Origin of the sequence: Streptomyces sp. NPDC091281 (assembly GCF_044757425.1) — a bacterium.
Classification (GTDB): domain Bacteria; phylum Actinomycetota; class Actinomycetes; order Streptomycetales; family Streptomycetaceae; genus Streptomyces.
The window spans coordinates 110,301-335,088 of the sequence record NZ_JBIVUY010000002.1 but is presented as its reverse complement, the minus strand read 5'-3'; the positions used below and the strand labels follow the sequence as shown (position 1 = coordinate 335,088).

The 224,788-nt window shown below is 73.6% G+C and carries 200 protein-coding genes and 2 riboswitches (2 of these 202 only partly in view); of the genes, 79 read left to right on the top strand and 121 right to left on the bottom strand.

Annotated elements, in window-relative coordinates; genetic code table 11:
- Positions 1-2,892 carry the 3' portion of a tetratricopeptide repeat protein gene (locus ACIQPQ_RS06025; RefSeq protein ID WP_401300255.1) on the top strand. Its footprint begins 354 nt before the window's first position, so 2,892 of the gene's 3,246 nt are visible here — the last part of the coding sequence; the start codon falls outside the window, past its left edge; the stop codon is at positions 2,890-2,892.
- Between the two features lie 228 nt (positions 2,893-3,120).
- Here the strand turns inward: ACIQPQ_RS06025 and ACIQPQ_RS06020 are convergent, their stop codons facing one another.
- Both ACIQPQ_RS06020 and mca read right to left on the bottom strand, forming a co-directional pair.
- Complete coding sequence (locus ACIQPQ_RS06020) at positions 3,121-3,441, bottom strand: hypothetical protein (protein ID WP_401300252.1); 321 nt, start codon at positions 3,439-3,441, stop codon at positions 3,121-3,123.
- Positions 3,434-4,315 carry a mycothiol conjugate amidase Mca gene (mca, locus tag ACIQPQ_RS06015; RefSeq protein WP_383770344.1) on the bottom strand — a complete coding sequence of 294 codons (882 nt, stop codon included), beginning with the start codon at positions 4,313-4,315 and terminating at the stop codon, positions 3,434-3,436. Before mca ends, ACIQPQ_RS06020 begins: the two co-directional genes overlap by 8 nt.
- 163 nt (positions 4,316-4,478) lie before the next feature.
- Between mca and ACIQPQ_RS06010 the strand changes: the two genes are divergently transcribed.
- Positions 4,479-4,877: a DUF4307 domain-containing protein gene (locus tag ACIQPQ_RS06010; RefSeq protein ID WP_401300250.1), complete on the top strand. Its 399-nt coding sequence runs from the start codon at positions 4,479-4,481 to the stop codon at positions 4,875-4,877.
- A 202-nt stretch (positions 4,878-5,079) separates the two neighbouring features.
- Positions 5,080-5,580, top strand: coding sequence for a transcription elongation factor GreA (greA, locus tag ACIQPQ_RS06005; protein ID WP_383770350.1), 501 nt, complete (start codon positions 5,080-5,082; stop codon positions 5,578-5,580).
- A gap of 136 nt (positions 5,581-5,716) precedes the next feature.
- On the opposite strand, the gene ACIQPQ_RS06000 is transcribed toward greA, so the two are convergent.
- From ACIQPQ_RS06000 to ilvA, 3 genes are all read right to left on the bottom strand, one after another.
- The gene (locus ACIQPQ_RS06000) at positions 5,717-6,574 is read right to left on the bottom strand and encodes an ABC transporter permease (protein ID WP_401300247.1); all 858 of its coding nucleotides are present in this window, start codon (positions 6,572-6,574) and stop codon (positions 5,717-5,719) included.
- Entirely contained in the window at positions 6,571-7,626 is a 1,056-nt protein-coding gene (locus ACIQPQ_RS05995) for an ATP-binding cassette domain-containing protein (RefSeq protein WP_401300245.1), read from the bottom strand. The genes ACIQPQ_RS06000 and ACIQPQ_RS05995 overlap by 4 nt, the downstream gene beginning before the upstream one ends.
- 225 nt (positions 7,627-7,851) lie before the next feature.
- Positions 7,852-9,081, bottom strand: a complete 1,230-nt coding sequence (gene ilvA / locus ACIQPQ_RS05990) for a threonine ammonia-lyase (protein ID WP_401300242.1) — start codon at positions 9,079-9,081, stop codon at positions 7,852-7,854.
- A 163-nt stretch (positions 9,082-9,244) separates the two neighbouring features.
- Between ilvA and ACIQPQ_RS05985 the strand changes: the two genes are divergently transcribed.
- From ACIQPQ_RS05985 to ACIQPQ_RS05975, 3 genes are all read left to right on the top strand, one after another.
- Positions 9,245-9,751 (top strand): MarR family winged helix-turn-helix transcriptional regulator, encoded by a 507-nt coding sequence (locus tag ACIQPQ_RS05985; RefSeq protein WP_383770733.1) that lies wholly within the window; start codon positions 9,245-9,247, stop codon positions 9,749-9,751.
- A 200-nt stretch (positions 9,752-9,951) separates the two neighbouring features.
- Positions 9,952-10,455: a sigma factor-like helix-turn-helix DNA-binding protein gene (locus ACIQPQ_RS05980; RefSeq protein WP_401300239.1), complete on the top strand. Its 504-nt coding sequence runs from the start codon at positions 9,952-9,954 to the stop codon at positions 10,453-10,455.
- A gap of 73 nt (positions 10,456-10,528) precedes the next feature.
- Complete coding sequence (locus ACIQPQ_RS05975) at positions 10,529-10,777, top strand: hypothetical protein (RefSeq protein WP_383770364.1); 249 nt, start codon at positions 10,529-10,531, stop codon at positions 10,775-10,777.
- Between the two features lie 17 nt (positions 10,778-10,794).
- Here ACIQPQ_RS05975 and ACIQPQ_RS05970 read toward each other — a convergent pair whose 3' ends face one another.
- Positions 10,795-11,952, bottom strand: a complete 1,158-nt coding sequence (locus ACIQPQ_RS05970; RefSeq protein ID WP_401300235.1) for a cystathionine gamma-synthase — start codon at positions 11,950-11,952, stop codon at positions 10,795-10,797.
- Between the two features lie 131 nt (positions 11,953-12,083).
- Between ACIQPQ_RS05970 and ACIQPQ_RS05965 the strand changes: the two genes are divergently transcribed.
- Positions 12,084-13,202, top strand: coding sequence for a hypothetical protein (locus ACIQPQ_RS05965; RefSeq protein ID WP_401300232.1), 1,119 nt, complete (start codon positions 12,084-12,086; stop codon positions 13,200-13,202).
- A gap of 74 nt (positions 13,203-13,276) precedes the next feature.
- On the opposite strand, the gene msrA is transcribed toward ACIQPQ_RS05965, so the two are convergent.
- The 4 genes from msrA to ACIQPQ_RS05945 all read right to left on the bottom strand — a co-directional run bounded on the left by msrA (position 13,277) and on the right by ACIQPQ_RS05945 (position 18,128).
- Complete coding sequence (gene msrA, locus ACIQPQ_RS05960) at positions 13,277-13,789, bottom strand: peptide-methionine (S)-S-oxide reductase MsrA (RefSeq protein WP_383770371.1); 513 nt, start codon at positions 13,787-13,789, stop codon at positions 13,277-13,279.
- Positions 13,790-13,921: 132 nt separating this feature from the next.
- Complete coding sequence (locus ACIQPQ_RS05955) at positions 13,922-14,374, bottom strand: DUF5707 domain-containing protein (protein WP_401300229.1); 453 nt, start codon at positions 14,372-14,374, stop codon at positions 13,922-13,924.
- A gap of 338 nt (positions 14,375-14,712) precedes the next feature.
- The gene (locus ACIQPQ_RS05950; RefSeq protein ID WP_401300226.1) at positions 14,713-16,806 is read right to left on the bottom strand and encodes a restriction endonuclease; all 2,094 of its coding nucleotides are present in this window, start codon (positions 16,804-16,806) and stop codon (positions 14,713-14,715) included.
- A gap of 281 nt (positions 16,807-17,087) precedes the next feature.
- Positions 17,088-18,128 (bottom strand): NAD(P)-dependent alcohol dehydrogenase, encoded by a 1,041-nt coding sequence (locus ACIQPQ_RS05945; RefSeq protein ID WP_401300223.1) that lies wholly within the window; start codon positions 18,126-18,128, stop codon positions 17,088-17,090.
- A 188-nt stretch (positions 18,129-18,316) separates the two neighbouring features.
- On the opposite strand from ACIQPQ_RS05945, the gene ACIQPQ_RS05940 reads away from it, so the two are divergent.
- Positions 18,317-19,246, top strand: coding sequence for a helix-turn-helix domain-containing protein (locus ACIQPQ_RS05940; protein WP_401300221.1), 930 nt, complete (start codon positions 18,317-18,319; stop codon positions 19,244-19,246).
- Between the two features lie 199 nt (positions 19,247-19,445).
- Here the strand turns inward: ACIQPQ_RS05940 and ACIQPQ_RS05935 are convergent, their stop codons facing one another.
- The 4 genes from ACIQPQ_RS05935 to ACIQPQ_RS05920 all read right to left on the bottom strand — a co-directional run bounded on the left by ACIQPQ_RS05935 (position 19,446) and on the right by ACIQPQ_RS05920 (position 23,584).
- Positions 19,446-20,129 (bottom strand): ABC transporter ATP-binding protein, encoded by a 684-nt coding sequence (locus tag ACIQPQ_RS05935; protein ID WP_401300218.1) that lies wholly within the window; start codon positions 20,127-20,129, stop codon positions 19,446-19,448.
- A 37-nt stretch (positions 20,130-20,166) separates the two neighbouring features.
- Entirely contained in the window at positions 20,167-21,618 is a 1,452-nt protein-coding gene (locus ACIQPQ_RS05930; protein WP_401300215.1) for an ABC transporter permease, read from the bottom strand.
- A gap of 146 nt (positions 21,619-21,764) precedes the next feature.
- Complete coding sequence (locus ACIQPQ_RS05925; protein WP_401300212.1) at positions 21,765-23,012, bottom strand: Ig-like domain-containing protein; 1,248 nt, start codon at positions 23,010-23,012, stop codon at positions 21,765-21,767.
- A 233-nt stretch (positions 23,013-23,245) separates the two neighbouring features.
- Positions 23,246-23,584 carry a hypothetical protein gene (locus ACIQPQ_RS05920; RefSeq protein ID WP_384297753.1) on the bottom strand — a complete coding sequence of 113 codons (339 nt, stop codon included), beginning with the start codon at positions 23,582-23,584 and terminating at the stop codon, positions 23,246-23,248.
- Between the two features lie 148 nt (positions 23,585-23,732).
- Between ACIQPQ_RS05920 and ACIQPQ_RS05915 the strand changes: the two genes are divergently transcribed.
- Positions 23,733-24,206, top strand: a complete 474-nt coding sequence (locus ACIQPQ_RS05915; RefSeq protein ID WP_401300208.1) for an LPXTG cell wall anchor domain-containing protein — start codon at positions 23,733-23,735, stop codon at positions 24,204-24,206.
- A 78-nt stretch (positions 24,207-24,284) separates the two neighbouring features.
- Complete coding sequence (locus tag ACIQPQ_RS05910) at positions 24,285-25,082, top strand: hypothetical protein (RefSeq protein ID WP_401300205.1); 798 nt, start codon at positions 24,285-24,287, stop codon at positions 25,080-25,082.
- Between the two features lie 69 nt (positions 25,083-25,151).
- Here ACIQPQ_RS05910 and hutH read toward each other — a convergent pair whose 3' ends face one another.
- From hutH to ACIQPQ_RS05895, 3 genes are all read right to left on the bottom strand, one after another.
- Positions 25,152-26,690: a histidine ammonia-lyase gene (gene hutH / locus ACIQPQ_RS05905; RefSeq protein ID WP_401301506.1), complete on the bottom strand. Its 1,539-nt coding sequence runs from the start codon at positions 26,688-26,690 to the stop codon at positions 25,152-25,154.
- A 110-nt stretch (positions 26,691-26,800) separates the two neighbouring features.
- The gene (locus tag ACIQPQ_RS05900; RefSeq protein WP_401300202.1) at positions 26,801-27,943 is read right to left on the bottom strand and encodes a diguanylate cyclase domain-containing protein; all 1,143 of its coding nucleotides are present in this window, start codon (positions 27,941-27,943) and stop codon (positions 26,801-26,803) included.
- 116 nt (positions 27,944-28,059) lie between these two features.
- Positions 28,060-28,860 (bottom strand): enoyl-CoA hydratase/isomerase family protein, encoded by an 801-nt coding sequence (locus ACIQPQ_RS05895; RefSeq protein ID WP_401300199.1) that lies wholly within the window; start codon positions 28,858-28,860, stop codon positions 28,060-28,062.
- Positions 28,861-29,132: 272 nt separating this feature from the next.
- Here ACIQPQ_RS05895 and ACIQPQ_RS05890 point away from each other — a divergent pair, with 272 nt between their 5' ends.
- Positions 29,133-29,825 (top strand): hypothetical protein, encoded by a 693-nt coding sequence (locus ACIQPQ_RS05890; RefSeq protein WP_401300196.1) that lies wholly within the window; start codon positions 29,133-29,135, stop codon positions 29,823-29,825.
- Between the two features lie 102 nt (positions 29,826-29,927).
- Here the strand turns inward: ACIQPQ_RS05890 and ACIQPQ_RS05885 are convergent, their stop codons facing one another.
- Both ACIQPQ_RS05885 and ACIQPQ_RS05880 read right to left on the bottom strand, forming a co-directional pair.
- Positions 29,928-31,055, bottom strand: a complete 1,128-nt coding sequence (locus tag ACIQPQ_RS05885; protein WP_383770409.1) for an adenylate/guanylate cyclase domain-containing protein — start codon at positions 31,053-31,055, stop codon at positions 29,928-29,930.
- Positions 31,056-31,185: 130 nt separating this feature from the next.
- The gene (locus ACIQPQ_RS05880; RefSeq protein ID WP_401300193.1) at positions 31,186-32,088 is read right to left on the bottom strand and encodes a biotin--[acetyl-CoA-carboxylase] ligase; all 903 of its coding nucleotides are present in this window, start codon (positions 32,086-32,088) and stop codon (positions 31,186-31,188) included.
- Between the two features lie 110 nt (positions 32,089-32,198).
- Here ACIQPQ_RS05880 and ACIQPQ_RS05875 point away from each other — a divergent pair, with 110 nt between their 5' ends.
- From ACIQPQ_RS05875 to mmpB, 3 genes are all read left to right on the top strand, one after another.
- Positions 32,199-33,791, top strand: a complete 1,593-nt coding sequence (locus tag ACIQPQ_RS05875) for an acyl-CoA carboxylase subunit beta (protein WP_401300191.1) — start codon at positions 32,199-32,201, stop codon at positions 33,789-33,791.
- A 9-nt stretch (positions 33,792-33,800) separates the two neighbouring features.
- Positions 33,801-34,010, top strand: a complete 210-nt coding sequence (locus ACIQPQ_RS05870) for an acyl-CoA carboxylase subunit epsilon (protein ID WP_401300188.1) — start codon at positions 33,801-33,803, stop codon at positions 34,008-34,010.
- Positions 34,011-34,101: 91 nt separating this feature from the next.
- A complete protein-coding gene (mmpB, locus tag ACIQPQ_RS05865) occupies positions 34,102-34,230 on the top strand; it encodes a morphogenic membrane protein MmpB (RefSeq protein ID WP_383770419.1) in 129 nt (42 codons plus the stop codon).
- A 69-nt stretch (positions 34,231-34,299) separates the two neighbouring features.
- Here mmpB and ACIQPQ_RS05860 read toward each other — a convergent pair whose 3' ends face one another.
- On the bottom strand, positions 34,300-34,599 hold the full coding sequence (locus ACIQPQ_RS05860; protein ID WP_401300186.1) for a hypothetical protein: 300 nt from the start codon (positions 34,597-34,599) through the stop codon (positions 34,300-34,302).
- A 132-nt stretch (positions 34,600-34,731) separates the two neighbouring features.
- Here ACIQPQ_RS05860 and ACIQPQ_RS05855 point away from each other — a divergent pair, with 132 nt between their 5' ends.
- Entirely contained in the window at positions 34,732-35,352 is a 621-nt protein-coding gene (locus ACIQPQ_RS05855) for a Maf family protein (protein ID WP_383770422.1), read from the top strand.
- Here the strand turns inward: ACIQPQ_RS05855 and ACIQPQ_RS05850 are convergent.
- A complete protein-coding gene (locus tag ACIQPQ_RS05850; RefSeq protein WP_401300183.1) occupies positions 35,321-35,845 on the bottom strand; it encodes a hypothetical protein in 525 nt (174 codons plus the stop codon). The genes ACIQPQ_RS05855 and ACIQPQ_RS05850 overlap by 32 nt on opposite strands.
- 375 nt (positions 35,846-36,220) lie before the next feature.
- Here ACIQPQ_RS05850 and ACIQPQ_RS05845 point away from each other — a divergent pair, with 375 nt between their 5' ends.
- Positions 36,221-37,996 carry an acetyl/propionyl/methylcrotonyl-CoA carboxylase subunit alpha gene (locus ACIQPQ_RS05845; protein WP_401300180.1) on the top strand — a complete coding sequence of 592 codons (1,776 nt, stop codon included), beginning with the start codon at positions 36,221-36,223 and terminating at the stop codon, positions 37,994-37,996.
- 365 nt (positions 37,997-38,361) lie between these two features.
- Here ACIQPQ_RS05845 and ACIQPQ_RS05840 read toward each other — a convergent pair whose 3' ends face one another.
- Together ACIQPQ_RS05840 and ACIQPQ_RS05835 are read right to left on the bottom strand one after the other, a co-directional pair.
- Positions 38,362-39,333: a DeoR/GlpR family DNA-binding transcription regulator gene (locus ACIQPQ_RS05840; RefSeq protein ID WP_383770430.1), complete on the bottom strand. Its 972-nt coding sequence runs from the start codon at positions 39,331-39,333 to the stop codon at positions 38,362-38,364.
- Between the two features lie 176 nt (positions 39,334-39,509).
- On the bottom strand, positions 39,510-40,958 hold the full coding sequence (locus tag ACIQPQ_RS05835) for an NAD(P)H-quinone dehydrogenase (protein ID WP_401300177.1): 1,449 nt from the start codon (positions 40,956-40,958) through the stop codon (positions 39,510-39,512).
- Positions 40,959-41,076: 118 nt separating this feature from the next.
- Between ACIQPQ_RS05835 and ACIQPQ_RS05830 the strand changes: the two genes are divergently transcribed.
- The 3 genes from ACIQPQ_RS05830 to ACIQPQ_RS05820 all read left to right on the top strand — a co-directional run bounded on the left by ACIQPQ_RS05830 (position 41,077) and on the right by ACIQPQ_RS05820 (position 44,295).
- Positions 41,077-41,514, top strand: a complete 438-nt coding sequence (locus ACIQPQ_RS05830) for a gamma-glutamylcyclotransferase (protein ID WP_383770435.1) — start codon at positions 41,077-41,079, stop codon at positions 41,512-41,514.
- 134 nt (positions 41,515-41,648) lie between these two features.
- On the top strand, positions 41,649-42,473 hold the full coding sequence (locus ACIQPQ_RS05825) for a purine-nucleoside phosphorylase (RefSeq protein ID WP_383770438.1): 825 nt from the start codon (positions 41,649-41,651) through the stop codon (positions 42,471-42,473).
- Between the two features lie 172 nt (positions 42,474-42,645).
- The gene (locus ACIQPQ_RS05820; RefSeq protein WP_401300172.1) at positions 42,646-44,295 is read left to right on the top strand and encodes a phospho-sugar mutase; all 1,650 of its coding nucleotides are present in this window, start codon (positions 42,646-42,648) and stop codon (positions 44,293-44,295) included.
- 153 nt (positions 44,296-44,448) lie between these two features.
- Here ACIQPQ_RS05820 and ACIQPQ_RS05815 read toward each other — a convergent pair whose 3' ends face one another.
- The gene (locus tag ACIQPQ_RS05815) at positions 44,449-45,507 is read right to left on the bottom strand and encodes an alpha/beta fold hydrolase (RefSeq protein ID WP_401300170.1); all 1,059 of its coding nucleotides are present in this window, start codon (positions 45,505-45,507) and stop codon (positions 44,449-44,451) included.
- A gap of 424 nt (positions 45,508-45,931) precedes the next feature.
- Here ACIQPQ_RS05815 and ACIQPQ_RS05810 point away from each other — a divergent pair, with 424 nt between their 5' ends.
- The 4 genes from ACIQPQ_RS05810 (at position 45,932) to ACIQPQ_RS05795 (ending at position 50,430) form a co-directional block, all read left to right on the top strand.
- Positions 45,932-46,651 carry a PH domain-containing protein gene (locus ACIQPQ_RS05810; protein ID WP_401300167.1) on the top strand — a complete coding sequence of 240 codons (720 nt, stop codon included), beginning with the start codon at positions 45,932-45,934 and terminating at the stop codon, positions 46,649-46,651.
- A 446-nt stretch (positions 46,652-47,097) separates the two neighbouring features.
- Positions 47,098-48,096, top strand: coding sequence for a deoxyribose-phosphate aldolase (gene deoC / locus ACIQPQ_RS05805; RefSeq protein WP_383770738.1), 999 nt, complete (start codon positions 47,098-47,100; stop codon positions 48,094-48,096).
- 5 nt (positions 48,097-48,101) lie between these two features.
- Positions 48,102-49,538: an aldehyde dehydrogenase family protein gene (locus tag ACIQPQ_RS05800; RefSeq protein ID WP_401300164.1), complete on the top strand. Its 1,437-nt coding sequence runs from the start codon at positions 48,102-48,104 to the stop codon at positions 49,536-49,538.
- Positions 49,531-50,430: an aldehyde dehydrogenase family protein gene (locus ACIQPQ_RS05795; RefSeq protein WP_383770449.1), complete on the top strand. Its 900-nt coding sequence runs from the start codon at positions 49,531-49,533 to the stop codon at positions 50,428-50,430. The genes ACIQPQ_RS05800 and ACIQPQ_RS05795 overlap by 8 nt, the downstream gene beginning before the upstream one ends.
- 84 nt (positions 50,431-50,514) lie before the next feature.
- Here the strand turns inward: ACIQPQ_RS05795 and ACIQPQ_RS05790 are convergent, their stop codons facing one another.
- Positions 50,515-50,937, bottom strand: coding sequence for a hypothetical protein (locus ACIQPQ_RS05790; RefSeq protein WP_383770452.1), 423 nt, complete (start codon positions 50,935-50,937; stop codon positions 50,515-50,517).
- Positions 50,938-50,996: 59 nt separating this feature from the next.
- Between ACIQPQ_RS05790 and ACIQPQ_RS05785 the strand changes: the two genes are divergently transcribed.
- Positions 50,997-51,704 (top strand): uridine kinase, encoded by a 708-nt coding sequence (locus tag ACIQPQ_RS05785; protein ID WP_401300158.1) that lies wholly within the window; start codon positions 50,997-50,999, stop codon positions 51,702-51,704.
- Between the two features lie 342 nt (positions 51,705-52,046).
- Here ACIQPQ_RS05785 and ACIQPQ_RS05780 read toward each other — a convergent pair whose 3' ends face one another.
- On the bottom strand, positions 52,047-52,811 hold the full coding sequence (locus tag ACIQPQ_RS05780; RefSeq protein ID WP_401300155.1) for a SigE family RNA polymerase sigma factor: 765 nt from the start codon (positions 52,809-52,811) through the stop codon (positions 52,047-52,049).
- A gap of 381 nt (positions 52,812-53,192) precedes the next feature.
- Between ACIQPQ_RS05780 and afsQ1 the strand changes: the two genes are divergently transcribed.
- The 5 genes from afsQ1 to ACIQPQ_RS05755 all read left to right on the top strand — a co-directional run bounded on the left by afsQ1 (position 53,193) and on the right by ACIQPQ_RS05755 (position 57,241).
- Positions 53,193-53,870, top strand: a complete 678-nt coding sequence (gene afsQ1, locus ACIQPQ_RS05775; RefSeq protein ID WP_383770461.1) for a two-component system response regulator AfsQ1 — start codon at positions 53,193-53,195, stop codon at positions 53,868-53,870.
- A complete protein-coding gene (locus ACIQPQ_RS05770; protein ID WP_401300153.1) occupies positions 53,867-55,474 on the top strand; it encodes a sensor histidine kinase in 1,608 nt (535 codons plus the stop codon). Before afsQ1 ends, ACIQPQ_RS05770 begins: the two co-directional genes overlap by 4 nt.
- Positions 55,471-56,127 carry a hypothetical protein gene (locus ACIQPQ_RS05765; RefSeq protein ID WP_401300150.1) on the top strand — a complete coding sequence of 219 codons (657 nt, stop codon included), beginning with the start codon at positions 55,471-55,473 and terminating at the stop codon, positions 56,125-56,127. Before ACIQPQ_RS05770 ends, ACIQPQ_RS05765 begins: the two co-directional genes overlap by 4 nt.
- Positions 56,128-56,359: 232 nt before the next feature.
- Positions 56,360-56,941, top strand: a complete 582-nt coding sequence (locus ACIQPQ_RS05760; RefSeq protein ID WP_401300148.1) for a VanZ family protein — start codon at positions 56,360-56,362, stop codon at positions 56,939-56,941.
- 96 nt (positions 56,942-57,037) lie between these two features.
- Positions 57,038-57,241, top strand: a complete 204-nt coding sequence (locus tag ACIQPQ_RS05755; RefSeq protein WP_383770472.1) for a PspC domain-containing protein — start codon at positions 57,038-57,040, stop codon at positions 57,239-57,241.
- A gap of 101 nt (positions 57,242-57,342) precedes the next feature.
- Here the strand turns inward: ACIQPQ_RS05755 and ACIQPQ_RS05750 are convergent, their stop codons facing one another.
- Together ACIQPQ_RS05750 and ACIQPQ_RS05745 are read right to left on the bottom strand one after the other, a co-directional pair.
- A complete protein-coding gene (locus tag ACIQPQ_RS05750; protein WP_401300146.1) occupies positions 57,343-57,693 on the bottom strand; it encodes an ATP-binding protein in 351 nt (116 codons plus the stop codon).
- 145 nt (positions 57,694-57,838) lie between these two features.
- Positions 57,839-59,002 (bottom strand): adenosine deaminase, encoded by a 1,164-nt coding sequence (locus ACIQPQ_RS05745; RefSeq protein WP_401300143.1) that lies wholly within the window; start codon positions 59,000-59,002, stop codon positions 57,839-57,841.
- Positions 59,003-59,115: 113 nt separating this feature from the next.
- On the opposite strand from ACIQPQ_RS05745, the gene ACIQPQ_RS05740 reads away from it, so the two are divergent.
- Entirely contained in the window at positions 59,116-59,877 is a 762-nt protein-coding gene (locus ACIQPQ_RS05740) for an alpha/beta hydrolase (RefSeq protein WP_401300141.1), read from the top strand.
- A 235-nt stretch (positions 59,878-60,112) separates the two neighbouring features.
- Here ACIQPQ_RS05740 and ACIQPQ_RS05735 read toward each other — a convergent pair whose 3' ends face one another.
- Positions 60,113-61,069, bottom strand: coding sequence for a LysR substrate-binding domain-containing protein (locus ACIQPQ_RS05735; RefSeq protein WP_383770484.1), 957 nt, complete (start codon positions 61,067-61,069; stop codon positions 60,113-60,115).
- An 8-nt stretch (positions 61,070-61,077) separates the two neighbouring features.
- Positions 61,078-61,506 (bottom strand): hypothetical protein, encoded by a 429-nt coding sequence (locus tag ACIQPQ_RS05730; protein ID WP_401300138.1) that lies wholly within the window; start codon positions 61,504-61,506, stop codon positions 61,078-61,080.
- A gap of 130 nt (positions 61,507-61,636) precedes the next feature.
- Here ACIQPQ_RS05730 and ACIQPQ_RS05725 point away from each other — a divergent pair, with 130 nt between their 5' ends.
- The 3 genes from ACIQPQ_RS05725 (at position 61,637) to ACIQPQ_RS05715 (ending at position 64,712) form a co-directional block, all read left to right on the top strand.
- Complete coding sequence (locus ACIQPQ_RS05725) at positions 61,637-62,137, top strand: DUF3515 family protein (protein ID WP_401300135.1); 501 nt, start codon at positions 61,637-61,639, stop codon at positions 62,135-62,137.
- Positions 62,138-62,295: 158 nt separating this feature from the next.
- Complete coding sequence (locus ACIQPQ_RS05720) at positions 62,296-63,579, top strand: MFS transporter (RefSeq protein ID WP_401300132.1); 1,284 nt, start codon at positions 62,296-62,298, stop codon at positions 63,577-63,579.
- A gap of 116 nt (positions 63,580-63,695) precedes the next feature.
- Positions 63,696-64,712, top strand: a complete 1,017-nt coding sequence (locus ACIQPQ_RS05715; RefSeq protein ID WP_401300130.1) for a sigma-70 family RNA polymerase sigma factor — start codon at positions 63,696-63,698, stop codon at positions 64,710-64,712.
- Here ACIQPQ_RS05715 and ACIQPQ_RS05710 read toward each other — a convergent pair.
- Complete coding sequence (locus tag ACIQPQ_RS05710; RefSeq protein ID WP_401300127.1) at positions 64,596-64,982, bottom strand: STAS domain-containing protein; 387 nt, start codon at positions 64,980-64,982, stop codon at positions 64,596-64,598. The two genes, ACIQPQ_RS05715 and ACIQPQ_RS05710, sit on opposite strands and share 117 nt — an antisense overlap.
- 130 nt (positions 64,983-65,112) lie before the next feature.
- Between ACIQPQ_RS05710 and ACIQPQ_RS05705 the strand changes: the two genes are divergently transcribed.
- Together ACIQPQ_RS05705 and ACIQPQ_RS05700 are read left to right on the top strand one after the other, a co-directional pair.
- Positions 65,113-65,700 (top strand): TetR/AcrR family transcriptional regulator, encoded by a 588-nt coding sequence (locus tag ACIQPQ_RS05705; RefSeq protein WP_401300125.1) that lies wholly within the window; start codon positions 65,113-65,115, stop codon positions 65,698-65,700.
- A gap of 5 nt (positions 65,701-65,705) precedes the next feature.
- Positions 65,706-66,989 carry an SGNH/GDSL hydrolase family protein gene (locus ACIQPQ_RS05700; protein WP_401300122.1) on the top strand — a complete coding sequence of 428 codons (1,284 nt, stop codon included), beginning with the start codon at positions 65,706-65,708 and terminating at the stop codon, positions 66,987-66,989.
- A 144-nt stretch (positions 66,990-67,133) separates the two neighbouring features.
- Here the strand turns inward: ACIQPQ_RS05700 and ACIQPQ_RS05695 are convergent, their stop codons facing one another.
- The 12 genes from ACIQPQ_RS05695 to ACIQPQ_RS05640 form a co-directional block, all read right to left on the bottom strand.
- Positions 67,134-68,417: a thymidine phosphorylase gene (locus ACIQPQ_RS05695; RefSeq protein WP_401300119.1), complete on the bottom strand. Its 1,284-nt coding sequence runs from the start codon at positions 68,415-68,417 to the stop codon at positions 67,134-67,136.
- Positions 68,418-68,527: 110 nt separating this feature from the next.
- Entirely contained in the window at positions 68,528-68,926 is a 399-nt protein-coding gene (locus ACIQPQ_RS05690) for a cytidine deaminase (protein WP_383770510.1), read from the bottom strand.
- Positions 68,923-70,182, bottom strand: coding sequence for an ABC transporter permease (locus tag ACIQPQ_RS05685; RefSeq protein WP_401300116.1), 1,260 nt, complete (start codon positions 70,180-70,182; stop codon positions 68,923-68,925). Before ACIQPQ_RS05685 ends, ACIQPQ_RS05690 begins: the two co-directional genes overlap by 4 nt.
- Positions 70,182-71,306: an ABC transporter permease gene (locus ACIQPQ_RS05680; RefSeq protein WP_401300113.1), complete on the bottom strand. Its 1,125-nt coding sequence runs from the start codon at positions 71,304-71,306 to the stop codon at positions 70,182-70,184. Before ACIQPQ_RS05680 ends, ACIQPQ_RS05685 begins: the two co-directional genes overlap by 1 nt.
- Positions 71,303-72,955 carry an ABC transporter ATP-binding protein gene (locus ACIQPQ_RS05675; protein ID WP_383770741.1) on the bottom strand — a complete coding sequence of 551 codons (1,653 nt, stop codon included), beginning with the start codon at positions 72,953-72,955 and terminating at the stop codon, positions 71,303-71,305. Before ACIQPQ_RS05675 ends, ACIQPQ_RS05680 begins: the two co-directional genes overlap by 4 nt.
- 245 nt (positions 72,956-73,200) lie before the next feature.
- Positions 73,201-74,253, bottom strand: a complete 1,053-nt coding sequence (locus ACIQPQ_RS05670) for a BMP family protein (RefSeq protein ID WP_401300110.1) — start codon at positions 74,251-74,253, stop codon at positions 73,201-73,203.
- 218 nt (positions 74,254-74,471) lie between these two features.
- Positions 74,472-75,542: a BMP family protein gene (locus tag ACIQPQ_RS05665; protein WP_383770743.1), complete on the bottom strand. Its 1,071-nt coding sequence runs from the start codon at positions 75,540-75,542 to the stop codon at positions 74,472-74,474.
- A 420-nt stretch (positions 75,543-75,962) separates the two neighbouring features.
- A complete protein-coding gene (locus ACIQPQ_RS05660) occupies positions 75,963-77,213 on the bottom strand; it encodes a M20 family metallopeptidase (protein WP_401300107.1) in 1,251 nt (416 codons plus the stop codon).
- A 330-nt stretch (positions 77,214-77,543) separates the two neighbouring features.
- Positions 77,544-78,632: a hypothetical protein gene (locus tag ACIQPQ_RS05655; RefSeq protein ID WP_401300104.1), complete on the bottom strand. Its 1,089-nt coding sequence runs from the start codon at positions 78,630-78,632 to the stop codon at positions 77,544-77,546.
- 121 nt (positions 78,633-78,753) lie between these two features.
- Positions 78,754-79,692, bottom strand: a complete 939-nt coding sequence (locus tag ACIQPQ_RS05650; RefSeq protein ID WP_401300101.1) for an N-acetylneuraminate synthase family protein — start codon at positions 79,690-79,692, stop codon at positions 78,754-78,756.
- 12 nt (positions 79,693-79,704) lie between these two features.
- Complete coding sequence (locus ACIQPQ_RS05645; RefSeq protein ID WP_401300098.1) at positions 79,705-80,940, bottom strand: cytidylyltransferase domain-containing protein; 1,236 nt, start codon at positions 80,938-80,940, stop codon at positions 79,705-79,707.
- Positions 80,941-81,080: 140 nt separating this feature from the next.
- Entirely contained in the window at positions 81,081-82,523 is a 1,443-nt protein-coding gene (locus tag ACIQPQ_RS05640) for a DUF6716 putative glycosyltransferase (RefSeq protein ID WP_401300096.1), read from the bottom strand.
- Between the two features lie 197 nt (positions 82,524-82,720).
- Between ACIQPQ_RS05640 and ACIQPQ_RS05635 the strand changes: the two genes are divergently transcribed.
- The 3 genes from ACIQPQ_RS05635 to ACIQPQ_RS05625 all read left to right on the top strand — a co-directional run bounded on the left by ACIQPQ_RS05635 (position 82,721) and on the right by ACIQPQ_RS05625 (position 86,608).
- Entirely contained in the window at positions 82,721-83,722 is a 1,002-nt protein-coding gene (locus ACIQPQ_RS05635) for a glycosyltransferase family 2 protein (protein WP_383770536.1), read from the top strand.
- A complete protein-coding gene (locus ACIQPQ_RS05630) occupies positions 83,722-85,095 on the top strand; it encodes an alpha-2,8-polysialyltransferase family protein (RefSeq protein WP_401300093.1) in 1,374 nt (457 codons plus the stop codon). The genes ACIQPQ_RS05635 and ACIQPQ_RS05630 overlap by 1 nt, the downstream gene beginning before the upstream one ends.
- Positions 85,096-85,417: 322 nt before the next feature.
- A complete protein-coding gene (locus ACIQPQ_RS05625; protein ID WP_401300090.1) occupies positions 85,418-86,608 on the top strand; it encodes an acyltransferase family protein in 1,191 nt (396 codons plus the stop codon).
- A gap of 68 nt (positions 86,609-86,676) precedes the next feature.
- On the opposite strand, the gene ACIQPQ_RS05620 is transcribed toward ACIQPQ_RS05625, so the two are convergent.
- Positions 86,677-87,327: a TetR/AcrR family transcriptional regulator C-terminal domain-containing protein gene (locus ACIQPQ_RS05620; protein ID WP_383770545.1), complete on the bottom strand. Its 651-nt coding sequence runs from the start codon at positions 87,325-87,327 to the stop codon at positions 86,677-86,679.
- 73 nt (positions 87,328-87,400) lie between these two features.
- On the opposite strand from ACIQPQ_RS05620, the gene ACIQPQ_RS05615 reads away from it, so the two are divergent.
- Entirely contained in the window at positions 87,401-88,873 is a 1,473-nt protein-coding gene (locus tag ACIQPQ_RS05615) for an FAD-dependent monooxygenase (protein WP_401300087.1), read from the top strand.
- 48 nt (positions 88,874-88,921) lie between these two features.
- Here ACIQPQ_RS05615 and leuE read toward each other — a convergent pair whose 3' ends face one another.
- Positions 88,922-89,572: a leucine efflux protein LeuE gene (leuE, locus tag ACIQPQ_RS05610; protein ID WP_401300085.1), complete on the bottom strand. Its 651-nt coding sequence runs from the start codon at positions 89,570-89,572 to the stop codon at positions 88,922-88,924.
- Between the two features lie 272 nt (positions 89,573-89,844).
- On the opposite strand from leuE, the gene ACIQPQ_RS05605 reads away from it, so the two are divergent.
- Complete coding sequence (locus ACIQPQ_RS05605) at positions 89,845-90,732, top strand: L,D-transpeptidase family protein (RefSeq protein ID WP_401301502.1); 888 nt, start codon at positions 89,845-89,847, stop codon at positions 90,730-90,732.
- A 168-nt stretch (positions 90,733-90,900) separates the two neighbouring features.
- Here the strand turns inward: ACIQPQ_RS05605 and ACIQPQ_RS05600 are convergent, their stop codons facing one another.
- From ACIQPQ_RS05600 to ACIQPQ_RS05570, 7 genes are all read right to left on the bottom strand, one after another.
- Positions 90,901-92,109, bottom strand: a complete 1,209-nt coding sequence (locus tag ACIQPQ_RS05600; protein ID WP_401300082.1) for a hypothetical protein — start codon at positions 92,107-92,109, stop codon at positions 90,901-90,903.
- Entirely contained in the window at positions 92,109-92,768 is a 660-nt protein-coding gene (locus ACIQPQ_RS05595; protein WP_401301499.1) for an RNA polymerase sigma factor, read from the bottom strand. The genes ACIQPQ_RS05600 and ACIQPQ_RS05595 overlap by 1 nt, the downstream gene beginning before the upstream one ends.
- 327 nt (positions 92,769-93,095) lie before the next feature.
- Complete coding sequence (locus ACIQPQ_RS05590) at positions 93,096-93,317, bottom strand: hypothetical protein (RefSeq protein ID WP_401300080.1); 222 nt, start codon at positions 93,315-93,317, stop codon at positions 93,096-93,098.
- 76 nt (positions 93,318-93,393) lie between these two features.
- Positions 93,394-93,993, bottom strand: coding sequence for an RNA polymerase sigma factor (locus tag ACIQPQ_RS05585; RefSeq protein ID WP_401300077.1), 600 nt, complete (start codon positions 93,991-93,993; stop codon positions 93,394-93,396).
- Between the two features lie 454 nt (positions 93,994-94,447).
- The gene (locus ACIQPQ_RS05580; protein WP_401300074.1) at positions 94,448-94,885 is read right to left on the bottom strand and encodes a hypothetical protein; all 438 of its coding nucleotides are present in this window, start codon (positions 94,883-94,885) and stop codon (positions 94,448-94,450) included.
- A 125-nt stretch (positions 94,886-95,010) separates the two neighbouring features.
- A complete protein-coding gene (locus ACIQPQ_RS05575; RefSeq protein WP_401300071.1) occupies positions 95,011-95,592 on the bottom strand; it encodes a hypothetical protein in 582 nt (193 codons plus the stop codon).
- A gap of 164 nt (positions 95,593-95,756) precedes the next feature.
- Positions 95,757-97,352 carry a glycoside hydrolase family 20 protein gene (locus ACIQPQ_RS05570; protein ID WP_401301496.1) on the bottom strand — a complete coding sequence of 532 codons (1,596 nt, stop codon included), beginning with the start codon at positions 97,350-97,352 and terminating at the stop codon, positions 95,757-95,759.
- Positions 97,353-97,757: 405 nt separating this feature from the next.
- Between ACIQPQ_RS05570 and ACIQPQ_RS05565 the strand changes: the two genes are divergently transcribed.
- Genes ACIQPQ_RS05565 through ACIQPQ_RS05545 form a run of 5 tightly spaced genes read left to right on the top strand, consistent with a single transcriptional unit; the run spans position 97,758 to position 101,942 of the window.
- The gene (locus ACIQPQ_RS05565) at positions 97,758-98,348 is read left to right on the top strand and encodes a 2-oxo-4-hydroxy-4-carboxy-5-ureidoimidazoline decarboxylase (RefSeq protein WP_401300068.1); all 591 of its coding nucleotides are present in this window, start codon (positions 97,758-97,760) and stop codon (positions 98,346-98,348) included.
- Positions 98,345-98,917 carry a succinate dehydrogenase, cytochrome b556 subunit gene (gene sdhC, locus ACIQPQ_RS05560; protein WP_401301493.1) on the top strand — a complete coding sequence of 191 codons (573 nt, stop codon included), beginning with the start codon at positions 98,345-98,347 and terminating at the stop codon, positions 98,915-98,917. The genes ACIQPQ_RS05565 and sdhC overlap by 4 nt, the downstream gene beginning before the upstream one ends.
- Before the next feature lie 5 nt (positions 98,918-98,922).
- Positions 98,923-99,405, top strand: a complete 483-nt coding sequence (locus ACIQPQ_RS05555) for a succinate dehydrogenase hydrophobic membrane anchor subunit (protein ID WP_383770577.1) — start codon at positions 98,923-98,925, stop codon at positions 99,403-99,405.
- 21 nt (positions 99,406-99,426) lie between these two features.
- Positions 99,427-101,181 carry a succinate dehydrogenase flavoprotein subunit gene (gene sdhA / locus ACIQPQ_RS05550; RefSeq protein ID WP_401300065.1) on the top strand — a complete coding sequence of 585 codons (1,755 nt, stop codon included), beginning with the start codon at positions 99,427-99,429 and terminating at the stop codon, positions 101,179-101,181.
- A complete protein-coding gene (locus tag ACIQPQ_RS05545) occupies positions 101,181-101,942 on the top strand; it encodes a succinate dehydrogenase iron-sulfur subunit (protein WP_401300062.1) in 762 nt (253 codons plus the stop codon). Before sdhA ends, ACIQPQ_RS05545 begins: the two co-directional genes overlap by 1 nt.
- A gap of 159 nt (positions 101,943-102,101) precedes the next feature.
- Here ACIQPQ_RS05545 and ACIQPQ_RS05540 read toward each other — a convergent pair whose 3' ends face one another.
- The 3 genes from ACIQPQ_RS05540 to ACIQPQ_RS05530 form a co-directional block, all read right to left on the bottom strand.
- Positions 102,102-102,365 carry a TM2 domain-containing protein gene (locus ACIQPQ_RS05540; RefSeq protein WP_401300059.1) on the bottom strand — a complete coding sequence of 88 codons (264 nt, stop codon included), beginning with the start codon at positions 102,363-102,365 and terminating at the stop codon, positions 102,102-102,104.
- Positions 102,366-102,665: 300 nt separating this feature from the next.
- The gene (locus tag ACIQPQ_RS05535; RefSeq protein WP_401300057.1) at positions 102,666-103,076 is read right to left on the bottom strand and encodes a DUF2752 domain-containing protein; all 411 of its coding nucleotides are present in this window, start codon (positions 103,074-103,076) and stop codon (positions 102,666-102,668) included.
- A complete protein-coding gene (locus ACIQPQ_RS05530; protein WP_383770590.1) occupies positions 103,069-103,521 on the bottom strand; it encodes a TM2 domain-containing protein in 453 nt (150 codons plus the stop codon). The genes ACIQPQ_RS05535 and ACIQPQ_RS05530 overlap by 8 nt, the downstream gene beginning before the upstream one ends.
- 161 nt (positions 103,522-103,682) lie before the next feature.
- Here ACIQPQ_RS05530 and ACIQPQ_RS05525 point away from each other — a divergent pair, with 161 nt between their 5' ends.
- Both ACIQPQ_RS05525 and ACIQPQ_RS05520 read left to right on the top strand, forming a co-directional pair.
- Positions 103,683-104,090 carry a VOC family protein gene (locus tag ACIQPQ_RS05525; protein WP_383770592.1) on the top strand — a complete coding sequence of 136 codons (408 nt, stop codon included), beginning with the start codon at positions 103,683-103,685 and terminating at the stop codon, positions 104,088-104,090.
- A gap of 237 nt (positions 104,091-104,327) precedes the next feature.
- On the top strand, positions 104,328-104,993 hold the full coding sequence (locus ACIQPQ_RS05520) for a TetR family transcriptional regulator (RefSeq protein WP_401301490.1): 666 nt from the start codon (positions 104,328-104,330) through the stop codon (positions 104,991-104,993).
- A 26-nt stretch (positions 104,994-105,019) separates the two neighbouring features.
- Here the strand turns inward: ACIQPQ_RS05520 and ACIQPQ_RS05515 are convergent, their stop codons facing one another.
- Positions 105,020-107,437 (bottom strand): MMPL family transporter, encoded by a 2,418-nt coding sequence (locus ACIQPQ_RS05515; RefSeq protein WP_401301487.1) that lies wholly within the window; start codon positions 107,435-107,437, stop codon positions 105,020-105,022.
- A gap of 162 nt (positions 107,438-107,599) precedes the next feature.
- Between ACIQPQ_RS05515 and ACIQPQ_RS05510 the strand changes: the two genes are divergently transcribed.
- Positions 107,600-108,289 (top strand): response regulator transcription factor, encoded by a 690-nt coding sequence (locus ACIQPQ_RS05510; RefSeq protein WP_401300053.1) that lies wholly within the window; start codon positions 107,600-107,602, stop codon positions 108,287-108,289.
- 20 nt (positions 108,290-108,309) lie between these two features.
- A complete protein-coding gene (locus ACIQPQ_RS05505) occupies positions 108,310-109,731 on the top strand; it encodes a sensor histidine kinase (RefSeq protein ID WP_401300052.1) in 1,422 nt (473 codons plus the stop codon).
- 31 nt (positions 109,732-109,762) lie between these two features.
- Here ACIQPQ_RS05505 and ACIQPQ_RS05500 read toward each other — a convergent pair whose 3' ends face one another.
- The 3 genes from ACIQPQ_RS05500 to ACIQPQ_RS05490 form a co-directional block, all read right to left on the bottom strand.
- Positions 109,763-110,179, bottom strand: a complete 417-nt coding sequence (locus tag ACIQPQ_RS05500) for an ATP-binding protein (protein WP_401300049.1) — start codon at positions 110,177-110,179, stop codon at positions 109,763-109,765.
- Between the two features lie 188 nt (positions 110,180-110,367).
- A complete protein-coding gene (locus ACIQPQ_RS05495; RefSeq protein WP_401300046.1) occupies positions 110,368-111,741 on the bottom strand; it encodes a metallophosphoesterase in 1,374 nt (457 codons plus the stop codon).
- A 49-nt stretch (positions 111,742-111,790) separates the two neighbouring features.
- Positions 111,791-112,030, bottom strand: coding sequence for an SCO4848 family membrane protein (locus tag ACIQPQ_RS05490; RefSeq protein ID WP_383770608.1), 240 nt, complete (start codon positions 112,028-112,030; stop codon positions 111,791-111,793).
- Positions 112,031-112,121: 91 nt separating this feature from the next.
- Here ACIQPQ_RS05490 and ACIQPQ_RS05485 point away from each other — a divergent pair, with 91 nt between their 5' ends.
- Positions 112,122-113,492 carry a D-alanyl-D-alanine carboxypeptidase family protein gene (locus ACIQPQ_RS05485; protein WP_401300044.1) on the top strand — a complete coding sequence of 457 codons (1,371 nt, stop codon included), beginning with the start codon at positions 112,122-112,124 and terminating at the stop codon, positions 113,490-113,492.
- Here the strand turns inward: ACIQPQ_RS05485 and ACIQPQ_RS05480 are convergent.
- Positions 113,446-114,525 (bottom strand): YihY/virulence factor BrkB family protein, encoded by a 1,080-nt coding sequence (locus ACIQPQ_RS05480; protein ID WP_401300041.1) that lies wholly within the window; start codon positions 114,523-114,525, stop codon positions 113,446-113,448. The genes ACIQPQ_RS05485 and ACIQPQ_RS05480 overlap by 47 nt on opposite strands.
- A 242-nt stretch (positions 114,526-114,767) precedes the next feature.
- Here ACIQPQ_RS05480 and ACIQPQ_RS05475 point away from each other — a divergent pair, with 242 nt between their 5' ends.
- Entirely contained in the window at positions 114,768-116,180 is a 1,413-nt protein-coding gene (locus ACIQPQ_RS05475; protein WP_401300038.1) for an FAD-binding protein, read from the top strand.
- A gap of 41 nt (positions 116,181-116,221) precedes the next feature.
- Here ACIQPQ_RS05475 and ACIQPQ_RS05470 read toward each other — a convergent pair whose 3' ends face one another.
- From ACIQPQ_RS05470 to ACIQPQ_RS05450, 5 genes are all read right to left on the bottom strand, one after another.
- Positions 116,222-116,800, bottom strand: coding sequence for a 2'-5' RNA ligase family protein (locus ACIQPQ_RS05470; protein WP_401300035.1), 579 nt, complete (start codon positions 116,798-116,800; stop codon positions 116,222-116,224).
- 175 nt (positions 116,801-116,975) lie between these two features.
- The gene (gene trpS, locus ACIQPQ_RS05465) at positions 116,976-117,989 is read right to left on the bottom strand and encodes a tryptophan--tRNA ligase (protein WP_401300033.1); all 1,014 of its coding nucleotides are present in this window, start codon (positions 117,987-117,989) and stop codon (positions 116,976-116,978) included.
- Positions 117,990-118,112: 123 nt separating this feature from the next.
- A complete protein-coding gene (locus tag ACIQPQ_RS05460; RefSeq protein WP_401300030.1) occupies positions 118,113-119,588 on the bottom strand; it encodes a glycine hydroxymethyltransferase in 1,476 nt (491 codons plus the stop codon).
- Positions 119,589-119,633: 45 nt separating this feature from the next.
- Positions 119,634-119,723, bottom strand: a riboswitch (ZMP/ZTP riboswitch).
- A gap of 162 nt (positions 119,724-119,885) precedes the next feature.
- Entirely contained in the window at positions 119,886-120,386 is a 501-nt protein-coding gene (locus ACIQPQ_RS05455) for a YfbM family protein (RefSeq protein ID WP_401300027.1), read from the bottom strand.
- Between the two features lie 9 nt (positions 120,387-120,395).
- Positions 120,396-121,778: a hypothetical protein gene (locus ACIQPQ_RS05450; protein WP_401300024.1), complete on the bottom strand. Its 1,383-nt coding sequence runs from the start codon at positions 121,776-121,778 to the stop codon at positions 120,396-120,398.
- A 358-nt stretch (positions 121,779-122,136) separates the two neighbouring features.
- Between ACIQPQ_RS05450 and ACIQPQ_RS05445 the strand changes: the two genes are divergently transcribed.
- Positions 122,137-122,985 (top strand): hypothetical protein, encoded by an 849-nt coding sequence (locus ACIQPQ_RS05445; RefSeq protein WP_401301485.1) that lies wholly within the window; start codon positions 122,137-122,139, stop codon positions 122,983-122,985.
- A gap of 37 nt (positions 122,986-123,022) precedes the next feature.
- Here the strand turns inward: ACIQPQ_RS05445 and ACIQPQ_RS05440 are convergent, their stop codons facing one another.
- Positions 123,023-123,874, bottom strand: a complete 852-nt coding sequence (locus tag ACIQPQ_RS05440; protein ID WP_401300021.1) for a LysR family transcriptional regulator — start codon at positions 123,872-123,874, stop codon at positions 123,023-123,025.
- 114 nt (positions 123,875-123,988) lie between these two features.
- Here ACIQPQ_RS05440 and ACIQPQ_RS05435 point away from each other — a divergent pair, with 114 nt between their 5' ends.
- A complete protein-coding gene (locus ACIQPQ_RS05435; RefSeq protein WP_401300019.1) occupies positions 123,989-124,756 on the top strand; it encodes an SDR family oxidoreductase in 768 nt (255 codons plus the stop codon).
- 94 nt (positions 124,757-124,850) lie between these two features.
- Here the strand turns inward: ACIQPQ_RS05435 and ACIQPQ_RS05430 are convergent, their stop codons facing one another.
- Positions 124,851-125,066 (bottom strand): DUF397 domain-containing protein, encoded by a 216-nt coding sequence (locus ACIQPQ_RS05430; RefSeq protein ID WP_401300016.1) that lies wholly within the window; start codon positions 125,064-125,066, stop codon positions 124,851-124,853.
- A complete protein-coding gene (locus tag ACIQPQ_RS05425) occupies positions 125,063-125,893 on the bottom strand; it encodes a Scr1 family TA system antitoxin-like transcriptional regulator (RefSeq protein WP_401300014.1) in 831 nt (276 codons plus the stop codon). Before ACIQPQ_RS05425 ends, ACIQPQ_RS05430 begins: the two co-directional genes overlap by 4 nt.
- A 209-nt stretch (positions 125,894-126,102) precedes the next feature.
- Between ACIQPQ_RS05425 and ACIQPQ_RS05420 the strand changes: the two genes are divergently transcribed.
- Positions 126,103-126,339: a hypothetical protein gene (locus tag ACIQPQ_RS05420; RefSeq protein ID WP_383913700.1), complete on the top strand. Its 237-nt coding sequence runs from the start codon at positions 126,103-126,105 to the stop codon at positions 126,337-126,339.
- Between the two features lie 191 nt (positions 126,340-126,530).
- Here the strand turns inward: ACIQPQ_RS05420 and ACIQPQ_RS05415 are convergent, their stop codons facing one another.
- From ACIQPQ_RS05415 to ACIQPQ_RS05380, 8 genes are read right to left on the bottom strand one after another with little or no spacing between them, the layout of a single operon-like run.
- Positions 126,531-126,740, bottom strand: coding sequence for a DUF397 domain-containing protein (locus ACIQPQ_RS05415; protein WP_383770646.1), 210 nt, complete (start codon positions 126,738-126,740; stop codon positions 126,531-126,533).
- Positions 126,737-126,943 carry a DUF397 domain-containing protein gene (locus tag ACIQPQ_RS05410; protein WP_401301482.1) on the bottom strand — a complete coding sequence of 69 codons (207 nt, stop codon included), beginning with the start codon at positions 126,941-126,943 and terminating at the stop codon, positions 126,737-126,739. Before ACIQPQ_RS05410 ends, ACIQPQ_RS05415 begins: the two co-directional genes overlap by 4 nt.
- Positions 126,940-127,149 carry a DUF397 domain-containing protein gene (locus ACIQPQ_RS05405; RefSeq protein ID WP_401300010.1) on the bottom strand — a complete coding sequence of 70 codons (210 nt, stop codon included), beginning with the start codon at positions 127,147-127,149 and terminating at the stop codon, positions 126,940-126,942. Before ACIQPQ_RS05405 ends, ACIQPQ_RS05410 begins: the two co-directional genes overlap by 4 nt.
- A complete protein-coding gene (locus tag ACIQPQ_RS05400; protein WP_401300007.1) occupies positions 127,146-127,352 on the bottom strand; it encodes a DUF397 domain-containing protein in 207 nt (68 codons plus the stop codon). The genes ACIQPQ_RS05405 and ACIQPQ_RS05400 overlap by 4 nt, the downstream gene beginning before the upstream one ends.
- Entirely contained in the window at positions 127,349-127,564 is a 216-nt protein-coding gene (locus tag ACIQPQ_RS05395; RefSeq protein ID WP_401300005.1) for a DUF397 domain-containing protein, read from the bottom strand. Before ACIQPQ_RS05395 ends, ACIQPQ_RS05400 begins: the two co-directional genes overlap by 4 nt.
- Positions 127,561-127,758, bottom strand: a complete 198-nt coding sequence (locus ACIQPQ_RS05390) for a DUF397 domain-containing protein (RefSeq protein ID WP_401300002.1) — start codon at positions 127,756-127,758, stop codon at positions 127,561-127,563. Before ACIQPQ_RS05390 ends, ACIQPQ_RS05395 begins: the two co-directional genes overlap by 4 nt.
- Positions 127,759-127,763: 5 nt before the next feature.
- Positions 127,764-127,961: a DUF397 domain-containing protein gene (locus ACIQPQ_RS05385; protein WP_401301479.1), complete on the bottom strand. Its 198-nt coding sequence runs from the start codon at positions 127,959-127,961 to the stop codon at positions 127,764-127,766.
- A complete protein-coding gene (locus ACIQPQ_RS05380; RefSeq protein WP_401299999.1) occupies positions 127,958-128,167 on the bottom strand; it encodes a DUF397 domain-containing protein in 210 nt (69 codons plus the stop codon). Before ACIQPQ_RS05380 ends, ACIQPQ_RS05385 begins: the two co-directional genes overlap by 4 nt.
- Before the next feature lie 283 nt (positions 128,168-128,450).
- Between ACIQPQ_RS05380 and ACIQPQ_RS05375 the strand changes: the two genes are divergently transcribed.
- The 3 genes from ACIQPQ_RS05375 (at position 128,451) to ACIQPQ_RS05365 (ending at position 130,297) form a co-directional block, all read left to right on the top strand.
- Positions 128,451-128,933 (top strand): NUDIX domain-containing protein, encoded by a 483-nt coding sequence (locus ACIQPQ_RS05375; protein WP_401299996.1) that lies wholly within the window; start codon positions 128,451-128,453, stop codon positions 128,931-128,933.
- Positions 128,934-128,996: 63 nt separating this feature from the next.
- The gene (locus ACIQPQ_RS05370) at positions 128,997-129,533 is read left to right on the top strand and encodes a carboxymuconolactone decarboxylase family protein (RefSeq protein WP_401299995.1); all 537 of its coding nucleotides are present in this window, start codon (positions 128,997-128,999) and stop codon (positions 129,531-129,533) included.
- Entirely contained in the window at positions 129,530-130,297 is a 768-nt protein-coding gene (locus tag ACIQPQ_RS05365; protein WP_401299992.1) for an isocitrate lyase/phosphoenolpyruvate mutase family protein, read from the top strand. The genes ACIQPQ_RS05370 and ACIQPQ_RS05365 overlap by 4 nt, the downstream gene beginning before the upstream one ends.
- A gap of 15 nt (positions 130,298-130,312) precedes the next feature.
- Here ACIQPQ_RS05365 and ACIQPQ_RS05360 read toward each other — a convergent pair whose 3' ends face one another.
- The 6 genes from ACIQPQ_RS05360 to ACIQPQ_RS05335 all read right to left on the bottom strand — a co-directional run bounded on the left by ACIQPQ_RS05360 (position 130,313) and on the right by ACIQPQ_RS05335 (position 138,965).
- Positions 130,313-131,293, bottom strand: a complete 981-nt coding sequence (locus tag ACIQPQ_RS05360) for an ABC transporter substrate-binding protein (protein WP_401301476.1) — start codon at positions 131,291-131,293, stop codon at positions 130,313-130,315.
- Between the two features lie 2 nt (positions 131,294-131,295).
- On the bottom strand, positions 131,296-133,251 hold the full coding sequence (locus ACIQPQ_RS05355; protein WP_401299989.1) for an ABC transporter permease: 1,956 nt from the start codon (positions 133,249-133,251) through the stop codon (positions 131,296-131,298).
- Positions 133,251-134,441: a glycine betaine/L-proline ABC transporter ATP-binding protein gene (locus tag ACIQPQ_RS05350; RefSeq protein ID WP_401299987.1), complete on the bottom strand. Its 1,191-nt coding sequence runs from the start codon at positions 134,439-134,441 to the stop codon at positions 133,251-133,253. Before ACIQPQ_RS05350 ends, ACIQPQ_RS05355 begins: the two co-directional genes overlap by 1 nt.
- Complete coding sequence (locus ACIQPQ_RS05345; protein ID WP_401299984.1) at positions 134,438-135,985, bottom strand: GMC family oxidoreductase; 1,548 nt, start codon at positions 135,983-135,985, stop codon at positions 134,438-134,440. The genes ACIQPQ_RS05350 and ACIQPQ_RS05345 overlap by 4 nt, the downstream gene beginning before the upstream one ends.
- A gap of 308 nt (positions 135,986-136,293) precedes the next feature.
- Complete coding sequence (locus tag ACIQPQ_RS05340; RefSeq protein ID WP_401299981.1) at positions 136,294-137,835, bottom strand: aldehyde dehydrogenase family protein; 1,542 nt, start codon at positions 137,833-137,835, stop codon at positions 136,294-136,296.
- Positions 137,836-138,020: 185 nt separating this feature from the next.
- Positions 138,021-138,965: a LysR family transcriptional regulator gene (locus tag ACIQPQ_RS05335; RefSeq protein WP_401299978.1), complete on the bottom strand. Its 945-nt coding sequence runs from the start codon at positions 138,963-138,965 to the stop codon at positions 138,021-138,023.
- Between the two features lie 126 nt (positions 138,966-139,091).
- Here ACIQPQ_RS05335 and ACIQPQ_RS05330 point away from each other — a divergent pair, with 126 nt between their 5' ends.
- Positions 139,092-140,522: an MFS transporter gene (locus ACIQPQ_RS05330; protein ID WP_401299975.1), complete on the top strand. Its 1,431-nt coding sequence runs from the start codon at positions 139,092-139,094 to the stop codon at positions 140,520-140,522.
- A 109-nt stretch (positions 140,523-140,631) separates the two neighbouring features.
- On the opposite strand, the gene ACIQPQ_RS05325 is transcribed toward ACIQPQ_RS05330, so the two are convergent.
- From ACIQPQ_RS05325 to ACIQPQ_RS05305, 5 genes are all read right to left on the bottom strand, one after another.
- Positions 140,632-141,621 (bottom strand): malate dehydrogenase, encoded by a 990-nt coding sequence (locus tag ACIQPQ_RS05325; RefSeq protein ID WP_401299972.1) that lies wholly within the window; start codon positions 141,619-141,621, stop codon positions 140,632-140,634.
- A gap of 434 nt (positions 141,622-142,055) precedes the next feature.
- Positions 142,056-142,946, bottom strand: coding sequence for a DUF2690 domain-containing protein (locus ACIQPQ_RS05320; RefSeq protein ID WP_401299969.1), 891 nt, complete (start codon positions 142,944-142,946; stop codon positions 142,056-142,058).
- 68 nt (positions 142,947-143,014) lie between these two features.
- Complete coding sequence (locus ACIQPQ_RS05315) at positions 143,015-143,512, bottom strand: helix-turn-helix domain-containing protein (RefSeq protein ID WP_401299966.1); 498 nt, start codon at positions 143,510-143,512, stop codon at positions 143,015-143,017.
- Positions 143,513-143,764: 252 nt separating this feature from the next.
- Positions 143,765-144,340 carry a DUF3017 domain-containing protein gene (locus ACIQPQ_RS05310; protein ID WP_401301473.1) on the bottom strand — a complete coding sequence of 192 codons (576 nt, stop codon included), beginning with the start codon at positions 144,338-144,340 and terminating at the stop codon, positions 143,765-143,767.
- Between the two features lie 172 nt (positions 144,341-144,512).
- Positions 144,513-145,367, bottom strand: a complete 855-nt coding sequence (locus tag ACIQPQ_RS05305; protein ID WP_401299963.1) for a bifunctional methylenetetrahydrofolate dehydrogenase/methenyltetrahydrofolate cyclohydrolase — start codon at positions 145,365-145,367, stop codon at positions 144,513-144,515.
- Positions 145,368-145,600: 233 nt separating this feature from the next.
- Between ACIQPQ_RS05305 and ACIQPQ_RS05300 the strand changes: the two genes are divergently transcribed.
- The 3 genes from ACIQPQ_RS05300 (at position 145,601) to ACIQPQ_RS05290 (ending at position 148,861) form a co-directional block, all read left to right on the top strand.
- Complete coding sequence (locus tag ACIQPQ_RS05300; protein WP_401299961.1) at positions 145,601-146,212, top strand: hypothetical protein; 612 nt, start codon at positions 145,601-145,603, stop codon at positions 146,210-146,212.
- A gap of 256 nt (positions 146,213-146,468) precedes the next feature.
- Complete coding sequence (locus tag ACIQPQ_RS05295) at positions 146,469-147,314, top strand: FHA domain-containing protein (RefSeq protein WP_401299958.1); 846 nt, start codon at positions 146,469-146,471, stop codon at positions 147,312-147,314.
- On the top strand, positions 147,311-148,861 hold the full coding sequence (locus tag ACIQPQ_RS05290) for a protein kinase (protein WP_401299955.1): 1,551 nt from the start codon (positions 147,311-147,313) through the stop codon (positions 148,859-148,861). The genes ACIQPQ_RS05295 and ACIQPQ_RS05290 overlap by 4 nt, the downstream gene beginning before the upstream one ends.
- A gap of 333 nt (positions 148,862-149,194) precedes the next feature.
- On the opposite strand, the gene purH is transcribed toward ACIQPQ_RS05290, so the two are convergent.
- Positions 149,195-150,805, bottom strand: coding sequence for a bifunctional phosphoribosylaminoimidazolecarboxamide formyltransferase/IMP cyclohydrolase (gene purH, locus ACIQPQ_RS05285; protein WP_401299953.1), 1,611 nt, complete (start codon positions 150,803-150,805; stop codon positions 149,195-149,197).
- Entirely contained in the window at positions 150,802-151,431 is a 630-nt protein-coding gene (purN, locus tag ACIQPQ_RS05280; RefSeq protein WP_401299950.1) for a phosphoribosylglycinamide formyltransferase, read from the bottom strand. The genes purH and purN overlap by 4 nt, the downstream gene beginning before the upstream one ends.
- Before the next feature lie 278 nt (positions 151,432-151,709).
- Between purN and ACIQPQ_RS05275 the strand changes: the two genes are divergently transcribed.
- Positions 151,710-152,498 (top strand): hypothetical protein, encoded by a 789-nt coding sequence (locus ACIQPQ_RS05275; protein WP_401299948.1) that lies wholly within the window; start codon positions 151,710-151,712, stop codon positions 152,496-152,498.
- Positions 152,499-152,650: 152 nt separating this feature from the next.
- On the opposite strand, the gene ACIQPQ_RS05270 is transcribed toward ACIQPQ_RS05275, so the two are convergent.
- Entirely contained in the window at positions 152,651-154,192 is a 1,542-nt protein-coding gene (locus tag ACIQPQ_RS05270) for a DUF6350 family protein (RefSeq protein WP_401299945.1), read from the bottom strand.
- A 105-nt stretch (positions 154,193-154,297) separates the two neighbouring features.
- Here ACIQPQ_RS05270 and ACIQPQ_RS05265 point away from each other — a divergent pair, with 105 nt between their 5' ends.
- The gene (locus ACIQPQ_RS05265) at positions 154,298-155,554 is read left to right on the top strand and encodes a helix-turn-helix domain-containing protein (RefSeq protein ID WP_401299943.1); all 1,257 of its coding nucleotides are present in this window, start codon (positions 154,298-154,300) and stop codon (positions 155,552-155,554) included.
- 121 nt (positions 155,555-155,675) lie between these two features.
- Here the strand turns inward: ACIQPQ_RS05265 and sucD are convergent, their stop codons facing one another.
- From sucD to ACIQPQ_RS05240, 5 genes are all read right to left on the bottom strand, one after another.
- Positions 155,676-156,560: a succinate--CoA ligase subunit alpha gene (sucD, locus tag ACIQPQ_RS05260; protein WP_401299940.1), complete on the bottom strand. Its 885-nt coding sequence runs from the start codon at positions 156,558-156,560 to the stop codon at positions 155,676-155,678.
- Positions 156,561-156,581: 21 nt separating this feature from the next.
- Positions 156,582-157,760: an ADP-forming succinate--CoA ligase subunit beta gene (gene sucC, locus ACIQPQ_RS05255; protein WP_401299937.1), complete on the bottom strand. Its 1,179-nt coding sequence runs from the start codon at positions 157,758-157,760 to the stop codon at positions 156,582-156,584.
- A gap of 865 nt (positions 157,761-158,625) precedes the next feature.
- On the bottom strand, positions 158,626-159,867 hold the full coding sequence (locus ACIQPQ_RS05250) for a VWA domain-containing protein (RefSeq protein WP_401299934.1): 1,242 nt from the start codon (positions 159,865-159,867) through the stop codon (positions 158,626-158,628).
- The gene (locus ACIQPQ_RS05245) at positions 159,864-162,539 is read right to left on the bottom strand and encodes a DUF5682 family protein (RefSeq protein WP_401301471.1); all 2,676 of its coding nucleotides are present in this window, start codon (positions 162,537-162,539) and stop codon (positions 159,864-159,866) included. Before ACIQPQ_RS05245 ends, ACIQPQ_RS05250 begins: the two co-directional genes overlap by 4 nt.
- Before the next feature lie 475 nt (positions 162,540-163,014).
- Positions 163,015-164,169 carry an AAA family ATPase gene (locus ACIQPQ_RS05240; protein ID WP_401301468.1) on the bottom strand — a complete coding sequence of 385 codons (1,155 nt, stop codon included), beginning with the start codon at positions 164,167-164,169 and terminating at the stop codon, positions 163,015-163,017.
- 167 nt (positions 164,170-164,336) lie between these two features.
- Between ACIQPQ_RS05240 and ACIQPQ_RS05235 the strand changes: the two genes are divergently transcribed.
- Both ACIQPQ_RS05235 and ACIQPQ_RS05230 read left to right on the top strand, forming a co-directional pair.
- Positions 164,337-165,707, top strand: a complete 1,371-nt coding sequence (locus ACIQPQ_RS05235) for an SWIM zinc finger family protein (protein WP_401299931.1) — start codon at positions 164,337-164,339, stop codon at positions 165,705-165,707.
- A gap of 199 nt (positions 165,708-165,906) precedes the next feature.
- Entirely contained in the window at positions 165,907-167,607 is a 1,701-nt protein-coding gene (locus tag ACIQPQ_RS05230; protein WP_401299928.1) for a DUF5691 domain-containing protein, read from the top strand.
- Between the two features lie 283 nt (positions 167,608-167,890).
- Here ACIQPQ_RS05230 and ACIQPQ_RS05225 read toward each other — a convergent pair whose 3' ends face one another.
- Positions 167,891-168,307, bottom strand: coding sequence for a cobalamin B12-binding domain-containing protein (locus ACIQPQ_RS05225; protein WP_383779695.1), 417 nt, complete (start codon positions 168,305-168,307; stop codon positions 167,891-167,893).
- 430 nt (positions 168,308-168,737) lie between these two features.
- Between ACIQPQ_RS05225 and ACIQPQ_RS05220 the strand changes: the two genes are divergently transcribed.
- Together ACIQPQ_RS05220 and ACIQPQ_RS05215 are read left to right on the top strand one after the other, a co-directional pair.
- Complete coding sequence (locus ACIQPQ_RS05220) at positions 168,738-169,853, top strand: esterase/lipase family protein (protein ID WP_401299926.1); 1,116 nt, start codon at positions 168,738-168,740, stop codon at positions 169,851-169,853.
- A gap of 206 nt (positions 169,854-170,059) precedes the next feature.
- On the top strand, positions 170,060-171,625 hold the full coding sequence (locus ACIQPQ_RS05215) for a M23 family metallopeptidase (RefSeq protein WP_401301465.1): 1,566 nt from the start codon (positions 170,060-170,062) through the stop codon (positions 171,623-171,625).
- 106 nt (positions 171,626-171,731) lie between these two features.
- Here the strand turns inward: ACIQPQ_RS05215 and pcrA are convergent, their stop codons facing one another.
- Complete coding sequence (pcrA, locus tag ACIQPQ_RS05210; RefSeq protein ID WP_401299924.1) at positions 171,732-174,218, bottom strand: DNA helicase PcrA; 2,487 nt, start codon at positions 174,216-174,218, stop codon at positions 171,732-171,734.
- A 357-nt stretch (positions 174,219-174,575) separates the two neighbouring features.
- Positions 174,576-174,735: riboswitch (cyclic di-AMP (ydaO/yuaA leader) on the top strand.
- An 8-nt stretch (positions 174,736-174,743) separates the two neighbouring features.
- On the opposite strand from pcrA, the gene ACIQPQ_RS05205 reads away from it, so the two are divergent.
- The 4 genes from ACIQPQ_RS05205 to ACIQPQ_RS05190 all read left to right on the top strand — a co-directional run bounded on the left by ACIQPQ_RS05205 (position 174,744) and on the right by ACIQPQ_RS05190 (position 179,697).
- Positions 174,744-175,973: an NlpC/P60 family protein gene (locus tag ACIQPQ_RS05205; RefSeq protein WP_401299921.1), complete on the top strand. Its 1,230-nt coding sequence runs from the start codon at positions 174,744-174,746 to the stop codon at positions 175,971-175,973.
- Positions 175,974-176,154: 181 nt separating this feature from the next.
- Entirely contained in the window at positions 176,155-177,141 is a 987-nt protein-coding gene (locus ACIQPQ_RS05200; RefSeq protein ID WP_401299919.1) for a tellurite resistance/C4-dicarboxylate transporter family protein, read from the top strand.
- 549 nt (positions 177,142-177,690) lie between these two features.
- Positions 177,691-178,779 carry an NlpC/P60 family protein gene (locus ACIQPQ_RS05195; RefSeq protein ID WP_401299916.1) on the top strand — a complete coding sequence of 363 codons (1,089 nt, stop codon included), beginning with the start codon at positions 177,691-177,693 and terminating at the stop codon, positions 178,777-178,779.
- Positions 178,780-179,061: 282 nt separating this feature from the next.
- A complete protein-coding gene (locus ACIQPQ_RS05190) occupies positions 179,062-179,697 on the top strand; it encodes a hypothetical protein (protein WP_401299913.1) in 636 nt (211 codons plus the stop codon).
- 29 nt (positions 179,698-179,726) lie between these two features.
- On the opposite strand, the gene ACIQPQ_RS05185 is transcribed toward ACIQPQ_RS05190, so the two are convergent.
- Both ACIQPQ_RS05185 and ACIQPQ_RS05180 read right to left on the bottom strand, forming a co-directional pair.
- A complete protein-coding gene (locus ACIQPQ_RS05185) occupies positions 179,727-180,467 on the bottom strand; it encodes a LuxR C-terminal-related transcriptional regulator (RefSeq protein ID WP_401299910.1) in 741 nt (246 codons plus the stop codon).
- Entirely contained in the window at positions 180,467-181,756 is a 1,290-nt protein-coding gene (locus ACIQPQ_RS05180; RefSeq protein ID WP_401299908.1) for a PspC domain-containing protein, read from the bottom strand. The genes ACIQPQ_RS05185 and ACIQPQ_RS05180 overlap by 1 nt, the downstream gene beginning before the upstream one ends.
- A gap of 180 nt (positions 181,757-181,936) precedes the next feature.
- On the opposite strand from ACIQPQ_RS05180, the gene ACIQPQ_RS05175 reads away from it, so the two are divergent.
- Together ACIQPQ_RS05175 and ACIQPQ_RS05170 are read left to right on the top strand one after the other, a co-directional pair.
- Positions 181,937-183,289, top strand: coding sequence for a PspC domain-containing protein (locus tag ACIQPQ_RS05175; RefSeq protein ID WP_401299905.1), 1,353 nt, complete (start codon positions 181,937-181,939; stop codon positions 183,287-183,289).
- Entirely contained in the window at positions 183,276-183,518 is a 243-nt protein-coding gene (locus ACIQPQ_RS05170) for a hypothetical protein (protein ID WP_401299902.1), read from the top strand. Before ACIQPQ_RS05175 ends, ACIQPQ_RS05170 begins: the two co-directional genes overlap by 14 nt.
- Before the next feature lie 168 nt (positions 183,519-183,686).
- On the opposite strand, the gene ACIQPQ_RS05165 is transcribed toward ACIQPQ_RS05170, so the two are convergent.
- The 3 genes from ACIQPQ_RS05165 to ACIQPQ_RS05155 form a co-directional block, all read right to left on the bottom strand.
- Positions 183,687-184,217, bottom strand: coding sequence for a DoxX family membrane protein (locus ACIQPQ_RS05165; protein ID WP_401299900.1), 531 nt, complete (start codon positions 184,215-184,217; stop codon positions 183,687-183,689).
- 596 nt (positions 184,218-184,813) lie between these two features.
- The gene (locus ACIQPQ_RS05160) at positions 184,814-186,091 is read right to left on the bottom strand and encodes a hypothetical protein (RefSeq protein ID WP_401301462.1); all 1,278 of its coding nucleotides are present in this window, start codon (positions 186,089-186,091) and stop codon (positions 184,814-184,816) included.
- A 213-nt stretch (positions 186,092-186,304) separates the two neighbouring features.
- Positions 186,305-187,099 (bottom strand): class II aldolase/adducin family protein, encoded by a 795-nt coding sequence (locus ACIQPQ_RS05155; protein ID WP_401299897.1) that lies wholly within the window; start codon positions 187,097-187,099, stop codon positions 186,305-186,307.
- Positions 187,100-187,277: 178 nt separating this feature from the next.
- Between ACIQPQ_RS05155 and ACIQPQ_RS05150 the strand changes: the two genes are divergently transcribed.
- Positions 187,278-187,760, top strand: a complete 483-nt coding sequence (locus ACIQPQ_RS05150) for a pyridoxamine 5'-phosphate oxidase family protein (protein WP_401299894.1) — start codon at positions 187,278-187,280, stop codon at positions 187,758-187,760.
- A 142-nt stretch (positions 187,761-187,902) separates the two neighbouring features.
- On the opposite strand, the gene guaA is transcribed toward ACIQPQ_RS05150, so the two are convergent.
- Positions 187,903-189,483, bottom strand: coding sequence for a glutamine-hydrolyzing GMP synthase (gene guaA, locus ACIQPQ_RS05145; protein WP_401299892.1), 1,581 nt, complete (start codon positions 189,481-189,483; stop codon positions 187,903-187,905).
- Between the two features lie 309 nt (positions 189,484-189,792).
- On the opposite strand from guaA, the gene ACIQPQ_RS05140 reads away from it, so the two are divergent.
- Positions 189,793-190,200, top strand: a complete 408-nt coding sequence (locus ACIQPQ_RS05140) for a chorismate mutase (protein WP_401299889.1) — start codon at positions 189,793-189,795, stop codon at positions 190,198-190,200.
- Between the two features lie 832 nt (positions 190,201-191,032).
- Here ACIQPQ_RS05140 and ACIQPQ_RS05135 read toward each other — a convergent pair.
- From ACIQPQ_RS05135 to ACIQPQ_RS05095, 9 genes are all read right to left on the bottom strand, one after another.
- On the bottom strand, positions 191,033-192,889 hold the full coding sequence (locus ACIQPQ_RS05135) for a GMC oxidoreductase (protein WP_401299886.1): 1,857 nt from the start codon (positions 192,887-192,889) through the stop codon (positions 191,033-191,035).
- Positions 192,890-192,936: 47 nt separating this feature from the next.
- Positions 192,937-194,592, bottom strand: a complete 1,656-nt coding sequence (locus ACIQPQ_RS05130; RefSeq protein WP_401299883.1) for a succinic semialdehyde dehydrogenase — start codon at positions 194,590-194,592, stop codon at positions 192,937-192,939.
- A 134-nt stretch (positions 194,593-194,726) separates the two neighbouring features.
- Positions 194,727-196,457, bottom strand: coding sequence for a serine/threonine-protein kinase (locus ACIQPQ_RS05125; RefSeq protein WP_401299880.1), 1,731 nt, complete (start codon positions 196,455-196,457; stop codon positions 194,727-194,729).
- 115 nt (positions 196,458-196,572) lie between these two features.
- Positions 196,573-198,408: a serine/threonine-protein kinase gene (locus ACIQPQ_RS05120; protein ID WP_401299877.1), complete on the bottom strand. Its 1,836-nt coding sequence runs from the start codon at positions 198,406-198,408 to the stop codon at positions 196,573-196,575.
- Between the two features lie 122 nt (positions 198,409-198,530).
- The gene (locus tag ACIQPQ_RS05115; protein ID WP_401299874.1) at positions 198,531-200,660 is read right to left on the bottom strand and encodes a serine/threonine-protein kinase; all 2,130 of its coding nucleotides are present in this window, start codon (positions 200,658-200,660) and stop codon (positions 198,531-198,533) included.
- 156 nt (positions 200,661-200,816) lie between these two features.
- Positions 200,817-202,700: a protein kinase gene (locus ACIQPQ_RS05110; RefSeq protein ID WP_401299871.1), complete on the bottom strand. Its 1,884-nt coding sequence runs from the start codon at positions 202,698-202,700 to the stop codon at positions 200,817-200,819.
- A gap of 270 nt (positions 202,701-202,970) precedes the next feature.
- Positions 202,971-205,886, bottom strand: coding sequence for a protein kinase (locus ACIQPQ_RS05105; protein WP_401299868.1), 2,916 nt, complete (start codon positions 205,884-205,886; stop codon positions 202,971-202,973).
- A 208-nt stretch (positions 205,887-206,094) separates the two neighbouring features.
- Positions 206,095-208,293, bottom strand: coding sequence for a protein kinase (locus tag ACIQPQ_RS05100; protein WP_401299865.1), 2,199 nt, complete (start codon positions 208,291-208,293; stop codon positions 206,095-206,097).
- Positions 208,294-208,819: 526 nt separating this feature from the next.
- A complete protein-coding gene (locus tag ACIQPQ_RS05095) occupies positions 208,820-210,526 on the bottom strand; it encodes a glycerol-3-phosphate dehydrogenase/oxidase (RefSeq protein WP_401299862.1) in 1,707 nt (568 codons plus the stop codon).
- Between the two features lie 410 nt (positions 210,527-210,936).
- Between ACIQPQ_RS05095 and ACIQPQ_RS05090 the strand changes: the two genes are divergently transcribed.
- On the top strand, positions 210,937-212,145 hold the full coding sequence (locus ACIQPQ_RS05090; protein ID WP_401299859.1) for a nucleotide sugar dehydrogenase: 1,209 nt from the start codon (positions 210,937-210,939) through the stop codon (positions 212,143-212,145).
- Positions 212,146-212,907: 762 nt separating this feature from the next.
- Here the strand turns inward: ACIQPQ_RS05090 and ACIQPQ_RS05085 are convergent.
- The 4 genes from ACIQPQ_RS05085 to ACIQPQ_RS05070 form a co-directional block, all read right to left on the bottom strand.
- Entirely contained in the window at positions 212,908-214,032 is a 1,125-nt protein-coding gene (locus tag ACIQPQ_RS05085; protein WP_401299856.1) for a GuaB3 family IMP dehydrogenase-related protein, read from the bottom strand.
- 165 nt (positions 214,033-214,197) lie between these two features.
- A complete protein-coding gene (gene guaB, locus ACIQPQ_RS05080; RefSeq protein WP_401299854.1) occupies positions 214,198-215,706 on the bottom strand; it encodes an IMP dehydrogenase in 1,509 nt (502 codons plus the stop codon).
- 207 nt (positions 215,707-215,913) lie between these two features.
- Positions 215,914-216,501 carry a sigma-70 family RNA polymerase sigma factor gene (locus ACIQPQ_RS05075; RefSeq protein WP_356560271.1) on the bottom strand — a complete coding sequence of 196 codons (588 nt, stop codon included), beginning with the start codon at positions 216,499-216,501 and terminating at the stop codon, positions 215,914-215,916.
- A gap of 631 nt (positions 216,502-217,132) precedes the next feature.
- Positions 217,133-217,744, bottom strand: a complete 612-nt coding sequence (locus tag ACIQPQ_RS05070; protein WP_003948568.1) for a response regulator transcription factor — start codon at positions 217,742-217,744, stop codon at positions 217,133-217,135.
- A 379-nt stretch (positions 217,745-218,123) separates the two neighbouring features.
- Here ACIQPQ_RS05070 and ACIQPQ_RS05065 point away from each other — a divergent pair, with 379 nt between their 5' ends.
- Positions 218,124-218,456, top strand: a complete 333-nt coding sequence (locus ACIQPQ_RS05065; protein ID WP_401299851.1) for a WhiB family transcriptional regulator — start codon at positions 218,124-218,126, stop codon at positions 218,454-218,456.
- Between the two features lie 110 nt (positions 218,457-218,566).
- Here the strand turns inward: ACIQPQ_RS05065 and ACIQPQ_RS05060 are convergent, their stop codons facing one another.
- Complete coding sequence (locus ACIQPQ_RS05060) at positions 218,567-219,463, bottom strand: LysR family transcriptional regulator (protein ID WP_401299848.1); 897 nt, start codon at positions 219,461-219,463, stop codon at positions 218,567-218,569.
- 80 nt (positions 219,464-219,543) lie between these two features.
- Between ACIQPQ_RS05060 and ACIQPQ_RS05055 the strand changes: the two genes are divergently transcribed.
- Positions 219,544-220,245 (top strand): MOSC domain-containing protein, encoded by a 702-nt coding sequence (locus ACIQPQ_RS05055; protein WP_401299845.1) that lies wholly within the window; start codon positions 219,544-219,546, stop codon positions 220,243-220,245.
- A 96-nt stretch (positions 220,246-220,341) separates the two neighbouring features.
- Positions 220,342-221,115 carry an SDR family NAD(P)-dependent oxidoreductase gene (locus ACIQPQ_RS05050; RefSeq protein ID WP_401299842.1) on the top strand — a complete coding sequence of 258 codons (774 nt, stop codon included), beginning with the start codon at positions 220,342-220,344 and terminating at the stop codon, positions 221,113-221,115.
- Positions 221,116-221,237: 122 nt separating this feature from the next.
- Here the strand turns inward: ACIQPQ_RS05050 and groL are convergent, their stop codons facing one another.
- The 4 genes from groL to ACIQPQ_RS05030 form a co-directional block, all read right to left on the bottom strand.
- Positions 221,238-222,863 carry a chaperonin GroEL gene (gene groL, locus ACIQPQ_RS05045; RefSeq protein ID WP_401299840.1) on the bottom strand — a complete coding sequence of 542 codons (1,626 nt, stop codon included), beginning with the start codon at positions 222,861-222,863 and terminating at the stop codon, positions 221,238-221,240.
- 157 nt (positions 222,864-223,020) lie between these two features.
- A complete protein-coding gene (groES, locus tag ACIQPQ_RS05040; RefSeq protein ID WP_039652762.1) occupies positions 223,021-223,329 on the bottom strand; it encodes a co-chaperone GroES in 309 nt (102 codons plus the stop codon).
- 237 nt (positions 223,330-223,566) lie between these two features.
- Complete coding sequence (locus ACIQPQ_RS05035; protein ID WP_401299837.1) at positions 223,567-224,394, bottom strand: polysaccharide deacetylase family protein; 828 nt, start codon at positions 224,392-224,394, stop codon at positions 223,567-223,569.
- Between the two features lie 146 nt (positions 224,395-224,540).
- Positions 224,541-224,788, bottom strand: the 3' end of a protein-coding gene (locus ACIQPQ_RS05030) for a polysaccharide deacetylase family protein (RefSeq protein WP_401299834.1). It continues 718 nt past the right edge of the window; only the last 248 of its 966 coding nucleotides appear in the window; its start codon lies beyond the right edge, outside the window — the gene reads right to left on this strand; the stop codon is at positions 224,541-224,543.

Sequence of the window (224,788 nt, the reverse complement as noted above, 5' to 3'; positions counted from 1 at the left end):
GCAGCCACTGTGGTGAAGGTGGCGGGGACGCATCTGCCGGCCGCGCACCATCGGGCGGGTGCGGCCGGACAGCCGGGCGGGGCCGAGCAGTTGAGGCTCCAGTGGCTGACCGCGCTGGAGGTGCGCGGCATCCGGCCCTTCCTGGACCAGCAGCGCATGGTGAGCGCGACGACCGCGCCGAAGCAGGCGGGGCCGCAGTTGCGGGGCGCGGACAAGAGCGCGGCGGCCCGCGGGCGGACCGTGCTGGGGCAGTCGTACACCCAACTCCCGGAGCAGGACGGGGTGTTCGCGGGGCGGCGGGCCGAGCTGGGGAAGATTCGGCAGTGGGTGCAGGCGGGGCGGGCCAGTACGGAGACCCGGCCGACGGTCGTCGTGCTGCACGGGCCGCCCGGCGTCGGGCGCAGCACGCTGGCGGTGCGGGCCGCGCACGATCTGCGCGACCAGTTCCGCGGGGCGTGCGTGGTGGATCTGCGCGGCGGTACCGGAGCGGAGCAGGAGGGCCAGGGCGGCGGGCGGGAGGCTCCGCTGTCGACGCGGGACGCGCTGCTGCACCTCCTGAACCGGCTCGGCGCCCCCCGCGAGCAGTTGCTGTTCCGTGAGCGGTCCTCGCCGGAGCAGCAGGTCAAGCGGCTGGTCGAGCTGTACCAGCAGCATCTGACCGGGCTGCCTGTGACGGTGGTCCTGGACGACGCCTCCGACCCCGAGCAGGTCCGCGCGCTCGTCCCCGAACGCTCCGACAGCCTCGTCCTGGTAACGGCCCGCGGCCCGCTGGCGCTGCCCGCCGACCTGTCCGCCCGCGTGCACGACCTGCCCGTACAGCCCCTGGAGGCCGCGGGCGCCGAGGAGTTGCTCGGGGCGGCGGCGCGGGAGAGCGCGTCCTCGGAGCCGTACGACGCCGAAGCCGCCGACCGGATACGGGAGTTGTGCGGCGGGCTGCCGCTGGCGCTGCGGGTGGCGGGTTCGTCGCTGGGGACGCGTTCGCCCCGTCGGCTGGCGTCGGACCTGGGGGCGTACGGGCCGGTCGGACCGGTGGACCGGGCGCTCTGGCTGCGCTACACCGACCTCCCCGAACCGGGCCGTCGTCTGCTGCGGCGGCTGGCGCTGGCCGGGCGGTCGTCGCTGGGCGCGGCCGCCGCCGCGGCCCTCCTCGGCACCGACCGCGCGGAGGCCGCACGGCAGTTGACCGCGCTCGCCCGCGCCGGACTGCTCGACCATGTGCGCGGCGACCGCTACCGGCTGCACGACCTGGTCCGCGCCTTCGCCCACGCCCGTCTCGCCGACGAGGAGGAGCAGGCCGAACGCACGGCCGCGCAGGAACGCCTCATCGTGAGCTACGCCGAGCTGGCCGACTCGGTGCTGCGGCTGGTCGACGGCAACATGTCGACCCGCTCCGACCGCTTCACACCGCACGGCTTCACCTCGCTCGACGAGGCGCTGCGCTGGCTGGACGACGAGTCGAGCTTCATCACCGCGACGCTGCGGCACGCCGACGGCGTCGAGCAGTCCGCCGTCATGAGTCTGCTCGGCGCGCTCTGCGACTACTGCCTGCTGCGCGGCGACCTCTACCGCCTGGGCGAGATCAGCGAGTTGGCGCAGTCGGTGGGGCAGGACCTGCTGGTGCGGTCGGTGCAGTGGCGGACCGGTATCGCCGCCCGCCAGCTCGGCGAGCTGGACCGGGCCCGCACCACGCTCAGCTCGGTCGTCGACCTCTACGTCCAGGCCCACCACGACGCCGGTGCCGCCCGCGCGCTGTGCTCGCTCGGCATCACCCTGCACCACCAGGGCAACCTCACCGAGGCCGCGGCGAAGCTGCGCGAGGCCCTCGACCTCCAGGCCGCGCCCGAGCTGGCCACCGACCGGGCGTGGACGATGCACGCGCTGGCCGCCGTCGAACGTGACCGGGCCCGGCTCGCCGAGGCCCTCGACCTGCTCACCCGGTCCCTCGTCCTGCACCGCGAGGGCGGCTCCACGCACGGCGAGGCCTGGGCGAACTACCAGCTCGGCCAGTTGAACCTGCGCCGCGGCGACGTCCCGCGCGCCCAGGACGAACTGCGCCGGGCCCTCGATCTGTACGGGCGGACCCGCGACGCCCGCGGGGAGGCGTGGGCGCTGACCCAGCTGGCCCGCGCCCGGCTGATCGCCGGGGAGCCGTCGGAGGCGGCGGAGGACCTGCGGCACGCGGCGGCCCGCCACCACGACAACGAGGACGTCCGCGGCGAGGCGTGGACGGTCTACTACCTGGGGCTCGCGCTGGAGGAGCGCGGCGAGCTGGACCAGGCCGTCCGCGAGCTGGAACGCTCCCGCTCGCTCTTCTCCCGTATGCGGGACGTGTACGGCCTGGCCTGCGCCCGGCACCATTCGGCGCGCGTCACCCGCGACCAGCGGGCGGCGCAGACCGGCTCGCTGCGCAACTCAGGGTTCGCCCGGCAGCTGCTGGTGGACGCGCGCGCCGACTTCCAGCGGATCGGGGTGGCCCACGGCGAGGCCTGGACCTGCCTGGAGCTGGCGATCGTCGACGCGGGCAACGCCCGGACCCCGCAGGCGCTGGCCCTGTGCGACGAGGCGGCGGGGCTGTTCGCCTCGTACGGCGACCGGCGGGGTGAGGACTGGGCCCGCTTCCTGCGCTGCACGCTGCTGCCGTACGCGGCGCCCGGCGGGGTGGAGGTCGGCACGGCCGTCGCCCAGGAGGAGCTGTCCCAGCTCGGGCGGGCCGCCCATCCCCTGCGCGACACCAAGCTCGGCGACTACCTGGAGGCGTACGGCCTTCTCCTGGAGCGGGGCGTACGTCTGGAGGCGGGCTGGCAGGCGTGGCGCCTCGGCATGATCCCGGGACGGCACGCCCGCGAGGTGATGGGCGTACCGGTGACGGCACCGGCGGGCGGCAACGGCTGACGGCGGCGACAGCCGACGGCTGCGACGGTCGGCGGCTGCGACGGTCAGCGGCTGCGACGGCTCAGGACCGTGAGGGCTGAAAATCGTGAGGCTGAGGACCGTGAGGGCCGACAGGCCGGGGAACCGGGGGCGGCGCCTGGCGGGGGCGCGCCCGGGGCGGGTCGGGTCGGTGCGTGCCGATGGCACCGTCCCGGCGCGGACCGCGCGCCGGGACCCGTACCTGGCGGGTCAGCCCTGGGCCGGTGAGGCCTTCCCGGAACCGGAGGCGGAGCCGGAGCCGGTGCCCGAACCGCCGGAACCGGTGCCGGTGGTCCGGGCCGCGCCCGCCGCCGTCCGGTCGGCGGTCGGCGTCCCGGTCGGCTTCTCCTCGAAGTCGACCTTGCCCATGTGGCGGTTCATGGACTTCATCAGCCCCCACACCGCCAGCGCCATCGCCGCGAAGACGATGAAGCCGAGGACGCCGGGGGTGACCTTGTTCTCGTCGACCTCCTTGGCGAGGGGGACGAGGTGCGTCATTGCCAGGCTCACGCTTGCGCTCATGTCAGGCATTGTCGCGGATGCCCGCGAAGAGGTCGTCCTCGGGGAGGGAGGTCGCGACGAGCGACTTCGCCAGCTCGTACTCCTCGGTCGGCCAGACCTCCCGCTGGAGCTCCAGCGGCACCTTGAACCAGCCGCCGTCGGGGTCGATCTGCGTGGCGTGCGCGATGAGCGCCTTGTCGCGGATCTCGTAGAAGTCGGCGCAGGGAACGTGCGTGGTCAGCGTGCGCTCGACCCGCTCGAACTCGCTCCACCGCTTCAGCCAGTCCCCGTACGGCGACTCCAGACCGCGGTCCAGCATCGCCTGGTGCAGCGCCTCGGTGCGCGGCCGGTTGAAGCCCTGGTTGTAGTAGAGCTTCAGCGGCCGGTACGCCGGGCCGAACTCGGCCTCCGGGAACTTCTCGGTGTCGGCCGCGCCCTCGAACGCCACCATCGAGATCTTGTGGGTCATGATGTGGTCGGGGTGCGGGTACCCGCCGTTCTCGTCGTAGGTGGTGATCACCTGCGGGCGGAAGGCGCGGATCTGCCGGACCAGTTCACCGGCCGCCTTGTCGACGTCCTCCAGCGCGAAGCAGCCCTCCGGCAGCGGCGGCAGCGGATCGCCCTCGGGCAGGCCGGAGTCGACGAAGCCGAGCCACTCCTGCTTGACGCCGAGGATCTCGCGCGCCTCGTCCATCTCCTTCTTGCGTACCTCGTGGATGTGCTCCTCGATGTACTTGTCGCCCTGGAGCTTGGGGTTGAGGATGGAGCCGCGCTCCCCGCCCGTGCAGGTCACGACCAGCACGTCCACCCCCTCGGACACGTACTTCGCCATGGTCGCCGCGCCCTTGCTCGACTCGTCGTCGGGGTGCGCGTGGACGGCCATCAGTCGCAGCTGGTCAGTCAAGACTCAAATCCTCAGTAAGTCGGCGCCCCCCGGTTGGAGGGGGTGCGATCGGCGGCTTCTATAGTGACCGAATCGGGCGGCCAATAATTCCGTGGTCCTGCCCCGGCGGCCCACTTTCGGACCTCGACCCGCCCGGGTCGCAGGCCCTGCCGAAAGGACGATCATGAGTACGGCGACCACGCGAGCGCCCGAGGGCCGCTACGGCCGTTCCTCGGACGAGCGGGCCGACCGCACGCTCAAGGTCCTCGGCGCCGTCCTCGGTACGGTGTTCCTCCTCGTGATCGGCTACTTCGGCTACTACTACGTCGTGCAGAACAAGTTCAGCGGCGAGCTGATCTCGTTCAAGACCACCGAGAGCGCGGTCCAGGTGCACCTGGAGATCCGCAAGGACGCGGGGGCCGCCGGCTACTGCACGGTCCGCTCCCAGTCGGAGGACGGCGCCGAGGTGGGCCGCGCCGACTTCCGTTTCTCGGGTCCCGACACCCGCATCGACGAGGTCGTCACCCTGCGTACGACGGCCCGCGGTACGACGGCGGAGCTGGTCGGCTGCCACGCCGACTGAGGTCCGGGTGGTCCACCGGCCGCCCCCGCTTTCCCGCCGCCGGCAATACCGGGGTGCTGACCTGCGCGGACGTAATTCTCATGGCTTATGTCCTCCCCCTTCGCCCGCTGAATTGTTAGGCTCGTGGTTTCGCCCATCCCGGAACGAACATGCTTCCCGGAGGGCGATGCTTTGTATTCCCAGTACCGACGAGGAGCACCCTGTGACCCAGACCAGCGAGAACGTCACCTGGCTGACCCAGGAGGCGTACAACAAGCTCAAGGACGAGCTTGAGTACCTTACTGGTCCTGCGCGCACGGAGATCGCCGCCAAGATCGCCGCCGCGCGTGAGGAGGGCGACCTGCGCGAGAACGGCGGGTACCACGCGGCCAAGGAGGAGCAGGGGAAGCAGGAGCTGCGGGTGCGGCAGCTGACCCAGCTTCTGGAGAACGCCCAGGTCGGTGAGGCTCAGGCGTCCGCGGACGGCACGGTGGGTCCCGGCATGGTCGTGACGATCGCCTTCGACGGGGACGAGGACGACACGCTCTCCTTCCTGCTGGCCTCGCGCGAGTACGCGAGTGCCGACATCGAGACCTACTCCCCGCAGTCCCCGCTGGGCTCGGGCGTGATCGGCCACAAGATCGGCGAGGACGCGGAGTACGAACTGCCGAACGGCAAGAAGGCCTCCGTGCGCATCCTCAAGGCCGAGCCCTACAACGGCTGAGCCCCCCTCCTGACGACGGCCCTCCGGCCGGACGAGGCCCCCGCTGCCCCCGTGGCGGCGGGGGCCTCGTCGTGCGTGGGACACCGGGGGCGGCCCCGGCGGTGGCGGACGGTCCCGCCGACGGTGGGGACGGGCGTCAGGCGGTGGCGGATCTGTACTTGCGGACCGCCAGGGTGCGGAAGACCAGGATGATCAGCACGGAGTAGATCAGCGAGGCCCAGACCGGGTGCTGCATGGGCCAGGCGTCGGAGGCGGACTGGCCGGGGTTGGCGAAGAGGACGCGGCAGGCCTGGACGGTGGCGCTGAACGGGTTCCACTCCGCGATGTGGCGCAGCCAGGGGGTCATGTTGGCGGTGTCCACGAAGGCGTTGGAGATGAAGGTGACCGGGAAGAGCCAGATCAGCCCGCCGTTGGTGGCCGCCTCCGGGGTGCGCACGGACAGGCCGATGAGGGCGCCGATCCAGGTGAACGCGTAGCCGAGGAGGAGGAGCAGGCCGAAGGCGGTGAGGACGCGGAGGGCGTCGGTGTCGCCGTTGGAGCCGACGCGCCAGCCGACGAGGAGGGCGACGATCGCGAGGACCAGCAGGGTGAGGGCCGTCTGCACCAGGTCGGCGAGGGTGCGCCCGGTGAGGACCGCGCCGCGCGCCATGGGCAGGGCGCGGAACCGGTCGATGAGGCCCTTGTGCATGTCGTCGGCGATGCCGGCGCCCGATCCGGCGGTGGCGAAGGTGACGGTCTGGGCGAAGATCCCCGCCATGAGGAAGTTCTTGTAGTCGGTGGCGCTGGTGCTGTCGCCGATCCGCATGGAGCCGCCGAACACGTACGTGAAGAGGACCACGAACATGATGGGCTGGATCAGCCCGAAGATGACCATCTCCGGGATGCGGGACATGCGGATCAGGTTGCGTTTCGCAACGACCAGGGAGTCGCGGACCGATTGGCCCAGCGGGTGAGCGGGGGGCGTACTCCTGGCGGCGTCGGTGACGGCGCTCATTTCACGGCCTCCTTGCCGCTGGTTCCGGTGCCGGTGGTCCCGGCCTGTCCGTCCGTACCGGGGCCGCCGCCTCCGCCGTCGTCACCGTCGTCGGCTTCGTCGCTGTCCTTCGTCTCGGCGACGTGGCCGGTGAGGGAGAGGAAGACGTCGTCGAGGGTGGGGCGGCGCAGGCCGATGTCGTCGATCTCGATGCCGCGCGCGTCCAGTTCGCGGATGACCTCGGCGAGGAGCTTGGCGCCGCCGGTGACGGGGACGGTGAGTTTGCGGGTGTGCGGGTCGACGGTGGTGTCGCCCTTGCCGAAGGCGGCCAGGACCTCGGTGGCGGTGGTGATGTGCGCGCGGTCGTGGACGACGACCTCGACGCGCTCGCCGCCGGTGCGGGCCTTGAGCTGGTCGGAGGTGCCGCGGGCGATGACGCGGCCCTGGTCGACGACCGCGATGTCGTGCGCGAGGTGGTCGGCCTCCTCCAGGTACTGGGTGGTCAGCAGGAGGGTGGTGCCGCCGGAGACGAGGCGCTTGATCACGTCCCAGAGCAGTTGTCGGTTGCGTGGGTCGAGGCCGGTGGTCGGCTCGTCCATGAACATGACGGGCGGCGACACGACGAGGGCGGCGGCGAGGTCGAGTCGGCGGCGCATGCCGCCCGAGTAGGTCTTGGTGGTGCGGTCGGCGGCCTCGGTGAGGTCGAACTGGTCGAGCAGTTCGACCGCGCGGGCCTTCGCCTGTTTCGCTCTCATCTGGTAGAGCTGGCCGACCATCTGGAGGTTCTCGCGGCCGGTCAGGTACTCGTCGACGGCCGCGAACTGGCCGGAGAGGCCGATCGAGCGCCGGACCTCGTTGGGGTTCTTGAGGACGTCGATGCCGGCGACGAGCGCCCGGCCCCGGTCGGGGCGGAGCAGGGTGGTCAGACAGCGGACGGTGGTGGTCTTGCCCGCGCCGTTGGGCCCGAGGAGGCCGAGGACGGTGCCCTCCGGCACGTCGAGGTCGACGCCGTCCAGAGCTTTGACGTCACCGAAGGTCTTGACCAGGCCTTCGGCGTAGATCGCGCCTGGCATGTGAGTCTCCACGTCGTTGGGAACCACTGGGATTCGAAGCGGAAGTCGGAGTGGGGGTAGAGGTGGGGATCGGGGGCGGGATGGGGGTGGAATCGGCGTAGGGAACGGGGTGGGGATACGCGATACGGGACTCACCATAACGCGATGTATCGCGTCTTTCGATGGATTTACTCGAACGAGTGACGAAGCGGTTCCCGACCGTCTGTCCCGCCGAGGCGGCGGTGCTCAGTCGACGACCGGGTACCCGGCCTCGCGCAGGGCGTGGCCGACCTCGGCGCAGTGCGCCGGACCCTTCGTCTCCAGGTGCAGTTCGACCTCCGCCTCCGTGAGCCCGAGCCGCGGATCGGTCCGGACGTGACTCACGTCCAGGACGTTAGCGTCCACCACTGACAACACCCCCAGAAGCGTGGCGAGGGCGCCGGGCCGGTCCGTCAGCCGCAGCCGTACGGCCAGGTAGCGGCCCTGGGCGGTCATGCCGTGCCGCAGCACCCGCTGCATCAGCACCGGGTCGACGTTGCCGCCGGAGAGCACCGCGACGACCGGTCCCGCGAAGGCGCCGGGCTCGCTCAGCAGCGCCGCGACCGGGCTCGCCCCGGCCGGTTCCACGACCAGCTTGGCCCGCTCCAGGCAGAGCAGCAGCGCGGCGGACAGCGCGTCCTCGGACACCGTGCGCACCTCGTCGACGAGGTCGCCGACGATGCGGAACGGCACGTCGCCGGGGCGGCCGACCTTGATGCCGTCAGCCATCGTGATGGGGGTGCGCAGCGACACCGGGCGTCCGGCCGCCAGGGAGGGCGGGTACGCCGCCGCGCCCTCCGCCTGCACGCCGACGATCCGCACGTCGGGCCGCAGCTCCTTCACCGCGACCGCGATCCCGGCCGCGAGGCCGCCCCCGCCGATGCCGACCACGATGGTGCGGACCTCGGGGCACTGTTCCAGGATCTCCAGGCCCACCGTGCCCTGACCGGCGATGACGTCGGCGTGGTCGAAGGGGTGGATGAACACCGCGCCGGTCCGCTCGGCGTACTCCTGCGCGGCGGCGAGCGTCTCATCGACGACGAGGCCGTGCAGGCGCACCTCCGCGCCGTACTCGCGGGTGGCGCTGATCTTCGGCAGCGGGGCGCCCTTGGGCATGAACACGGTGGAGCGCACGCCGAGCAACGAGGACGCGAGCGCCACCCCCTGGGCGTGGTTGCCGGCGCTCGCCGCGACGACCCCGGCGGCGCGTTCCTCGGGCAGCAGCCCGGCGATGCGCACGTACGCGCCGCGCAGCTTGAAGGAGCCGGTGCGCTGGAGGTTCTCGCACTTGAGGAGGACCGGCGCCCCGACCAGCTGGGACAGGTGCCTGCTGCCCTCCATCGCGGTGGTGCGTGCCACGCCCGAGAGCATCTTCTGCGCGCCGCGGACGTCGTCGAGGGTGACGGGCCGCAAGGAGTCGGCCGGGCGGTAGCTCATGGCGTCAGCATCGCAGTTCACAGGCGGGAACGACCGCTGTGACCAACCACCGAGACCGGTTTCCGAAGCGTCGGTACGACCCGCCTTCCGGCCGCGTACCCTGTCCCCCAACCCAGCACCCCTTTCATGAAGTGAGCCCCCGGCCATGCCCACAACACCTGAAATGTCGATGGACATGACGACCGTCGGTGACACCGGTCTTCTCGACACGCTCCAGCACGAGGTCGCGCTCTTCGCGCGCCGTGCCGAACAGACCCGCCTCGGTGGAGTGGGCCAGGTGCGCAACTCCATGGACCGCGCCGCGTACCTGCTGCTCAACCGGCTCGACAAGGAGGGGCCGATGGGCGTCAAGGCGCTCGCCGCGAGCATGGGCATCGACTCCTCGACGGTGACCCGCCAGGTCGCGCCGCTCGTGGACACGGGTCTGGTCAAGCGCACCTCCCACCCGGAGGACGGCCGGGCCGTGGTGCTCCAGCTGTCGCCGCGCGGGGTCTCCCGGCTGGAGGAAGTGCGGTCGTCGCGGCGGCAGTTGATGGCGGAGCTGACGCACGACTGGGCTCCGCAGGAGCGCGAGGCGTTCTGCGCGCTCCTGTCCCGCTTCAACACCGCCCTGTCCGCCCGCATGACCCCGCAGGGCGTCGGCGGCGGGGAGCCCGTGCAGGACTCCTGAGCCGTACGCGCGCGGGGCGGGCGGGCCGGAGGACGGCCACGGGCGTACGCGCGCGCCGCATCCGGGGCTGCGCGGCTCTTGACCGGCGGCCCGCGTCCGGTCTCAGATGAGAGCGAGAGGCGGGGCGACCGGGACCCGAGGGGGCCAGGCGCCCGGGGACCCGCGGTGGGCGACGGGTCGCCGGAGGCGGGAGGCGCGCGGTGCGAGCACGGCGTACGGCCCAGAACGCCCGGCGGGCCCGGGAGTTCGAGGCGTTCGTCGCCGGGGCGGGCGGGCGGCTGCTGCACACGGCCGCCCTGCTGACCGCGGAGGACGGCACCGACCATCCGCACGCGCGCCGGCTGCTGACGCACGCGCTGGCGCAGACGTACGCGGACTGGGACCGGCTGCACGGCGAGGACCCGTACGACCGGGCCCGTCGGCACCTCGTGCTGCGCTTCGACCACACCGCCTGGTACCGGCACGGCATCCCCTGGCGGGCGGGCACCGCGGGGAGCGGGCCGCTGGCCGGTCTCACGGCGCGCGAGCGGCTCGTCCTGGTGCTGCGGCTCTACGAAGGGGTCGCCGAGGAGCAGACGGCGGCCCTGCTGGGGCTCCCCGTGGAACGCGTCCACGCCGTGTGCGACCGGGCGGCGGCGACCCTGCTGCACCCGCCCCGGGAACCCGCCCCCGTCCGGTCCGGCGTCGAGGCGGCCACCCCGTGACGCGCGCGGGACGCTGTGTACGGCACGCGCGCCGCCTCCGGCCGAGGCGGGTCACGCGCGCGAGGAGGCAGCGGTGAACCGGCCCCAGCGGGAGGCCGCCGTACGGCGGATCATGGAGCGGGACGCGCCGCGGCTGCCGCCCGATCTGCACCGGGACGCCGTCCGCCGGGGCGAGCGCGTGCTGCGCCGCCGGGAGCGCGCGCGGCGCGCGCTGTGGCTGCTGCTGTGGGCCGCCGCGGTGGCGTTCACCGTGTGGGCGCTGACGGCCCGGCCCTGGGTGGAGCCGCCGTCGGAGACGACCCCACCGCTGACGGGCTGGTGACCGGGACGGCCGGTGGCCTACTGGCCGAGGGCCTGCTGGAGGTCCTGGAGCAGGTCGTCGACGTTCTCGATGCCGACGGAGAGACGGACCAGGTCCGCAGGTACTTCCAGGGCCGAACCGGCCGCGGAGGCGTGCGTCATGCGTCCGGGGTGCTCGATGAGGGACTCCACGCCGCCGAGTGACTCACCCAGGGTGAAGACCTGCGCGCGGTCGCAGACCGCGACCGCGGCCTCCTCGCCGCCCTCGACCTGGAACGACACCATGCCGCCGAACGCGCGCATCTGCTTCGCGGCGACCTCGTGCCCCGGGTGCTCGGGCAGGCCCGGGTAGAGCACGCGCGTCACACGCGGGTGGCGGGTCAGCATGTCGGCGACCTTGGTGGCGTTCTCGCTGTGCCGGTCCATGCGCACCGACAGCGTCTTCGTGCCGCGCAGCACCAGCCAGGAGTCGAAGGGCCCGGCGACCGCGCCCATCGCGTTCTGGTGGTAGGCCAGCTCTTCGCCGAGTTCGCGGTCGCCGGTGACGAGGGCGCCGCCCACGACGTCGGAGTGGCCGCCCATGTACTTCGTGAGGGAGTGCACGACCACGTCCGCGCCGAGCGCCAGCGGCTGCTGGAGGTAGGGCGTGGCGAAGGTGTTGTCGACGACGAGGCGGGCGCCCGCGTCGCGCGCGATCTGGCCCACGACGGCGATGTCGGTGATGCCGAGGAGCGGGTTGGAGGGGGTCTCGACCCAGACGGCCTTGGTGCGCGGGGTGATCGCGGCGCGTACGGCGGCCGGGTCGCTGGTGTCGGCGACCGACCACTCCACGCCCCAGCGGGAGACGACCTTGGCGAAGAGCCGGAAGGTGCCGCCGTAGGCGTCGTTGGGGATGACGACGTGGTCGCCGGGGCTCAGGAGCGTGCGCAACAGGCAGTCCTCGGCCGCCAGTCCGGAAGCGAACGCGAGCCCCCGCACACCGCCCTCCAGGGCGGCGAGGTTCTCCTCCAGGGCGGTCCTGGTCGGGTTGGCGCTCCGGCTGTACTCGTAGCCGCCGCGCAGGCCGCCGACGCCGTCCTGCTTGTAGGTCGAGACCTGGTAGATCGGCGGGACGACCGCGCCGGTCAGGGGATCGGCGGTGTTGCCCGCGTGGATCGCGAGGGTCTCGAAGTGCTGACTGATGTGCCTGTCGCTCATGGGGTCCGAGCGTAGTCCGCCGCGGGGGCTGCTGCCGTCCTCCGGGGGCGGGACGGCCGGACGGGAGGGGTTTTCCACAGGGCGGGGGGAGGGGTTGGCCAATTGTCGGCGGTGTCTGGAACCCTTGAGGCATGGAGATTCTCTGGGTCCTGATCGCGCTGGTCATGTTCGGCTTCGTGCTGGTGCCGGTGCTGCGGCGCCGTCGGGGCATGATCGAACAGGTCCCGGCGGGACACCCGGACGCCGCGGACCCGGAGAACTACGGGTTCGTGCGCGAGGAGGAGCTGGACATCCGCATGCCCGGCCCCGACCAGGACCTGGTGGACGTGCTGGACGTCGTGCAGCGCTCCCGGGACCACCGGGCGGCGCAGCAGTTGCTGGCCGGGACGGAGACGGAGGGTGAGCGGCGCTGGCAGCGCGTGCAGGCCTTCGCGGGCGCGGCGGCGCTGGAGCTGGCGCAGCGGCTGGGCGGGGTGAGCGAGGCGCCGGGCGGGCAGTGGCTGCGGGTGTGGCGCGCGGAGGCGCCGAAGGACGCGGGCGGCGCGGCGGTGCACGCCGAGTTCCTGGTCCAGCAGGCGTGGCGGACGTCGACGCCGGGCACGGACGACTTCCGGATCATCATGGAGGAGGCGCGGGACGCGTGCGGGCAGGCGGCGCTGCTCGCCCCCGGGGACCCGGTGCCGTACATCGTGGAGCTGTCGGTGGCGCGCGGGCTGAACTACTCGCGGGCGGAGTTCGACCAGGTCTGGCTGAAGATCCTGGACCGCGCCCCGGCGCACATGGGCGCGCACCTGGCGGCCCTGCACTACCTGTGCGAGAAGTGGCACGGCTCGCGGGACACGGCGCGGGCGTTCGCGGAGGCCGCGGCGGCGAGAGCGCCGCGCGGGTCGCTGCTGGCGGCGATGCCGCTGTTCTCGGTGTTCGAGCACCTGCCCGAGGTGAACCTGGTCAGCGGGTTCTACCGGAGCGAGGTCGTCACGAAGGCGGTGCACGGCGCGCTGTACGCCGTGCACGCGGCCCGTCCCGACGACCCGATGCTGGCGCACGTGCGCCATCTGCTGGTGTTCTTCCTGGTGCGCTCGGAGCGCTGGGCGGAGGCGATGGGTCAGCTGGTCCACGTCGACGGGCACGTGGGCGCCCTGCCGTGGACGCTGTCGGCGGACCCGGCGGCCGAGTTCGCGGTGTACCGCGCCCTGGCCGTCGCGGGCTTCGAGGCGAACGGCGGCACCCCGGCGTCCCTGCCGCACTGAGCCGCACCGGCACCCTGACCTGGTCGCCCCCCCCGTCACCCCCGCCCCCTGCGGGGAGGGGCCGGGTCGCCCGGTCAGCCGGTCGTGCGCGCGGGCAGCTTCCAGCCCGGCCGGGGGAAGTGGCAGGTGTAGCCGTCGGGGTAGCGCTGGAGGTAGTCCTGGTGCTCGGGCTCGGCCTCCCAGAAGGGGCCGACCGGCTCGACCTCGGTGACGACCTTGCCGGGCCACAGCCCGGAGGCGTCCACGTCGGCGATGGTGTCCTCGGCGATCCGCTTCTGCTCGTCGTCCACGTAGTAGATGGCGGAGCGGTAGCTGAGACCGATGTCGTTGCCCTGGCGGTTCCTGGTGCTCGGGTCGTGGATCTGGAAGAAGAACTCCAGCAGCGCCCGGTAGTCCGTCCGCTCGGGGTCGTAGAGGATCTCGATGGCCTCCGCGTGCGTGCCGTGGTTGCGGTACGTCGCGTTCGGCACGTCACCCCCGGTGTAGCCCACCCGGGTCGCCGTCACTCCCGGCAGCCGGCGGATGAGTTCCTCCATCCCCCAGAAGCATCCGCCCGCCAGTACGGCCCTCTGCGTCTGCGCAGCCATCGCGGCCCTCTCCTCTCGGTCAGTCCGGTCCCGCGGGCCCCGCAACCGAAGTCACCGGGGTCCCCGCGTCACCCATCACAACACCGGGGGGCCGCCCGCGATTCCGCATCCGCCGGACCGCGTGCCCGCAGTTCAGCGCCGGGTGAAGGAGGCGGCCTCGCGGTCCAGGGCGGTGGAGCCGTCGCGGGCGGTGGCGAGGGCGGCGACGTGCCACGCGCCGCGCGGGGAGTCGGCGGCGTCCGCCGCGGTCACGGTGACCTTGTAGGTGCAGCGCACGGTGTCGCCCCCGGCGGGCTCGCAGACGGCGGACTCCACGTCGGCCATCTCCTTCTCGGTGACCGCGTCCTTGCCGAGGGCGGACTTCTCGGGCCAGGCCAGCACCTTGAGGCTCTTGACGCCCGAGGACGCCGTGACGTCGGTGACGAAGGTGAGCGAGCCGTCGCGGTCGCCCTGGGGGGCCGTGTAGCGGACGCTGCTGTCGCTGAGCGCGGGCGGCTGCTCCCCGGCGTAGGCGAGCGCGTAGGCACCGGCACCCCCGAGGACGACGACACCGGCGGCGACGGACAGGGCGATACGACGGGACATGGGACTCTCCGTGAGGTCACGAGCCGGGCCCCGGCCGGACGTCCCGGACGATGACCTGGCTCAACTGGTTGGCATGGCCGGCCTGGCCGGCCTGGCTGAGCCAGGCGGGCCGGCCGGGCCGGACCGCTGCGACGCCGCGTCCTTGCCGCGCCGTCTGCGTCGATCTTCGCCGCGCGGAGGTGCCCCGGACATGGGCGTACTTACTCAACCCGGCCTGAGTAGGCGGCTGCGTCCGCCCTGAGCAGTAGCCCGTACGCCCCGTCCGTCGCGGACGCCACTCCCCCTGGTCGGCACCGGGGTGCCACTCCCCCGTGCCGCGCCCCCCGTGAGGGTCGGCGCTACTCCACCTCGATGCCGAAGTCCTGGACGAGTTCCTCCAGGCCGCCCGCGTAGCCCTTGCCGCCCAGGACGAAGTCCCAGTCCCCGCCCGCCCTGCGGCGGAACGAGCCGAGCACCAGCGCCGTCTCCCCCGCGCGGCCGTCGGAGACCTCCAGGCACCCCAGCTCGTTGAGCGCCGGGTCGAGCAGGCGGATGCGGGCGTCGGTGAACCCGGCGAGGTCGGCGTCCGGATTGACCTCCGGGTCGACGGCGGCGACGAGGACGAGACGGTCGGCCGCGTCCGGCAGCCCGTCGAAGGAGACGCAGATCGCGGCCTTGTCGGGCGCGGTGGCGGGCAGCGCCCGCACGCGTCCGTCCGGGGTCGCCGGGTTGTTGAAGAAGACGAAGTGGTCGTCGCTGAGCACGCGCGTGCCGCGGCAGACGAGCGCGCACACGTCCAGCGCGACGGCCCCGGTCCAGCCCATGCCGAGCACGTTGTAGTCGTCCGGCAGCCGGTCGCCGGGCCCGCCCGGACCGGCGGCGGGCGCGGCGGAGGCAGTCGCGGCGGCGGCCCGGTCCGGGGCGGGCCGTCCGCCGTCGCCGAGGCGGCCGCGGAGCCCGTGGCGGTGCAGCAGGTCGACCAGTTCGGTGCCCGAGATCAGCTCCAGCGGCTTGCCGCTGGCGAAGGTGTGCGAGCCGGGGCCGAATCGCGAGGTGGTCACGAGGACGCCCTTGTTGGCGCCGGTGTCCTGCACGGTCCCGTAGAGGTCGCGCACGGCGGTGGGCGGCACGGTGGCGCGGTACCGCTTGACCTGGACGACGATCGTGCCGCCGCGTATCGGCGTCGGGTCGAGGGCGTCGACGTCCACGCCGCCGTCGCCGGACCGCTGGGTGGTCACCGCCTGCATCCCCATGGCCCGGAACAGATCGGCCACCAGTTCCTCGAAGGCCAGCGGGTCCATGGCGTACAGGTCGGGGTCCTCGTCGCCGCCGTGCGCGACGACCCGGTTCCCCACGTCCTGCGGGCGTCGGCCGGGCCGTACGACGGTGAGCTGGTCCGGGCGGGCGGAGAGCTGTCCGCGCAGCGCGTCGGCCAGGCAGCTGCCCGCGTCGACCTGGGCCAGGCGCAGGTCGCCGAAGGGGGCGCGGGCGGCCATCACGGTCGCGAGGAACAGCCGGTCCGGACGGCCGGTGGTGGGGTCGTGCCCGTCGACGAACCCGTTCAGCGCCACCGACTCCAGGGCGCCCGGTCCGTCGGCCGCGAACAGCTCGTGCAGGACGAGCAGCATGCACTGGGCGAGCACCTCGCGGTACAGCGCCCGGCGCTGGGTGACCGGCCGGGGCGTCTCCTTGTCCTGGTCGGTCGAGGACTGGTAGCGGACCGACTTGGTCTCGGGGACGACGTCGTAGGCGGGCAGTTCCCAGTCCAGGACGAGCTGTCCGGCGGACGCGTCGTAGGCGGCCACCACCTGGCGGGGGAAGCCGTCCGGCCAGGCGGTGGAGGCGTAGAGGGCGGCGGTGAAGTACTCGACGACCGCGTCGGGGTCGCGGCGGCGCACGCCGTCGGTGATCGCCGAGATGCCGTCGTTGTGCCGTCGTACGTCGGCCAGCTGGGCGTCCGCCCACTGCCGGTACTCCCGCTCGTAGGAGGCGAGTTGCCGCTGCCGCTGGGCCTCCGCCGCCTGGGCCTGCTGCCAGTCGTGTTCGTAGCGGGCGCGGGCGTCGGCCTGTGCCTGGGCGCGGCGGTTCGCCGTCCAGCCGCCCTGCGCCTGGTAGTGCTGGAAGTCCGGCATGGGCACCGGCCGGGCGAGCGGGCCCGGCGCGAAGGGGGCGATGTCCACGGCCTTCAGCAGGGAGTCGGCCCGGAACGCCGGGGCCCGGCAGCCCGCGGCGAGCAGCCCCTGGAGCGAGGCGACGCGCGCGTCCAACTCGTCGGTGCGGCGCTGCGCCTCGGCCTGCCGGTACTCGCGGTGGCTCTGCGCGGCCCGGCGCTGGTAGGCGCGCGCCTGCTGTTCGCGCTGCCTCTGCTGTCTGGCCTCGGCCTCCAGATGACGCTGGCGCTGACGCTGCGCCTCCGCCCAGACTCCGACCGTTCCCGATGCGCGACGACTCATGTGCTGCGGGCCCTCCCCAGGACGTTGGCAGCCGAAAAAACACGTGGTTGTCCCCACAACCAAACGTGACGGTACGACTCTATCGAGCGATGGCCGCCTCGCACATCCACTCGGACAAGACCGGTCGGGGAACCTATCGGCGCAGGTCGAGCCGGGGGTCGCCGCGACCGCCCCGACCGCCCCCGGCGGACCCGGCCCGGGCGCGCCGAGGGCCCCCGGCGCGCGCGGTCGCGCACCGAGGGCCCTCGCTTCCACCGGCGGGCGGGCGCCGGACCGGTTCGTCAGATCGTCGCCGTGTCGATCACGAAGCGGTAGCGGACGTCGCTGGACTGGACGCGCTCGTAGGCGTCGTTGATCTCGGAGGCGGCGATCAGCTCTATCTCGGCGCCGAAGCCGTGCTCGGCGCAGAAGTCGAGCATCTCCTGGGTCTCCCGGATGCCGCCGATGCCGGAACCGGCGAGGGTCTTGCGGCCGCCGATCACGGAGAAGAGGTTCAGGGAGACGGGCTCCTCGGGGGCGCCGACGTTGACGAAGGCGCCGTCCGTCTTGAGGAGGGAGAGGTAGCTGTCGAGCGGGAGGGGGGCGGAGACGGTGGACAGGATGAGGTCGAAGGTGCCGGCCAGCTCGGTGAAGGTGGCCGGGTCGCTGGTGGCGCGGTAGTGGTCGGCGCCCAGCCGCAGGCCGTCGTCCTTCTTGCGCAGCGACTGCGACAGCACGGTCACCTCGGCGCCGAGCGCGTGGGCGATCTTGACGCCCATGTGGCCGAGGCCGCCCATGCCGACGACGGCGACCTTCTTGCCGGGGCCCGCGTTCCAGTGCTTCAGCGGGGAGTACGAGGTGATGCCGGCGCAGAGCAGCGGGGCGGCCACGTCGAGGGAGAGGCCGTCGGGGACGCGGACGACGTAGTTCTCGTCGACGACGATCTTCTCGGAGTAGCCGCCGTAGGTGGTCGCGCCGTCCTTGCCGACCCCGTTGTAGGTGTAGACGGGGCCGTCGGAGCAGTACTGCTCCAGGCCCGCGCGGCAGTTGTCGCAGACGCGGCAGGAGTCGACCATGCAGCCGACGCCGACGCGGTCACCGACGGCGTGCCGGGTGACGCCGGGGCCGACCTCGGAGACGACGCCCGCGATCTCGTGGCCCGGGACCATGGGGAAGGTCGCCTCCCCCCAGCCCTCGTGTACTTGATGGATGTCCGAGTGGCAGATGCCGGCGAACTTGATGTCGATCAGGACGTCGAACTCACCGACCGGTCGCCGCTCGATCGTCGTGCGCTCCAGGGGCGCCTTCGGGGACGAGGCGGCGTACGCGGCGACAGTGGTCATGACCAGGTTCTCCTAGCGGGAGGAAGAGGGGGGTTGCGCCGGTCTGATCCGTGGACCGGCTGTGTCCCCAGCCTGGCGGAGGCGGCGCGGTCCACCCAGACCCCGGCTGTGCCTACGTCCGCGGTGCCTACCACTGGCGGGGTCAGGCTGACCCGCGTACGACGGGGAATGCCGTGAATACTGGAGTCATGGACCCACAGACCCGAGCCGCCCGCGGCGTCCCCGCCGAGCCCGGCGGCGGGCTGGACCGGCGGGCCGAGCTGAGCGAGTTCCTGCGCACCCGGCGGGCCCGGCTGAAGCCGGAGGACGTCGGGCTGCCCGACTACGGCCGGCACCGGCGGGTGCCGGGGCTGCGGCGGGAGGAGCTGGCGCAGCTGGCCGGGGTGTCGGTGGCGTACTACACGCGGCTGGAGCAGGGCAACGGGCGGAACGTGTCGGCGGAGGTGCTGGACTCCATCGCCCGCGCGCTGCGGCTGAGCGACGCCGAGCACGCCCACCTGACGCATCTCGCCAAGCCGAAGCAGCACAAGAAGAAGACGGCGGCGCGCGGCAGACCCACCCGGCCCGCGCTCCAGCAGATGCTGGACCTGATGGACGGCATGCCCGCGTACGTGGTGGGGCGGCGGTCGGAGATCCTCGTCTGGAACCGGATGGCCGCGGCCCTCTTCGGGGACTGGGGCGACCTGCCGCCCGCCGAGCGGAACTGGGCGCGGCTGGCGTTCCTGCGGCCCGACTACCGCGAGCTGTTCGTGGACTGGGAGCAGAAGGCGATCGACATCGTGTGCACGCTGCGGATGGACGCGGGCTGCTACCCGGACGATCCGCGGCTGTCGGCGCTGGTGGGCGAACTGTCGGTGAAGAGCGCCGACTTCCGGCGGCTGTGGGCGACCCACGACGTCAAGGAGAAGAGCCACGGGGTGAAGGAGCTGCGGCATCCCCTCGTGGGCGAGCTGTCGTTGCGGTTCGAGGGGTTCCAACTGCTGGGCGACCCCGAGCACTCGCTGGTGACGTACTTCGCGGAGCCCGGCTCCCCGTCGGCGGAGGCGCTGCGGCTGCTGGCGAGCTGGGGCACGGACGCCACCCGGGCGGGGTCGCGGACGACACCGTCGTCCGCCTGATCACAGACCACGCCGTCGTCCGCCTGACCCCGCCCGCCACGAGCGACGGCGTCCGCGCGTCGGGCGGCCCGCACGGCCCGTACGTACCGAGCACGCACTGAGTGGCGATCGCCCCGCACCGGGCACCCCCCGCAGGCCGCACTCCCGCACCGGGAACCCTCACCAGGCGCCTCTCAACACCCGCCGCACGCACGCCCGTTCAGGACACGGCGTTCTCCTTCACCGTGATCCGGCCCTTCCTGATGGTCGCCAGCCGCGGGGCCTTGCGGGCGATCGCGGAGTCGTGGGTGACCATGATGAACGTCAGCCCGTGCTCCTTCCACATGGTGTGCAGGACGTCCATGATCTCGTCGCGCATGCCTTCGTCGAGGTTGCCGGTCGGCTCGTCGGCGAGGAGCACCTTGGGCTTCTTGACGAGGGCGCGGGCGATCGCGACCCGCTGCTGCTGGCCGCCGGACATCTCGCCGGGGAGGTGCCCGAGCCGTTCCCCGAGGCCCACCGAGGTGAGCGCCTCGGCCGCGAGGTCGCGCCGTTCCCGGGCCTTGACGCCGAGCGGGACGAGGGCGGTCTCGACGTTCTCCTGGGCGGTGAGCGTCGGGATCAGGTTGAAGGACTGGAAGACGAAGCCGATGTTCTCGCTGCGCACCCTGGTCAGCCGGGACTCGGGGAGCTTGGCGAGGTCGACGCCGTCGAGGACGACCTCGCCCTCGGTGGGCCGGTCGAGGGCGCCGATCATCTGGAGCAGGGTGGACTTGCCGCCGCCGGTGGGGCCCTGGATGACGAGCCGGTCGCCGTCGGGGATGGTCAGGTCGACGCCGTCGAGGGCGCGGACGGTGTCCTTGCCGCGGGTGTAGCGCTTGGTGACGCCTCTGAGTTCGTACATGGGACTGTGCAACTCCTGTGGTGGGTGAGGGGGGTGGCTACTCGACGCGGCGCAGTGCGTCGGCCGGGCGCAGCCGGGAGGCGCGCCAGCCGCCGAACGCGCCCGCGATGAGCCCGCCGGCCACGGCGAGGCCGACCGCGACGGCCACCGTCGTGACGCTCACCGGTGCGGTCAGCGCGACCTCCAGCGTCTTGGCCGCGGTCTGCCGGCCGGGGCCGCCGAAGCCACCGCCGCCGCCGGGGCCGCCGCCCTGACCGCCTCCGCCGCCCAACTGGGCCTGGAGGGTGGGGCTGACGGCGGTGACGGCGTAGGCGCCCGCGAGACCGAGGGCGATGCCGAGGGCGCCGCCGAGGAGTCCGTTGACCATGGCCTCGCCGACGACCTGGCGGGTGACGCGGCCGGACTTCCAGCCGAGCGCCTTGAGCGTGCCGAACTCGCGGACGCGGCGGGAGACGGCCGAGGAGGTGAGCAGGCCCGCGACGAGGAACGCGGCGATCAGGACGGCGATGGAGAGCCACTTGCCGACGCTGGTGGCGAGGGAGGAGGCGGTGGAGAGGGAGCCGGAGACGGTGTCGGCCAGGTCGGCGGAGGTCGTCACGGTCGTACCGGAGATGTTCTTCTGGATGGCGGACTTGACGCCGTCGATCTGCTGGGAGTCGGTGGCCTGGACGTAGATCGTGGTGACCTTGTCCTTCGAGTCGCTGAGGGTCTGGGCCTGCTTCAGCGGGATGTAGACGTTGGCGGCGGAGTCGCCGCTGTCGGCGGTGGCGACGCCGACGACCTCGAACTTCACCTTCTTGATGGTGACCGTGGAGCCGGTCTTGAGCTTCTTCTCCTTGGCGTAGGCCGCGTCGAGGACGGCGACCTTCGCGTCGGTCTCGGCGGTCTTGAAGGTTCGGCCGCTGGTGATCTTGGAGGAGGTCAGCGGGCCGAGTTCGGGGCGGGTGACGTCGGTGCCGTAGACGGAGTAGCTGTTGACGTCGAACTCGGCGCCGCCGCCCTTGACCTCGCCCTGGGGCTGCTCGCCGCCGGGCCTGCCCCCGCCGGTGCCGCCGGTGGCGCCCTGCTGGAACTGGCCGCGGGTGAACTGCCCGTCGACCTTGATGACCTGGAGGCTGAGGCCGCCGACCGCGTCCGAGACGCCGTCCTGGTCGCCGACCTTCGTGACCGTGGAGGCGGACAGGGTCTGGAAGCCCTGCACCATGACGCGGTCGCTGCTCTGCTCCTCCTCGGCGCCGTCCTCCTGGGCGTCGAACTGGAAGCGGGGCCGCTCGGCGGTGGAACCGTTCGACGCGGCGGCCTTGGTGACGGTCATGTCGGTGCCGAGGCCGTAGAGGGACTCCAGCACCTTGTCCTGGGCCTTCCCCATCCCGGAGGACACGGAGGTGACCACGATGACCAGCGCGATGCCCAGCGCGAGGCCGGAGGCGACGACGAGGGCCGCCTTTCTGCGGCGGCGCAGTTCGCGCCTCAGGTAGGTGAAGAACATGTGCCGAAAAGTAGGGACGGCCCGTGATGAAGAGGTAAGGGCCGCATAAGAGCAGCATGAGAAGCGGGAGGGCCGTCACAGAACGACGCTGCCGCCCCCGGGGCGGGGGCGGCAGCGCGGTGGACGAAGAGGGGGAGCGGGTCGGCTCAGACGGCCGAACCGGCCTTCCACTGGGCCCAGTCCATGTTCCAGCCGTTGAGGCCGTTGTCCGGGGCGATGGTCTTGTCGCCGGTGTTCTTGACGACGACCACGTCACCCACGATGGAGTTGTCGAAGAACCAGGCGCCCGGGGTGCTCTTGTCGTTGGCGCCCTTGGTGTCGGAGAGGCCGACGCAGCCGTGGCTGGTGTTGACCGAGCCGAAGATGGACTTGGCGCCCCAGTAGTTGCCGTGCACGAAGGTGCCGGAGGTGCTCAGGCGCATGGCGTGCGGCACGTCCTTGATGTCGTACTCGCCCTTGCCGTCGTCGTCGGTGAAGCCGACGGTGGCGCCGTTCATCCGGGTCTCCTTGAACTTCTCGGAGATCACCATCTGGCCTTCGTACGTCTTGTTGTCCGGGGAGCCCGCGGAGATCGGGATGGTCCGGATCGTCTTGCCGTCCTGCGTGACCTTCATCTGCTTGGTCTTCGCGTCGACGTACGTGACCTGGTTGCGGCCGATCTTGAAGGTGACCGTCTTCTGCTGGACGCCCATCAGGCCGTCCGCGCCCTCGACACCGTCGAGCGCGAGCTTCAGCGTGACGGTGGAGTTCTCCTGCCAGTACTCGTCGGGCCGGCAGTCCATGCGGGTGGTGGAGAACCAGTGGCAGGCGACCTCCTGGCCGCTGCTCGTGTTGACCGTGATGCCCTTCTGGACCGCGGCCTTGTCGGTTATCTCCTTGTTGAAGTTGATGGAGACCGGCATGCCCACGCCGACGGTCGAGCCGTCCTCCGGCGTGAAGTTGGCGATGAAGCTGTCGTCGGGGGAGACCGTGGTGAACGACGCGTTCTCGTGGGCCTCCAGGCCCGCGCCGTCCTTCGCGGTGGCCGCGACCTTGTAGGTCGTGGACCGCTCCAGCTGGGCGCCGGGCTTCCAGCTCTTCTTGTCCGCGGCGAGCTGGCCCTCGACCGCGGTGCCGTCGGCGGTGGTCATCGTGACCTGGGTGAGCGTGCCCTTGCTCACGGTCACGGCCGCCGAGTTGTTGATGGAGGCGTTGTTCGAACCGTCCGCGGGTGTGATCTTGATCTGGGCCTCGGAGGACTTCGTGGCCGCCGCCTCGTCGGCCTTCGCCTGCGAGGAACTGCCTCCGCCGTCGGCGGCGTCACTGTCGCCGCCGGAACACGCAGAGAGCACCAGAACACCGCCGAGCAGTGCGGACGCGGTCATCAGACCCCTGCGCCGCCTACTGTCCGTCATCACACGCTTCTCCATCGTCGCCGATTTCCAGAACCCAGGGAGTCCCCGTCGAACTCTTCAACGCTACGACCGGTTCGTCCCGTTCCACATCGCTCGGATGTGTGGGCCACGCCACGTCCACGGGGGCCGGGGCCCGTCCGGGACCGCGGGGCGGGCGTCGGTCTGTGCGTCCCATGAGACGACGGAACCCCGGGCGTCGGTTGCCGCCCGGGGTCACGTTTTCCCCAAGTCCGTCAGCCGACGCCTCCGACGCGGACCTCGTCCGCCCCGGCCTCGGCCTCATCATCCCCGTCCTCGACGCCGTCCAGGTCCCATTCGGGGGCGTCGGGGTCGTAGGCGACGGGCTCGCTGGACCAGGACGCCTGCTGGAGTTCGACGCCGGGGACGTCCCCGACCAGGTCGAAGGGGTCCACGAGGAAGGCCAGGGCCTCTGCCGTGTCTTCCGTCACAGCACGCTCGGCGTCCGCCCGCTCGCTCTCCGACATGTCGGGGTCCCCGGCCTCCTCGGCGAGCCGCCGCAGCGCCGCCTCGGTGATGGCGCCCGCGTCGTCGATCTCCAGAACGAGATCCACCCGAAGCCGCACAAAACGTGATGTCTCTTCAGTGCTCATACCCGGAGCGTACGGCGGAACCCTCCCGCAACTTTCCCGCGGCCCCCGCCGTTCACTAGCATCGGGGCACACGGCCAATTCGCCAGCGCCACAAGGGGATCGATATTCCGTGTCATCCGCTCGCCGTCCGTTGCTGACCGCCGCCGCCGCGGGGACCCTCCTGGGAGCCCTGTGGTTCGTCCCGAACGCCAACGCGTCCCAGGACCATCCGGCACGGCACCAGCCCGCGAGAACGGCCGGAACGGCGCAGGCCACCACCCAGGCCCGCGCCCTCGCCGCACAGACGGTCACCCGCACGACGTCCGGCACGGACACCGCCGCCGACACGGACGCGGGCCTCTCGAAGGACGCGACGGACGCGAAGGACACCGCCGGGGCCGCCGACACCGACGGCCTCGCGGACGCGTCCGGCGCCGACACCACCGACGCCTCGGACACCGCCGACGCCTCGGACGGTGGCGTACGCCTCGCCGACACCGGCAGCTTCGACACCACCCCGTACGTGGCGGGCGGCACCACGCTGCTCGCGCTCGGCGCCGGTTTCGTGGCGTACTCGGTGCGCCGCGAACGCCTCGGCCTGTGAGCCGAGTTGCGCGCCCGTCAGGAAATCGCTCATGGAATCGATTTGACGCTTCCTTGACCGAACATTCATAGTCCGCTCATGAAGAGATCATCGGGGGCGCGGCTGTGCGCCACAGCCGCGGTGGGCGCGCTCTCGCTCGCCCTCATCACGGGTTGCTCGTCGGACTCCGACAAGGGGTCGTCGGACGAGAAGGGCGCCAAGGGCGCCTCGGACACGAAGTCGTCGGCCCCGGCCGCCGCGGCGGTCGGCTCGGCCGAGCTGGAGAAGCTGCTCCTCGTCGACGGGGACGTCAAGGGCTTCAAGGTCGAGAAGGCCGACGACAGCCTGCCGGCCGACAAGAGCGCGGTGAAGGTCGACAAGGCGGAGTGCGAACCGCTGGCGTACGCGCTGTCCGCGCTGCCGCCCGGTGACAGCGACGCGCTGGCGCGCACCACGGTCGCGGAGGACAAGGCCGCGTCGATGGAGACCGCGTCGCCCGAGGACCTCGAGAACGTCGACATGCAGGACATGCTCGACATGGACGTGGTGCTCGTCGGGCTGTCCTCCTACGAGGGCGACGGCGCCCAGAAGGCCGTGAAGGGCGTCTCCGACGCCGTGGCGGCCTGCGGCGGCGGGCTGAGCATGACCAGCGAGGGCGAGACCCAGAAGCTGACCAAGGTCACCTCCGCGAAGGGCACCCCGGCGGGCGACGAGTCGACCGCGTTCAGCGTCCTGACCGAGGTCGAGGGGTCCCCGCTGACCGTCCAGGTGGAGGTGGTCCGCACCGGCGGCACCGTCGCCACGTTCTACGCGGTCAACCTGGCCGCCATGTCGACCGGCGGCAAGGCCGAGGTGCCCCCGGCCGTGATCGAGGCCCAGGCCGCCAAGCTCAAGTGACCCCGCGTCAGCACGAAGGGCCCCGCCGTGTCCGTACGGCGGGGCCCTTCCGCGTGCGGTCCCGGCGGGTCAGCGCAGCGGGCCGGTGACCGTCTCCACCGCCGTGACGAGGCGGCCGTCGCGGACGAAGGCGTCGGCGGCCGCGAGGTCGGGGGCGAGGAAGCGGTCGGGGCCGGGGCCCTCGACGCCCGCCGCGCGGACGGCGTCGAGGACGGCGCGGGTGGCGGGCGCGGGGGTGAGGCCCTCGCGGAGTTCGACGGCGCGCGTGGCGGCGTACAGCTCGACGGCGAGGACGCGCGTCAGGTTGTCGACGGCGGTGCGCAGCTTGCGGGCGGCGGACCAGCCCATGGAGACGTGGTCCTCCTGCATCGCGGAGGACGGGATGGAGTCCGCCGACGCCGGTACGGCGAGCCGCTTCAACTCGCTGACCAGGGCGGCCTGCGTGTACTGGGCGATCATCAGGCCGGAGTCGACGCCGGCGTCGTCGGCGAGGAACGGCGGGAGGCCGTGGCTGCGGTTCTTGTCGAGGAGCCGGTCGGTGCGGCGCTCGGCGATGGAGGCGAGGTCGGCGACGGCGATCGCGAGGAAGTCGAGGACGTAGGCGACCGGGGCGCCGTGGAAGTTGCCGTTGGACTCGACGCGGCCGTCGGGCAGCACGAGCGGGTTGTCGACGGCGGCGGCGAGTTCGCGTTCGGCGACCAGGCGGGCGTGGGCCAGGGTGTCCCGTCCGGCGCCCGCGACCTGGGGGGCGCAGCGCACCGAGTAGGCGTCCTGGACGCGGGGCGCGTCGTCCTGGTGGTGGCCGGTGAGTTCCGAACCGGCGAGCACGGCCAGCATGTTGGCGGCGGCGTCGCCCTGGCCCGGGTGCGGGCGGACGGCGTGCAGCTCGGGGGCGAGGACGCGGTCGGTGCCGAGGAGGGCCTCCAGGGAGAGGGCGGCCGTGACGTCGGCGGACTTGTAGAGGCGGTCGAGGTCGGCGAGGGCCATGACCAGCATGCCGAGCATGCCGTCGGTGCCGTTGAGGAGGGCGAGGCCCTCCTTCTCGCGCAGTTCGACCGGGGCGATGCCGTGGGCGGCCAGCAGCTCTCCGGCGGGCCGGACGACCCCGTCGGGGCCCTCGGCGTCGCCCTCGCCCAGGAGGGTGAGCGCGCAGTGGGAGAGGGGGGCGAGGTCGCCGGAGCAGCCGAGGGAGCCGTACTCGTGGACGACGGGGGTGATCCCGGCGTTGAGGACGTCGGCCATGGTGTGGGCGACCTCGGGGCGGACGCCGGTGTGGCCGGAGCAGACGGTCTTCAGCCGGAGGAACATCAGCGCGCGGACGACTTCGCGCTCGACGCGCGGGCCCATGCCGGCGGCGTGCGAGCGGACGATGTTGCGCTGGAGCTGGGCGCGCAGCTCGGGGCTGATGTGCCGGGTGGCGAGGGCGCCGAATCCGGTGGAGACGCCGTAGACGGGTTCGGGCTTGGCCGCGAGCGCGTCCACGATCGCGCGGGCCGCGGCGAGGGCGGCCTCCGCCTCGGCGGAGATCTCGATCCGGGCGCCGTCGCGGGCCACGGCGAGCACGTCGGACGCGGTGACCCCGGACGTCCCCACCACCACAGTGTGCATATCCATATTCAGGAACGTACACAGTGAAGACGAAGATGTCACCAGTCCGGCCGGGGCTCACCCCTTACCGATGCGTCACACCGCGACCGCCGCAGGGGCGGGGGCCGCGGTCAGGACCGGCCGCGGAAGCGACGGCGCTCGGCCGCCGGTCCGCGCGGCGGCTCGTCGGCCAGCCGTACGACGGGGTCGTCGGGCCCGGCGCGGCCCGCGACCACCGGGCGGGCGGCGCGTACGGCCTTGGCGCGGTACTGGGCGGCGTCCGCGAGCCGGAACAGCCGCCGGGCGGAGCGGACCGGGCCGATCGGGTCGGCGGTGGAGGCGACCCCGCAGGCCACGCCCTCCCCCAGCTCCAGTTCGGCGGCGCGGCGGCACAGGTCGTCGGCGACCGCGACGACGTCGTCGGCGGGGGGCCCGACGGCCAGCAGACAGAACTCGTCGCCGCCGAGGCGGGCGGCGAGCGCGCCGGGCAGCATGGCCCCGCAGAGCGACAGCACCGACCCGAACCGCTCCAGCAGCCGGTCCCCGACGGCGTGCCCGCGCGTGTCGTTGACCCGCTTCAGCCCGTTCAGGTCGCACACGACGAGGCTCACCACGTCCCCGTGCGTCCGGTGCCGTTCGACGGCCTCCTCCAGGCGTACGTCGACGGCGCGGCGGTTGGCGAGGCCGGTGAGGGCGTCGGTGAAGGCGAGGCGGCGGGCCTCCTCCAGCCGCTCGGTCTGGGCGAGTCCGGCGGCCACGACGGCGGCGAGGACGGTGGCGAAGTCGGCGTCGGCGCGGTCGAAGACGGCGACGCGGGCGGAGCGGGCGACGTACAGCTCGCCCCAGGCGCGGCCGTGCAGCACGATCGGGGCGACGACGCAGGAGCCGCGCCCGCGGCGGCGCAGGGCGGCGACCCGCTGGTGACAGTAGCCGGGGCGGCCCTCGGCGGGGCCCTCGGCGGTCTCCACCCAGGCGTCGGGCTCGCCGCCCGCGACCCAGCGTTCGTGGAGGAACTCGGTGATCTCCGGGAACTGGTGCACCGGATACGCCTCGTCCTCGGGGAACTCGTCCTCGTCGGGCGCGCGGTCCCCCACGTTCACCAGGACGCGGAGCCGCCCGAGGTCGCGCTCCCACACGGAGAGCGCGGCGAAGCCGCCGTCCAGGGCCCGGCAGGCGCCGAGCGCGGCGGCCCGCCAGGACTCCCGCGGCGCCCGCGCGGCCGCCATGCCCTGCGCCAGCGCCACCACCGCCACCAGGCGTCTGTCGTCACCCATCTCCCCAGACTAGGGATATTTACGCACAAAGGGTGGGCGCGGCGGGGCTGAGCGTGACGGCGTCGCGCCGTAACGGGGGCACGGCCGCGCCCGGCCACCCCTCCACGACTCCCCGGCTACTCCCCCGGCCAGTTCGGCTTCCGCTTCTCGTTGAAGGCCGCCACGCCCTCCGCGCGGTCCCCGGAGAAGGCCACCGAGCGCCAGGCCGCGTCCTCGACCTCCAGCCCCGCCCGCAGGTCCAGGCCCTGCCCGAGGCGCAGGGCGCGCTTGGCGGCACGCAGGCCGACCGGGGAGTTCGCGCCGATCCGCTCGCCCAGCGCGAGGGCCTCCTCGCGGTCGCGGCCCGCGTCCACGAGGACGTCGACGAGGCCCAGCTCGGCCGCCTCCGCCGCCTCGACGCGCCGCGCGGAGAAGATCAGCTCGGCGGCGCGCGCCGCACCCACCCGGCGCGGCAGCAGCTGCGTCCCGCCACCGCCGGGGATGACACCGACCGACACCTCCGGCAGACCGACCACGGCCGTACGGTCGGCCACGACGACGTCGCAGGCGAGCGCCAGTTCGAAGCCGCCGCCCAGCGCGAACCCGTGCACCGCCGCGACCGTCGGCACGGGCAGCTCCAGCACGCCGGTGTACGCCCCCCGCGCGACCGGCCGCTGCCGGACCAGCTCGGCGTCGCTGAAGGAGTTGCGCTCCTTGAGGTCGGCGCCCACGCAGAACGCCCGCTCGTTCGTCGAGGTGACCACGACCACCCGTACGTCCCGGTCCGCGCCGAGCGCCGCGCAGGCCGCCCCGATCGAGCGGGCCATGTCGGTCGACACGGCGTTCATGGCCTTCGGCCGGTCGAGGGCCAGCTCCGCGACGTGCCCGCCGCCGTGCCGCCGCACCTCTACGAACTCCCCGAACCGTTCCTCGCTCATGACACCCTCCGGGTTAACGCGGGTTAACAACCCTGGCTCACCCGATCATCGCAGCCCCCGCGACGACGACGGAAGGGGCGTCCCCGCGAGGACGCCGGGGAGCACGCGGCCGGGTCGAGGCGGACGCCCCGCCGCTCCCGGCCCCGTTCCGCCCCCGCCCACCCGTTCGAGTGACATCCCGCCCGACTCGCCACGCACCGCCCAGGGGAGCGCATAACGTGCGGGCGCCACAGCGCGCGGCGGGGGCGCGGCGCTTTCGGGGAGGGAGCACGATGACGGGCACGACACCGCGGGCCGCCGGTACCGGCGGCCCGAGCACCGGGCAGCCCTCCCCCGCCCAGCCCTGGCGCCCCGTCCGGCACCGGGGGCGGCACCGCAAGCCCCGCTCCCCGCGCGGGGCGCTGTTCGCGGCGGGCGGCCTGGCCCTGACCGCGGGCGCGCTGAGCCTCGTACGGCTGGCGCCCGACCCGGGGCCCGGCGCGGGCGCCCCGGAGGCCGCGCCCCGCCTCGCCCTCGAACCCACCGCGCACGACACGCCCCGCGCGACCCCCGCGGGCGCCACCGCCCCGGCACCCTCCGCCCGGCCGAGCGGCCCGCCCACGGGGGCCGCGGGAGGCTCCCCGACGGCCGCGGTCCGGACACCCAGCGGCCCCTACGACCCGACGGCCGCACAACCCGACGGCGACCGCCGGACCGGTGCCGCCGGAAGCGACGGGGGCGACGGAAGCGACGGGAATGACGGCCGTACGGAGCCGGGGGCCGCCGCCGCACCGAACGCGCCGACCGCCGCCCCCACCGGAGCGGCCACCGCGGCGCCGCAGCCGCAGCCGACCAGGACCCCACCGCCCCCGGCGCCCACCGCGACCGGCGTACCGCCCACGCCCCGGCCCCCGGCGGACCGGCCGGGCGTGTGCGTCCCGGTGATCGGGCTCTGCGTGGACGTGCTGTCCGGTCCGGCGGACTGAGCTGGGGGTCCGGCGCCGACGGCGACCAGAAGGGCGTCGGGGTGCGGGCGTACGGGCTGTGCCGGAGCCGGGGCCGGAAGGTTCAGGCGGGCCGGTGCGGGCTCAGTCGCCCTGGCCGTCGCGGCGGGACAGGAGCCAGGGTTCGACGACACCGAGGCCGCGGACGGGGCGCTGCCACATGGGCTGGAGGGCGAAGCGGTAGGCGGGCGGCTGGTCGCCCTCCTTCTCCGCGGCGGCGGCCTCCTCGGCGGCCTCGGCCTCGGAGGCGGGGGCGTCGCCGGTGCGGACCAGTTCCTCCGCGAAGGCGCTGTCGACGAGGACGGCGTCGCGGGGCGCTATCGACGTCAGCCGGGAGGCGAGGTTGACGGTGGTGCCGAAGACGTCGCCCATGCGGGTGGTGACCGTGCCGAAGGCCATGCCGACGCGGAGTTCCGGCATGGTCTGGTCGTTGCTCATGGTCTCGACGAGGCGCAGCGCGATGTCGGCGGCCACGCCCGCGTCGTCGGCGGCGTACAGGACCTCGTCGCCGAGGGTCTTGATGAGGCGGCCGCCACGCGCGGCGACCAGATCGGCGGCGGTGGTCTCGAAGGCCTCGACCAGCTCGCCGAGTTCCTCCTCCTCCATGCGCCGGGTGAGCCGGGTGAAGCCGACGAGGTCGGCGAAGCCGACGGCGAGCCGACGGTCGACCATCTCCTCGTCGTCGGCGGCCTGCACGACCCGCCCGGCGGACGCGGCGAGCTGCCGCCGCCAGACGTAGACGAGGAACTCCTCCAGCTCGGGCAGGAGCAGCTCGACGATCGGGTAGGTGACCTCGGTGCGGGTCATGCCGGGCTCGGGGGGCTCGGTGAGGCCCTCCAGGAAGGAATCGATCTGCCATTCGGCCAACCGGGCGGTGGTCTGCCCGGTGGAGCGGGCCACCTGCACCGCCATCGCCTCACTGAGCAGGCCCGCCTCGACCAGACCGGCGAGGCGGCGCAGGGCCAGCACGTCGGCCTCGGTGAGGGCGCGGGCCTGCCCGATGTCGGCGAAGCCCATGGCCCGCCAGAAACGCGAGGCCAGCTCCATGGAGACCCCGGCGCTGCGGGCGGCCTGGAAGGGGGTGTAGCGGCGCTCGGCGCCCAGGATGAGCTGTTCCAGGCGCAGGGCGAGCGGGTCCTCGCCGGCGTCGGGGACGTCGGGGTCCACCCGGCCGTCCGCGCCCGCGCCGGAGCCCGTCTCGTCGACGCTCACGCCTGCTGCCCTTCCGATCTGCCGCGGTCGGTCACGACCGGCCTCAACTCTACGGCAGGTGTGCGCCAGCTCACTCCGTCAGGTGGAGCGGGGGTGAGGGGCACGTGAGGGCCGCGCCGGGGCACGCGGCTCACGCGGGGCGCAGGTGGACGATGTCACCCGCCCCCACGGGCTCCCGTGCCCCGTCGGGGGTGGCGATCACCAGGCGTCCGTCGCCGTCGACGGCGACGGCCTCCCCGACCAGCGCGCGGTCGCCGGGCAGCTCGGCCCGTACGGTCCGGCCGAGGGTGGCGCAGCCCGCGACGTAGGTCTCCTGGACGCCGGACGCGGCCGGGTCGCCCTCGGCGTCGCGCCAGCGGCCGTACCAGTCCTCCAGGGAGCGCAGGACGGCGCGCAGCAGCGGGTCGCGGTCGGTGCTGACGGCGTTCGCGAGGGCGAGGGAGCCCGCCTGCGGGACGGGCAGTTCGTCGGCGCGCAGGGAGACGTTGAGGCCGACGCCGACGACGACGCCGTCGGTCCCGGCGCGCTCGGCGAGGATGCCGCCCGCCTTGCGCTCCTCGCCGCCGACGGTGACCAGCAGGTCGTTGGGCCATTTGAGTGAGGTGTCGACGCCCGCGGCGCGGGAGAGGCCGGTGGCGACGGCGACGCCGGTGAGCAGCGGCAGCCAGCCCCAGCGGGCCACGGGGACCCCGGCCGGGCGGAGCAGGACGGAGAAGAACAGGCCGGAGCGGGCGGGGGCGCTCCACTGCCGGTCGAGGCGGCCGCGGCCGGAGGTCTGCTCCTCGGCGACGAGGACGGTGCCCTCGGCGGCCTTCCCGGCGGCGGCCCGCGCGACCAGGTCGGAGTTGGTGGAGCCGGTGCGGGGCACCACCTCCAGGCCGGTCCAGAGGGCGCCCGCGCGGACCAGGCCGCGGCGCAGGGCGGCGGCGTCGAGCGGGGGGCGGTCCAGGTCGGACCAGCGGCCCGCGGGGGCCTGCGGGGTGCCGCCCGCGCGGCCGGCGGCGGGGTCTCGTTCTGCGTCTCGCGGCGTCATGCAAGCCACCCTAGGTGTGGGAAACGCCGCACTGCCGATCGCTGGGCCCGCCACTACTCTACGGATGAGTAACCGTCCCCCCTTTTGAGCAGGCAGGGAGCCGTATCCCGATGTCCGAGGCGGAAGAGACCGACATCCACACGACCGCGGGCAAGCTCGCGGATCTCCAGCGCCGGGTCCAGGAGGCGACGCACGCCGGTTCGGCGCGTGCGGTCGAGAAGCAGCACGCCAAGGGCAAGCTGACGGCCCGTGAGCGCATCGAACTCCTCCTGGACGAGGACTCGTTCGTCGAGCTGGACGAGTTCGCCCGGCACCGGGCCACCGCGTTCGGCCTCGACGCCAACCGCCCGTACGGCGACGGCGTCGTGACGGGCTACGGCACCGTCGACGGGCGCCCGGTGGCCGTGTTCTCGCAGGACTTCACCGTCTTCGGCGGCGCGCTGGGCGAGGTCTACGGGCAGAAGATCGTCAAGGTGATGGACTTCGCGCTGAAGACCGGCTGCCCGGTCATCGGCATCAACGACTCGGGCGGCGCCCGCATCCAGGAGGGCGTGGCCTCGCTCGGCGCGTACGGCGAGATCTTCCGCCGCAACACGCACGCCAGCGGTGTCGTCCCGCAGATCAGCCTGGTCGTCGGGCCGTGCGCGGGCGGCGCGGTGTACTCGCCCGCGATCACCGACTTCACGGTGATGGTCGACCAGACCTCGCACATGTTCATCACCGGCCCGGACGTGATCCGCACGGTGACCGGCGAGGACGTCGGCTTCGAGGAGCTGGGCGGCGCGCGCACCCACAACTCGGTGTCGGGCGTGGCCCATCACATGGCCGGGGACGAGAAGGACGCCGTCGAGTACATCAAGCAGCTGCTGTCGTACCTGCCGTCCAACAACCTCTCCGAGGCGCCGGTGTTCCCCGAGGAGGCGGACCTCACGGTCGGCGCCGAGGACCTGGAGCTGGACACGCTCGTCCCGGACAGCGCGAACCAGCCGTACGACATGCACACGGTGATCGAACACGTCCTGGACGACGCCGAGTTCTTCGAGACGCAGCCGCTGTACGCGCCCAACATCCTCACCGGGTTCGGGCGGGTGGAGGGGCGTCCGGTCGGGATCGTCGCCAACCAGCCGATGCAGTACGCCGGTTGCCTCGACATCAAGGCCTCCGAGAAGGCGGCCCGGTTCGTGCGGACCTGCGACGCGTTCAACGTGCCCGTCGTCACCTTCGTCGACGTGCCCGGCTTCCTGCCCGGCGTCGACCAGGAGCACGACGGCATCATCCGGCGCGGCGCCAAGCTGATCTACGCCTACGCCGAGGCGACCGTCCCGCTCATCACCGTCATCACCCGCAAGGCGTTCGGCGGGGCCTACGACGTCATGGGCTCCAAGCACCTGGGCGCCGACCTCAACCTGGCCTGGCCGACCGCGCAGATCGCGGTGATGGGCGCGCAGGGCGCCGTCAACATCCTGCACCGGCGGGCGATCGCCGAGGCGGAGGCGGCGGGCGCGGGCGAGGAGACGCGGGCGCGGCTGATCCAGGAGTACGAGGACACCCTGCTCAACCCGTACGTCGCGGCCGAACGCGGGTACGTGGACGCCGTGATCATGCCGTCGGAGACCCGGCGGCACATCGTGCGGGGTCTGCGTCAGCTGCGGACCAAGCGGGAATCCCTGCCCCCGAAGAAGCACGGCAACATCCCCCTGTAAGGAGCCGCCATGACGATCAAGGTCGTACGGGGCAACCCGACCCCGGAGGAGCTGGCCGCCGCCCTCGCGGTGGTCCGCTTCCGCGCCGCGGCGGCGCAGGCCGCGCCGTCCGGGGTGCCGGGTCCGCGGGACGCGTGGTCCGACCCGGCCCGCCTCGCCGCCCGCCGGGTGCCGCCGCCCGGCGAGGCGTCCTGGACGCGCACCTACTGGCCCGGATAAGGCGCCTGCGCCCCGCGGGGAGGCCGTCCTTCCGGAACTTGAGTACCCGTACTCAGGCGCCGGGCGGGCGGCCTCCCGCACGCTGGACGGCATGCTGTGGTCCGACCCCGAGAACGAGCCGCCCGAGGAACTGCGCGCCATGCAGGACATGCTGCGCCGCCTCGGCCTCCTCATGGCCCTGGCCATGGTGCTGGCGATGATCGTGCTGGGACTGAGCTAGGCCGCCTGGTGGCGCGGGGTGCCCGGAACGGGGACAGCGGGGGCGGGACGGCGGCGCCGAGGTCCGGATCTACGGCGCGTCCTGGACGGGCCCCGGGGCGCGGCGGCGGAGGGCCTTGACGGCGTAGGTGGCGCTCATGAGCGTGAAGCCCGCGAGGGCGAGGACGAGCCCGGCGGCGGTCAGGACGTCGCTCAGCAGCCCACCGCCGAAGAGGAGCACGCTCCCGGCGGTCTCGGCCAGGTCCGGGCGCGCGGCGGCCCGCTCGGCGGCGTCGGGGCCGCGCAGGCGGCCGACGACCGGGACCAGGCCGAGGAGCTGAAGGACCAGGAGCCCCGCCAGGAGCCAGGTGAGCCAGTCGGGTATGTCCACGGCGCGCACCCTACCCGCCTCCCCGGTACGGGAGTTGACGTCCTGGCAGGCCAGGCGTGAACCCTCGGGGACCGGGACCGCGAGGGCCGGAACCGGGGCGAAGGGCAGCGGCGGCGCCTATACGCTGGGCGTATGACCGATCAGCCGCGCCGTCGTCTCGTGCTTGCCTCCCAGTCCCCCGCCCGGCTGGGCCTGCTGCGGCAGGCCGGGCTCGATCCGGAGGTGATCGTGAGCGGGTTCGACGAGGACGCCGTCACCGCGCCCACCCCCGCCGAGCTGGCCCTCGCGCTGGCCGAGGCGAAGGCGTCCGTGGTGGCCGCCCGGCCCGAGGCGGCGGGCGCGCTGGTGATCGGCTGCGACTCGGTCCTCGACCTGGACGGCGAGGCGCTCGGCAAGCCCGCCGACGCCGAGGAGGCCACCGCCCGCTGGAAGGCGATGCGCGGACGCGCCGGGACCCTCCAGACCGGCCACTGCGTGTACGACACGGCGAACGGGCGGCACACCTCGGCCGTCGCCTCCACGGTGGTCCGCTTCGGCGAGCCGACCGACGCCGAGATCGCCGCCTATGTCGCCTCCGGCGAGCCGCTGCACGTCGCGGGCGCCTTCACGCTGGACGGCCGGTCGGCGCCGTTCGTCGACGGCATCGACGGCGACCACGGCAACGTCATCGGCCTCAGCCTGCCCCTGGTCCGCCGCCTCCTGGCCCACCTGGGCGTCGGCATCACGGAGTTGTGGGCGCCGGCGGACCGCTGAGCGGGGCCGGACCGTCGGAACCGGGCCCGGGTCCAGGGCCGGGGCCGGTGCCGTGCGGCCCGGTGCCCTTCGGGTGCGCGGCGGCGGGCGGCTCCTGACGGTCGTAGGTCATCAGCAGCAGGACGATCAGGGCGAGGACCACGACCATCAGCACGAAGCCGGACGGGCCGACCAGGCCCCAGCCCGCCGCGCCGAGCAGCGCGTGCACCACGGCGGCGCTGATCAGCAGGACGCGCCCGAGGCCCGCCGGGGCCCGGTCGCGGAGCGCCACCAGCAGGGCGACCAGGCCGCACAGGGCGAAGTAGAGGCCGAAGACGACCCCGCCGATCTTCGACGAGGTCGCCATCACATCGGGGTCCAGCCCCGCCAGGGACATGTCCTGACGGTCGACCACGATCCCGAGGAACCAGTTCAGCGCGGCGACGCCGAGCGCCTCGGCGAAGAGCACGACCGCCACGACCCAAGCCACCGGTCTGCGCACCACCGGTCCCACCCACTTTCGCCCGCGCCCCGGCCGGGAGCCCCGCTCAGGACTGCTGTTACCCCTAGTAGTTCGCGACATCTGAACGCTACTAACGGGTAAACCCCGGGACAAGGGTCGTGCGGCGGGCAAAGAATCATTGGGCCATTCGTAGGGACTCCACAAAGAAACCGAGTCGGCGGCGGCACGTGCTCACAGAGACCTTGGCCACAGTGGAGGACTAGGGTTGCCGTCAGAAGTGCTGCGTACAGCGGCACCACAAGGGATTTCACGGTCGAGTGAGCCAGGCATGACGCTCCGTGTGGGCAAGCTCACCTTTGGGGATGGGTCGATGAGACGTGTCGGCAGTCCCTAAACTCGGCTTGTTTCAAGGAGGGAGCCTCAATCGTGCGCAAGGTGCTCATCGCCAACCGTGGCGAAATCGCAGTCCGTGTGGCGCGGGCGTGCCGGGATGCCGGTATCGCGAGCGTTGCCGTGTATGCCGACCCGGACCGGGACGCTCTGCATGTCCGCGCCGCGGATGAGGCGTTCGCCCTGGGCGGTGACACTCCGGCCACCAGCTATCTCGACATCGACAAGGTGCTCAACGCGGCCCGGGAGTCCGGCGCGGACGCCGTCCATCCCGGCTACGGCTTCCTCTCGGAGAACGCCGAGTTCGCCCAGGCCGTGCTCGACGCGGACCTCATCTGGATCGGCCCGCCGCCGCAGGCCATCCGCGACCTCGGCGACAAGGTCGCCGCCCGGCACATCGCCCAGCGGGCGGGCGCGCCGCTCGTCGCCGGTACGCCCGACCCGGTGTCCGGGGCCGACGAGGTCGTGGCCTTCGCCGAGGAGCACGGCCTGCCGATCGCGATCAAGGCCGCCTTCGGCGGCGGCGGGCGCGGTCTGAAGGTCGCGCGGACGCTGGAGGAGGTCCCGGAGCTGTACGACTCCGCGGTCCGTGAGGCCGTGGCCGCCTTCGGCCGCGGCGAGTGCTTCGTCGAGCGCTACCTCGACAAGCCGCGGCACGTGGAGACCCAGTGCCTCGCCGACCAGCACGGCAACGTGGTCGTCGTCTCCACCCGTGACTGCTCCCTCCAGCGCCGCCACCAGAAGCTGGTGGAGGAGGCCCCGGCGCCGTTCCTCTCCGAGGAGCAGGTCGCCGAGCTGTACGCCTCCTCGAAGGCGATCCTCAAGGAGGCCGGGTACGTCGGCGCGGGCACCGTCGAGTTCCTCGTCGCCCTCGACGGCACGATCTCCTTCCTGGAGGTCAACACCCGGCTCCAGGTGGAGCACCCGGTGACCGAGGAGGTCGCGGGGATCGACCTGGTCCGTGAGATGTTCCGCATCGCCGACGGCGAGGAACTCGGCTACGGCGACCCCGAACTGCGGGGCCACTCCTTCGAGTTCCGCATCAACGGCGAGGACCCGGGCCGCAACTTCCTGCCCGCGCCGGGTACGGTCACCCTCTTCGCCCCGCCGTCCGGACCCGGTGTCCGGCTGGACGCGGGCGTCGAGACCGGCTCGGTCATCGGCCCCGCCTGGGACTCCCTGCTGGCGAAGCTGATCGTCACCGGCCGCACCCGCAAGGAGGCGCTGGAGCGGGCCTCGCGGGCGCTGGAGGAGTTCCAGGTCGAGGGCATGGCCACCGCGATCCCCTTCCACCGCACGGTGGTCCGGGACCCGGCGTTCGCGCCCGAACTGACCGGCTCCACCGACCCGTTCACCGTCTACACCCGGTGGATCGAGTCCGAGTTCGTCAACGACATCAAGCCCTTCACCGCGCCGGCCGACGCCGAGGCGGAGGAGGACCTCGCCAGCCGGGAGACCGTCGTGGTCGAGGTCGGCGGCAAGCGGCTGGAGGTGTCGCTCCCCGCCTCGCTCGGGATGACGCTGGCGCGGACCGGGCTCGCGGCGGGCGCCAAGCCGAAGCGGCGGGCGGCGAAGAAGTCTGGGCCGGTGGCCTCGGGTGACACGCTCGCCTCTCCCATGCAGGGCACCATCGTGAAGGTGGCCGTGGAGGAGGGGCAGGAGGTCAAGGAGGGCGATCTGATCGTCGTCCTCGAAGCCATGAAGATGGAGCAGCCTCTGAACGCGCATCGGTCGGGGACGGTGAAGGGGCTGTCCGCGGAGGTGGGGGCTTCTCTCACCTCCGGTGCGGTGATCTGCGAGATCAAGGACTGAGGTCGGGGTCTCTGCACCGCCCGCTGGGCCCGGGGTTTTCCTCGGGCTCGGCGGGCGGTGTTGTTGTGTGCGGGTGGGGACCCGTGCTGTGCGGGTTTCTGGCGGCCGGTGTGAGGTGTGATCGTCGGACACGGCACTGTGCACGATTCCCCGCGCCCCCAAGATGCCGGGGTCTCCCGCGGCCCCTGTCGGATGTGACCGTCGGGCCCGCCGCCGTGCGCGGTTCCCCGCGCCCCCAGGATGCCGGGGAATCCCGTACCCGGCATGAGGTGTGACCGTCGGACACGCCACTGTGCGCGGTTCCCCGCGCCCCCAAGATGCCGGGGTCTCCCGCGCCCCCAAGGTGCGTCCCCCGGGCGGGAGGCTCAGCGGCGGCGCATGTCTGCGACCCTTGCCCGGTCCGGGGGTGGGGGCTGGTCCTGGGTGAGGACCGTGGTGGCGCGGAGGGGGGTGGTGGGGGTGCCGGGGACCTGGCCGCGGCGGGGGGAGGGCAGGGGGACGTCCCGGCGCTGCTGCTGGCGGCGCGCCGGGACCGGCTCACCCCCCGGCGCTCCCGACGCCCCGGCGACGGCGATCTGCACCCCCTGGTCGGCGAGGGCCTGCAACTCGGTGCCGGACCGGTCGTCGTGGACCGGTGGCTCGTCGGTGACGAGGCGGGTGATGAGGTCCGTCGGCACGGTCTGGAACATGGTGTCGGTGCCGAGCTTGGTGTGGTCGGCGAGGACCACCACCTCGGCGGCGGCCTGCACCAGGGCCCGGTCCACCGACGCCGACAGCATGTTGGACGTGGACAGGCCGCGCTCCGCGGTCAGCCCGCTGCCCGACAGGAAGGCCTTGGACACCCGCAGGCCCTGGAGGGACTGTTCGGCACCGCTGCCCACGAGGGCGTAGTTGGAGCCGCGCAGGGTGCCCCCGGTCATCACGACCTCGACGCGGTTGGCGTGGGCCAGCGCCTGGGCCACCAGCAGGGAGTTGGTGACGACGGTGAGCCCGGGGATGCGGGCGAGCCGACGGGCCAGCTCCTGGGTGGTGGTTCCCGCCCCGACCACGATCGCCTCGCCCTCTTCCACGAAGGTCGCGGCGAGGTCGGCGATGGCGGTCTTCTCGGCGGTCGCGAGATGGGACTTCTGCGGAAAGCCGGACTCCCGCGTGAAACCGCCCGGCAGTACCGCACCGCCGTGCCGGCGGTCGAGGAGTCCTTCTGCCTCCAGTGCGCGCACGTCCCGCCGTACGGTCACTTCGGAGGTCTGGACGACGCGGGCGAGCTCACGGAGCGACACGGCTCCGTTCGCTCGCACCATTTCGAGGATCAATTGGCGACGTTCTGCAGCGAACACGAAACTGACAGTAACGCGGACGACCGTCTGCTTTCAGCTCTTTGCCTTGAATAGCAGAAGTTGTTCGCATGGCACCTGTGGAAGTGGTATACGTGCCCAGGCCGTTCGGGTATGCCAGGCGCACGGGCCGCAACCGCCTGTGACCAGCGGAGAGTTGGTTCCGGCCGCCTGGCGCCCTATCCCTCCGCGCCCGACTTCCTCGTGTGCAACTGCCGTGCCACCTCCGCGATCGACCCCGAAAGAGAGGGGTACACGGTGAAGGCGTTCGCGATCTGTTCGACCGTCAGATTGTTGTCGACGGCGATCGAGATGGGGTGGATGAGTTCCGAGGCGCGCGGCGCGACGACGACCCCGCCGACGACGATCCCGGTGCCGGGGCGGCAGAAGATCTTGACGAAGCCGTCCCGGATGCCCTGCATCTTGGCGCGCGGGTTGCGCAGCAGCGGCAGCTTCACCGCGCGCGCGTCGATCTTCCCCGCGTCCACGTCGGCCTGGCTGTAGCCGACGGTGGCGATCTCGGGGTCGGTGAAGACGTTGGACGAGACGGTCTTGAGGTCGAGCGGGGCCACCGCGTCGCCGAGGAAGTGGTACATGGCGATGCGGCCCTGCATGGCGGCGACCGAGGCGAGCGCGAAGACACCGGTGACGTCTCCGGCGGCGTAGACCCCGGGGGCGGTGGTGCGGGAGACCTTGTCGGTCCAGATGTGCCCGGAGTCGCGGACCCGGACGCCCGCCTCCTCCAGGCCGAGGCCCTCGCTGTTGGGGATGGCGCCGACGGCCATCAGACAGTGCGAGCCGGTGATGACCCGGCCGTCGGAGAGGGTCACCTCGACCCGGTCGCCGACCCGCTTGGCGGACTCGGCGCGCGAGCGGGCCATGACGTTCATGCCGCGGCGGCGGAAGACGTCCTCCAGGACGGCGGCGGCGTCGGGGTCCTCGCCGGGCAGCACCCGGTCGCGGGAGGAGACGAGGGTGACGCGGGAGCCGAGGGCCTGGTAGGCGCCCGCGAACTCGGCGCCGGTGACGCCGGAGCCGACCACGATCAGTTCCTCGGGCAGCTCGCGCAGGTCGTAGACCTGGGTCCAGTTGAGGATGCGCTCGCCGTCGGGCGCGGCGTCGGGCAGCTCGCGGGGGTGGCCGCCGGTGGCGAGGAGGACGGCGTCGGCGGTGAGGGTCTCCTCGGTGCCGTCGGCGGCGGTGACGATCACCTGGCGGGAGCCGTCGAGGGCCTGCATGCCCTTGAGCCGGCCCCGGCCGCGCAGCACACGGGCCCCGGCGCGGGTGACGGAGGCGGTGATGTCGTGGGACTGGGCGAGCGCGAGCCGCTTCACCCGGCGGTTGACCTTGTCGAGGTCGACGCCGACCACGCGGGCGGCGCGCTCCAGCGGCGGGGTGTCGTCGGCGACGATGATGCCCAGCTCCTCGTAGGAGGAGTCGAAGGTGGTCATCACCTCGGCCGTGGCGATCAGGGTCTTCGACGGCACGCAGTCGGTGAGCACCGACGCCCCGCCCAGACCGTCGCAGTCGACGACGGTCACCTCCGCGCCGAGCTGCGCCGCGACCAGCGCCGCTTCGTATCCGCCGGGTCCGCCACCGATGATCACGATCCGAGTCACGTACTCCATTGTCCCGTACGCGGGCCGGTGGTACCGCCCCGGGGGGCCGAGGGCCGGTACGACAGGTGCGGGAGGGGCGTCCGGCGGCGGAAGGGAACCGGCCACGGGCTGCCGTACCCTCGTCCCCATGTCGCTCTACGCCGCGTACGCCGGCAACCTCGACGCGCGGCTGATGACCCGCCGCGCCCCCCACTCGCCGCTGCGCGCCACCGGCTGGATGAACGGGTGGCGGCTGACGTTCGGGGGCGAGCAGCTGGGCTGGGAGGGCGCGCTGGCGACGGTCGTCGAGGACCCGCTGTCGCAGGTCTTCGTCGCGCTGTACGACGTGGCGCCCATGGACGAGGAGTCCCTGGACCGCTGGGAGGGCGTCGGCCTCGGGATCTACCGCCGGATGCGGGTGCGGGTGCACACCCTGGACGGCGAGGAGCAGGGCTGGGCGTACGTCCTCGACGGCTACGAGGGCGGGCTGCCCTCCGCCCGGTACCTCGGGGAGATCGCGGACGCGGCGGAGTCGGCGGGCGCCCCGCACGACTACGTGATGGAGCTGCGCAAACGTCCCTGCTGAGGGCCCCTGTCACTTTTGTCACGTCCGCGCGGACCGCGGCGCGAGCAGGGCCGTCGGAAACGACAAGACAACGATCGCCCTCCCGTGCGCTTTGCCATCTACGCGCGTAGCCAAATCCGGGCTACCCTCTTCGCGTGAACGCATCTCTTCTTCCGGACGACATCCAGGGCGACCCCTACGCCGCCGCCGACGCGGCCGCGACGCGCCTGCGTGAACTGACCGGCGCCGACACCCACGACGTCGCCCTCGTGATGGGCTCCGGCTGGGCCCCGGCCGCGGACGCCCTCGGCGCCCCCGAGGCCGAGTTCCAGGTCACCGAGCTGCCCGGCTTCCCGCCGCCCGCGGTCGAGGGCCACGGCGGCACGGTCCGCTCGTACCGCATCGGTGACAAGCGCGCCCTGGTCTTCCTGGGCCGCACGCACTACTACGAGGGCCGCGGTGTGGCCTCCGTCGCGCACGGCGTGCGCACGGCGGTGGCGGCGGGCAGCAAGACCATCGTGCTGACCAACGGCTGCGGCGGCCTGCGCGAGGGCATGCGGCCCGGCCAGCCGGTCCTGATCAGCGACCACATCAACCTGACGGCGGCCTCCCCGATCGTCGGCGCGAACTTCGTGGACCTCACGGACCTGTACTCGCCGCGCCTGCGCGCCCTGTGCAAGGAGATCGACCCCTCGCTGGAGGAGGGCGTCTACGCCCAGTTCCCCGGCCCGCACTACGAGACCCCCGCCGAGATCCGCATGGCGCGCGTCATCGGCGCCGACCTGGTCGGCATGTCGACGGTGCTGGAGGCCATCGCGGCGCGCGAGGCGGGCGCCGAGGTGCTCGGCATCTCCCTGGTGACCAACCTCGCCGCGGGCATGACCGGCGAACCCCTCAACCACGAGGAGGTCCTCCAGGCGGGCCGCGACAGCGCCACCCGCATGGGCTCCCTCCTGGCCCAGGTGCTGGGCCGCCTGTAACCCCCCTTGCCGCGCCCTCCCTTCAGCCCGTCCGCGGGTCCCCCTCCGGGGCTTGAGGCCGAGGCCCGTCCAGGGCCGAAAGCGGGGGTCCGGGGGCGGCAGCCCCCGGAATCGGGAAGGGAAAGGGCGGCGGGGGCGAACTCCGCACGACGATCCGAGAGGCTGACCCACCGTGACCGCGACCGACCGCGCCGAGGACGACCTCCTCACCCGCGCCCGCACCTGGCTCGCCGAGGACCCCGACCCGGACACCCGCGAGGAACTCGCCCGCCTCCTCGACACCGGGGCCGTCGAGGACATCGCGGACCGCTTCGCCGGCACCCTCCAGTTCGGCACCGCGGGCCTGCGCGGCGAACTCGGCGCGGGCCCGATGCGCATGAACCGCGCCGTCGTCATCCGCGCCGCCGCGGGCCTCGCCGCGTACCTGCGCGCGCAGGGGCGGAGCGGCGGCCTGGTCGTCATCGGCTACGACGCCCGCCACAAGTCGGCGGACTTCGCGCGGGACACGGCCGCCGTGATGACCGGCGCGGGCCTGCGCGCCGCGGTGCTGCCCCGCCCGCTGCCGACCCCGGTCCTCGCCTACGCCATACGGCATCTGGGCGCGGTCGCGGGCGTCGAGGTCACCGCCAGCCACAACCCGCCCCGCGACAACGGCTACAAGGTGTACCTGGGCGACGGCTCGCAGATCGTGCCCCCGGCGGACGCGGAGATCGCCGCCGAGATCGACGCCGTACGGTCGCTGGCCGACGTACCGCGGCCGGACGGCGGCTGGGAGATCCTCGATGACGCGGTCCTGGACGCCTATCTGGCCCGTACGGACGCCGTCCTCGCCGCGGGCTCCGCGCGCACGGCCCGCACCGTCTACACGGCGATGCACGGGGTCGGCAAGGACGTCCTGCTGGCCGCGTTCGCGCGCGCCGGGTTCCCCGCGCCCGCGCTCGTCGCCGAGCAGGCCGAGCCGGACCCGGAGTTCCCGACGGTCGCCTTCCCCAACCCGGAGGAGCCCGGCGCGATGGACCTGGCCTTCGCCAAGGCCACCGAGACCGGCCCGGACCTCGTCATCGCCAACGACCCCGACGCCGACCGCTGCGCGGTGGCGGTGCGGGACGGCGACGCGTGGCGGATGCTGCGCGGCGACGAGGTGGGCGCGCTGCTCGGCGCGCACCTGGTGGCGCGGGGCGCGCGCGGCACGTTCGCCGAGTCCATCGTCTCCTCCTCGCTGCTCGGCAGGATCGCGGAGAAGGCGGGCCTGCCGTTCGTGGAGACCCTGACCGGCTTCAAGTGGATCGCCCGCGCGGACGGCCTGCGCTACGGCTACGAGGAGGCCCTCGGCTACTGCGTCGACCCGGAGGGCGTGCGCGACAAGGACGGCATCACCGCCGCGCTGCTCATCACCGAACTGGCGTCGGAGCTGAAGGAGCGCGGGCGGACCCTGCTGGACCTCCTGGACGACCTCGCCGTGGAGCACGGGCTGCACGCCACGGACCAGCTGTCGGTGCGCGTGGAGGACCTCACGGTCATCGCGCGCGCGATGGAGCGGCTGCGCGAGCGGCCGCCGACCGAGCTGGCCGGGCTGGCGATCACCCGCGCCGAGGACCTGACGCGGGGCACCGACACCCTGCCGCCGACGGACGGGCTGCGCTACACCCTCGACGGGGCGCGGGTCGTCGTCCGGCCCAGCGGCACCGAGCCCAAGCTGAAGTGCTACCTGGAGGTCGTGGTGCCGGTCGCCTCGCACGACGCCCTCCCGGCGGCCCGCGCGCGCGGCGCCGAACTGCTCGCGGCGGTCAAGCGGGACCTGGCGGCGGCGGCCGGCATCTGAGCCGGGGCCGCACGGCACGCCTGGCGGTGCCTTGGGGCGGGCGCCTTGCGGTGCGGTGCCGCGTGGTGCGGGGAACGCGTGAGGTCCGGACGGTGGGGATCGCCGTCCGGACCTCGTCATGTCAAGGTCTGCCCGAGCGGTCGGGCGGTCCGCTCAGCGGTGCTGTGCGGGCCGGTCCCAGACCTTGACCGCCGTGTAGAGGGCGGGCGCGGTGAGCTGCTGGTTGATCGAGTGGCCGGTGTCCTCGATGACGACGGCCTTCACGTGCGCCGCCTTGGAGAAGTTGCGGCTCTCCTGCGCCTGGAGGGCGGCGGTGCTGGAGCAGTCGGAGCCGCCCGTGCCGCAGACGATCTTGTCGTGGTCGCCGAGGACGACGAGCGTGGGCACCTTGATCTTGCGGAACTCCTCCTTCTTCGGGAAGAGGGCGGGCGTCGGCATCGCGTCGGGCTGGGCGGCGGCCTCGTCGGCGGCGAGGGTGGCCGGGTCCATGGTCTTCGGGTAGTAGAACCACTTCACGCGCTCACCGGGCTTGGTGATGATGTAGCCGTCGTCCAGCCCGGCCCCGGCCCAGCGCGGGTCCTGGTTGGCCCGGTGGATGCCCGTCTCCATCAGCCCCGCGGAGCCCTCGGCGCCCTGCTGGGAGGCAGTGCCGGTGAGGACGAGCGCGTCCATGTCCTCCGGGTGCTTGATGGCGACCTTGGCGGAGGTGCCGGAGCCCATCGAGTGACCGACCAGGACGACGCGCGGGAAGCGCTGGTGGGCGATCTTCCCGGCGTTGAGCTGCTTCAGGACCTGATGGACGCTCTCGCTGTGGGTGTCGCCGGTGTAGCGGGTGCTGACCGGGCGGGAGCTGCTGCCGGTGCCGAGCCGGTCGAGGACGAGGGTGGCGTAGCCCGCGCGCTGCATCGACTCCTCGTAGGAGGGGGTGCGGGAGTCGGGGGCCATCGTCCAGTAGCGGCGGTCGTAGTTCCCGCCGGGGACCATGACCTGGACCGTCGTCGCGCGGCCCTTCCTCGGCGTGCACAGGCTGCCCGCGACGGTCTGGTCGGCCGTCCCTCCCTCGGTCATGGCCACCGGGACCCGGACCTCCTGGCAGCGGACGCCCGACGACGCGGGGGCCGCCTGGGCGGACGCGGCCGACGGGAGGACGGCGAGCGCCGGGGTCACCACGGCGAGGGCCAGGGACAGCGCGGTCCTGCGGATTCTGGGCATGCTTCTCCTTCGGCGGGAACAGCGTGAAATGAACACGGCGAACTACCCGAAAGACCGGGTGAGCCGTCATGAGTCCCACCGTAATACCCATCGGAATGAATGTTTCCCAGGGGTGGGGAATTTCTGCGAATGCCCATTTATTCGACCCTCTAAACACCGATCTTCCGCGAGAACACCCAGGTGAGAGGGGTTACTCAATTAGTTGATGTAGCCACCCGAGCACCCTCCGAAAGCGGCCGCCAACCTTTCAGGAACAGGCAGGCGCATTCCTCCCCAAATAAAGAACGGCTTTACAACCGGGAATATGTACGGAGCGGACGCGCCGCGGGATTCCCGTGGAGCCGGGACGCCGTCGGCGGACGCGCCACCAGCCCCGGACGGGCGGGTACCTCGCGCCCGGGAGGGGTGGGGCAGAATCGGAAGCATGACGACCCCGCACGAGCAGCCATCCGCGCCGCGGCCCACCGCGCCCGAGACACAGGACCGGATCTACCGGTCCCCCATGGGCATGGTCGGCGGCGTCCTGCTGCTCGCCCTGGTCGGCTGGCTGGGCATCGACGCGATCGTCGCGGGCGAGGGCCGGACACCCTGGCTGGCGCTCGCGCTGCTCATCCTGCTCGTCCCGCTGATCACCGCCTTCACACTCCGGCCCGCCGTGTTCTCGGGCGAGGACCGGCTGCGGGTGCGCAACCCGTTCCGGATCGTCGCCCTGCCCTGGGGGCAGGTCGCCTCCCTGCGGTCCGCCTACTCCAACGAGGCGGTCACCGAGGAGGGGAAGAAGATCCAGCTCTGGGCGGTGCCCGTGTCCCTGCGGGCCCGCAAGCGGGCGGCCCGGCAGCAGGACCGGGCGGCGGCGGAGAAGGCCGCGGGGCGGGACGGGCGGCGGCGCCGCGGGCTCGGAGGCTTCGGCGGGGGCCCGGCCGGGTTCGGCGGGGGCCTCTCGTCGCACGGCGGCACGGGACTGGCCGAGGGGCCTGCGCGGGCCGACACGGACCAGGTCATGGACGAACTGCGGGATACGTGGGAGCGGCGGCACGAGGAGGCTGCGGCGCAGGGTGAGGTCACCGTGCGGTGGGCCTGGGAGATCGTGGGCCCCGCGGCGGCGGGAGCGGTCGTCCTGCTGATCCTGCTGGCCGCGGGCTAGGGGTTCGCTTCCGGGCGCGGGCGAGTGGGGGCTGGTCGCGCAGTTCCCCGCGCCCCTGGGACGACTCCCGCCGAGCGGATTCCCCAGCGAGGCCGGTCGGAGCGCTGTGCGCGGTTCCCCGCGCCCCTGAGGCGAATCCGGGTGAACGGGATTCCCCGGCCAGGCCCGTGGCAGTACGGTGCGCGGTTCCCCGCGCCCCTGCGGGGGGTCTCCGGCAACACCCCGCACACACAGGGGCGCGGGGAACCGCGCACGTCATCGTCAGCGGCCTCACAGGGAAATCCCCCTCGGGCGGAGTTGCCTCAGGGGCGCGGGGAACTGCGCGACCAGCCACCACGCACCCGCACCCCACCACTCACCGCATCCCCACACCGCCCCAGCCCCCCAGCCCCCCACCCCGTGGGCTGTACAGCCGCTACGCGCGTAGATATGCTCGTCTGGTGACCATGTCCAACAACGCCCCCGCCCCCCGGGCCCCCCACCCCGGAGGTCCCACCGCCGGAGGCCCCCTCGGCCTCGACGACGTCACCGCCTCCGAGACCACCCTCCGCCGCTTCCTGCACGGCCTCCCCGGCGTCGACGCGGTCGGGCTGGAGGCGCGTGCCGCCTCCCTCGGCACCCGTTCGATCAAGACGACCGCGAAGGCGTACGCCATCGACCTCGCCATCTCGATGGTCGACCTGACGACGCTGGAAGGCGCGGACACCCCCGGCAAGGTCCGGGCGCTCGGCGCGAAGGCGGTCCACCCCGACCCGACGGACCCGGACACCCCGACGACCGCCGCGGTCTGCGTGTATCCGGACATGGTCGCCACCGCGAAGGAGGCCGTGGCGGGCTCCGGCGTGAAGGTGGCGTCGGTCGCCACCGCGTTCCCGGCGGGCCGCGCGGCCCTCGACGTGAAGCTCGCGGACGTCCGCGACGCCGTCGCCGCGGGCGCGGACGAGATCGACATGGTCATCGACCGCGGCGCGTTCCTCGCGGGCAAGTACCTGAAGGTCCACGACGAGATCGTGGCCGTGAAGGAGGCCTGCGGCAGCGCCGCCCGGCTGAAGGTGATCTTCGAGACGGGCGAGCTGTCGACGTACGACAACATCCGCCGGGCCAGCTGGCTCGGCATGCTCGCGGGCGCGGACTTCATCAAGACGTCGACGGGCAAGGTCGCCGTGAACGCCACCCCGGCGAACACCCTGCTCATGCTGGAGGCGGTCCGCGACTTCCGCGCCCAGACCGGCGTCCAGGTCGGTGTGAAGCCCGCCGGCGGCATCCGCACCACGAAGGACGCCGTGAAGTTCCTGGTCCTGGTCAACGAGACCGCGGGCGAGGACTGGCTGGACAACCACTGGTTCCGCTTCGGCGCCTCCTCGCTGCTCAACGACCTGCTGATGCAGCGTCAGAAGCTGGCCACCGGCCGCTACTCCGGCCCCGACTACGTGACGGTGGACTGATCACCATGGCCTCTGTGTTCGAGTACGCCCCGGCCCCCGAGTCCCGCTCGGTCGTCGACATCGCCCCGTCCTACGGGCTGTTCATCGACGGCGAGTTCACCGACGCGGCCGACGGCAAGGTCTTCAAGACGGTCTCCCCGTCGTCCGAGGAGGTGCTCTCCGAGGTCGCCCGCGCGGGCGCCGCGGACGTGGACCGCGCGGTCGCCGCGGCCCGCAGGGCGTTCGGGAAGTGGTCCGCGCTGCCGGGCGCGGAGCGCGCGAAGTACCTGTTCCGCATCGCCCGGATCGTCCAGGAGCGCTCCCGCGAGCTGGCCGTCCTGGAGACCCTGGACAACGGCAAGCCGATCAAGGAGACCCGCGACGCGGACCTGCCGCTGGTCGCCGCGCACTTCTTCTACTACGCGGGCTGGGCCGACAAGCTGGACCATGCCGGGTTCGGCCCGGACCCGCGCCCGCTGGGCGTCGCGGGCCAGGTCATCCCGTGGAACTTCCCGCTGCTGATGCTGGCGTGGAAGATCGCCCCGGCGCTCGCCGCGGGCAACACGGTGGTCCTGAAGCCCGCCGAGACGACCCCGCTGTCGGCGCTGTTCTTCGCGGACATCTGCCGCCAGGCGGGCCTGCCGAAGGGCGTCGTCAACATCCTGCCCGGCTACGGCGACGCGGGCGCCGCGCTCGTCGCGCACCCGGACGTCGACAAGGTGGCGTTCACGGGTTCCACGGCCGTCGGCAAGGAGATCGCGCGGACCGTCGCGGGCACCCGCAAGAAGGTCACGCTGGAGCTGGGCGGCAAGGGCGCCAACATCGTCTTCGACGACGCCCCGATCGACCAGGCCGTCGAGGGCATCGTGAACGGCATCTTCTTCAACCAGGGCCAGGTCTGCTGCGCGGGCTCCCGGCTGCTGGTGCAGGAGTCGGTCCAGGACGAGCTGCTGGACTCCCTCAAGCGCCGCCTGTCCACGCTGCGCCTGGGCGACCCGCTGGACAAGAACACCGACATCGGCGCGATCAACTCGGCCGAGCAGCTGGCCCGGATCACCTCGCTGGTGGAGCGGGGCGAGGCGGAGGGCGCCGAGCGCTGGTCCCCGGCCTGCGAACTCCCCACAAGTGGCTACTGGTTCGCGCCGACCCTCTTCACCAACGTGACGCAGGCGCACACCGTGGCCCGCGACGAGATCTTCGGCCCGGTGCTGTCCGTCCTCACCTTCCGCACCCCGGACGAGGCGGTCGCCAAGGCCAACAACACGCCGTACGGCCTGTCGGCGGGCGTCTGGTCCGAGAAGGGCTCCCGCATCCTCGCGGTGGCGGGGAAGCTGCGGGCCGGTGTGGTGTGGTCCAACACGTTCAACAAGTTCGACCCGACCTCGCCGTTCGGCGGGTACAAGGAGTCGGGCTCCGGCCGCGAGGGCGGCCGCCACGGCCTGGAGGCGTACCTCGATGTCTGATCGCACCCCCGAGCGTCTGAGCGTCTTCAAGACCTACAAGCTGTACGTCGGCGGGAAGTTCCCGCGTTCCGAGAGCGGCCGGGTGTACGAGGTGACGGACTCCAAGGGCACGTGGCTGGCGAACGCCCCGCAGTCCTCCCGCAAGGACGCCCGTGACGCGGTCGTCGCCGCCCGCAAGGCGTTCGGCGGCTGGTCCGGCGCGACGGCGTACAACCGGGGCCAGGTGCTGTACCGGGTGGCCGAGATGCTGGAGGGCCGCCGGGCCCAGTTCGTCCAGGAGGTCGCGGCGGCCGAGGGCCTGTCGAAGGCGAAGGCGGCGGCCCAGGTCGACGCGGCCGTGGACCGCTGGGTCTGGTACGCGGGCTGGACCGACAAGATCGCCCAGGTGGTGGGCGGCGCCAACCCGGTGGCGGGCCCGTACTTCAACCTGTCGTCGCCGGAGCCGACCGGTGTGGTCGCGGTGCTCGCGCCGCAGGAGTCGTCGTTCCTCGGCCTGGTCTCGGTGCTGGCCCCGGTGATCGCCACCGGCAACACCGCGATCGTGGTGGCGAGCGAGCGCGCCCCGCTGCCCGCGCTCTCCCTGGGTGAGGTGCTGGCCACCTCCGACGTCCCCGGCGGCGTGGTCAACGTCCTGTCGGGCCGTACGGCGGAGATCGCGGCGCCGCTCGCCGCGCACCAGGACGTCAACGCGATCGACCTGGCGGGCGCCGACGAGGTGCTCGCGAAGGAGCTGGAGATCGCGGCGGCCGACAACCTCAAGCGCGTGCTGCGTCCCCGTCCGGTGGACGACTGGGCGGCGACGCCCGGCACGGACCGCCTGACGGCGTTCCTGGAGACCAAGACGGTCTGGCACCCCACGGGTTCGCTGGGCGCCTCCGGCTCGGCGTACTGAGCCGTGCCGGGCCCTGACCGGCCCGGCCACCGGCGCGCGGGGCCGCGTCCCTCCCTCCTCCGGAGGGGGCGCGGCCCCGCGCTCTCATGCCTGCCCGCCGCCGAGCAGCCCGGTCACCTGGCCCAGCACCGGGATCGACCCGATGGACTGCGCCTGCGCGACCGGCCCGGTGAGCATCTGCGAGGTGAGCGGCTTGAAGTCGGCGAGCTGGGTGCCGACGCCGTTGTCGAGCGGGTCGACGCCGGTGCCCGCGAGCGGGTTGGGCTTGAGGTCGGAGAGCGCGCCCGTGACGTACGGCAGCGCGCCCAGCGCGCCCTGGACGCCCGCCTGCGGGTCGATCCGGCCGACCGAGGTGGGGCTGGTGCGCATCACGTCGACGACCGGGTCGGTGTCGGCCGCGGCGGCGGAGGCACCCGCGCCCAGCGCCGCCCCGGCGGTCGCGAGGGCGGCCAGCACGCGGCGGCCCGTCGGGTGGGAGGGGGAAGTAGGAGTGCCGTGTCGGCCCATCGTCGCTGCCACTTTCTGCCGCACCGGGTAATCAGGTCGACACGAAGGGTAGTTGTGGTGTGACGCGCGCTGCAAAGCCGACCCGCGGGGTCGTAACCGGCCGGGTGGATGCCTCAGACTGGTGTCCCGTGAGTCCCCATCCGCCCGTTCCCGCGCGAGTCGTGCTGCTCTGCGGCCCCTCCGGCTCCGGCAAGTCCCTTCTCGCGGCCCGCTCCGGCCTTCCGGTGCTGCGGCTCGACGACTTCTACAAGGAGGGCGACGACCCCACGCTGCCGCAGGTGGCGGGGAGTTCGGACATCGACTGGGACCATCCCGGATCGTGGGACGCGGACAGGGCGGTCGCGGCGATCGAGGAGCTGTGCCGCACGGGTCGTACGGACGTTCCCGTCTACGACCTGTCGTTGAGCGCGCGGACCGGCGCCGAGTCGGTCGACTTCGGGCGGACCCCGCTGTTCATCGCGGAGGGCATCTTCGCCGCGGAGATAGTGACCCGCTGCCGTGAGGTGGGGGTCCTGGCCGACGCGCTGTGTCTGAGCCGGGGTCCGGTGAAGACGTTCCGCCGCCGCTTCCTGCGCGATCTGCGCGAGGGCCGTAAGTCGGTCCCGTTCCTGTTGCGGCGGGGCTGGCGCCTGATGCGCACCGAGCGCTCGATCGTGGCCCGTCAGACCGCGTTGGGCGCCCACGCGTGCGACCGGGACGAGGCGATGGGCCGCCTGGCGTCCGCCGCGGCGGGCCGCCGCGCACCGTCCTCGCGTACGGCGGCCTGAGCCCGGCGCGGAACACGGGCCACCCGGGAAACACGGGGAACCGAGAAAGCCCAGAAAACGCAGAGAACACGGAGAACGCAGAGGAGCGGGGCTGGACGGACCCCCCGGCCCTCCAGCCCCGCTCCCGGTGCTCCCCCGTTTCCCCCGTGCTTCCCCCGTTGTCCCCCGTGCTTTCCCCGTGTTTCCCATCCCCCCGGATGGTGCCGAGCGCGGTACCGCTCCCCCTACGTCCCCCGTCGGGTCCCCCCGATACCGCGCCCGTCGAACACCGGCTTCCCTGAACGGAGCCGGCCCCCCTCTTTCCCCCGTTCCCCCGTGCTTCCCTCGTTCCCCCCGTTCGCCTCAGGCGACCAGCTCGCCGAAGGCGCTCTCCTCGTCACGGCCGAAGCTGAGGACCTCGTCCTCACGCAGCCGGCGGAGCGACCGCCAGATGCTCGACTTGACCGTGCCGACACTGATGTCGAGGATCTCCGCGATCTCCGGGTCGGTGCGGCCCTCGTAGTAGCGCAGGACCAGCATCGTCCGCTGGAGTTCGGGCAGCCGGGCCAGCGCCTGCCACAGGACGGTGCGCAGCTCGGTGCCGCGCATCGCGTCCGTGTCGCCGGCCGTCTCCGGCAGCTCCTCGGTCGGGTACTCGTTCAGCTTGCGGCGGCGCCACGCGCTGATGTGCAGGTTGGTCATGGTCCGGCGGAGGTATCCGCCGACCGCGGCCTTGTCACTGATCCGCTCCCAGGCCCGGTACGTCGAGAACAGCGCACTCTGGAGCAGGTCCTCGGCCTCGAAGCGGTCCCCCGTGAGGTGGTAGGCCGTGGCGTACAGGGAGGCGCGGCGCTCCTGGACGTAGGCGGTGAACTCCGCCTCCGACAGCGAGCTGCGCTCCCCCGAGCCCTCCCTGTACGTGGCCCCCCCGACCGCGCTCCCGGCCGTGGCCGGCTGCGCGGACTCCCCCGTGTGCGCGTCAACCACCGTCATGTACGCGGTGTGCTGACGCCCGGTGCCGCGGGAGCACCCCCGCCCTCCCACGGCACCGGACTTCTCACCACCCCGGTGCACGTCGTGCAGGCGCGTGACCACTGCGCTGGTGTTCAAGCTGTGCAGCGTGTTCATCTCGCGCCCCCCGTCGTGGACTTCCGGTGTGTCGTTCTGGTCCTGCTGGTCTCACTGGTCCCGCTGGTCCCGCTGGTCTTACTGGTCCTGCTGATCGTGCGGTCCCGCCGGTCCTGCTGTTCGAACGGCCGGGGCCGCTGTCGCCGCTCCCTTGCCTGTGCCGAGAAGCTTGCCGACGCCACTTCATCGCCGTGTCCGCCGACTGTCACAGAGCTGTCACAGGGCCTGTCGGCGCGGGTCCGCGCGCTGTTCACGGGGGTCGCCGCAGGGGCGTCACGGGCCGCTCCCGGCGGGGGCCTCGGCGGCGCGCGCGGGGCCCTCCGGCAGCCGGGGCCGCCCCACAGGTCGAACGACAGGGCCTCCATGGGCCAGAATGAGCCCGTGCCTTCCCTGTTGCTGATCGAGGACGACGACGCCATCCGGACGGCCCTGGAGCTCTCTCTGACGCGCCAGGGGCACCGCGTGGCGACCGCTGCGAGCGGTGAGGACGGTCTGAAGCTCCTGCGCGAGCAGCGGCCGGATCTGATCGTGCTGGACGTGATGCTGCCCGGAATCGACGGCTTCGAGGTGTGCCGCCGTATCCGGCGCACCGACCAGCTGCCGATCATCCTGCTCACCGCGCGCAGCGACGACATCGACGTGGTCGTCGGACTGGAGTCCGGCGCCGACGACTACGTGGTGAAACCGGTCCAGGGACGGGTGCTGGACGCCCGTATCCGGGCCGTGCTGCGGCGCGGGGAACGCGAGTCGAACGACGCGGCGTCCTTCGGCAGCCTGGTCATCGACCGGGCCGCGATGACCGTGACGAAGAACGGCGAGGACCTCCAGCTCACCCCGACCGAGCTGCGGCTGCTGCTCGAACTGAGCCGCCGCCCCGGCCAGGCGCTGTCCCGGCAGCAGCTGCTGCGGCTGGTGTGGGAGCACGACTACCTCGGTGACTCGCGGCTGGTGGACGCCTGTGTCCAGCGGCTGCGCGCCAAGGTCGAGGACGTGCCGTCCTCGCCCACCCTGATCCGTACCGTCCGCGGCGTCGGCTACCGCCTGGACAGCCCTCAGTGACCGAACCGCACGGGGGGCGCCGCGGCTGGTCCGCGGTGCGCAGGGGTCATCTGTCACGGCTGCGCCTGACGAGTCTGCGGCTGCGGCTGGTCGTGGTCTTCGGGCTGGTCGCGCTGACCGCCGCGGTCTCCGCGTCCGGCATCGCGTACTGGCTCAACCGCGAGGCCGTGCTGACGCGCACCCAGGGCGCGGTGCTGCGCGACTTCGAGCAGGAGATGCAGAACCGGGCCGGATCGCTGCCCGAGAAGCCGTCGCAGGACGAACTCCAGCACACGGCCGGGCAGATGGCGAACAGCAGCCAGCACTTCAGCGTGCTCCTGGTCGCCGAGAACGCCGCCGGGCGGACCGTGTACGGCAACTCCGGTGGCCTGAGCGGGTTCTCGCTCGACGACGTGCCCGAGTCGCTGCGCCGCGCGGTCGGCAAGCAGCAGGACACCTCCGCGGGCAACAAGTCGCCGTACCACCTGTACTGGCAGCGCGTGGTGGACCACGGGACGCCGTACCTGGTGGCCGGGACGAAGGTGATCGGCGGCGGTCCGACCGGGTACATGCGCAAGTCGCTGGAGCCGGAGGCGAAGGACCTCAACTCGCTGGCCTGGTCGCTGGGGATCGCCACCGGCCTCGCGCTGATCGGCGCCGCGCTGCTCGCGCAGGCCGCCGCCACGACCGTGCTGAAGCCCGTGCACCGCCTCGGAGTCGCCGCGCGGCGGCTCGGCGAGGGGAAGCTGGACACGCGGCTGCGGGTGTCCGGCACCGACGAACTGGCCGACCTGTCACGGACGTTCAACCGGACGGCGGAGGCGCTGGAGAAACGGGTGTCGGACATGGCGGCCCGCGACGAGGCGTCCCGCCGGTTCGTCGCCGACATGAGCCACGAACTGCGCACCCCGCTCACCGCGATCACCGCCGTCACCGAGATCCTCGAAGAGGAACTCGACGCGGAGGCGGGCGGCATCGACCCCATGATCGAACCGGCGGTGCGGCTGGTCGTGTCCGAGACGCGGCGGCTGAACGACCTGGTCGAGAACCTGATGGAGGTCACCCGCTTCGACGCCGGGACGGCCCGGCTGGTCCTCGACGACGTCGAGGTCTCCGACCAGATCACCCACTGCATCGACGCGCGGGCCTGGCTCGACGCCGTCGACCTGGACGCCCCCCGCGGCATCCACGCCCGCCTCGACCCGCGCCGCCTCGACGTGATCCTCGCCAACCTGATCGGCAACGCCCTCAAGCACGGCGGATCGCCGGTACGGGTGTCGGTGCGCGAGTCGGCCGACGAGGTGGTCATCGCGGTCCGCGACCACGGCCCCGGCATCCCCGAGGACGTCCTGCCGCACGTCTTCGACCGCTTCTACAAGGCGAGCGCCTCCCGCCCCCGCTCCGAGGGCAGCGGCCTCGGCCTCTCCATCGCCCTGGAGAACGCCCACATCCACGGCGGCGAGATCACCGCCGCCAACTCCCCCGACGGCGGCGCGGTGTTCACGCTGCGGCTGCCGCGGGACGGGGCGCCGGACCCGGCCGAGCGGGACGGGACGGCCGGACCCACCGGCCCCGCCGTCGCGGCCGGGAAGGACGCGGGGCACGACCACGAGGGGGCGTCATGACACCCGACCGCGGCCCGGCGCGCGCCGCACGCGCGCGCGGGACGGCCGTACGGCGGCTGCTCGCGCTGGGCGCCCTGCCCGTACTGGCCGGGCTGCTCGGCGGCTGCGGCATCCGCGCGACGGAGGTGCCGACCGACTTCGGTCCCGCGCCGTCGCGGGTGCGCTGCTCCCTCGCCGACCAGGACACCACGGCACGGGCCGCACGCGGCGCGCCGGTACGGGTCTTCCTGCTGTGCGGCTCGTCCCTGGTCGCGGTCGACCGGACGGTACCGGTCCCCGAGGGCACCGCGGGCGGCACCCGCCGGGTCCTCGTCGCGCAGAACCTCCTGGACGGGCTGGCGGAGTCGCCGACTTCCGCCGAGAAGGAGGCCGGGTACACGACCGACGTGCACCGCATGCGGGTGAGCGGGCCCGCGCCCGGCGACCCCGACGACGCGCTGCGGCTGAGCGCGTCCCCGGAGGACCTGACCTCGTACGCGCTGGCACAGCTGGTGTGCACGTTCTCCGACTCCGCGGCGGCGGAGGGCGACGGGTCGGTCGTCCTGGGCGGGCCGGCACCGTCGGAGGAGGCCCGGCGGTACGCCTGCACGGACGAGGTGCGCTCGCGGCCGGGGTCTAAGGAGCCGCCGTCGTCCGAGGTGACGAAGGACTGAGACGCCCTCCGGGGGGTGGGCCGGATTCTCCTCCTCGGGTGCACTCCGGGGTGCCGTGGGTACGCGTGCCCCCGGTCGGCCCTCAACGGGCCTCGTCCTCAAACGCCGGACGGGCTGGGGGTGCCGGGGTGGGGTGTTCGGGGCGTTCGCCGGGCAGGGGTGCGTCGTACGTGACGTACGCCTCGCCCTCCGGACCGGAACCGATGCTGCCGCGTGAGGCGTCTTGGGGGGCGTGCAGCGTCAAGGCTCCGTCGGCGGCAGCGCCGTGAACCGCATCCGTGCGACCGGGAGTGTCCTCCTGGTCGCACATGTCCTGTTCGTCGCCTGGCTGACGCTGCGCCCGCTGGACGTGCCGTGGGTGATGCCCACCAACCTCCGGCCGTTCGCCGGTATCCGCGCCGACCTCCAGCTGGGCTGGCCCGAGGCGGCCCGCCGGATCGGCGAGGCGCTGGCGCTGCTCGCCCCGCTGGGCGTCCTGCTGCCGCTGGCGCACGGCAGGCTGCACGTCTCCCCGCTCGCCTCCCTGCTCCGTACGGTCACGGCGGGCGCCCTGCTGTCGCTGGCGATCGAACTGCTCCAGACGGGCGTCCCCGGCCGCGTGGTCGACATCGACGCGCTGCTGCTGAACACCACGGGTGTGGCGCTGGCCCACGTCGCGGTGGTCCCGGCTGCCAGGGCGTGGCTGCGGCAGCTCGGCGCGCGCCGGGAGCACCGGGCGGCGGCGCGCGGGGAGTCAGGGTCGGAGGGGGTGGGTCCGGAGGGGTTGGCTCAGGGTCGGACCCCGACGATTCCCAGGGTCGGGATCGCCCCGTAGAGCGACGTTTCGCCCGCTTCGTCTTCGTAGCGTGGAGGTCAGACGGGACGGCCGCCCAGGCCGCTTCCCGGACCGACGCCCACGAAGGAGCACCCGATGTCCAGCAGCCTCGCCCGCCCCGCCCAGGGCCGTGTGATCGGCGGAGTCTGTGCCGCGCTGGCCCGCCGTTTCGGCACGTCCGCCACGACGATGCGCGTGATCTTCCTGCTGTCCTGCCTGCTGCCGGGCCCGCAGTTCCTGCTCTACATAGGGCTCTGGATCTTCCTGCCCGCCGAGGACAAGGCGCGGACGGCCTGGTGAGGCCCGTCGCCCCCGGTGGGCGTGGCGGGCGCACGGCGGAGACACGCCGTCGGGGCGCGTCCGGTGGTCCGGGCGCGCCCCGAGCGGGGGTGCGGGGTGGCTCAGCCGAGCGGAATCCCGTTGACCGGCAGGCCCTTGGTGGGCAGGCCCTTGAGCGGCAGACCACCCAGGAGGCCCGCGACGGGGGCGGTCGGGCCCTGGGCGAGCGCGTTCTGCGCGACGGGCGCGACGGCCTCCAGACCGGCGCCGAGCGCCGGCTGCGCCTGCTTCAGCACCGCACCGGCCGGAAGCGACTCGGTGAGCCCCTCCGCCGGGAGCGCCTTGGTGACGCCGCCCAGGGCCTGGGTGGCGTCCGGGACGGCCGGGGCGGCGTTGGCGGCAGCCGCACCGGCGGCGGCGAAGGCGGCACCGAGCGCGGCGACACCGAGGGTCTTGGCAGCAGACTGCTTCATGATGAATGCGTCTCCGAATACGGGGCAGTGGGGACTGACTGAGCGGTCCATGACCGTAATCACGGAATGCCGCCTGCCGCAAACATCGAAATGCGGACGGGTCGTGAAGACCCGCCCGCATCCCAGGGCCGCACCGACCCGCCCGTCAGCCGCCCTCGCGCACAGAACCGCTGGTGGAGGCGGTCTGCTGGAACAGCCATGCGGACTTCAGCTCGGCGTATCCGGGCTTGATCACGTCATTGATCATGGCGAGTCGTTCATCGAAAGGAATGAATGCTGACTTCATAGCATTGACCGAGAACCACTGGAGATCGTCGAGCGTATAACCGAATGCGTCGACAAGGTGCTCGAATTCCCGGCTCATGCTGGTGCCGGACATCAGCCGGTTGTCGGTGTTGACGGTCGCCCGGAAGTGCAGCCGCCGCAGCAGGCCGATCGGGTGCTCGGCGTAGGAGGCGGCGGCGCCGGTCTGGAGGTTGGAGCTGGGGCACAGCTCCAACGGGATCCGCTTGTCGCGGACGTAGGAGGCGAGCCGGCCGAGTGTGACCGTGCCGTCCCCGGCGACCTCGATGTCGTCGATGATGCGCACGCCGTGGCCGAGCCGGTCGGCGCCGCACCACTGGAGGGCCTGCCAGATGGACGGCAGCCCGAAGGCCTCACCGGCGTGGATCGTGAAGTGGTTGTTCTCCCGCTTCAGGTACTCGAAGGCGTCGAGGTGGCGGGTGGGCGGGAACCCGGCCTCCGCGCCCGCGATGTCGAAGCCGACCACACCCAGGTCGCGGTAGCGGTTGGCGAGTTCGGCGATCTCCAGGGAGCGGGCGGCGTGCCGCATGGCGGTGAGGAGCGCGCCCACCCGGATACGGCGGCCGTCGGCGCGGGCCAGCCGCTCGCCCTCGCGGAAGCCCTCGTTGACGGCCTCGACGACCTCTTCGAGGGTGAGGCCGCCGTCGAGGTGCTGCTCAGGGGCGTAGCGGACCTCGGCGTAGACGACGCCGTCCTCGGCGAGGTCCTCGGCGCACTCACGGGCGACCCGCACCAGTGCGTCGCGGGTCTGCATCACCCCGACGGTGTGCGAGAACGTCTCCAGATAGCGTTCTAGGGAGCCGGAGTCGGCGGCCTCCCGGAACCAGATGCCCAGCTTGTCGGGGTCGGTCTCGGGGAGGCGGGAGTACCCGGAGTCCCGGGCGAGGTCGACGATCGTGCCGGGGCGCAGCCCGCCGTCGAGATGGTCGTGCAGCAGAACCTTGGGCGCCCGGCGGATCTGCTCCGGGCCGGGAACGGCGCCCTTCTGGATGCTCTGGCTCGTCATTTCCGCACTCTAACTCCTACGCGCGTAGATCGCTCGGCGCCGGTCGCCGCCGATACGTAACGGTGACCGCGTGGACGGATGGCGTACACCGCCGCTTCTGACACTGTTCTGTCATGGGACAGCGAGCGACGGCGCTTCGGACGGCCGGGCTGGGCAGGGCGGTCGGTCTGCGGCCGGAGACGGTGAGCGGGGTGGTGCTGCTGCTCCCCGGCGGCGAGGAGGTCTCCGTCCGCAGACCCTCCGCCCTGTGGGGTACGGCCCCGGTCCGCGCCCTCGGACGCCAACTCGCCCGCGCGGGGCGGGAGGACGGGCTGGCGGTGCACACCGTGCAGTACCGCTACCGCGGCTGGAACGGCGGCGAGGCCCATCTCGCGGCCGACGCGGCGTGGGCGGCGGACGAGGCGGTACGGATCTACGGGGACGTGCCCGTGTGCCTCGTCGGGATCGACATGGGCGGGCGGGCCGCGCTGCGGGCCGGGGGCCACGAGGCCGTCAACTCCGTGCTGGCGGTGGCCCCCTGGCTGCCGGAGGAGGATGTGGCGGTGCCACCCGAACCGGTGAAACAGCTGGTGGGGCGGCGGGTGCTGATCGTGCACGGCACGAACGACGAGCGGACCGATCCCGAGTTGTCGCTGCGGCTGGCGGCGCGGGCGAAGAAGGTGAACCGGGAGGTGTGCCGGTTCGAAGTGCACTCCGACGGGCACGGGTTGCATCAGCATCGGGCCGAAGTGCGGTGTCTCTGCGAGGACTTCGTGATGGGGGCGTTGTTCGGGAGGGGGTTCTCGCGGCCGGTGCGGGATGCGTTTGCGGCTCCGCCGCCGTTGGGGTTGCGGATGCCGTTGGCTTCCGGGTTCGGGGAGTCGTTGCGGAGGTAGGTTTTTGGGCGGTGGGCTGGGGTGGGGTGGGCTGGGTTGTGCCGTCGGGACGGGGGGTGTGCGCGGTTCCTCGCGCCCCTGGAGGGGGTTTCTTCTGGGGCGAGTTGAGGTGTGCCCTCGGGACGGGTGCTGTGCGCGGTTCCCCGCGCCCCTGGAGGGGGTTCTTTATAGACCGAGTTGAGGTGTGCCCTCGGGGCGCGTGCTGTGCGCGGTTCCCCGCGCCCCTGAGGGGGTGTCAGGTGGGGAGGAGGTGGCCTCGTTTGGAGAGGAGGAATTTTTTGAAGGCCGCTACCGGGGGTGTGTCGGGGTGGCCGTCGAGCCAGGCGACGCCGATCTCGCGGGCTGCTCTGGGGGCGGTGACGGTGAGTTCGACGACGCCGGGGCGGGGGACGGCGGGCGGGGGCAGGAGGGCGACGCCGAGGCCGGCGGCGACCAGGCCGCGGAGGGTCTCCGCCTCCTCGCCCTCGAAGGCGACGCGCGGCCGGAACCCGGCCTCCTGGCAGAGGTCGTCGGTGATGCGGCGCAGACCGTAGCCCGGCTCCAGCGTCACGAACACCTCCTCGGCGGCCTCCGCGAGGCGGACCCGGCGGCGGGCGGCGAGCCGGTGGTCGGCGGGGACGACGAGGCGCAGCTTCTGCTCGTCGAGGCGGCGGGAGACCAGGTCGGGGGCGTCCGGGACGGGTGAGGTGAGGCAGAGGTCCAGCTCGCCCGCGCGCAGCCGCTCCAGCATGGCCTCGCCGTAGTTCTGGACCAGGCTGAACCGGACGCGCGGATGGTCGGCGCGGAACGCGTGGATGAGGCCGGGGACCGTCTCGGCGCCCATGGTGTGCAGGAACCCGAACGCGACCTTCCCGGTGGCGGCGTCGGCGTCGGCGCGCACCTCGTCGGCGGCCCGCTCGATCTCCGCGAGGGCCCGGTCGACGGAGGCGAGGAACGTACGGCCCGCCGGCGTGAGGGAGACGGTGCGGCCGCGGCGGGCGAACAGGTCGACGCCCAGGTCCTGTTCGAGGCGGACCATGGCCCGCGACAGCGTCGACTGCGGCACCTGCATCTCCCGCGCGGCCCGCGTCACGTGCTCGGTGCGGGCCACCCCCGCGAAGTACGCCAGCCGCGGGGCGAGCAGCGCGGCGATGTCGTCCGGGTCGGCGGACGACGCCGACGGCCGGGGCTGTGAGCTGTGCTGATGCGCCATGGGAACGATTATGGCGACACGAGGACCACTTCGAGGTGCCCCGAGCGCCACAGGGAGAGCAGCCAGGCCGACGGAAGCTGGAGGGTGAGCAGGGCGATGATCGCGAGGACGAACGCCGTGTCGAGGGGGGCCTCGTCGCCCGCGGTCCAGGCCGACAGCACCGCGGTCAGCAGAAGGACGGCCAGGTACACGGCCGCGTCGGTGACCACGACCCGCCAGCGGGGCAGTGCGGGAAGGAGTCTGCGCGCGACCGTCAGGGCCGCCGTGGCGGCCGGCGCGCACACGATCTGCCACGGGTCGAGCGCCCAGGTGGCGGCCCACCGGCCCGAGCCGCCGGACAGGGCCTCGGCGGCCAGAGCGACCGCCGTTCCGGCCGACCAGGACAGGACGGCCACCGTCAGGCCGTAACGGAACGCGCTGCGCCATGTGACCGTCACGCCGGTCTCCCCCCGCTGTCGGCGTCGTACGTGCCGATCATCGTCGCACCCCCGCGCCCGTGTCCCGTGCGGGTGGCCTAGCGTTCCGCGAGGTCGGTCACGGTCTCAACTCCCCTTCCGGAGGCGGCTCATGAGGATGAGGACATTAGGTACGCGTTCGACGTCGGCGGCGGGAGGCGTCGCGTTGCTCGCCCTCGGGGCGCTGTGCGTCGTGCTCGCCGACGATCCGGCGCGCGGTGTCCGGCCGGGCGCCGACGCCGGGGACCCGCGGTGCGGGCGGATCACCGAGCGGGTGCCGCGGGAGCTGGGCGGCCGGGCGCGCGACGAGGTGGACCTGCCCGGGGTGGCCGTGTGGGGGGACGGGGACATCGTGCTGCGGTGCGGGGCCGAGGTGCCCGCGCCAACCGTCGATCCGTGCTTCGAGGCCGACGGCGTCGACTGGGTGATGGACCTGGCGAAGTCCACCCGGGACCGGAAGGTGGTCGTCACCTACGGGCGGCGCCCGGCGACCGAGGTCACCTTCGCGGCCGGGCTGGCGACCACGGACGCCGCGCTGCTCGACCTGTCGGCGGCCGTCGCGCCGCTCGTCCGGCAGACGGACCGGTGCATCGGCCCCGCCGACGTGCGGTGAGGTCCGGCGCGGTTACCGGGCGGGCCGTTCGCCGCGATGTCTTCTGTGTCACTGGACGGTGACAGTCGACGCCGTGAGCTGTGGTGATGCACTGCGGGAACGATTATGGGCAGTTCGTGCATTGGACGGAACAGCGGGCGGCTTCGTACGTTCGAGGCATGTCTCCCGCCAGTACCGGGGCGTCCACCGTCGTGGGCGCCGAGCTGTCCGAACCGTCCGCCGCCTCCTCCCCCGACTCCCGTATGGCTCCCGGCGGGGCCGGTTACCGGCGGATGAGTCTCGCGCTCTTCCTGGCCGGGGTCGCCACCTTCGCGCTGCTGTACTCGACGCAGGCGCTGCTGCCGCTGATCTCCGGGGAGTTCGGGGTCACGGCGAGCGACGCGAGCTGGACCGTGGCGGCGGCGACCGGCGGACTGGCGCTGTTCGTGCTGCCGATGAGCGCCCTCTCCGAGCGCTACGGCCGCCGTACGGTGATGACCGGCTCGCTGGCCGTCGCCGTGACCGTCGGACTGCTGGTGCCGTTCGCGCCGTCGATCGGCTGGCTGGTCGTGCTGCGCGGGCTCCAGGGCGCCGCGCTCGCCGGACTGCCCGCCTCCGCCACCGCCTACCTCGCCGAGGAGGTCCGCCCGAAGGCCCTGGTCACCGCGATCGGCCTGTTCGTGGCGGGCAACAGCGTCGGCGGAATGAGCGGCCGGGTCATCACCGGCTGGGTGGCGCAGGAGTGGGGCTGGCGGGTCGCCGTCGGCGTGATCGGGGCCGTCGCGGTGGCGTGCGCGGTCGCCTTCCGGCTGCTGCTGCCCGCGCCCCGCCACTTCACCCCCGGCTCACTGCGCCCGCGCGTCCTGCTCGGCACCGTCCGCGGCCACCTCGCCGACCCGCTGCTGCGACGCCTGTACGCGATCGGCGCCCTCTTCATGACCGTGTTCGGCGGGGTCTACACCGTGATCGGCTACCGCCTGACGGAGGCGCCGTTCTCGCTTCCGCAGGGCATCGTCGGCTCGATCTTCCTGGTGTACCTGGTGGGCACGGTCTCCGCGTCGACGGCGGGCCGCCTGGTCGGGCGGCTCGGCCGCCGCGGCGCCCTCTACCTCGCGGGCGGCACCACGGCCGCCGGTCTGCTCCTCTCCCTCGCCGACTCCCTCCCCCTCGTCCTGGTCGGCCTGGTCCTCATCACGGCGGGCTTCTTCGCGGGCCACGCGGTGGCCTCCTCCGCCGTCAGCCGGACCGCGACGACCGGCCGCGCCCAGGCCTCGGCGCTCTACCAGTCCGCCTACTACGTCGGATCGAGCGCGGGCAGTACGGCCGGGGCGCTCGCCTTCCACGCGGGCGGCTGGAGCGGCACGGTCGGCGTGGGCGTCCTCGCGGTGGTGGGCGTCGTGGCCATCACGGTGCTCGGCTCGCGCGCGGCCCGTCGGCAACCGGTCGCGGCAGCCGCCCACTAACGCTCTCACCTGCGGTTTCGTTCACTCGGGGCGCCATTGTCAGTGGGCTGCGGTAGCTTCCGAAGTGCTGGGCGCACCGACGCGCGACAGGACGGCCACAGGGGTGGGTGGACGACGTGAGTGACAGTACGGCGACGCTGGACGATCTCGACGCGAGGCTGGAGAAGCACCGCGTGGAGCTGACCGGCTACTGCTACCGCATGCTCGGCTCCTCCTTCGAGGCCGAGGACGCGGTGCAGGACACCCTCGTCCGCGCCTGGCGGAGCTACGGGAAGTTCGAGGGCCGTTCCAGCCTCCGCTCGTGGCTGTACCGCATCGCGACCAACGTCTGCCTGGACATGCTCAACGCGGGCAACAAGCGCGCCCGTCCCATGGACCTCTCCGAGGCCACCCCGCTCGCCCGCGCCGCCCTCTCCCCGCGCCCGGACCACACCTGGCTGGAGCCCATGCCGGACACCCGCGTGCTGCCCACCGTCGAGGACCCGGCGGAGGCCGCCGTCGCCAAGGAGTCGGTGCGGCTGGCGTTCATGGCCGCGTTGCAGCAGCTCCCGCCCAAGCAGCGGGCCGTGCTCATCCTGCGGGAGGTGCTGGCCTGGCGGGCCAGCGAGGTCGCCGAGCTGCTCGACACCTCCGTCGCCTCCGTGAACAGCGCGCTCCAGCGGGCCCGCGCCACCCTCGCCGAGCGCGCCGAGGCGGGCGCGGGCGCGGCGGTCTCCGACCCGCTCGACGAGGACCAGCGCAAGCTCCTGGAGCGCTACGTCGCCGCCTTCGAGGGGTACGACATGACGGCGCTCACGGCGCTGCTGCACGAGGACGCCGTGATGTCGATGCCGCCGTTCGACCTGTGGCTGACCGGCCACGACGACATCACCGGCTTCATGACGACCTTCGGCGCGGCCTGCGCGGGCTCCCGGCTGCTGCCGGTCCAGGTCAACGGCCTGCCGGGCTTCGCGCAGTACAAGCCCGACCCGGAGAAGGGCGGCTTCACGCCCTGGGCGGTCCAGGTCCTGGAGATCTCAGACGGCCGCCTCACCGGGTTCCACTTCTACCTCGACACCCAGCGCTGGTTCCCCCTCTTCGGTCTCCCCCTCCACCTCGAAGCGGAGTCCGACGAGGCCGAGCAGGGCGCGTAGCGCGGGGTCGGGGGCGCGCAGGCATATCCGTCCCCCGGCCCGCCGCGCGGTCAGCTGGAGCCGCGCCAGCAGGTCGACCGCCGCCAGCCCCGGCGGGCCGAGCGCGCCGACGTCGCAGACGACCAGGCCGTCCGGGGCGCCGTCGAGCAGCGCCCCCAGCTCCGCACAGGCGCCCGGCACCTGGCTCCGGGAGAGGGGTCCGGCCAGGGCGAGTACGGGGGGTGTCGTCGCGTCCACGATCGGTAGACCGGGGGGTGTCCGAGAACTCATCGGGGTCCGGCGGGGGTGCCTGCGGTGATCGTGGCCACAGGGCGGTGAGGCCTGCTTGGCATTTGCCTAAAAGCTTTAGGCAAATGCATACTGGTGACTACCGGCTGCCGAAAGGAAGAGGTAGGACTCCATGGTGCGCGCAGGCCTGACCCCCGACCGTCTCACCCGGGCGGGGGCGGAACTGGCCGACGAGGTCGGCTTCGACCAGGTCACCGTCTCGGCCCTGGCCCGCCGCTTCGACGTCAAGGTCGCGAGCCTCTACTCCCACGTACGGAACTCGCACGACCTGCGGACCAGGATCGCCCTGCTCGCCCTGGAGGAACTGGCCGACCGGGGCTCCGCCGCACTCGCCGGACGGGCGGGTAAGGACGCCCTCACCGCGCTCGGCGACGTCTACCGCGACTACGCCCGCGCCCACCCCGGCCGCTACGCCGCCGCCCAGTACCGCCTCGACCCCGAGGCCGCCGCCGCGAGCGCGGGCACCCGGCACTCCCAGATGACGCGAGCCATCCTGCGCGGCTACGACCTCAGCGAGCCGGACGAGACCCACGCCGTCCGCCTCCTCGGCAGCGTCTTCCACGGCTACGTCAGCCTGGAGCTGTCCGGCGGCTTCAGCCACAGCCTCCCCGACTCCCAGCAGTCCTGGGAGCGCATCCTCGACTCCCTCGACGCCCTTCTGCGGAACTGGCCCGAGGCCACCCCACGACCCACAGAGTGAAAGCCATGCCTTCCGACGACGCGACACCGTCCGGGCCTTCCGAGGCCACCCCTCCACCCGCTTCATCGTCTTCAGCCGGTGCAGCCGGTTCCTCCGGCGCCCCGGACGCCGGGCCCCGCTGGATCACCACACCGATCACCGCCCGCCTGCTGCGCGGCGCGCTGGACACCGAGCGGACCGAGCAGGGGCTGCTCCCCCGCCGGCTGCCCGCCTGGGCCCTCGCCCAGGCCGCCGACGCCCAGCTCACCATGGCGGCGTCCCAGCCGTCCGGGGTCCGCCTCGCCCTCCGCACCCGTGCCACCGCGATCGAACTGGACACCGTCCCCACCAAACGGCAGTACGTCGGCGCCCCCGCCCGCCCGCACGGCATGTACGACCTCCTCGTCGACGGGCGGCTGCACGCCCAGGGCAGCGTGGTCGGCGGGCACACCCTCGTCATCGACATGACCACCGGCGGGGTCGAGCACCGGCCCGGCACCCTCGGCACCCTCCGCTTCACCGACCTGCCGCCCGGCGACAAGGACGTCGAGATCTGGCTGCCGCACAACGAGACGACCGAACTCGTCGCCCTGCGCACCGACGCGCCCGTCGAAGCCGCCGCCGACGCCCCCGAACGGCGGACCTGGCTGCACTACGGCAGCTCCATCAGCCACGGCTCCGACGCCGCGAGCCCCACCGGCATCTGGCCCGCGCGGGCCGCCGCGCTCGGCGGGGTGGACCTCGTCAACCTCGGGCTGAGCGGCAGCGCCCTGCTCGACCCGTTCGTCGCCCGCGTCATCCGCGACACCCCGGCCGACCTCATCAGCGTCAAGGTCGGCATCAACCTCGTGAACCTCGACCTGATGCGGCTGCGGGCGTTCCGGGCCGCGGTGCACGGGTTCCTCGACACCGTGCGGGAGGGGCATCCCGACACGCCGCTGCTCGTCGTCTCGCCGATCCTGTGCCCCATGCACGAGGAGGTGCCGGGGCCCACCGCTCCCGACTTCGGGGGGATCGGGGACGGGCGGCTGCGGTTCGTCGCGATGGGGGACGCGGCGGAAGTGGCCGCGGGGAAGCTGACGTTGCGGGTCATTCGGAAGGAGCTGGCGCGGATCGTCGCCGAGCGGGGGGACGGCGGCGGGGGTGGGGACCGGTCGTTGGGGTTGCTGGACGGGCGGGAGTTGTACGGGGAGGGGGATGTGGCGCGGTTGCCGTTGCCCGATGAGCTGCATCCGGATGCGGAGACGCATCGGGTGATGGGGGAACGGTTCGCCGCGCGGGTGTTCGGGGCGGGGGGAGCGTTCGGGTGAGCGGGGGGGGTGTTTCGCCCCCGCCGCCCCTTCCCGTCCCGAACCTGGGGGCTGCCGCCCCCAGACCCCCGCTGTCGGCCCTCAACGGGCCTCGTCCTCAAACTCCCCCAAAGGGGGGACCCCCAGACGGGCTGCGAGGCCGGCTCAGGCGATGCGCTCCCTGATCACCGGTGTCGCCTCGAAGCTCGTTCCCGGGGCCGCGATGTCGTAGGTGTCCGTCAGGGACTCCAGGGCGTAGGCGAAGCGGTCGGGGGTGTCGGTGTGGAGGGTCAGGAGGGGCTGGCCCTCGGTGACGGGGTCGCCGGGCTTGGCGTGGAGTTCGATGCCCGCGCCCGCCTGCACCGGGTCCTCCTTGCGCGCGCGGCCCGCGCCGAGGCGCCAGGCGGCCACGCCGATGTCGTACGCGTCGAGGCGGGTGAGGACACCGGAGGCGGGGGCCGTGACGACGTGCTGCTCGCGGGAGGTGGGCAGGGGGGCGTCCGGGTCGCCGCCCTGGGCCGCGATCATGCGGCGCCAGACGTCCATCGCCGAGCCGTCGGCCAGCGCCTTCGCCGGGTCCGCGTCCTTCACCCCGGCCGCGTCGAGCATCTCGCGGGCCAGGGCGATCGTCAGCTCGACGACGTCCGCGGGGCCGCCGCCCGCCAGCACCTCCACCGACTCGCGGACCTCCAGCGCGTTGCCCGCGGTGAGGCCGAGCGGGGTGGACATGTCGGTGAGGAGGGCGACCGTCTTCACGCCGTGGTCGGTGCCGAGGCCCACCATCGTGGAGGCCAGCTCGCGGGCGTCCTCGATCGTCTTCATGAAGGCACCCGTGCCGACCTTCACGTCCAGGACCAGCGAACCGGTGCCCTCGGCGATCTTCTTCGACATGATCGAGGACGCGATCAGCGGGATCGCCTCGACCGTGCCGGTGACGTCGCGCAGGGCGTAGAGCTTCTTGTCGGCGGGGGCCAGGCCGTCGCCCGCCGCGCAGATCACCGCGCCGGTGGTGTCCAGGACGTGCAGCATCTCCTCGTTGGAGAGCAGGGCCCGCCAGCCGGGGATCGACTCCAGCTTGTCCAGGGTGCCGCCGGTGTGGCCGAGGCCCCGGCCGGAGAGCTGCGGGACGGCCGCACCGCACGCCGCGACCAGCGGGGCCAGCGGAAGGGTGATCTTGTCGCCGACGCCGCCCGTGGAGTGCTTGTCGGCGGTCGGCAGGGACAGCGACGAGAAGTCCATGCGCTCGCCGGACGCGATCATCGCGGCCGTCCAGCGGGCGATCTCCCGCCGGTTCATGCCGTTCAGCAGGATCGCCATGGCGAGCGACGACATCTGCTCGTCGGCGACCTCGCCGCGGGTGTACGCGTCGATGACCCAGTCGATCTGCTGGTCGCTGAGTTCACCCCGGTCCCGCTTGGTGCGGATGACGGAGATGACGTCCATGGCCATGGAGTTCCTTCCGGAGAGGAGGAGGGAGGGTGCGGGAAATGTGCCGTATGAGGGAAAAGAGCGGCCCCTCCGGCCTGCCTCGGGGGCGGGGCGGAGGGGCCGTCGCGGTGTTATCTGAGGTGGTCCGGGCCGAAGGCCTGCGGGAGCATCTCGGAGAGCGGGAGGATGCCCGCCGGGGTCTCCAGCAGCAGGTCCGGGCCGCCGAACTCGAACAGCAGCTGGCGGCAGCGCCCGCACGGGACGAGGATCTCGCCGCGGCCGTCCACGCAGGTGAAGTGCGTGAGGCGGCCGCCGCCCGAGCGCTGGAGGTCGGAGACGAGCCCGCACTCGGCGCACAGGCCGATGCCGTACGAGGCGTTCTCGACGTTGCAGCCGGTGACCGTGCGGCCGTCGTCGACCAGCGCCGCCACACCGACCGGGTAGCCCGAGTACGGCGCGTACGCGTGGCGCATGGCCTCCCGGGCCAGCTCGCGCAGGGCGTCCCAGTCGACGGTGGCGGCCGCGGTCACTTTCCTTGCCCCTTCCGGTAGGGCAGCCCGTCCGCCTTCGGCATGCGCAGGCGTTGGGCGGAGAGGGAGAGGACCAGCAGGGTCACGATGTACGGGGCGGCGGAGACGACCTGGCGGGGGACCTCGTCGACGCTGGCGTACCAGACGAACATGAGGGCCGAGACCGCCAGGGTGATGCCCGCGCTGACGTACTTCTTCTGCCAGGCCAGGTAGGCCGCGCCGAAGACCAGCAGGATCGCCAGGAGCAGGATCAGCGCGTGCACGTTGGTGGTGCCGCCGCGCAGGTTGAGGCTGTCGGTGTAGCCGAACAGGCCCGCGCCGAGGGCGAGGCCGCCCGGCATCCAGTTGCCGAAGATCATCGCGGCGAGGCCGATGTAGCCGCGGCCTGCGGTCTGGCCGTCGAGGTAGACGTTGGACGCGACGATCGACAGGAAGGCGCCGCCGAGACCGGCGAAACCGCCCGAGATGATCACGGCGATGTACTTGTACTTGTAGACGTTGACGCCGAGGGACTCGGCCGCGACCGGGTTCTCGCCGCAGGAGCGCAGGCGCAGGCCGAAGGCGGTGCGCCACAGCACCCACCAGGTGGCCGGGACCAGGGCGACGGCGATGACGGTGAGCGGCGACAGGTTGGTGACCAGACCGCCGACCAGGCCCGCGATGTCGGAGACCAGGAACCAGTGCTTGTCGTTGAGGGTCTCCAGCCAGCTCGACAGGCCTGGGATGTCGAAGGTGCCCAGCGACTCGATCGGCGGGGACTGCTTCGCGGAGCCCTGCGGGGCCTCCTCGAAGGTGAACTTCGACAGGTAGCGGGTGGTGCCGAGGGCGAGGATGTTCAGCGCCACACCGGAGACGATGTGGTTGACGTTGAAGGTGACGGTGGCGATGGCGTGCAGGACGGCGCCGAGCGCGCCGCCGATGATGCCGAACACGACACCGGTCCACGGGCCCCACTGGTAGCCGGCCCAGGCCCCGAACCAGGTGCCGAGGATCATCATGCCTTCGAGGCCGATGTTGACGACGCCCGCGCGCTCGGCCCACAGACCGCCGAGACCGGCGAGGCCGATCGGGACGGCCAGGCGCAGCGCGGTGGACATCTGGCCGGTGGAGGTGATGCCGTCGGCGCCGCTGATCAGGCGGACGATCGAGGTCAGGACCAGCACGCCCGCGATGATCAGCAGGAGTACGGGGAGCGAGATTCGGCGGCCGCCCTTGCCGGGCTTCGCCTGCGGCTTGGCGATGGTCGCGGTGGACATCAGGCCGCCACCTCCTTGTGGGCGTTGTTGTTGGCGGCCTCGGCGGCGAGTTCCGCGCCCACCCGCTTCTGCTGGCGGCGCAGACCCCACTGGCGTACGGCCTCGTAGGAGATGACGACCGCGAAGACGATCAGGCCCTGCATGATCGTGGCGATCTCCTTCTCGTACGCGACGGGGGTGGCGTAGTCGAGGGCGGGCGAGGTCTTCTCCAGGAAGGCCCAGAGCAGGGCGGCGAGCGCGATGCCGCCGGGGTTGTTGCGGCCCAGCAGGGCGATGCCGATGGCGGTGAAGCCGAGTCCGGCGGGGAAGCTGAGGCTGTAGGTGTGGGCGTCGCCGAGGAGCAGCGGCAGGCCGGAGAGGCCCGCGACGGCGCCGGAGATCAGCATCGCGGTGAGCACCATGCGCTTGGCGTTGACGCCGGAGGCGGCGGCGGCCGTCTCGGAGGCGCCGGTGGCGCGCAGGTCGAAGCCGAAGCGGGTGCGGTTGAGGACGATCCAGTAGCCGACGCCGAGGGCGGCGGCGAGGAAGACCAGGCCGTAGATCTCGCCGACGTCGGGGCCGAGGTCGATGCCGGGGACCCAGCCGGACTCCTTCATGACGCCGGTGGTGACGTTGTCGCCGACCAGGACGCCGAAGTTCTCGCGGAGGGTGAGGTAGCCGATGAGGCTGGTGGCGATCGCGTTCAGCATGATCGTCGCGACGACCTCGCTGACGCCGCGGGTGACCTTCAGGACGCCCGCGATACCGGCCCAGAAGGCGCCGGTGAGGGCGCCGACCAGCAGCAGTAGCGGGATCTGGAGGAAGGACGGCAGCGCCACGTGGGCGCCGACCACCGCCGTCATCATCGCGGCGAGGCGGTACTGGCCGTCGACGCCGATGTTGAAGAGGTTCATGCGGAAGCCGAGGGCGACCGCGAGGGCGGCGATGTAGTACAGCGCGGCCTGGTTGACGATCAGTACCTGGACGTCGGAGTAGGGGATCTGCTCCAGCATCAGCCGGTACGGCTCGAACGGGTTCTTGCCCGAGGCGATCAGCACGACCGAGGTCAGCAGGATCGCCGAGGCCAGCGCGATGACCGGGCCGGCCACCGCGAGGAGCAGACGCTCCTTGTCGAACTTCTTCATCGGGCCTCGTCCTCCGGGGCGGCTTCTTCGTCGACGTGCTCGAGGTGCCCGGACGCGGCACCGGTCATGGCCGAGCCCAGCTCCTCGGGGGTGATGGTCGCGGGGTCGGCGTCGGCGACCAGCCTGCCGTCGTAGATCACCCGGAGGGTGTCCGACAGGCCGATCAGCTCGTCGAGGTCGGCGGAGATGAGCAGCACGGCGAGGCCCTCGCGGCGGGCCTCGCGGATGCGGTCCCAGATCTGGGCCTGCGCGCCGACGTCCACCCCGCGGGTGGGGTGGGCGGCGATCAGGAACTTGGGGCTGTGGCTCATCTCGCGGCCGACGATCAGCTTCTGCTGGTTGCCGCCGGAGAGGGAGGCGGCGGTGACGTCGATGCCGGGGGTGCGGACGTCGTACTCCTCGACGATCCGGCGGGTGTCGGCCTGGGCGCCCTTGGGGTCCAGCCAGAAGCCCTTGGCGTTGGGGGTCTCGGTGACGTGGCCGAGGATGCGGTTCTCCCAGAGGGGGGCCTCCAGGAGCAGGCCCTGGCGGTGGCGGTCCTCGGGGATGTAGCCGAAGCCGGACTCGCGGCGGCGGCGGGTGGGCCAGGGGGTGATGTCGTCGCCGAGGAAGGAGATGGTGCCGGAGTCGGCGTTCTTGGTGCCGATCAGCGCGTCGATCAGCTCGGTCTGGCCGTTGCCCTCGACACCGGCGATGCCCATGATCTCGCCCGCGTGGATGGTGAAGGTGACGTCGTCGAGGACCTTCTTGATCTCGCCGCCCTCCGGGGCGAGGGTGACGCCGCCCGAGGGTTCGGCGTCCGCGCCGAGCGAGGCGCCGCCGGAGGCGTGCACGGTGAGGTGCTCGACCCGGATGACGGCCTGGTCGGTGACGGTGGACTCGGCGGTCTCCGGGGTGGGCAGCTCGCTGCCGACCATCATCTCGGCGAGCTGGCGGGGGGTGGTCTCGGCGGGGACGGCGGTGCCGACCGTGGTGCCGCGCCGGACGACGGTGATGTCGTCGGCGACGGAGAGGACCTCGCCCAGCTTGTGGGAGATGAAGATGACGGACAGGCCCTCGGACTTCAGCTCGCGCAGGTTGGCGAAGAGCGCGTCGACCTCCTGCGGGACGAGGACCGCGGTCGGCTCGTCGAGGATGAGGGTGCGGGCGCCGCGGTAGAGGACCTTCAGGATCTCGACGCGCTGGCGGTCGGCGACGCCGAGGTCCTCGACGAGGGCGTCGGGGCGGACGCCGAGGCCGTAGCGGTCGGAGATGTCCTTGATCTTCCGGCGGGCGCCGCCGCCGATGCCGTGCAGCTTCTCGCTGCCCAGGACGACGTTCTCCAGGACGGTCAGGTTGTCCGCGAGCATGAAGTGCTGGTGCACCATGCCGATGCCGCGTGCGATGGCGTCGGCCGGGCTGCCGAAGGCGACCTGCTCGCCGTCGACCGCGATGGTCCCCTCGTCCGGCTTCTGCATGCCGTAGAGGATCTTCATCAGGGTGGACTTGCCCGCGCCGTTCTCGCCCACGAGGGCGTGCACGGTGCCCTTGCGGACCGTCAGGTGGATGTCGTGGTTGGCGACGACACCGGGAAACCGCTTCGTGATGCCCGCGAGCTCCACCGCGACGGTCGACGGGGCGGTGAGCGGAGGGCTGCTGGACGCGTCGATGGCGCACTCTCCTCGGGAAAGGGGCCGCTCTACGCGCGTAGCGCCCCTGCTTTAAATAGTGCCCGGACCTGATCGATCTTGTTTCAGTGTCGATCTGTTCCGAGCATTCTGCCGCGCGGACGGGGCGCGGGGAGGACAGCCTTCCCCGCGCCCGTTCCGTGGCCGTAACGCTGCCATTACAGCGTCCGATTGACCATGCCCCGGGCCGCGTCGGACGCGGCCCGGTGCGGGGTCGTGACGGTCGTTCAGGAGGTCTTGACCGTGATGGTGCCGTTCTTGATGCCTTCCTCGGCCTTCTTCACGGCGTCCTGGATGGCCTGGTTGTCGGCGAACGCGGGGTTGGAGTCCGACAGGCTCACGCCGCCGTTCTTCAGGTCGCCGCGGATGACGCCGGTCTCGGGCTTGCCGTCCTCGACCGACTTGGCCAGGTCGAACACCGCGCCCTCGACGTTCTTCATGGCCGAGGTCAGGATCGAGGCCTGGTACGCCTTCAGCGCGTCCTGGAGGTACTGGTCGGAGTCGACGCCGATCGCCCAGATCTTGTTGGCGCTGGCGGCCTTGATGACACCCTGGCCGGAGAGACCGGCGGCGGCGTAGACGACGTCCGCGCCCGCGTCGATCTGGCCGTCGGCCGCGCTCTCACCCTTGTCCGGGCTGGAGAAGCCGCCCTCGGCGGCGGTCTCGGTCAGGTACTGCGCCTTGACCGTGACGCCCTTCTTGGTGTCCTGGACGCCCTGGGTGTAGCCCGCCTCGAACTTGTGGATCAGCGGGACGTCGACACCGCCGACGAAGCCCACGACGTTCGACTTGGTGGCCTTGGCGGCGGCGACACCGGCCAGGTAGGAGGCCTGCTCCTCGGAGAAGACCAGGTCGGCGACGTTGTCGGCCTTGGTCTGCTCGTCGTCGACGATGCCGAAGGTGGTCTTCGGGTACTTGGCGGCGGCCTCCTTGACGGCGCCCGCGTAGGCGAAGCCGACACCGATGACCGGGTTGTAGCCCTGCTTGGCGAGGCTCTCCAGGCGCTGCACCTTGTCCGCGTCGGACTCGCCGTCCTGCGGCTCGACCGCGGTGGACTTGTAGCCGAACTCCTTGTCGGCCTTCTCCAGGCCCGCGGTGGCGGCGTCGTTGAAGGACTGGTCGCCCTTGCCGCCGACGTCGTACGCGAGCGCGAGGCCCAGGTTCTTGTTGTCGTCGCCCGAGGAGGAGGACGAGGTGGACGAGCTTCCGCAGGCGGAAGCGGTGACAGCGAAGGCTGCGGTCGCAACACCCGCGACCGCGATACGGGACACCCGGCGCATGGAACGTGACTCCTTTGTGCAAGCGCCCATACCAGGCGCTGGTTCCGCCGCAGCGTAACGCGCGTAGACCAGACGGAAAAACCCTCATGTCCGGTCTGTTATCGAGCTGTGGCCACAGTTGACCCCCAGAGTACGGACAGCGAAGCGCCCCGTGCGGGAGGCAGGGGGCGCTGGGCTGCGAGGACGCCCTCAATGGGCGCAGCGGGGGGTCGTGGCGGCTACTGGGTGGCGACCGTGACCTTCCCGTCGACGATGTCCTTCTTCGCCTTGTCGACGGCCGCGACGACGTCCTTCATCGCCTGGTACTTCGGGTTGCTGTCGGCGAAGCCGACCCCGTCGTTGGAGAGGCTGCCGCGGACCACGCCGGTGAGCGGCTTGCCCTCGTGGACCGACTTCGCCAGGTCGTAGACGGCGCCGCCGACGTTCTTGAGCGCCGAGCCGAGGATGTAGTCCTTGTACGCGGCCAGCGCGGACTGGGAGTACTGGTCGGAGTCGACGCCGATGGCCCACACCTTCTTGCCCGCGGCCTCGGTGATGACGCCCTGACCGGAGAGACCGGCCGCGTGGTAGATGACGTCGGCGCCCGCCTCGATCTGGCCGCTCGCCCCCGCCTTGCCCTTGTCGGGGCTGGAGAAGCCGCCCTCCTGCGGGGTCTCGGTCAGGTACTGCGACTCGATCTTGATCGCCGGGTTCACGGACTTGGCGCCCTGGACGTACCCGGCCTCGAACTTGTGGATCAGCGGGATGTCGACGCCGCCGATGAAACCGATGTGCGCCTTCTTGGACGCCTTCGCGGCGGCGACACCGGCCAGGTAGGAGGCCTGCTCCTCGTGGAAGACGAGGTCGGCGACGTTCTTCGCCTGGACGGTCTCGTCGTCGATGATGCCGAAGGTGGTGTCCGGGAACTTCGCGGCTACCTCCTTCACGGCGGGCGCGTAGATGTAGCCGACGCCGATCACCGGGTTGTAGCCCGACTGGGCGAGCTGGGTGAGGCGCTGCACCTTGTCGGCGTCCGACTCGCCGTCCTGCGGCTCGACGTCCCGGCCGCCGATGCCGAACTCCTTCTCGGCCTTCTGGAAACCGGCGTACGCGGCGTCGTTGAACGACTGGTCGCCCTTGCCGCCGATGTCGTACGCGAGGCCGATGCCCTTGCCGGTGTACTTCCCGGACTCCTTGGCGGTGTCGCCGTCGGACTTCGCGCCCGTGCTGGATTCGCCGCAGCCTGCTGCGGCGAGGGCGATGGCGGCGACGGCCACCGCGGTCCGGGAGAACCTGGTCCTACGAGATATGAGTCGCACAGCGAGCACCCTTCGTCCCCACGGGGCCGTGGCCGGCCCGCGTTCCCCTTGCCTACGTCCTCGGGCGGCTCCCCAACAGGCCGTTCCGAGTGGCGATTTCGGCGCACAGTAACGCGCGTAGAAGGGGAGGGGAACGGGGTGGTTCTCGGCCGTTACCGAAACGTGGTGGGGGTTGGTTACGGGCGGGTGCCGGGGGTTACGGGTGGGTGACACAAGGGGACGAAGGGGGTTTTCGGGGCGGAGGCGGGGGTGGGGGGTGCGGTGGGGGTGCGGGGAGTTCGCCGGGTGCGGGTGGGTGGGGGCTGAGCGCGCAGTTCCCCGCGCCCCTTGGGGAACTGGGGTGCGGGGAACTGGAGGGTGCGGGGAACTGGGGTGCGGGGAACTGGGGGGTGCGGGGAATTGGGGTGTTGGTCAGGACGTGCGGGTTCGGGCGTCCAGGAGGGCTGATGCCGTGAAGAGTTCTACGCCTACCGTGATGGCGTGCTCGTCGGCGTCGAAGTCGCCCTGGTGGAGGTCGCGGACGGTGCGTTCGCCGGGGACGCGGACGCCGAGGCGGGCCATCGCGCCGGGGACGCGCTCCAGGTACCAGGAGAAGTCCTCGCCGCCGAGGCTCTGCTCGGTGCCCTCCACGGAGGCCTCGCCGCGCCGGGCGACCATGGCGTCCCGCAGGAGGCCGGTGACCTCGCCGTCGTTGACGACCGGGGGGACGCCGCGCACGTAGGTGATCTCGGACTTGGCGCGGTGCAGGTTGGCGACCTCGTCGATCGCGGCGACCACCAGGTCCGGCGCCTGCCGCCAGGCCTCGATGTCCAGGCAGCGCACGGTGCCGGACAGCTCGGCGTGCTGCGGGATGACGTTCGGGGCGTGGCCGCACTCGATGCGGCCCCAGGTCACCGCGAGCCCGGCGCGGGTGTCGACGCGGCGGCCGATCAGCGCGGGCACGTCGGTGACGACGCGCGCGGCGGCGGTGACCAGGTCGGTGGTGAGGTGCGGGCGGGCGGTGTGGCCGCCGGGCCCGTCGAGGGCGATCTCCAGCCGGTCGCAGGCGGAGGTGATGGCGCCCTCGCGCAGTCCGACCTTCCCGGCGTCCACGCGCGGGTCGCAGTGCACGGCGATGATCCGGCCGACGCCCTCCAGCGCGCCGTCCTCGATCGCGTCGGCGGCGCCGCCGGGCAGCACCTCCTCGGCGGGCTGGAACACCAGCCGCACCGGCCGCGGCAGCCGACCCTGGCGGTGCAGGTCGGCCAGGACCAGCCCGGCGCCCAGGACGACGGTGGTGTGCACGTCGTGGCCGCAGGCGTGGGCGCGGTCGGGCACCTTGGAGCGGTAGGCGCAGTCGGACTTGGTGTCCGGGATGGGAAGCGCGTCGATGTCGGCGCGGAGCGCGAGGACCGGTACGCCGTCCCCGTCCCCGGCGGCCGGGTCGCCGATGTCACAGATGAGCCCGGTGCCGCCCGCGAGGACGCGGGGCTTGAGCCCCGCCCGTACCAGCCGCTCCTTGATCGCGGCCGTCGTACGGAACTCCTGATTACCCAGCTCGGGGTGCATGTGCAGGTCGCGGCGGAAGGCGATCAGCTCGGTGCGCAGGGCCTCCGGCAGCGTGCCGGGCAGTGCGGCGTCCCCGGTGGGATCGGTGGGATCGGCCTCGGACTCTCGGGACATCAGTTGCTTCACCCTCTGAAGGGTAGGACGCCGGGGTGGTCGGCTGACCCACGATCAACAAAACTTCAACCCGTTAGGGGAAGAAAAGTCGGTCGCGCGGCGCATGGCGGCGGTGAGGAATGGGTAACCTCACCGATTTCGGTGTGGACCGGCCACACCGGTGCCGAGGCCGGTCCGTCCCTCTGTCTTCCTCCTCCACGGATACCACGCCTCACTCGGACCACGCCCGTCCGTCCACGGAGCGGAACGGGACGGGAGGAGAGAGTGACGGCCCGCCGTACGTGAGGAAAAGCCCGCCGCCGGGACCCGTGCCGCCGTGCCCGTCGGCCGTCAGACCGCCGCCACCCGTGCCAGGCGGTCCACTCCGCGGGCCGTGCCGGTCACGCCGGAGAGGAAGCCCTGGGCGCGGGGCGAGGCGTGGTCGGTGAGCCAGGCAGGGTCGATGTCGCAGACGGCGACCCGGACGTCCGTCCCGGCCAGCGCGAGGGGCAGGGTGTGCACGACGGTCGACGGGAAGCTCAGCACCGTACGGCCGATCGGGCCGCGGCGGGCGATCAGCTCCAGCGGGAGGTCGGGGCGGACCACCTCTATGCCCGTCTCCACCGCGAGCCGGTGGAGTTTGTCGGCGCTCTCGCGGCGGTGGGCGAAGTAGCGGGCGGCGCCGTGCGTCTTGGCGAGGAGGCCGACGGCGTGCAGGTAGCGGTCGCCGTCGACGACGCCGGTCTCGACGAGGGAGGTGCCGACCATGTCGGCGCCCTTGGTGACGCGGGGCGGGCCGAAGCGGTCGCGGGTCCAGGCGAAGGTGTTGGCGGTGACGGTGACGCCGTCGGGGACATCCGCGACCGGCATCGCGGAGAACACCTCGACCTGCCGGTCCCGGCCGGGGGTGAGGCGGCGGCGGGCGGAGGAGGAGACGGGGGCGAAGACCAGGTCGCGGGGGCCGGGCCGGCCGCCCGTGCGGTGCCAGCGGACCAGGCGTTCGCCGCGGGCCAGCTGGCCGACGAACTCCATGGTGGCGGTGCCGTCGTCGACGACGACGAGGTCGTCGGCGCGGGTGATGGTCAGCAGGAGCTGGACGTAGCGGGAGAAGGGGTCGCCCATGACGATCCGGTCCGCGGCGCGCAGCAGGGGGGTGAGTCCGCCGATGGTGCGGAACGGGGCGGCGGCGCCGCCGCGGGCCTCCTCCCAGCGGACCTCGTGGCCCTCCTGGCGGGCCAGCTCGGCCATCCGGCGGAGCTGGCCGCGGGTCATGGGGTCGGTCGGGGAGAGCACGACGAGGGTGAACCCCGCCGCGGGCTCCTCGCGGGGGCGCAGTCCGCGGGCGTGCGCCCACTCCAGGACGTTCAGGAGCTGCACCGGACTCTCGACGAACGCGAGGGTGTGGGGGGTGGTGCCGGTGTTCCCGGCGCGGGTGCTCATCGTCGTACGACCGTCCCGTGAGGACTCGTAGCGGTGGGGAGGCCCCCGGCGGGTGTCGCCTCCGCCGGGGGGTGTGCCCCCGGGGTGAGGTCCCTCGGGGGCACGGGGGTGGTGCCGTGGGTCAGACGGAGACGGGCTCGCCCGCCGCGGCGGCGATCTCGGCCTCGGCGACGACCCCGGTCACGCGGCGCAGCTTCTTCATCGGGCCCAGCTCGGACTCGTAGACCTTCTTGACGCCGTCGCCGAGGGAGGCCTCGATGGTGCGGATGTCGCGGACCAGGCGCGTGAGGCCCTGGGGCTCGACGGAGGCGGCCTGGTCGGAGCCCCACATGGCGCGGTCGAGGGTGATGTGGCGCTCGACGAAGGTGGCGCCGAGGGCGACGGCGGCCAGCGTGGTCTGGAGGCCCGTCTCGTGGCCGGAGTAGCCGATCGGGACGTTGGGGTACTCGGCCTGGAGGGTGTTGATGACCCGGAGGTTCAGCTCCTCGGCCTTGGCGGGGTAGGTCGAGGTGGCGTGGCAGAGCAGGATGTTGTCGCTGCCGAGGACCTCGACCGCGTGGCGGATCTGGCGGGGGCTGGACATGCCGGTGGAGAGGATGACGGTGCGGCCGGTGGCGCGCAGGGCGCGCAGCAGCTCGTCGTCGGTGAGGGAGGCGGAGGCCACCTTGTGGGCGGGGACGTCGAACCTCTCCAGGAAGGCGACGGCCTCGGTGTCCCACGGGGAGGCGAACCAGTCGATGCCGCGCTTCTTGCAGTGGGCGTCGATGCGGCGGTAGTCGTCCTCGCCGAACTCGACGCGGTGGCGGTAGTCGATGTACGTCATCCGGCCCCAGGGGGTGTCGCGTTCGATGTCCCACTGGTCGCGCGGGGTGCAGATCTCGGGAGTGCGCTTCTGGAACTTCACCGCGTCGCAGCCGGCCTCGGCGGCGACGTCGATGAGCTTGAAGGCGTTCTCCAGCTCGCCGTTGTGGTTGATGCCGATCTCGCCGCAGATGTAGACGGGCTGGCCGGGGCCGGCGGTGCGCGAACCGAACGTGCGGAGGCGGGAGTTGGTGCTCATGTTTCGGGTTCCTTACTGGGTGAGGGGGGCGAGGGAGTCGAGCGAGGGACCGAGAATCCAGCCGGCGATCTCCCGGATCGCGCCGTCACCGCCCGCGACGGTGGTGACCGCGCGTGCGGCGCCGCGTACGACGTCGTGGGCGCTCGCGACCGCCACGGGCCAGCCCACGAGGGCGAAGCACGGGAGGTCGTTGACGTCGTTGCCGACGTAGAGCACGCGCTCGGGCGCGATGCCCTGCTCCTCGCACCACTGCTTGAGTGCGAGGTCCTTGCGGTCGATGCCGTGCAGCACGGGGAGCTTCAGCTTCCGGGCGCGGGCGGCGACCACCGGGTTCTGTTCCGTGGACAGGATGAGCAGCTTCAGTCCGCTCTTGCGGAGGGCGGCGATGCCGAGGCCGTCGCCGCGGTGCACGGTGACGAACTCCCGTCCCTCGGAGTCGATCAGCACCCGGTCGTCGGTCTGGGTGCCGTCGAAGTCGAGGACGACCGCGTCGATGTCGGCGGCCGTGGGCAGCGAACCGGGGCGGTCCGCGTCGAAGAGGGGGGCGAGGGCGCGGGCGCGGGCCAGGTCGTGCGGGTCGTCGATCTCCAGCACCCGCGCGGGGTCGGTGCGCACCAGGTCGGTGCGGCCGAAGAAGCGGTGGCCGTGGGTGCGGAAGCCCGCGGTGTCCATGGCGTAGGCGGCGCCGGTCTCCAGGAGGTCCTGGGGGCGGTCCTGGCGGCGGGGGCGGTAGGACTTGTCGTGGTTGACGCCGTGGCCGCCGGTGGGGTCCTCGCCGGTGGGGTCGCCGTCGCGCCAGACGAAGCCGTGGAAGGCGGCGACGGTGACGGCGGTGTCGGCGCCGTTCTCGGCGACGGCGGCGGCGACCGCGTCGATGTCGTCGCGGAGGATGAACGGGCTGGTGCACTGGACGAGGAGGACCACGTCGACGGGGGTGCCGTGCCGGGCCTCGTGGGTGTCGAGGGCGTGCAGGACGGCGGCCTCGGAGGTGGCGGTGTCGCCCGCGATGGCGGCCGGGCGCAGCACGACCTCGGCGCCCGCCTCACGGGCGGCGGCGGCGATGGCCTGGTCGTCGGTGGACACCACGACATCGGTGACCAGCCGCCCGGCCAGGCACTCCCGCACCGCGCGGGCCACGAGGGTGACGCCGCCGACGGGGGCGAGGTTCTTGGCCGGGACGCCCTTGGACCCACCGCGGGCGGGAATCACGGCGAGCACCCTGCGCGGGCGCGTGGGGGTGTCGGACATGGGCGGTTCTCCTGGTGCTCCTGGACGGTCCGGAGGGGTGTCCGGCGGGGTTCCTGGTCGGGTCGGCGCGGCGGCCTCCGCCGGGGTCCGCGGGGTGTCCCCGGGTCCCGGACCGGTCGGGGCCGGGGTCTGCGGGCCGCTCACAGCTCCCCCATCCGCCGGATGACGGGTGCCACCCGCTGGACGCCGTGCCGGTACGCCCCGCGGGCGGCGCGGCGGACGATCTGGCGGACCGGGCCGGGTTCGCGGCCCGCGGCCGGGGCGCCGGGGAGCGGGGTGCCGTCGGGGCCGAGGTGGTGGCGGGCGAGGATGCCGGGCAGATAGCCGGGGGCGGTGGCGAGGGTGTAGTAGGGGGCCGGCTCGGGGAGGCCGCCGGGGTGGGCGAGGAGCTTGGCGACGCGTTCGCGGGCGGCGTCGAAGGCGGTGGCGTACGAGCCGACGGCGGCGCCCGGGTCGGTACCCGTTCCGGAGCCGGTGCCGGTGTCCGTGGCCGGTGCCGCGGGGGCCACGCCCTGGCGGGAGACCCACTCCTCGTCGGGGGCGGGGAGGTGGCCGGCGTCGAGCTGGTCCCAGGAGGCGAGGCAGCCGGAGCCGATGAAGTGGTGGTTGCCGAGGGACTCGCGGATGCCGAGGTCGGTGAGGACGACGGTGGGCACCCGGCGGTGCAGGGACTCCAGGGCGGCGGTCGAGCTGATGGTGACCATCAGGTCGGTGCGGTCCAGGACCTCGCCCATGTTGCCGTAGACCAGGCGGAAGTTGGGCGGCGGGTCGAGCCGCTGGGCCAGCTTCTGGTAGGGCAGTTCCTCGATGTGGGTGGTGTGCTCGCCGGGCTTGGAGCGCAGCTTGAGCAGGACCTCGCGGTCGGGGTGCAGCCGGGCGTGGCGGATCAGCCGGTCGAGGAGGTAGGCGCGGTCGCGGCGGCTCTCCGGCACGGAGGGCTGGGCGGCGAACACCACGGTGTACGGGTCGTGCGCGCCGGTGTGGGGGGCGCCGCCGAGGAAGGGGAGGGCGACCTCGGTGACGGCGGACGGGTCGGCGCCGACGCCTTCGTAGACCGCGCGGAACCGCTCGGCGTCCTGGCGGGAGTTGGCGAGGACGAGGTCGGCGCCGTGCCGCAGCAGCAGACCGTCGGCGAGCTTCTCGTAGACGACTCCGACGTAGCCGGTGACGACGACGGGCCGTCGGCCGGTGCCGTTCCAGACGCGGCGCAGGCCGTGCAGGACCGCCTGGACGCCGCCGCCGACGAGGGCGAGGACGAGGATGTCGTAGGTCTCGCGGGCCATGACGTCGAGGAACTCGACGGCCGTCACCTCCCGCATCGAGTCGGCGTGCACGCCGACCTCGGCGAGCTGGCGCGCGGTGGGCGTGGAGCGGCCGCGCAGCAGGTAGCCGTCGAGGACGGGGGTGACTTGCGCGGCGTCGCGGTGTCCGGCTTCCATGGGGAGCGCCGACGCGTCGACCGGCCCGGCGGCGGTCCGTCCGCCCGGGGCGATCCGGCCCGCGGTCAGCGCGCCCCATTTCCAGCGGGTGTCGGAGTCCGCGAGCACGGCGATCCGCAGGGGCTTCGGAGTACGTGGTGGCACGGTGAAGACGCTAGAAAGCGAAAACGGGGCTTGGCCCAACCAGGATTCAACGGAAAGTTAACAGCACGCCACCGATCGTCGAACTGGGCCGGGAAAGCGCGGGAAAAAAGCGCGGTGCACCAATCCGACACATCGAGTTCACCCCCTGTACCCGTACCGGAAATTTTGGCTGCCGGGCCGACTTCTAGGCTTTCCCCGTGCCAAAGCTTTCCGTGATCGTGCCGTTCTACAACGTCCAGCAATACGCGCCGGACACCCTCCGAAGCCTTCGGCTGAACGCCCGCCCGGACTACGAGTTCCTCCTGGTGGACGACTGCTCGAAGGACGAGACCCCGACCCTGCTCCAACAGGCCGTCGAGGATCTCTCCGAGGTCGCCGAGGTGCGTCTCCTGCGCCACGAGAAGAACGGAGGACTCGCCACCGCCCGCAACACCGGCCTCGACGCGGCGTCGGGCGAGTACCTGACGTTCCTGGACGGGGACGACTGGCTCGCCCGTGACCATCTGCCCTCCCTCGTCGCCGCGATGGACGGGCTGGGCTGCGACTTCGTGCGCTTCGACCACGTCCAGACCACCGGGCGCGCCCGCACCCTGATCCGGCATCCGCACGGGCGGCGCGGCGAGGTCATGAACCCGCGCGAGGCGATCCTGCCCGCCGACCGCTCGACCTCCGTCGACTACGCCTACGCCTGGGCCGGCGCCTACCACCGCCGTCTCCTCGACCGGGGGGTGCTGCACTTCACCGACGGACTGCGCACCGCCGAGGACCGGCCGTGGATCTGGCAGCTGCACCGGGAGGCGGAGTCCTTCGCCGTACTGAACCTGCACGGGGTCTTCTACCGGCGCGGGGTCGCCTCGTCCCTGACCCAGATCGGTGACGTCCGCCAGCTCGACTTCATCAAGGCGTTCGACGAGGTCGTCGAGGAGACCGCGCGGGACCGGGACGCCGACCGGCTGCTGCCGAAGGCGCTGCGCACCTACTGCGCGATCATCGCCCACCACCTGGCGGAGATCGAGAAGTTCGAGCCCGCGGTGGCCCGGCAGCTGCGGGTGATGAGCGCGGCGGCCATAAAGCGGATGCCGCAGGACCTGCTCACCGACGTGCTCGACACCATGGACCTGCGTCGCGCGGCGGCGCTGCGGCGGCTGCGCCGCAAGGTCACCTCCCCCAAGAACGGCACCCCGAAGGCGGCCGCCTGATGTCCCGTACGACCCAGATCTTCGCCGCCTCCACGCTGTACGGCGCCGCCACCCTGGCCGCCGCGCTGGACGCCGACTGCTTCCCGGCGGCCGACCGGCGGCTGCTGCTGGTGTGCAACAACGCGGCGATCCCGGAGACCAGCCCGGCCATCGACGAGATGCCCGGGTTCGCGGCGGTGCGCGGCCGCTTCGACCGGGTGCTGTCCTGGAACGAGGCGATCAGCCCCTTCCACCCGGGCGGCTGGTCCCCGCGCGCCGACGACGTGCCGCTGCTGGAGCGGCATCTGCGGCTGCTGTGGGGCCTCGGCGACGACCGGGTGGAGCTGGTCCTGGAGTCGATCCAGGTCAACCCGGCGCAGGCGATCGCGACGCTCTTCCCGGGCGCCCCCGTCGACGTGTACGCGGACGGCCTGATGAGCTACGGCCCCACGCGCAACAAGCTCGACCCGCTGATCGGCACCCGGGTGCGGCGGGTGCTGCACCTGGACCTGGTGCCCGGTCTGGAGCCGCTGCTGCTCACCGAGTTCGGGGTGCCCGCGCAGACGGTGCCGACGAGCGGCTTCCTCAAGGTCATGGGCGAGCTGGGCGAGTCCGTGGAGCGGCTGCCCGCGCTGCCGGACGACGCGGCGCTGCTGCTCGGCCAGTACCTGTCGGCGCTGGACATCCTCACCGACCAGGAGGAGGAGGAACTGCACGTCCGGATGGCGCGCGGCGCGGTCGCCCGCGGTCACCGCAGCCTGGTGTTCAAGCCGCACCCGTCCGCCCCGGCCCGCTACAGCCGGGTCCTGGAGACCGAGGCGGAGAAGCTGGGCGTGGAGCTGACGGTGCTCGACGTGCCGGTCCTCGCCGAGGTGCTGTTCGAGCGGGCGCGGCCCGCGCTGGTCGTCGGCTGCTTCTCCACCGCCCTGTTCACCGCGTCGGCGTTCTACGAGCTGCCGGTGGCCCGGATCGGCACCGAGACGTTGCTGGAGCGGCTGACGCCCTACCAGAACAGCAACCGGCTGCCGACGGTGCTGGCGGACGCGGTGCTGCCACCACTGGAGGCCGCCCCCGAGGGCACGGCGAGCACACCGGGCGCGGGGGGCGGGGCGGGTGCGGAGGAGCCGGTCCCGGCGGACACCCTGCCCGCGCTGGTCAAGGCGGTCGGCTATCTGATGCAGCCGCAGATCTACCCCACGCTGCGGCCGGAGGCGGAGGCCTATCTGAGCAGCCGTCTCGGCCCGCGCACCCAGCGCTACTTCCGCCGCAAGCGGCTCACCTCGCTGGGGCTGCCCGGCGGCATCCCGGCGCGGCTGGCGTTCCTGCCGCGCAACTCCACCGCCCGCCGGGTGGTGCGGCGGGCGCGGGCGCTGCGCAAGGCGGTCAAGCGCTGATCCGGGCCGGGGGCGGCCGTGTCCACGGCGATTCCCCCGGCCCCGTACGTTCCTCGGTCACCCGCCCTTTCGCGTGCCGTCTTTCGCGTGCCGCCTTTCGCCTTTCGAGGGGTGCCCGGAAGGCGAAGAAACGTTCCTCCGAAGAAGGAGGGAAATACTGGCGTTCGAACGGTAAATGGGACGACCGTAAGAATGACAAGCGACACCCAGGTGAACCCTTGGGAGCCGGGTGACGAATGCTGGCGCTGTCGAACAGAAGTTTCGAGGGTGGCGCCTTAGGGTTCGGGTGGACAGAATTCCCGAACACCCGAGGGACAGCGGCGTGACGCAGACGGCAGTGAACGCGGGTCGGCCACAGGACACCGTCGTCACGATCCCGCCCGGCAAGGGCACCACCGGGAACCCGCCCGCACAGGACGCCCCCGCCGCGAGCGCGCCGGGCCGGGCCGGACGGAGCGGGGGCAGGCTGCGGGCGCTGGACGGGCTGCGGCTGCTGGCCGCGCTGATGGTGGCCTGCTACCACTACGGCGGACGCGGCGGCCCGATCGGCGACGCCTGGGGCGTCTCCCCGGACCGGGTCTTCCCCACCCTGCACACCCCGTTCGCCTACGGCTGCCTCGGCGTGCAGATCTTCTTCGTGATCAGCGGCTTCGTCATCTGCATGAGCGGCTGGGGCCGCCCGCTGCGCTCGTTCTTCGCCTCCCGCGCGTCCCGGCTGCTGCCCGCCTACTGGGTGGCCGTCGTCCTGGTCACCGCGGTCTTCGCGCTGCCGGTCGTCACGTACGAGGCGGTGTCGCCGAGCGACGGCCTGCTCAACCTGACCCTGCTCCAGGAGCCGCTGGGCGCCGACCGGGTGCTGGGCGTGGACTGGACGCTGTGGGCGGAGATCCGCTTCTACGCCCTGTTCGCGCTGTGCGTGGTCCTGCCGGGCGCGAACCGGCGCCGGGTGGTGCTGTTCTGCGCGCTGTGGATGCTGGGCGCGGCCATCGCCGAGGGCGCCGGCATGCCGCTGCTCGACATCGTGCTGATGCCGCAGTACGCGCCGTTCTTCATCGGCGGCGTCGGCCTCTACCTGGTCCACCGCGACCGCCGGGACGCCCTGGCCTGGGGCATCGTCGCCGTCGGCTTCCTCGTCGGACAGCACTACGCGGTGCGCTCGCTGTACACGGCGAGCGACCCGGACGCCTTCGCGCACCGCACCTCCACCGGCATCGTCCTGGTGGTGGCGGTCGGCTTCCTCGCGGTCGCCGCGGTGGCGCTGGGCTGGCTGCGCCGCCTCGACTGGGGCTGGCTGACCGTCGCCGGGGCACTGACGTACCCCTTCTACCTGGTGCACGAGCACCTGGGCTGGGTCGTCGTGAAGACCCTGCACCAGGACCTGGGCGTCCCGTCGTACGCCACGTTCGGGCTGACGCTCGCCGCGATGCTGGTGCTGGCCTGGCTGATGAACCGGCTGGTCGAGGAGCGGGTGACACCCCGCCTGCGGAAGGCGCTGGCGACGGTACGGGTCTAGGCGGCGGTATGGGTCCAACGGTCCGGCGGGGATTCCCCACAGCCGGGCAGGTCGCCCGTCGGTGAGGGTCAGGCGATGCCGTACCGGGCCGTCACGCCCGCGATGACGAGGTCGAGGCCCTCCGCGAAGTGGCGGCCGTAGTCCTCGAAGATCTCCGCGCCCGCGGCGGCGGCCAGCGGGTGGTCGGCCAGCATCCGGGCCCGTTCGGCCACGTCGTACCCCTCGCGCCGCTCGTCGGGCAGCGGGTGCACGCCCTGCTCCTCGATGACGAAGCCGAGGGTGTAGAGGTACGTCGTCGAGGTCGCGCGGACCGCCTGGGCGAGGGTGAAGCCCGCGGCCGTGAGCAGGCGCAGGCCGTCCTCCATCTGCTCGGCGTGCACCGCGCCCGTGAACCGTGAGCCGCTGAAGACCCGGGCGCCGTCCCGGTAGCCGAGGAGCGCCGCGCGCAGCCCGTGGGCGGTCCGGCGCAGCCGTTCCTGCCAGGTGTCGGCGGGGTCGAGCGGGGTGTCGGCGATCATCCGGCGGTACATCTCGGTGGCCATCTCGTCGAGCAGCGCCTGCTTGTCCTTGAAGTGCCAGTACAGGGCGGGCGCCTTGACGTCCAGCTCGGTGGCGATGGCGCGCAGGGTGAGGCCGTCCAGACCGGTCCGGTTCAGCAGGGTCAGGGCGGTGTCCGCGACCCGCCTGCGGTCGAGGGGCGCGCGTCGTTCCGTGGTCACGCTTGACAGCTTAACGCCATTAAGGGCATCGTCGTGACCGACGGCATTTAACGACGTTAAGGAGAGTGGTGGCATGACGGACGACACGGCGGACCCGACTGCGACGACGGCGCGGGTGGACGTACTCGTGGTGGGGGCGGGTCCCTGCGGGCTGGCGCTCGGCATCGACCTGGCCCGGCGCGGGGTGGACGCGCTGGTGGTGGAGAAGGCCGACGGCCTGTTCCCCGGCTCGCGCGGCAAGGGCATCCAGCCGCGCACCATGGAGGTCTTCGACGACCTCGGCGTCCTGGCGGGCATCCGCGCGGCCGGCGGCCCCTACCCGGTGTCGATGATCTGGCGGGACGGGGTCCGCGTGGGCGAGCACTCCATGTTCGACCCGGCGGAGCCGACCGAGGACGCCCCCTACAACGAGCCCTGGATGGTGCCGCAGTGGCGCACCCAGGAGGTGCTGCACGCGCGGCTGACGGAGTTGGGCGGGCGGGTGGCCTTCGGCCGCGAGGTGATCGGCCTCGACCAGGACGACGACGCGACGGCGACCGGCGGCGGGGACGGGGGCGGGGACGGCGGCCGGGTGACCGTGCGGTTCGCCTCCGGCGGGGACGTGCGGGCGCGGCACGTCGTCGCGGCGGACGGGGGCCGCTCCACGGTCCGCCGTCTGCTCGGCATCGGGATGACCGGCGAGACCGTCGACCCGCGGCCCACGCTGGTCGCGGACGTGCGCGTGACGGGACTGGACCGCGACAACTGGCACGTCTTCCCGCCCCGCGAGGGCGACGACGAGGGCGGTTTCCTGGCGCTCTGCCCGCTCGCGGGCACCGAGGACTTCCAGCTGGCCGCGCAGTTCCCGGAGCACACCCCGCCGGAGGGGGTGGACCTCTCCCTGGACGGCATCCGCAAACTGGTCGCGGCCCGTACGCACCTCGCCCCCGAGGACGTCACCGAGGTGCGCTGGGCCTCGGACTTCCGTCCCCGCGCCGCCCTCGCCGACCGGTTCCGGTCCGGCCGGGTCCTCCTCGCCGGGGACGCGGCGCACGTCCACTCCCCCGCGGGCGGACAGGGCCTCAACACCAGCGTGCAGGACGCCTACAACCTGGGCTGGAAGCTGGGCGCGGTGCTGAGCGGCGCGGCGGACCCGGCCCTGCTGGACACCTACGAGGCGGAGCGGCTGCCCAACGCCGCCGCCATGCTGGGCCTGTCGACCAGCGTGCACCGGGGCGAGACCCGGCGCGGCGACGCCACCCGCCAACTGAACCTGGCCTACCCGGACTCCCCGCTCACCGAGGAGACGCGTCCCGACCCGGGCCCGGTGCGCGCGGGCGACCGCGCCCCCGACGGCACGGTGGACGGCGTACGCCTCTTCGACGCGTTCCGCGGCCCGCACTGGACGCTGCTCACGGTGGACCCGGCCACCCCGCACCCGACGTACGGCGCGGGCGTGTACCTGGTGCGTCCCGACGGCTACGTCGGCTGGGCGGGCGCCTCCGAGGAGGGCGTACGGGCGTACGCGGAGCGGGTGGGCGCGCGGGACGTACGCCGGGTGGGGTGACCGCCGGCGGCGTGGCCGCGGTCGCCCTCCTCGGGCCGGCCGGGCCGGCTACGCGCTGGCGAAGGACAGCTTCACGGCGAAGCCGAGGAACAGCGCGCCGGCCGCGGAGGTGGCACCCGCCGACAGCCGCTTGCGGCGGCGGAAGGCCGCGGCCAGCCTGGTGCCGCCGAAGATCAGGGCGCTGAGGTAGAGGAAGCTCGCGAGCTGGGCGAACGCCCCCAGCACGACGAAGGAGAGCGCCGGGTAGGCGTATCCGGAGTCGACGAACTGAACGAAGAAGGCCACGAAGAAGAGGATCGCCTTCGGGTTGAACAGGCTGATGACGAACGCGCGCCGGAACGGCCGCTCATCGGCACCGGCCACGGGGCCCGCGTCGGCGGCGACCCGCTCGCGCCGGGTCCGCCACATGCCCCACGCGGCCCGCAGCATCCCGATCGCCAGCCAGGTCAGGTACCCGGCGCCCGCGTACTTCACGATGCCGAAGAGCAGGGCGTTGGTCTGGAGCAGGGAGGCGACCCCGGCGGCGGAGAGCGTCATCAGGACGGTGTCCCCGCACCAGACGCCGGCCGCGCCGGTGTATCCGGCCCGTACCCCGCGCCGGGCGGCGACGGACAGGACGTAGAGCGAGTTGGGCCCCGGCAGCAGGACGATCAGCACCAGGCCGGCCAGGTAGGTGGGGAGGTCGATGACACCGAACATGGAAGGGAGTGTCGCACGCACCTACGACAGGTGCTAGGGGCCGTTCGCACCTGACATGGTGTGAGACCGGCGACATCGGGGGCGGGTCGGAGCGCGTACGGCGCGCGGGGCGTGCGATCGGCTCATCGGACGATCCGGTGGACGGGGTTCTCGCGCGGCGCGGCCGGGCGGCCGACCGCCCGTGAGACAGTGCGCGCGTGACACGACGGGGTTCACGCACGCGGACGGACGACACCATCGACAACAGGGGCGCGACGGCCGCGCGCGGGACGCTGTGGGCCGTGGCGGGCGCCGCGGCACTGGCGGCCGTGTGCGGGTGCGCGGTGACACCCGGTCCCGACGGCGCGGCCCGGCCGCCCGCCCGGACCGGCACCCCCTCCCCCGCACCGGCGGCGCCCGCGGCCCCCGCCGCGTCGGCCGACGGGAAGGGGGCGAGCGCCACCCCTTCTACCCACCCCACGGGCAGCGGCACCCCGTCGACCGAGGCTACGGCCACGACGACGGCCTCCCCCTCCCCTACCCCGTCGGCCGCCGTGCTGTGGTCGCGCGGCGACAGCGGGCGGGCGGTCCGCGCGCTCCAGGCCCGGCTGCGCCAGGCGGCCTGGCTCTTCGAGGGGCCGACGGGCACGTACGACGCCCGCACCGAGGAGGCCGTACGCGGCTTCCAGGCGAAGCGGGGGCTGCCGCGCACCGGCGTCACGGACACCGTGACGTGGCGGCGGCTGGAGGGCATGACCCGCGAGCCCGGCGCGTGGGAGCTGTACGCGATGGGCGGCCAGCCCGCCGCCGCGCCCGACCCGCGCTGCCTGACCGGGCGGGTGCTGTGCGTGGACAAGACGAGCCGGACGCTGCGCTGGATGATCGACGGCCGGACCGTGTCGACGATGGCGGTCCGCTTCGGCTCGCAGTACACCCCGACCCGTGAGGGCGTGTTCCGCGTCTACTGGAAGTCCCGCCACCACGTATCGACGCTCTACGACTCCTCGATGCCGTACGCGATGTTCTTCAGCGGCGGCCAGGCCGTGCACTACTCGTCGGACTTCGCGGCCCGGGGCTACGCGGGCGCCTCGCACGGCTGCGTCAACGTCCGGGACGAGGCGGCGATCGCCGCGCTGTTCGCGCAGGTGCGGACCGGGGACAAGGTCGTCGTCTCCTGGTGAGACACCGCCGAGCGGGGCGTCCGGTGGAGTGGGGCGCGGGCGGGACCGGGGGAACGTGTCCCACCCGCGCCGGGTGCACGAGCCGAAGGTACGGGGGGAACCCCGGCTCGGTGCGAGGGCCGATGACCAGTCGGCTTACTCCATACTGCGTCGGCGCCGCCGAAAACGTCACACCCGGGACGGAGCGGTGCGACGCGGGCCGGTGCGCGGCCCGTCCGGAAACCGCTTCCCGCCCGCGCCGTCGTGCACCTGGCCGGGCTTCTTCCACGCGCCGCCGAGGCCGCGCGAGCGGGGACGTTCCCGTTCCCGCTCGCGCTCACGGTCCTTCACACGGTCACGCTTCTTGCCGTCGCCCTTCTTGCCGCCGCCTTTCTTGTCACCCTTCTCTCCGCTGCCCTTCTTCCCGTCGGGTCGGCCGCCGCCGGGGCGGGGCTTCGAGGGGTGGCGGGGGTCGAGGAGGCGGGCGCAGTAGGCCCGGACGAGGGCGCGGCCGCCCGCCCGGCCCTCCAGGGCGCGACGGCGTTCGGGGTCCAGCGTGCGGCCCGCGCCGAAGGCCCGGCAGGCGGTGACCTCGGCGCCCGGACGTCCGGCGGGCGCGCGGTCCGGTACGGCGGGCGGGACCGCCGGGGACGTCCCGCCGGGCGAGCCGCCCGGACCGGGGCGCGCGCCCGCGGCGGCGTCCGGCGGAACCGGCGTACCGGCGCCGGAACCGGCCGACGCGGCGGACTCGGGGGCGGGTGGGGCCGGGGACCGGGAGGGCCCGGGGGTCGCGGCGGCCGGGGAGGAGGCGGTGGCCGGGGAGGGGTCCTGCCGGTCGAACGGCGTGGGCAGGGCGCCGAGTCCGGCGGCGACGAGCCCGCCGACGAGGGTGACGGCCAGCGCGGCGGCGAGTCCGAGCCGGACGGGGCCGCGCCGCCGGGCCGGGCCGGGGCGGGGTGCGGGTCCGCCGATGCGGACGAGTACGGCGGTGTCGGCGCCGTCCTGGGCCCGGGGGGTCGCGGGGGTGACGTCGAGGACGGGCCCCCGCTCGGCGTGGACCTTGCGGAAGGCGGCCAGGGCGGCGGCCTCGCCGGGAAGTTCCTCGTCGTCGGGGACGGACGGGACCGCCAGGGCGGCGAGGGAACCGAGGGCGCGGGCGAGCTGGTCGGCGCGGGCTAGGTGGGCGGGGGCGACAGCGTTGTCCGGGTGATCCGCGATATCCGGGTGATCCGCGTTGTCCGGGTGATCCGCGTTGTCCGGGTGATCCGCGTTGCCTGGGTGGTCCCCGCGCAGCAGGCGTTCCGCCGTGGCGCGGTCGAGCCACCGTCCCGAGGTCCGGTCGGTGGCGGCGCGTGGGGGTGGGCCCTCCTCGGGGTGGGCGCAGCGCTCGTCGGCCATCACATGTCCCTCTGCGTCCGCGCGCTCGCATGCGTCACACCGCCGGACGCCGTCGCGCGGTCGCGGGGTCCCCGCTGGGCGGGCAGGGCGTCCAGCGCTCCGGCCGTGTCGGGGTCGTCGCCGAGGAGTTCGGCCAGTCTGCGCAGGCCGCGGTGGGCGGCGGTACGGACCGCGCCGGGCCGTTTGCCGAGGGTCTCGGCGGCGGTCTTGGCGTCGAGGCCGACGACGACGCGCAGGACGACGGCCTCGGCCTGGTCCTGCGGGAGGCGGGCGATGAGGCCGAGGGTGCGGCCGGTGGCGAGCGCCTCGATGGCCTCGCCCGCGGTGTCGGACTCGGCGGCGCGGCCGGTCAGTTCGGTCTCGTCGCCGACGGCGACGGGGCGGCGCCCGCGCATCCGGATGTGGTCCAGGGCCCGGTTGCGGGCTATCCGGGCGGCCCAGCCGCGGAAGCGGTCGGCGTCGCCGCTGAAGCGTTCCAGGTCGCGCGCTATCTGGAGCCAGGCCTCGGAGGTGACGTCCTCGGCGTCGAGGTCGCCGACGAGGGTGCGGACGTAGCCGAGGAGGCGTGGGTGCACCGCGCGGTACACCGCCCGGAAAGCGTTCTCGTCCCCGTGCTGTGCCGCGAGCACCGCGGCGGTCAGCTCCGCGTCGTCCCCCACGTCGTGGTTCCTCGGGTTGATGGTGCGGTTCACCGACCGCTGGTAGGTCACGGCCGCAGAAGGTCGGGCTCCAGCCGCTCCGCCGTCCGGCGCGAAAGGCACGTTACGACCTGAAACCGCCGGTCGTCCATGTCCGAACAACCTCCGGACAAGCTGCAACTCACTCGTAACGCGCGGGCGGCGCCGGAGTGTGACACAAAACGCACCCCCGACGCTGTAGGGAGTACGGGCCGCCACGCGGCCCGGCGAACGCGACGGCCGGGGTCTCTCCTGTGGGGGGTGGCGACCCCGGCCGTTGCCTTGGTCCCACCGCCTGAGCCTGCGTCGTCACCGCCCCCCGCCCGCCCCTTCCCCCCGCCGCCAGTCGTCCCACCCCCGCGGCAGCGCTCGGTCGGCCCCGGGGGTGGCGCGGGCCGTGCGGAAGGCCTGGAGGGCGTGGTGTTCGCCGGTGGGGTGCGGGGTGCGGAGGGCGGCGGCGAGGAGGGCGGCCACGTGGGCGGGGTCGGCGGCCGTGGAGGGGCGCGGGGCGCTGTCGTCCGTGGGTGTCATCTGGGGTCCGCCCGTCGTGCCGGTGCCGGGCGGAACCGTCCCGCCCCGGAGGGATACGGGTGGCGTCCGGCGGCGTTCATTCCGGTTCCTGCGGCGGTTGGGCGTCGGCGGCGAGGCGGCGGGCCAGTTGGCGCAGGCCGCGGTGGGCCGCCGTACGGACCGCGCCGGGGCGTTTGCCGAGGACGCGGGCGGCGGCGGGGCCGTCGAGGCCGACCACGACCCGCAGGAGGACCGCCTCGGCCTGGTCGGGGGGCAGGGCGCGGACGAGGGCGAGGGCGCGCTCGGTGGAGAGGGCCTCCTCGGCCTGGTCGTGGGTGCTGTGCGGGCCGGGCAGTTCCAGCGCGTCGGGCTCCAGCGCCGCCGGACGCGGCCGCACCCGCAGCCGCCGCAGGTGGTCCAGGGCACGGTGGCGGGCGATGGTCGCGGTCCAGCCCCGGAAGCCCGCGCCGTCGCCCCGGAAGCGGCCGAGGTCGCGGGCGATCTCCAGCCAGGCGTCGGAGGCGACGTCCTCGGCGTCGTCGCCGACGATGCCCCGCAGGTAGCCGAGCAGGCCGGGCTGCACGATCCGGTACGCGACGGCGAACGCGGCCTCGTCGCCGTCCTGGGCCCGCGCGACGGCCGCGCCCAGTTCCCCGTCGTACGCGTGCGCGCGCCGGGGTTCCCCTCCCTGGCCCAAGACTGTCCTCGTTCATCGGGGTGCGTGCGGTGCCGGTGCGGGGAGCGTGCTGTCCGCGCGCGCCGTCCGCGCCGTGCACCCGTACGAGTCCGCCCGCGTCCACGCCCCCACGGGGATCAGCGCCGGGTCCGCCCGAAACGTCACAGGGCGCCGGGGCACCGGCGCGGCCCACCCCCGTGGGACCGTGCCGGTGCGCCCGGCGCGTCCGGGGGCGCACGGCCCCCGCTGTCCCAGCGGACCGCGCCGCCGGATCATCACAGGCGATGACGACGGCGCAGGTCAGGGCGGTCGGAGCCCGGCCCGCCGGTCACCCCAGTCTCGGGTGCCGGGGCCGGGGCGGGCAGGGGTGGTCCCGGCAGTCCGGGCGCGGTCGGGGCTGCCGGGACCGGGCAACGGGCGCTCCCACGGCGGGCGGCGGGTCCCGCGGGTCGGCCACCCCCACCCCGCCCGTACGTCAGCCGCCCGCGCCCGTCGCGTCCCGGCACAGCAGGCGCAGCGAACCGTGGCCGCCGAAGCAGCGGCGGGCCTCGTCGATCGGGTCCCAGAGGCGGCCGTCGGGCGTGCGCACCCAGTGCTCGCCGCCCGTGGCCCACCACTCCCCGCCGGTCTCCCGGACGACCACCTCACCGGCGTACGCGCCGAGCCCGCGCAGCACGACCTCCACGGCGGCGTACGGCGGGTCGTCGCGCCGTAGTTCCTCGATCACCCGGTCGACCCGCCACAGGCTGCGCGGCGAGTGGTCGAGCCGCAGCCGGGCGCCCTCGCGCAGCGCCGCCACGGTGTCCGCCGCCCACCGGACGGGCCGCGCGGCAGCCGTGGGCCTGCCGTCGGGGGGTGCGGCGCCGCCGGGCGCGCCGTGCGGGGCGGCCGGTCCCGTCCCGCCCTGAGTCACGTTCCATGTCACATAGCGAACAGCGAGGTCAGCGCCCTTTCCGTCACCCGTCTCGCGGCGGGTGACGGAATCGGTGCGGGATCGTCGCGGGTTCCCCGCACGACGGTCACAGGAGCGGGGCCCGCTCAGCCCCGGCCGCGGGCCCGCCGGGAGACCACGGCGCGCAGCACGCGCCGCCCTTCGACGGTGACCTCCAGGGCGCGGCGCAGCCCGGCCGGGCCGTGCTCGGCGAGGACGTCGAGGACGACGGCCTGGCGGCGCAGTTCGGCGGCGACCAGCGGCGGCATGTCGTCGGTGCGGCCCGCCCGGCGGTCGTCGACGGGGGCCGGGTCCTCGGCCGGGTCGAGGAGGGCGTGGACGCGCAGGGAGGCGGCCGAGCAGGTGTGGGCCCAGGCGCGCAGCGCGTCGCCGGTCCGGTCGGCGGGGGCGTCCTGGAGCATGCGCCGGGCGAGGACGACCGGCTCGTCGTCCGTTTCCGGGGCCGGGTCCGCCCCGGCGGCGGCCTCGGCGTCCTCCAGCACCGTGCGCGCCTCCTTGAGCAGGGCGCTCCAGTCGGCCGGGTCGGCGGCCTCCGAGAGGCTTCCCCAGAGGGGGCGCAGGACCTCGTCGTCGCCGCCGAGGAGCGGTACGCACCGGTCCAGACAAGCCAGTCCGCTCGCGGCCAGTGCGCGTTCGTCCGCCGCGGCGATGAGGTCCACCAGGCTCATGCACGTCTCCCTGTCCAGGGCTTCCTTCGTCCGGAGCCCTCATTTCCCCGTACTGCGTGCGGCAGCCGGGGAGTGTCACAGGCAACGTACGGCACCTGTTTTCGGCCAGGAAGAGGGGTCGGCCAGGAAGAGGGGCAGGGCGGCAGGGGGGCCGTGGGTGGACGTCAGTCCAGGCGGTCGGCGAGGGCCTTGAACTGTGTCCAGGACAGGTCGGGCGTGCCGGGGTCCCAGAGCTTCTGGACGGTGGCCCGCAGGGGCATCCGGATGCCGGCCGCGACCTGGTCCTGGGTCTGGGAGTTGGCGAGGTCGCACCAGACGGCGAAGGTGCCGCCGAGGATCTGGTCGTCGTAGCGGGCGGCGACGGGGGTGGTGCCGCGCAGGACGCGGGGGGTCCACTGTTCGTAGATGCGCTTGCCGGTCGGGTAGACGAAGGTCTGCGGTTCGCCGAGGACGTAGTACAGGAACTCGTCGTTGTAGTTGACGACCTTGCGGCCCGCGGCGAGGTAGTCGACCGGCGGGCGGGCGCCGATCTCCTTGCCGGTCCAGTAGGCGACCTCCAGGTCGGAGGCGGCCTTGACGGAGGTGTTCCGGAAGAAGCCGTCGTTCCAGGCCCGCATCGTGCGGTCGTGGGGGCGGACGGTGTCGGCGCGGTCGTTGAGCCAGCCGGTGGCGAGGTCGGCGACGCCCGCGCCGGAGCCGTAGCGCTCGCGGGCGGCGGCGGCGAGCTGCGGGTAGGACGCCTCGGGGTCGGAGCGCACGAGGGCCTGGTACTCGTCGCCGCCCAGGTGCCAGCGGCCCTGCGGGAACAGCCCGGTGAACTCGGTCAGCAGCTCGTCGAGGAGGTCGGCCGAGGCCTTCTTGGAGATGTCGATGGCGCCGCGGGTGGCGGCGCCGTCGACGTCGCGGAGCTGGAGGTCGGGGTGGGCGGCGAGGACGGCGCCGAGGTGGCCGGGCGAGTCGATCTCGGGGACGACGGTGATGTGGCGGCTCGCGGCGAGCGCCACGATCTTCTTGACCTGCGCCTTGGTGAGGTGGTTCGCGGAGACGATCTCGGGGTGGGTGTCGGACTGGATGCGGAAGGCCTGGTCGTCGGAGAAGTGCAGGCCGATCTCGTTGAACTTGAGGTCGCCCAGCTCCCGGACCCGGTCCTCGATCCAGCCCGCCGAGAACGGCTTGCGGGCGATGTCCAGCATGAACCCGCGGCGCGGCTTGGCGGGTTCGTCGCGCACCACGCCCTCGGGTGCGGTGCCGCCGCCGTGGACCTCCTGCTTGAGGGTGCGGGTGCCGTAGAAGACGCCCGCGTCGGACGGCCCGCTGACGGTGACCTGCCCGCCGCGCACGGTCATCGTGTACGACTCCGGGTTCGCGCCCTTGCCCGCGTTGAGCGCCAGGCGCAGGTCCCCGGCGCGTACGTCGTCCTTCTCGCCCGCGTACGTCATGCCCAGCTCGCCCGCTATGAGGCGGCCCTCGTCGGCAAGGGCGGCGTCGGCGACGACGACCCGGTGTCCGGCGGCGGGGCGCCAGCCGGGGCCGCGGGCCGGGGTGTGCGCGCGGACGGCGGGGATGGTCCGCGGCGCCTTGGAGAGGGGGTAGGAGCGGGTCGGGCTGGGGGTCGGGGTGGGAGCGGCGGCGGACCGGGAGGCGCTCGTGCCGTCGGCGGCGGGCGCGGCGGCCGATCCGGAGGGGGCACTGTCGCCGCCGTCGGCGGCGGCCCAGACGCCGATGCCCGCGCCGAGGACGACGACGAGTCCCCCGGCCACGAGGGCCCGTCGTACGGTCCGGTCCTGGGGCCTGCTGCGCGGCGCGCGCCGCCGGTGCCTGTGCCTGCTCACCCCGCCAACCTACGGCCCCGGGTCGGCCGGAGCGCGCCGAACGGGTGTCGAACAGGATTCGAACGAAAGCTTTCGCGGCAGCCGGAACAGCACCGAAGGAGTCCACCACCCGTTCCGAAACTCTCTCGTCCGAGTGAAATTCACGCATCCTTCGGACGCGTCATGACCACACTCGATAACGTGGCGTCACATCTTTCACCACGCCCCCGTCCACCCCGGGCGCCCCGGACCGTACCGGTCGCCCCGTTCGTGACGTGAGGACCCACGCTGTCAGCGCACCGCTCCCTCCCGCTCTCCACCGCACCGGGCACCCCGGTCGCCTCCGCCGCCCCGGTGGTCGTCCCGGTCGCCCCTGTCGTCCTGGCGGCCCGCACGGCGCTGCCGGAGCAGCCCCGCACGCCCCGGACCCCGTCGGCGGACACGTCGCCGCTGGACCGGTTCAACGGCATGCCCGCCGAAGCGGCCCACGCGGCCCTGCTCGACTGCCTGCACAGCCCGCGCTGGGCCCGGCGGATCGCGGAGCACCGGCCCTACCCGACCCCGGACGCGCTGCTCGCCGCCGCCGAGGAGGCGGCCTACGACCTGAGCCCGGCCGATCTGGCGGAGGCGCTGGCCGCCGAGTCGCTGCCCGCGCTGCCGCAGGACGCCTACAGCGCGGCCCACACCGCGCTGCGCGCCGCCCACGCCGCCTACGAGGCCCGCTTCGGGCACGCCTTCGTGATCTACCTGGGCGCCACCCCGCCCGCCGAGGTCCCCGACCGCATCCTGGAGCGGATCGGGTCACGATTGGCGAACGATCCCGACAGCGAGCGGGAGGAGGCCGCCGAGGAACTGCGGCGGCTCGCCCGCGGACGCCTGAGCCGCCTGCTGCGGGACGCGTCCAACTACGCGACCAGGCACAACGACCCCGCAGCCGGTGCATAACGGGACACTCCCGCCCGGACGGCCCCACCACTCGGCCATCCGCGTGCCACTTTGATCACACCGGTAGGCCCCCCGTAAGTGCAGCCCCGGGGCGTCGCTACGATGCTGGGGGCCGGTGGACCGTACCCGGCCGGGCCCGTCCGACACCGAAGCCGGCCGGCCCTGATCCCCGCTCCCGGAGGGCTTCCGTGCCGGCTGGAACGCTGTACCGCGGCCGGGAAGGAATGTGGTCCTGGGTGGCTCATCGAGTCACCGGCGTCCTCATCTTCTTCTTCCTGTTCGTACACGTCCTGGACACCGCACTCGTGCGTGTCTCACCCGAGGACTACGACAAGGTCGTAGCCACGTACAAGACCCCGATCGTCGCCCTGCTGGAATACGGCCTCGTCGCGGCCATCCTCTTCCACGCACTCAACGGTCTGCGCGTCATCGCCGTCGACTTCTGGTCGAAGGGCCCGCGCTACCAGAAGCAGATGCTGTGGACCGTCGTCGGCATCTGGGTCGTGCTGATGGCCGGGGCGCTCTACCCCGTCCTCGGCCACGCCGCTCGTGAAGTCTTCGGGAGCTGAGACAGATGGCCACCACCGAAACCCCCGCTTCCGGGATCGGCCCCGTCGAGGGCGCGTCCCTGTACGACGTCGACCACCCGGCGCCGCTGATCGAGGCCCCGCGCAAGCGCACCAAGAAGACCCCCCGGTCCACCCGGGGCAACTTCGAGATGGCCGCCTGGCTGTTCATGCGCCTCTCCGGCGTCGTCCTCGTCGTCCTGGTCATCGGCCACCTGCTGATCCAGCTGGTGCTGGACGGCGGCGTCTCCAAGATCGGCTTCGCCTTCGTGGCGGGCCGCTGGGCCTCGCCGTTCTGGCAGGTCTGGGACCTGCTGATGCTCTGGCTGGCGATGCTGCACGGCGCCAACGGCCTGCGCACGGTCATCAACGACTACGCGGAGCGCGCGAACACCCGGCTCTGGCTCAAGGGCCTGCTCTACACCGCCACGGTGTTCACCATCCTGCTGGGCACGCTGGTGATCTTCACCTTCGACCCGAACATCCGCTAGGCACGGGGCTGAGGCAACGACATGAAGATCCACAAGTACGACACCGTCATCGTCGGCGCCGGTGGCGCCGGAATGCGCGCCGCCATCGAGTCGACGAAGCGCAGCCGCACCGCGGTGCTCACCAAGCTCTACCCCACCCGCTCCCACACGGGCGCCGCGCAGGGCGGCATGGCCGCCGCGCTGGCCAACGTGGAGGAGGACAACTGGGAGTGGCACACCTTCGACACGGTCAAGGGCGGTGACTACCTGGTCGACCAGGACGCCGCCGAGATCCTGGCGAAGGAGGCCATCGACGCCGTCCTCGACCTGGAGAAGATGGGCCTGCCGTTCAACCGCACCCCGAACGGCACCATCGACCAGCGCCGCTTCGGCGGGCACTCCCGCAACCACGGCGAGGCCCCGGTCCGCCGGTCCTGCTACGCCGCGGACCGCACCGGCCACATGATCCTCCAGACGCTGTACCAGAACTGCGTCAAGGAGGGCGTGGAGTTCTTCAACGAGTTCTACGTCCTGGACCAGCTGATCACCGAGGTCGACGGCGTCAAGAAGTCCGCCGGTGTGGTCGCCTACGAGCTGGCCACCGGCGAGATCCACGTCTTCCAGGCGAAGGCCGTGATCTACGCGTCCGGCGGCACCGGCAAGTTCTTCAAGGTGACCTCCAACGCGCACACCCTGACCGGTGACGGGCAGGCCGCCGTGTACCGGCGCGGACTGCCGCTGGAGGACATGGAGTTCTTCCAGTTCCACCCGACCGGCATCTGGCGCATGGGCATCCTGCTGACGGAGGGCGCCCGCGGTGAGGGCGGCATCCTCCGCAACAAGGACGGCGAGCGCTTCATGGAGAAGTACGCGCCGGTCATGAAGGACCTCGCGTCGCGGGACGTCGTCTCGCGCTCCATCTACACGGAGATCCGCGAGGGCCGCGGCTGCGGTCCCGAGGGCGACCACGTCTACCTCGACCTCACCCACCTGCCGCCGGAGCAGCTCGACGCCAAGCTGCCGGACATCACCGAGTTCGCGCGGACCTACCTGGGCATCGAGCCGTACACCGACCCGATCCCGATCCAGCCCACCGCGCACTACGCGATGGGCGGCATCCCGACCAACGTCGAGGGCGAGGTGCTCTGCGACAACACGACCGTCGTGCCGGGCCTGTACGCCGCCGGCGAGGTCGCGTGTGTGTCGGTGCACGGCGCCAACCGCCTCGGCACCAACTCGCTGCTGGACATCAACGTGTTCGGCCGCCGGGCGGGCATCGCCGCCGCCGAGTACGCGCAGAAGGCGGCCTTCGTCGAGCTGCCGGAGGACCCCGCGTCCCTGGTGCGCGACCAGATCGAGCACCTGCGGGCCTCCACGGGCACCGAGCGGGTGGCGGTGCTGCGCCGCGAACTCCAGGAGACCATGGACGCCAACGTCATGGTGTTCCGCACCGAGCAGACGATCAAGACCGCGGTGGAGAAGATCGCCGAACTGCGCGAGCGCTACCGCAACGTGGCGATCCAGGACAAGGGGCGGCGCTTCAACACCGACCTGCTGGAGGCCGTCGAGCTGGGCAACCTGCTCGACCTGGCCGAGGTCATGGCCGTCTCGGCGCTCGCCCGCAAGGAGTCCCGCGGCGGTCACTACCGCGAGGACTACCCCAACCGGGACGACGTCAACTTCATGCGCCACACCATGGCGTACCGCGAGGTCGGCGGTGACGGCACCGAGTCCATCCGTCTCGACTACAAGCCGGTCGTCCAGACCCGCTACCAGCCGATGGAGCGTAAGTACTGATGGCAACTCCCGTTCTGGACAAGGTCGAGGCGGAGTCCGCGGCCTCTCCGTACATCACGGTCACCTTCCGTGTCCGCCGGTTCAACCCGGAGGTCTCCGCGGAGGCCACCTGGCAGGACTTCCAGCTGGAGATCGACCCCAAGGAACGCGTCCTCGACGGCCTCCACAAGATCAAGTGGGACCTCGACGGCACGCTGACCTTCCGGCGGTCCTGCGCCCACGGCATCTGCGGCTCCGACGCGATGCGGATCAACGGCAAGAACCGGCTGGCCTGCAAGACGCTGATCAAGGACATCAACCCGGACAAGCCGATCACGGTCGAGCCCATCAAGGGCCTCACGGTCCTGAAGGACCTCGTGGTCGACATGGAGCCGTTCTTCCAGGCGTACCGGGACGTGATGCCGTTCCTGATCACCAAGGAGACCAACGAGCCGACGCGTGAGCGGCTCCAGACGGCCGAGGACCGGGAGCGCTTCGACGACACCACGAAGTGCATCCTGTGCGCCGCGTGCACGTCCTCGTGCCCGGTCTTCTGGAACGACGGGCAGTACTTCGGCCCGGCGGCGATCGTCAACGCGCACCGCTTCATCTTCGACTCGCGCGACGAGGCCGGTGAGCAGCGCCTGGAGATCCTGAACGACCGGGACGGCGTGTGGCGTTGCCGTACGACGTTCAACTGCACGGACGCCTGCCCGCGCGGCATCGAGGTCACCAAGGCGATCCAGGAGGTGAAGCGGGCGCTGATCACGCGCCGCTTCTGACCTGTGGACCCCGCGGTCACCGGCCCGTCCGGTGACCCGCCGCGCACACGCCGAGGGCCCCGCTCCAGCTACGGAAGCGGGGCCCTCGGCGTGCGGCCGGTCGGGCGGGCGGGCCCGGCCGGGGTCCGGACGGCGGCGCGGCCGGTCCGGGGCGACGGCTCAGCCGCGCAGGACGCGGCCCTGCTTGTCGGTGCGGTCGTTGCTCGTCAGGAACAGGATGCCGTCGATCAGCGCCCAGACACCGAGGCCACCGCAGGTGAGGAGCTGGGCGACACCGACGCCGACGGAGCCGACGTAGAAGCGGCCGATGCCGAGGGTGCCGAGGAAGAGCTGGAGGATGCCCGCGACGATCTTCGACTTGTCGGAGTACGGGCGGCCGAGCGGGTCGACACCGTAGGGGGCGTCAGGGGTGGGGACGGTCATGAGTACTGCTCCTGGATCGCTTGCGGGAACTACGGAACCGGAGCTGGATGCTCCGGAACGGGGAGTCCAGGAGGGACCGCGCACCGCGGCCGGGCCGTCCACGCGGCGTGGACCGGCATACGCGAAAACCTGCGCCGACCTGAGTCGGCGACCCCCGCACGCCTTTCGGCCATGCGGACGTCCCCCCTGTCCGCGTGAGCCTAGAGAGACGCGCGGGAGAAAAGGGAGAGGGGGCGAACTATCGTTCCCATCCCGTGATCAAAACAGGTCAACCCCGGTGCGGCGGGAACGATCCGGCGGTCAGCGGAGGTTGCGGACCACGGTCCAGGTGACGGCGAGGCCGAGGATCACGGCCTGGCCGCGCACCCCGATCGCGGGGCGCCAGCGCCGTCCGCGCAGCCCCTCCGCCATCCAGCGGCCGAGCAGCGCCAGCGCGAAGGGCGCCGCCAGCAGCAGCGCCCGGTTGTCCGCCCAGGCGGCGGCGAACTGACCGTGCATCAGGTCGTACGTCATCCGGGTGCCGCCGCAGGCCGGGCAGAGCAGCCCGGTGACGAAGCGGAACGGGCACCGGGGCAGCAGGTGGCCCGGCTCGTGCGGGTCGGTGACGTACAGGTGGGCGGAGCCCGCGAGCCCGGCGGCCAGCACCGCGAGAGGTGCCGCCGCCGGGTGCCGCAGGAGGGAGAGCCGCGCTCCGCCCACCAGGTCAGCCACGCAGGATCCGGCCCTGGGCGTCGGTCTTGTCGTTGCTGGTCAGCAGGATGATGCCGTCGACCAGCGCCCAGATGCCGAGGCCGCCGCAGGTGAAGAGCTGGGCGAGGCCGAGCCCGACGTGGCCGATGTAGAACCGGCCGACGCCGAAGGTGCCCAGGAAGAGCTGGAGGATACCGGCGACGATCTTCGACTTGTCGGAGAGCGGGCGCCCGTAGGCGTCGTAGCCGTAGGGGGCGTTGGGGTCACCGGTGGGGTAACCGGGGGGCGGGGGCGGCGGGTAGCCGCCCGGCTGGGGGCCCTGCGGCGGGCCGTAGCCGCCCTGGGGCTGACCGGCCTGCGGGTACCCGTAGGGGCCGGGCTGCCCGTAGGGGCCGCCGGGGCCCGCCTGCGGGTACCCGTATCCGGGCTGAGGGGGCTGCTGCGGCTGGTGCGGCTGTTCGGTCACGGTGACTTCTCTCCCAGGGACCAGATCATCGGATGTACGACACATTGAGGTGAGTGCAGGTCATCTTGCAGGAAAAGGGCGGCCTCTAGGAAGCCGGGCCGGTGGGACCGGCCGTCGACGCAATGCCCGATTCCTTAACTCCTGTCACCTATTGTGACGTTATGTCAGATGACGAGTCCTACGAACTGCTCGGGTTCGACAACGTGGTGCTGCCCGTAGGGGATCTCACCGAGGCCGTGAGGTTCTACGAGGAGGCCGGTTTCGCGGTGGCGTTCCGCTTCGACGAGGCCGGGATCGCACTGCTGAAGGTCGGCGCCGAGACCCCCGGTCTGCTGCTGCGCGTGGAGGACGGGCTCGGCCACCGGCCGCCCACCTGGCCCTCGCCGCGCATCTGGCTGGAGGTCCCGGACGCCCGTACGGCGGCCCGCGCCCTGGCCGCCGCCGGGATCGCCCTCCTCGACGAGCCCTTCTCGGTGGCCACCGGCTGGACCGTGGAGGTCGCCGACCCCTGGGGCAACCTCCTGGGCTTCACCGACTACACCCGCCGCCCGGAACTGGGCCGGGCCTGAGAGGCGGGGGGGCGGGGCGGGCGGGGCAGGGCGAAGGTGCGGGACCCGGTGGAGGTCGGGGCGGGGCTGCGGACAGGCCCGTGGGGCCGGGCTGGTTAGGCTCGGTGGGTGCCCGTGAACAGCGAAGGCCCCGCCGGGGCCGCCCCGCCGCCCCCGCCCCCGTCGTCCGGAGGGTCCGCCGCGCCGGGTGCGCTCTCCAAATCGGAGCAGACCCGCGCGCTGATCCTGGAGACGGCGATGCGGCTCTTCCAGGAGCGCGGGTACGACCGCACGACGATGCGGGCCATCGCGCAGGAGGCCGGGGTCTCGGTCGGCAACGCCTACTACTACTTCGCGGGCAAGGAGCACCTGATCCAGGGCTTCTACGACCGGCTCGCCGCCGAGCACCGGGCCGCGATCACCGGCCTGCTGGCCCGGGAGACCTCTCTGGAGGCGCGGCTGGCGGGCGTGCTGCGGATCTGGCTGGACGTGGCGACGCCGTACCACGAGTTCGCGGTGCAGTTCTTCAAGAACGCCGCCGACCCCGACAGCCCGCTCAGTCCCTTCTCCCCCGAGTCGCGGCGGGCCCGCGAGGAGGCGATCGCCGTCCACCGGGAGGTGCTCGCCGGGTCCAAGGCGAAGGTTCCGGCGGAGCTGCGGGAGGCGCTGCCCGAGCTGATGTGGCTCTCGCAGATGGGCCTCGTCCTGTACTGGATCTTCGACCGCACCGAGGGCCGCGAGCGCAGCTACCGGCTCGCCGAGCGCGGGGCGCGCCTCACCGCGCGCGGGGTGACGCTGGCCCGCTTCCGGGTGCTGCGCCCGCTGGTGCAGGAGGTGCACGAGCTGTTCACCGACTTCCTGCCGGGGATGACGAAGGCACTGCCGGACCCGGCGGCCCGGTCCGGGACCGGGCCGCCGGGATAGCGCGCGGGGCGCGTCAGCGGGGCGTGTCAGCGGGGGGCGTCGGCCCCGTCGGACGCCAGTTCCACGTCGTACACCAGAGGTTCGCCGGTGACGATCACCTGGCGGGCGCGGGAGGTGTACGCGGGGGCCGTCGTCGCCAGGAGGTAGGTGCCCGGACCGGGGACGGACAGGATGTAGGAGCCGTCGGCGAGGGAGAGGACCCGGTCGAGCTGGCGGCCGCCCTTGGACATCAGGGTGACCGCGGCGCCCTGGACGGGGTCACCGGCCGGGTCGCGGACGAAGCCGTGCACGACGCTCGCCGGGCCGTCCGCCGCGCCCTGCGGCTCCACGGCCTCCTCGGCGGGCTCCACCGCGAGGTGCGGCAGCCGCTTCTCCAGCCAGGTCGGCAGCCACCAGTTGGCGTCGCCGAGCAGGTGCATCGCGGCCGGGACGAGCGCCGTGCGCAGCACGAACGCGTCCAGCGCGACCGCCGCGGCGAGGCCGACGCCCGCCATCGCCGCGTTCTGGTCGCCGCTGAGCACGAACGCCAGGAAGACGCAGACCATGATGAGGGCGGCCGAGTTGATGACGCGGCTGGTCTCGGCGAGGCCGACCCGGACCGCGCGGGCGTTGTCGCGGGTGTGCACCCACTCCTCGTGCATCCGGCTGACCAGGAACACCTGGTAGTCCATGGAGAGGCCGAAGAGCAGCGACAGCATGATCACCGGCAGGAAGGCGTTGATCGGGCCCTCCTTGCCGAGGCCGAGCAGTTCCAGGCCCCAGCCCCACTGGTAGACGGCGACCAGGACACCGAACGAGGCCGCCGCCGCGACCAGGTTCATCACGGCCGCCGTCAGCGGCACCACCAGCGAGCGGAACGCCAGCAGCAGGAGCAGGAAGCCGAGGCCGATGATGGTGGCGACGAACAGCGGCAGCCGGTCGCCGGTGACGGTGGCGAAGTCCTTGGAGACGGCGGTGACCCCGCCGACGTGCGCCTCGGCCCCGGCGTCGGGGATGACGTCGTCGCGGAGGGTGTCGATGAGCCGGTCGGTCTCGACGGACTGCGGGGACGTCGTCGGCACCACCTGGACGACGGTGACGCCGTTGGCGGGCGGCAGCGCGACGACCTGGGCGACCCCGTCGGTGGCCTCGATGCCGGTGACCAGCGCGGCGGCGTCGCCCTTCGCGACGACGACCTGGAGCGGCCCGTTGAAGCCCGGCCCGAAGCCCTCGGCGAGCAGGTCGTAGGCCTGCCGGGTGGTCGTGGTGGTGTCGTCGTTGCCCTGGTCGGTGGCGCCGAGGCGCAGCGACAGCACGGGGATCGCGAGGACCGCCATGACGGCCAGGGCGAGCACGGCGATCGTGCGGGGGCGCTTCTGCACGGTGGCCGACCAGCGGGCGGCGGGACCGCTCGCCTTCTCCTGCTCCGGCCCCTGCTCCGCCAGCAGGCGGCGCTGCTTGCGGCTGAGGACGCGCGGGCCGAGGAAGCCGAGCAGGGCGGGCAGCAGCGTGGTGGCGGCCAGGACGCTGAGGACGACGGTGAGGGAGGTGCCGATGACGACGCCGTCGAGGAAGCGCAGGTTCGTCACCAGCATCCCGGCGAGGGCGATGCAGACGGTGCCGCCCGCGAACAGCACGGCCCGGCCGGAGGTGTTGAGGGCGACGACCGCCGCCTCCTCCGGGTCGAGGCCGCGCAGGACGCCCTTGCGGTGGCGGGTGACGATGAAGAGGGCGTAGTCGATGCCGACGCCGAGGCCGATCAGGGAGGCGAGCAGCGGCGCCAGGTCGGGGATGTCGGTGACGTGGCTGAGGAGCTGGGTGGAGAACAGGCCGGTGCCGACGCCGAAGACGGCCACCGCGAGGGGCAGCAGCATCGCGAAGAGGGAGCCGAAGGCGAGGAACAGCACGATCGCCGCGGCGCCGAGGCCGACCAGTTCGGCGAGGCCGGTGGGCGGTTCCTGGACCCGCAGGATGGCCTGTCCGCCGAGTTCGACGTCGAGTCCGTCCGTACGGGCCCCCTGGGCGGTGTCGACGACGTCCTCGACGAGTTCCTTGGGCACGGCGTTGGCCTGGTCGGTGAAGGTGACCTGCGCGTACGCGATCGTGCCGTCGCGGCTGATCTGGGCCGCGCCCGCCTCGCCCGCGTAGGGGCTGGTCACGCCGCCGACGCCCTTCATCTTGCCGATCTCGTCGAGGACGGGCCGGAGCCGGTCCTGGACGGCCGCGTCGCGCACCGAGCCGAACGCGTCGCCGTCCACCTTCCACACCACCGTGTCGGTGTCCCCGGAGCGCTCCGGGAACGCCTTCTCCATCAGGTCGTAGGCCTTCTTGGAGTCGGTGTCGGGGAGGGAGAACACGTTCGCGTAGTCCGTGCCCGCGGACGAGGACGAGAAGCCCAGTCCGCCCAGCACGCCCAGCCACACCACCAGGACCACCCACCGGTGCCGATAGCACCATCGCGCCAATGCCGCCACGCCCAAGCTCCTTCGTCGTCCGATCGGTTCCCCCGGGTCCTGGCACCAGCATCGACGGCTCCCGCGCGCGGGTGCGCGGAACGGGGGTGACTCTCAAGGAACTCCAAAGCACGATCCGGGACGGGCGCGGCGGGCGGCGCCGATACTGGGGGCATGACGACGGCCCCCGGCAGCGTGCTGATCGTGGAGGACGAGCCGAGCATCGCGGACGTCCTCGCCATCGCGCTGCGCTTCCACCGCTTCGACGTCATGACCGCGGGCACCGTCCGCGAGGGCCTCGACCTCGCGGAACGCACCCGGCCGGACGTGGCGCTGCTCGACGTGATGCTGCCCGACGGCGACGGCCGCGCCCTGGGGCGGGAGCTGCGCGCCCGGCGGCCCGAGCTGGCGCTGGTCTTCCTCACCGCGCGGGACGCGCCCGCCGAGATCGTCGGCGCGCTCGGCTTCGGCGACGACTACATCACCAAGCCGTTCGACATCGACGTGGTCGTCGCCCGTGTCACCGCCGTCCTGCGCCGCACCCGCCCCGACGACGTGCTGCCCCGGCGGGCCCTGCTGCGCTGGGGCGACCTGGAGCTGGACGAGACGACGTACTCGGTGCACCGCGCGGGCGGCACGGCCGAGCTGACGCCGACGGAGTACGCGCTGCTGCGGTTCCTGGTCCGCAACGGCGGCCGGATCGTGCCCAAGGAGCAACTCCTGCGGCACGTCTGGCAGTACGAGCACACGCCGCCGGAGTCGACGGTCGTCGAGACGTACATCAGCTATCTGCGGCGCAAGCTGGACGCGCTCGGACCGCCCGTGATCACCACGCGGCGGGGTGTCGGGTACGGGCTGGCGTGAGGCGGCTGCACCGGCGGGGCATGCACTCCCTGCGCGTCAAGCTGACCCTGGCGAACGTGGCGCTGCTGGCGCTCGGGATCATCGCCGCGACCGCCGTCAGCCTGGTCGGCATGCGGCACTACCTGGTCGGCCAGGTCGACTCCGAACTCCTCACCACCCGTGACTCGCTGGCCCGTTCGTCGCTCACGCTGCGCCAGATCGACTCGCTCGCGGCGGTCGCCGTGTTCCGGGAGGGGCTGCTCGCCGAGTACGCCGACGCCCGCCCGAAGCCGGACTCGGTGTTCGCCGCCGTCGACGAGGCGGGCCGGGTGCTGACCGTGTTCGGTGACGAGCCGACGGACACGCAGACCGCGCTGGCGCGGGCCGTGCGGGACGTCGCCGGGCTGACCCGCGCCCCGGAACCGCGCGATCTGACGGTGCACGACGCCTCGTACCGGGTGACCGCGACCCGCCTCACGGACGGCACGTACGTCCTGATGGCGACCTCCACCGACGCCCTCCACAAGGGCATGTACAAGGCGCTGAAGCTGGACTTCGCGGTGGGGTCGCTGCTGATCGCGCTGCTGGCCTGCCTGACCCTGTTCAGTGTGCGGCGGCGGATGCGGCCACTGGAGGACATGGTGGAGACCTCGTCGGCGATCGCCGAGGGCGATCTGACCCGGCGGGTGCCGTCCCGGCACGACCCCACCCAGGAGGTCGAGCAGCTGCGGCTGGCGCTCAACTCGATGCTGCACCAGGTGGAGACGGCGTACCGCACGCGTGAGCGCAGCGCGGCCCAGCTCCGCCGGTTCGTCGCGGACGCCTCGCACGAGCTGCGCACCCCGCTGTCCGCGATCCGCGGCTACCTCCAGCTCTACGACCAGGGCATGCTGCGCGACCCCGACGACCGGCGGCGGGCCTGGAACCGGATGAACGGCGAGGTGGACCGCATGGGGCGGCTCGTCGACGAACTCCTCACCCTGGCCCGCCTCGACCAGCGGCCCGAACTGCGGCTGCGGAACGTGGACGTGAGCCGTCTGATGCGGGAGGCGGCGGAGGACCTGCGCGCCCAGCAGCCGGAGCGGCCGGTGTCGGTGGACGCCGACGGCGCGGTCCTGGTCCGCGCCGACGAGTCCGGGCTGCGCCAGGTCCTCGGCAACCTGCTGGCCAACGTCCGCACCCACACCCCGCCCGACGTGCCGGTCGCCCTCACGGTCCGGCGCACCGGTGAGACGGTCCGCCTGACGGTCGCCGACAAGGGGCCGGGCCTCTCCCCCGAGGACGCCTGCCGCGTCTTCGACCGCTTCTTCCGCGCGGGCGGCGCGGCGGGCAGCGGCCTCGGTCTGGCCATCGTCCAGGGCGTGATCGACGCCCACGGCGGCGAGGTGACGGTCGACACGGCCCCCGGCAAGGGCCTCGCGGTGACGGTGGACCTGCCGTGGCGGGGGGTGCGGCAGGGGTAAGGGGCGCCGGGGGCGCGGTCCGGGCGTGCGGCTACGTCGGCTCCGGGTGGGGGCGTCGGGTGAGGAGGGCCCAGACCGTCTTCCCGTGGCTGCCTCGGTGGCGGACGCCCCAGGTGGTGGCGAGGTGCTGGACGAGGTGGAGGCCGCGGCCGTGTTCGTCGGCGTCGGTCACCGGGCGCAGGCGGGGGGTGTCCCGGCCGCCGTCGGAGACCTCGACCAGGCAGGCGCCGTCGCCGAGCGCGGTGACCGCCACCTCGAACTCCCGCTCCTGCGGCGGCCCGTGGCGGACGGCGTTGGTCGCGAGTTCGGAGACGACGAGGACGGCGTCCCCGGCGGCCCGGTCGTCGGCGCCGTGTCCCCAGGCGGCGAGGTGCTCACGGACCCGGCGCCGGGCGAGGCCCACCGAGGCCGGATGCCGGGGCAGCCGGAAGGACTCGCGTCTCGGCACGGCTGCTCCTCACCCCTGTCCACACCTCCGCCACATGGTGTACCGAGGGGTCCCTGCCCGGTGGCGCGGGGGCGCATGCCCGGGGCGCGGGATCACATGGGGCGCGCCCCCCGGCAGGTCGGCGGGCGGGTCGGCCGGGCGGGTCGGCCGGGCAGGTCGGCGGGGCGGGTCGGTGGGCGGGCGTCGGTTCAGGCCTGCCGGGAGGCGAGGCGGATGACCGTGATGTCGGACTCGGCGCCGACGCGGGTGGGCGGGCCCCAGGCACCGGCGCCGCGCGAGACGTAGAGCTGGGTGTCGCCGTAGCGCTCCAGTCCGGCCACGGTCGGGTTGGCGCCCGCCGCGATGAAGTTGCCGGGCCAGAGCTGGCCGCCGTGGGTGTGGCCGGAGAGCTGGAGGTCGACGCCGTGCTCGACGGCGTCGTGGATCTGGACCGGCTGGTGGGCGAGGAGGACGCAGGCCCGCGCGGTGTCGCGGTCGCCGAGCGCCTTCGCGAAGTCGGGGCCCTGGCCGTCGTCCTCGCCCGCGATGTCGTTGACCCCGGCGACGTCGAACCAGGGCAGTTCGGTGCGGGCGTTCTCCAGCGGGAGCAGCCCGAGGCGGCGCACCTCCTCGACCCACTGCTCGGCGCCGGAGAAGTACTCGTGGTTTCCCGTGACGAAGTAGGCGCCGTCGCGCGCCTCGAGCCCGGCGAGGGGGGCGGCGGCCGGGCCGAGGTCCTTCACGCTGCCGTCGACGAGGTCGCCGACGACGGCGATCAGGTCGGGCTGGGTGCCGTTGATGGTGTCGACGACCTTCTGCGCGAAGCCCCGCCCGAGCACGGGGCTCAGGTGGATGTCGCTGACGACGGCGATGCGGTAGCCGTGCGCGGCGCGCGGCAGCTTGGCCAGCGGGACGGTGACGCGCTTGACGGTGGGGCCGTTGAGGACGCCGTAGGTGCCGTAGCCGACCGTGCCGACGGCGGCCACCGCGGCGGCGCCGCCGATGACGCGGGAGACGAAGAGACGGCGGGAGGGGGCGGCCGGGCGGTCGCTCCGCTCGGGCGCCTCCGGGGCGCCGACGGCCTCGTCCGCGCCGCCCGCCGCCGGGGTGCCGCCGCCCGCCGGGACGGGGTGCGGGCGCGGTGCGGCCGTCTCCGCCGCCGCGTCCGCCGTCACCGGGGCGTCGGCCGGGACCGTGCTGCCGGCCTCCCCCGTGCCGCCGGCCGTCTCCGTGCTGCCGGCCGGGGCCGCCGACCGGCGGTCGCGGTGTTCCAGCCAGCGGCGCAGCAGCGGCCGGACCAGTTCGCCCGCGACCACGGCGAGCAGCAGGTAGATCGACAGGGCCAGCCACAGGAATCCGGGCCAGGCGAGGACCTTCTGGAGCCAGAAGGGGGCACCGGAGCGCTCCGCGACCAGCGCGGCGATCGCCAGCACCCAGCCGCCCGCGAGGAGCACGGCACCGCCGCGGCGCACCCACCCGGAGGCGCGGGTGGTGTCCCGGAACAGGCGCCGCCACAGGTACCAGTTGGCCCCGGCGAGCACGGCCAGGACCGCCAGGGCGAGCAGCACGAAGAGGATGGCCACGGTGTCGTATCCCTCGCAGGGGGCTCAGGGGTCGGGTGGGGCGGACGGGCTATGACGTACGGCGCAACGCGCGGACGCCGCGCAACCCGATGCCTCCTACGACCGTCCCCAGAACAAAGGAGACGACCGCGAGCGTGAGGTGCACCCAGAAGTAGGCCGTCGGGTCGCCGTCGTCGAACGCGAGACCGCTGCCGTCCTTGATCAGGTTTTTGACGAAAGTGACCCAGATGACCCAGCTCCACACCCCGAACGCGAGCAGGAACCAGGAGACCGGGCGGCTGAGCTTCATGGGTTCAGTATCTCCGCCGCCTGTCCGGTTCTGTGAGGGGGGTGGGGAGGGGGGTACGCCGTCGCGGCGGTCGGCAGGTACGTTCTCCGTCGTGCCCGCACCCTCGAAGCAGACCGCCAGGCGTCTCCTGCTGGTCACCTCAGCGACCTTCGCGTCCCTTGCGCTGACCGCGCCCGTCACCCTGGCGGCCCCCACGCCGACGCCGACGGCGACGTCCCCGTCCCCCTCGTCGCCCGCGCCGTCGTCGCCCGCGCCGTCCGGGGCAGCGTCGGGGAAGCCCTCCGCGTCCGGTTCGCCGACGCCCGCTCCCCCGGCGGGCATGTCGTCGGTGGGCGGCGAGGCGCTGGGGCGGCCGGGGCCGCAGGTGCAGCTCGCGGGCGGGGCGCCGGTGCTGCCGAAGGACCTCACCGCGCGGTCGTGGATCGTCGCCGACGCCGAGTCCGGGCAGGTGCTGGCCGCGCAGAACGCGCACTGGCGGCTGCCCCCGGCGAGCACGCTGAAGATGCTGTTCGCGGACACGCTGCTGCCCAAGTTCCCCCGCGCCACCCAGTACAAGGTGAAGCCCGCGGACCTCGCGGACGTCGGCTCCGGGTCCAGCATGGTCGGCATAAAGGAGAACGAGACGTACTCCGTGCACGATCTGTGGCTGGGCGTCTTCCTGCGCTCCGGCAACGACGCCGTACACGTGCTGTCCGCGATGAACGGCGGCGTCCCCGGCACCGTCGCGCAGATGAACGAGCACGCCGAGGAACTCCAGGCCCTCGACACCCACGTGGTCTCCCCGGACGGCTACGACGCGCCCGGCCAGGTCTCCTCCGCGTACGACCTGACGCTGTTCGCCCGCTCCGGGCTCCAGAAGAAGGACTTCCGCGAGTACTGCTCGACGCTGCGCGCCAAGTTCCCCGGCGAGACGACGAAGAACAAGAAGGGCAAGACCAAGCGCGGCACCTTCGAGATCCAGAACACCAACCGGCTGCTGACCGGCGACTACGACATCTCCCAGTACCAGGGCATCGCGGGCGTCAAGAACGGCAACACCACCAACGCGGGCGCCACCTTCACCGGCGTCGCGGAGCGCGACGGGCGGGTGCTGCTCGTCACGGTGATGAACCCCGGCAAGGACGACCACAACGAGGTCTACAAGGAGACCGCGGCCCTCTTCGACTGGGGCTTCGCCGCCGCCGGGAAGGTCACCCCGATCGGTGAGCTGGTCCCGCCGAAGAGCGCGGCCCAGGCCAGCGCCCAGCCCGGCGCGAAGCCGAGCGGCGACGCCGGCGGGGAGGCCGGGGGCGCCGCCGCCGGGTCCGGGAAGCCGGTCGCGGGCGCGGTGGCCGAGCGCGGCTCCGGCGGGGTCGGCACCGCACTGGCGATCACCGGCGGGGTCCTGGTGCTCCTCGCGGGGGCGGCCTTCCTGGTCAACCGCCGCTGGCCGCTGCCCGACCTGGTACGCCGCCGCCGCTGACGGGGCGTCCGCCGCGGGCGTCCTCCTCCGGGGCCTCCGGGGCCTCCGGGGCCTCCGGGGCCGCGGTCTTCCCCTCGTCGGTGCCGTCGGCGCCCGGGGCGCTCCCGGCACCCTCGGCACCCTCCGGGCTCTCGGCCCGCTCGGCGGCCTCGGCCTCCGCGGCCTCGGCCTCCGCCGCCTCGTCGGCCTTGCTGCCCGTCGCCGACCACGCGGCGCAGAACAGGACGAGCTTCGACGTGAAGTTGATCCACAGCAGCAGGGCGATGGGGGTGCCGAACGCGCCGTACATGCTCTTCGCGGCGACGCCCTGGAGGTAGCCGCTGAGCAGCAGCTTCAGCAGTTCGAAGCCGACGGCGCCGGTCAGCGCGGCGACCACCAGCCGACGGCGGCGCGGCTCGACGCCGGGCAGCAGCGTCAGGACGTACAGCAGGAGCAGGAAGTCGGCGAGGACGGCGACCGCGAAGGCCGCGGTGCGCAGCAGGAGGCCGCCCCAGCCCGCCTTGTCGATGCCGAGCTGGTCGGTGATCCAGCCCACCAGCGCGGAGGCGACGGTGGAGGTGGCCAGCGTGACCAGCAGCGCGCCGCCGAGGCCGAGCAGGATGCCGAAGTCCTTGGCCTTGCGCAGGATCGGGTTCTCCTCCTCGTCGGGGAGTTCCCACACCGCGCGCAGGCTCTCGCGCATCGAGCCCGCCCAGCCGACGCCGGTGAAGAGCAGCGCGGCACCGGCGATGAGACCGACGGTGCCCGCGTTCTGCACCAGGCTGTCGATGTTCAGCTGGTCGGAGATGCCGGGCACCTGCTCGGCGATCTTGTCCTGGAACTTCTGCTGCTGCTCGGGGCTGACGGCCGCGGCGGCGATCGCGGCGGCCACGGTGAGCAGCGGGAACAGCGCGAGGAAGCTGGTGAAGGTCATCGCGGCCGCGAGCCGCGCCCACTTCACCCGGTCCAGCCGTTCGTAGGAGCGCCAGGCGTGGGTGAGCGTCAGGCGTGTGATCGCCGGTCCGATGCCGGGGAGCTTTTTCAGCCAGTCCATGATCCGACTCTGCCCTCGTTAGTTCCGCCCGATACGCCGGCCCGACCGGGCCGGTGCCGCACACGGGGTCCGTCTACCCCGGATCTCCGTCCATGCGGCAGGCCCACTGTTCCCCGCCGCCGGACGGCCGGGTCTCCCACCGCTCCGGAACTATTGCGTGAAATGCCATTAATCACCCATTTCGGGGAGGGTGAAAAGTTTCAGGCACGAATCGGTCACCCTCGGGCGCTACGGTCACCGACATGTCTGCCGAGACCGCCGCCGCCCCGGACCGCGCCCGCACGGCCGCCGCCACCGCCCCCGCCGTCAGCGCCCCCACCGCCCGGCTGATCCGCCCCCGGTCGTACGAGGAGGCGGTGACCGCCGTCCGGGACTGCGGTCCGCGCGGCGGCATCCCGAGGGGCCGGGGACGGGCGTACGGGGACGCGGCGCGCAACGCGGGCGGGGCCGTGCTGGACATGACCGGGCTGGACCAGATCCACGCCGTCGACGTGGCGGGCGGCACCGTCCTGTGCGACGCGGGTGTCTCGCTGCGGCGGCTGACGGCGGCGCTGCTGCCGCTGGGCTGGTGCGTGCCGGTGCCGCCGGACGCCCGGCACACGACCGTGGGCGGGGCGATCGCCGCCGACGCCCATGGCGCGAACCAGCACACGGCGGGCTCGTTCGCGCGGCACGTGGTGTCGCTGGAGCTGCTGACCGCCGACGGCACGATCCGCTCGGTCCGCCCCGGCACCCCGCTGTTCGAGGCGACCGCGGGCGGCCTCGGCCTGACCGGGCCGATCCTCACGGCGACGTTCCGGCTGCGGCCGGTGGAGACGGCCCTGATGACGGTCGCCACCGAGCGCGCCACCGACCTGGACGACCTGCTGGCCCGCATGACGGACGGCGCCCGGCGGCAGCCGTACGAGGTGGCCCGCGTCGACCTCCTCGCGCGCGGCGCGGCCACCGGGCGGGGCGTCCTGACCCGCGCCGACCACGCGCCCCTGGCCGCGCTGCCCGCCCGCGCCCGCCGCTCCGCGTCCGCCCTCGGCCCGGTGCCGCCGCTCCGCCTGCCCCTGTCGCTGCCGCTGCCCCTCCCCATGGGCCCGGCGTGCGTGCCGGAGGGGCCGCTGTCGCGGCGGGCGGCGGCGCTGCTCGGGGAGGTCCGGTACCGCACCGCGCCGCGTGCCCGTACGGGCGAACTCCGGTCGCTGGCGGCCTTCCTGGCGTCCCCGGACGGCCTGCCGTACGTCCGCCCGTACGGCGGGCGGGGCCGGGGCGGGTCGGTGGCGTACCGGTGTGTGGTCGGTCAGGGGCGGGAGGTGGCGCTGCGGCGGATCATGGGGCGGCTGGCCCGGCACGGGCGTCCCGCGACGCACGCGGTGCTCGGGCGGTTCGGGGCGGGCGGCCCCGGCTGGCTGTCGTTCCCGGTGCCGGGCTGGTCGCTGGCGCTGGACCTCCCGGCGGACCTGCCCGGTCTCGGCCCCCTGCTCGACGCGCTCGACGAGGAGGTCGCGGCGGCGGGCGGCCGGGTGCGGCTGGCCGGGGACACGCGGCTGCGGCCGGAGCTGCTGCCCGCGATGTACCCGCGGCTGGACGACTTCCGGACGCTGCGCGCGGACCTCGACCCGCGCGGCGTGTTCGTCTCCGACCTGGCCCGCCGCCTGAACCTGTGACCCGCGTCCGGTCGGGTCAGCGGGTCGGTCCGGCCGGGCGGTCAGCGGGCGGGCAGGGTGCCGCGGTCGACGTGGCTGCCCTGCGGGGGCACGACGGGACCGCCGAAGGGGAACTCGCGCAGTTGCCGCCAGACGCCGTCGGCGCCCTGTTCGTGCAGTCCGAAGCCGGTGACGGACCACTCGGCGGCGTAGTCGGCCAGTTCCTCGTAGGCGCGGTCCATGGCCGCCTCGTCGATGCCGTGGGCGACGGTGACGTGCGGGTGGTAGGGGAACTGGAGGTCGCGGGCGATGGGGCCGCCGGGTGAGCGGACCTGCTTCTGGAGCCAGGCGCAGGCGGCGGCGCCCTCGACGACCTGGACGTAGACCACCGGGGAGAGCGGCCGGAAGGTGCCGGTGCCGGAGAGCCGCATCGGGAACGGGCGGCCCGCCCCGGCGACCGCCGCGAGGTGCGCCTCGATCACCGGCAGGTCCGCGGGGTCGACCTCGGTCGGCGGGAGCAGGGTGACGTGCGTGGGGATGCCGTGCGCGGCGGCGTCGCCGAAGCCCGCGCGCCGCTGCTGGAGCAGGCTGCCGTGCGGCTCCGGGACCGTGATCGACACGCCGATCGTTACGGTCCCCACGTCGTCTCCTTCGTCGCGTCGGAAGTCCGGTGCGCGAGGGTGCGCACCGGTGATGCCGGGTTCGTACTCAGTCGTACGGCTATCGACTGTACGGCCACCGCCGCGATCCGGGCAGGCGCAGCGGAAGTGATGTGCAGCGCTCTGCGGGACGGGGCGCGTGTGCGGGGGTGCGCCGTCAGTGTTTGGCGGGCAGGAAGCCCACGTGCGCGTACGCCTGGGACAGGGTCTCGGCGGCGACGGCGCGGGCCTTCTCGGCGCCCTTGGCGAGGATCGAGTCCAGGGTCTCCGGGTCGTCCAGGTACTGCTGGGTGCGGTCGCGGAACGGGGTGACGAAGTCCACGACGACGTCCGCGAGGTCGGTCTTGAGGGCGCCGTAGAGCTTGCCCTCGTACCGCTGCTCCAGCTCCGGGACGCTCACGCCGGTGAGGGTGGAGTAGATGGTGAGGAGGTTGCTGACGCCGGGCTTGTGCTCGGCGTCGTAGCGGATCACCGTGTCGGTGTCGGTGACGGCGCTGCGGACCTTCTTCGCGGTGGCCTTCGGCTCGTCGAGCAGGTTGATGAGGCCCTTCGGCGTCGACGCCGACTTGCTCATCTTGATCGTCGGGTCCTGGAGGTCGTAGATCTTCGCGGTCTCGCGCAGGATGTACGGCTTCGGGATGGTGAAGGTGTCGCCGAAGCGGCCGTTGAAGCGCTCCGCGAGGTCGCGGGTCAGCTCGATGTGCTGGCGCTGGTCCTCGCCGACGGGCACCTCGTTGGCCTGGTAGAGCAGGATGTCCGCGACCTGGAGGATCGGGTACGTGAAGAGACCGACGGAGGCGCGGTCGGCGCCCTGCTTGGCGGACTTGTCCTTGAACTGGGTCATGCGGGAGGCCTCGCCGAAGCCGGTGAGGCAGTTCATGACCCAGGCGAGCTGCGCGTGCTCGGGCACGTGGCTCTGCACGAACAGGGTGCAGCGGTCCGGGTCGAGGCCCGCGGCGAGGAGCTGCGCGGCGGCCAGCCGGGTGTTCGCGGTGAGCTGCGCGGGGTCCTGCGGGACCGTGATCGCGTGCAGGTCGACGACCATGTAGAACGCGTCGTGGGACTCCTGGAGGGCCACCCACTGGCGGACGGCGCCGAGGTAGTTGCCGAGGTGGAACGAGCCTGCCGTGGGCTGGATTCCGGAGAGCACGCGGGGACGGTCAGAAGCCATGCACAGCATTGTCTCAGAGTGGCGGGGCTGGTCCGGTGCGCGGGCGGTCGGGAGGTCCTGCGGCCTTTCGTACGGTTCCCGCGCGCGGGGGTGCGCGGGAACCGTACGGCGGGGCGCGGCGGGTCAGCCGAGGTCGATCTCCGGGTAGAGCGGGAAGCCGGCGACGAGGTCGGTGGCGCGGCGGGAGATCTCGTCGGCGATCTTGGCGTCCAGGACGTGGGCGGCCTTGGAGGGGGCGCCGGACTTGGTGGTGCCGGGCTCGGTGGTGGCGAGGACGCGGTCCATGAGGGCGGCGACCTCGTCCATCTCGGCGGTGCCGAGGCCGCGGGTGGTGAGGGCGGGGGTGCCGACGCGGATGCCGGAGGTGTACCAGGCGCCGTTGGGGTCGGCCGGGATGGCGTTGCGGTTGGTGACGATCCCGGAGTCCAGCAGGGCGGCCTCGGCCTGGCGGCCGGTGAGGCCGTAGGAGGTGGCGACGTCGATCAGGTTGAGGTGGTTGTCGCTGCCGCCGGTGACGAGGGTGGCGCCACGCCGGGTGAGGCCCTCGGCGAGGGCGCGGGAGTTGTCGACGACGCGCTGGGCGTAGTCCTGGAAGGCGGGCTGCCGGGCCTCGGCGAGGGCGACGGCCTTGGCGGCCATGACGTGCGGGAGGGGGCCGCCGAGGACCATCGGGCAGCCGCGGTCGACCTGGTCCTTGAGGGAGTCGTCGCACAGGACCATGCCGCCGCGCGGGCCGCGCAGCGACTTGTGGGTGGTGGTGGTGACGATCTGCGCGTGCGGGACCGGGTCGAAGTCGCCGGTGAGGACCTTGCCCGCGACGAGGCCCGCGAAGTGCGCCATGTCGACCATGAGGGTCGCGCCGACCTCGTCGGCGATCTCCCGCATGATGCGGAAGTTCACCAGGCGGGGGTAGGCGGAGTAGCCCGCGACGATGATCAGCGGCTTGAAGTCGCGGGCGGAGGCGCGCAGGGCGTCGTAGTCGATGAGGCCGGTGGCCGGGTCGGTGCCGTAGGAGCGCTGGTCGAACATCTTGCCGGAGATGTTGGGGCGGAAGCCGTGCGTGAGGTGGCCGCCCGCGTCCAGGGACATGCCGAGCATGCGCTGGTTGCCGAAGGCCTGGCGCAGCTCGGCCCAGTCGGCGTCGGTGAGGTCGTTGATCTGGCGGACGCCGGTCTTCGCGAGGAAGGGCGCCTCGACGCGGTCGGCGAGGACGGCCCAGAAGGCGACGAGGTTGGCGTCGATGCCGGAGTGCGGCTGGACGTAGGCGTGGCGGGCGCCGAACAGCTCGCGGGCGTGCTCGGCGGCGAGGGACTCCACGGTGTCGACGTTGCGGCAGCCCGCGTAGAAGCGGCGGCCGATCGTGCCCTCGGCGTACTTGTCGCTGAACCAGTTGCCCATCGCGAGGAGGGTCGCCGGGGAGGCGTAGTTCTCGGAGGCGATCAGCTTGAGCATCTCGCGCTGGTCGGCGACCTCCTGCCCGATGGCGTCGGCGACGCGCGGCTCGACGGCGCGGACCACGTCGAGGGCGGCGCGGAAGGCGGCGGACTCGCGGGAGAGCCCCGCGGTCGGGGCGGACGTGTTCGGGGACTGCTCGGTCATGGCGTGGCCTCCGGGGGGCGTGGCGTGCGAAAGCGGTCACGGTCTCGGTCTGGCCCAGGCGCACGGCACTCGATGCTGCACGGGCCGCTCCCCGATGGTCGGTCCCATCCCAGCGCGCCAGTCACGGCCCGGAGCCCACAGTACCGGCCGGGCGGGGGGTGGTGACGGGGGTGTCCGTCTGGTGGCGGCGGGGCGTGTGGGGGTGGTGAGGGGGGTGGGGGGCGCGGGCAGGGGCGGGGCGGGGGTGCGGGTGGGCGACGGGGTGCGGGCGTCCGGGCCCCCGCGCCCCCGGTGGGTTCAGTCCGTCCAGACGAGGAGGGCGTCGTCGGCACGGGCGGCGGCCGTCACGTACTCGACGAGGCCCTCGTACCAGGGCCGCCCCCACTCCAGGACGCCCGGCTCCTCCCAGTCGAGGGGGTAGACCTCGGCGGCGGTCAGCTCGGCGGGGTCGACGCCCTCGGTGAGGCGGGTGTAGTCGAGGGCGCGCAGGGCCTTCGCGGCGGTCCGGACCCGCTCGGGGCGCAGATACGCGGGCGGCCCGTACCCCCAGTCCTCGTCCTCGGCGAACGGCTCCTCGCCGTGGATGACGTTGACCGGGAACTCGGCGCGGGCCAGCAGGAACCGGAGCAGGTCCCACGCCTTGTACGTCCCGTACCGGCGCGCCACGGCGGGCTCCGGCTCGCTCTCCTCCTCGGCGTCCGTCACCGTCTCGACGTAGTCCAGCGCCCACTCGGGATCACGGAGCGCCTGCTCCAACTCGGCGGCGGTGACGCGCAGATACTCACCCCACATGCTCATGCGGCGAAACTAGACGGGCCCACTGACATCGGGCCCGACGGCGGGTGCGGGTCGGCCGGGCTCCACGGGGCCGGGCGCCTCCCCCAGGTGGTCGAGGGCCTCGCGGAAGTCGGCCAGGGCGGGGCCGAACTCCGCGGCGGCGGTGCGGAACGTCGCCCGGTCGACGAGGAGTTGGGCCAGGACCGGGGCGCCGGTCGCCGGATCGTGGCGGAGGAGGCGGCGCCCCAGGCGCACCCCGTCGTCGAAGAGGGGGCGGACGCGGTCGGGGAAGAGGACGTGGTGGTGGTCCTCCCAGTGGACGGCGGACCGGACGGTGAGGAGCCGCTGGAGACGGATCAGTTCGGTGAGGCGGCGCGTCACGGCGTCCTCGGAGGAATCGGTGGCGGTCTCCGTGGCGGTCTCGGTGGCGTGCGCCGCGAGGGTGTCGACCGCTTCGCGGAGCGGGCCGAGACTGTCGCCGTGGCGTCGCCGGGCGTCGGGGGACCACTCCCTGGGCGTGGTGCCCGAGGGCGGCAGCGGCCCGCCGTCCGTGGGCGGCTCTCCGACCGCTCCGGAGCGGGGCAGCAGGACGGCCCAGAACGTCGACTGGTAGCCGCTCCAGGACCGGCGCTCGCCCGTGGCGGCCAGCTCGGTCAGCACGGCGAGCGCCTCCTGCCGTACGGCGGCGGCCTGTGCGTGTCGGCCGTGGGTGGCGAGGAGTTGCGCGTACCCGGTCAGCGCGTAGAGGTGGCAGGCGAGCGGGCCGCGCTCATCGGCGGACTCGGTGGCCTCCATGGCGACGAGCCGGGCGAAGACGGCGAGGGCCTCGTCGGTGCGGCCCGCGTCGTCGAGCGCGGCGATCCACCGCAGGAGGGACCAGGCGAGTGTCCCGGGCTCGGTCGCCACCGGCAGGAAGGCGTCCATCAGTTCGGTCATGGCGTCGGCGGCTTCGGCGTACCGGCCGTCCTCGGAGAGACCGGCGGACCAGGTCTCCAGTCCCCGGACCACCGGGTCGCCGGTGCGGGCGGCCTGTGCGCGGCCGAGTGCGAGCATCTCGGCGCGCAGCGCGAGGCCCTCGGCGCGGCGGCCTGCCGCGTACAGCCTGTCCTGGCAGGAGTCGAGGGCCCCGTACAGGAGGTCCTCGCGGGCGGGTTCGGCCGGGTCGATGGCGCGGGCCGCCGCCAGCGCCTCCTCGCAGAGTGCGAGGGCGTCCGGGCGGTGGCGGCCGACGGAGGTGTCGTAGCTCAGGCGCTGCAACGCGGTGACGAGGCGGGGCAGAGCGGAGGCCGGGCTGACGTGGGCGAGCACGCGGTAGGCGTCGACCTCTTCGCGCGGGGTGCGGCGGCCGGAGGCGAGGAGGATGTTCCGCGCCCGGATGATGTCGTCCTGGTCCACAGGTCCCGAGTGAGTCATGACGGAGATTGTGGGCGGCCGGGAGGGGCCCGAACAAGCGTTCAGGACTGTGCCGTTGGCCCTACGAAAACCGGCTCTGAACTGTCATGATGAGGGTGTCGTCACCTCCGGTGAGGTGAGCCGGGGGCGCCGGTGTGGGGGCGGGTGGCGCGGGTGACGCGTGGGGTGCCCGGGCGGACGGCGGGTCGGCGGGCGGGTGCCGAGGTCGTACGCGGGTGCCGTCGCCGTACGGCGGGTGCCGAGGCCGTGCGGCGGGTGCGCGGGCGGGCCGGAAGCCCGGAAGCCGGCCGCGCGTCGCCGGGCCCAGGCGCGACCGCCGACGACGGGCCTCGCCTACAGTCCGGGTGTGCTGGTGGGAATGGTGTGCGCGCTCGGCGCGGCGGTCTGCTTCGGTACGGCGACGGTGTTCCAGGCGATGGCCGCGCGGGCGGCCGGGCCGGGCGGAGGCGGCGAGGCCGCGCTGCTGCTGCGGGCGGTCCGGCAGTGGCGCTATCTGCTGGGCCTCGCCCTGGACGGCCTCGGGTTCCTGTTCCAGATCGCCGCCCTGCGCTCGATCCCCATCTACGCGGTCGGCGCCGCCCTCGCCTCCAGCCTCGCCGTGACGGCGGTCGTCGCGGCCCGCCTGCTGCGGGTGCGGCTGGCGGGGCCCGAGTGGGCGGCGGTGGGGGTGGTGTGCGCGGGGCTGGCGATGCTGGCGGTGGCCTCCGGCCCGGAGGGCGACAGCAGCGGGCCGGACGGGCTGGACTACGGGCTGCTCGGCGTGGCCGGGGCGGTGCTGCTGCTCGGCCTCGCGGGCGGCCGACTCCCCGCGCGGGGGCGGTCGTTGGTGCTGGGCGGCGGGGCCGGGCTGGGCTTCGGCGTGGTGGAGATCGCCGTACGGCTCATCGACTCGCTCGCCCCGGCGGACCTGGTGAAGGACCCCGCGGTGTACGCCCTGCTGCTCGGCGGGGCGGCGGCGTTCCTGGCGCTGACCTCGGCCCTCCAGCGGGGCTCGGTGACGGTGGCGACGGCGGCCATGGTCATCGGGGAGACGATCGGCCCCGGCCTGGTGGGCGTGGCCTGGCTCGGCGACCGCACGCGGGAGGGCCTGGCGTGGCTGGCGGTGCTCGGGTTCGCGGTCGCCGTGGGCGGGGCGCTGGCGTTGGCGCGGTTCGGGGAGGCGCCGGAGACGGGGACTCCGTCCGGGGAGGGCGCGAGGGGCTCGTAGCGGTGCCTCGGGTGGGGCGGGGTGGACGTGGGTCCGGTCAGACGCCGGTCGCGGCGCGGACGAGGCCCGCGACGGCCGTGGAGCGGCTGTGCGGCGGCCAGGCGATGACCGTGGTGACGGGCGGGGCGTCGAGGACGGGTACGGCGGCGAGGCCCTCGCGGAGCTGGAGACGGCCGGAGCCGGGGACCACGGCGCAGGCGCGGCCGAGGCCGATGAGTTCGAGGAGCTGGGTGTGGTCGCGGACCTGCGGTCCGGGCCCGTCGGGGAAGGTGCCGTCGCGGCGCGGCCAGCGCGGCAGCGGCAGGTCGGGCAGCCCGGTGACCTCGGCGAGGGTGAGGTGGGGGCGGACGGCGAGGGGGTGACCGGAGGGCAGGATCGCGATCTGGCCCTCTGTGAAGAGTTCCTCGGTGTCGAATCCGGCGGTGTCGTCGAACGGGCTGTGCAGGAGGGCGACGTCGGCGCGTCCGTCGCGCAGCACCTTCTCCTGCTGGCCGGGCCCGCACAGCAGCACGTCGACGGTGACCGCGCCGGGTTCGGCGGCGTACGCGTCGAGGAGCTTGGCGAGGAGTTCGGCGGAGGCGCCCGCCTTCGCCGCCAGGACGACCGCGGGGCCGTCGGTCGCCGCCGCGAGGGCCGTACGGCGGGTCCGCCGCTCGGCGGCCTCCACGGCCTCCAGCGCGGCCCGCGCCTCCCGGAGCAGCACGGACCCGGCGTCGGTGAGGGTGACGCCCCGGTGGGTGCGGTGCAGCAGGTCGGCGTCGAGACGCCGCTCCAGGGCGGCGATCGCCCGGGACAGCGGGGGCTGGGCCATGCCGAGGCGGTGCGCGGCGCGGCCGAAGTGCAGCTCCTCGGCCACCGCGACGAAGTACCGCAGTTCACGCGTCTCCACCCGGCCAGGGTAACGGGTGGGTGGGGGTTTGATCAGGGGTGATACCCGAGAGGTATCGGACCGCACCCGATCGGTCTTGGACGGCGGCGGGGCCCCGGACGAACCATCGGACGTATGAGTGAGACGACGAACGAGACGACGAACGGGACAGCGGTCGGCCCGGACCGGAAGGTCGCGCTGGTGACCGGCGCGAACAAGGGCATCGGCTACGAGATCGCGGCGGGGCTCGGCGCGCTCGGCTGGGCCGTCGGGGTCGGCGCCCGCGACGAGGCGCGGCGCGAGGCCGCCGTGGAGAAGCTGCGGGCGGCGGGCGTCGACGCGTTCGGCGTACCGCTGGACGTCACCGACGACGCGAGTGTGGCGGGCGCGGCGCGGGTGGTGGAGGAGCGGGCGGGCCGTCTCGACGTGCTCGTCAACAACGCGGGGATCACGGGCGGCGGCCCGCAGGACCCGACCACGGTCGACGTGGACCGCGTCCGGGCGGCCGTCGAGACGAACGTCATCGGCGTCATCCGCGTCACGAACGCCCTGCTGCCCCTGCTGCGGCGCTCGGCGTCCCCGCGCATCGTCAACGTCTCCAGCAGCGTCGGCTCCCTGACGCTCCAGACGAAGCCGGGGGCGCAGGTCGGTCCCGTCGCGGTGGCGTACTCCCCGTCGAAGACGTTCCTCAACGCGGTGACGGTCCAGTACGCGAAGGAACTGGCGGGGACGGGGGTGCTGATCAACGCGGTCTGCCCCGGCTACGTCGCGACCGACCTCAACGCCTTCCAGGGCGTACGGACGCCCGAGCAGGGCGCGATCGCCGCGATCCGCCTGTCCACCATCCCCGACGACGGCCCCCACGGCCGCTTCTTCGACGAGGACGGCGAGGTGCCGTGGTGACCGCGGCCGACACCGCCTGAGCAAGGCTCACCGGTCCCGCCGCACCCTCCGGGGGTACGGCGGGACCGTCGGCGTCGCCGTCGCCGTACGTCGATCAGACGGCGCGGAAGCCGACGCCGTCGCGGAGCCCGTCGACGAGGGCGGTGAAGGCAGGGGCGGCGAGGGTCACCACCGGCCCGCCCTGAACCTTGGAGTCCCGGACGGGGACGGTGCCGAGGGGGGCGGCGAGGTTGGTGGCGACCTCGACGCAGGCGCCGCCGTTGTTGCTGTAGGAGGACTTGAACCAGCGAGGAGAGCTGTCGGTAGTCACGGGGTGCCCTTTCGAAGCTGTTCGATCATGGCCACGGAAGCAGCTTGAGACAGCGCTTCGGCCTGTAGTTGATGGTAGGCCGTCAGCACCGGTACGACCGACGTGGTTTCTCGATCGAGATGGCCTTGTGTTTGAGACTCGGCGTAGTACAGAACGGATCGATCCGTCAATGTGAGCAGGTACACGGGCAGGTCGAAGGTGCGGCGTTCACCCATGTCGAACGGCGCAATCTGAAGAACTGTGTGAGGACGAGCGGCGAACTCACTGAGCCGATCAAGCTGGGCGGTCATGACACCCGGGGCGCCAATGTGACGGCGAATGCAACTCTCGTCCATCACCACGAAAGTCATCGGTGGGCGCTCGCGCTCCAACACCGCTTGCCGTTCAGCGAGGAACGCTACGCGCTCATCAGCCTGTTCCTGCGAGATCGCACCCCGCCGCACGGCGCTGTCGGCCAACACCCGCGCGTACTCAGGTGTCTGAAGCAGACCTGGAACGATCCCGATCTCGTACAGGCGGATCTCCACCGCGCGACCCTCGTAACCGACGTACTCCGAGAACCCCTCCAGCAGCACGCCGTGCTTGATCTCGCGCCACAGCCGCTCGAACAGGTCGCCGGTGCCTAACGCTCGGTCAGCGCTGCGCGCAAACCGCAAGGTTGGCATCTTGCGACCAGTTTCAACTGACGACATATGCGTGCTGGAATATTCCATCCGTTCGGCGAGATCCTCCTGCCGCCAGCCCTTCTTCTCCCGGTGACTGCGCAGTTGAGCGCCGAAAGCCGCCTGAGGACTGCTCTCCGGGTTCAGATCCTTGCGATTGACCACCTCGGCACCAACTTTCCTGTCCGGAGCAACACGTTGAGAGGCATCCGACTCTAGGCCACTCTGAAAGCGCTTGGTAGCGAAACCGCTACGGAGAGGAGTGGTCGACGCCCATGAGGCACTGCAACGCGTTCGGTCAGGTCCCGTGTGACGAGCTGCTTCGGCAGCTCCGGGACGTTGGAGAAGAACCTGATGACGACGAAGACGGTTACGTGTTCTGTGAGTTGACGACCGGGCACCCGGGCGAGCACGCGGACCACCTGGCCGATGGTGAGCCCGACGCCCAGCTGTGGGTGCGGTGGAGCGGCGACCAGTACCGCTTCGCCCGGCTCGCACCCTGCATGGCACCCGCGCCGGCCAGGGAGGACGGGGCGGACGACATCTGCCACCTCTTCCGGGGGCACGAGCCCCGGCACTCGTGGGACCTGGTAGGACTGCCGAGCGGCTGAGTTCAGCGAAAGGCGAGTTCAGTGGACGTCACCGGCGTCGTACGGAACGACGCGGGTCAGGTGTTGCTCTCAAGCACCGGATGTGGCCGCCGGAGCGGCCTTGGGGCTGCCAACGGCCTACGTCGGCCGTGTCGGCGTCGAGGGCGCGGCGCGGCTTGGGCTGGTCGAGTGCGAGGATCACCGCCTCGCCGTCACACAGCCCACTCTCCGTTCTTGATGCCGCTCACGAACACGGCGAACGACGCTACCGCGACGGTGAGCACCGGGCCCTCCACACACTTGGAGTCACGGAACGGGACCGTACCGAGCCGACCGGCCAGGTTGGTGGCGACCTCGACGCAGTTGCCGCCATTGTCGCTGTAGGAGGACGTGAACCAGCGGGGGCGGGCGAGTGCGGTCATGGCGTCCACGCTCCGTCTCTGATCCCGGCGACGAACACGGCGAATGCCGCCGCGGCAACGGTGAACGTCGGGCCCTGCGCATGCTTCGAGTCCCGCACAGGAACCGCGCCGAGGGAAGCGACGAGGTCGGTGGCGACCTCGACGCAGTCACCACCGTTGTCGCTGTAGGAGGACTTGCGCCAGCGGAGGCGTACGAGCGTCACAGCGGCCACTCCCCCACCTTGAGGCCGCTCACGAACGCGACATACGAAGTTGCCGGGACGGTGAGCACCGGGCCGCCCGCCCGCTTGGAATCACGGACCGGGACCACGCCGTGGAATGCGGCCAGGTTGGTGGCGACCTCGACGCAGTCACCACCGTTGTTGCTGTAGGAGGACTTACGCCAGCGAGGGCGTGCACTCGTTGTCACGGAGACCACTCCCCGATTTTGAGGCAGCTCACGAACACGGCGAAGGGCGCTGCCGCGAGGGTGAGGACCGGGCCGTCGGCGCACTTCGAGTCGCGGACGGGGACCGTGCCGAGCGATCCGGCGAGATTCGTGGCGACGACCACGCAGGCGCCGCCGTTGTTGCTGTAGGAGGAGCTGAACCAGGACGGCGTCTCGGCGTTCACGGCTTCCCACTCCCCTGCCGGAGACCGGCGACGAAGGCGGAGAACGGCTCGGCGGCGATGGTGAGCACCGGGCCGTTCACGACCTTCGAATCCCGCACCGGGATCACGCCGAACGCCATGGCGATGTTCGTGGCGACCTCGACGCAGTTGCCGCCGTTGTTGCTGTGCGAAGACGTGCGCCAACGAAGAATGTCAGCTTTCACGAGGTTCATTCTCCGCGCTTCAGCGCCGAAAGGAACGACGAGAACGCGTCGCCTGTGAGGACGACTTCGGGACCGGCCGCGTTCTTCGAGTCCCGTACGGGGACCGTGCCCCGCGTGCCAAGCAAGTTGAGGGCGACTTCGACGCAGGCGCCGCCGTTGTCACTGTAGGAGGACGTGCGCCAACAGGGGATCTGATCTGCCACGGTGTTCACCTTCCTTCCCTGACAGCCGAGATGAGAAGCAGGAATGCGTCAGCGGTGACGTCCACCACCGGACCATTCACGTTCTTCGAATCGCGTACCCGAACCGTGCCGTGCTTGGCCACGAGGTTCGTGGCGACCTCGACGCAGGTACCACCGTTGTCGCTGTACGAAGACGTCCGCCACTGCGGATTGTCGGGCTTCACCTCACCCAACTCCCCTCCTTGAGAACCGAAACGAACGAAGCGAAGGACTCGGCGGGGAAACTCAGCACCGGTCCGCCCACGTTCTTCGAGTCACGGACGGGCACGGTGCCGTGCAGGGTGACCAGGTTCGTGGCGACCTCGACACACTGGCCGCCGTTGTCGCTGTGGGAGGACGTGCACCAGCGGGGGGACGTATCGGTCGTCACGGGATTCCCTTTCGGAACTGCTGGATCAGGGACACGGATGCCGCCTGCGCGAGCGCTTCGACCTGGAGTCGATGGTAGGGCGCCGGCACGGGTACGACTGAAGTGGATTCCCGGTCAAGGTGACCGCGTGGGTCAGACTCCGCCGTGCCCCCGTGTGGCGCCCGCCGGTCAGGGGGACGGGGCGGACGGCATCTGTCGCCGGTTCTGATCCGGGGGCATGAACCCCGGCACTCGTGGGACCTGGTAGGACTGCTGTACGGCTGAGTTCGGGGAAGGCGCCTGCATGAATCGTTTGATCGCGCGGCTGTGGCGGCTCATCCGGGGCCCGCTCCAGTGGCGGGTGCTCTGGCTCACGCATGCCACGTTCATGGTGGGTGTCACGGGGGTCGTGCGGAACGACGCGGGGCAGGTGCTGCTGCTCAGGCACCGGCTGTGGCATCCGGACCGGCCCTGGGGCCTGCCCACCGGATTCGCCCGCCGGGGCGAGGAGTTCGGGATGACCGTGGTGCGCGAGGTCAAGGAGGAGACCGGGCTCGACGTCCGGCCGGGTCGGCTCGTGCGGCTCAGGAGCGGGTACCGGCTGCGGCTTGAGGTCGCGTACGAGGCGCTCCTCGTCGGGGGGACGCTCAAGATCGACGATCTGGAGATTCTGGAAGCCGGGTGGTTCGAGCCGGACGCGCTGCCCGACGGGCTTCAGGAGGTTCACCGGCGGCTCGTCCAAGAGGAGCACGACGAGCTGGGCTGGGGCGGGACCCCACCGGATTGACCCACGAAACCAGCGTCGAAATGGACCCTTGCCGGGGGCATCCCCGCTTCTAGGGTCGAGGGCATGAGCAACCAGACCGCTGCCTCCGCGACCGCTTCCGCCACCGACCGTGCCCCCGAACACACCCCCCGTCTCGCCTGGGCCGAGCTGGTGCCCGACGTATATCAGGCGATGGTGCGGCTGGACTCCGCCGCGCGGAAGGGGCTCGACGGGACGCTGCTGGAGCTGGTGAAGGTACGGGCCTCGCAGATCAACCGGTGTGCGCTCTGCGTCGACATGCACAGCAAGGACGCCCTCGCCGCCGGGGAGAGCGTGGAGCGGATCGTGCAGCTCAGCGCGTGGGAGGAGTCCGCGCACTTCTACACCGAGCGGGAGCTGGCCGCGCTGGCGCTCACCGAGGCGGTGACCGTCCTGACGGACGGGTTCGTGCCGGACGCCGTCTACGCGCGGGCCGCCGAGCACTTCGAGGAGGCGGAGCTGGCCCGCCTCGTCGCCGCCATCACCGTCATCAACGCCTGGAACCGGTTCGGTGTGACGTGCCGGCTCGTGCCGGGGCACTACCGGCCGGGGCAGCACCACACCGCCGAGCCGGTCGCGTGACCAGCGGGAGCGGCGGGAGCAACGGGCGCGGGCGGGCCGCGCGGGAGCACGGCGTCGACCTGTTCCGCGCGCTTCATCGGGGGCGCCTCCCGCACGAGCCCCTCGTCCTGCCCGGCCCCTGGGACGCGGCCAGTGCCCGCGCCTTCGCCGACGCCGGGTTCCCCGCGCTGGCCGTCCCGAGCGCGGGCGTCGCCGCCTCCCTCGGGTACGCCGACGGGGAGACCCCGGCCGACGAGATGTTCGCCGCCGTCGCGCGAATCGTCCGCGCCGTCGACGTACCGGTGTCGGCGGATGTGGAGGGCGGGTACGGGCTCGCGCCGAGGGAACTGGTCGAGCGGCTCGGGGAGGCGGGGGCCGTGGGGTGCAATCTGGAGGACTCCCGGAGCGGGGTGCTTCTGGAGCCCCGCGCGCACGCCGACCGGCTGGCGGAGGTGCGGGACGCGGCCGGGGGGCGGCTCTTCGTGAACGCGCGGATCGACACGTTCCTGCGGGGTGTCACCGACCCGGCGCGGACCATCGAGCGGGCCGCGCTGTACGTCGCGGCGGGCGCCGACTGCGTGTATCCGATCGGCGCCCCCGTCGCCGTACTGCCCTTGCTGCGCGCGGGGATTCAGGGGCCGGTGAACGTGTTCGCCGACCTCGACGCGGGCCCCTCGCCCGCCGACCTCGGCGAACTCGGGGCCACCCGCGTCACGTTCGGGCCGGGCCTGCACCGCCGGGCCGACGCGGCGGTGCGGGAGATCGCCGGGCGGCTGCGGCCGTAGCAGAACAAAGGGGGATCAAGAGGTCAGCCACGAGCGCCACTTGCTCTCGTTGTCCTTCACCCACTTCTCCGCCGCGTCCTGCGGGGTGAGCTTCTGGTCGGCGATGAGGAGGGAGACCGCGTTCTGGTCCTCCGTCGTCCACTTGAACTTCTTCAGGAAGGCCGCCGCCCGGCCGCCGTCGCGCGCGAAGTCGGCGTTGAGGTACTTCTTCAGCGGGGTGTGGGGGTAGGCGCAGGCCACCTTCTCGGGGTCGGCGTCACATCCCTCCTTGTACGCGGGGAGCTTGACCTCGGTCATGGGGACCTCCTCGAACAGCCACTGCGGCATGTACCAGTAGGTCAGGAACGGCTTCTTCTGCTGGGCGAAGCGTTTGATCTGGGTGATCTGCGCCGCCTCCGAACCGGCGAACACCACCTGGTAGTCGAGGTCCAGGTTCTTCACCAGCGCCTTGTCGTTGGTGACGTACGACGGGGAGCCGTCGAGGAGTTGGCCCTTGCCGCCGCTCTCCGGGGTGCGCAGCTGGGAGGCGTACTTGTCGAGGTTGCGCCAGTCGGTGACGTCGGGGTGCTCCTTCGCGAAGTACGTCGGGACGAACCAGCCGATGTGGCCGGTGACGCCGAGGCCGCCGCCGTCCACGATCGTCTTCTTGTCCTTCACGTACCGCTGTTCCTGCTCGGGATGGCCCCAGTCCTCCAGCAGCGCGTCCACCCGGCCCTGGCTGAGCGCGTCCCAGGCGGGCACCTCGTCGACTTGCACGGTGTCGACGCGGTAGCCCAGCTCGTGCTCCAACAGGTATTGCGCCACGGCCACGTTGGCCTGCGCGCCCACCCAGGACTGGATGGACAGGGTGACCGTCTTCGCGCCCTGCGCGTTGGCGAAGGGCGAGGCCTGCTTCGTCATGTCGGCCGCGCCGCAGCCGGTCGCCAGCAGGAGCAGCAGCGCCGCCCCGGCGCCGGTGGCGGTGGTCGTCGTACGACGTCGTCCGCGCCGGTTCATCGTCATGCTCCCTTCCTCGTACGGCGGTCCGCGGGCTGTGTGACCCGGTCGAGCATCAGGCCGAGGCACACGATCGCGGCCCCTGCGACGAGGCCGGTCGCCAGGTCGCCCTGGGCGAGGCCGAAGACGACGTCGTAGCCGAGGGCGCCGCCGCCGACGAGGCCGCCGATGATGACGACGGCGAGGACCAGCACCACGCCCTGGTTCACGGCCAGCAGCAACGACGGCCGCGCCAGCGGGAGTTGGACCTGGCGGAGCTGCTGGGCGCCGGTCGCGCCGAGCGACCGGGCGGCCTCCAGCGCGGCCGGGTCGACCTGGCGCAGGCCCTGGGTGGTGATGCGGACGACGGCGGGCAGCGCGTAGACGACCGCCGCGGCGGCGGCCGGGGCGCGGCCCACGCCGAACAGGGCGACGACCGGGATGAGGTACACGAACTGCGGCATCGTCTGGAAGACGTCCAGGACGGGCCGCAGGAGTCGTTCGACGCGGCCGCTGCGGGCCGCCGCGATCGCGGTGGCGAAGCCCAGGACAAGGGTGACGGCGACCGCCGCCAGCACCTGCGACAGGGTGTCCAACGCCGGTTCCCACACGCCGAGCACTCCGATCGCGGCCAGCGCGAGGACCGCGGTGAGCGCGGTGCGCCAGGTGCCGATCAGCCAGGACAGCGCGGCCACCAGGAGCAGCAGCGCCCACCAGGGCAGCCACTGGAGGCCGTCGCGCAGCGGGTCGAGGACCCAGGTCGTGAAGCGGCCCGCCCAGTCGGCGGTGCCGCCGACGACGGGGACACCGGAGTAGAGGTGGTCGGTCATCCAGTCGACGGCCCGGTTGACGGGCGCGGCGATGGCGACGGACCAGGACTCGGGCCAGTCCAGGCGTCCGGCGAGGCGGGCGCCGACGGCCACCGCGAGGGCCGCGCCGAGGACGGCGTACGTGACGCGCGGGGTGGGACCGGCGGCCGTACCGGCGTCGGTGCGGCCGTCACCGGCCGCCGCCGTCACGCGGTCCAGGACGATCGCGAGCAGCACGATGGGGATGCCCGCGGCGAGCGCCGCGCCGACGTCGACCGAGGCGAGCGCCTGGTAGACGCGGTCACCGAGACCGCCGCCGCCGATCACCGACGCGATGACGGCCATGGACAGCGCCATCATGATCGTCTGGTTGAGGCCGAGGAGGAGTTCGCGGCGGGCCAGCGGGATGCGGGCGGTCAGCAGGCGCTGGCGGCCGGTCGCGCCGAGCGACTCGACGGCCTCCAGGACGCCCGGGTCGGCGCCGCGCAGGCCGAGCGCGGTGAGGCGGGCCATGGGCGGGGCGGCGTACACGACCGTCGCGAGGACGGCGGCGGGGACGCCGATGCCGAAGACGAGGACGACGGGGAGCAGGTAGGCGAAGGCGGGCAGCACCTGCATGGTGTCCAGGACCGGGCGCAGGGCGCGGTCCATGCGGTCGGAGAGTCCGGCGGCCAGGCCGAGCAGCGCGCCGACGATCACCGACGCGAGGACGGCGACCACCATGAGCGCGAGCGTCTGCATGGTGGGAATCCACATGCCGAGCAGGCCGCAGGCGAGGAACGCGGCGGCCGTGCCGAGCGCCAGGCGTACGCCCGCGACCCGCCACGCGACGAACGCGCCCAGCGCGGTGACGCCCGCCCAGCCCGCGGCGAGGAGGACCAGGTAGACGCCGCGCACGGCGAGGACGACGGCGTTGCTGACGTGGCCGAAGAAGTACAGGAACAGCGGGTGGCTGTCCCGGTTGTCGATGATCCAGTCGCTGGTGCTGGTCAGCGGGCCGGACACGTCCACGGTGAGGGCGTCCGGCCAGGTGCCGCTGCGCCACGTGAGGTGGGCGAGCGGGACGAGGACGGCGGCGGCGACCGCGAGGGCCAGCAGCTTGCGGACCGACCGGTGGTGGAGGGCGGCGGGGAGGGTCGCGCGGGGCGCGGACGCGGTGATCGTCGCCATCAGCGGGCTCCCCCGGTGGCTTCCTTCGCTCCCCCGGTGACGTCTTTCGCTCCCCCGGTCGCGTCCTTCGCCTCCGCTACGGCGGTCGGCGGGGTGCTCCGCGGGGTCGCGGGCGCGGCGGAGGCGTCGGTCCCGGCGACCACGTCCAGCAGCGTGCCGGAGTCGACGACGCCCAGGCAGCGGCCGTGGTCGACGACGCGGGCCGTGCTCTTCGCGCGGGACACCGCCTCGATGGCGCGGGAGACGGTGGTGTCCGGGGTGAGGGCCGGGCCGGTGCCCGCCTCGCCGCCGGTCGCGGGCCGCATCGCCGTACGGACGGTGAGGACCTGCTCGCGCGGGACGTCCCGGACGAACTCGCGGACGTAGTCGTCGGCGGGCGAGCCGACGATCTCCTCGGGGGTGCCGAGCTGGACCACGCGCCCGTCGCGCATCAGGGCGATCCGGTCACCGAGCTTCAGCGCCTCGTTGAGGTCGTGGGTGATGAAGACCATCGTGCGGCCCTCCTCGCGGTGCAGGCGCACCACCTCCTCCTGCATGTCCCGCCGGATCAGCGGGTCGAGCGCGCTGAACGGCTCGTCGAACAGGAGGACTTCGGGGTCCACGGCGAGTGCGCGGGCCAGGCCCACGCGCTGCTGCTGGCCGCCGGAGAGCTGACCGGGTCTGCGCTGCTCCATGCCGTCCAGACCGACCTTGGCGACGACCTCGCGGGCCCGCTCGCGGCGCTCGGCGCGGCCGACGCCCTGGATCTCCAGGCCGTAGGCGACGTTGTCGAGGACCGTGCGGTGCGGGAGGAGGCCGAAGTGCTGGAAGACCATCGCGGCCCGGTGGCGCCGGAGTTCACGCAGCCGGGTGGAGTCCATCGCGCGGACGTCCTCGCCGTCCACGGTGATCGTCCCGGCGGTCGGCTCGATCAGCCGGGTCAGACAGCGCACCAGGGTCGACTTGCCGGACCCGGACAGGCCCATCACGACGAAGACCTCGCCCTTGCGGACGTCGAAGGAGACGTCCCGGACGGCGGCCGTGCAGCCGGTGCGGGCGCGCAGCTCGGCGGCGGAGAGCGCGGCCAGCTCGGGGTCGGCGGGTATCTGTGCGGCCTTCGGGCCGAACACCTTCCACAGGCCGTCGACGGAGAAGACGGTGCCGTCCGAGGCGGGGGCGGCGGGCACGGGGGTGGTGGACGTGGTGGTCATCGGGCGTCCTCTCCGATCAGGTCGACGGCGCGTTCCCCGACCATCAGCACACCGATCATCGGGTTCACCGCCGTCATGGTCGGGAAGACGGAGGCGTCGGCGACCCGCAGCGCCTGCAAGCCCCGTACCCGCAACTGCGGGTCGACGACCGCGAGTTCGTCGTCGGCGGCACCCATCCGGCAGGTGCCCGCCGGGTGGTAGACGGTGTGGGCGACCTTGCGGGCGTACTCGCTCAGCTCCTCGTCGCCGGTGACGGCCGGGCCGGGGGCCACCTCGCGCTTGAGCCAGGAGGCCAGCGGCTCGGTGGCGGCTATCTCACGGGCGATACGGATGCCGTCGACCAGGGTGCGGCCGTCGTAGTCCTCGTCGTCGGTGAAGTACCGGAAGTCCAGGGCCGGTTTGACGGCCGGGTCGGCGCTCGTCAGGTAGAGGCGGCCCCGGCTGCGGGGCTTGGGGATGTTCGGGGTCATCGAGACGCCGTACGGCGGGCGTTCGTAGCCGAGACGCTCGGGGTTGTCCGTGAACGGGATCTGGTAGAAGTGGAACATCAGGTCAGGGCCCGCGTGTTCGGGGTCGCGGCGCACGAAGAGGCCCGCGTCGGAGTCCATCGCCGAGTTCTCCGGGATCGGCCCGTGCGTCTCCCACACGATCACCGACTCCGGGTGGTCCAGGAGGTTCTCGCCGACGCCCGGCAGGTCGTGGGCTACGGGGATGCCGAGGGCGTCCAGGTCGGCGCGGGGGCCGATGCCCGAGTGCAGCAGCAGACGGGGCGTGTCGACGGCGCCCGCGCACAGCACGACCTCCCTGCGGGCCCGTACGGTGAACTCCGTGCCGTCCTTCGCCCGGACGTGGACGCCGCGTGCGCGGGTGCCGTCCAGGTCCAGGCGGTGCGCCCACGTCTCCAGATACAGGCGGAGGTTGGGGCGGTCGTCCATCACCGGGTGCAGGTAGGCGACGGACGCGCTGGAACGCTTGTTGTCCTCCGGGTGGTAGGCCAGGTCGAAGAAGCCGACGCCGTCGTCGAACGGCTTCTTGTTGAAGCCCTCCACGCGCGGGACACCCACGGCCGTCTGCGCCGCGTCCACGAAGTCGCGGGCGATCGCGTTCCGGTCCTTCTCGTCCACCGGCACGATGTTGTTCAGCAGACGCGCGTAGTACGCCTCCATCGGGACCGCGCCCCAGCCCTCCGCCCCGGCCGCCACCCACTCGTCCCAGTCGGACGGCAGCGGCTTGAACGCGATGAGCGTGTTGTGCGAGGAGCAGCCGCCGAGGACGCGGGCGCGGCTGTGGCGGATGTGCGAGTTGCCGCGCGGCTGCTCGGTGGTGGGGTAGTCGTAGTCCAGCTCGCCGCCGAGGAGGCCCATCCAGCGGCGGAGCGTCAGGACGTCGTCGCGGCCGACGTCGCTGGGGCCGCCCTCGATGACGGCGACCGTGACGTCGGGGTTCTCGGTGAGGCGGGAGGCGATGACGGAGCCGGCGGTGCCGCCGCCGACGACGACGTAGTCGTAGGTCACGTGGTCGTGTGCGGGTGGGGTGTCGGACATGGGGCTCCTTGGGGTTTGGGGAGAGCGGGGAGGGGGACTCCGTCGGCGGGAGGGGGTGGGTGAGTGGGTGGTCGAGGGGTGCGTTGTCGGGTGCGGGTGGGGTGGTGGGCCGGTCGCGCAGTTCCCCGCGCCCCTGAGGGGGTTGGGGGTGGGGTGGCTTGTCGGGTGCGGGTGGTGGTGGGGTGCTCGCGCAGTTCCCCGCGCCCCTGAGGGGACCGCGGGCCTGACGCGCCGCAGACCGGAAAGCCGCGCGGGCCCTGTGGCTGCTCAAGGGTGGCTGCTCAAGGCCCCGCATTTCTGATGATGCGTCAGGACTTGAACCAGCGGACCGGCTTGGGGCTCAGGTTCTGGTAGATGTGCTTCGTCTCGCGGTACTCCGCGAGGCCCGTGGGGCCGAGTTCGCGGCCGACGCCGCTCTTGCCGAAGCCGCCCCACTCCGCCTGGGGGAGGTAGGGGTGGAAGTCGTTGATCCACACGGTGCCGTGGCGCAGGCGTCCGGCGACCCGGCGGGCGCGGCCCGCGTCGGTGGTCCAGACGGCGCCCGCGAGGCCGTACTCGGTGTCGTTGGCGAGGGCGACCGCCTCGTCCTCGGTGCGGAAGGTCTCGACGGTGACGACCGGGCCGAAGACCTCCTCGCGGACCACCCGCATCTCGCGGTGGCACTCGTCGAGGACGGTCGGCTCGTAGAAGTAGCCGCCCTCGGGCCGGTCGGCGGACGGGTCGGGCCGCTTGCCGCCGGAGCGCAGCACCGCGCCCTCGGCGAGCGCCGACGCGACGTACGCCTCGACCTTCTCGCGCTGCTGCGCGGAGACCAGCGGGCCGCACTCGACGCCGTCGGCGGTGCCGCGTCCGAGGCGGATCAGGGCGGCGCGGCGGGCGAGTTCGGTGACGAACCGCTCGCGCACCGACTCCTCCACGATGAGGCGGGCCCCGGCCGAGCAGACCTGGCCGCTGTGGATGAAGGCGGCGTTGAGGGCCTGGTCGACGGCGGTGTCGAAGTCCTCGTCGGTGGAACAGACGTCCGCGAAGACGACGTTGGGGTTCTTGCCGCCGAGTTCGAGGGCGACCTTCTTGACGCTCGGCGCGGCGGCTTGGGCGACCTTGGTGCCGCTGGCGAGGCCGCCGGTGAAGGAGACGAGGTCGACGTCGGGGTGCTCGGCGAGGCGGGCGCCGACCGAACCGCCGGGCCCCGTCACGAGGTTGGCGACCCCGGCGGGCAGTCCGGCCTCCGTGAGGAGGTCGAGGAGGGCGACCGTGGTCAGCGGGGTGATCTCGCTGGGCTTGACGACGAAGGTGTTCCCGGCGGCCAGGGCGGGCGCGATCTTCCAACTTGCCTGGAGCAGCGGATAGTTCCAGGGGGTGATGAGCGCGCAGACGCCGACGGGTTCGTGCACGACGACGCTGTGCACGTCGGCCGTGCCCGCGTCGACGACCCGGCCGGGGGCCTCGGCGGCGACCAGGTCGGCGAAGTAGCGGAAGGCGTCCGCGACACAGTCGATGTCGACGCGGCCCTCCTCCACCGTCTTGCCCGCGTCCTGGCTCTCCAGCAGGCCGAGGGACTCGCGGTCGCGGGTGAGGAGGTCGGCGGTGCGGCGCAGCAGGGCGGCGCGCTCGGCGGCGGGGGTGCGGGGCCAGTCGCCCTCGTCGAAGGCGCGGCGGGCGGCGGCCACCGCGAGGTCGGTGTCCTTCTCGTCGCCCTCGGCGACCAGGGCGAACGGCAGGGCGTCCGCCGGGTCCAGGATCTCGCGCGTGCCGCCGGAGACGGCGGCCCGCCACTCCCCGTCGACGTGGATGGTCGCGCGCGCCGGGAGCCGCGTACCGTCCGGGGTGTCCGCTCTGCTGTCCGCCATGATCGGGGTCGCCTTCCGTTCCTGTTCCGTTCCCCCGCGTGACACAGGTGTGGCCCAGCGGGATCGCCAGCGCCTGCCCTTCGGCCGGGATTGCATGCGCGAAGGGCGAGGGAAAGTGGCCCAGGTCACGGAAGTAAGGGACATGGCGGGCATATCGCCGTACGGGGGCCTTGTGTGGACCCCGGTCAACCCCCCGGCGCGGCCTCCGCCCGTACCGCCATCAGCTCCCGTACGGCTCCGCGCAGCCACGCGTGCGCCGGGTCGGCGTCGTGCCGGGGATGCCAGGCGAGGCTCATCGGCAGGGGCGGCAGGGCCAGCGGCACCGGGCGCACGACGAGCCCCATGCTCTCGGCGAGCGGCGCGCCCCAGGAGTTGATCAGGCCGACGAGGTCGGTGTCGCGGACCACGAACAGCGAGGCCGAGAAGGAGGCGACGGAGACGGCCACCCGGCGGCGCAGCCCGAGGTCGGCGAGCGCGGTGTCGAGGGGGCCGTGCAGCCGCCCGCGCCGGGAGACGGTGAGGTGTCCGGCCCCGGTGGCGAACCGGGCGGGCGTCAACTCGCCGTCCAGCAGCGGGTGTCCACGCCGGACGACGGCCAGCATGCGGTCCTCGTGGAGGAGTTCGCTGTGCACCTCGGGCGCCACCGTGTCGACGACGCCCACTTCGAGGTCGGCGGTCCCCTCGCGCAGGAACGGCACGTCGATGTGGCTCTCGCCGAGGAAGCGGAGCCGCACGCCGGGGGCCTCGGTGGCGGCGCGGGCCAGCAGCGGCGGGCCGAGGGCGGCGGCGATCCCGTCGTGGCCGAGCAGGGTGAAGGTGCGCTCCACGGTCGCGACGTCGGTCTCCCCGGCCGGGACGAACAGCGCCCGTGCCCGCTCCACGACCGCGCTCACCTCGGCCCGTACGGCGAGGGCGCGCGGCGTCGGCACCATCCGCCGCCCGGCCCGCACCAGCACCGGATCACCGAGCGCCCGGCGGACCCGGCCCAGGGTGCGGCTCATCGCCGGTTCCGACAGATGCAGCCGCCGGGCCGCGCCCCGCACGCTCTGCTCCTCCAGCAGCACGTCCAGCGCGACCAGCAGATTGAGGTCGATCCCCGCCGGTCCGCCCACGGATTGCGTCACACGCATCGTCTCCTTGCAGAGGTTGCACTGGAGTGCAGACGCTTTCCACCCTACGGTCGAAAGGCGGCCGCACCCTCCCCATCCCCCCAGCCCCGTAGTCCTTTCAACCCGTCCCAGCTCCCCGGAGGAGTCATGTCCTCGCACGCCCCGGCCCGTACGCCGGACCCCGCGGCCACCCCCGACCCCCCGTCCACGCCACGGCGGGGCCCGGCGCTGACGCGCTCCGTCCTGCTCACCCTCTGCGCCTGCGTCCTGGTCGCACAGAGCATGGTCGCGGCCATCAACCTCCTGATCCCGCAACTGAGTTCGTCGTCCCTGCACCCGTCACGGGCAGAGGTCCTGTGGACGGTCGACGCCTACGTCATCGTCTTCGCGGGCCTCCTCGTCCCGGCGGGCGCGCTCGCCGACCGCTACGGCCGCAAGGGCGCCCTCCTCACCGGCCTCGCCCTGTTCGCGGCGGGCGCCGCCACGAGCGCGCTGGCAACCGCCCCGGCGCTGCTGATCGCGGGCCGGGGCGTGTCCGGGGCCGGGGCGGCGCTCATCACCCCGGCCACTCTGTCGGTCCTCATGCACCTGGCGGGCCCCGAGCGCCGGGCGCAGGCCATGGCGTCCTGGACGCTGTCGCTGGGCCTCGGCGGGATGGCCGGCAACCTCGGCGGCGGCGTGGTCGGCGAATACCTCAGCTGGCGGGCCCTGTTCGGCGCGATGGTGCCGCTGGCGGCGCTGCTCGCGCTGGCCGTCGCCCGCACCGTCCCGCGCACCGCCCGCTCCCCGCACAGCCACCCCGACCCGCTGGGCGCGCTGCTGCTCACGGCGGGCCTGGTCGCCGTCCTGTTCGGCATCATCGAGGGCCCGGACCACGGCTGGACCTCGCCCCGCATCCTGTCCGCGTTCGCGGCGGGCGCCGTCCTGGTCGCCGCGTTCACCCTGCACGCGCTGCGCTCGGCGACCCCCCTGTTCGACCCGCGCGTCTTCGCCGCCCGCCGGCTGCGCGCGACGACCCTCGGCATGGCCACCGGGTTCTTCGGCCTGTTCGCCCTGTTCTTCGTCAACTCCCAGTACCTCCAGGACGTCAAGGGCTACGGCCCCGGCCGCACCGGCGTCGCGATCGTCCCGCTGATCGTCGGCATGGCCCTGGTCCCCAAGCTGGCCGCCCGCTGGTCGGCGCACCCCCGCCCCGTGGTGGGCGCCGGGCTCGGCCTCATCGGCGCCGGTCTGCTCGCGGTGTCCACCGCCGACGCGGGCACCCCGTACCCGCTCTACGCCTGCTGGCTGCTGGTCATCTCGGCGGGCACCGGCCTGTCGATGCCCGCGCTCACCCTCGGCGTCGTCACCTCGCTCCCCCCGCACCAGGCGGGCCTCGGCTCCGGACTCGGCACCTCCGCACGGGAGATCGGCGCCGCCCTCGGCGTCGCGGTCACCGGCACCGTCCTCGCGGGCCACGCCGACTTCCCCTCCGGCATGGGCCCGGCGCTACGCGTCGTCGCGGTGACGGTGCTGGTCGCGGCGGGCGTGGTGGTGCTGGGGCTGGGCGGGGGCGGGAAGCGGGCGGGAACGGACTGATCCCCGGACAGCCGTGCCGTCCGGGGATCAGTCCGAGGTGTGGCGCCGCTTCAGCCGGGCCCCAAGGAGGCCTGGTTCAGCCGGGCCTCGGGGCCTGCGGCCCAGGGGCTCAGATGAGGCCGAGGGCGCGGACCGCCTCGCGCTCCTCCTCCAGCTCCTTCACCGACGCGTCGACGCGGGCGCGGGAGAACGCGTTGAGGTCCAGGCCCTGGACGATCTCGAAGCGGCCGTCCTTGGCGGTGACCGGGAACGAGGAGATCAGGCCCTCGGGGACGCCGTAGGAGCCGTCGGAGGGGATGCCGGCCGAGGTCCAGTCGCCGTCGGCGGTGCCGTTGGTCCAGGTGAAGACGTGGTCGATGGCGGCGTTGGCGGCGGAGGCGGCGGAGGACGCGCCCCGCGCCTCGATGATCGCGGCGCCGCGCTTGGCGACGGTCGGGATGAACTCGTCGGCCAGCCACTTCTCGTCGTCGACGATCTCGGCCGCGTTCTTGCCGCCGACCGTGGCGTGGAAGATGTCCGGGTACTGGGTGGCGGAGTGGTTGCCCCAGATGGTCAGGCGCTTGATGTCGGCGACCGTGGAGCCCGTCTTCTTCGCGAGCTGGGTGAGCGCGCGGTTGTGGTCGAGGCGGGTCATCGCGGTGAAGCGCTCGGCCGGTACGTCCGGGGCGGCGGCCTGGGCGATCAGCGCGTTGGTGTTGGCCGGGTTGCCGACGACGAGGACGCGGATGTCGTCCGCCGCGTGGTCGTTGATGGCCTTGCCCTGGGGCTTGAAGATGCCGCCGTTGGCCTCCAGGAGGTCACCGCGCTCCATGCCCTTGGTGCGGGGGCGGGCGCCGACGAGGAGGGCGACGTTGGCGCCGTCGAAGGCGACGTTCGGGTCGTCGCTGATCTCGATGCCCTGGAGCAGCGGGAACGCGCTGTCGTCCAGCTCCATCGCGGTGCCCTCGGCGGCCTTGAGGGCGGGGGTGATCTCCAGGAGGCGCAGCTTGACCGGCACGTCCGCGCCGAGCAGCTGGCCGGAGGCGATGCGGAAGAGCAGGGCGTAACCGATCTGGCCGGCCGCGCCGGTGACGGTGACGTTCACGGGAGTGCGGGTCATGGCGTTCTCCGTATGACAGCTGGCGGTGGGGCGTCCCTGCCCCGGATGTTTGATCGATCTCTTGGTATCAAGAGAGATCAGCGGTCAGGCTATCGCGCATCCGGGAAGCCGGGTGTCCGGGGCTGTGTGGCCCGGCCCACAGACCGGTGGGTCCGCGCGCGGCGGGCCCACCGGAGGATTGCCGCCGGACGGCCGCGGCGGCCGTCCGGTTCGGGAGAGGGGGGAACCGGGCGGCCGCCGTGTGGGGGGACCGGTACTGCCGGACTCCCGTGGGGGGTACCGGTCGCGTGCCCGGCGCCGGGCCCGGTATGCCTCGCCGGACCCGCCTTTTTCCGGGCCGTCCGAACGGCCGTACCGGCGGCCACCCTTACGGCCCGCCCCCTAGGTGCGCCCGGGGAGCACGTCGCCCCGCGTCGGCCGGGGCCCGCACGCCGCTACGACGTGCAGGTCTCGGCGCCCGTCGCCGCGGGCACCACGCACGCGGTCAGCTCGCCAGGCCCGTCCACCGCCACCATCGGCGTGTACGCGATGGTGTCGCCGACGGCGGTGAGGGTCGACGTCTGCCGTGCGGCGCCGGCCGCGCGGACCGTGACGGTGTCCCCGGGGCCCGCCTGCGTGAGCCTGCCCCAGGCCGCGCCGCAGTCCGCGCTGTAGCGGATCTCCAGCCGCCGGGTGCCGACGGTGATGTCCCGCGTGGTGACCGCGCGCGGCCCGCTGCACCCCATAGCCTCCGGGTCGCGGCCGGTGCAGTCCGCGCCCGCGCACCGCACACCGGGCGGCAGCCGGGGGGAGGGCGGGGCGGAGGGGGAGGAGGCGGCCGGGGCGGTCCGGGCCGGGTCGGCGGGCCCGCCGCCGGTCAGCAGGAAGGCGCCGACGACGACACCGACCACCCCGACGACGCCGGTGACGAAGAGCGCGGGGCGCCGCCGGACGCGGGCCGGGGCCGCCGCGACGGGCGCGGCCGTCGCGGTCGGGGGGCGCGAGAGGCGTACGGCCTGCGCGGCGCTGTCGGCGCCCAGGGCGGCCCGGCTCCAGGCGCGCTCGGCCCGCTCCCAGAGGGCGACCAGGGGCGCGGGGTCCTCCCCGGCGACCTCGGCGAGCGCGACGACCGCGCCCTTGGGGGCCAGCAGCAGGCCGTTGAGGTAGCGCTCCCAGGACGCCCTGCCGTAGCCGGTGAGGTCGGCGAGGACGGCCGGGTTGAGCGCGCCGTCGGCGCCCCGGCCGAGGTCGCCGGGCCGTCCGTCGTCGACCAGCCGCCGCAGCCGGTGCACCAACTGCCCGACTTCCGGGGCCAGTCCGTCCGGCAGATCCTTCCAGCGAGGCATCGGTCCGCCCCTTCCTCCCCGTGCGTCGGCGACCCGCGCCGATCCCCCTGTGCGGATCACGGTAACGCTCAGCCGAAGGTCAGCGCTCCCCCGACCACGACGAGCAGCAGCGTGAGCAGGAGCAGCACCGCGGAGAGCAGCAGCCGTCCGGCGCCGCGCGCCGGTTCCGGCGGCCGTTCCGGCTCGTCCGGGCGGTCCCACCAGGGCCGGGTGGGGTCGTCCTCGTAGGGCGGCTCGGCGTCGCCGAGCGGGGTGCCGGTGGCGTCGGCCGGGGCGGGCGGGGCGGCCGGGCGGGGCCAGGCCTCGACGGCCAACTCCCACCGTACGCCGTGCCGTTCGGCGTCCGGTCCGGTCAGCCCCGCGACCCGGCAGAGCGCGGCGACGGCCTGCCGGGGCGGCGGCTGGACGGCGTTGAGATAGCGCTGCCACGACGACTTGCTGTACGCGGTGCGGGCGGCGAGCGAGGCCAGGCTGAGGCCCGTGCCGTCCTTCACCCGGCGCAGATGCACGACGAAGTGCCGTACCTCGGACGGCAGGTCGTCCGGCAGCGGCTGCCAAGCGCCCATCGGCCCCACCATCGGCCCCACCTCCCCTTCGGCCCTCCGGAGGGACGACGGACGGCGGCCGGACGGTTCCCGCGCGGGCGGTCACTGTGGCGCGGCCCGCACACGGTGGCGGAACGGTCACCGCTGTGCCACAGCGCGCGGACAGCCGTTGAACAGGTCCGTCCCGGTGGGCGAGCCTGGACGTGCGACGGCGGCCCGTCCTTCTCGGGGGAGAGGACGGGCCGCCGCACGCGTTCCGGCTGGGGGGACGCCTCAGCTGTCGACGGTGAAGTGCAACGTGTCCTTGAGGAACGGGATCTGGAGCAGCGGCTTCGGCTGCGCCATCAGCGCCAGCAGGACGATGACCGCGCCGAGCACGCCGTACGTCGCGATGTCCGTGAAGCGGGAGCGGACGGCGAGCATGCCGACGCCGGGCAGCAGCCAGCGCAGCACCGCGCCGCCGAGCAGGGCCACGCCGATCAGGATGATGCCGATCCGGAACTGGTCCAGCGCGGTGATCAGCAGCCCGAGCGCGACCAGGCCGAGCACGGCGAGGATCGGCCACTGCCGGGCGGGCGCGGGCGCGTCGCCGGGGGCGGCCCGGCCACCGCCCTCGGGGCGCGCGGTGTCGCGGGTGAACAGGGGGAAGCGGCGGGTGGTCCGGCGCGGGACGCCGTCGGCACCGGGCGCGCTGACGGGGTCGGTGACGACGGGCTCGACGAACGCCTCCTCCTGGGTGGCGGGAGGCGGGGTGGGGGCCGCCGGGTCGGGGGCCGGGGCGGGGTCGGGGTCTGGGGCGGAGGGCCGGTTCCCGTCCGGGTGAGGGTCCGGGTGCGGGTCCGGGGCCACGTCGGGGTTCGCGTCCGGGGTCGGCTCCGGGGCGGACGCGGTGGTGGACGCGGTGCCCTTGGTGCTCTTCTCCGGGTCGGCCCCGGAGACCTCCTGCGGGGCGCCCCCCGAGGTCTCCTCCGGGCGGGTCGTAGGGGTCGTACGGGTCGGGTCGGCCGGGTCGTCCCGGCGGTCAGCGGGCACTGCGCTCCGCCGCCTCGACCACGTTGACGAGGAGCTGGGCGCGGGTCATCGGGCCGACCCCGCCGGGGTTGGGCGAGACCCACGCGGCGACCTCGCGCACGTCCGGGTGGACGTCGCCGACGATCCGGCCCTCCGCGCTGCGGGAGACGCCGACGTCGAGGACGGCCGCCCCCGGCTTGACGTCCTCGGCGCGGATCAGGTGCGCGGAGCCCGCGGCGGCCACGACGATGTCGGCCCGCCGCAGGTGGGCGGCGAGGTCACGGGTGCCGGTGTGGCACTGGGTGACCGTGGCGTTCTCGCTGCGCCGGGTCAGCAGCAGCGGCATCGGGCGGCCGATGGTGACCCCGCGGCCGACGACGACCACCTCGGCGCCCTTGATCTCCACGCCGTAGCGCCGCAGCAGGGTGAGGACGCCGTTGGGCGTGCAGGGCAGCGGCGCGGGCTCGTTGAGGACGAGACGGCCGAGGTTCATCGGGTGCAGGCCGTCGGCGTCCTTGTCCGGGTCCATCAGCTCCAGGACGCGGTTCTCGTCGATGCCCTTGGGCAGCGGGAGCTGGACGATGTAACCGGTGCAGGCCGGGTCCTCGTTCAGCTCGCGGACGACCGCCTCGATCTCCTCCTGCGTGGCCGTGCCGGGCAGTTCGCGCTGGATCGAGGCGATACCGACCTCGGCGCAGTCGCGGTGCTTCCCGGCGACGTACTTCTGGCTGCCGGGGTCGTCCCCGACGAGGATCGTGCCGAGGCCGGGCGTGACGCCCTTCTCCTTCAGCGCCGCCACGCGGGCGGTCAGATCCGACTTGATCTCGGCTGCGGTGGCCTTGCCATCGAGAATCTGGGCGGTCATGGCCCCATCCTCCCGGATGACGGCCCCCGGCTCCCAATCGGCCCGTGACCGGCGGGGTTGCGCTTGCACAACGTCCCGGGGAACCCCCTGGACAACTCCCGGGCCGCTGGCCAACGATGGAGGCGCAGTGCCGCGGGCAGTACCGGGGGGACCGACCGCATCCACGCACCGACCTCCTCCGCATCGCGCCGCCCGTCGTCCCCGCACTCGACGCACACGGAGGAAGGACCGCCATGAGCTACGGCGAGCCGCACAACCCCTACGGGCCGCCGCCCCAGCAGCCCCAGCCCGCCCCGGGTCACCCCCCGCAGGGCTACGGGTTCCCCCCGCAGGGTCCCCCGCAGCAGGGCTACCCGCAGTACCCGGGCGGGCCGGCCCCGTACCCGCAGTACCAGGGGGGCCACCCCGGCGGACCGTCCACGCTGCCCGGTGCCGCGCGCACCGCCCGCATCCTGACCGGCGTGATCGCGCTGGCCCACGTCATCGTCGCGGGCGCCTACCTGTGGGTGCTGGGCCGGTGGGACGAGGAGATGACCAAGGCGGGCGTCACCGGCGACGCGGACGCCGAGCGCTTCGCCGACATCGGCAAGGGCGTCGTGGTGTTCCTCGCCGCGCTGGCGGCGGTGTACGCGGTCCTCGGCCTGATCCTGTTCCTCCAGTACGCCAAGGGCGGCAACGGCGTCCGGGTCTGCTCGATCGTCTACGCCTCGTTCGCGATCGTCACCGGCATCTTCTCGCTCACCGCGTGGGGCCTCGGCCTGCTCCTGATCGGCGTCAGCATCACGGCGATCGTCTTCGCCGCCAAGCGGGAGACCGCCGACTGGTTCCGCCGCCCCCGCTTCTGACCCCGGCCCTCCGGGTCACACCGTCACCCGGTCGCACCAGCCGCAATCCGCCACGCCCGCCCGCCGGGACCGCGCCCACCGCCCGCACGGACGGTCCCGCGCGGGCCCCGGGGGCGCGGCGGCGGCGAACGGTTCACGCCAATCCCGGCCGGGGGCGGGGTCGGACCGGTACGAAGGGGGACACCGCCCCGCCGGGTCGCCCTACCCTGACCTCCTACCCTGACTTCGGTAGCCGTCGGGCACGGGGAGACGCACCTTGTACAGCATCATCGTGGTACCTCCACCGGGCGCCGGGGACGTGCGACGAGACGGACAGATCCGGCTGGCGCCGGGCGATCGGCTCTCCTTCGGGCGCTCCGCGGCCGACAACGACCTGCGCATCCCGCACGACGGCGTCTCGCGCCGCGCGGGCGAGATCACCGCGCAGGGCGCCTTCTGGATACTCAGCAACCTCTCCGCCCACCACACCTACGTGGTGGAGAACCCGGAGGGGGCGGGCGAGCACATCAAGGTGGGGCCGGGGCGGCTGGACGCGCCGGTGCCGTTCGAGTTCTCCCGGATCGTGCTGCCCGCCGCGGGCGACCTGCTCGCCGTCGAGGTGTGGGCGCCCCGCCACGACTACCGGCGGCCGGGCGGCGCCGACGGCACGGAAGGCGCGGACGGCGCGGACGGGGGATTCGCCCTGCTCGACGGCGCCACCACCGCGCCCGCCTTCTCCGTGGACCGCACGAAGCGCTACTTCGCGGTGCTGGCCGCGCTGTGCGAGCCCCGCCTGCGCGGCGCGCCGCACGCCCCGCTGCCCACCGTCGACCAGGTGGTCGACCGGCTGCGCCCGGCCTGGCCCGCCGCGTCCCGCACGTCCGTGCAGTGGAACATCGACTACCTGGCCGTGAAACTGCGGCTCAAGCCGGGCCCGGAGACCGCCGACACCGGTCCGCGGCTGAACGGCAAGAAGGAGTCGCTGGTCTCGCTGGCGCTCCGCTTCGACCTGGTCCGCGAGGACGACCTGATCGTGCTCGCGGCCCCGGCGGGGGCACCGGACCGCGCCGCCGCCCGGACGCCCGCGCCGCGACAGGCCGCGCCCGGCCGGGCCGCCCGGTGACCGAGCCCTACGCCGTACCCGTACCCCGCGGGTACCGGGTGGGCGCCTGGGAGGTGCGCGCCCCGCTCGCCACCGGCGCCTTCGGCAGCGTCTACGAGGGCCGCTACACCGGCGGCGACGGACGCCTCCCCCGCACGGCGGCCCTGAAGTTCCTGCCCACCGGCACCTCCACCCCCCGCAGGCTGGCGCACCTCCAGGACCTGGTGGAGCGCGAGGTGGAGCTGTACCGGCGGCTGCGCCACCCCAGGCTGATCCGCATGTACGAGACGCTCACCGTCGACGACCCGGACCGCCCCGCCCTGGACGGCGCGACCGTGCTGGTCCTGGAGCGGGCGGAGGGCTCCCTGGCCGCGCTGCTGGCCCGCACGCCCCGCCCCGAGCGCGGCCCGGCCCTGCTCGCGCAGATCGTCGAGGGCCTGCACCAGCTGCACGCGGCGGGCTGGGTGCACGGGGATCTGAAACCGGCCAACGTGCTGCTGATGCGGGACGGTTCGGTCCGGCTCGGCGACTTCAACATGGCGGCCGAGCTGGAGGGCACCCACGCCTACACGCCCGCCTTCTCCACCCCCGACTACACCCCGCCCGAGCTGCTGTGGTCGGAGATCGGGGAGCGGGGCCGCCGTATCCGGCCGTCGGCCGACGTGTGGGCGTTCGGGGTCCTCGCCCACCTGGTCCTCACCCACACGCTGCCGCTGCCCGGCGCGACCCCGACGGCCCGCCGGGACGCCGCCGTCGCCTACGCCCGCGGCACCGACCCGCTGCGGCTCTCCCCCGGCCTGCCCGAGCCGTGGCAGGACATCGTGCGGGACTGCCTGACCCGCACCCACGCCGAACGCCTCGGCTCCGCGGCCCTGTTGCGCCGGGTCCGCGCTGCCACGGGCACCGGCCCGCCGACCGGCCGGCGGCGCCCGTCCCGCCGTACGACCGCGCTGGCCGCCGCGGCGGCGACCGTGGCCGCGGCCGTGCTGGGCTTCGGCGTCAGCACCTGGGCGGGGGACGGCGGCGCCGGGGACGACCGGAAGGCGGCGCCCGCGTCGGCTTCGCTCACCCCGGCCGCGCGGTACGGGGCGTCGGAGCTGCACACCGGGAAGGGTGTTCCGGCCGCGTACCGGCTGCTGATCGTGGAGACCGCGCGCGACTGCGACCGGGAGGGCGTCACGTCCGCGCTGATCGCGGCGATGCTGAAGGTGGAGAGCGACTTCGACCCGGACCTCTCCGACCCGGCGAAGGACGAGTACGGCATCGCCCGCTGGACGCCGAGCGTGCTGCGCTGGTGGATGCACGAGGACGGCACCCCCGGCGAGACGGTGCCCGCGCCGCCGTTCCCGCCCGCCGAGTCGATCCCGGCGATGGGCCGCTACCTGTGCTGGATCGCGCCCCGCCTCGACCGGACGCTGCCCGGCGACCCGCGGCTGCTGATCGCCGCCGCCTACCGGACGTCGTACCGCAAGGTGAACGACGCGGGCGGTGTTCCCCCGAAGTACGCCGACTACGCCGCCCGCGTCGCCCACTACCTCAAGGAGTACACGCCGCCGGGCCGCACGTGACCCTCGGACGTCCTAGGTACCGGGCGGACGGCCGCTGCGGCAGGGTGGACGCCCGTACCGGCGGACGGCCAGACCCCCCACGGGAGACGGGCGGGGGGGGCCCCCCCCCCGGGGGCGGGGGCCCCCCCCCCCCCCCCGGGGGCGGGCCCCGGGGGGGGGGGGGGGCGGGGGCCCGGGGAGTAAAAAGGTACCCCCGCCGGCTTGCGGGCGCGCCCCCCGCGGCGCGGGGGGCCCCCCCCCCCCGGGGCCCCCCCCCCCCCCCCCGGGGCGCGGGGGGGGCCCCCCCCCCCGGGGGGGGGGGGGCCCCCCCGCCCCCGCCGTGTCGCGGGCCCGTCAGTGGAAGAAGTGCCGGGTCCCGGTGAAGTACATGGTGACCCCGGCCTTCTTCGCGGCCTCGACGACGAGTTCGTCACGGACCGAACCGCCCGGCTGCACCACGGCCTTCACCCCGGCCCCGACGAGGATCTCCAGCCCGTCCGGGAAGGGGAAGAACGCGTCCGACGCGGCGTACGAGCCCCGCGCGCGCTCCTCGCCCGCCCGCTCGACGGCGAGCTTCGCGGAGTCGACCCGGTTGACCTGGCCCATGCCGACGCCGACCGAGGCGCCGTCCTTGGCGAGCAGGATCGCGTTGGACTTCACGGCCCGGCACGCCGTCCACGCGAAGGACAGCTCGCGCAGCTCCTCGGCGGAGAGCGGCTCGCCGGTGGCGAGGGTCCAGTGCGCCGGGTCGTCGCCGTCGGCCTGGAGACGGTCGGTGACCTGGAGCAGCGCGCCCCCGTCGACCGGCTTCAGCTCGACCGGGTTCGCCGGGGCGCCGGGCGCCTTCAGGACACGGATGTTCTTCTTCTTGGCGAGCGCCTCCAGGGCGCCCTCCTCGTAGTCCGGGGCGACGATGACCTCGGTGAAGATCTCCGCGACCTGCTCGGCCAGCTCCTTGCTGACCGGCCGGTTCACGGCGATGACCCCGCCGAACGCGGACAGCGGGTCGCAGGCGTGCGCCTTGCGGTGCGCCTCGGCGACGTCGGCGCCGATCGCGATGCCGCACGGGTTGGCGTGCTTGATGATCGCGACGGCGGGCTCGGCGTGGTCGTACGCGGCACGGCGCGCGGCGTCCGTGTCCGTGTAGTTGTTGTACGACATCTCCTTGCCGTGCAGCTGCTCGGCCTCGGCGAGGCCGCCGCCGGTGCCGTCCACGTAGAGCGCGGCGGGCTGGTGCGGGTTCTCGCCGTAGCGGAGGGTGTTCTTCCGCTCCCAGGTGGCGCCGAGGAAGTCGGGGAAGCCGGACGCGTCGACGGGCGCGTACGAGGACGCGAACCAGGAGGCGACGGCGACGTCGTAGGCGGCCGTGTGCCGGAAGGCCTCGGCGGCGAGCCGCTTGCGGGTGACGAGGTCGAAGCCGCCGCCCGCGACCGCGGCGAGGACGTCGCCGTACCGCTCCGGGCTGGTCACGACCGCGACGGAGGGGTGGTTCTTCGCCGCGGCGCGGACCATCGACGGGCCGCCGATGTCGATCTGCTCCACGCACTCGTCCTCGGAGGCGCCGGAGGCGACCGTCTCCCGGAACGGGTACAGGTTGACGACGACCAGGTCGAACGGCTCCACGCCCAGCTCGGCGAGCTGCTCGCGGTGGCTGTCGAGGCGCAGGTCGGCGAGGATGCCCGCGTGCACCTTGGGGTGCAGGGTCTTCACCCGGCCGTCCAGGCACTCGGGAAAGCCGGTCAGCTCCTCGACACGGGTGACGGGGACGCCCGCGCCCGCGATGCGGGAGGCGGTGGAACCGGTGGAGACGAGCTGGACCCCGGCCGCGTGCAGCCCGCGGGCCAGCTCCTCCAGACCGGTCTTGTCGTAGACGCTCACGAGCGCGCGACGGATCGGCCGCTGGGTGCCCTCGGTGCGCGCGGGGTCGCTCGCGGCGGTGCTCGCGGCAGTGCTCTCGGCGGTCACGGGATAAGTACCTTTCGTCCCTCGATGCGGTGGCCGTTGCGGGCGAGACGCCCCACGACCTCGACGAGCAGCCTTCGCTCGACGTCCTTGATGCGCTCGTGCAGCGCGCTCTCGTCGTCCTCGTCCCGGACCTCCACCACGCCCTGCGCGATGATCGGCCCGGTGTCGACGCCGTCGTCGACGAAGTGGACGGTGCAGCCGGTGACCCGGACGCCGTACGCGAGCGCGTCGCGCACACCGTGGGCGCCGGGGAAGGCGGGCAGCAGGGCGGGGTGGGTGTTGACGAACCGCCCGCCGAACCGGGCCAGGAACGCCTTGCCGACGATCTTCATGAACCCGGCGGACACCACGAGGTCGGGCGCGTGGGCGGCGACCGCCTCGGCGAGCGCCTCGTCCCACTCCTCCCGCGTCCCGTGGTCCCTGACCCGGACGACGAAGGTGGGGAGCCCGGCGCGCTCGGCGCGCGCCAGCCCCTCGACGCCCTCGCGGTCGGCTCCGACGGCCACGATCTCGGCGCCGTAGGCCCCGGCGCCGGTGGCGGCGATCTCGTCGAGCAGCGCCTGGAGGTTCGTACCGGATCCGGAGACCAGCACGACGAGGCGCTTGGCCACGGGCTTGGCGGCCACGGTGGGGCCCTTTCTCGGGGAGACGTCTGTCCCGGCCGCTTGTCCGTTCCTACGAATGCATCGCGCCCCGCGATACGGGGAAGCCTACGAACCGGCCGACGGTCAGCAACGATACCGGCACACCGGACGGCCCCCGCGGGACGGGGGCGTGGCCGGAAGGTAGCGTCAGGGGCGAGCGGGCCCGGGAACGCGGCCGACGTACGGATCGTTCCCGGAGTGACCGCTCGCACCGGGCCCGCCCGACCACTCCCGACGATCTAGGGGAAGACGCTCACTTGATGCCGGACCGCAGCCTGCGCCTCCTCACGCTCCCCCCGCTGTCACCGCAGGGAGGGGAGCGCGGCGCCGTGCTGCTGCGGGAGCGCCCATCCTCCCCGCCGGACGCCCCCTCGGGCCGCGACGGCGGCCAGGGCGACGGAGCCTCGGGGGACACGCCCCCGAAGGACGACAACCCCTTCGCCCCGCCCCCGGAGGGCACCCCGGACCGCCCCTGGCAGCCGCGCCGCCCGGAGCAGGACGGCGGCGGTGACGGCGGCGACTCCTCCCCCTGGGGCAGCCAGTGGAGCGACCGCCAGCCCGGCCGCGCCTCCGGCGGCGGCTTCGGCGAGCGCCCCGGCCGCCCCCCGGAGGGCGGCGGCCCCGGCGGCAACACCCCCGCCCCGCGCTGGGACCCCACGGACCCGGCCCAGCGCCGCGCCCGCTACGCGCTGCTGTGCGGCATGTGGGCGTTCTTCTTCGTCCTCTTCGGCTGGCCGTACGTGGCGCTCCTCCTCGGCGCCCTCGCGCTCAACTGGGGCATCAGCGCCCTCCGCGCCAAGCCCCGCCCGCCCGCCCCCGACGCCCCCCAGCCCCAGGCCCCCACCGGCCGCCCCCAGACCACCGCGGCCATCAGCGGCATCGTCACCGCCTCCCTCGCCCTGGCCCTGGTCGCCCTGGTCTTCACCGCCCAACTCGTCTACCGCGACTACTACACCTGCACCAAGGACGCCCTCACCTCAGAGTCCAAGCAGTCCTGCGAGCGACTGCTGCCGGAGCAACTGCGCAACGTGCTGGGCGCGAACACGTAGAGGTCTTCCAACCCGCCGCCACTTGAGGACGCGCCCCCGCCCCCCTCTTTTCAGCCCGTCCGGCGCTTGAGGACGAGGCCCGTCCAGGGCCGAAAGGGGGGTCTGGGGGCACAGCCCCCAGGGACGGGACGGGAAGGGGCGGCGGGGGCAACTCAAAGCTCGTCCCGATCGAAGTCGTACGGCTCCTCCTCGAACCCCGCACCCCCGGCCCGGGGTTCGTCCCCCGCCCCCACGGACACCACCGCCTCCCCCACCGCCCCCGCGGGCGCGGGCACGACCAGGGACCCCGCCGTGGACCCCCCGTCCCGACCCCCTCGCTCGACCCCCCGCGCCCACCACCAGCGCGACACCAGCCCCACCGGCACCCCCACCCCCGCCACCCACCCGGCGACCGCCACCCCCACGGCCCACCCCACCGGCCCGAACGAGGCCAACGCCCCCACCCCCAGCGGCCCCCCGGCCAGCTCCGCCAGCCCCCCGGACACCACCCCGCACACCACGCCCGCGAGCCCCACCACCCCGGCCGTCCGCCGCCAGGGCCACACCCCACCGCCCCCGCCGCCCCCGGCCTCGCCCCCCACCGCGGCCCGCGCCACGAACACCCCGACCGCTCCCCCGGCGCCCGCGGCGACCACCCCGGCGAGCCAGTTCGGCACCCCGCCGCTCCCCGCGTCCGGCACCGCCGCCAGCAGCGGGAACGGCGGCAGCAGCGGCGCCGGATCGGAGGCGAGCGGCGTCACGACCTGCCCGGCGCCGAGCAGGAACCCGGGCCCGACGGCGTAGGCGGCACCCCACACCGCCGCGTTCGGCACCAGCACCACACAGAGCATCAGCACGGCGAACCGCCCGGACCACCCCTCGGTCAGCTCCAGGAACGCCCCGCGCGCCGCACCGAGGTGCCACACCGAGGACACGGCGACGAGGAGGGCGCCCCCGCCGACCAGCAGCGCGGCCCCGGCCCCGGCGGCCCGGACGGCGACGGCGACCCGGACCCGCCCCTCGGCGCCGAGGAGGTGCCGCCGCGGCCCGCGCGGCAGCTTGAGCAGGACGGCGTCGACGGGTTCGCGGGGCCGCCCGTGGGCCGACCAGACGCCGCATCCGGCGGCGGCCGAGGCGAGGACGGGCAGGCAGACGACGGTCCACGGCCAGGAGGGCGGCAGGGCGCCCCCGGCCGCGTAGACGGCCGCGCCCGCCCCGACGACGAGATAGCCGAGCACGACACCGGACCAGACCGTCCACGGATTCACGCGGTGCCCCTCCACGCCGTGGGCGCTCCCGGCGGCGCGATCCCCGACGGGGGCGGTGTCGCCGTCCCCGTCCCCGTCGCCGCCCCCCGCGTCGACCGCGTCGCGCGCGGCCCGGTGCACCAGCCACACCGGCAGCGCGAGCAGCAGCAGCGGGGTCACGCCGACCGGCGCGGGCACCCCGGACAGGGTGTCGGGGCGGACCAGTTCGATCCCGTGGGCCAGCAGCCAGAGCGAGGCGGCGACGTGCAGCGCGCCGTCGGGTCCGCTGTCGGGGTAGGGCGAGCTGATCCACAGGACCATCACCGGCACGGCGAGCGAACCGAGTCCGAGCCCGGCCGCCAGGAGACCGCCGAGCAGACCGGTGGCGAGGCCGGGGGAACGGTCCCGCACCCGGGCGAGCAGGGCGGACAGCGAACGGCGGACGGTCATCAGGATCACGCCCGCCATGCTCCCAACGACACGCGCTTTCCCGTCGTAACAGGCGAACCACCGTTGTGTCGCTCAATATAAGTTTATGTACTTTTTCGTACTGTTCGCGCTGAGGGGTGCCCCGTGAACCAGAGCCCCGACACCCCCCTCCCCCCGCCCAAGGAGCGCCGACGCCTGCGCGAGAAGGGCGGGCTGACCCAGGCTCAGCTCGCCGCGCGGCTCGGCGTCGGCCGGGAGACGGTGCGCGCGTGGGAGACCGGGCGCTCGACTCCGCGCGGGCGTACGCGGGTGGCGTACGCGAACCAGTTGGCCTCCCTCGCCAAGGGCGCCGAACAGGTGCCCGCCGCGCCCGCCCTGACGGCCGGTCGGGACCCGGCGGCGCGGCACCGGCCCGCCCCCGCGACGGCGACCGCCCCGGCCGCGCACCCCGCACCGCCCGCGCCCCCGCACGCTCCACCACCGGCGCCCGTCACCGCCGTGGCCGTGGCCGCACCACCGGAAGCGCCCCCGCGGCCGGACCGGTCGGCGCCTTCCGCCCCCGGCACCCCGGTCGACCCGGACCAACCCCCGCCCCCACCGCGCCCGCTGACCCCCGCTCAGGCCTTCGACGCGCTCTACGCCTTCTGCGCCCCCGCCCTGGTCCGGCAGGCCTACCTCCTCACCGGCCGCCGTGAACTGGCCCGCGAGGCGGTCGAGCAGGCTTTCCAGACGGCGTGGCAGCGCTGGCCCGAGGTGGCCGTCGACCCGGACCCGGCGAGCTGGGTGCGGGCCACGGCGTACGAGTACGCGCTCTCGCCCTGGCACCGGTTCCGCCCCCGCTACCGGCACCCCGAGCCGCCGCCCGCCGACGTCTCCGACCGGGCCCTCATGGACGTCCTCCTCGCGCTGCCGCCGTCGTACCGGCGCACGCTGCTGCTGCACGACGGGGTGGGGCTCGGGCTGGCGGAGACCGCGGCGGAGACCGAGGCGAGCACGCCCGCGGCGGCGAACCGGCTGCTGAACGCGCGGGCCGCGGTCACCGCGCGCCTGCCCGACCTGGGCGAACCGGCCGAGCTGCACCGGCGGCTGGCGCGCACGGCGTCCGCGGAACGGCTGCGCGCCGCGAAACCGCCGACGGTACGGATGGGCAGTGAGCGCCGGGCCCGGTTCTGGACACGGGCGGCGATCGCGTTCACGGTCGCGCTGATCGGGGCGACCGCCCTCACCCTGAACACGGCGCCCACCCACTACGAGCCACCGGTGCCGCCCGGCGAGACCGTGCGCGGGGTGCCGCCGCGCCCGGCGCCCGGCACCCTCTCCGACGCGGAACTCACCCTGCGCGCCAAGCTCCGCTCGGAGGCCGCGCACGGACCGGAGCGCGTGCTGCCCGAACCCCGGTGAGGCACGTTCCGCCCGCCGCCCGGTGAGGCACCGGGCACGCCCGTGCGCTGTGCCGCGTACGCCGATGGGCCCGCCCCCGGAGAGGGAGCGGGCCCATCGGCGTGGTGCGGGGGGGCGTGGGTCAGCCGGCGAGGATCTCGCGGGCCAGCTTCGCCGTCTCGGTCGGGGTCTTGCCGACCTTGACCCCGGCGGCCTCCAGGGCCTCCTTCTTCGCGGCGGCCGTGCCGGAGGAACCGGAGACGATGGCGCCGGCGTGGCCCATGGTCTTGCCCTCGGGCGCGGTGAAGCCCGCGACGTAGCCGACGACCGGCTTCTTCACGTTCTCCTGGATGTACGCCGCGGCGCGCTCCTCGGCGTCGCCGCCGATCTCACCGATCATCACGATCAGGTCGGTGTCGGGGTCGGCCTCGAACGCGGCGAGCGCGTCGATGTGGGTGGTGCCGATGACCGGGTCGCCACCGATGCCGACGGCCGACGAGAAGCCGATGTCCCGCAGCTCGTACATCATCTGGTACGTCAGCGTGCCCGACTTCGAGACCAGACCGATGCGGCCCGGCTTCGTGATGTCGCCCGGGATGATGCCCGCGTTGGACTGGCCGGGGGTGATGAGACCCGGGCAGTTCGGGCCGATGATGCGGGTCTTGGCGCCCTTCTCCACGGCGTACGCGTAGAACGCGGCGGAGTCGTGGACGGCGATGCCCTCGGTGATGACCACCGCGAGGGGGATCTCCGCGTCGATCGCCTCGACCACGGCGGCCTTGGCGAAGGCCGGCGGTACGAAGAGGACGGACACGTCGGCGCCCGTCTTCTCGATCGCCTCGGCGACCGAGCCGAAGACCGGGATCTCGGTGCCGTCGAAGTCGACGGAGGTGCCCGCCTTGCGGGGGTTCACGCCACCGACGATGTTGGTGCCGTCGGCCAGCATGAGCTTGGTGTGCTTCATGCCCGTGGCACCGGTCATGCCCTGGACGATGACCTTGCTGTCCTTGGTGAGGAAGATAGCCATGGCTGTGGTGTCCCTGGTCCCTTACTTCGCGGCCGCGAGCTCGGCGGCCTTGTCGGCCGCGCCGTCCATGGTGTCCACGCGCTGCACGAGCGGGTGGTTGGCGTCGGAGAGGATCTTGCGACCCAGCTCGGCGTTGTTGCCGTCCAGGCGGACGACCAGCGGCTTGGTGACGTCCTCGCCCTTGTCGGCCAGCAGCTGGAGCGCCTGGACGATGCCGTTGGCGACCTCGTCGCAGGCGGTGATGCCGCCGAAGACGTTGACGAAGACGGACTTGACGTCCGGGTCGCCGAGGATGATCTCCAGGCCGTTCGCCATGACGGCCGCGGAGGCGCCGCCGCCGATGTCGAGGAAGTTGGCGGGCTTGACGCCGCCGTGGGCCTCACCGGCGTAGGCGACGACGTCGAGGGTGCTCATGACGAGACCCGCGCCGTTGCCGATGATGCCGACCTCGCCGTCGAGCTTGACGTAGTTGAGGTTCTTCTCCTTGGCCGCGGCCTCCAGGGGGTTGGCGGACGCGTGGTCCACCAGCTCCTCGTGGTCGGGGTGGCGGAAGTCGGCGTTCTCGTCGAGCGTCACCTTGCCGTCGAGGGCGATGACGTCGCCGGAGGCGACCTTGGCCAGCGGGTTGACCTCGACGAGGAGGGCGTCCTCGGCGACGAAGGTCTTCCACAGCGTGACGAGGATGTCGGCGACCTTGTCGGCGACCTCGGCCGGGAACTTGGCCGCCGCGACGATCTCGCGGGCCTTCTCGGGGGTCACGCCCTCGTTGGCGTCGATCGGCGTCTTGGCGACGGCGTCCGGACGGGTGGCCGCCACCTCCTCGATCTCCATGCCGCCCTCGACGGACGCGATGGAGAGGAACGTCCGGTTGGCGCGGTCGAGGAGGAAGGAGACGTAGTACTCCTCGACGATCTCGGGCGCGGTCTCGGCGATCATCACCTTGTGGACCGTGTGGCCCTTGATGTCCATGCCGAGGATGTCCGTCGCGCGGGCGACGGCCTCGTCCGGGCTGGCGGCCAGCTTGACGCCACCGGCCTTCCCGCGACCACCGACCTTCACCTGCGCCTTGACGACGGACTTGCCGCCCAGACGCTCGGTGATCTCGCGCGCCGCATCAGGCGTGTCGATGACTTCACCGGCCAGCACCGGTACATCGTGCTTGGCGAAGAGGTCCCTCGCCTGGTACTCGAACAGGTCCACGCGCTTCCGTCCCTATCAGTGATCTCGCGGTTCGTTGGATGCGTGGGCGTGCCGCGAAGGGCAACGTGACGTCCGCTGTGTCACAAGGGAAGCGCACACGGTGTCCGAGCGCGCGGCATGTCCGTCTCGCAGGTTATCCCTGGTTCGCGGAGGCCCCTAAATCGCGAGTCACACCTGAGCGGTGATACCTGTCACATGATGCCGTCGAGGGGTGCCGTGACTGGCACGCGGTGCCGCCGGGGGCGGCGGGGGATCGCCCGGCGCGGGGGTCTTCGGTGGGGGTCTCCCGGCGGGGAGCCGGCGCGGGGGCGCTTCGGAAGTACTCGCGGGGTGGGGTCCCACCGGGTTGGGGTTGACCCGGTGGGACCCCGTGATCAGCCCGCTGGGGGCCCAGGGCGGGGCCGTCCCCACCCCAATGGCGACGGTCACGCCCTGTCCGCGGAGGGTCGGCCGGTCGGGTCCGACGGCTTTCGGCCGTCCGGTCGTCCCCTCCACGGAGCGGATGCCCGCCGTCCGTCGGGGGAGTCCTGGCGGCCGGGCCGCCCGCGCGGCGCGCCGGGGGGGGGCGCGGGGCGGTGGCGGACCCGGCGGGCGGGCGCTCCGGGGGCCTTCCGGACGGGGGTCCGGCGGGTCCGGGGCGGCGGACGACTCCCGCGCGAGGGGAACGGGCGGTCGATCCTCGCACGGAGATCCGGCGGGTACGCAAGCCCCGAGTTACCGATGGGTAATCATGTCCGGTTCGTCCGCCGGTGCGGTCTGTTTCCGCGGAGAGCGCGGAGAGCGGGGAGGGGGAGGAGAGTGTCGGAGCCCGGGTGGGGGTGGCTGGGTGGGGGGTGGCTGGGAGGGGGCGCGGGGCGGGGGGTGTCTAGGTGGGGGTGCTTTGGGCTCTCGGGTGCGGGGCGTCGGGGTCCGGTACGGGGAGGGGTCTGCGCTCGATCGCCGCCGCCATCACCTCGGGGAAGAGGTCCGGGGTGCAGGCGAAGGCGGGCACGCCCAGCGCGGCGAGTCCGGCCGCGTGCTCCCGGTCGTACGCCGGTGTCCCCTCGTCCGACAGCGCGAGCAGCGCGACCATCTGCACGCCCGCCGCCTTCATCGCGGCGGCCCGTTTCAGCATCTCGTCGCGGATGCCGCCCTCGTAGAGGTCGCTGATGAGGACGAGGACGGTGTCGGCGGGGCGGGTGACGCGGGTCTGGCAGTAGGCGAGGGCGCGGTTGATGTCGGTGCCGCCGCCGAGGCGGGTGCCGAACAGGACGTCCACCGGGTCGTCGAGCTGGTCGGTGAGGTCGGCGACGGCGGTGTCGAAGACGACGAGCCGGGTGCTGACCGCCCGCATCGAGGCGAGGACCGCGCCGAACACCGAGGCGTACACCACCGAGGAGGCCATCGAGCCGGACTGGTCGACGCAGAGGATCACGTCCTTGCGGACCGACCGCGCCGCCCGCCCGTAGCCGACCAGCCGCTCGGGCACCACCGTGCCGTGTTCGGGCAGGTAGTGCTGGAGGTTGGCGGCGATCGTGCGGTTCCAGTCGATGTCGTGGTGGCGGGGCCGGGTCACGCGCGCACTGCGGTCGAGGGCGCCGGTGAGGGTGGCGCGGGTGCGGGCGGCGAGGCGTCGCTCCAGGTCGTCGACGACCTTGCGGACGACCGTGCGGGCCGTCTCCTTCGTCGTTTCCGGCATCGCCCGGGTGAGGGAGAGCAGGGTGCCGACGAGGTGGATGTCGGGCTCGACCGCCTCCAGCATCTCGGGTTCGGTCAGCAGCGCGGCCAGCCCGAGCCGGTCGATTGCGTCGCGCTGCATGACCTGGACCACGGAGGACGGGAAGTACGTCCGGATGTCGCCGAGCCAGCGCGCGACGGACGGCGCGGACGCCCCGAGCCCCGCCGCCCGGTCCCGTCCCGTCCGGGGTCCGTCCTCCTTGCCGTAGAGCGCGGCGAGGGTGCCGTCCATCGCGGCGTCCCGCCCGGAGAGGGGGTGCCCGGTGCCGTCGGCCTCGCCCCCGCCGAGCACGAGCCGCCAGCGACGGAGCCGCTCGACGTCGTCGGGAACGGCGGACGGGGTGGTGGGCGTCGTCCCGGTCCCTCCGGTGCGGCTGGGGGGCGTCGTCATGGGCGGGCCTCCGCGAGGTGGTCGGTGGGGTCGTGGTGGGTGGGGTCGGGGTTGTGGTGGGTGGGATCGCGCTCGACGGGGTCGCGGTGCGGGTGGGCGGACGGGCGCGGAGATGGCGGCGGGGGCGGTGATTCGTCGAGCCCCAGCAGCAGACGGACCACGGGCAGTACGGCGTCCGCGCGCGCCGCGTCGGGCTCGGTGCCGAAGCCGAGGGGGCCGTCCGCCGCGGGGGTGGTGCCCGCCCGCTCCCCCGGCCCGCGCCGGACCAGCTCACCGAGCGTGCGCCGCACGCCCGTCGCGTACGCCGAGAACGTCCGCCGCAGCAACGGCAGCACGTCCGTGAACGCCTCGGGCGGCACCCCGGTCAGCCAGCCGTCGATCAGGCCGAGCAGCCGCTCGTCGTGGACCAGGAGGAGCCCGCCTCCCGAGCCGCCGCCGACGAAGCCCTCGATCCAGACGGCGGCCTCGGCCGGCGGCGTGCCCGGCGACAGCGCCAGCCCCATCAGCCGGGCGGCCTCCTCCGGCTCCAGCGCCCCGTCGTCCAGCAGCAGCCGTACGGCCCGGCCGCGCACCCCGCCCGCGACGGCGTCCCGCCGCGCCAGCACCCGCAGCACGTCCCGCCAGCGGGCGGGCAGCCCCCCGAGGTCCGCACCCGCCGGGTGCCTGCCTGCCGGGTGCCCGCCTGTCTGGTGCCCGCCTGCCCTGGCCTCGGCGGTGCCGGGGTCGGGGTCGGCCTGCTGGAGGGGGGCGTCGTGTGGGCGGGGCGTCGTCTCCGCGAGGAGGCCGACCGCGCCGTGCACCGCGTCGACATGGCGGCGCATCTCCTCGGCGGCCTCGGTGTCGAGGGCGGCGCAGGCGGGCGGCAGGCCGACGAAGACCCGCTCGGCGAGACCCGCCGCGACCTCGGCGAGGGCGCCGGTGTCGGTGCCGCGGACGTCGCCGTACCGCAGGGAGCGGACGAGGGCGGGGAGGGCCTGGGCGAGGCGGCCGACGTCGGTGTCGAGGGCCGCCCGGTCGGCGAGGGCGCGCATCACCGTGCGCAGCGCGTCGGGCAGCCCGGCGAGCAGGCAGCGTTCGGCGAGCGCGGTCACCTCGGCGAGGCCGGGCGCGGCGACGGCGTCCGCCTCGGCCCTGGCGGTCGCGGCGGCGCGCACGGTCGTCCCCCACACTCCGGCCTCCGCCACCCGCAGCGACAGTTCGGGCTCCCAGCGCAGCCGCCACGTCTCCCGGAACGTGCCCGTGCCGCCCCGCGCTCCGACCGGCTCGCCCCAGGCGACGTCGAGCAGCCGGAGCCGGTGGAGCAGTCGGCCGCGCTCGGCGTCGGTCTCCTTGCGCAGGTCGAGGTCGAGCGCGCGCTCCTGCGCCTCGGGCCGCAGCCGGAGCCGCCGTTGCGCGCGGTCGAGGTCGCGCTGCAACGGCACGGCGGGCGCGGCGGCGGGCACCTCGCCGAGGACGTCGCCGACGACGAGGCGGTCCCGGACGAGGGCCAGCGGCACGTCCGAGCCCTCGCAGAGCACCGCGCGCACGGCGTCGGTGGCCTCGCCGAGGCCGGGCAGCGGGCGGCCCCGCAGCGCGGCGAGCGTCTCCGCCAGCCGGACCGCCTCGATGACGTGCGCCGGGGAGACGATGTGGTCCTCCTCCCGCAGCAGGCCCGCCACCTTGGTCATCCACCGCTCGACCGGCCGGTCCGGCGCGGCGAACAGATGGCCGTACCAGCCCGGCGAGTCGATGCCCGCGCCGTATCCCCCGGCCCGCGCCAGTCTGCGGTGGGTCCAGGGCACCCAGGTCAGGTCGGCCTTCACCTTGGGCAGCCCCTTGAGGAGCGCCCGGTCGGCGGCGACGGGCGTCCGCTGCCTTAGCGCGGGCACGTGCCAGGCCCCGCACACCACGGCCACGCCCGCGTCGCCGTGCTCCCGGCGCGCCGCCCGCAACCGCAGCCGCATGTGGGCCTCCCGCACGGGGTCCCGCTCGTCGCCCGCGTGCCCGTACGTCTCCCTCAGGGCCGTCATCGCCTCCTCCACGGCGGTGAACGGCGCGAACGGGTCCGGCTGCTCCGGGTCCCCGTCCGTGCGGTGCTCGACGGCGTCCTCCCACCAGCGCTCCGGGTCGTCGTGCCCGGCGGCGGCTGCGAGGACGGCGAGCGGGTCGATCCGCAGTCCGTCACGGCCGGGGGCGGTGGGTGCACTGGGTGCGCCGGGTGCGGCGAACTCCCCTTCGCCGTTACGACCGTCCAAGGCGCTCTCCGAGTCCTTGGTGTCCTCGGTGTCCTCGGTGTCTCCCAGGTCGTGGCCGTCGTCGGGGTCCTCCCGTCGCCAGGCCAGGGAGTGGGCGGCCGGGAGGTCGATGAAGTGGGCGGGGACGCCGTGGTCCAGGGCCCAGCGCAGGGCGACCCACTCCGGGGAGAACGCGGCGAACGGCCAGAACGCGGACCGGCCGGGCTCGTCCACGGCATGGGCGAGCAGGGCGACGGGCGGCCGCATCGTCTCGTCGGCGGCGAGCGGGATCAGCGCGTCGGCCTCCGGCGGCCCCTCGATGAGCAGCACCCTTGGCCGGGCCGCGTCCAGCGCCCGCCGCACGGCGCGCGCCGACCCCGGCCCGTGGTGACGCACCCCGAGCAGCAGGGGTCCGGCGCCGGGCCCCCGGGTCCCGGCAGCATCGCCGCCGGAGCCGATGCCGTGGGCGCCCCTGGTCACGGTCTCGCCCCCGGTCCCGGTCTCGCTCTTGGCCGCTCGCCCGTCGGCACGTCCGGTCGTCCCTCCCCCGTTCCCGGCGATGCCGGGCTCGGCGCGGCTCCTCCCGGCGGCTCCGCGCCCCACCGGGCCGCCCGCCACCCCGGCGCCCCCCACCGCCGGGTCCCCCAGCCCGTCACCGTGCCCGGAGGCTCCCCCCGCCGGACTCCCCCCGGACGGGCGGCCCGCCCCGCCCGCCCCGGCCGGTCCGGTCCCCGAGTCCCCGGCCGCGGGGGCGCTCAGCTCGCCGCCGGGCATCCCGTACCCCCTCCTCCCCGGCCCCCCGCCGGGCTGCCGGGTGCTCCGGGCGCGTGGTCCCAGCGGGTGTCGTCGTCCTCGCCGCCAGTGGCGGGACCCGGCGGGTGCGCGCGGTGCACCGGGCGGAGGGACAGCACGTACGGGACGAGGGTCGCGGCGGTCACGCGCTCACCTCCCGGCAGGCGCGGTAGAAGTCCGTCCAGCCGTCCCGCTCACGGACCACCGCCTCCAGATACTCCTGCCAGACGACCCGGTCGGACGCCGGATCGCGGATCACGGCGCCGAGGAGTCCGGCGGCGACGTCCCCCGCGCGCAGCACGCCGTCGCCGAAGTGGGCGGCCAGGGCGAGTCCGCCGGTCACCACGGAGATCGCCTCCGCCGGGGACAGGGTGCCGCTGGGCGACTTGACCCTGGTCCGGCCGTCGACGGTGACGCCGTCGCGCAGCTCGCGGAAGACGGTGACGACGCGGCGGATCTCGTCGGCGCCGCGGGGCGCGGTCGGCAGATCGAGGGAGCGCCCGATCTGGTCGACGCGGCGCGCGACGATGTCGACCTCGGCCTCGACGCTGTCCGGCAGCGGCAGGACCACCGTGTTGAAGCGGCGGCGCAGGGCGCTGGACAGCTCGTTGACCCCCCGGTCGCGGTCGTTGGCCGTGGCGATCAGGGTGAAGCCGGGGACGGCCTGCACCTCCTGGCCGAGTTCCGGTATCGGCAGGGTCTTCTCCGACAGGACGGTGATGAGCGTGTCCTGGACGTCGGCGGGGATACGGGTCAGCTCCTCGACGCGCGCCGTGCGGCCCTCCGCCATGGCCCGCATGACGGGGCTCGGCACGAGGGCGTCCCGGCTGGGGCCGTGCGCGAGCAGTTGCGCGTAGTTCCAGCCGTAGCGGATCGACTCCTCGGGGGTGCCGGCGGTGCCCTGCACCAGCAGCGTCGAGTCGCCGCTGACAGCGGCGGCGAGGTGCTCGGAGACCCAGGTCTTGGCGGTGCCGGGGACGCCGAGCAGGAGGAGGGCGCGGTCGGTGGCGAGGGTGCTGACGGCGACCTCGACGACGCGGCGCGGGCCGACGTACTTCGGGGTGATCACGGTGCCGTCGGGCAGGGTGCCGCCGAGGAGGTAGGTGGCGACGGCCCACGGCGAGAGGTTCCAGCGGGCGGGGCGCGGTCGGTCGTCCCGGGCCGCCAGCGCGGCGAGTTCAGCGGCGAAGGCATCTTCGGCGTGCGGTCGCAGCACCTCCCGCACGGGGGTGCGGAGGCTGTCGGTGGTGGTGTCGTGGTGTGGGTCGGTGGACGGCGGTCCAGCGGTGACGGACATGGTCGAGGTCCCCTCCAGCTCGGCCGGTTCGGATCTGGTGTCCACCTTGCACGACCCCACTGACAATCGCCCTGACCTGCACAGACACCCCGATCGAGCCTGCGGTGGCCACCGCGTCCGGGCCTTCGGCGGACGGATTGTCAGTGGCAGGTCCTACGGTCGGAGACATGACTGAGCAGGGGGTGCACTGGACCGCGGATCAGGTGCTGTCACTGGCACCTGACGCCGCGTCACGCCGGTCGGGGAGCCAACTCGGTTCGCCCGGCCGCTGGTCCGGAACGGGAAGTTCCGAGGAGGGGGCGGTGTGGGGGTCGTGCGCGGGGAGCGGCAGCGCGGCGTACCGGACGGTCGTCGATGTCGAGGGCGCCACCAGTGCCGCGTACCGGTGCAGTTGCCCGAGCCGGAAGTTCCCGTGCAAACACGTGCTGGGGCTGCTGCTGCTCTGGTCCGGCGGGGAGGCGGCGGTGCCGGTCCGGCCCGAGGAGCAGGCGCCGGAGTGGGCGGAGTCCTGGCTCGCGGGACGACGCAGCCGTAGAGAAGGGGGAGGGGGCGGCGCGGCGGGGGGTTCCGGGGACGGCGGGGGGCCGGCCGATCCGGAGGCGGCGCGCCGCAGGGCCGAGCGGCGCGCCGAGCGGATCACGGCCGGGGCGGTGGAGCTGGAGCAGCGGCTCACCGACCTGCTGCGCTCCGGCCTAGCGAGCGCCGAGTCCGCGGGGTACGGGCTGTGGGAGGAGACGGCCGCCCGCATGGTGGACGCCCAGGCACCCGGACTGGCGGCGCGGGTGCGGGAGTTGGGGGTGCTGCCGGGGTCGGGGGCGGACTGGCCCGCGCGGCTGCTGGAGGAGTGCGCGCTGCTCCATCTCCTCGACCGGGGCTGGCTGCACCGCGACCGGCTGCCGGACGGCCTGGCGGCGACGGTCCGTTCACGGGTGGGCCTCACCGCGTCCCCGCAGGGCCCGCCGCTGCGCGACGACTGGCTCGTCCTCGCCCAGTACGACACGGCGGACCAGAAACTGACGACCCGCCGCATCTGGCTCCACGGCACGGTCTCCGGCCGTACGACCCTCCTCCTCTCCTACGGTGCGGCAGGCCGGGCGCCTGATCTCGTGCTGCCGGTCGGGCTGGCCGTCGACGCGGAACTGACCGCGTACCCCGGCGGCGGGCAGATGCGGGCCGCGCTGGGCGAGCGGTTCTCCCCGCCCGCGCCGACGGCGGTGCGCCCGCCCGGCGTGACCACGGTGCGGGCCGCCGCTCGGTACGGCGAGGCGCTGCGCGACGACCCATGGCTGGACTCGGTCCCGGTCACGCTGGACTCCGTCGTACCGACCCCGGACGGCGCGTCCTGGCACCTGGCGGACGCCGAGGGCGACACCGCGCTGCCGCTCACCGCGACCGCCGCCGCCCGGCCCGGCCTGTGGCGGCTGGTCGCCCTCGCGGGCGGCACCCCCGTCACGGTCTTCGGCGAGGTCGGCCACCGCGGCTTCACCCCGCTCACGGCCTGGCCACCCGGCCCCGGAGAGGCGGTACGCCTGTGCTGACCGCTCTCTCCCCCACACCCGCGCACGGCGACGACCCGCCGCGGCCCCTCACCACCTCCCCCGCACACCCCCTGCACCCCGCGGGGCCACCCCGTCATGCCCGTCCCACCGGCACCGGCACCCCCTTCCCGCCTCCCATCCCTCGACACAGCTCACCCCACACCTCACCGCACACCTCGCCACACGGAAGGAACCCGTCATGACCGGTGCCACCCCGACGCCCCGCACCCCGGCGGCCTCCTCCTGGCCGGACCTGGTCACCGCCGCGCTGCTCGGCACCGACCGGCGTACACCGCCGGGCACCGCACCGGGGCGTACGGCACCGGCCGCGCTGCTGGACGCGGCGGCGGCCGCGACCGTACGACGGCGGGCCGGACTGCGGCCGGGGCGGGCCGCGCCCCGGCCCGAGCCCGCGCCGGCCGACGGGCGGCCCGCGCTGCCCGCGGCGGCGGCCCGGCGGCTCACGCTGCTGCTGGCCGACCGGCCCGGCACAGGCGGAGGGGGCCGCCGGGGCACGGCGCCGGACCTGATGGAGCTGCTTCCCCAGTGGCTGGCCGCGGCCAACACCCGCGGTTTCGCGGCGCCCGCCGCCACGCTGCCCGCCCTGCTGGACGCGGCCCGGGGACGGACCGACCTGCGCCCGGCGGCGCTGGAGTTCGCGGGACCGCGCGCGCTGTGGCTGGCACGGCTCAATCCGGACTGGCGGTTCGCGCTCCGCTCGACGCCCGGGGGCGGCATGGCCCCGCCGGACGCGCGCGAGCCGGACCGGGTGGCGAAGCTGTGGGAGGAGGGCCTGTTCGCGGAGCGGGTGGCGCTGCTGGCCGCGGTGCGCGACCGCGACCCCGCCGAGGGCCGGGAGCTGCTGGCGCGGACCTGGGGGACGGAGCGGGCCGAGGACCGGCTGATGTTCCTGGACACGCTGCGCGGCGGACTCGGGCCCGCCGACGAGGCGTTCCTGGAACAGGCACTGGCCGACCGGAGCCGCACCGTGCGGGCCACGGCGGCCGAGCTGCTGTCGGCGCTGCCCGGCTCGGCGCTGGCCGCGCGGATGGCCGTACGGGCGGCGACCTGTGTGGCGGTCGACCACACCGGGGACGGCCCGGCGGTGGTCGTGGAGGCCCCCCACGGGTGCGACGCGGCGATGGAGCGGGACGGCGTGATCCCGAAGGCCCCGCCCGGACGGGGCGAGCGGTCCTGGTGGCTCGGCCAGCTCGTGGAGTCGGCCCCGCTCGCCTGCTGGCCGGACCGGCTGGGCGGCCGGACGCCCGCGCAGATCCTGGCGCTGCCGGTGGCGGACGGCTGGCGGGGCGAGCTGCACGCGGCCTGGTGCCGGGCGGCCGTACGGCAGCGGGACGCCGCCTGGGCGCGGGCGCTGCTGGGGGTGGCGTCGGCACCCGGCTCGGGCGGGCCGGGCGCGGTCTCCCTCGCCGAGCGCGCCAAGCTGCTGGGGACGCTCCCGGCGGTGGAGCGGGCCGGTTGGGTGGCGGGCTTCATCGAGGCGCACGGCCTGTCGGAGGCGTTCCAGCTCCTCGGGGTGTGCGCGGTGCCGTGGGCGCCGCCGCTCGGGCGGGCCGTGGTGGACGCGCTCAACATCGCGCGGGACGCGGGGAGTTACCCGTGGAGCTTCAGCGGGGTGATGGGCCTGGCCGAACGCTGCCTCGACCCGGCGGAGGCGGCCCGCCTGGACAGTCTGCTCGCGGTCCCGGAGGAACCGGAGGACGCGTCCCCCGGCGCCGGAGGGTACTGGGCGGAGGCGTTCCAGCGCCTCGGGACGACGCTGCGGCTGCGGGCGGTGATGACGGAGGAACTGGACCAGGCACCCGCCCGGACACCGGACCCGACACCGGTCGCCGACACCATCCACTCACCGGACGCCCCACGCCCACGGCGTGCCCCATGACACGCACCGCCACCACCGCCTCCGGGAGCGTCCCCCGGCCGGGCGCGCACCGCCTCCGGCCATCGCCCCGCCCGCACTCGCGGGGCGCCCACCGCCTGCGGCCACCGTCACGCCCGCAGGGCAGGCACCCCCTGCGTCCACCGGCAGCCCACCGCTCATGCCCTGCCCCGTGGCGCCCCAGAACCCCGTGGCGCCCTACCCCTCGGCGCCCCATACCCCCGTAGCGCCTCGTACCCCTGGCGGGCGGCCCGTCCTCGGGCACCCGCCCGGCCCGGCTACGCGCCTACGCCCCCGCGGGCTGGGACACGTTCGCCCGGACCCACTCGACGATCGACGTGGTAGTGGCGCCCGGGGTGAAGATCTCGGCGACGCCCTTCTCCTTCAGCGGCGCGATGTCGGCCTCGGGGATGATCCCGCCGCCGAAGACGAGGATGTCGGCCGCGTCGCGCTCGGTGAGCAGGTCGATCACGGCGGCGAAGAGCGTGTTGTGCGCCCCGGAGAGGATGGACAGGCCGATCGCGTCGGCGTCCTCCTGGATCGCCGTGTCGACGATCTGCTCGGGGGTCTGGTGCAGACCGGTGTAGATGACCTCCATACCGGCGTCGCGCAGCGCCCGCGCGATCACCTTGGCCCCGCGGTCGTGACCGTCGAGCCCCGGCTTGGCCACCACCACGCGGATCGGACCGGCTGCCACACCCATCACTGCCTCCATGAAGCGACTACATGCGTCCGTGAGCCGTCCGTACCGGACCCCGGATTCCGCGGGGTCCGCCGGGCCGGATTCCCGCGCCGACCGGCGCGGACACCCGCCGGACGGACCGGGGAAGTGAACGAACGTTATCTCCAGCATCCCGCACCCGGCAGTTTCTGGTGCGGACCGAGGGGGAAATCACACAGTGGGACACGTTCACCACACGCGGTTCCTCCTCCCCGGACGGGGAACCCGAGGAATCCGTGCAGACGGGAGCCGCGACAGGGTCGTCGCACCGCCGCGCCGCAGGCCGCGCGCCGCGGTGGTGCGACGCATCCGCGCAGGCCCGGCGGTGCACGCCGCCGAGGTCCGCGCCGCGCCTTCCATGAGGGCACACGGGGGACAGAGCCGTCCTCGATGTGCCGACAGGAGGTCGGCCATGCAGGTGACCAGGGCGCTGGAGCCCATCCTTCCGATCTGCCGCCGCCTGCTGCCCAAGCGGCTGACGGACCTCTCCACCCCCTTCCTCTCCGCGCCTTTCCTCAACGCGACCCTCCTCAAGGCGACCGCCCTGGAGATCGCGATCCTCGCGGGCCACCTCGTCCTCTATCCCTCCGGCATCGTCCAGGAACGCCGCGACCGCCCCGGCCCGTCCGACCGCCGCCACGGAACCACCGGCGACACGCCCGGCCACGGCGAGTCCGCGACCGCGACCGCACCCCACTCCCCCACCGCCTCGGCGCCCCCCACCGCCTCGGTCACCTCGGCCACCTCCGCCGCCCCCAGCACCTCCGCCTCCCCCGGCACCCCCGACGCACCGGCCCGCCTTCCCGCACCCCCGCCGACACCCCCCGTCGTCCTCCTCCACGGCTTCATCGACAACCGCTCCGTGTTCGTCCTGCTGCGCCGCAGCCTGGCCCAGCACGGCAGGCACCGGGTCGAATCGCTCAACTACTCCCCGCTGACCTGCGACATCCGCAGCGCCGCCGAGCTGCTCGGGCGGCACATCGAGGAGATCTGCGAGCGGGCGGGCGCCGACCGGGTCGACATCGTCGGCCACAGCCTCGGCGGCCTCATCGCCCGTTACTACGTGCAGCGGCTGGGCGGCGACACGCGCGTACGGACCCTGGTGACCCTGGGCACCCCGCACGAGGGCACCCGGGTCGCGCCGCTGGCGAACGCGCACCCGATCGTGCGCCAGATGCGCCCCGGCTCGGCGGTGATCGAGGAACTGGCGCTCCCGGCGGCCGGCTGCCGGACCCGGTTCGTCAGCTTCTGGAGCGACCTCGACCACCTGATGGTCCCGCTGGAGACCGCCCGCCTCGACCACCCCGACCTGATGACGGAGAACGTGCAGGTGAGCGGGGTCGGTCACCTCGCTCTGCCGGTGCACCCGGCCGTCGCGACCGGCATCCGGCGGGCCCTCGACCCCGACGACGCCGTCGAGGACCACGTCACCGCCGCGCCGCGAGCCGCGTCAGAAGCCGCGCCGGGGGTCCCGTCGGCGGCCGTTCCGGCCTCCGCGGTGGGCGCCGGGGGCCTCACCGTCGCCTGAACAAGTCGAACAGCCTTCGAACGTAAGGCCAAACCCGCGCCCGCCCTCCCCCGAAACAGGGCCGAATGCCCCTTTCCCGCAGGCACGAAACCTGCGGAAGATTGTCGTGCCCGCATACCGCCGGGTACAGTCGCCGCACTGCTCTGGCAGCCCCTGTTGTCGAGGCGAGAGAGAAGTTGGTGAACGACCGTCATCCGTCGGGGACCATGACCACCCCGGCTTCGGCTTCCGACGCCGACTCGGCGCACCAAGCGTCCTACGGCTCCCAGGAAGCCACGTACGGCGACTTCCTCACCACCGGCACGGCCTACGCGTACGACACCGGCGCGCACGCCACCACCGGTGCCCACGCGGCGGCCGGCCCGTACGCGGCCGACCCCCTCTTCGGCGACCTCCCCGGCGGCACCGCCGCGACCGGCGGATACGACGCCACTCAGTGGTCGACGGGCAGTCACCAGACGCTGAACCAGGACCCGTACGCGGCCCAGCACCACGCCGCCTACGACACGGGCGCGTACGACACCACCGCCTGGTCCACCGATCCGCAGCAGCTGTCCGGCATCCCGCCGCAGACCGGCGCCCCGGACGTCAGCGGCCAGTGGGACACGAGCGCCTGGCTCCCGGCCGACGGGTCCACCGCCCCGGCCGACCCCACCCAGCAGTGGGAGTGGGGCACGCAGCTCCACGACAGCGGCACCTACGACGCCACGCAGTGGAACTCGGGCGAGCAGACCTCCTACGAGGACGCGCCGCACGCCGACACCACGTACACGGAAGCCGAGTACGCGGACAGCGCGTACGGCGAGGCCGACACCACGTACGGCGAGACCGAGTACGCCGACGCCGAGCACGGTGATTACGGACACGGCGACTACGAGCACCCGGACTACGGTCAACACCCGTCCGGGGACGACGAGTCGGGGCTTCGGTCCACCGGTGAGATGCCCGCCGTGGAGCTGCCGCCCCTCCTGGACGACCAGGAGGAGACCGGCCCGGCGCCCGTCTCCCGGGTCGCCGCCCGCAGCGCGCACCGCTCCCGCCGCCGTACACCCGCGCGGCGCTCCGCGCTGCTGACCGTGGCGGTGCCCTCGGCGTGTGTGATGGGCGTGGCGGGGATCGCCGCGGCCTCGGTCTCCACGCTGACCGGCGGCGACGACACGGACACCGCGGCCGCCGCGGTGCCGGACGCGCAGCCGGTGAAGCCGTCCACCGCGAACAACAAGCTGGACGCGCAGCTCACCACGCTGACCGCCGGGGCGGACGACTTCGCGGACCGGGCGAGCCGGACGCAGGAGCGCATCGACCTCAAGGCGCAGCAGGAGCTGGAGAAGAAGAAGGCGGCGGCGGAGGCGGCCCGCAAGGAGCGGCTGCGTCCCAAGTACGCGCTGCCGGTGGCGAATCACGGGCTGAGCGCCTACTACGGCCAGTCCGGCATCAACTGGATGTCGCAGCACACCGGTATCGACTTCCCGGTGTCCTACGGCACCACGGTGATGGCGGCGACCGACGGCACGGTCCGCACCCAGTGGAACAGCGCCTACGGCAACATGGTCATCGTGACGGCGAAGGACGGCACGGAGACCTGGTACTGCCACCTCTCCAGCTACCGCGTCGCGTCCGGTTCGACGGTGAAGGCCGGCGACCCCATCGCGTACTCCGGGAACTCGGGCAACTCCACCGGCCCGCACCTGCACTTCGAGGTCCGGCCCGGCGGCGGTTCGTCGATCGACCCGCTGCCGTGGCTGCGCAGCCACGGCCTCGACCCGACGTAGACACACAGCCGCCCAGCGGCACGAGGTGCAGGCGCACCGCACGAGGTGAACTCCGGTACGGCCCCTCGCTGTTGCAGCGGGGGGCCGTACTGCTGCCCGGGTGGGCTCAGAGCTTCTCGACCGGCGCGTACCGCAGCAGGAGGCGCTTCGGCTTGGTGTCGCCGAAGTCGATCGTCGCTTCCGCGTTGCCGCCGGTGCCCTTGACGCCGACGACGGTGCCGAGGCCGAACTGGTCGTGGGTGACCCGGTCTCCGACGGCGAGCGCCACGACGGGCTTCTCCGCGGCGCCGCGCCGGGTGGCGAAGCCGGACGCGCCGGACGCCGAGGAGCGCGAGCGGGTCGAGGAGAGGGAGGCGGCCACACCGGACACCGGCCCGGAGGCGGCGGGCGCCGTGGCGCCGGTCCGCTTCCAGTCGACGTGCACGGCGGGGATCTCCTCCAGGAACCGGGAGGGCGGGTTGTACGAGGGCTGGCCCCAGGCGCTGCGCAGCGCGGAGCGGGTGAGGTAGAGCCGCTCGCGGGCCCGGGTGATGCCGACGTAGGCGAGGCGGCGTTCCTCCTCCAGCTCCTTGGGCTGGCCGAGGGCGCGCATGTGCGGGAAGACGCCGTCCTCCATGCCGGTGAGGAAGACGACCGGGAACTCGAGTCCCTTGGCGGTGTGGAGGGTCATGAGCGTGATGACGCCCGAGCCGTCCTCCTCCTCGTCGGGGATCTGGTCGGAGTCGGCGACGAGCGCGACCCGCTCCAGGAAGTCGGAGAGCGAGCCGGTCTCCTCGCCCTCACCGGAGTCCTGCTCGAACTCCAGGGCGACGGCGGCGAGTTCCTGGAGGTTCTCGATGCGGGTCTCGTCCTGCGGGTCGGTGGAGGCCTGCAACTCGGCGAGGTAGCCGGTCCGTTCGAGGACGGCCTCCAGGACGGTGGCGGGTCCGGCGCCGGACTCGACGACCGTACGCAGCTCCTCCATCAGCGTGTTGAACCGCTTGACGGCGTTGGTGGAGCGGGCGGCCATGCCGTACGCCTCGTCGACGCGCTTGAGGGCCTGGGGGAAGCTGATCTTCTCGCGCTGGGAGAGGGCGTCGATCATCGCCTCGGCGCGCTCGCCGATGCCGCGCTTGGGCACGTTGAGGATGCGGCGCAGGGGGACGGAGTCCTCGGGGTTGGCGAGGACGCGCAGGTAGGCCAGGACGTCCCGGACCTCCTTGCGCTCGTAGAAGCGGACGCCGCCGACGACCTTGTAGGGCAGGCCGACGCGGATGAAGATCTCCTCGAAGACACGGGACTGGGCGTTGGTGCGGTAGAAGACCGCGACGTCACCGGCCTTCGCGTCGCCCGCGTCGGTGAGGCGGTCTATCTCCTCGGCGACGAACTGCGCCTCGTCGTGCTCGGTGTCGGCGACGTAGCCGGTGATGCGGGCGCCCGCGCCCGCGTTGGTCCACAGGTTCTTGGGGCGGCGCGACTCGTTGCGCTCGATGACCGCGTTGGCGGCGGTGAGGATGGTCTGCGTGGAGCGGTAGTTCTGCTCCAGGAGGATGGTCGTCGCGTCCGGGTAGTCCTCCTCGAACTGAAGGATGTTGCGGATCGTCGCGCCGCGGAAGGCGTAGATCGACTGGTCGGCGTCGCCCACCACGCAGAGTTCGGCGGGCGGCAGGTCGTCGGGGCCGGGCGGCACGTCGACGGGGTGCTCGGAGTTGCCGACCAGCTCGCGGACCAGGGCGTACTGGGCGTGGTTGGTGTCCTGGTACTCGTCGACGAGGACGTGCCGGAAGCGGCGGCGGTAGTGCTCGGCGACGTCCGGGAAGGCGCGCAGCAGGTTGACCGTCGTCATGATCAGGTCGTCGAAGTCGAGGGCGTTGGCCTCACGCAGCCGCGACTGGTACATCGCGTAGGCCTGGGCGAGGGTCTTCTCGAAACCGTCGTTGGCCTGGGCGGCGAAGTCCTCCTCGTCGATCAGCTCGTTCTTCAGGTTGCTGATCTTGGCGCTGAACGACTTGGGCGGATACCGCTTGGGGTCGAGGTCCAGGTCGCGGCAGACCAGGGCCATCAGGCGCTTGGAGTCGGCGGCGTCGTAGATCGAGAACGACGACGTGAAGCCGAGGCGCTTGCTCTCGCGGCGCAGGATGCGCACGCACGCGCTGTGGAACGTCATCACCCACATGGCGTTGGCCCGGGGGCCGACGAGCTGTTCGACGCGCTCCTTCATCTCGCCCGCGGCCTTGTTGGTGAAGGTGATGGCGAGGATCTGTCCCGGATGGACGTGCCGCTCGGCGAGGAGGTGCGCGATGCGGTGGGTGAGGACGCGCGTCTTGCCGGAACCGGCGCCCGCGACGATGAGCAGCGGGGTGTGGGAGTGGACGACGGCGGCGCGCTGGTTGTCGTTCAGCCCCTCCAGGAGGGCTGCGGCGTCGAGGGCCGGGCGCGGGGCACCGTCGCGGTAGTGCGTGTCGCGGTCCGGGGGCACGTCGAACTTCCCGCCGAACAGATCGTCCGGAACCTGCTCCGGAGCGTGTTCGTCCTCGGGCGGCGGGGGCGTCTCGTCGTGGCCGCGGGGGGCCTGGAGATCCGCCAGGAAGCTGTCGTCAAAGAGGCTGCTCATCGCTCTCCGAGTCTAGGGTGCCCCACTGACAACCGAACGCCGGTCCCGGAACTTCCTCCCCGGCGACGACCACCGCGAGGCGGTCACACGGCCGCCGTACCGCCGTCGTACCGCTGCCGTACCGCACGTCGTACGGCTGCCGTGCGGGCCGCCGCGCACATCCGGAACGTCTCCCTCACCTACCGGCATCCCCCTCTCACCCCAGGTGACCGCCGGAGCCGCCCCGCCCGAAGGTCACGAAAATGTATCGGGCATATCGCCCATCAACCTTCACACGGGCCATACGAGTTGGCTACCGTGCCGGGCAGGCCGTACGACCTCCACCGGCGATCCCCGCCGGGCCGCGCGGCCTCCGCCGAGTCCGGCGCGCCCCCTCGCGGCAGCCGGAGCCGGGGACCCACCGACATCTCTGGGGTGAATCGGCCCACCTCCCGCACGGGAGGCGCCGTAGGGCAAACCTTCCGGACCACCCGCCCGAACCCGACAGCTAACCCGGTAGGCGGAGCACGGAAGGAGTCGCCTCCCTTGGCGTCGCAGCACCGCAGGCCACGCCCGTCAGTGACGCGCGTAGCAGGCATCCGCACCCCCGCTCTCGCCACCGCCGCGCTCACCTCGGTGGCCCTGCTCTCCCAGACGGCGAACGCCGCACCCGCCACCGACGACCGGCCGAGTCTGGAGGAGGTGGAGAAGAAGGTCGACGACCTCTACCGGCAGGCGGAGACGGCGACCGAGAAGTACAACGCGGCCAAGGAGAAGACCACCAAGCAGCGCAAGCGCGTGGACACCCTCCTCGACGACGTCGCCCGCCGCACCCAGAAGCTCAACGAGGCGCGGGAGGACCTGGGTTCCGCCGCCGCCGCGCAGTACCGCACCGGCGCCTCCGCGCCCGAGACGGCCACCTTCCTGCTCGCGGACTCCCCGCAGGACTACTTCGACCAGAACCAGCTGATGGGCCGCCTCACCGAACGCCAGAAGGGCGCCGTCGACGACTACGTCACCGAGCAGGCGGCGACGATGAAGAAGCGCCGCGAGGCCGCCGAGAGCCTGGGCACGCTCACCGACGCGCAGAGCGACCTCCGCACCGCCAAGGCCACCGTCCAGAAGAAGCTGAGCGGCGCCCGCGCGCTGCTGGCCCAGCTGACGGCGCAGGAGAAGGCGCGGCTGGCGGCGATCGAGAAGGAGAAGCGGGAGAAGGCCGCGCGCGAGGCGAAAGAGCTGGCCGAGCGGCAGGCACGGGCGCAGGAGAAGGCGGACGCCGCCCAGGAGGCGAGCGACGCGTCGCCGGGTTCGCAGACCCCGTCCTCCGGCTCCTCCTCGGGCTCGTCGTCCGGTTCTTCGTCGTCCGGTTCTTCGTCGTCCGGCTCGGGCTCCTCGTCGTCCTCCGACCCCGCCTACGCCACCAAGGCCGCCAAGGCGATCGCGTTCGCCCGCGCGCAGGTCGGCAAGCCGTACGTCTGGGGTGCGACCGGCCCCGGCTCCTACGACTGCTCCGGCCTCACCCAGGCAGCCTGGAAGGCCGCGGGCGTCACCCTTCCGCGCGTCACCTACGACCAGGTGAAGGAGGGCACCACGGTCTCCCTCTCCGCCGCCCGCCCCGGTGACCTGGTCTTCTTCTACGCCGACGTCACCCACGTCGGCCTCTACATAGGCAACGGCATGATGATCCACGCCCCGAAGCCCGGCGCCTACGTACGCGAGGAGTCCATCTACTACGACGGCGAGTCATCGATCCACAGCGTGGTGCGCCCGGCCTGAGCGGGGCGGGCGCCGTACGGGTGGCCTGAGCGGGGCGGGCATCGTACGGGCGGCCTGAGCGGGGCGGGCGCCGTGCGGGCGGAGGGGCGTGCGGGCGCGCGTTGGGCGTATCCCGTGGTTTTCCGCGCCCGCGCGCGTGTGCCCGAGTCCGCGCCGCCGGGTGCTCCCTAGCATCGGCGGCATGCACGGCTCCTCCTCCCTTCGCGCCTGGTGGGCGCAGCGTCCGGCGGCGGCCGGGGCCGCCGTCATGGCGACCGGCATCATCGGGGTCGGCCTGCGGCTGGCCGGGTACGGGACGCTGTCCCGGATCGCCCTGGTCCTGTCGGGCGTGGCCTGGGCGGTGCTCGCGGTGGACTTCGCGGCCCGGCTGCTGGTGCAGCGTGAGCGGTGGCGGGCCGAGGCGAGCACACCGTGCGCGCTGACGGCGGTGGCGGCGACCGCCGTCCTGGGCACCGGCCTGGCCGACCTGGACCGGCCGGTCCTCGCGGAGGCGCTGCTCGCCCTGGCGGCGCTCCTGTGGCCGGTGCTGCTCTTCGACGTCGTACGGCACTGGGGCCGCCACATGCCCGGAGCGGTGTTCCTGTGTTGTGTGGCCACACAGGCGCTGGCCGTACTGGGGGCGACCCTCGCGCGTACGGAGGGTGTGGCCTGGCTGGCGCACACCGCGCTGGTGCTGTTCTGGCTCGGCCTGGTGCTCTACTGCGTCGCTTTGACCCGGTTCGGTCCGCGCGAGGTGCTGGAGGGCGCCGGGGACCACTGGGTGACCGGGGGCGCGCTGGCGATCTCGGCGCTGGCCGGGTCGAGGCTGTACGCGGCCGAGAGCGGCGGCCTGTACCTGTGGAACGCCGACGACCGCGACGTCCTCCGCGGAGTGACCGTGGCGCTGCTGACACTGAGCCTCGTCGGGTACGCCGTCCTGCTGGTCGGCGAGGTCGTCCGGCCGCGCCTGGGGCACGACGTACGCCGGTGGGCGACGGTGTTCCCGCTGGGCATGACGGCGACGGCCGTACTGTCGGTCGCCGACGCCCTCGACCTGCCGGGGCTGAAAGGGCTGGGGCAGGTGCTGCTCTGGATCGCGGTCGCGGCGTGGCTGGTGGTGGCCGCGGGGGCGGTGACGACGGCGCGGAGGGCGTTGGGGGCGGGCGGGGGCGGATCGCCCGGGGAGTGAAGCGCGGGGTGGATAGTGGGGTGGACAGCGGGGTGGATCGCTGCGGGGAGCGCGATGAACACTCGGTCGTGGTGAGCAGGCCGACCGACCCGACCACCCGTCACCGGTCCGGCCGCCGCACGCTACGGCCCGTCCCGGGCCGCGTAGCACCTGCACCTCCGCCGCGCCCCCGATCCCGCGCTTCGGTCGGCCACGCGTACGAAGTCGACGACTCCTGACGCGCCACCCGTCCACGAACGATCACCCGGCGCCCCCCTGCTGTCACTTCCGCACATTCCGTTACCGGACCGACATGAACGGGCCTAGCGTCCTCCACCAGGTGACCGGCTCTCCAACGCCGCTCCGGCCCGGGGCGGCAGTCGGACACCACCGCCGAGAGGCCCGACGGCGCCGTGCTCCCCCTGTTGCACGGCGCCGTCGGCCGCGCCGGACCGCCCGGTGGCCGTACGGCCGCTCTCCTCGGGCGGCGGGGACCGTTCCCGTGGGCCGACCGAGGCCCGGCGGGGGCGGACCCGGCGAGGCGGTCGACGAAAGGACGTGCAGTCCCACGTGGCAGCGCATCGCAAGCCCCGTCAGCGTTCGCTCGGTGGTCGGAGGGTCCGCGCCGCGGCCACCCTCGCCCTCGCCGGCGCGGCCGGGGCGACCGCCTTCGACGGGGTCGGGCACGCCGACCCGCAGCTCACCGCGGCCCAGGTGAAGGCCAAGGTGGACAAGCTGTACCAGGAGGCCGAGGTGGCGACCGAGAAGTACAACGGCGCGCGGGAGAAGGCGACGACGGCCGAGAAGCGGCTGGACGGTCTGCGGGACCGGGCGGCGCGCCAGGAGGCCCGGCTCAACACGGCGCGCGAGGCGCTGGGCACGATGGCGGCCGCGCAGTACCGCAGCGGCGGCGTCGACCCGGCGGTGCAGCTCGCGCTCTCCGACGACCCCGACCGCTATCTCGACGGCGCGGCCTTCGTCGAGCGGGCCGGTGACCGGCAGTCTGCCGCGGTGACGCGGGTGCGCGGGCAGTTGCGGGAGATCGAGCGGCTACGCGGGGCAGCGCGGGTCGAACTGGCCTCCCTGGCGGCGCGTCAGGCGGAGCTGCGGAAGTACCGCAAGACGGTCACCGGCAAGCTGGACAGCGCCCGGCGGCTGCTGGACCGGCTGACGGCCGCGGAGCGGGCCCGGATCACCGGGGCGGACGGCGCCGCCTCCTCCGGCGGGGCGGGCACACGGGCGTCCCGGACGGCGGGCGGCGCCCGCGACAGCCTCGCCGGGTCCGGTACGGCCGGGGCGACCGCCCCCACCTCCCGCGCGGCGGCGGCCGTCTCCTACGCCTACTCCAAGCTGGGCAGCCCCTACGTCTGGGGCGCCACCGGCCCGAACGCCTTCGACTGCTCAGGCCTGATGCTGGCCGCCTACCGTTCGGCGGGCGTCTCCCTGCCCCGCACGACCTACGCTCAGATCGACGCCGGACGCCGCGTCTCCCGCTCCGAACTCCGGCCGGGCGACCTGGTGTTCTTCTACTCCGGCATCAGCCACGTGGGCATGTACATCGGCAACGGCCGCATGATCCACGCCCCCAACCCCTCGGCCCCGGTCCGCGTGGCCCCGATCGACGAGATGCCGTTCGCGGGCGCCACACGAGTGGTGTGACGGGGGTGTGAGGGGGAGCGCATGGGTGGGGTGTGAGGGCCGGGTGCGATGGGGGGCGCGGGGTGCGATAGGGCGCTGCACGGAGGAACCACCGTGCGGTGTAAGGAGGTTGGACCCGGCACCCCCGGCGCGCGGCGCCTCCGCCGCACGGTAGGTTCGGCGCACCGGGCGACGCCTCCGCGCGGCCCCCGGAAATCCGTCCCCGGAGGGTCGTGCCGCGCGATCCGTACCACCGCCGGGACCCGCCCGCCCTCCCCTCCCTCCCGTCGCCGAAAGAGTCCGATGTCCGCCGCCGCGCTGCCCCCTCCCCCGCCCCCGCCGCATCTGCGGACCTGGCCGGACCGGGCGGCGCTGCTGGCCGAGCGGGACCGTACGCTGACCGAACTGCATCTGCGCAGCCTGGGCGTGCACCGGGTACTGCTGCTCTGGCTGCTGGCCCTCGCGGCGATCATCGGCTGGGCGCTGCTCGTCCTGCCCGTGCAACTGCTGGAGGAACGCGACCCGACGGGCTTCCTGCTCGGCCCGCTGTTCGCCCTCCTCGGCGTGGCCTCGCTGACCCCGGCCGTGGTGGCCGTGGCCCTCGCGGTCCGCCGCGACGGCGAACTCCGGCGGCTGCTGGACATCTGGCTCGCCCTCGACAGCCGCCCCGAGAGCGACGCCCGGCTGCGCGCCCCCGGCCTCAGCCTCTTCTGGCTGCTGTCTTCCCTGGCCCTCGCGGCGACGGGCCTGTGGACGGTGTTCGCCGCGCCTCTGACCGCCCCGGTCCGCACGCCCTGTGCCGACACCGTCCTCACCACGGGCGTCGGCACCATCCTGTGGCTCGCGGGCCTGATCGGTGTGGTGAAGGCGGTCCGCCACTACCGGTGGGCCTTACGGCTGGCCAGACCCCGGCATCGCACCCGGCCCCGGCCGCACTAGAGCCCAGGGTGCGCCCGCCCGGGGGCCGGTCACACCAGTCTGCGGGCCGTCGCCCAACGGGTGAGTTCGTGGCGGTTGGAGAGCTGGAGCTTGCGCAGGACCGCCGAGACGTGGGACTCGACCGTCTTGACGGAGATGAAGAGCTGCTTGGCGATCTCCTTGTAGGCGTAGCCCCGCGCGATGAGGCGCAGGACCTCGCGTTCGCGCTGGGTGAGGCGGTCGAGGTCCTCGTCGACCGGCGGGGCGTCGGTGGAGGCGAAGGCGTCGAGGACGAACCCGGCCAGCCGCGGGGAGAACACCGCGTCGCCCTCCTGCACCCGGAAGATCGAGTCGACCAGGTCGGTGCCGGTGATGGTCTTGGTGACGTAGCCGCGGGCACCGCCCCGGATCACCCCGATCACGTCCTCCGCCGCGTCCGACACGGACAGGGCGAGGAACCGCACCGGCCGCTCGGCGTCGCCCATGAGCGGGGCGCAGCGGCGCAGCACCTCGACCCCGCCACCGCCGGGCAGGTGCACGTCGAGGAGGACGACCTCGGGGCGCGTCGCCGTGATGACGGTGACGGCCTGGTCGACGTCGGCGGCCTCCCCCACAACCTCCACCCCGGTCTCGTCGGTACGGCCGATCTCGGCCTGCACGCCCGTACGGAACATGCGGTGGTCGTCGACGAGGACCACCCGCACATGCCGTCCGGGGGTGCCGTCGCCGGGGCCGGGGCCTGCCTCCTGGGCAGCTTCCGCCGTCGTGTCCGCCTCGGTCGGGTCGCTCATCACGTCTGCTCCGCCCTCTCCATCTCCAGCTCGACCTCGGTGCCGCCGCCGGGGACCGCCCGCAGCCGCACCGTGCCCCCGTTGCGCTCCATACGGCCGATGATCGATTCTCTGACGCCCATCCGGTCGGCGGGTATCGCGTCCGGGTCGAACCCGGGTCCGCGGTCACGGACGGACACGAAGACGGTCCGCTCCTCGACCTCGGCGTAGACCTGCACGGCACCCCCCTCGCCACCGTACTTGGCGGCGTTCACCATCGCCTCGCGCGCGGCCTGCATCTGTGCCGTCAGCCGGTCGTCGAGGGGGCAGTCGCCGACGACCACGACCTCCAGGGGCACGCCGTGCTTGTCCTCGACCTCGGCGGCGTTGCGCCGGACCGCGTCGGCCACCGTGGTGGGTTCGTCGGCCTGGTCCTTGCCGGTGCCCTCCGGCTTGTAGAGCCAGGTGCGCAGGTCGCGCTCCTGGGCGCGGGCGAGGCGGCGCACCTCGCCCGCGTTCTCCGCGTTGCGCTGGATCAGGGTCAGGGTGTGCAGCACGGAGTCGTGGACATGGGCGGCGACCTCGGCACGCTCCTGGGCGCGGATGCGCATCAGGCGTTCCTCGGACAGGTCCTGCGTCATCCGGACGAGGTACGGTCCGGCGAGCAGGGTGATGCCGACCAGGACGGCGAGCGCGGCCTGGAGGACCGAGCCGAGGTGGGCGGCGGAGCCCTGGAGGACGAAGACCCCGGAGACACCGGCGGTGACCAGCAGGACACCACCGCCCGCCCGCAGCAGCGTGAGCGTACGGCGGCGGCGGCCGACCTCGACCCAGCGGGCCCGGCGGGAGTTGTCGGCCTGGCGCCAGACCAGGGCGACACCCGCGCCGACGAGGACCGTGGGCAGCAGATACGCCTGGGCTCCGCGGCCGAGGTTCACATTGCCGATGAAGGCCATGACCACAACGACCATGAGGAGCAGGGCGACGATCTGGCCCTTGTCGGGCTTGCGGGCCACGAGTCTTCGCCGGCCGTCGGGCGCGGTCTCGGTGGCGACGAGGGAGGGGGGCCGCTGGCTGCCGACGCCGCCCACGCCGAGCGGGACGAAGAACCAGAACGCGGCATAGAGCAGGGCGCCGAGGCCGTCGGCCATGAGCAGACCCACGAAGAGCAGCCGCAGCCAGATCACGGGCAGGCCGAGATGCCCGGCGAGCCCCCGCGCCACGCCCCCGAGCCAGCGTCCGTCGCTGCTGCGGTAGAGCTTGCGTGGAGGCCGCGGTTCGGCGAGTGGCGCTGCTGCGGCTTCCGACATGCCACCGATCGTCACACGGGGGCGGGGGCCGGAGCATCAGGGTTGGCCCCGGAGACGCCCCTGATCTTCCCGGGCCCCAGGGTTCGAACGCCTCCCGGGCTGCGGCTCGGGGCCGATATCAGGGTCCGACCAGGGTCGTTCCGACTGCCGCCGGGGCCGTCCGACCGCCACCATGGAGCCATGACCGACCACCAGCATGCCGCGGACGCCGTGTCCGGCGGGAGCACCGCCGCCGACGCGGCCGCCCCGCCGCCCGGCGCCGGGCCTCCGCACCGCTTCCGCCGCGACCGCGAGCACAAGATGATCGCGGGCGTGTGCGCGGGGCTGGGGCGGCAGTGCGACATGGACCCGGTGATCTTCCGGATCACGCTGTCCGTGCTCTCGGTCGCGGGCGGGATCGGGCTGATCTTCTACGGCTTCGCCTGGCTCTTCGTGCCCTTCCCGGACGACGAGAACGAGGTCCGCAGACTGCTGACCGGCCGGGTCGACGGGCAGGCGCTCGCCGCCGTGCTGTTCGCGCTGGTGGGCTGCGGGGTCTTCCTGACGATGCTGAACAACGGCGACGTGCTGGCCTTCGCCGCCGTCCTCTCGCTCCTGCTGGCGGGCGCGGGGTACTGGTCGCGGCACCGCGACGCCGCGGACGCCGACCCGCTGGCGGCCCAGGCCGTCGCGGACGCCCCGCCGGAGGCCAAGGCGCCGCCGGTACCGGCCGCCTACCCGTCCTGGTGGCGTGACCCCATCGTCAAGGACGGCACGCACGACGGGGGCACCGGCTATCTGTGGGGTCCGCGCGACGCCCGCACCCGGGAGTTCTTCTCCGGCATCAGCGTCGACCTCCTCGGGCACCGCAGACCCGGCGAGGCCCCGCGGTCCGCCGCGGGCACGGTGCCCCGGTCTCGGGGTCCGCGCTGGATCGGCGGCTGGATCTTCCTGCTCGCCGTGCTCGCCGCGGGCCTGGTCGTCCGGCTGACCTGGGACGACCATCCGCTGGGCACCTGCCTCCAGGCCGGTCTGGCCGCCGCGCTGACCGTGTTCGGCGTGGGCATCGCGGTCAGCTCATGCCTCGGCCGCACCGGGGCGGGCTCGATGGTGCTGGCGGTCGTCACGGCGGGGCTGCTCGCCGGTTCGGCCGCCCTGCCGAAGGACATCGGCACCCGGTGGGTGGAGAAGTCCTGGCGGCCCCAGACCGCGGCCGAGGTCCGCGCGGACTACGACCTCGGCACCGGGGACGCCGTTCTCGACCTGTCCCGGCTGAGACCGGCGCCGGGCGAGACGATCAGCACCGACGCCGAGGTCGGCCTCGGCCGGCTGCGGGTGGTCGTCCCGCCGGACGTGACGGTGAAGGCTCGTATCGACGTGGGTCTGGGCGACATCCAGCTGCCCGGCGAGAAGAAGGAGGACGTGGACGTGGAGCCCGGCCAGTACAAGGAGGTGACCCTCGCTCCCGCCGCCGGGGGCAGGGCCGCCGGGACGATCGACCTGGACCTGAGGGTGGGCGCCGGTCAGGCGGAGGTGTCCCGTGCCGCTTCATGAGTTCCGGCCCGGCCGACTGGTCGCCGGTGCGGCCTTCGCCCTGGCGGGCGTCGTCTACGCCGGGGACGCGGGCGGCGCCTGGGACGCCCCCTGGTTCGTCGTCATCCCGGTCGTCGTGGGCGGTCTCTGTCTCGCGGGCGCGGTGGACGTCGTGAACCGAGCGGCGCGCAGACGTCGGCGCTCCGACCGGGGCACACCCGCGGAGGCGGGAGCGACGGGGCGGAGATGAGCCGGGAGCGCCCGTGATGCCCCCGGCCTCTGCTCTCGGCGCGTCACCGGCCTCATGTCGCGCCGACCGCGGCGAGCCCGATCTGTCGGGGCCGGGTGCTCAGGAGTGCCAGGTGCTCCGCGGAGGGCGGGTGTTCACCCGTGCTGGTTGCTCAGCAGTGCCGGGTGCTCAGCGGTAGCCGCCGCTGCGCTGTCGGCGTCGGGCGTGCCAGGCGGCGTCGACGGAGAGGTAGGGGGCACCGGCGAGGATGAAGGGGAGCCAGGCCATCAGGTAGACGAGGTCGTTGCCGTAGTAGTACGGGTCGGCGGACCAGCTGACGGTGAGCCAGAGGCTGAGGGAGATCAGGGCACCGCCGAGCGCGGCGAGACGGGCGAGAAGCCCGAGAAGGATGCCGACGCCGACGGCGAGTTCACCGAGGGCGATGGCGAAGCCGAAGCCGGTGGGGCTCTTCAGGGCCAGATCGACGAGGGCGGGGATGGCGGAGGAGTCCCGCACCGCCCGCATGGTGTCGCCGATCGACCCGGCGCCGCTGTCCTTGAGGAAGGCGCTGTCGGTGAGTTTGTCCAGGCCCGCATAGATGAAGGTGATGCCGAGGAAGATCCGCAAGGGCAGGAGGGCGTACCGGGCGAGGGAGTCCCGCCGACCATGACCGCCGTCGAGGTAGGGGGAGTGCGTGTCCGTCCGCATGCCGTGAGTCATCGCCCGTAGCCGCCTCTCGCCCGCCGTGATGGACCCCTCGTCAGACCATACGTACGAAAGGAGTGATGTGCTCAGTGTCGGTACGGCTCTTCGGGGCGCTGTCACGCCTTCGCTGGTCGCTGGTGCGGCCTCTGGGGACGGCGGTGCGCCTGTCAGTAACTCCGGTGGGGCTCCTGGGGGTGGGGGCGCACCCGTGCGGAACGCCGGTGCCGCTCTCCAGCACGGCCACGCGGCTCTCCGGCCCGGCGGTGCCGCTTCCCGGGCCGGCCCTGCGGCTCCCCGCACTGCCAGTGGTGATCGCCGGGCTGATTAGGCGGCTCTCCGCATCTCCGGCGCCGCTCGCCGGGCTGATCGGGCGGGCCCTCCGATCGCGGGTGCGGCTGCCCGGCCCAGCCCTGCGGCTCCCCGCGCCCCCGGTGCCGCTCGCCAGGGCGGCCTCGCGGCTCTCCAGCTCGGCGGTGCCGCTGCCGGTGGCGCGGCTGCCACTCTCCGGCCTGGCCGGGTGGGTGCCCACGTCGTCGGCGCCGCTCGCCGGGCTGGCCGCGCGGCTCGGGCGGTCAGGGTGGCTCCCCGCGTCGTCGCTGGGGCCTGCTGGGTCAGTCGGTGACGTCGATCGCGTACCGGTTGGTCTCGACGCCCGCCGCGGTGACGACCTGGACCTCGACGCGGCCGGGTTCGACGTCCACCGGGACGGGGACGGTGAGGACCGTGTCGGTCGGGTTGCGGAAGCCGCCCGCGACGGGGACCAGCGGGACGTGGACGTGGACGGCGCCGATCCGCACGACCATGCGGGCGAGCCGGTCGGCGGACTGCGCGCCGGGCGGCACGAACCCGGCGCCGCGGATCTCGATGTCGTCGCCCGTGCGGATGGGGGCGTCCAGGTCTCCGGCCTCGCGGGAGCGGACGACGGAGAGGACCACCGGGCGGCCGCCGTCGGCGTACTTCCCGGCGAGGTAGGTCGCGGCAGACACGAGGACGACCACGGCCAGTCCCCACGGCAGGTCGGGCAGCTGGTCGGGGCGGCGGGCCAGGCGGACGGCGGCGAAGGCGAGGGCGACGGCGCTGATCACGACGTACTGGATGTCGGCGAAGGTGCCGCGTCCGGCGTCGTCGGTGAGGAGGTCGGCGGCCCGGGGCCGGTGCGCGGGGACCTTCTGGAGCCGCTGGCCGAGGACGCGCAGCCCGACGGTCCGGCGGACCAGGACGGCGATCGCGCAGACCACGGCGAGGACGGTGACCGCACCGGCGCCGCGCGCGAGGTCGAGTCCGGAGAGGAGGGCGTCGCGTTCGGCGGGGTCGGAGGCGGCGGCGAGGCGGCCGACGAGGACGAGGACGGCGTAGGACACGAAGAGCACCCAGGCGGCGGCGACCGCGCGGGAGGTGGAGAGGCGGTTGTCCTCGCCGATGACGGGGGCCAGGGCGCCGCCGCGCGTCCGGTGCAGCCAGGAGGCGGTGGTCAGCGCGCCCGCCACGACGAGGGCGGCGAGGAGTCCGGCGGTGCGGGCCGCAGTCCAGCCCGCGCCGGTCGCGGTGACGCCCTGCGCGAGCAGCAGGGCGGCGACGAGGGCCCAGGTGGTGACGATGGTGCGCCGCCAGAGGCGGGTGAGCCAGAGGGCGCCCTCGGCCCGGCCGCGTTCGGCGACGAGTCCGGCGGACTGGGCGAGTTCCTCGGAGACCCACTGCCGGGAGGCGGAGGCGGAGTGGGCGACCCCGGCGGGCAGCCCGTGCCCGGCGGCGAATCCGTCCCGCTTGACCAGGAACGCGGCGACCGCCCGGCGGTGTCCCTCGCGGGCCCCGTGCGGGCAGTCCCCGCAGGTGCAGCCCCCGTCGTGCCCGCCCGACTCCGGTCCCTGTCTCGCCTCCTGCACCGCCACGTCCGACACCCGCCCTTTCCCTGCCACACCGGCCACAACTGCCCTACGACGACGACGCATTGTGCCCTACGGCGCAGTCCGGCAGCGCGGCAGGTCCGATCGGTGGGCGGGCGGGACGGGTGGGGCGGGGACGGCCGGACCGACCCGTGGCCGGGCGCCCCGCGGGGACGGCGGGCCGCCGGGCGCGTCACCGGCCCGGCCGCGGCGCACGCCCTAGCTCAGCAGGTCGGGTTCGCTGCGGCTGATGTCCTGCCAGAGGGGCTGGTAGTTGATCCAGGCCACCAGGTCGCCGCCGAGTTGTTCACGGGTGGCGGCGGCGGCCCGGTGGTCGATGAGTACCGGACGGCCCGCGGCGCGCGCGGTGAGCTGGACCTGGCTGGAGCGTTCCATCGACAGGAACCACCAGGCGGCGGCGTCCACCGAGTCGCCGACGGTGAGCAGGCCGTGGTTGCGCAGGACGAGGGCCTTGCGGGAGCCGAGCGTGTGGGCGATGCGGCGCCCCTCCTCGGCGTCGACGGCGACGCCGGTGTAGGCGTCGTAGAGGGCCTGGTCCTCGTAGAAGGCGCAGCTTTCCTGGGTGAGGGGGTCGAGGAGTTCGCCGAGGGCGGCGAGGGCGCGCCCGTACACGGAGTGGCAGTGGGCGACGGCGACGACGTCGGGGCGGGCCGCGTGGACCTGGGCGTGGACGGTGAAGGCGGCCTGGTTGACGTGGTAGCCGCCCTCGACGACCTGGCCCTCGGTGTTGGCCAGGACGAGGTCGCTGACGGTGACGTGCTTGAAGGGCATGCCGAAGGGGTTCACCCAGAAGCAGTCGCTGTATTCGGGGTCGCGGGCGGTGATGTGCCCGGAGACCCCGTCCTCGAAGCCGAGCCGGCCGAAGATCCGGACCGCGCCCGCGAGGCGTTCCTTGCGGTGGCGGCGCTCGTCCTCGACCGAGTCGTGCATCGGCGGCATGGCGAACCGCAGCCGGTCGGTGGGCAGCGGGGTGGGGGGCGTGGGCCCGGACATGGGTCCTCCAGCGTGGGGTTGCGTACGAGGCGGAAGTTACCGCCGGTCAACGCGGAAAGGCAGGGCCGTTATGCAAAGATGACGAACTCCGTCACGGATCAGGCATACACGCGGGCCCGGGAGGAAGTCGCGGGAATACCGGACGGCGGGTGTCGGGTATCGCGGAGAGACTCGTGCCATGACTCGTACGGCAGTGAGCTGGGCGGCCTTCGCCGCCGCCGAACCCGCGCTGGCGCGGACCGCCGAGGAGCGCTTCGGCGCCTTCACCCACCACGTGCTCGCCACCCTCCGCAGGGACGGTTCGCCGCGCACCAGCGGGCTGGAGGTCCGCTTCCTGGACGGCGAGCTGTGGCTCGGCATGATGCCGGACTCGCTCAAGGTCCTCGACCTGCGCCGCGACCCGCGCTTCGCGCTCCAGGCCAATCCGGGCGAGGGCACGGGCATGGGGGGCGGGGACGTGCGGATCGGGGGCCGGGCCGTCGAGGTCGAGGGCGGCGACGCCTGGGCCGGATATGTGAAAGAGGTGGAACCGCCGCAGCCGTTCCACCTCTTCCGCACCGAACTGACCGAGGTCGTGCGGACCTACGTCGAGGACGAGACGTATCTCGTCACCCAGGTCTGGCGGCCTGGAGCGCCCCTGCGGACGCTCAAGCGGACCTGACCTGACCTGACCGAGCCCGATCGGACCCGACCGGACCCGAACGACGACCCGAACGACGGGCCTCGCCGGACCGAGGCAGCGGCCGGACCGGCGGCGACGGCCGGGACCGGGGTCCCGGCCGGTCCGGCCGCTCCCGCTCGGCCTACTCCCACTCGATGGTGCCCGGCGGCTTCGAGGTGACGTCGAGGACGACGCGGTTGACGTCGCGGACCTCGTTGGTGATGCGGGTGGAGATCTTGGCGAGCACCTCGTAGGGCAGCCGGGACCAGTCGGCGGTCATGGCGTCCTCGGAGGAGACCGGGCGCAGCACGATGGGGTGGCCGTAGGTGCGGCCGTCGCCCTGGACGCCGACGGAGCGGACGTCGGCGAGGAGGACCACCGGGCACTGCCAGATGGAGCGGTCGAGACCGGCCGCCGTCAGCTCCTCGCGGGCGATGGCGTCGGCCTCGCGGAGCAGGTCGAGCCGCTCCTTGGTGACCTCGCCGACGATGCGGATGCCGAGGCCGGGGCCCGGGAAGGGCTGGCGCTGGACGATCTCCTCGGGCAGGCCGAGTTCCTGGCCGACCATGCGGACCTCGTCTTTGAAGAGCTGGCGCAGCGGCTCGATGAGCCGGAACTCCAGGTCCTCGGGGAGGCCGCCCACGTTGTGGTGGGACTTGATGTTGGCGGTGCCGGTGCCGCCGCCGGACTCGACGACGTCCGGGTAGAGGGTGCCCTGGACGAGGAACTCCACGGCCGGGCCCTCGTCGGCGATGATCTCGGCCTGCGCCTGCTCGAAGACGCGGATGAACTCCCGGCCGATGATCTTCCGCTTCTCCTCGGGGTCGGAGACGCCCTTGAGGGCGGTGAGGAAGCGCTCCTCCGCGTCGACGACCTTGAGCTGTACGCCGGTCGCGGCGACGAAGTCCTTCTCGACCTGCTCGGTCTCGCCCTTGCGCATCAGGCCGTGGTCGACGTAGACGCAGGTGAGCTGGGAGCCGATGGCCTTCTGGACGAGGGCGGCGGCGACGGCGGAGTCCACGCCGCCGGAGAGGCCGCAGATGGCGCGCCTGTCGCCGACCTGCTCGCGGATCGCGGTGACCTGCTCGTCGATGACGTTGCCGGTGGTCCAGTCGGGGCTGAGGCCCGCGCCCCGGTAGAGGAAGTGCTCCAGGACCTGCTGGCCGTGCGTGGAGTGCATGACCTCGGGGTGGTACTGGACGCCGTAGAGCTTCTTGTCGTCGTTCTCGAACGCGGCGACGGGGACGACGTCGGTGGAGGCGGTGACGGTGAAGCCCTCGGGGGCGGCGGAGCAGGCGTCGCCGTGGGACATCCACACGGCCTGCTCGGCCGGGGTGCCCTCGAAGAGGGTGGAGGCGGTGCGGGAGACGTGGAGGTCGGTGCGGCCGTACTCGCGCGCGCCCGTGTTGTCGACCGTGCCGCCGAGGGTCTGCGCCATCAGCTGGAAGCCGTAGCACATGCCGAAGACCGGGACGCCCGCCTCGAAGAGCGCGCGGTCCAGGCGGGGGGCGCCCTCCTCGTAGACCGACGACGGGCCGCCGGAGAGGATGATCGCGGCCGGGTTCTTCGCGAGCATCTCCGCGACCGGCAGGGTGCTGGGGACGATCTCGCTGTAGACGCGGGCCTCGCGGACGCGACGGGCGATGAGCTGGGCGTACTGCGCGCCGAAGTCGACGACCAGGACGGTGTCGGGGGCGGCGGCAGTAGGAGTCGCTGGTGACACGGGGCGCCTTCTGGTGGTCGGGAGGGGGGGCTCGCCTCCGATTCTAACGGCGTGGCCGTCGATCACTTTCCGGTGGCATACTGGCCGCATGCTCTCGCACACGACCTTCGTCTTTACCTATGGCACCCGGCCCGCCGGCTGCCATGGTCGTGCCGCTTGAGCTGAACGCCGAGCGACTTCCCAGGCGCCCCGGGCCGACAAGGCCCGGGGCGTCTGTCGTTTCTCCTCCGGGCCGTCGCCGTCCGGTGCGCCTCCCCGGCACCACCTGCCGCACCGCACCAGCCGCACCAGCCCCCACCGGAGGAACCCATGACCACCGTCGACCGCACCGCCCAGACCCCCCAGACCCCCCGGACCGTCCGGACCGTCCGGACCCAGAGCACCGACCGCGACAACGAGAGCGAGCGGGCCGCCGCAGCGCCTTCGGCGCGGACCGCCGACCCGGCCGAGGCGACCGGTGCCCGGACCGCGGACGCCGTCGAGGTGATCACCGGCGCCCGCGAGCGCATCGACGCGCTCGACGACCGGATCATCGGCCTGATCCAGGAGCGGGCCGCCGTCTCCGCCGTGATCCAGCAGGCGCGGATCGGCTCCGGCGGGCGGCGGGTGAACCTGTCGCGGGAGATGGAGGTCCTCGACCACTACCGCGGTGCGCTGGGCCGGCCCGGCACCTCCCTCGCGATGACCCTGCTCGAACTGTGCAGGGGTCGCATCTGAGTTCGGGCCGCCCCTCACCCGTACGGCGCGTGACCGGTGCGCGGACGGCTTCGTTGGTCCCGGTGTCCGTCTCAGCCAGGGACGGGCCCGGAGAACCACGCGTGGCTCGCTGGAGCGATGAGGCGTACGGATCGTGCCGTGCGCCGTGGGACCTCGCTCCAGGGAAGTGACCGGACGGCAGGGGACAGCAGCCCGGTCACCCAAGAGAACGGCCGGCCTCGGGGACGCCCGGGGCCGACCGGCGGGATTGCAAAAATGCACATCGGCTGGGTCAAACGGTTGCGGGCGCCGCGTTCATCCAGCACGATGCGTAGAAAGCCCCAAGTCCCGCCGGGGACAACCGCATTGCACCGCAATGCGGTCGTCTGCCCGGCAGCACCGACATGCCGGGTTTCGTACCACCCTCGCACCATCCTGCGCCGCCCCGACCTGCAACGCGGCGCTTCGACCAGCCAGCGGCGCAACCCCCCGGCGCCGCTCCCCAGGCACCGGCGCTGCCCTGACGCCGGTGCTGACGGTAAGGAAGGGCCCCGCGGATTCGTCCCGCGGGGCCCTTCGCCGCGCCCAGACATCATCTCCCGCACCCCTGCCACCCACCGCTCCCCCCCTCCGCCCGTTGACCTCCCCCGCCCCACCTTCATCAAATGTGACGCGCGTCACATAAAGATTCTGTGAAGAGGAAGCAACCCTTCAGGGGGCTCGCCGGTCACATGTAGCGGACCAAGCCTTATGGACCTGGTGGAAGAGGGACCTGCACTCGGAGGGGGGCGCAGGTCCCTCTTGCGTGTCCGGCCCGCCGCGCCGCGCGCACCCTCCCGATGGGCAACGCGCCCTACTTCACGGTCTTCGGCGGCACCGTCGGCAGTCCGAGGAACGGCAGCCGCAGCGCCGCGAACGCCTCCGCCGGGACCGCCGGAACCTTCGGCTCCACGGCCTCCAGCCGGGCGTACGTCATCCCCTGGGCCGGGCGCGGGTCCTCCTCGCCCTTGTTGGGCCAGTACGCCATCGCGCGCTCCGCCTGGGCGGTGATCGTCAGCGACGGGTTCACGCCGAGGTTGGCGGAGACGGCGGCGCCGTCCACGACGGAGATGCCGGGGTGGCCGTAGAGGCGGTGGTACGGGTCGATGACGCCGGTCGCGGGCGAGTCGCCGATCGGGCAGCCGCCGAGGAAGTGGGCGGTGAGCGGGGTGCCCATCAGCTCCCCCACGTTGGACCCGGCGAAGCCGCCGATGTCGGCCGCTATCGCGGTGGCGGCGTCCGAAGCGGCCTTGATCTGGGCCGGGTTGGGCGCACCGTGCCCCTGACGTGCCGTCAGCAGACCTTTGCCGACGCCGTCCGGCTTCAGGTACGTGGTCAGCGAGTTGTCCAGGGACTGCATGACGAGGCCGATGATGGTCTTCTCCGACCAGCGCCGGTTGGAGAGCGAGCGCAGCACCAGCAGCGGGTGGCGGGCGGCGTTCGCCAGCCAGGCGCCGACCCTCGACGAGCCCTCGACGTAGGGGACTTGGAGGATCGACAGACCGCCCATCGAGTTGGAGCCCTTGCCGTAGCGGACCGGCTCGATGTGGGTGTCGGCGTCTGGGTGGACCGAGGAGGTGATGGCGACCCCGCGGGTGAAGTCGGCCTTCGGCGCGCCGGTGGCCCGGCGGTAGCGGCGGTCGTCGGTCTGCGCGCCGACCAGCGCCTCCGAGTTGGTCCGCGTCAGCTCACCCAACCGGTCGGAGAGGTAGGGCAGTTGCCCGCCCGCCTTCATGCGGTGCAGCAGGGTCTGGGTGCCGTACGTACCGGCCGCGACGACGACGCGGCGGGCCGTGAAGGTCCGGCCGGGGCCCCGGCGGCGCCGGTCGGTGGGCAGGGTGGCGACGGCGTAGCCGCCCCGCGAGTCGTCCGTCACGGAGACCACCGTGGTCAGCGGGTGGACGACCGCGCCCGCCTGCTCGGCGAGGTAGAGGTAGTTCTCGTTGAGGGTGTTCTTGGCGCCGTGGCGGCAGCCGGTCATGCACTCGCCGCACTCCGTGCAGGCGCGCCGGGCGGGTCCGGCGCCGCCGAAGTACGGGTCCGGCACCTCCTGGCCGGGCTTCGCCCGCGCCGCGCCGTCGGCGTCCTCGCCGTCGCCGAAGAAGACGCCGACCGGCGCCATGTGGAAGGTGTCGCCGAAGCCCATCCGCTCGGCCGCCGCCTTCAGATGCGTGTCGGAGGGGGTCGTGGTCGGGTTGAGCCGGACGCCGAGCATGCGCCGGGCCTGGTCGTAGTACGGCGTCAACTCCGCCTGCCAGTCCGTGATGTCCCGCCACTGCGGGTCCTCGAAGAACGGCTTCGGCGGGACGTAGAGGGTGTTGGCGTAGTTGAGGGAGCCGCCGCCGACGCCCGCACCGGCCAGGACCATGACGTTGCCCAGCAGATGGATGCGCTGGATGCCGAAGAGGCCGAGGCGGGGCGCCCAGAGGTAGTTGCGCAGGTCCCAGGAGGTGCGGGGCAGGGTGTCCCGCGTGAAGCGGCGGCCCGCCTCCAGGACGCCGACGCGGTAGCCCTTCTCGGTGAGCCGCAGCGCGGTGACGGACCCGCCGAAGCCGGAGCCGACGACGAGGACGTCGTAGTCGTAGCGGTACTCATCGGTGCCGTGGCCGTCGTGTTCGCCGTGATCGCCCTGGTTTTTCCGGGAGTTCGGGGCGGAGTTCTCCTGTGACATGTGCTCTCCTCGTCGAGAACGGCCGCGGTGCGGCGGGCCCGTGGCGGCTAGCGGAAGCGGAAGGCCTTCATCAGGCGCAGGCTGCGGCTCATGAAGGCGGCGTACCGCTCGTCGTCCATGCCGAGCGCGGGCGCCATCGGCAGCAGCCGCTGCTGGGCGACCGTCTGGGCCTCCGTGTACTTGAGGATGCCCTCGGAGCCGTGGCGGCGGCCGAGTCCGGAGTCCTTCATGCCGCCCATCGGGGACTGCACGCTGCCGTAGGCGGGCGCGTAGCCCTCGTTGACGTTGACCGTGCCGGTGCGCATCCGGGCGGCGACCTCGCGGCCACGGCGAGCGTTCCTCGTCCAGACCGACGAATTGAGGCCGTACGGCGTCGCGTTGGCGAGTTCGACCGCCTCGTCGTCGGTCTTGAAGCGGTAGACCGACACGACCGGGCCGAAGGTCTCCTCGGCGCACACCGCCATGGGCTCGGTGACGTCGTCGAGGATGGTCGGCTCGAAGAAGTACGGGCCGACGTCGGGCCGGGCCACCCCGCCCGCGACGACCTTCGCGCCCCTTTCGACGGCCGTCTGGACATGCCGGGTGACGGTCTCCAGCTGACGTTCGCCGACCAGGGAGCCCATGTCGGCGCCGTAGGCGAGGGAGGTGCCGAGGCGCATCGAGCGGGTGCGGGCGGCGAACCGCTCCAGGAACTGGTCCGCGACCGACTCGTGGACGTACAACCGCTCGATGGAGATGCAGAGTTGACCGGCCGAGGAGTAGCAGGCGCGGACCGCGCCCGCCGCCGCCTTCTCGACGTCGGCGTCCTCCAGGACCAGCATCGCGTTCTTGCCGCCGAGTTCGAGGGAGACCCCGACCAGACGGGCCGCGGCGCCCTGGGCCACCTCGCGGCCGGTGCGGGTGGAGCCGGTGAACGACACGTAGTCGGCGTGCCGGACGACCTCGGGGCCGACCACCGGGCCCTCGCCGAGGACCACTTGGAACACCTCGGCGGGCAGCCCGGCCTCGATCAGCAGGTCGCGCGCCCACAGCGCGGTGAGGCAGGTCTCGGTGTCCGGCTTCATCACGACCGCGTTGCCCGCGACGAACGCGGGGAGCGCGTCGCCCACGGACAGCTCCAGCGGGTAGTTCCACGGCGCGATCTGGCCGACGACGCCGCGCGCGTGCCGCAGCTCGGTGACCTTGGTCAGTGCCGGGATGGCGCCCGTGTGCCGCTTCGGCCGCAGATAGGCGGGGGCCCGGCGGCCGTAGTGGCGGGCGGCGACGGCGACCGCCTGGACCTCCTCGTGGGCGTGCAGGCGGGCCTTGCCGGTCTCCAGCTGGATCAGGTCGAGGACCTCGCTCTGGCGCTGGAGCACCAGGTCGTGGAAGCGCAGCAGGACGGCCGCGCGCTCCCGGACCGGCACCTGCTCCCACACCGCCTGCGCGGCGCGGGCCGCCTCGAACGCCGTACGGACGTCCTCGGGCGTCGACTCGGGCAGGTCGGCGAGCTTCTCGCCGGTGAACGGCGTGTGGTTCGCCGTCCGCCCGGACCCGACGACGCCGCGGGTCAGCTGGGCGACGAGCTGCGGAGTCACCACGTCGGCGGCGGTGCGCACGCCTACGGGGGCGGGGGCGATCGGGTTGGTACCGGCGGTGGTACCGGCCGGGGTACCGGCGGTGGTCCGGGTACCGGGCTGCTCCGGGGCGTGCGAGTCCGTCATGAGCCGCAGGGTATGACGTGCGCCGCCCTTTTGGTACCCGTCGGTAACGGGATTCACCGGCCGCCCACACGGCGCCAGTGGTCACTGGCAACAAACCCGCTGATCAGGACTTGCGTGGGTGCCGTGGGGCCGGTTCAGGAGTTTTCGACGCGGAGCCGGTCACGGGCCTCCTTGAAGACCGACGTGCCCTGTTTCTCGTCCGGGGTGCCCTTGGGCATGTCCACGCGCAGCACGTACATCCGTCCGGCGGCGGTCCGGACGAACAGTTCCAGGACCCTGGTGGGGGTCGCGTCCAGCCCGTAGGTGGTGTCCGCGAGGGCGGCCTCCCGGCCCGCGAACGTGGTCCGCGTGGTTTGGGTGCGCGCGTCCCCGCCGACCGCGTCCCACGTGTCCCGCGCGAGGGCCGCCCGCGCCGCGGGGGTACCGGGCGCGCGGTCCCACTGGAGGAGGCGTACGTCGACGGGCCCGGCCGACCAGCCGACCGTACGGGGGTGCCCGCCCGAGCCGTCGCCCGCGCGGGTGAACTCCCGGTAGCGGGAGGGGAGGGCGAGGACCGCGCGGAGCGACGGCTCGCGGTGGGTGGTCCAGGGGGTGGTGGATGCGGGGTTGGAGCCAGGGCCGGAGGCGGTGGACGGGACGGCCGCTGTGGAGGGTGGGGGGCGGGTGGGGCGGGTGTCGGTGCCCTCCCCCGCGACCGCCGTGTCGTCCCCGGTCTGGAGCACGACCGCGCCGAGGACGCCGGCGGCCAGGAGGAGGACGGCGATGAGGAGGGTGAGGGGGGCGGTGAGGCGGCGGAGGAGCGAGCGGGGGCGGGAGGCGGGGGTGACGGTGGGGGCGGTGGGGGTGGGGTCCGGGGCCGTGGGGTCCGGGCCCGCAGACTCCGGGCCCGCTTCGGGGGATACGTCCGGGGGCGCGACCGCGTCCGGCGCCGCCACCGGGGCTGCCGGCAGGTTCGTCACAGGCACAGGCACAGGCCCAGGCACCGGCTCCGGCGCCTGGGCCGCCGTCGAAGGAACGGTCAGGGCCTCCGTCAGCCCCCGCTCCACCTCCTCCGGCTCCGGCCGGGCCTCGGGGTCGCGGGCCAGGAGGCGTACGAGGAGGGGGCCGAGCGGTCCGGCGCGGGTGGGCTCGGGCGGGGCGGCGGCGAGGACGGCGGCGAGGGTGGACTCCACCGACGTACCGCGGAACGGGGAGCGGCCCTCCACGGCGGCGTAGAGGAGGACGCCGAGGGACCACAGGTCGGAGGCGGGACCGGCGCCGGGGCCGGACATCCGCTCCGGGGCGACGAACTCCAGGGAGCCGACGAACTCGCCGCTGACGGTGAGGGATTCCTCGCCCTGGACGTGCGCGATGCCGAAGTCGGTGAGGACGACGCGGTGGTGCGGGCCGAGCAGGACGTTGGCGGGCTTCACGTCCCGGTGGACGATGCCGACGGCGTGCGCGGCGCGCAGGGCGCCCAGGACGGCGAGACCGACGCGGGCCGTCTCCGCCGGGTCCAGCGGGCCGCGCCGCAGCGCGTCGTGCAGGGACTCGCCGCGTATCAACTCCATGACGATCCACGGCAGTCCGTCCCGGAGCCCCTCGCCCTCCTCCACCACAACGTCGTGGATGGCGACGGCGGACGGGTGGTCGACGCGGGCGGCGGCCCGTGCCTCCCGGTAGAGACGGTGGGCCGCCCGGCGGTGGATCTCGTCCTCGGGATCGCCGGGCAGCCGGGGCTCCTTGACCGCCACGTCACGGTCCACGAGTTCGTCACGGGCCCGCCACACGACGCCCATGCCGCCGGAGCCGATGCGTTCCAGCAGACGGTAACGCCCGCCCACGACACGGCCGTTGACGCCTACGGGCGCACCGTCATCGCTCATGTCCCATGACTACCACGCCCGGCCGCCGCACCGGTCGGCACCCGCGCGCCACGTCGTGCGCCGGGCCCGACCGGACCCGACCGGACCGCACCAGGCCGGGTCGGGCCGGGCCGGGTCAGAGCTTGTCGACGTCCAGGTGGGCGATCGCGGTGCGCGCGACCTCGCGGCCCCGCTCGGTGAAGTCGCCCTCGCCCGGGTAGGCGACGGTGAGCTTGTACATGTCGCCCGCGGTGGACCGGTAGTAGAGCGTGCGCAGTTCGCGCAGGCGCGGGTTCTGGGAGTCGTCGGTGGTGTAGACGACGGTGTTCTCGGCGGCGGGGCGGCCCCGGTAGCGGGCGTTGTCGTCGGGCGCCGTCCTCGGCCCCTTCGGCATGTCGAGGGCGTAGCTGCCGTTCTCCTTGAACTCCCCGTTGTCCTCGTACATTTCGGCCGCCGCCGAGTCCTTGATGTCGTCGCTGGTGTCCTCGGCCCGGCGGTCGACGCGCAGTTCGACGGAGATCGCACCGCTGGGGTCGGTGAAGCTGACCCAGTGGTCGTCGTCCGACTCCCGGTCGGGCACGGCCCGTTTGTAGCTCGAGGGGACCGCGAGGGTCGCGGTGACGTCCGTCTGCGCGCTGGTCGTCCACCCGGCGGGCAGCTCGCCCGTGGAGCGGTCGGCGGTCAGCAGCCAGGCGGTGAGCGACCCGGCGACGACGACCGCGCCGAGCCCGGTCCAGAACAGCCGGCCGCCGACCCGTACGCCCCAACCGGCGCGCCCCGCCGAGGCCTTGACGGTCCAGCCCGTGACCGGGGCCTCCCCCGCCGGGGGCGCGGCGGTCCGGGTGGCCGCGGGGGCGGGGGCGGGGACCGGGGCGGGCGGGTGCGCGGCGCGCTCCAGCAGGGCGCGCACCTCGGTCGCGCGGGGGCGGCGGGCCGGGTCCTTGGCCAGCAGGCCGTTGACGGCCTCGGCGAGCGGGCCGCGCGCGGCGGCGGGCGGGGCGGGCTCGGCGTTGAGGACGGACTGGAGGGTGGCGGGCGTGTTGCTGCGGCGGAACGGCGAGACGCCCTCCGTCGCCGCGTACAGCACCACGCCGAGCGACCACAGGTCGGAGGCGGGGCCGGGCCGCTGGCCGAGCACCCGCTCCGGGGCGATGTACTCGGGCGAGCCGACGAAGCCGCCGGTGTCGGTGAGACTGGTCTCGCCCTCGATCTGGGCGATCCCGAAGTCGGTGAGGACGACCCGGTCGTGGCGGCCGAGGAGGACGTTGTCCGGCTTGACGTCGCGGTGCAGGATGCCCGCCGCGTGGGCCGCCTCCAGGGCGCCGAGCACCTCCAGGCCGATCCGGGCCGCCTCGCGCGCGTCGAGGGTGCCCTCGGCGAGGGCGGCGCCGAGCGAACGGCCGTGGACCAGCTCCATCACGATCCAGGGCTGCCCGTCGACGACGGCGACGTCGTGGACGTTGACCACGGACGGGTGGTCGAGGCGGGCCGCGGCGCGGGCCTCGCGGCGCATCCGCTCGTAGGCGTTGGCCCGCTCGCGGTCCGGGAGGTGGTCGGGCAGCCGGGGTTCCTTGACGGCGACCTCCCGCTCCACCACCTCGTCCCGCGCCCGCCACACCGTCCCCATCCCCCCGTGGCCGAGCTTGGCGAGCAGCCGGTAGCGGCCCGCTATGAGGCGACCGGTGCCGGGGGCCTGCGGCGGCTGCTGCTGTTCGTGCCGCTGCGCGGGCTGTTCCTGCTGCGGGAGCGGGGGCGGCACGGCCTGGGAGGACTGGGGGTGCGGCTGCGGCGGCGCGACATGCGAGGACTCGCGGTGCGGCTGCGGGTGCGGCTGCTGGTGCTGGTCCGACAGCGGGCGTGGGTCCGGGTGCGGGTCCGGCTGCTGCTGGGGCTGCGGGTGCGGGTGCGGCGGTCGCAGCATGAAGCTCGTCGTCTCGTCGGCCCCCTGGCCGGGTCCCCCGTGCTGGCTCATACGTCCATGCCTATCGCGCCATCCGGTCCTGAATCCACCGGTGACCCCGACCGGTCACCGACCCGTGACGCACCATGCCCGTTATCAACGGATTGCCGGATTCCGGCGCCCCTCGCGCGGGGCTACGGCGGTGGGGGCGGCGGATTCCGCCGGGGTACGAGGGTGTCCACGGCGACGTCGAAGTACGCGCGCGCCTCCCGCGCCTTGCCGACCGGCGCCGACACCCACACGTCGTACAGCATGCCGCCCTCCTCCCAGCACAGGTCGTACGTGTGCCGGGGGCCCTCCGCCGCGGTGAAGCCGTCCCAGGTGAACTCCCAGAAAGCGGCGGGACGTCCGGCGCGGGTGCTCTCGGTGACGCGGCCCTCCCGGTAACCGGGGTTGTTCTCCGGGCCCTCGGCGGCGGCCCGTCTGAGGACCCCCAGGGGGCCGTCGGCCGTGGCCGGGGTGATCTTGATGCCCAGGCGGAAGGTCTGCCCCGGCGAGAGGTAGAAGATCCGCCCGCCCTGAGGATCGCGGCGGAACTCCTTGGGCACGGCGAGGGCGAACCCGGCCGGGTCGTCCTCGACGCGGTAGCCGGAGGGCGCGGAGGGCAGGCCCTGCCAGCCGCCGGGGCCGGGGCCCGGACCTGGGCCGGGACCGGGTCCGGGGCCTTGGGTGCCACCGCTGTTGCCACCGCCGTTGCCGTTGCCACCGCCGCTGCCCGGTGGGGTGCCCGTCCCCGTGTTCGTACCGGTCCCGCTGCCTCCGCCCGTGGGCTGCGAGGGCTGCTCGGACGCCGAACTGGACGGGGTGGAACCGCCGTCGGGGCCACGGTCGAGAAGGAGGGCCGCGGCGGAGACCCCGGCCCCGGCCATCGCCGCGACGAGCAGCGCGACGACGAGCATGCCCCGCGTGGACCGCTCCTTGCCGTGCGGGTCCGACGGGCCCACCAGGTCCGAACGGCGGGACAGACCCGACCGGCCGGACAGGTCAGAGGCGGGCACCCGGTCCGACGGGGGCCACGAATCCGTCGACCTCGGGACATCTGACGACCCGGACGGCTTCGACGGCTCCGACGAGGTCGACCGCTCCGGCGGGTGAGGACGGTCCGACGGCCCTGACCGGTCGGACCCGTCGACCCGGTCGGCCCCATCGACCCCGTCCGACGGCGTCGAGGCATTGTCGGACCTCGTCGGCCGCGACGACACGCCCGACGAGGCCGATGAGGGCGATGAGGGCGGCCGTGACGCGGCGGCCGCCTGCGACGCGGCCGAGCCCCGCCCGTCACGTCCCTCGCGCCCGGCCCTCCCGTCACGCCCCTCGCGTCCGTCCCGCCCGTCACGTCCGTCCCGCCCCTCCCGTCCGCCACGCCCCGACCGTCGGCCCGGCAGGAGGGGGCGGGTGGGGGTGTGCCCGGAGCCCGGCAGGGGTGGCATGCGGCCGGTGGTGAGGAAGGCGCGCAGCATCGCCTCGGCCCGCTCGGCGCCCAGCCGCCGGTCCGGGTCGCGTTCCAGCAGCCCCTGGACGACGGGCAGGAGGGGGCCCGCCTGCGGGGGCGTACGGATGTCGGCGAAGACGACGGCGTGCAGGATGCCGCCGAGGGAGTCGCGGCGGAACGGCGACTCGCCGCTCAGCGCGGTGCACAGCAGCGCGCCCAGCGACCACAGGTCGGCGGCGGGCCCGGTCCGCTCCCCCGACATGCGCTCCGGCGCCGTGTACTCGGGCGAGCCGACGAACGCGCCGGTCTCGGTGAGCGTGGTGGCGCCCGCGACCTGCGCGATGCCGAAGTCGGTGAGGACGACGCGGCCGGTGGCGGACTCGACGAGGACGTTCGCCGGTTTGATGTCCCGGTGCTGGACCCCGGCCGCGTGTGCGGCGCGCAGCGCGCCCAGCAGGTCGGCGCCGATCCGGGCCGCGTCCCGCGGCGCCACCGGCCCTCCCTCGGCGATCCGGTCGGCGAGCGAGCCGCCGTCGATCAACTCCATGACGATGTACGGCCGTTCGTCCTCCTCGACGACATCGTGCACGACGATGATGTTCGGGTGGCTCAACTGCGCGACCGCGCGGGCCTCGCGGAGGGTCCGGTCGCGGCGGGCGTGGGCCTCGGCGACGGTCAGGGTGTCGTCGGGGACGAGTTCCTTGACGGCGACGCGGCGGCCCAGCAGCCGGTCGGTGGCGCGCCACACGATCCCCATGCCGCCGCGGCCGAGCCGGGCCTCCAGCCGGTAGCGGTCCGCGATGACCCGGACGCCGTCCCCCTCGGTCCCCATGGGCCCATCATGCCCCAACGGACCCCCCGCTTCCGGGGCGTCGACCGGCCAAGTCACGCGACCGGAGGCAGGCGGACCGCACGGAGGGAGGGCCCAGGGGGCGTGAACAGGGCGTGACCGGCGGGTCGGCAGCGTGTGACCAGGGCGGGAGCGCGGTCAGGAGGAGCGGGGCGGCTCCCGCCAGCTCTGGAGGACCTTGGTGAACTGCTGGGCGGCGGTGTCCCAGTCCTCGGCGGGCGCGGACATGTAGAGGACGTACTCGGTGCCGTCGGCGACGTACATCTGCTCCGCGGCGCGGCGCGGTCCGGGGAACTCGGTGTCCTTGGCCAGCGCGGTCCAGGTGTAGTCCCAGTGGGCGCCGTCGCGGTCGCGGTAGACGTTCCGCTCCAGGGTGACCCGCTCGTAGTCGACCAGCCGCTGGAGCTGCCGTTCCAGGTCGATCTGGTGGTCGTAGGCGTCGGCGAAGTCGGGGGCGGTGTCGATGCCGATGCGGAGGAAGTGTTCGCCGCCGTCGGGCGAGTAGTCGACCTGCTTCAGGTCGCCCTTGTCCGTGACGTCGGTGCGCTCCCACCCCTTGGGCAGGGAGAGCCCGAAGCCGAGCGGGTCGAGGACGGGCTTCCAGGCGTCGTCGGTGGGGGTGCCGTCCTGGGACGTGCCGCCGGTGGCGGGGGCGCTCTCGCTCGCCGAGGCGCCACCGGAGCCGCGCCCGCCGTCCGGCCCCCAGAGCCGCACGCCCACCGCGGTCCCCCCGCCGACCAGCACCGCCAACGCGGCGACCAGGGCGAACGTACGGAACCCGCGCCGCCGGGCCGCGGGCCGGGGCTGCGCCTGCGGGCGCTGCGCGGTGGTGGCGTACGGGGGGTGCGCGCCGGACGCGTACGTCGGCTGCTGGTGGGCGTACGGCTGCGGGGGCCCGTACGGCGAGGGGCCGACCGGTGTCGCGCCGACCGCCGTCGGCCCGGTCGCCGTCCGGCCGCCCGCCGTGGGGCCGGTCGCCGTCCGGCCGCCCGCCGTGGGGCCGGTCGCCGTCGGGCCGAATCCGGGGCCGGGGCGGGTGGCGTCCGTGGAGGTGCCCGCGACGGCGCCGTGCCGCGTGCCCGAGGGGGCGTGCCGGTCGGGGGCGGCCGTCGGGTCGGCGAGGGGTGCGCCGGGCGAACCGGCGAAGGCCGTGGCGGTCGGGGGTCCGGCGGGTCCCGTACGGGCGTGGGTCGACGCCTCGTCCGGGTGGCGGCCCTCCGCGGCCTCGGTGAGGAGGGCCTCGGCGTGGGAGGTGTCGGGCCGGTGGGCGGGGTCCTTGCGCAGCAGGGCGGCGATCACGGGGGCCAGCGGACCGGCGTGGCGCGGCTGTTCGGCCTCCTCCTCGACGACGGCCTGCATGGTGGTCAGCGGCGAGGTGCGGCGGAACGGCGAGCGGCCCTCGACCGCCGTGTACAGCGTCGCGCCGAGCGCCCACAGGTCGGAGGCCGGGCCGGGGTCGTGGCCGCGGACCCGCTCGGGGGCGAGGTAGTCGACGGAGCCGACGACCTCGCCGGTGCGGGTGATGGTCGAGTCGCCCTCGATCTGCGCGATGCCGAAGTCGGTGAGCAGGACGCGGCGGTCGTCGGAGAGCAGGACGTTGCCGGGCTTGACGTCGCGGTGCAGGACGCCCGCGGAGTGCGCGGCGCGCAGCGCGCGCAGCACCCACAGGCCGATCCGGGCGGCCTCGGCGGGCTCGATCCGGCCGTCCTCCTTGACCGCGTCGGCCAGCGAACGGCCCTCGACCAGCTCCATCACGATCCACGGACGGCCGTCGTGCTCCAGCACGTCGTGGACGGTGACGACGGCGGAGTGGTTGATCCGGGCGGCGGCGCGCGCCTCGGCGCGGGTGCGCGCCAGCAGGACGGGCTGGTCGCTCTCGGAGACGTAGAGGGCGGCGGTCAGTTCCTTGATGGCGACGGCACGGTGCAGCAACTCATCGTGCGCACGCCAGACCCGGCCCATGCCGCCACTGCCGATGGCGTCGTCGAGCCGGTAACGGCCCGCGACGAGCCGGCCCTGCATCTGATTCACGTTGCCCCGCAATGCTCTTGACAGGGTCAGCGTAAAGACCGGGCAGCGTCCGGGGAACCAGCGGGGGGCCAAGGAGAACCCAACTGTGACGGTTGTCGCTTCTCCGGCAGGGAGGGAACCGTTCGGCGATCACCCGGAGAGCGGCCCGCACGGACCCCGTGCCCGGCCCGTATCACCGCCCCCGGCACGCCCGCCCGCGGTCAACGGGCCGCCGGGAGATTCATTCCCCCGACGTCCCCTGGCCCAGCGGGCGGCCGTCGCTCACCCCGTGTAGCGGTAGCTGGCCGACGCCTGGTCGAAGAGGCGGGTCACCTCGTCCCGTTCGGCCTCGGGGCCGCGCAGCTGGACGACGTGGTAGCGGCCGTCGAGCAGCAGGGCGAGGTTGCGCACGAACAGCTCGCGCCCGTCGCCGCCGGTCCAGGTGAACTGGCCCTCGGCCATGGTCCGTCCGCCGACCTGGATGGTGCGCAGCCCGGAGGCGGTGGCCCAGCTGGAGTCGCGGTACGGCTGGAGTTCGCGCTCCTTCTCCCGCTGGTACACCATCGGGTCGTCGCCGTCGCGGGCGGCGGTGTCCCGGCCGGGCACGACGATCAGCTCGAACCCGGCGTGGGTGTAGACGACTTGGCCGCGGCCGTTCTTCGGGGTGCGCTGCCAGCCGTTGGCCACCGCGACCCGGAACCCCTCGGGGTCGTCGCGCAGGGTGAACCCGGCGGGCACGTCGGACCCCGACTGGGTCTCGGTGCCGCCCGTGTCCGAGGCGGACGCGCTCGGCCCCGCCGAGGACGTGCCCCCTTCGTCGGGGCGGGGTTCGCTGCTGGCGTCGGGGGCGGGACCGGGCTGACCGGCCGCGCCGGTCCCCTCGGGGCGGGCCGCTCCGCCGTCGCCCTCCTCGCCCGCGCCGGGCAGGAACAGCACGGCGTACGCGACCGCCGCGACCAGTCCCAGCAGGATCAGCACCAGCAGGGTGCGGCCGAGGCTGCGCGGCGAGCGGTCCGTCTCCCGCGGGGCCGCCGCCCGCTTGTGGCGGGCCGGGGCCGCGGGCACCCGCGCCGCGCGCCCGCGCCTCCGGCGCACCAACTCGCCCTTGCGGCGCACGATGGGCAGCCGCCGCGGATCGGAGGGCGGCGTGGCGACGACGTACGTCCCCGCCTCCGGCTCCGGTGCCGACCGCACCAACGACCGCAGCCAGCCGCGCAGTTCCTCGAAGGCGAGCCGGTCGGTGGGGTCCTGGCGCAGCAGCGACTCCACGACCGGGCGCAGCGGGCCGCACTCCTCGGCGAACGCGGGCGGTTCGGCGCAGACCAGCTGGACGAGTTCCGCCGTCGAGTCCTCCGGGTAGGGCGCGTGGCCCTGTACGGAGCGGAAGAGCAGCGCGCCGAGCGCCCACAGGTCGGTCGCGGGGCCGATCGGCGCCGCCAACTGCCAGTTCTCGTGCACGGGTCCGGCCTGCTCCGGCGCCCACCGCTCGGTGACGGGGCCGACGACGGCCATCCGTGCCTGGCGCGCCCGCTCGGCGGCCAGCGCGGTGGTGGGCCCGCGCCGCGACACCCCGACCCCGCCCGCGCCCCCCTCCGGTTCGCCCCAGCGGGCCCCGGAGAGCCCCTGCGGCGGCACGACGGCGTGGGGGGACACGGCATCCTGCGGAGGCAGAACTCCCTGCGGAGGGACGACAGTCTGCGGGGGCGTGAGGGCCTGCGAGGGCGCGACGGCTTGCGGGGGCGCGACACCGTGTGGAGGCGTGAGGGCCTGCGGGGCCATGTGGGCGGGCGGAAGCGGGTGGGCGTGGGGAGGGGTGACGGCCTGCGGGGGCACGGGAATCGCGCCGGTCCCGAGGGCCGCCGACCCCGGCGCCCCGCGCACCCCGTACGGGTCGACGATCTGCCCGGGAGGCGGCGTGCCCCCGACGGCGGCCGTCCCCGGCTCCCGCCCGGCCCCGAGGGCGTACGGCGGCACGGTGCCCCCCGCGCGCCCGGCGCCGGGCGCGCTGTCGCCCTCGACGGGGGTGCGGGCGCCCGGCAGCGCGGGCCGCTCCTGCTGCTGGGACTCCTGCACCCGGGCCGCGGCGCGCGCACCGGCGCGGTACGCGGCGATCGCTCCGGCCCGCGCGGCCCGGACGTCCCCGCCGGTCTCGACGGTCCGTCGTGCCGCCGCACCCGAAGGGCCGTTCACAGGGCCGGTGCCCACGCCGGGGGCGGTGCTCGTGCCGGTGCCGAATCCGGGTCCCGCCGACGGCAGTCCACCGGCGGCGCGCGCCTCGATCGCCGCCCGCCGCGCGGCCTCCGGGTCGACGGCGGCGGCAGGCAGGGCAGGCGCGACCGCAGCGGGAGGGCTCGCGGGGCCGCCATGGTGCGCGGAGGCTCCATGGGGGGTGGAGCCGCCAGGGCTCGCGGGGCCGCCGTGGCTCGCCGGGCCTGTGAAGCGGGGTCCGCCGGCCGGGCCGGGTACCTCGGCGCGGGGTCCGGCGAACGTGCCGGGCAGCGCCGGGCCGCCCGCGCTGCGCCCGCCGTCGGCCTCTCCGCCGGGGTGCGGCGACGGCACCTGGCTCTCGTCGACCGGCACGGGGTCGTACCCGCACAGCGCTTCCTCCGCCGCGCCGACGGCCAGTCCGGTCAGCATGACCCGGCCGTCGTCGCAGACCAGCACCGTGCGCGCGGTGATGTTGCGGTGGGTCCAGCCGTGCGCGTGCAGCACGCGCAGCGCCATGAGCACGTCGGAGGCGACCTCCGCCGCCCGGTACGGCGACAGCGGCTTCTCGGCCAGCAGCGCCGACAGCGGCCGGGCGGAGACCAGTTCGCTGACGACCCAGAGCGAACCGCCCTCGGCGAACACGTCGAAGACCTGGTCGAGCCGCGGGTGGTCGGGGATGCTCGCGGCGGCCTGCGCGGCCTCCACCGCCCGCCGGACGACGGGATCGGCGGGACGACGAGTGCTCGCGCCCGCCTCGGTCCGCCCGGCCGGGCGGCGCGCGCCGTGGTCGCGGGCGGTGAACCCGTCGGGCAGCCCCTCCGCGTCGAGCACCTCGGCCTCGACGACCTCGGGCAACGGCACCTGACGGATCAGGACTTCCTGTCCGCTGTACGTGTCGAAGGCCCGGGTCTCGGTGAGTTCGAACTCGTCGGCGGGCGGCGACGGCAGGCGGTAGCGGTCGGCGAGAACCCGTCCCGCATAGTCGTCCACGGTGCCTCCCCCGGCCACCCGGTCGGTCAGTTCCGTTCTCCGGACGGACCGTTCCGGCCAGGTTCAGCCGTATCCAGCCGGATTGCTGGATGCGTACGGTCCGCAGCCACTCACGATACGTGCCCTGGGCAACCCGCAAAGAGGGGATGCGAGATCTCGCGCCCCCGAACTCCGAAGCGGCCGCCGGGCCGCGCTCCGGACCGGCGGTCTACTTCTTCGGTGTGAACGTCTCCGTGAGCGTCTTCCACGTGCTCTCGCGCAGCGCGCCGTCCCACCCGGCGGCCTTCGCCGAGTACATCAGCGCGTGGCCGAGGTGGTCGTTGACGACGAAACCGCGGTCGATACTGCGGTACTTGACGCCGCTGTCGGCGTAGGTGAACTCCCAGTCGGCCGTGTTCCAGCCGCGGTAGTCCACCTTCTCTATCCGTATCTTCTGGTACTGCGAGCGCTTCATGCCGCGCTCCTGGTTCTTCCAGTCGGCGACCGGGTCGTCCTTGGGCGTGTTCGTCCAGGCGACGAGCAGCCGCTGGCCGTCGGGCCCGGTGAAGCGGTCGCCCGCGCCGTCCGAGGACTGGTACTTCCAGCCCGCGGGCAGGCCGATGGTGTAGCCCTGCTGCCCGCTGTACTTCGTCACCGTGCCGGCCGCCCCGCCCTTCCCACCGGTCGAGGTGCCGGTGCCGGAGCCGTCCGTACCGCTGGCGGGGCCGTCCGAACCGGTGCCGGTTCCGGTGGAGTTGCCGCCGGGGCTCGCGCCGGGCGCGGGCGCGGTGCCGGTGGCCGAGCCGTCGGGGCGGGTCCCGCCGGTCGCGTCCCCCTTGGTGTCGTCCTGGCTGTTCTTGGTGTCGTCGTCCGTGCCGCCGCTCGCCACGGACGACGCGCCGCCGCCCTTGGCGCCGTTCGCGTCGCCGTCCCCGTCGCCGAGGGTGAGGGCGAGGACGGTGCCGAGCACGGCGAGCGCCACCACCACGGCGATGATCACGAGGGTCCGCCGGGGCACCACGTCGGTGAGCGGCGCCTTGGGCACCGGCCGCGGCGGCAGGTCGGGCGGGGTCATCACGGGCCAGCCGGAACTCCGCCCGGCCGTCGAGCCGTTCGTACCCCGGGCAGCCGGCGCCTCCGCACCGGTCGCGCCCTGGGCGCCGGTGCTCGCGGCACCCGCGGTCCGTGAGGCGGGCACAGAGGCGGAGGCCGCGGTGGCCTTCGTCGTCCCCTTGTCCCGCGCGGCGGGCACGGCGGCCGTACCGGCGGACGCGCCGCCGGAGGCAGGTGCGCCGGGGGCCGGTGTGCCGGAGGAGCCGCGCCCGGTGGCGGAACCCTGTCCGGAACCGTTCGTCGACCCCGAACCGGCGGCCGGGCCCGAGGACTTGCCGCGTCCGGCGGCGGCCGTGGTCGCGGCCCCCGCGGCGACGGCGGCCTTGCGCACGGACCGCAGCGCGCCGCGCAGCTTCTCGCCCGGCTCGGCGCCGGACGCCCCGCCCTTGCCGTCGGTGCCGTCCGGCTGCGGGGGCAGCGGAACGACCTTCGTCGCGTCCGGCGGTTCGACCGCGCCGGCCGCGGGCGCGTGGAGCACCGCGTTCAACTTCTCCCGGGCCCCGGCGTCGTCGAGTCGGCGCGCGGCGTCCTTGGTGAGCAGCCCGTAGATGACGTCCTTCAGCGGACCGGCGTTCTTCGGCTCCTCCAGCGGTTCGGTCATCACGGCGGTGAGCGTGGCGATGGCGGAACCCTTGTCGTACGGGGGTGTTCCCTCCACCGCCGCGTACAGCAGGCCGCCGAGCGACCAGAGGTCCGCGGCCGGGCCGGGCTTGTGGCCGCGGGCCCGCTCCGGGGAGATGTAGGAGGGCGCGCCGACGAGCATGCCCGTGGAGGTGATCGACGGGTCGCCCTCGACCTGCGCGATCCCGAAGTCGGTGAGCACGACCCGGCCGTCCTCGGCGATCAGCACGTTCGACGGCTTCACGTCCCGGTGCAGGATGCCCTCGCGGTGGGCCGACCGCAGCACGTCGAGGATGGCGAGGCCGACCTCGGCGGCCCGCCGCGGGTCCAGGACGCCGTCCTCACGGATGACCTCCGCGAGCGACTTGCCCTCGACCAGCTCCATGACGATCCACGGCCGGTCGTCCTCGTCGACCACGTCGAAGACCGTCACCGCGCTGTTGTTCCGGATCCGCGCGATGGCCTTGGCCTCCCGCAGGGTCCGGGTGATCAGCCGGCGCTTCTCCTCGTCGTCGATGTTCCCCGGGAAGCGCAGCTCCTTGACGGCGACGGTGCGACCGAGGGTCTCGTCCTCGGCGCGCCACACCGTCCCCATGCCGCCTCGGCCGAGTACGTCTCCCAGCCGGTACCGCCCGGCGAGGAGACGTGCGTTCTTGTCCTGACGGGATACCCCCGCCCGCTCCGCCTCCGACATGCGTCCCCTCATGCAACCCGCCCTGACAGAGCCTCCATTGTCCCTCACCCGACAAGTGCCCGACGCCCCGGGTGCCCCTCCACGCCCTTCCGCACCGACACAATCCGGCCAGAAGGTACGACCTACTCCGGCCAGCCGCCGAAACTCCCTCCCCGAGGCGTTCCTGACGGAGCGAACGCCCGAGGACATACGGCACCCCGCAGTCGCCGACGGCCGCCGACGGCCGCCCGCGGCGACATGACGGCCGGATCGTCGGCGCCGCGCGCCCGCCACAGCCCGCGCAGCCCTGGCAGTTCCCGGCAGCCCCGGCAACTCTGGCGGCCCCGACGGCCCCCACATCCGGTACAACGGGCGCCGCCCGAACGAAGATCCCAGATGTGGCCACTCGTTCGAGTGAACCAGCGCTGCCCCACGGGCACATTGACACCCCGTGAGGCCCCGCCGCTCCCCGCACCGCCGCCTCACCGGGGGGGCAGCGGGGCAGCGGGGCACCGGGCCGTGTCCGGGCCGTGTCCGGGCCAGGGGATCAGCGCGGCACGATGTCCGGTGCCCCCAGCCGTGCCGCGTCCGCCGTCAGGTCGTCGGGCTGGCGCTGCGACTCGCGTTCCGCCTCGACGCGCTTCTCGTAGTGCTCGACCTCGCGCTCGATCTGGTCCTTGTCCCAGCCGAGCACGGGCGCCATCAGTTCGGCGGCCTCGCGGGCACTGCGGGTGCCGCGGTCGAAGGTCTCGATGGAGATGCGGGTGCGCCGGGTGAGGACGTCGTCGAGGTGCCGAGCCCCCTCGTGCGAGGCGGCGTAGACGATCTCGGCGCGCAGATAGTCGTCGGCGGCCTGGAGCGGCTCGCCCAGTGCCGGGTCCTCGGCGATGAGGTCGAGGACCTCCTCCGCCAGCGAGCCGAACCGGTTCAGCAGGTGTTCGACGCGGACCACGTGCAGTCCGGTGCGGGCGGCGATGCGGGCGCGCGCGTTCCACAGGGCGCGGTAGCCCTCGGCGCCCAGCAGCGGCACGTCCTCGGTGACGCAGTCGGCGACCCGCAGGTCGAGGCCGTGCACCGCCTCGTCGACGGCGTCCTTCGCCATGACCCGGTAGGTCGTGTACTTGCCGCCCGCGACCACGACCAGCCCGGGGGCCGGGTGGGCGACGGTGTGTTCGCGGGAGAGCTTGCTGGTGGCGTCCGACTCGCCCGCGAGGAGGGGGCGCAGTCCGGCGTAGACGCCCTCGACGTCGTCGCGGGTCAGGGGGACGGCGAGGACGGAGTTGACGTGTTCCAGCAGGTAGTCGATGTCGGCGCTGGAGGCGGCGGGGTGCGCCTTGTCGAGGTCCCAGTCGGTGTCGGTGGTGCCGATGATCCAGTGCCGGCCCCAGGGGATGACGAAGAGGACGGACTTCTCGGTGCGCAGGATGAGGCCCGAGGAGGAGTGGATGCGGTCCTTGGGCACGACCAGGTGGATGCCCTTGGAGGCGCGGACGTGGAACTGTCCGCGTTCGCCGACCATGGCCTGGGTGTCGTCGGTCCACACACCGGTGGCGTTGACGACCTGGCGGGCGCGGATCTCGTACTCGCCGCCGCCCTCGACGTCCTCGACGCGCGCGCCGACGACCCGCTCGCCCTCGCGCAGGAAGCTCTTCACGCGGGCCCGGTTGGCGGTCTTCGCGCCGTAGGCGGCCGCGGTGCGGACCAGGTTGGCGACGAAGCGGGCGTCGTCCATCTGGGCGTCGTAGTACTGGAGGGCGCCGACCAGGGCGTCCTTCTTCAGCGCGGGCGCGACGCGCAGGGCGTGGCGGCGGCTGAGGTGGCGGTGCAGGGGCAGGCCCCGGCCGTGACCGCGGGCCATGGACATGGCGTCGTAGAGCGCGACACCCGAGCCCGCGTAGAGCCGCTCCCAGCCCTTGTGCTGGAGCGGGTAGAGGAACGGCACCGGCTTGACCAGGTGCGGGGCGAGACGTTCCAGCAGCAGGCCGCGCTCCTTGAGGGCCTCGCGGACCAGGGCGAAGTCGAGCATCTCCAGATAGCGCAGGCCGCCGTGGACGAGCTTGCTGGATCTGCTGGAGGTGCCCGAGGCCCAGTCGCGGGCCTCGACCAGCCCGGTGGACAGGCCGCGGGTGACGGCGTCGAGGGCGGTGCCCGCGCCGACCACGCCACCCCCCACGACCAGGACGTCCAGTTCGCGCTCGGCCATGGCCGCCAGTGACTCGGCTCGCTGTGCCGGCCCCAGTGTCGCTGTCCTCACCGCTGCCTCCCGCTGTCGCTCACGTCGGCCCCGCCCGTCGGGCGGTGCCCGGCCCGCGTCCCCGCCCCGTACGGCGGGGCGGAACCCGGTCCCTGTCCCTCCTGCCCAGATCTGCCGGTCCGGATCTCCCGGTCCAGATCTCCCTGCCCAAAGTCTGAACGGGTTGAGCGACTTCAGCCACCACGGGCGGCCGACCTGTGGACAACTCTCACGGAAGCGCACCCGACCCGCCGGGAAACGCAGCAGATCAGCGGAGAGATCCAGGCGCCGGACCAACACAGCAGATCCAACCCGCATCAATCCCGCATAACGGTCATATTTACTCCTAGTCTGACAGTGCGCTCGCTCGTTCTGTCCACCGGGCTTGCGCACCTGTCCCGCTTCGGTTACTGGGAAGGACGGCCCACGCCATGCCCGCAGATCTCGCCGTCATCGGACTCGGTCCGCTCGGCCTGCCCCTGGCCCAGGCCGCCGTGGCGGCCGGCATTTCCACGCTCGGCTACCGCACCGGCCCCGAGCCGGGCTCGCTCAGCCCCGCGGAACTGCGCAGGATGCTCGCGGGGGGTTTCCGGCCCGCCACCGACCCCGCCGAGCTGGGGCGGGTGCGGACGGCCGTCATCTGCGCCCCCACCCCGCGCGACGCGGACGGCGGCCTCGACCTGAGCCAGGTGGAGTCGGCCGCCCGCACCCTGGCCGGGCACCTGCGCCCGCACACCACCGTCATCCTGGAGTCACCGGTCCCGCCGGGCACGACCGAGACGTATCTGCGGCCGCTCCTGGAGGAGACCTCGGGCCTGCGCGCGGGGCGCGACTTCCACCTCGCGTACTCGCCCAGCCGCGTCGACCCCGGCCGCCGCGACGTCACCCCGGCCGGCACGCCCAAGGTCATCGGCGGCCTCACCCCCGCCTGCACCGAGTCGGCCGCCGCGTTCTACGGCCGCCTCACCGACAAGGTGGTCCGTGCGCGCGGCCTGCGCGAGGCGGAGACGGTGACCCTCCTGGAGACCAACTTCCGCCATGTGAACATCGCCCTCGTCAACGAGATGGCGGTCCTCTGCAACGACCTGGGCGTCGACCTGTGGGACGTCATCCGCTGCGCCGAGACCAAGCCGTTCGGCTTCCAGGCCTTCCGTCCCGGCCCCGGCGTGGGCGGCCACTCCGTCCCCCTGGACCGCGCCGGACACCCCGGCAGCCCGCTGCGCATGGTGGAACTCGCCCAGCAGGTCAACAGCCGTATGCCCCGCTACGTGGTGCAGCGCGCCGCCACGCTCCTCAACGAGCACGGCAAGTCGGCGCGCGGCGCGCGCGTGCTGCTGCTCGGCGTGACCTACAAGGCCGACCTCCCCGACCTCCAGGGCACCCCGGCGCGGGAGATCGCGCTCCGTCTGATGGAGCTGGGGGCGTCGGTCAGCTACCACGACCCGCACGTGCCGTCCTGGAGCGTCCTGGAGCGCCCGGTCCCCCGCGCGGACTCCCTCTACGAGGCCGCCGCCGACGCCGACCTGACGATCCTGCTCCAGCAGCACCGCACGTACGACCTCCAGGGCCTCTCCGTGAAGGCGCAGCTCCTGCTCGACACCCGCGGCGCGACCCCCACAGGGGCGGCGCACAGGTTGTGAGAGGGGCGCACACCGTCCCCGCCGCCCCTGGAGCCGCTGGCACCCGACCGATCAGGTCAGTACCGTGGACACGGAGCCCACCGCAGCGGGTAACTGCGGCAGGCTCCGAGATGGTGTACGGAGTGTCCGCCCCTACTGTGTTTGGGCGCGGCCGCTCGCCCCTGATCCGTGGCGAGGCACAAGCGTCACGGGTGGAGCCCACCGCAGCGGGCTACTGCGGCAGGCTCCTGGATAGTGCACGGAGTGTCCGCCCCTAGCGTGTTTGGGGGCGGCCGCTCACCATCCGAAAAGACGCAAGATCCACCTCCTGCGGCACTGCACCATCCGAAGACGGAGCCGGTCCCAGGAGGTGGGCTTGCGGTGGCGACCCATGGGCGCCCCCTTCCACGACACCGCCCGAACCCGGCAGGCGGCACGATCAGGAATTCGGGCCGGGCCCCGAGGGCGGGGTCCGGACCGTGTCCTTGGAAGGGGGCACCCCCCACAACTGGGGCGCCGGACACGGACGTTACCGCCCACGACCCCTCCGACCAGGCCGGATCGGCCCCGAAGGCAACCGTGCGCCCCCTCTCCACCCCGCACGCCCCCGCGTCGCTCCCCCGATCTCCCTGAGCCGTGGATCTCCCTGAGCCGACCCGCCGACCGCCACCGCCGCCCCGCCACCCCTTCCGCGCGGCTGCCGCGCGCGGCGCGCACGCGCAAGGGCCGGTCACCTCACCGAGTGAGGCGACCGGCCCTTGGCCGAGCGGGGTGGAGCCGGGGTCAGCGGCGGTGGACCGAGTCGGCCACCGTGACCTCGACGCGCTGGAACTCCTTCAGCTCGCTGTAGCCCGTGGTGGCCATGGCCCGGCGCAGGGCGCCGAAGAAGTTCATCGAGCCGTCCGGGGTGTGGGACGGGCCGGTGAGGACCTCCTCCAGGGTGCCGACCGTGCCGAGGTCGACCTTCTTGCCGCGCGGCAGCTCCTCGTTGACGGCCTCCATGCCCCAGTGGTGACCGCGGCCCGGCGCGTCCGTCGCGCGCGCGAGCGGCGAGCCCATCATGACGGCGTCGGCGCCGCAGGCGACGGCCTTCGGCAGGTCGCCGGACCAGCCGACACCGCCGTCGGCGATGACGTGCACATAGCGGCCGCCGGACTCGTCCATGTAGTCGCGGCGGGCGGCGGCGACGTCGGCGACGGCGGTGGCCATGGGGACCTGGATGCCCAGCACGTTGCGGGTGGTGTGGGCGGCGCCGCCGCCGAAGCCGACCAGGACGCCCGCGGCACCGGTGCGCATCAGGTGCAGGGCCGCCGTGTAGGTGGCGCAGCCGCCGACGATGACCGGGACGTCCAGCTCGTAGATGAACTGCTTCAGGTTGAGCGGCTCGTGCGAGCCGGAGACGTGCTCCGCCGACACCGTGGTGCCGCGGATGACGAAGATGTCCACGCCCGCGTCGACGACGGCCTTGGAGAACTGGGCGGTGCGCTGCGGGGAGAGCGCGGCGGCGGTGACCACGCCCGCGTCGCGCACCTCCTTGAGGCGGCGGCCGATCAGGTCCTCGCGGATCGGCGCGGCGTAGATCTCCTGGAGGCGGCGGGTGGCCTTCTCCACGGGCAGGCCGACGATCTCGTCGAGGAGCGGCTGCGGGTCCTCGTGCCGCGTCCACAGGCCTTCGAGGTTGAGGACGCCCAGGCCGCCCAGCTCGCCGATGCGGATCGCGGTGGCCGGGGAGACGACCGAGTCCATGGGGGCGGCCAGGAACGGCAGCTCGAAGCGGTAGGCGTCGATCTGCCAGGCGATCGAGACCTCCTTCGGGTCCCGCGTACGGCGGCTGGGGACGACGGCGATGTCGTCGAAGGCGTACGCCCGGCGGCCGCGCTTGCCGCGCCCGATCTCGATCTCAGTCACGTGTGTGGCCTTTCCCTGATGCGTTGCAGCGTCTTCCAGTATCGCCGACGGGCACGACGAGGGCGGCCCCGGATCGTCCGGGGCCGCCCCACGCGCGCGTCACGAGCGGTGTGCGCCGCCCGCGGGCGGACGGCTCGCCGCCGCGCTACCGGTCGCTGTGTCCGGTCACTTCTTGCTGCTGTAGTTCGGCGCCTCGACCGTCATCTGGATGTCGTGCGGGTGGCTCTCCTTGAGGCCCGCCGAGGTGATCCGGACGAAGCGGCCGTTCTCCTGGAGGTCGGGCACGGTGCGGCCGCCGACGTAGAACATCGACTGGCGCAGGCCGCCGACCAGCTGGTGGACCACGGACGACAGCGGGCCGCGGTAGGGCACCTGGCCCTCGATGCCCTCGGGGATGAGCTGCTCGTCGGAGGCGACGCCCTCCTGGAAGTAGCGGTCCTTGGAGAACGACTTGCGCTCGCCGCGGGTCTGCATGGCGCCGAGGGAGCCCATGCCGCGGTACGACTTGAACTGCTTGCCGTTGATGAAGAGCAGCTCGCCCGGGGACTCCTCGCAGCCCGCGAGGAGGGAGCCCAGCATCACGGTGTCGGCGCCCGCGACGAGCGCCTTGGCGATGTCGCCGGAGTACTGGAGGCCGCCGTCGCCGATGACCGGGACGCCCGCGTCCTTGGCAGCGAGCGCGGCCTCGTAGATGGCGGTGACCTGCGGGACGCCGATACCGGCGACGACGCGGGTCGTACAGATGGAGCCCGGTCCGACGCCGACCTTGATGGCGTCGGCGCCCGCGTCGACGAGGGACTGGGCGCCGTCGCGGGTGGCGACGTTGCCGCCGATGACGTCGACGCGCGTGTGGTTGGACTTGATCTTGGCGATCATGTCGCCGACCAGGCGGGAGTGGCCGTGGGCGGTGTCGACGACGATGAAGTCGGCGCCCGCCTCGATGAGGGCCTGCGCGCGCTCGAAGGAGTCACCGGCGACGCCGACGGCGGCGCCGACCAGGAGGCGGCCCTCGGAGTCCTTCGCGGCGTGCGGGTACTTCTCCGCCTTGACGAAGTCCTTCACGGTGATGAGGCCCTTGAGGACGCCGTCGTCGTCGACCAGCGGCAGCTTCTCGATCTTGTGGCGGCGCAGCAGGTCCATGGCCTCGACGCCCGAGATGCCGACCTTGCCGGTGACGAGCGGCATCGGGGTCATGACCTCGCGGACGCGGCGCGCGCGGTCGGTCTCGAAGGCCATGTCGCGGTTGGTGACGATGCCGAGGAGCTTCTTGCCGCCGTCGGTGACGGGGACGCCGCTGATGCGGAACTTGGCGCAGATCGCGTCGGCCTCGGCGAGGGTGGCGTCCGGGTGGATGGTGATCGGGTCGGTCACCATGCCGGACTCGGAGCGCTTGACGAGGTCGACCTGGTTGGCCTGGTCCTCGATCGAGAGGTTGCGGTGCAGCACGCCGACGCCGCCCTGGCGGGCCATCGCGATCGCCATGCGCGACTCGGTGACCTTGTCCATGGCGGCGGACAGGAGCGGGATGTTGACCCGTACGTTCCGGGAGACATGCGAGGCGGTGTCGATCTCGTCGGGAGCCATGTCCGACGGGCCCGGCAGCAGCAGCACGTCGTCGTAGGTCAGCCCGAGGGTCGCGAATTTTCCGGGCACTCCGTCGACGTTGGCAGTCATGACACCTTCCCCAATGGCCTTGATCGGTGCGGATGTCCATGCTAACGGGAAGCACGGGTCCGGAATTCCACGGTCCGCGGCGCCCGCGGGCCCCGCCCCGCGCGGACGGCGGCCGCGTGATCTCGTGGGTGCGTACGGGGCGGGCGGCACCGGTGTTCACAGGGTGCCCCGCACGCACGCCTGTTGCGGGGTCCCGCCGGGCGTCCGCTACTGCTCGGCGAGGGCGCGGAGTCTGCTCAGGGCCCGGTGCTGGGCGACGCGGACGGCGCCGGGTGACATTCCCAACATCTGGCCGGTCTCCTCGGCGGTGAGGCCGACGGCGATGCGCAGCAGGAGCAGTTCGCGCTGGTTCTCGGGGAGGTTGGCCATGAGTTTCTTGGCCCATTCGGCGTCGCTGCTGAGCAGGGCGCGTTCCTCGGGGCCGAGGGAGTCGTCGGGGCGTTCCGGCATCTCGTCGGAGGGGACGGCGGTGGAGCCGGGGTGGCGCATGGCGGCGCGCTGGAGGTCGGCGACCTTGTGGGCGGCGATCGCGAAGACGAACGCCTCGAAGGGGCGGCCGGTGTCCTTGTAGCGCGGGAGGGCGAGGAGGACGGCGACGCAGACCTCCTGCGCGAGGTCCTCCACGAAGTGCCGGGCGTCGCCGGGGAGCCGGGACAGGCGGGTGCGGCAGTAGCGGAGCGCGAGGGGGTGGACGTGGGCGAGCAGGTCGTGGGTGGCCTGTTCGTCGCCGTCCACCGCGCGATGCACGAGGCCGCCGATCGCCCCGGGGGCACGGACCGCCTCGTCTTCGCGCATCGGTCCATGGTGCACTGCGGCCGGACCGGCCGCGGCACCGTGCCCGTCGTTGTGCACCGAAGCGTTATGAGCAGGTGCGCCGGAAGTCATCCCTTGCGCCCTCCCCTTCCGCTCGACCGACTCGTCCCCGAGGAACTCCACCCCTCAAGGATGCGGCATCCGCGACGAAACGAGCAGCGGGCACCCGGCGGCGGCCGGTCCGAGCCCGTCCGCCGGGCGGGTTGACGGGGGGCCGTGTCAGGCCCTCGACCCCACGCGAGCAGGGAGGTTCACCCATGCCCCGCTCCTGTTCACCGACGCCGGACCACTGCGGAAGTCGGTCGCGATCCGCCCCGCCGACGGACGAGGGCGGGGAGCCGACCGGGTGACGGGTGCCCCGGGCGCGTACCGGGGCGAGCACCCCGGACCTGAGGCGATACGGACATCGCGCCGCCCCGGAGAGCCCGTCGCCACCGACCGGTCCCGGTCGCCCGGCACCGGTCCGCGGCGCGGCATCCGGTACGCGATCCGCCGCACGGAGACCCGACCGCGCCCCTATCCGACACGCGGGCGGGAGTCCGTACGCCGTACGCGCCCGCCCGGCGCCGCGGCCCGCTCGCCCGCCGGACGGACCGACGGGCTGCGGCGCGGTCTAGCGGACCAGACCCCAGCGGAAGCCCAGGGCCACCGCGTGCGCGCGGTCCGAGGCGCCGAGCTTCTTGAAGAGGCGGCGCGCGTGGGTCTTGACCGTGTCCTCGGAGAGGAACAGCTCACGGCCGATCTCCGCGTTGGAGCGGCCGTGGCTCATGCCCTCCAGGACCTGGATCTCGCGCGCGGTGAGCGTGGGCGCCGCGCCCATCTCGGCCGAGCGCAGCCGCCGCGGGGCGAGCCGCCAGGTCGGGTCGGCGAGGGCCTGTGTGACGGTCGCGCGCAGTTCGGCGCGCGAGGCGTCCTTGTGCAGATAGCCGCGGGCGCCGGCGGCGACCGCGAGCGCGACGCCGTCGAGGTCCTCGGCGACGGTCAGCATGATGATGCGCGCGCCGGGGTCGGCGGACAGCAGCCGCCGGACGGTCTCGACACCGCCCAGGCCGGGCATGCGCACATCCATCAGGATCAGGTCGGATCGGTCGGCGCCCCAGCGGCGGAGGACTTCCTCGCCGTTGGCCGCCGTCGTCACGCGCTCGACGCCGGGAACGGTCGCGACCGCGCGGCGGAGCGCCTCTCGGGCAAGCGGGGAGTCGTCGCAGACGAGGACGGAAGTCATGGCCGCCCTCCGCAGCTGATGCGCGTCACCTTGTGCCTCCAGGCTGGTACGTATCGTCACCTGTGCGGTCGACCGTCTCGGACGCCTGCCCGAGCGTTTGTGTTCTCAACCGCCACCGCACTCTCAACGATGGTCACTCGAAAGAGTTACGGGGCTGCATGCACTCTTCGGCACTCTACGTGAGGGAGCGGACACGGCGGAGGCAGCCGCGCGGACCCTCAACCTTTCACCACAATCGACGCCCCGTTCGGCCCTATTTCTTCCCATTTACTGGTGTCTAAGGCTAGATTCGCAATGAGTCATATTTTCATCTCCTTAGATCGTAGTTGTACGGTCGTGGGCACCGTATCCGCTCAGCACGGCTACAAGGGGTCACGCAATGGCAGATTTCTCCCGCCTTCCCGGACCGAACGCGGACCTGTGGGACTGGCAGCTCCTCGCCGCCTGCCGCGGGGTGGACAGCTCGCTCTTCTTCCATCCGGAGGGCGAACGCGGGGCGGCCCGGAGCGCTCGCGAGAACTCGGCCAAGGAGGTCTGCATGAGGTGCCCGGTACGCGCGCAGTGCGCGGCGCACGCGTTGGCGGTGCGCGAGCCGTACGGCGTGTGGGGCGGGCTGACCGAGGACGAGCGCGAGGAACTCATGGGGCGGGCGCGGCACAGACTCGTGTCGGCGTCGGCTCCGCACGGGGGGCACAGCGACTCGAACAACTGAAGGAACGTTTCTCCGATACGGCGAGAGGGCACCTACGTCCACGGGTGCCCTCTTGTCGTGCTCCCCGCCGGACCGCACCGAGCGGGCGCGTACAACGGCCGTCCGGAGAGCTAGCGGGCCGCCGCGCGCGTGAGGCGGTCCAGGGTGGCCGCGACCGCGGGCACCTGGGCGAGGTCGGGCAGGGTGAGGGCGACGATCTCGCGGCGCACCGCGGGTTCCAGCGTCACGGCGACGGCGCCGCGGGGCCGGACGGACTCGACGGCGAGCTGGGGCAGGACGGCGACGCCGAGGCCCGCGCCGACCAGGCCGGCCACCGCCGGGTAGTCGTCGGTGGCGAAGTCGATGCGGGGGGTGAAGCCCGCGCCCTCGCAGACCTCGACCAGCTGGCCCCGGCAGCGCGGGCAGCCCGCGATCCAGGCCTCGCCCGCGAGTTCGCCGATGGCGAGGGACCTCGCGCGCGCGAGGCGGTGCCGTTCGGGGACGAGGGCGACCAGGCGGTCGGTGAGCAGCGGGCGGACCACCAGGTCGGCCCACTCCTCCGCGCCCGGCGCGTCCGTGTAGCGGAAGGCGAGGGCCACGTCGCAGTCGCCCGCGCGCAGCTTGTCGACCGACTCGGGCGGTTCGGCCTCCTCCAGCGAGACACGGGTGCCGGGGTGGTCGGCGCGCAGGGCGGCCAGCGCGGTGGGCACGAGGGTGGAGCTGCCGCTGGGGAAGGACACGAGCCGCACGCGCCCGGCCCGCAGGCCCGCGATGGCGGCGACCTCCTCCTCGGCGGCGGTGAGTCCGGCGATGATCCCGGCCGCGTGCCGGACCAGGGCCTCGCCCGCCTGGGTGAGCCGCATCTCGCGGCCGGTGCGCACCAGCAGCGGGGTGCCGACGGAGGTCTCCAGGGCCTTCATCTGCTGGCTGACCGCGGGCTGGGTGCAGCCCAGTTCGCGCCCCGCCGCTGAGAAGGAGCCGGTGGCGGCGACGGCGCGCAGGACGCGGAGATGACGGGCCTCGATCATCCAGCGAGCATAAGGGAGGCTTGGGTACGGGGGCGAATAATGCGTCGACACTTTGACCTGGGGTCGCCTACCGTGGCCGCATGAGGCTTCTGTCTGTGAACGTGGGGCGGGCGACGAGCGTGCCGTACACCGACCAGCCCGACGGGGTGACCGGTATCGACAAGCGGCCCGTCGAGGGGCCGGTGCGGGTGGCCGCGCCGGGGCCGAAGGGGATCGCGGGCAGCGGGGTCGCCGGGGACGCGGTGTGCCATCTGCGCCACCACGGCGGCAACGACCAGGCGGTGTACGCGGTCGCGCGCGAGGACCTGGACGACTGGGAGGGCGAGCTGGGCCGCCCGCTGCCCAACGGCTCCTTCGGCGAGAACCTGACCACGACCGGCCTGGACGTCTCCGGTGCGCTGGTCGGGGAGCGTTGGCTGATCGGCGCCGAGGTGGTGCTGGAGGTGACCTCGGGGCGGGTCCCGTGCCGGACCTTCCAGGGCCATCTGGGCGAGAAGGGCTGGGTCAGACGCTTCACGCGGAAGGCGGCGACAGGGGCGTATCTGCGGGTGATCGTGCCCGGTGAGATCCGGGCCGGGGACCCGGTGCGGCGGGTGCGGGTGCCGGACCACGGGGTGACCGCGCGGATGGAGTTCCTGGCGACCACCACCCGGCGCGACCTGCTGCCGGAACTGCTGGCGGCGGGCGAGGCGCTTCACCCGGAGGCGCGGGAGGCCGCGTTGGCGTACGTGGCGAAGTACGGGGACGGCGGCGTCCGGCGCGGTGCCGATGCCGTGGGCTGAGCCGCTGCCGGGGCGGGCCGCCGGGGGCGCCGGAGTGCGGGCGGGCGGCGGCCGGGAGGTCGGGAGCGGGGGCGCCGGGTCACTAACCTTGCCGCCATGACAACCGCTCTGATCACTGGTTCCACCGCGGGCATCGGAGCCGCCTTCGCGCGGCGGCTGGCGGCGGACGGGTACGACCTCGTCCTCGTCGCGCGGGACACCGCGCGGTTGCGCGAGCAGGCGACCGAGCTGCACGACCGGCACGGCATCGAGGCCGAGGTGCTCACCGCCGACCTGGCGACCGACGCGGGCATCGAGGCGGTGGCCGTGCGGCTCGGCGACCGCAGGAACCCCGTCGACCTGCTGGTCAACAACGCGGGCTTCGGCAACAAGGGCCGCTATCTCGACGTACCGATGGCCGACGAGCTGCGGATGCTGAAGGTGCACTGCGAGGCGGTGCTGCGGCTGACGTCGGCGGCGGCGGAGTCGATGCGCGAGCGCGGGCGCGGGGGTGTGGTGAACGTGGCGTCGGTGGCGGCGTTCCTGCCGCGCGGCACGTACGGGGCGTCCAAGGCGTGGGTCGTGCAGTTCACCCAGGGGGCGGCGCGGGATCTGGCGGACAGCGGCGTACGGCTGATGGCGCTCTGCCCCGGCTTCGTGCGGACGGAGTTCCACGAGCGGGCCGGGATGGGCACGGACAACATCCCCGGCTGGATGTGGCTGGACGCCGACAAGCTGGTCGCGGCGGCCCTCGACGACCTGGCCCGCGGCAAGTCGGTGTCGATTCCCGACCCCCGCTACAAGACGCTGATGGGCCTGGCGAAGGTGGTCCCGAGGCCACTGCTGGGCGGGATCAGCTCGCGCACGGGACGCAAGTACGGGCCGCAGTGACGTACGGCGGGCGGGGTGCGCGTGAGGCCCCGCTCCCGGCGCGGTGGGTGCGCGGGGGCGGGGCCTCACGGTGAGCGGGCCGCCCGGGGCCGGGGCCGCGGGCGGACGCGCTCAGGGGTGCCTCAGTGGGAGTGGCCGTGGCCGTGACCAGCGGCGGCCGGCTCCTCCTCTTCCTTCTTCTCGACGACCAGGGTCTCGGTCGTGAGGAGGAGGGAGGCGATGGAGGCGGCGTTCTCCAGGGCGGAGCGGGTGACCTTGACCGGGTCGATGACGCCGGCCTTGACCAGGTCGCCGTACTCGCCGGTGGCGGCGTTGTAGCCGCTGCCCTTCTCCAGCTCGGCGACCTTGGAGACGATGACGTAGCCCTCCAGGCCGGCGTTCTCGGCGATCCAGCGCAGCGGCTCGACGGCGGCCTTGCGGACCACGGAGACACCGGTGGCCTCGTCGCCGGTCTTGTCGAGGTTGCCCTCCAGGACCTTCACGGCGTGGACGAGCGCGGAGCCACCACCGGAGACGATGCCCTCCTCGACCGCGGCGCGGGTCGCGGAGATGGCGTCCTCCAGACGGTGCTTCTTCTCCTTCAGCTCCACCTCGGTGGCGGCGCCGACCTTGATGACGCACACGCCGCCCGCGAGCTTCGCGAGGCGCTCCTGGAGCTTCTCGCGGTCCCAGTCGGAGTCGGTGTTCTCGATCTCGGCCTTGATCTGCGCGACGCGGCCGGTCACGTTCTCCGAGGCACCGGCGCCGTCGACGACCGTGGTGTCGTCCTTGGTGACGGTGACGCGGCGGGCCGAGCCGAGGACGTCGACGCCGACCTGGTCGAGCTTGAGGCCGACCTCCTCGGCGATGACCTGGGCGCCGGTGAGGACGGCGAGGTCCTCCAGCATGGCCTTGCGGCGGTCACCGAAGCCGGGGGCCTTGACCGCGACCGCGTTGAAGGTGCCGCGGATCTTGTTCACGACCAGGGTCGACAGGGCCTCGCCCTCGACGTCCTCGGCGATGATCAGCAGCGGGCGGGAGGAGTTGGTCTGGATGACCTTCTCCAGCAGCGGCAGCAGGTCGGCGATGGAGGAGATCTTGCCCTGGTTGATGAGGATGTAGGGGTCCTCCAGGACGGCCTCCATGCGCTCCTGGTCCGTCACGAAGTACGGCGACAGGTAGCCCTTGTCGAAGGCCATGCCCTCGGTGAAGTCCAGCTCCAGACCGAAGGTGTTGGACTCCTCGACGGTGATGACACCGTCCTTGCCGACCTTGTCCATCGCCTCGGCGATCAGCTCGCCGACCTGCTGGTCCTGGGCGGAGAGACCGGCGACGGCGGCGATGTCGGACTTCTCGTCGATCGGGCGGGCCGAGGCGAGCAGCTCGTCGGAGACCGCCTTGACGGCCGCGTCGATGCCCTTCTTCAGCAGCGCCGGGGAGGCACCCGCGGCGACGTTCTTCAGGCCCTCGCGCACGAGCGCCTGGGCGAGCACGGTGGCGGTGGTGGTGCCGTCGCCCGCGATGTCGTTGGTCTTGGTCGCCACCTCCTTCACCAGCTGGGCACCGAGGTTCTCGTACGGGTCCTCGATCTCCACCTCACGCGCGATGGTGACACCGTCGTTGGTGATGGTGGGAGCGCCGAACTTCTTGTCGATGACGACGTTGCGGCCCTTGGGGCCGATCGTCACCTTGACCGTGTCGGCAAGCTTGTTGACGCCGCGCTCGAGGGCGCGACGGGCGTCCTCGTCGAACTTCAGGATCTTCGCCATGACAGCGGGAGCCCTCTCCGGAGTTGGTGGTGAAATGACGCTGCGCCCCCGACGCCCGGCTGATTAGTGGTCGCGGGGGCCAAGGGCGCAGCGTGGTGGTGCGGGTGAGGCGGGCGGCACGCGGTGCGCGCCGGGTGCCTCGGGTGGTGCGAGGTGACTACTTCTCGATGATCGCGAGGACGTCGCGGGCCGAGAGGACGAGGTACTCCTCGCCGTTGTACTTCACCTCGGTGCCGCCGTACTTGCTGTAGAGCACGACGTCGCCGACCTTGACGTCGAGCGGCAGGCGCTCGCCGTTCTCGAAGCGGCCCGGACCGACGGCGAGGACGGCGCCCTCCTGGGGCTTCTCCTTCGCGGTGTCCGGGATGACCAGGCCGGAGGCCGTGGTCTGCTCGGCGTCGAGCGGCTGGACCACGATGCGGTCCTCGAGCGGCTTGATGGCAACCTTGGAGCTGGCGGTCGTCACGATCCGACCTCCCCCTTCGGAGATCTCACGGGGTTAACTGTCTGAGGTGGCGACCAGGAGGGTCCGTCGTCGCGGGTGCCGGACCTGCCCGTCGCTGTGTTGGCACTCTCCAGTGGGGAGTGCCAGACCCGAGACTATGACCGCGATTAGCACTCGGTCAAGCGGAGTGCCAGTGGAGCGCCGCCGGGGCGGCCCGCCGGGAGGGCGGGGCGGGCCGGGGACGGTCGGCGGGCCGGGTCAGAGACGGTCCGCCAGGCGGCCCACCGTGAGGCCCGCCCCCTGCACCGCGCGCAGCAGCCGTACGGTGCGTTCCCGCAGGCCGGGGCCGGTGGCGAGGTCGGGGTCGACGGCGACGACGTCGCCGGGGCGCAGCCGGTGGGGGCCGTCGGTGAAGGTGAGCCCGGTGGGGCCCATGACGGCGCGGGCCAGGACGAGCGCGGCGATCCGGCAGTCGGCGGCGGCGCGGCGCGTCGTGGTGTCGTACGTCCCGTAGGGCGGCCGGAGGTAGCGGGGGCGCAGGCCGAAGCGGGCGGCGAGTTTGTCCTGCTGGCCGCAGATCTCGGCGCGCTGTCCGGCGTACGGGAGGCCGCGCAGGGCGGTGTGGTGGAGGGTGTGGTTCTGGAGGTCGGCGCCGACCGAGCGCAGCCGGGCGAAGTGGGCGTAGCCGGGGCCGGTGACGTCGGCGGTGAGGAACAGGCTGACCGGGAGCCGCAGTTCGCGGACGAGGTCGACGAAGCGGGGGTCGCGTTCGGCGCCGTCGTCGAAGGTGAGGAAGACCACCGGGTCGCGGGTGGGGACCCGGTCCACGACCGGGGCGAGGGGGCGCCCGGCGCGGTCACGGGCGGTGGGCGGCGCGGCGGGGGCCGCGGAGGGGGCGGGGGCCGGGGTGAGCGGGGCGGTGAGGCCCCAGCGGCGGTACGGCGGGAGCGTGGCGGCGGGGTCCGGCGGGCGGGCGCTCGCGGCCCGGACGCTCGCCGGGTGGGCGCCCGGAAGGCCCGCGGCACCGGCGGGCGGCCGGGCGCAGCCGGTCAGCGGCAGGGCGAGCGCCAGGGCGAGGCCGAGCACGAGGGCGCGGGCACGCGTGCGTGCGGGCAGGGGGGCGGCCGGGGCCCGCCCGCGCGCGGACCGGGGGCTCGGCCACCGCGGGGCCCGCGCGTCCCGCCCGGACGTCGCCGCGCCCCTCTCCCGGACCGGCCCCGGACCGCCGCGGCTCACAGATAGTCCTCCAGCCGGGCCACCGCGTACCCCTTCTCGGTGACCAGGGCCATGAAGCGGCGGATCATGTCGGGCATGGCGCCCTTCCACTCGTCGCGGCCGCGGAAGTGGGTGAGGACGATGTCGCCGGGGTGGAGGTCGCGGTCCCACTCGCGGTAGTCCCACTTGTCGACGAAGACCTCCTCGCTCCAGAGCGGGACGTACTTCACGCCGCAGGACTTGGCGATCTTCAGGGTGTCGCGGT

Excerpts from the sequence above, each read along its gene's own strand:
- ACIQPQ_RS06020 (WP_401300252.1), bottom strand. The coding sequence starts at position 3,441 with ATGCCTGACATGAGCGCAAGCGTGAGCCTGGCAATGACGCACCTCGTC.
- ACIQPQ_RS06010 (WP_401300250.1), top strand. The coding sequence starts at position 4,479 with ATGAGTACGGCGACCACGCGAGCGCCCGAGGGCCGCTACGGCCGTTCC.
- ACIQPQ_RS06000 (WP_401300247.1), bottom strand. The coding sequence starts at position 6,574 with ATGAGCGCCGTCACCGACGCCGCCAGGAGTACGCCCCCCGCTCACCCG.
- ACIQPQ_RS05995 (WP_401300245.1), bottom strand. The coding sequence starts at position 7,626 with ATGCCAGGCGCGATCTACGCCGAAGGCCTGGTCAAGACCTTCGGTGAC.
- ilvA (WP_401300242.1), bottom strand. The coding sequence starts at position 9,081 with ATGAGCTACCGCCCGGCCGACTCCTTGCGGCCCGTCACCCTCGACGAC.
- ACIQPQ_RS05985 (WP_383770733.1), top strand. The coding sequence starts at position 9,245 with ATGTCGATGGACATGACGACCGTCGGTGACACCGGTCTTCTCGACACG.
- ACIQPQ_RS05970 (WP_401300235.1), bottom strand. The coding sequence starts at position 11,952 with ATGAGCGACAGGCACATCAGTCAGCACTTCGAGACCCTCGCGATCCAC.
- ACIQPQ_RS05965 (WP_401300232.1), top strand. The coding sequence starts at position 12,084 with ATGGAGATTCTCTGGGTCCTGATCGCGCTGGTCATGTTCGGCTTCGTG.
- msrA (WP_383770371.1), bottom strand. The coding sequence starts at position 13,789 with ATGGCTGCGCAGACGCAGAGGGCCGTACTGGCGGGCGGATGCTTCTGG.
- ACIQPQ_RS05955 (WP_401300229.1), bottom strand. The coding sequence starts at position 14,374 with ATGTCCCGTCGTATCGCCCTGTCCGTCGCCGCCGGTGTCGTCGTCCTC.
- ACIQPQ_RS05950 (WP_401300226.1), bottom strand. The coding sequence starts at position 16,806 with ATGAGTCGTCGCGCATCGGGAACGGTCGGAGTCTGGGCGGAGGCGCAG.
- ACIQPQ_RS05945 (WP_401300223.1), bottom strand. The coding sequence starts at position 18,128 with ATGACCACTGTCGCCGCGTACGCCGCCTCGTCCCCGAAGGCGCCCCTG.
- ACIQPQ_RS05940 (WP_401300221.1), top strand. The coding sequence starts at position 18,317 with ATGGACCCACAGACCCGAGCCGCCCGCGGCGTCCCCGCCGAGCCCGGC.
- ACIQPQ_RS05935 (WP_401300218.1), bottom strand. The coding sequence starts at position 20,129 with ATGTACGAACTCAGAGGCGTCACCAAGCGCTACACCCGCGGCAAGGAC.
- ACIQPQ_RS05930 (WP_401300215.1), bottom strand. The coding sequence starts at position 21,618 with ATGTTCTTCACCTACCTGAGGCGCGAACTGCGCCGCCGCAGAAAGGCG.
- ACIQPQ_RS05925 (WP_401300212.1), bottom strand. The coding sequence starts at position 23,012 with ATGACGGACAGTAGGCGGCGCAGGGGTCTGATGACCGCGTCCGCACTG.
- ACIQPQ_RS05910 (WP_401300205.1), top strand. The coding sequence starts at position 24,285 with ATGAAGAGATCATCGGGGGCGCGGCTGTGCGCCACAGCCGCGGTGGGC.
- hutH (WP_401301506.1), bottom strand. The coding sequence starts at position 26,690 with ATGCACACTGTGGTGGTGGGGACGTCCGGGGTCACCGCGTCCGACGTG.
- ACIQPQ_RS05900 (WP_401300202.1), bottom strand. The coding sequence starts at position 27,943 with ATGGGTGACGACAGACGCCTGGTGGCGGTGGTGGCGCTGGCGCAGGGC.
- ACIQPQ_RS05895 (WP_401300199.1), bottom strand. The coding sequence starts at position 28,860 with ATGAGCGAGGAACGGTTCGGGGAGTTCGTAGAGGTGCGGCGGCACGGC.
- ACIQPQ_RS05890 (WP_401300196.1), top strand. The coding sequence starts at position 29,133 with ATGACGGGCACGACACCGCGGGCCGCCGGTACCGGCGGCCCGAGCACC.
- ACIQPQ_RS05880 (WP_401300193.1), bottom strand. The coding sequence starts at position 32,088 with ATGACGCCGCGAGACGCAGAACGAGACCCCGCCGCCGGCCGCGCGGGC.
- ACIQPQ_RS05875 (WP_401300191.1), top strand. The coding sequence starts at position 32,199 with ATGTCCGAGGCGGAAGAGACCGACATCCACACGACCGCGGGCAAGCTC.
- ACIQPQ_RS05870 (WP_401300188.1), top strand. The coding sequence starts at position 33,801 with ATGACGATCAAGGTCGTACGGGGCAACCCGACCCCGGAGGAGCTGGCC.
- mmpB (WP_383770419.1), top strand. The coding sequence starts at position 34,102 with ATGCTGTGGTCCGACCCCGAGAACGAGCCGCCCGAGGAACTGCGCGCC.
- ACIQPQ_RS05855 (WP_383770422.1), top strand. The coding sequence starts at position 34,732 with ATGACCGATCAGCCGCGCCGTCGTCTCGTGCTTGCCTCCCAGTCCCCC.
- ACIQPQ_RS05835 (WP_401300177.1), bottom strand. The coding sequence starts at position 40,958 with ATGGAGTACGTGACTCGGATCGTGATCATCGGTGGCGGACCCGGCGGA.
- ACIQPQ_RS05830 (WP_383770435.1), top strand. The coding sequence starts at position 41,077 with ATGTCGCTCTACGCCGCGTACGCCGGCAACCTCGACGCGCGGCTGATG.
- ACIQPQ_RS05815 (WP_401300170.1), bottom strand. The coding sequence starts at position 45,507 with ATGCCCAGAATCCGCAGGACCGCGCTGTCCCTGGCCCTCGCCGTGGTG.
- ACIQPQ_RS05810 (WP_401300167.1), top strand. The coding sequence starts at position 45,932 with ATGACGACCCCGCACGAGCAGCCATCCGCGCCGCGGCCCACCGCGCCC.
- deoC (WP_383770738.1), top strand. The coding sequence starts at position 47,098 with ATGTCCAACAACGCCCCCGCCCCCCGGGCCCCCCACCCCGGAGGTCCC.
- ACIQPQ_RS05800 (WP_401300164.1), top strand. The coding sequence starts at position 48,102 with ATGGCCTCTGTGTTCGAGTACGCCCCGGCCCCCGAGTCCCGCTCGGTC.
- ACIQPQ_RS05795 (WP_383770449.1), top strand. The coding sequence starts at position 49,531 with ATGTCTGATCGCACCCCCGAGCGTCTGAGCGTCTTCAAGACCTACAAG.
- ACIQPQ_RS05790 (WP_383770452.1), bottom strand. The coding sequence starts at position 50,937 with ATGGGCCGACACGGCACTCCTACTTCCCCCTCCCACCCGACGGGCCGC.
- ACIQPQ_RS05780 (WP_401300155.1), bottom strand. The coding sequence starts at position 52,811 with ATGAACACGCTGCACAGCTTGAACACCAGCGCAGTGGTCACGCGCCTG.
- ACIQPQ_RS05765 (WP_401300150.1), top strand. The coding sequence starts at position 55,471 with ATGACACCCGACCGCGGCCCGGCGCGCGCCGCACGCGCGCGCGGGACG.
- ACIQPQ_RS05755 (WP_383770472.1), top strand. The coding sequence starts at position 57,038 with ATGTCCAGCAGCCTCGCCCGCCCCGCCCAGGGCCGTGTGATCGGCGGA.
- ACIQPQ_RS05750 (WP_401300146.1), bottom strand. The coding sequence starts at position 57,693 with ATGAAGCAGTCTGCTGCCAAGACCCTCGGTGTCGCCGCGCTCGGTGCC.
- ACIQPQ_RS05745 (WP_401300143.1), bottom strand. The coding sequence starts at position 59,002 with ATGACGAGCCAGAGCATCCAGAAGGGCGCCGTTCCCGGCCCGGAGCAG.
- ACIQPQ_RS05740 (WP_401300141.1), top strand. The coding sequence starts at position 59,116 with ATGGGACAGCGAGCGACGGCGCTTCGGACGGCCGGGCTGGGCAGGGCG.
- ACIQPQ_RS05735 (WP_383770484.1), bottom strand. The coding sequence starts at position 61,069 with ATGGCGCATCAGCACAGCTCACAGCCCCGGCCGTCGGCGTCGTCCGCC.
- ACIQPQ_RS05725 (WP_401300135.1), top strand. The coding sequence starts at position 61,637 with ATGAGGATGAGGACATTAGGTACGCGTTCGACGTCGGCGGCGGGAGGC.
- ACIQPQ_RS05720 (WP_401300132.1), top strand. The coding sequence starts at position 62,296 with ATGTCTCCCGCCAGTACCGGGGCGTCCACCGTCGTGGGCGCCGAGCTG.
- ACIQPQ_RS05710 (WP_401300127.1), bottom strand. The coding sequence starts at position 64,982 with ATGAGTTCTCGGACACCCCCCGGTCTACCGATCGTGGACGCGACGACA.
- ACIQPQ_RS05705 (WP_401300125.1), top strand. The coding sequence starts at position 65,113 with ATGGTGCGCGCAGGCCTGACCCCCGACCGTCTCACCCGGGCGGGGGCG.
- ACIQPQ_RS05700 (WP_401300122.1), top strand. The coding sequence starts at position 65,706 with ATGCCTTCCGACGACGCGACACCGTCCGGGCCTTCCGAGGCCACCCCT.
- ACIQPQ_RS05695 (WP_401300119.1), bottom strand. The coding sequence starts at position 68,417 with ATGGCCATGGACGTCATCTCCGTCATCCGCACCAAGCGGGACCGGGGT.
- ACIQPQ_RS05685 (WP_401300116.1), bottom strand. The coding sequence starts at position 70,182 with ATGTCCACCGCGACCATCGCCAAGCCGCAGGCGAAGCCCGGCAAGGGC.
- ACIQPQ_RS05680 (WP_401300113.1), bottom strand. The coding sequence starts at position 71,306 with ATGAAGAAGTTCGACAAGGAGCGTCTGCTCCTCGCGGTGGCCGGCCCG.
- ACIQPQ_RS05670 (WP_401300110.1), bottom strand. The coding sequence starts at position 74,253 with ATGCGCCGGGTGTCCCGTATCGCGGTCGCGGGTGTTGCGACCGCAGCC.
- ACIQPQ_RS05660 (WP_401300107.1), bottom strand. The coding sequence starts at position 77,213 with ATGTCCCGAGAGTCCGAGGCCGATCCCACCGATCCCACCGGGGACGCC.
- ACIQPQ_RS05655 (WP_401300104.1), bottom strand. The coding sequence starts at position 78,632 with ATGAGCACCCGCGCCGGGAACACCGGCACCACCCCCCACACCCTCGCG.
- ACIQPQ_RS05650 (WP_401300101.1), bottom strand. The coding sequence starts at position 79,692 with ATGAGCACCAACTCCCGCCTCCGCACGTTCGGTTCGCGCACCGCCGGC.
- ACIQPQ_RS05645 (WP_401300098.1), bottom strand. The coding sequence starts at position 80,940 with ATGTCCGACACCCCCACGCGCCCGCGCAGGGTGCTCGCCGTGATTCCC.
- ACIQPQ_RS05630 (WP_401300093.1), top strand. The coding sequence starts at position 83,722 with ATGTCCCGTACGACCCAGATCTTCGCCGCCTCCACGCTGTACGGCGCC.
- ACIQPQ_RS05615 (WP_401300087.1), top strand. The coding sequence starts at position 87,401 with ATGACGGACGACACGGCGGACCCGACTGCGACGACGGCGCGGGTGGAC.
- leuE (WP_401300085.1), bottom strand. The coding sequence starts at position 89,572 with ATGTTCGGTGTCATCGACCTCCCCACCTACCTGGCCGGCCTGGTGCTG.
- ACIQPQ_RS05600 (WP_401300082.1), bottom strand. The coding sequence starts at position 92,109 with ATGGCCGACGAGCGCTGCGCCCACCCCGAGGAGGGCCCACCCCCACGC.
- ACIQPQ_RS05590 (WP_401300080.1), bottom strand. The coding sequence starts at position 93,317 with ATGACACCCACGGACGACAGCGCCCCGCGCCCCTCCACGGCCGCCGAC.
- ACIQPQ_RS05575 (WP_401300071.1), bottom strand. The coding sequence starts at position 95,592 with ATGAGCCTGGTGGACCTCATCGCCGCGGCGGACGAACGCGCACTGGCC.
- ACIQPQ_RS05555 (WP_383770577.1), top strand. The coding sequence starts at position 98,923 with ATGGCCACCACCGAAACCCCCGCTTCCGGGATCGGCCCCGTCGAGGGC.
- sdhA (WP_401300065.1), top strand. The coding sequence starts at position 99,427 with ATGAAGATCCACAAGTACGACACCGTCATCGTCGGCGCCGGTGGCGCC.
- ACIQPQ_RS05545 (WP_401300062.1), top strand. The coding sequence starts at position 101,181 with ATGGCAACTCCCGTTCTGGACAAGGTCGAGGCGGAGTCCGCGGCCTCT.
- ACIQPQ_RS05540 (WP_401300059.1), bottom strand. The coding sequence starts at position 102,365 with ATGACCGTCCCCACCCCTGACGCCCCCTACGGTGTCGACCCGCTCGGC.
- ACIQPQ_RS05525 (WP_383770592.1), top strand. The coding sequence starts at position 103,683 with ATGTCAGATGACGAGTCCTACGAACTGCTCGGGTTCGACAACGTGGTG.
- ACIQPQ_RS05520 (WP_401301490.1), top strand. The coding sequence starts at position 104,328 with ATGCGGCTCTTCCAGGAGCGCGGGTACGACCGCACGACGATGCGGGCC.
- ACIQPQ_RS05510 (WP_401300053.1), top strand. The coding sequence starts at position 107,600 with ATGACGACGGCCCCCGGCAGCGTGCTGATCGTGGAGGACGAGCCGAGC.
- ACIQPQ_RS05505 (WP_401300052.1), top strand. The coding sequence starts at position 108,310 with ATGCACTCCCTGCGCGTCAAGCTGACCCTGGCGAACGTGGCGCTGCTG.
- ACIQPQ_RS05490 (WP_383770608.1), bottom strand. The coding sequence starts at position 112,030 with ATGAAGCTCAGCCGCCCGGTCTCCTGGTTCCTGCTCGCGTTCGGGGTG.
- ACIQPQ_RS05480 (WP_401300041.1), bottom strand. The coding sequence starts at position 114,525 with ATGGACTGGCTGAAAAAGCTCCCCGGCATCGGACCGGCGATCACACGC.
- ACIQPQ_RS05475 (WP_401300038.1), top strand. The coding sequence starts at position 114,768 with ATGTCTGCCGAGACCGCCGCCGCCCCGGACCGCGCCCGCACGGCCGCC.
- trpS (WP_401300033.1), bottom strand. The coding sequence starts at position 117,989 with ATGGCTTCTGACCGTCCCCGCGTGCTCTCCGGAATCCAGCCCACGGCA.
- ACIQPQ_RS05460 (WP_401300030.1), bottom strand. The coding sequence starts at position 119,588 with ATGACCGAGCAGTCCCCGAACACGTCCGCCCCGACCGCGGGGCTCTCC.
- ACIQPQ_RS05455 (WP_401300027.1), bottom strand. The coding sequence starts at position 120,386 with ATGAGCATGTGGGGTGAGTATCTGCGCGTCACCGCCGCCGAGTTGGAG.
- ACIQPQ_RS05450 (WP_401300024.1), bottom strand. The coding sequence starts at position 121,778 with ATGACTCACTCGGGACCTGTGGACCAGGACGACATCATCCGGGCGCGG.
- ACIQPQ_RS05445 (WP_401301485.1), top strand. The coding sequence starts at position 122,137 with ATGGTGTGCGCGCTCGGCGCGGCGGTCTGCTTCGGTACGGCGACGGTG.
- ACIQPQ_RS05435 (WP_401300019.1), top strand. The coding sequence starts at position 123,989 with ATGAGTGAGACGACGAACGAGACGACGAACGGGACAGCGGTCGGCCCG.
- ACIQPQ_RS05415 (WP_383770646.1), bottom strand. The coding sequence starts at position 126,740 with ATGACCGCACTCGCCCGCCCCCGCTGGTTCACGTCCTCCTACAGCGAC.
- ACIQPQ_RS05395 (WP_401300005.1), bottom strand. The coding sequence starts at position 127,564 with ATGAACCTCGTGAAAGCTGACATTCTTCGTTGGCGCACGTCTTCGCAC.
- ACIQPQ_RS05375 (WP_401299996.1), top strand. The coding sequence starts at position 128,451 with ATGAATCGTTTGATCGCGCGGCTGTGGCGGCTCATCCGGGGCCCGCTC.
- ACIQPQ_RS05370 (WP_401299995.1), top strand. The coding sequence starts at position 128,997 with ATGAGCAACCAGACCGCTGCCTCCGCGACCGCTTCCGCCACCGACCGT.
- ACIQPQ_RS05360 (WP_401301476.1), bottom strand. The coding sequence starts at position 131,293 with ATGAACCGGCGCGGACGACGTCGTACGACGACCACCGCCACCGGCGCC.
- ACIQPQ_RS05355 (WP_401299989.1), bottom strand. The coding sequence starts at position 133,251 with ATGGCGACGATCACCGCGTCCGCGCCCCGCGCGACCCTCCCCGCCGCC.
- ACIQPQ_RS05350 (WP_401299987.1), bottom strand. The coding sequence starts at position 134,441 with ATGACCACCACGTCCACCACCCCCGTGCCCGCCGCCCCCGCCTCGGAC.
- ACIQPQ_RS05345 (WP_401299984.1), bottom strand. The coding sequence starts at position 135,985 with ATGTCCGACACCCCACCCGCACACGACCACGTGACCTACGACTACGTC.
- ACIQPQ_RS05340 (WP_401299981.1), bottom strand. The coding sequence starts at position 137,835 with ATGGCGGACAGCAGAGCGGACACCCCGGACGGTACGCGGCTCCCGGCG.
- ACIQPQ_RS05335 (WP_401299978.1), bottom strand. The coding sequence starts at position 138,965 with ATGCGTGTGACGCAATCCGTGGGCGGACCGGCGGGGATCGACCTCAAT.
- ACIQPQ_RS05330 (WP_401299975.1), top strand. The coding sequence starts at position 139,092 with ATGTCCTCGCACGCCCCGGCCCGTACGCCGGACCCCGCGGCCACCCCC.
- ACIQPQ_RS05325 (WP_401299972.1), bottom strand. The coding sequence starts at position 141,621 with ATGACCCGCACTCCCGTGAACGTCACCGTCACCGGCGCGGCCGGCCAG.
- ACIQPQ_RS05320 (WP_401299969.1), bottom strand. The coding sequence starts at position 142,946 with ATGCCTCGCTGGAAGGATCTGCCGGACGGACTGGCCCCGGAAGTCGGG.
- ACIQPQ_RS05315 (WP_401299966.1), bottom strand. The coding sequence starts at position 143,512 with ATGGGCGCTTGGCAGCCGCTGCCGGACGACCTGCCGTCCGAGGTACGG.
- ACIQPQ_RS05305 (WP_401299963.1), bottom strand. The coding sequence starts at position 145,367 with ATGACCGCCCAGATTCTCGATGGCAAGGCCACCGCAGCCGAGATCAAG.
- ACIQPQ_RS05300 (WP_401299961.1), top strand. The coding sequence starts at position 145,601 with ATGAGCTACGGCGAGCCGCACAACCCCTACGGGCCGCCGCCCCAGCAG.
- ACIQPQ_RS05275 (WP_401299948.1), top strand. The coding sequence starts at position 151,710 with ATGCCGGACCGCAGCCTGCGCCTCCTCACGCTCCCCCCGCTGTCACCG.
- ACIQPQ_RS05270 (WP_401299945.1), bottom strand. The coding sequence starts at position 154,192 with ATGGCGGGCGTGATCCTGATGACCGTCCGCCGTTCGCTGTCCGCCCTG.
- sucD (WP_401299940.1), bottom strand. The coding sequence starts at position 156,560 with ATGGCTATCTTCCTCACCAAGGACAGCAAGGTCATCGTCCAGGGCATG.
- ACIQPQ_RS05250 (WP_401299934.1), bottom strand. The coding sequence starts at position 159,867 with ATGACGACGCCCCCCAGCCGCACCGGAGGGACCGGGACGACGCCCACC.
- ACIQPQ_RS05240 (WP_401301468.1), bottom strand. The coding sequence starts at position 164,169 with ATGTCCGTCACCGCTGGACCGCCGTCCACCGACCCACACCACGACACC.
- ACIQPQ_RS05235 (WP_401299931.1), top strand. The coding sequence starts at position 164,337 with ATGACTGAGCAGGGGGTGCACTGGACCGCGGATCAGGTGCTGTCACTG.
- ACIQPQ_RS05230 (WP_401299928.1), top strand. The coding sequence starts at position 165,907 with ATGACCGGTGCCACCCCGACGCCCCGCACCCCGGCGGCCTCCTCCTGG.
- ACIQPQ_RS05225 (WP_383779695.1), bottom strand. The coding sequence starts at position 168,307 with ATGGGTGTGGCAGCCGGTCCGATCCGCGTGGTGGTGGCCAAGCCGGGG.
- ACIQPQ_RS05220 (WP_401299926.1), top strand. The coding sequence starts at position 168,738 with ATGCAGGTGACCAGGGCGCTGGAGCCCATCCTTCCGATCTGCCGCCGC.
- ACIQPQ_RS05215 (WP_401301465.1), top strand. The coding sequence starts at position 170,060 with ATGACCACCCCGGCTTCGGCTTCCGACGCCGACTCGGCGCACCAAGCG.
- pcrA (WP_401299924.1), bottom strand. The coding sequence starts at position 174,218 with ATGAGCAGCCTCTTTGACGACAGCTTCCTGGCGGATCTCCAGGCCCCC.
- ACIQPQ_RS05200 (WP_401299919.1), top strand. The coding sequence starts at position 176,155 with ATGCACGGCTCCTCCTCCCTTCGCGCCTGGTGGGCGCAGCGTCCGGCG.
- ACIQPQ_RS05190 (WP_401299913.1), top strand. The coding sequence starts at position 179,062 with ATGTCCGCCGCCGCGCTGCCCCCTCCCCCGCCCCCGCCGCATCTGCGG.
- ACIQPQ_RS05185 (WP_401299910.1), bottom strand. The coding sequence starts at position 180,467 with ATGAGCGACCCGACCGAGGCGGACACGACGGCGGAAGCTGCCCAGGAG.
- ACIQPQ_RS05180 (WP_401299908.1), bottom strand. The coding sequence starts at position 181,756 with ATGTCGGAAGCCGCAGCAGCGCCACTCGCCGAACCGCGGCCTCCACGC.
- ACIQPQ_RS05175 (WP_401299905.1), top strand. The coding sequence starts at position 181,937 with ATGACCGACCACCAGCATGCCGCGGACGCCGTGTCCGGCGGGAGCACC.
- ACIQPQ_RS05165 (WP_401299900.1), bottom strand. The coding sequence starts at position 184,217 with ATGACTCACGGCATGCGGACGGACACGCACTCCCCCTACCTCGACGGC.
- ACIQPQ_RS05155 (WP_401299897.1), bottom strand. The coding sequence starts at position 187,099 with ATGTCCGGGCCCACGCCCCCCACCCCGCTGCCCACCGACCGGCTGCGG.
- ACIQPQ_RS05150 (WP_401299894.1), top strand. The coding sequence starts at position 187,278 with ATGACTCGTACGGCAGTGAGCTGGGCGGCCTTCGCCGCCGCCGAACCC.
- ACIQPQ_RS05140 (WP_401299889.1), top strand. The coding sequence starts at position 189,793 with ATGACCACCGTCGACCGCACCGCCCAGACCCCCCAGACCCCCCGGACC.
- ACIQPQ_RS05135 (WP_401299886.1), bottom strand. The coding sequence starts at position 192,889 with ATGTCACAGGAGAACTCCGCCCCGAACTCCCGGAAAAACCAGGGCGAT.
- ACIQPQ_RS05130 (WP_401299883.1), bottom strand. The coding sequence starts at position 194,592 with ATGACGGACTCGCACGCCCCGGAGCAGCCCGGTACCCGGACCACCGCC.
- ACIQPQ_RS05125 (WP_401299880.1), bottom strand. The coding sequence starts at position 196,457 with ATGAGCGATGACGGTGCGCCCGTAGGCGTCAACGGCCGTGTCGTGGGC.
- ACIQPQ_RS05120 (WP_401299877.1), bottom strand. The coding sequence starts at position 198,408 with ATGAGCCAGCACGGGGGACCCGGCCAGGGGGCCGACGAGACGACGAGC.
- ACIQPQ_RS05115 (WP_401299874.1), bottom strand. The coding sequence starts at position 200,660 with ATGGGGACCGAGGGGGACGGCGTCCGGGTCATCGCGGACCGCTACCGG.
- ACIQPQ_RS05110 (WP_401299871.1), bottom strand. The coding sequence starts at position 202,700 with ATGCAGGGCCGGCTCGTCGCGGGCCGTTACCGGCTCGACGACGCCATC.
- ACIQPQ_RS05100 (WP_401299865.1), bottom strand. The coding sequence starts at position 208,293 with ATGTCGGAGGCGGAGCGGGCGGGGGTATCCCGTCAGGACAAGAACGCA.
- ACIQPQ_RS05090 (WP_401299859.1), top strand. The coding sequence starts at position 210,937 with ATGCCCGCAGATCTCGCCGTCATCGGACTCGGTCCGCTCGGCCTGCCC.
- guaB (WP_401299854.1), bottom strand. The coding sequence starts at position 215,706 with ATGACTGCCAACGTCGACGGAGTGCCCGGAAAATTCGCGACCCTCGGG.
- ACIQPQ_RS05075 (WP_356560271.1), bottom strand. The coding sequence starts at position 216,501 with ATGCGCGAAGACGAGGCGGTCCGTGCCCCCGGGGCGATCGGCGGCCTC.
- ACIQPQ_RS05070 (WP_003948568.1), bottom strand. The coding sequence starts at position 217,744 with ATGACTTCCGTCCTCGTCTGCGACGACTCCCCGCTTGCCCGAGAGGCG.
- ACIQPQ_RS05065 (WP_401299851.1), top strand. The coding sequence starts at position 218,124 with ATGGCAGATTTCTCCCGCCTTCCCGGACCGAACGCGGACCTGTGGGAC.
- ACIQPQ_RS05060 (WP_401299848.1), bottom strand. The coding sequence starts at position 219,463 with ATGATCGAGGCCCGTCATCTCCGCGTCCTGCGCGCCGTCGCCGCCACC.
- ACIQPQ_RS05055 (WP_401299845.1), top strand. The coding sequence starts at position 219,544 with ATGAGGCTTCTGTCTGTGAACGTGGGGCGGGCGACGAGCGTGCCGTAC.
- ACIQPQ_RS05050 (WP_401299842.1), top strand. The coding sequence starts at position 220,342 with ATGACAACCGCTCTGATCACTGGTTCCACCGCGGGCATCGGAGCCGCC.
- groL (WP_401299840.1), bottom strand. The coding sequence starts at position 222,863 with ATGGCGAAGATCCTGAAGTTCGACGAGGACGCCCGTCGCGCCCTCGAG.